This is a genomic window from Agrobacterium deltaense RV3, from assembly GCF_900013505.1.
In the GTDB taxonomy this organism is placed as follows: domain Bacteria; phylum Pseudomonadota; class Alphaproteobacteria; order Rhizobiales; family Rhizobiaceae; genus Agrobacterium; species Agrobacterium leguminum.
Map to the genome: position 1 here is coordinate 451,588 of NZ_LT009745.1, position 171,935 is coordinate 623,522.

Sequence of the window (171,935 nt, forward strand, 5' to 3'; positions counted from 1 at the left end):
GCGATGACGGACATGCCGATACCGCTGCCTGCGGCGAGCAGGAAGTCGCGGGCGCGCCGCAGCTGCGCCGGCAGCTCATCGCTGCTGTCGACCTTCTCGACGCGTTTCGGCAGCCATCTGAGGCCGAGCAGGATGAGAACCGTGGTGACGATTTCCACCAGAAGCTGGGTGATGGCCAGATCCGGCGCGGAAAGCCAGACGAAGGTGAGGCAGGTGACGAGGCCCGAGACGCCGAGCATGACGAGCGCGGCGAGGCGATGATATTTCGCCTGCCAGGCCGCACCCATGGCCGCGATCATGCCGATCAGCCAGAGAATGGCGAAGATCGGATCGAAGGTCGTGACGCGCGGCAGCGACAGGGAAAAGTCCGAAAGGAAGAGAGGCGAGAAACCGGCAAGAAGCGCCACAAGGATAAGAAGCCTCAGCTGCGGCTGCAGACGCCGCGTGCCGAGCGTGCTTTCCAGCCACCGCGCCCATTTCCAGGACACGGTGACGAGAATGCGCTCGAAGATGCGCTGTCCACGCAAATGCCGGAAGACCGGCGGGCCGTCGTCGCAGCGCGAGAAATAACCGCCGAGCAGGGCATAGATCGTAACCCCGCCGATCAGCGCCGCGATACTCATGATCAGCGGCAGGTTGAAACCGTGCCAGATCGACAGGCTGTAGACCGGCGTTTGCGCACCAAGCACTGAAAGCACGGCCGAGTGCAGGAACGGGCCGATGGAGAGGCTCGGAACGATACCGACGATCAGGCAGGCGAAGACGAGGAATTCGATGGGGAAACGCATCCAGCGCGGTGGCTCGTGCGGATGCGGGTTCGGCAGATCGACGGGCTTGGGGCCGAAGAAGACCGTATGGATGAAGCGCAGCGAATAGGCGACGGCAAATGCGCCCGACAGCGTCGCGACATAGGGCAGGGCCCGGTCCAGCAGCGAGTCGGCATGGGTTTCAACGGCCTCGGCAAAGAACATTTCCTTGGAAAGGAAGCCGTTGAACAACGGCACGCCGGCCATGGCCGCACTTGCCGCCATGGCGAGCGTCGCGGTTGCGGGCATATAGGTATAAAGCCCGCTTAAGCGCCGCATGTCGCGCGTGCCCGTCTCATGGTCGATGATGCCGGCCGCCATGAAGAGCGAGGCCTTGAAGGTGGCGTGGTTGACCATGTGGAAGATGGCCGCCACCGCCGCAAGCGGGCTGCCGAGGCTGAGAAGCGTGGTGATGAGGCCGAGATGGCTGATGGTGGAATAGGCGAGCAGACCCTTGAGGTCCTGCTGGAACATGGCGAAATAGGCGCCGAGCAGCAGGGTTATGATGCCGGCCGCGCCCACGAGCCAAAACCATTCCGGCGTGCCCGCCAGCACGGGCCAGAACCGCGCCAGCAGGAAAACCCCGGCCTTCACCATCGTGGCTGAATGCAGATAGGCGGAAACGGGTGTAGGCGCCGCCATGGCGTTGGGCAGCCAGAAATGGAACGGAAACTGCGCGCTCTTGGTCAGCGCGCCGCCGAGGATGAGGATGAGCGCGGGCACGTAGAGGGAATGGGCGCGGATAGCCGCACCCGCCTCGATGATCTTGTCGAGATCATAGCTTCCCGCCATATGGCCGAGGATCAGCAGGCCCGCCAGCAGGCTGAAGCCGCCGATGCCGGTCACGGTCAGCGCCATGCGTGCGCCGTCGCGCGCACCGGCGTTCTGATGCCAGTAGCCGATCAGCAGGAACGAAAAGATGCTGGTCATTTCCCAGAAGATCGACAGCAGGATGACGTTGCCGGAGAGCACCACGCCAAGCATCGAGCCCATGAAGGCGAGAAGGAAGGCGAAGAAACGGGGAATCGGGTCTTCGGCCGACATATAATAACGCGCGTAGAGCACCACCAGCAGGCCGATGCCGGTAATGAGCATCGTGAAAATCCACGCAAATCCGTCCAGCCGCAGGGTAAAGTTCAGGCCGAGCTGGGGCAGCCATTCCACATCATACTTGAGAACCGCGCCGCCGCTGACGCTCGTATAAAGAAAAATGCTGCTGACAAGGCCGAAAAGGGCGACTGCGCCCGCAACGGAGGCGGGACCGGCGGCCGCACCCTCGCGCGGCATGAAGGCCGTCAGAAGCGCGCCAACGAAGGGCAATGCGACAATGAATGGAAGAATGGTTGCAAGTGTCATATGCGGCGGCGGTTTTCTCTCTGGAATGGGAGCCTACGGCGGGTTTCCGACGACTCCGATCCCTCAAGGTTCGCAATGAACCGAATGATGAGGACCGCCGGAATGACTAATACATAATATGCGGAGGCGCGCGTGGAACCACGCTGGCAAAGTCTCGGAAAGCTTGTGGCACGATGGCAACAGCAACGAGCGAGACGTCGGCATTATCCCTGAGGCTTGGCGTGGGTGAGGCAAACGCGTCCAGGCGAAGGCCTGAACCGGCATCGCCGGTCCTGCAGCCGAAATCATTGCCGCTATCGCAATCCTTTTGGCGAAGAGAAAGGGAACGGCCCGGATCGACGCTCTGCAATCGTTCGAGACGGCTGGTTTTGGAAAGGGGCTTGACGCCGGCCGGCGCCTGAAAGCCGATCATGACCAGCAGGCTCGCGACCACGAGACCGATCAACACTTGCGGATGGCGCCTTGAACTGCGGCTTTTCTCCATCCATGGCAAGTTGGCATCTCCTTGATCGTAAAGGTCTCTTTAAAGCATCACCGTTGAGCGAATATCCTGTTGATTTGTTTTAGGGGAAGCCGGACATGCTTGTCCAGCGCGCATGCGGGAAAAACCGCCCGCACCGTCCGATTCCTTTTCGTTTTTGCCCGTTTGCGGCAAAGTGAGGGCGGCATTGGCTAAAAGCTTTTACAAATTTTACCGTTTGACGCCGACGCCTGTGTTTCTTAACTTTCAAGCAAGGAATTAACCATAAAGATTGATGGTATTTCCACGGCGGAATGGGGTTCTCTCCCCTTCCAGGCATGACGCCGCACTGCCGTACCGGTGCCGATCCGGTATTTTCGTTTCTTGGTTCAAGAAGGTCTGGCAAGCGTCGATGCCGCATCGTCCGCGATGGGTATGTTCGTTCAAAAATCCCCTTAGGGTGCTGGCGTTCTGAACCTTGGCCAATTTGGCCGGGTTTTACCGGCCGTCATGTTGTTGGGGACGTCGGTTGGGGCAGGATTTGCCATCAGATCAAGCGCGCAGATCGGCAGGCGGAAGCCTGGCGGGACGGTTGCGTTTTGCCGGCCTCGACGAAACGCAATCCGATTTCCTGCGCAGCTATCGCAGCATGCTGGAGCCTTACGTCAAGGCCGGCCTGCGGGACGTGATGACCCGTTTCCAGTCTATGCCGGACTGTTCTCCGTCTTTCGAAAGCGAAAACCAGCTCGACCGGCTGCACGATCTGCAATCCTCGCATTGGAGCGTTCTGACCGATGCGCGTTTCGACGCGCTCTATGCCGAGCGGGTGAAGGTTCTTTCCGACAATGCCAGCCGCATGGGGCTCGATCCGCGCTGGCAGATCGCCAGCCACGCGGTGGTTCTGGAACATCTCGTCGGCGGGCTGGTGGCCGAACACGCGCCGCGCTCCATCCTGCCCGGCAACCGCAAGAAAACCCGTGAACTGGCGGAAGCCGTCAAGAATGTCGTCCGTCTGGTGATGGTCGATACCGAAATCGCTGTCTCGTTGCGCTTCAACGAATTGCGCGTGCGCCATGGCCGCGAACTGGCGGAACAGCGCGACAATGACCGCTCGGAAGCGGCGAAGTTGCTGGGCACAGCGCTGACGGCCTTTGCCGCAGGCGATTTGCAGGCCCGCATCGGCGGCGAAGTGCCGGAAGCCTATCGCGATGTTGCAGCGTCCTTCAATACGGCCCTGGAAACGATTGGCGCATCGCTGATCGCGGCGCAAAACAGCATCGGCGAGGCCGAGGCGCTCGGCGCGCGCTTTGCCGATATGGGCCGCTCCATGGCCGAGCGCTCCCGCCAGCAGGCCGAAGCCCTTGCCGAAACCTCACGCGCCATCCAGACGATGATCGGGAACGTTGCTGAAAACGGCGCGCGCATATCGGCTACGGAAACGGCTGTTTCCCGCGCCCGCGAGGCGGCGGTCGAAAGCGGCAAGGCTATCGGCGAGGCGATTGACGCCATGTCGGATATCGAACAATCCGCCGAACAGATCGGCAGGATCATCGGCACGATTGACGAGATCGCTTTTCAGACCAACCTTCTCGCTCTCAATGCCGGCATCGAGGCGGCGCGCGCGGGTGAAAGCGGACGTGGTTTCGCTGTCGTCGCGCAGGAAGTGCGGGCGCTCGCCCAGCGTTCCGCCGATGCTGCAAGGGAAATCAAGAGCCTTGTCGGCACCACCAAGACGCAGGTCGAGGGCGGCGTGCGTATGGTCAACCGCACGCAGGATGCAATCGGCGGTGTCGTCCGGCAGGTCTCTGGCATCAACGACATGATCGCGGAAGTCTCCCGGCATACGGCCGAGCAGGCCGGCGAACTGCAATCGGTTGCCGCCGATATGGGTGAGCAGCAAAGGCAGGCCGACCGGAACACCGTCGATATCAGCGCGAGCGCCTCCGAGGCGGACGCGCTTCAAACCGTCATCCTCGAACTCGGCCGCACCATCCGCGAATTCCGCATTGCCCGTCAGGGGCAGGCGAGAGCGGCCTCCGGTGCGGACCGGCAGGACACTTCATTTATGGCCCGTGGGGATAATCGCACGGATTACGGCCAGGATTACCAACAATTCAGACGTCAGGGAGTCATGTAATGGCAGCCAGAAAAGCAGCTGAGGCGACGCTGAAACTGTCACCGGTGCTGGATCTCAACGAAGCATCGGCCCTGCACGGCAAGCTGATGACGTTGAGGGGAGCACCTTTGTCGGTAGATGCGTCCGAGGTGGAGCGTATCGGTGCGCTTTGCGCCCAGGTCCTTATGGCCGGCGCGAAATCCTGGGAAGAGGATGGCAAGCCCTTCGGTTTTGCCAGGGTGTCCGATGCATTCGACAAGACGATGAAACTGATAGGCGTCGATATTGACCATTTGCTCCCCAAGGAGATGCAAAAGTGAAGAAAAAAGTTCTTACCGTGGATGATTCCCGGACGATCAGGAACATGCTCCTGGTCACGCTCAACAATGCCGGTTTCGAAACCATTCAGGCTGAAGACGGCATCGAGGGCCTCGAAGTGCTCGAGCAGAGCAACCCGGATGTCATCGTGACGGACATCAACATGCCCCGTCTCGATGGTTTCGGCTTCATCGAGGGTGTACGGCGCAACGAAAAGTATCGTGCGATCCCGATCCTCGTCCTGACGACCGAAAGCGACGCAGAGAAGAAGAACCGCGCCCGTCAGGCCGGTGCGACGGGCTGGATCGTCAAACCGTTCGACCCTGCGAAACTCATCGATGCCATTGAACGCGTAACCGCCTGATACGGGACATTTCACGATGGATATGAACGAAATCAAGGAAATCTTTTTCCAGGAGTGCGAAGAGCAGCTCGCGGAACTGGAATCGGGGCTTCTTAAATTGAATGACGGCGACCGCGATCCGGAAACCGTCAACGCCGTTTTCCGTGCCGTTCATTCCATCAAGGGCGGGGCGGGTGCCTTCGGTCTCGATGATCTCGTGGCCTTCGCCCACGTTTTTGAAACGACCCTCGACTGCGTCCGCTCCAACAAGCTGGAGCCGACACAGGATGTTCTGAAAGTCATGCTGCGCTCCGCCGACGTGCTGGCGGACCTGACCAATGCGGCAAGAGACGGCGGCAGCGTCGATGAAAGCCGCACCCGCGGCCTCGTCAAGGAACTGGAAGCGCTGGCAAACGGCGAAACCGTGCAGGTCTCCGCGCCTGTGGCAGCGCCGGCCGCAGTCAAGGCGCCGCAACCCGTCGCACCCAAGCCGACGGATGAGAGCGGCTTCGAGCCGATCCCGTTCTCCTTCACGGACTTTGCCGACGAAACCACGCCGCTGATGGAAGCGCCGTCCTTCCAGATCACCTTCAAGCCGCATGCGTCGCTTTATTCGAAGGGCAACGAGGCGGCACTTCTCCTGCGCGATCTTTCGCGCATCGGCGAAATGAGCATCAATTGCGACATGTCGGAGCTGCCTTCGCTCGACAAGCTCGATCCTGAAGCATCCTATCTCTCCTGGACGGTTTCGATTGCGACCGACAAGGGCGAAGAGGGCATCCGCAGTGTCTTCGAATTCGCCGAATGGGATTGCGATCTGGAAATCGTGCCGGTTGTTTCGGATGCCGCAGACGACGCGGAAGAGCTTCCGATGATCCCGGTGCCGTTCGATCTTTCGGCCCTCGATAGCGGACCGGAAGAGCAGCCCGCTGTTGAAACCGCCACGGCTGAAGCGTCCTACGTTGCCGCAGCCGTCGAAACGGCAGTTGCGACGACGCAGATCGCCCAGAGCGTCAATGCGGCAATCGAAAAGCGTGAAGCTGCGGCAGCGCCTGCCGCAGCCCAGGCGAACGCCAACGCTGCCGCCAATGCCAGCGCCGGCCAGACCATCCGCGTCGACCTCGACCGTGTCGACCGCCTGATCAACCTCGTCGGCGAACTCGTCATCAATCAGGCGATGCTCTCGCAGAGCGTCATCGAAAACGATGCGAGCGGCACCTCCGCCGTCAATATGGGCCTCGACGAGCTGCAGCAGCTGACGCGCGAAATCCAGGATAGCGTCATGGCCATCCGCGCGCAGCCGGTGAAGCCGGTGTTCCAGCGCATGTCCCGTATCGTCCGCGAAGTCGCCGACATGATCGGCAAGCAAATCCGCCTCGTCACCGAAGGTGAGAACACGGAAGTCGACAAGACGGTCATCGACAAGCTGGCCGAACCCCTGACGCATATGATCCGCAACGCCGTCGACCACGGCATCGAAACGCCGGAAAAACGCGAATCGGCGGGCAAGAACCCGGAAGGCACCATCAAGCTTTCGGCCAAGCACCGTTCGGGCCGTATCCTGATCGAGCTTCAGGACGATGGCGCGGGCATCAACCGCGAGCGCGTTCGCCAGAAGGCAATCGACAACGACCTCATCGCCGCTGATGCGAACCTGACGGATGAAGAGATCGACAATCTGATCTTCGCGCCGGGCTTCTCCACCGCCGACAAGATTTCCGACATTTCCGGCCGCGGCGTTGGCATGGATGTGGTCAAACGCTCCATTCAGGCGCTTGGCGGCCGTATCAGCATCTCCTCGCGCCCCGGCCATGGCTCGACCTTCACCATGAGCCTGCCACTGACGCTCGCCGTTCTTGACGGCATGGTGGTGACCGTTGCCGGCCAGACGCTGGTGGTGCCGCTGACGGCAATCGTCGAAACCCTGCAGCCGGAAGCGAAGAACATTCATTCCTTCGGCGCGAACCAGCGGCTGATCTCCATCCGCAACTCCTTCTGCCCGCTGGTCGACGTCGGCCGCGTGCTGAACTTCCGCCCGACCCAGGCCGATCCGGTCGAAGGTGTCGCCCTTCTGGTGGAATCGGAAGGCGGCGGCCAGCGCGCCCTGATGGTCGACGCGATCCAGGGCCAGCGCCAGGTTGTCATCAAGTCGTTGGAAGCCAACTATACCCATGTTCCGGGCATTGCCGCCGCCACCATCCTCGGTGACGGCCGCGTTGCGCTCATCCTGGATGTCGATGCCATCGTCAGCGCCTCGCGCGGACAGCCCCTGAAGCAGGAAATGTCGCTTGCGGCGACGGGTTGAAAGCGGATCATCCATGGCAGCACTTAATTTCAGCGATCAGCGCCAGTCTCCCGACGAGGTTCTTGCCAGCGGCGAATACCCGCTGACGAGACGCGACCTGTCGGAAATCGCGGCGATGATCTATGCCGATGCGGGCATCTATCTCAACGACACCAAGGCGTCGCTGGTCTATTCCCGCCTGTCCAAGCATATCCGCAATCTCGGCCTGTCGGGTTTTCGCGAATATTGCGCATTGGTGTCCTCGCCGGATGGCGCGCAGGCGCGGCGCGAAATGCTGTCGCACCTGACGACGAATTTCACCCGCTTCTTCCGCGAGAACCACCATTTCGAACATCTGCGTGACGAGGTCCTGCCGGGCCTCATCGCCCGGGCGAAGAGCGGCGGGCGTGTCCGCATCTGGTCGGCCGCCTGCTCGGACGGGCAGGAGCCCTATTCCATCGCGCTTACCGTGCTTGCCATGTTCCCGAATGCGGCGGATTACGATTTCAAAATCCTGGCGACGGATATCGACCCCAAGATTTTGGCGCAGGCCCGGGCAGGGGTCTATGATGACAATGCGCTCGAAACCGTGTCTCCCGCCATGCGCAAGCAATGGTTCACGGAAGTCGATGCCGGCGGTCGCCGCAAGTTCCGCATCGATGACAAGGTCAAGCGCCTCATCACCTTCAACGAGCTGAACCTGATGACGCAATGGCCCTTCAAGGGCAATTTCGACATCATCTTCTGCCGCAACGTCGTCATCTATTTCGACGAGCCGACGCAGATGCGCATCTGGTCGCGTTTCGCAGGGTTGCTGCCGGAAGGCGGCCACCTTTATATCGGCCATTCCGAAAGAGTGTCCGGCGACGCCAAGAACCAGTTCGACAATACCGGCATCACCACTTACCGCTTCATCGGTCACGCATCCGGGAGGAAGGCATGAGCGCACTCGCACGGGTACTCGTCGTCGATGATAGCCCCACCATGCGCGGCCTGATTTCGGCCGTCCTCAAGGCCGATCCGGAGGTCGAGGTGGTCGGGCAGGCCGGCAACGCCATGGAAGCGCGTGCCGCCATCAAGCAGCTCAACCCCGATGTCGTGACGCTCGACATCGAGATGCCGGAGATGAACGGCCTCGAATTTCTCGAAAAGATCATGCGCCTGCGGCCGATGCCGGTCATCATGGTCTCATCGCTCACCCATCGCGGTGCGGATGCCTCGCTCGCCGCGCTTGAAATCGGCGCTTTCGACTGTGTCGGCAAACCGGCGCCGGGTGATGCGCGCCCCTTCGGCGATCTTGCCGACAAGGTGAAGGCCGCCGCCCGCTCGCAGCATGCCGCTTACCGCGCGGCGCGCCCGGAAGCTGCCGCCGCGCCGCAGCCGACCCCAGTCAGCGAATATCGGGCCGGCCGCAAGGTCGTCGCCATCGGTTCCTCCACCGGCGGTGTCGAAGCGCTGATCGCCGTGCTGCAAAAATTCCCGGCCAACTGCCCGCCGACCGTCATCACCCAGCACATGCCGCCGACCTTCACCAAGAGTTTTGCCGAACGGCTGAACCGCATCTGCGCCCCCGTGGTGGAAGAGGCGACAGACGGTGCACGTCTGCAAACCGGCAAGATCTATCTTGCGCCGGGCGGCGAGCGCCATTTGCAGATCGCCAACCGGTCCGCACCCTGCTGCCGGCTTGTCGAGCGTGATCCCGTCAACGGCCATCGCCCCTCCGTCGATGTGCTGTTCGATTCGGTGGCCGAGCTTGCCGGCCGTAACGCCGTCGGCGTCATTTTGACCGGCATGGGCCGCGATGGCGCAGCCGGGCTGTTGAAGATGCGTCATGCCGGCGCGCGCACCGTCGGCCAGAACGAAAAAACATGTGTCGTCTACGGCATGCCCCGCGTGGCCTATGAACTTGGCGCCGTGGAACAGCAACTCCCGCTGGCCTCCATCGGCGAAGAAATCCTGAAACTAACCACTGCCCGTAAAGAAGGTGCTGACTAATGTCTCTCGCAGAAAAGATCAAAGTTCTGATCGTCGACGATCAGGTGACCAGCCGGCTGCTCCTCAGCGATGCGCTGACACAGCTCGGCTTCAAGCAGATCACCGCCGCCGGTGACGGCGAGCAGGGAATGAAGATCATGGAGCAGCAGCCCCATCATCTCGTCATTTCCGATTTCAACATGCCGAAGATGGACGGTCTCGGTTTCCTGCACGCCGTCAGGGCCAACCCGACGACCAAGAAGGCCGCCTTCATCATCCTCACCGCGCAGGGCGACCGCGCGCTGGTGCAGAAGGCAGCCCAGCTCGGCGCCAACAACGTGCTGGCCAAGCCCTTCACGATCGACAAAATGCGCGCTGCCATCGAGGCGGTTTTCGGATCGCTGAAATGATTGAAGCTGCGGCCAAGCGCGTACATATCATTCAGGGCGAGTATAAGGTCGTCAGCGATCCCGATGTGGTGCTGACGACGATACTCGGTTCGTGCGTGGCCGCCTGTCTGAGAGATCCCGTTGCCGGCCTGGGAGGCATGAACCACTTCCTGCTGCCGGGAACGGGAAATGTGACCGGCGGAGATGCGACGCGTTACGGCGTGCATCTCATGGAGCTCCTGATCAACGGCCTCCTGAAGCAGGGGGCACGGCGCGACCGGCTGGAAGCCAAGGTTTTCGGCGGCGCGAAGACGATTGCCAGCTTCTCCAATGTCGGTGAGCAGAATGCCATCTTCGCCATGCAGTTTCTGAAGGATGAAGGTATTCCGGTCTTGAGCTCCTCCACGGGCGGGGACCACGGACGAAAGATCGAATTCTGGCCGGTCTCCGGGCGCGCGCGTCAGCATCCGCTCAGCGGCGCGGAAACCCAAAAGACGGTTGCCATGGAAACGCGTCCGGTGCCGGCCCCCAAGCCAGTCGCCAACGACATCGAATTTTTCTAGTCACGGAGTTTCCAATGCAGCTTGCAGAGCACACCGCCGCCACTCCGTTCGAAGAAGCCCTGCCGGACGTTCTGATGCGCGTGGTATCGGAACTGCACGACGTCGCCTATCTCATCGAGCGCATCGAGCCGCAATTGCTTGAAGTGACCAGCGGTCAATTGTCCAGTGAAGGCGTCAAGCTGCTGCAGGGCATCGACCTTGCCGTCCAGAAAACCCGCGGCCTTGCGGAATTCATCGATACCATCACCGGTTCCATCCCCGGAGACTGGATCGTGGATGTTTCCACCGCCCTAAGCCTCGTCAAGCTGGCCGAAATGCAGAAGGCGCTCGGCGCGGCCTTCCGCCATGGCCATTCCCAGCCGCTCGACAAGGCATCGGGCGACTTCGACCTCTTCTAGAACTATTTCGGCCAGCGTTGCCGTCCTTCGCGGAATGCGGAGAAAGGCAACGCTCGCGCAAGCTTCGCACCCTATTGTCACGACGGGGCCAAAAGGTCTCGGACTCTATGAATGACGGTGCGGAACAGAATGAATCTGTTAAATCAAATCCCTCAGGTCTTAAAGAATGTCGCGGCGCTGGGGCAGACACGGCTGCTGATGCTGGGCGGCGTGGGCGTTGTGTCCATGGCCATCATCCTTGCCGCAGCTCTTTACGTGAACCGTCCCGCTTACGAGACCCTCTATGTGGGGCTTGAAAAAAGCGACCTTAACAAGATCAGCATTGCGCTTGCCGAATCGGGTCTGGACTTTCAGGTGGGGACCGATGGTTCCAGCCTTCAGGTTCCCGTCGGCCTCACTAGCAAGGCAAGATTGCTTCTGGCTGAGCGCGGCCTGCCCGACAGCGCCAATGCCGGTTATGAGCTTTTCGACAATGTCGGCTCTCTCGGCCTGACCTCCTTCATGCAGGAAGTGACGCGCGTTCGCGCCCTTGAGGGCGAGATCGGCCGCTCCATCCAGCAGATCGACGGCATTGCGGCCGCACGCGTCCATATCGTCATGCCTGACGTCGGCAATTTCCGCCGTGGCGAACAGAAGCCCACCGCATCGGTCATGATTCGCGCCAGTGCTTCGGCCGGCCGCAAGGCGTCCGCCTCCATCCGTCACCTCGTCGCCTCGGCCGTTCCCGGCCTTGAAGTCGACGATGTGACCCTGCTTGATTCGACCGGCCAGCTTCTCGCTTCCGGCGACGATGTCACCAATGCCGCCATGAACCGCTCGCTGACGCTGGCGCAGAATGTGCAGCAGGAAATCGAAACCAATATCGACAAGGCGCTGGCGCCTTTCCTCGGCATGGACAATTTCCGCTCCAGCGTCACGGCGCAGCTGAATACCGACAGCCGTCAGATTCAGGAAACCGTCTACGATCCGGAATCGCGCGTCGAGCGCTCTGTGCGCACGGTAAAGGAAGACCAGAAGTCCCAGGAAACGCAGCCGGATACGGCCGCGACCGTGGAACAGAACGTACCGCAGGCAGCACCCCAGGGCGGCGGCGGCGGTCCGCAGTCCTCCGACCAGTCGGCCAAGAAGGAAGAGCAGACCAATTACGAGATCAATTCCAAGACGGTAGCCACGGTCAAGAACGGCTACACGGTCGAGAAGATTTCGGTCGCGGTCGTCGTCAACAAGGGCCGGATCGCCAAGATGGTCGGCGAGCCCGCCGATCAGGCGAAGATCGACGCCTATCTTGCCGAAATGCAGAAGATCGTCACTTCGGCGGCAGGCATTTCCTCCGACCGTGGCGACATCGTCTCCCTGACGGCGATGGACTTCCTCGAAACGCAATTGCTGGATGAGGCCGCAACCGGCCCGGGCATCATGGAAGTGCTGAGCCGCAATTCCGCCGGCATCATCAACTCGCTCGCCTTTGTCGCGGTTGCCTTCCTTGTCGTCTGGCTCGGCGTACGCCCTCTGGTCCGCACGGTGAGCGGTAACGGTGCCGCCGCAGGTCAGCTCAGCCAGGAGGCCGCCGGTCTCGAACTGCCGGATTTCTCTCCCGGCATGGATGCGGGCGCAGGCGGTCTCATGGAAGGTTTCGGGGCGGATTTCGGCTTCGACAGCACCGACGACCTTCTGGCGGGCGGCGATGGCGAGGGCACATTCAACCGCCGGGTTCGCGAAGGACCGGAACGCAGGCTCTCCCGCATGGTGGAAATCAGCGAGGAAAGGGCCGCCAAGATCCTGCGCAAATGGGCGGTGGAAAAAGCAGCATAATATCGAAAAGGCCGGTTTTACCCGGCCTTTTTTCCGTTTTTGGGCTTTTCACTATGCTTGGCGGGCGAGCCGTGGCAATCTCGTTTCAGGACAGTGTTTACAAAAAATTCAGCAACGATACAGTTTGCTGGGAATTGGCTGAGAATGCCGTTTATGGATTGAACAGCTTTTCAGTATGTTTTTTTAGTAATAGACGAGCAGGGAAATACGTGGAAAGGCTGGTGTCAGGTAATGGCAAATCCCAGTCCGTTCCATAAAATGAAGTGATTCGGTCTCCGGGGGCTTGCCGTCCCATTTTGGTAAGCTTCTCGAATGGAATGATTCCATCCCGAGGTATAATCTCCCACTGGGAGCAAGAGGGCGTAGGCGATTGAAAGTCGATGTTGATATCCGCAGGCTATCTGCCAAGCCTATGGAGGGCATGGGTAAACCCTTGCCGCGCGATCAGCTTGCTAAAAACGTCGCAGCCACGGCTGCTGCCGGTAACGTTGCAGGCGCACTGGATCTGCTCGTAACCTACGCTGGCGCCTCGCATTATCTGCTGGCGCGGGATGATCTTCTCGAAGAAACCGGACTGAAATTCATCGTCACCTCCGACTGGCCTTTTGATCTGGTCCGCAGGCTTGGTGTCGAACTGGCCAACAGCCAGAACAGATCGAGCGAAATGGAGAAATGCCTTTCGCTTCTGCAGCCGCGGCTGCTCTTCCTTCCCGACGATGTTTCGGTTCCCTACGGCATAGACCGGCAATATTCGGCGCTGTCTTTCTGCGTGGGGCGCATCCGGCTTTCGCTGCTGCTGCTGTTTCCCGAAGAAGCGGTGCCTTCGCCGGAAAGGCTGCGCGAAATCGCCCTGCTGACGGGCTATTGCGTCAGCTTCGGCATTGCCAGCGAAGCAAAAACCGTGCGCGATATCGATCTCACGGAGCGCGAGCTCGAATGCCTGTTCTGGATCGCGGAAGGCAAGACGAGCGATGAAATTGCGATGATCCTTGGCATTTCGCGCAATACGATCAATAATTACATTACAAGCGTGATGCGTAAAACCGCGACGAAAACCCGCTCGGAGGCAATTGCCTACGCCGTGCGCAACAACCTCGTATAATGGTCGGACGGATGGTACAGACGAAAGACAATGAGGGTTCAGGTCAGACGGGCATGTTTTACCGCAGCCCTGTCGTGACGAGCCGGTCGGATCTTTTTCCGAAGCTCGTCGCCATGCAGAAGCTGGTCGGCGCGCGCAATTTCGTGGTGACGAAGGCTGCGGCTTCCGGTTTCCCGAACAAGAAGAAGCTGACCTGCGAGCTGGAAAACTGGGGCATGAATGCCGCAGAGCAGAGCGCGCAGTTCATCCGCGCCGTGGGCGACATTCTTCTCGATCATATCGAGACATCGCTCCTGCCGGTCATCTGGCGCAACAAGAATGCCGGCGGCTTTGCCGATCTTCCCGATGTGCCCGCACTTCTGCGCCGCATCGAAAATGACACATTGCCCTATGCGGGGCTGGCGCTCCCGGTGCGGCTCGGCACCATCGGCAATGGTTACATCGTCTTCTGCGGCACCAACCTCGTTCTCGACAATGAGGTCGTGATCGAACAGCACATCAAATGCTGCGAGATCATGGTGGACATGCTGGCGCTGGACGAGCGCAAGGCGGCGCCTTCCGAGGCGCTGAGCGAGAGGGAAATCGCCTGCCTGCAACTGGCGGGGGACGGCCGTATCAGCGAAGAAATCGCGGTCAAGCTCGGGCTTTCCGTGCACACCGTCAACGCCTATCTCGGTTCGGCGACGATCAAGCTCGATTCCGTCAACCGTATCCAGGCGATCGCCAAGGCCATCCGGCTCGGTTATATCCACTGATGGCGGACGGGTTTTCCCGTCCCTCACAAGCCGGCAGGCGCCGGCCCGGCTTGTGCCCCCCTAAAAGGCGCTATCGACACTTCGCGTTTTTTTAACAGTTGCCTACTAGAACTTTTATAAGTTTGGCTTTGGGGAACTGTTTCATGCACAACCGGCTCTTTAAGTCCGTTGCCGGCAAGGTCGTCGCATTGACGATCGGCCTGATCACGCTCAGCGTGGCGGCAGTTGGTTTTTCGACCTACATTCGCTTGAAGGACAACATCATCACCACCGCGCTGCGTGATACGCACAGCGCAATGCGCGGCATGGCCATCCTCTATGAGATGAAGGTCGGCGGCGTTGCCCTCGAAATGGTGGATGGCGAGTTGAAGAGCGTCGGTCGCGCCAGCATCGGAACGATGCGTGACAATGATCTCGTCGATCGCACGGCAGCCGGCAACGGCGGTATCTCTACTGTTTTTGAAGCCAAGGCCGGCGAGTTCATTCGTCTGACCACCAATCTGAAGAACGAAAAGGGTGAGAGAGCAGCAGGCACCAAGCTTGCTACCGATCATCCCGCTTTCCCGAAAGTTTCCAAGGGAGAGGCCTATTTTGGCACCGCCACGCTGTTCGGCACCAGCTACATGACCGGATATATGCCGGTTACGAACAAGACCGGCGCAACCGTCGGCATCCTGTTCGTGGGCGTTCCCATGGATGTCTACGATGCGCAGATATATAGCCTGCGCGACATGATGCTGATCTGCGGCGCGCTCGCCATGCTCGGCGTCGGATTGCTCGCCTATTTCGTCATCAAGCGCACGCTTCAGCCGCTTGGCAAGCTGACCGATGCGGTGAAGTCCCTTTCGGACGGCAATCTCGACACGCCGATCCCCTATGCCACCAACACCAATGAATTCGGCAACATCGCCCGTGCGCTGGTGATTTTCCGCGAGAATGCGATCGAGAAACTGGCGATTGAAGGCAAAAGCGCCGAGGAACGCTTCGCAGCCGAGTCCGAACGTCACCGCAACGACGCCGAGAAACAGGAACTCGACGGGCAGATCGAGTTTGCGGTCAGTGAGATTGCTTCAGGTCTCGGCAGGCTCTCGCGTGGCGATCTGAGCCGCACGATCGAGACGCCTTTCGCTGGTCGTCTTGATCGTCTGCGCACGGATTTCAACGAATCTCTTCTCAACCTGCGCGATGCGCTGGGGCAGATCCGCGAGCGCACGCTCATCATCCAGCATAGTGGTTTTGAAATCGAGCAGTCGTCGGTCGATCTGTCGAAGCGCACAGAAAATCAGGCGGCCTCGCTGGAAGAAACCGCCGCCGCCGTGGACGAAATCACGGTTACAGTCAGATCGTCGGCCGAGCGGGCGCGGGAGGCCAATGAGGCCGTGCGCATCACCAAACAGAGCGCCGACAGTTCCGGTTCGGTCGTCAGCAACGCCGTCGACGCCATGGGACGCATCGAAGACGCCTCGCGCAAGATCGAGCAGATCATCGAGGTCATCGACGATATTGCCTTCCAGACCAACCTTCTTGCGCTCAATGCCGGCATCGAGGCGGCGCGTGCAGGCGAGGCGGGTAAGGGTTTTGCCGTGGTGGCGCAGGAAGTGCGCGAGCTCGCCCAGCGCTCCGCCGACGCGGCCCGCGAGATCAAGCAGCTCATCAACCAGTCGACGCATGAGGTCAGCTCCGGCTCGAAGCTGGTACAGGAGGCGGGCACGGTTCTTTCCGCCATCAGCCAGCAGATCGTTACCGTCAGCCAGCATGTCGAAACCATCGCGACGGCAACGCAGGACCAGTCCTCCGCGCTTCATAACGTCAACAGCTCCGTCAACCAGATGGACCAGATGACGCAGCAGAATGCGGCGCTTGCCGAACAATCGAGCGCGGCCAGCCGGGTATTGTCAGGAGAGGTGGAAGCACTGCTCGATCTGGTGCAGCGGTTCCAGATGGAACAGGGTTCGGCGACCGGCAGGGATCGCTACAATCAGGCGGCCTGATACGTCTGTTTTTTGAAGGTCAAAACCGCTCCCGGATCGCAAGGTCCGGGAGTTTTTATTCGGCCGCTGCCCGCACCGTACTGGATATCTGGTTGATATAGGCCCGCAGCGCTGCCGGTTTGACCGGTTTGTGCTGAACCGAAATCCCGTATTTTTCGGCATCGCTGCGCACTTCCGGGCTGCGATCCGCCGTCACCAGCAGGGCCGGGATCGTCTTGCCGTAAAATGTCCTGATGAGGCGGATGGCGCTGATGCCGTCGCCATCGTCCAGATGGTAATCGGCGACGATGACGTCGGGGGCTGCGGCCAAAGTGAGGAAGGGCTCCTCCAGCGTCGCCACGGAACCTGCGGGTAAAACCTCACAACCCCATCCCGTCAAGAGCAGCGTCATACCCTCGAGGATTTTCGGCTCGTTGTCGATGCAGAGCACCCGGACGCCCTGAAGGCGGTCGCTGGCTGCCGGACTGGTTAACCCACTATCGGCTTTAGCCGGTACGAGGCGATCCGCCTCGCGCGGCAGGTGGATGCGGAAGGTCGTGCCTTTTCCCGGGGTGGAAATCAGCTGTACCGGATGGTGCAGCATGCGCGACAGCCGGTCGACGATGGAAAGACCGAGCCCGAGGCCGGATGCTGTTCTTGCGCCCTCGTCCAATCGGGCGAATTCCTTGAAGACAGTGCGAAACTTGGAAGAGGGAATGCCGATACCGGAATCCGTCACCTGAATGACCACTTCGCCGCCCCGGCGGCGCGCACCGACGACCACCTTGCCCTTCAACGTGTATTTGATGGCGTTGGAAACGAGATTCTGTATCAGACGCCGCAGGAGATTGGGGTCGGAGCGGACCGTGAGCGAGGTTGGCATGACCACAAGGTCGAGGTTCTTTTCCTGCGCCATCGGCGCGAAATCGGTTTCGATGCGTTTCAGCAGCTCATTCAGCGGCACGGATGTCATGCGCGCCTTCATCGAGCCGGTGTCGAGACGGGAAATATCGAGAACCGCGCCGAGAATGGTTTCGACCGATTCCAGCGCCGAATCGATATTGTGGACGAGATCGCTTTCTCCCGATGCGCCAAGCCGTTCGACCAGCGAGGAGGAATAGAGGCGGGCGGCATTCAGCGGCTGGAGAATATCGTGGCCGGCGGCGGCGAAAAACCGTGTCTTGCCGATATTAGCCTCGTCGGCGGATGCTCGCGCTTCTGCCAGTTCCCGGTTGACGCGGGTAAGCTCCACGGTTCGCTCCGCCACGCGCTGCTCCAGCGTCTCGTTTGCCTGTTTCAGCGCCTGATCGCTCGCCACACGCTGGGTGATATCGGTGAAGGTGGCGACGATGCCCTTGTCCGGCATGGTGTTGGAGCGCACTTCGATGATGCGCTCGCCGCCCGCCAGCACCAGCGGGAAGGGCAGGTCCATGGTCAGGAAGCTGGTAATCAGCTCATTCGTGTCGCCATCAGGCATATCGCCCCGTTCCTGCAGCATCGAAACGATATCCGTCAGCGGTACGCCGACCTGCCCGAATTGCTCGGGCAAATCCAGCAGCGTGCGGAAGCGCCGGTTCCAGATGGTCAGCTGCTGCGAACTGTCGAAAACCGCAATGCCCTGATCCATCTGGGCGAGCGCCGTTTGCAGCATGTCCTGATTATATTGCAGGGCCTCGCTTGCCTGATCGAGCAGCCATGCCGTGTCCGCACTGGTATCTTCCGCCTTCTGAAGAATGATCGAAAGGACCAGGCGGGCTGAGGAGGAGCCGATGGCGCTGCCCAGCAACTGTTCGGAGAAATGGATCAGCGCCATGTCCGCCGGCTGATCGTCATTGAGCTTCCTGCCCGCCGTCTTTTCATAGGTCGCGAGTGACCGCAGCATGCGCTCTTCGCCAAGATAGCGCGCCACCGCGCTTTTGAGGTCGCCGACGCTGACACGGGTTTTCCAGCCGCGTGTCGCAAATTGCGATTTCGAGTGGCGCTTGACGAAGATGCCGGACTGGATGCGCTCCACCGGCCTCGGATTGCGCGAAAGCGAGCCGAGCACGAAGGCAAGGCTGTTGACGAGCAGGCTGAGAATGACCGCATTCACGAACGGGTCGGCTTCAGGCCCATTGAACACCGTGCTGCCGGAAAACAGGAAGCCGAGAATATTCGCCGCGACCTCGGAATTATCCGGCCCGCCGAAGCTTGGCAGGAACAGCAGATAGGCCCAGACGAAAAAGCCGGAACTTAAGCCGGCGATTGCGCCGCGCGCATTGGCGCGCCGCCAGAACAGCCCGCCGAACAAGGCAGGGGCCATCTGCGCAATGGCGGCGAATGCGAGAAGGCCGATGGAGGCGAGGCCCGTGGCGCTGTCGGCGGCGCGATAATAGCCATAGCCCAGAAGCAGCACCGCAAAGATTGCCGTCCTGCGGATGTTGAGCAGCGTCTTGGCGAAGTCGTCCCGGTGCGGAGAACGGTTCAGCAGCTTCTGCCGCAGGAAGATCGGCATGACGATATCATTGGAAATCATGATCGATAGCGCCACCGAAGCGACGATCACCATCGCGGTCGCCGCCGAAAATCCACCGATGAAGGTGATCAGCGACACGACCGGCATTTGGTGATTGAGCGGCAATTGCAGCACGTAGAGATCGGCATCGCCATTGGCGCCGAGCGTCAGAATGCCGGCCAGCGCTATCGGCAGCACGAAGATGTTGATCGCGATGAGATAAAGCGGCAGCAGGAACCCAGCCATGCGCAGCTCCTGCGGCGTGCGGTTTTCAACCACGGTAACGTGGAACTGGCGCGGCAGCAGGATGATGGCGAAGCCGGAAAGCAGGGTCATAACGATCCAGCGGCTGACGGGCGTGTGATAGGATATGGCCCGCATGGCCTGTTCGTTATCGGAGGCGAGCTGCCACAGATGCACGGGACCGTCGAAGAGCACGAAGAGCACATAAAAGCCGACGGTGCACATGGCGACGAGCTTGACCAGCGATTCCATCGAGATCGCCAGAATGAGCCCGTCCTGATGTTCGGTGGCATCGGTGTGGCGGGTGCCGAACATGACGGCAAACCCCGCCATGACGATGGTGACGACCAGCGGCAGATCGAGGAAATAAAGATTGCCGCTGCCAATGCCGTAATCGCCGGGATCGACCATCGTCGCCACCGAGCTGGAAACGGCTTTCAGTTGCAGCGCGATATAGGGAATGGCGCCGACGAGAGCGATGATGGCGACGATCATCGCCACTGTGGAGTTCTTGCCGTAACGGGCGGCGATGAAATCCGCAACGGATGTCAGCTTTTCCGTTTTCGCCAGTTCGACGATGCGGCGGATGATCGGCATGCCGATGGTGAAGGCAAGGATCGGGCCGGTATAGATGCCGAGAAATTCCAGCCCCCTGTCTGCCGCAAGCCCCACACCGCCGAAATAGGTCCAGGAGGTGCAATAAATCGCCAGGCTGAGCGCATAGACGAACGGACGCCCCTTGTTCGGAGCGTTTCTTTTGCGGCTCTTCCTGTCCCCATAGCTTGCAACCGCAAACAGCAGCAGGACATAAGCGAAGGCCGAACCGAATATGATCCACCCAGGAAGCACGCATCCTCCCCATGCAAGAATTCCCTGATATCAAGCATAGGCGAATTCCGCGCCGTTGAGAATGAGCGCGGTCTGAGCATAAAGTTCAAGGTGAGCGTGCAAAAAAGCTAATAAATGCAATCCCGCGGATTCCAAATGAAGCCCGTACCCTATATGGTTTGACCCGTAGGGACAGTCACATAGCTTCAGCTCGCGAAGCAGGAGAGAGGGACAATCTGAATGCTTAACGAATTTAAAACCTTCATTGCCCGCGGCAATGTCATGGATCTGGCCGTGGGTGTTATTATCGGTGCGGCTTTCAGCAAGATCGTCGACTCCGTCGTCAACGATCTCATCATGCCGATTGTCGGCGCGATCTTCGGCGGGTTCGATTTTTCGAACTACTTCCTGCCGCTGAGCTCCAGCGTCAACGCCACGTCGCTTGCCGCCGCCCGCGATCAGGGCGCCGTCTTCGCCTACGGCAACTTTCTGACGGTTCTCATCAACTTCCTTATCCTGGCCTGGATCATTTTCCTGATGGTCAAGGGCGTCAACAAGCTTCGTGAGTCCGTTGAGCGCAAGAAGGTCGAGGAAAAGCCGGAAGCAGCACCGCCGCCGGAAGACGTCAAGCTCCTCACCGAAATCCGCGATCTGCTGAAGACGCGTTGATTGTCGCCATCGTCCCCGGCCTGATGTGTCGGCCCATGCGGCCGGCGATCTCCTGCCGGGGATGACCCATAAAGAAAATCCATGATCGCCTCACGGAATATCATGCACATGGCTGGTTCGATGCGATAAGAAGGCACCAAACGGAGTGTCTTTAATGTCCATTTTGAACAGTCTGAGTGCGCGCTCTCTGGCGGCTCCCGAGAGCGGCATTGTTGAAGTCGTGAATTATGCCCGGGGGCGGGACAATCTCCTGCCGCTGTGGGTCGGCGAAGGCGATCTGCCGAGCCCGGACTTCATCAATCAGGCTGCCATCGACGGGCTGAACAACGGCGAAACCTTCTATACCTGGCAGCGCGGCATTCCAGAATTGCGCCAGGCGCTGAGCCGTTATTATCAACGTCATTTCGCAGCATCGCTGCCGCCGGAACATTTTTACGCGACCGGTTCCGGCATGCAGGCCATCGTGCTTGCCGTGCAGGCGTTGACCTCGCCGGGCGACGAAATGGTCTATCTGTCTCCGACATGGCCGAATATCGTGGCTGCCATCGGCGTGGCGGGTGCGAAGGCGGTTCCGGTCGGTATCGATTTCCGCGACGGCCGCTGGGATCTCGATATCAACAGGCTGGAAAGCGCGATCACGGATAAGACGAAGGCACTTTTCATCAATACGCCCTCCAACCCGACCGGCTGGACAGCGACGCTCGACAATCTCCGCGACGTTCTGGCTCTCGCCCGCAAACACGATCTGTGGATCGTCGCCGACGAGATTTATGCGCTCTATCATTATTCCGGCAGCCGTGCGCCGTCCTTCCTCGACGTCATGGAGCCGGACGACAAGATCGTCTTCGCCAATTCCTTCTCGAAGAACTGGTCCATGACCGGCTGGCGCGTCGGGTGGCTTGTCGCCCCGCCTGCCATCGGTCAGGTCATCGAGAATCTCATTCAATATTCCACCTCAGGCGTGGCGCAATTCATGCAGCGCGGCGCGGTCGCCGCCCTCGATCACGGCGATGGTTTTGTCCGTGAGAATTACGAACGCGCTCTGACATCCCGCGACATTCTCTGCGATGCGCTCATCGCGACGAACCGTGTGGAAACCCTGAAGCCGGACGGCGCCCTTTACGCCTTTCTCAAGATTGACGGCGTAACCGACAGCCGGGCGACGGCGCTCGATATCGTCGACAAGACCGGGGTTGGTCTTGCGCCCGGCACGGCCTTCGGTCCGGGAGGGGAACTGTTTCTCCGGGCCTGCTTCCTGCGCAACCCCAGGCAGATAGAAGACGCGGCTGGCCGGCTGGCATCCTATATCCTCGGCAGGTAAGCGTCGGCTTTCCATGCAATGGTTTCTCCTGCCGCGCCGGGATCGCGCTGCGGTAGGGAAATCGACAACAAAATCACAGCGAAGACCTAAAACTGCAACCCCACGGCGCAACCATCGACGTGGGGGATTTTCTGTGATATGCGCTCCTTGTTCCATTTATGAGAACATTTTCACTAATCGATAAAAAGCACTTCATTGCGCTAACCAATCGTAAGCCACCTTTTAAATGGGGCGGGGGATTGGTCGCGTATTCGCTGTGCAAGTAATCAATGATGAAGAATTATTGGCTTTGATGAGCTCGAGAAAAGCAAACAGGGAAGTAGTGTCATGGCTGTTCTGGTCACGGGTGGGGCCGGTTATATAGGAAGCCACATGGTGTGGGCTTTGCTCGATGCCGGGGAAGAGGTCGTTGTTGTCGACCGGCTTTCGACGGGGTCGCGTTGGGCTGTTGCGCCGGCGGCGCGTTTTTATCTGGGCGATGCGGCGGACCGCGCCCTGCTCGACCAGATTTTCGAAGAAAACCAGATCGAGACCATTTTCCACTTCGCAGGCTCTGTCAGCGTTCCTGAATCGATCAGCCAGCCGCTCGAATATTACGAAAACAATACGGGCACGACCCGCGCCCTCGTCGCTGCGGCGGTCGCCCATGGCATCCGCAATTTCATCTTCTCCTCGACAGCCGCCGTCTATGGAAACCAGCCCTTTGATGGCCCGGTTCCTGAAACCGCGATCCTCAGCCCGGAAAACCCCTACGGCCTGTCGAAACTCGCCTCTGAAATCATGCTGCGCGATGTCGTGCAGGCGCATGACTTCAACTATGTGGCGCTGCGTTATTTCAACGTCGCCGGAGCCGACCCGCAGGGCCGCGCCGGGCCTTCGCCCACGGGCGTGGCCAACCTCATCAAAGTCGCCTGTGAAGCCGCAACCGGTCGCCGCGACCGGGTGGAAGTTTACGGAACGGATTACCCGACCGCCGATGGCACCGGTGTCCGCGACTATATTCACGTCAGCGACCTGATCGACGCCCATATGCTGGCCATGGCGCATCTGCGCGCCGGTGGCGGCACCCGCACGCTTAATTGCGGTTATGGCGTCGGTTATTCGGTTCTGGATGTCCTGCAGGCGGTGCAGCGGGAATCGGAACGCGATTTTCCGATCATCCATTGTCCGCGTCGCCCGGGCGATATTGCGACCATGGTGGCGGATTCGTCGCGTATCCAGTCGGAACTGGGCTGGCGTCCCCGCTTCAACGATCTGGCGACAATTGTTCGCACAGCACTTCAGTGGGAGGCCAAACGTCAGGCCCAGCAAAGCGACAGGATTCCGCCGGTGCGGCGCAAGCTGGCTGCAATAGGCTGAGCGGCCTTCGCCTCACCGGACACGGTCTTTTTTGACGGAGGGATAGAGCGCCGGCCGATCCTGTGGAGCGGCTGGGCTAAGCCAGCGATCCCTGTCGAAGAAGCTGCGTGTCAGCTTCAATCCCGGCGATTGTTCGCTTGCGAGCAAAATCACGTTCAGGCGATGCGGCGCCGTCGGTTCCGGTTTCATGGAAACCGAAATACCGAAATGTTGTGCCTGATAGGGCTGCATCCGGCGTGCAGGCTCAAGCATGTCCGCCAGATCGGCCCAGCGTGTCTGTCCGATAATCATGGCGAGCGTATCATCGAGCTTCGTCAGAACGGCCGCCCCGTCCGGTGTCTTGGGCGCAACGGCCTTTATCCGGATGGAGCGAATTTCTCCCGAGGCTTCCCCCCTGATTTCAAGAAAGAGCGATGCCCGCTCGGCCGGGTCCGATGCGTTTCCTGCCGCAAAATCGGCCATGCATTCGAAACTGCGGATGTTGACCGGGCTCGCGTGCCAGCCACGCGGGTTGGAGAAGCCAGAGGCGGTAAAGCGGTCGCAAAGCTCCTTGCCGGAAACAACGAAATCGCGGGCGAAAGATGCTCTGTCGCCCACTTGCTCGAACTTCAGCAGATGTGGCGGCAAAGAGACTTTTTGGGTGGCGAGTTTCTGCCGTTTGACGGGCTTCATCTTCGGTGGCGTGGCGGACTGTATGGCCGGCGCCAGATTGAGATAGGCCAGCAGGCTTTTGAGGTGCTTCTTGTCATTGGCCAGCAGCACCGTCGCGCCTATGGCAAGGCAAACGGCCAGCACCGCAAACAGCAGCGCGCCATGGCTCACTCTCTTCTGCAAGCCTGCGTCCATCGCAAGACCTTAAGGGGCTGGCGGAAAAAGGCGCCAGCCGGTTCTGATATGGTTTTTCGGGCTGTCTGCAACCCGGTGAATATGTGGTGCGAGCGGTGGCTCTGAAAATCTTATGCAATTCACCGCCGAAGTTTTCGGCGGTGCAGGTTCTCATTCGGCGTTATTCTTGCCGCCGTCCTGTCCGCCGGCGCTGCTTTCATCGTCCGCAACCGGAATGGCGTAGGAGCCGTTCAGCCAGCGGGCGAGATCGAGCGAGCGGCAGCGATCCGAGCAGAAAGGATAGTCTTCGCGCGTCGAGGGCCGCCCGCATTCAGGGCATGGCTGGGATTTGCGAAGCGGGGTGACGTTTCCAGCGCCTTCGGTGGGGGACTTTGCCATGGCCTATCCTTCGAGCCAGCCCGAAGTCACCTCAAATCCTTCTCCGGAAAGAAGCGACATGGTTTCATAAAGCGGCAGGCCGACGACATTGGTATAGGAGCCGGTCAGTTTCTGCACGAAGGCGCCGGCAATGCCCTGGATGCCATAGGCTCCCGCTTTGCCGCGCCACTGGCCCGACGCGATGTAAGCCTCGATCTCCCGCGTGGAGAGGCGCTTGAAGCGCACCTTGGTCTCCGCCACCTTCTGCCGGATCTTGCCGCCGGGGGTCACAAGGCAGATGCCGGTATAGACCCAATGGCTGCGTCCCGAAAGAAGATGCAGCGCCGCCGAGGCCTCTTCCGTATATTCGGCCTTGCCGACGATGCGGCGACCAACGGCGACCACCGTATCGGATCCCAGAACATAGGCGTCTTTCCACGCCTGTTCGTTCTTCAGCGCGGCCTGCGCGGCTTCCGCCTTCTGTAATGACAGACGGCGGCAGAGCGTGCGCGGATGCTCGAGCTTGGCCGGCGTCTCGTCGATATCCATCGGCATCAGACGTGCCGGTTCGATACCGATCTGATGCAGCAGCTCCAGACGCCGCGGCGAGCCGGATGCCAGAACGAGCTTTTGTTTTGAATTGGTCATTGCGCTGCCCGGGCGTCCGATGCGGAACGTGGATTACTTGAAGCGATAGGTGATGCGGCCCTTGGTGAGGTCGTAAGGCGTCATTTCGACCAGCACCTTGTCGCCTGCCAGAACGCGGATACGGTTCTTGCGCATGCGGCCCGCCGTGTGGGCGATGATTTCGTGGTCGTTCTCAAGCTTCACGCGGAATGTTGCGTTCGGCAGCAATTCGGTTACGATGCCCGGGAATTCAAGGACTTCTTCTTTTGTCATGTAAGGGTTTTCTTCCTGTTGATAGTGCCGGACATATCGAGTCCGGGAAAATTGCGCGGAAACTACACAATCCCGGCACATTTGTGAACCTCTAAAGCATCGGCTTGAAAATCGCGATTGATTTTAACAGGCCGAGGCAGTTTTCAGTCTTTTGAAAGCGTATCCGCCACCGGCTGCTGCCGCCTCGGCAGTCGTTCCGAGATCAGCTTTGCCAGATGGTCCCGCACCTCGCGATAGGCGTCGAGAATCTGCTCGCGCGTGCCTGTGATCACCGTTGGGTCCATGGTCGGCCAATAGACCACGTCCAGCGAATTCGAGCGCGTCAGTTCCAGTGCGGCGTGATGGGCTTCTGGCGTCAATGTAATGATCAGATCGAAAAAATCATCCTCGATCTCGTCCAGAGTGCGCGGTTTGTGTTTGCCCAGCGAAAAACCCTGTTCTTCCAGCACCGCATCCACGAATGGATCGCGCTCGCCGGCCCGCACCCCGGCGGACTGGATGTAGATGCCGGGCGCCACCAGCCGTTTGGCGATGACCTCCGCCATGGGAGAACGGATGGAGTTCATGCCGCACATGAAGAGGACCGATTTGGGCGCTCGTCCCTCGTTTGGCGCTGCGGCAGGATCGATCATCTCTAACCCCGCCAATAAAGCACGCAGACAAGGGTGAAGAGGCGGCGCGCCGTGTCGAAATCGATCCTGATCTTGCCCGAAAGCCGGTCCATCAGCGTCTGCGAGCCATCATTGTGAATGCCGCGCCGGCCCATGTCGATCGCCTCGATCTGGCTCGGCGTAGAGGAGCGGATCGCTTCGTAATAGCTTTCGCAGATCAGGAAATAATCCTTGATGATGCGGCGGAACGGCGTCAGCGACAGAATGTGGGTCGCGACATCCTTCTCGTCTTCGGTGCGGATTGAAAAAACCAGCTTGGCGTCGACCAGCGATATATGCAGCCGATAGGGGCCGCCATCATGGCCGAAGGGTTCGAAGCTGTTTTCTTCGATCAGGTCGAAAATGGCGACGGCGCGTTCATGCTCCACGTCGGGCGTGGACCGGCCGATGCTGTCGTCCAGTACCACGTCGCAAAGCCGGAAATCGCCTGAAGCCATCGCTTAACTTTCCGGATTGAGGCGAATGGAGACGGAACGCGCATGCGCGTCCAGTCCCTCGGACCGGGCAAGGGTGATGGCCGCGGGCGCGAGCTGTCGCAGCTGCTCCGGTCCAAGCCGCAGGATCGAGGTGCGCTTGACGAAATCCAGCACCGAAAGCCCGGAGGAGAAGCGCGCCGACCGCGCCGTCGGAAGCACGTGGTTGGAGCCGCCGACATAATCGCCGATCACTTCCGGCGTATGGCGTCCGACGAAGATCGCGCCCGCATTGCGGATATGCGCCATCAGGGCATCCGGGTCATCGACGGCGAGTTCCAGATGCTCGGCAGCGATGCGGTTGGCGAGCGGAATGGCGTCGGTGAGCTTTTCGACCAGAATGACCGCGCCGAAATCGGCCCAGCTTGCCGCCGCCGTCTCGGAGCGCGACAGGCGCTTCAGCTGCCGCTCGACAGCGGCTTCAACAGCCTTGCCGAGTTCGGCATTGTCGGTGATGAGGATGGATTGCGCGCCGCGATCATGCTCCGCCTGCGCCAGAAGATCGGCGGCAAGCCAGTCGGGATCATTGTCCCTGTCGGCAATAACCAGCACTTCGGAGGGACCGGCGATCATGTCGATGCCGACGGTACCGAAGACCTGGCGTTTTGCGGCCGCGACATAGGCATTGCCGGGGCCGACGATCTTGGCGACCGGCGCGATGGTTTCCGTGCCATAGGCAAGGGCTGCGACGGCCTGCGCGCCGCCGATGCGATAGATTTCCTCGACACCCGCAATACGCGCCGCAGCCAGCACCGCCGGATTGACCGCGCCGCCATTGGCCGGCACGACCATGACGATGCGCTCCACACCGGCAACTCTGGCGGGCACGGCGTTCATCAGCACCGAGCTTGGATAGCTGGCCGTGCCGCCGGGCACATAAAGGCCCACGGCTTCGATGGCGGTCCAGCGCGAGCCGAGACCCACGCCGATATCGTCCTCGTAAATATCATCCTTCGGCATCTGCCGTGCATGGTGTTTTTCGATACGCCGGGCGGCGAGTTCAAGCGACTCGATGACGCTCTTGTCGACGGCGGCGAAGGCCGCATCGATCTCGTCCGCCGTGACACGCATCGAGACCTTGGTGAAATCGATGCCGTCGAATTTCTGGGAATAATGGGCAAGGGCCGCATCGCCGCGATGGCGGACATCGTTGATGATGTCGCGAACGGTTGCGTTGACGTCTTCGGAAACTTCTCTCTTGGTTGTCAGGAAGGCCGCGAATTTCTGTTCGAAATCCGCCGACGCCTGCTCCAGCCAGATTGCCACGCCATTACCCTTTCATTGTCCCCGCGGGCGATCCCGCGAGGTGCACGAACTTACCGCAGAAAAATTGCGGCTCTGGTATGTGGCATAAATCGAAACGGTGACGAAAGGCAACCGTTGCAATGGTGCGGTGTGCTTATTCGCTGTCTGGATGATGCGGTTTGGCAGCCGTTTCCCAGGCGCCGCTCACATCGGTCAATTGCGCCTCGATGCATTCGACATCGAGCGCGATGGCGCCGCCGCCCGAAAGCGTCAATTCCACGGCTCCATCAGGTCCTTCGCCGTTCTGCACGAAGCGGATGGCAAGAAGCGACAGCACCTGTTCCCTGTCGGCGCGGTTGATGCCGTGCGAGCGGACGGCGGAGACACGTTTCAGGAAAACGACGCTGCGGCAGCGTTCCGGCGGCAGGTTCTTTTTGTCAGTGCTTTCCCAGACGAAACGGTTGGCGGAAAGCGTGAACTGGCCGTGCTTCGGCTCGAAGGCAACATCCTTCAGCTTGAAGACACTGTCCTGCATATGCGTCGAGATGACGGAGAGATCTTCAGTATCCAGCGCGAGCAATTTCAGGCCGCTCATCTTTTTCTTCCTTCTTTTGCGGTGCGGACCGCTATTTCCATGACTTACATTGGAAATAGGCAGTCCGGGCCCACTCTGCAACGGGTAGAAAACGGATGAGCGGCGAAGACAGGATCAATCGCTGACGCGTTCGACCAGCGCACCGCAGCGGGTGAGCTTTTCCTCAAGGCGTTCGAAGCCGCGATCGAGGTGGTAGACGCGCGAAACCATGGTTTCGCCTTCCGCCACGAGGCCGGCAATGACCAGCGATACGGAAGCGCGCAGATCGGTCGCCATGACAGGCGCGCCCTTCAGGCGGGAGACACCCTCGATGCGGGCCATCTGGCCGGAAAGCGAAATCTTCGCACCGAGACGGGCGAGTTCCTGCACATGCATGAAGCGGTTTTCAAAGATGGTTTCGGTGATATGCGAAACACCCTGCGAACGGGTCATCAGCGCCATGAACTGTGCCTGCAGATCGGTGGGGAAGCCGGGGAAGGGCTCGGTGACGATATCGACCGGCTGGATGCCGTTGCCGTTGCGCACGACGCGAAGGCCTGTCTCCGTCTCGCTGATCGTGGCGCCTGCGAGCCTGAGCGTGTCGAGCGCGTTGTCGAGCAGCGCTGCGCGCGTGCCTTCCAGCACCACATCACCGCCGGTCATTGCCACTGCCATGGCATAGGTGCCGGTCTCGATACGATCCGGCAGAACGCGGTGGCGCGCGCCGGAGAGAGAGGTCACGCCTTCGATGGTGATGGTGGAGGTGCCGGCGCCTTCGATCTTCGCGCCCATGGCGATCAGGCATTGCGCCAGATCGACCACTTCCGGCTCGCGGGCTGCGTTGTGGATGACGGTGGTGCCACGGGCAAGGCTTGCGGCCATCAGCATCACATGTGTCGCGCCGACGGAAACCTTCGGGAAGGTGTAAACCGCACCGATCAGGCCGCCCTTGGGCGCCGTGGCGTTGATGTAGCCGCCATCGATCTCCATCGTTGCGCCGAGCGCTTCGAGGCCCTCGATGAACAGATCGACCGGGCGCGTGCCGATGGCGCAGCCGCCGGGCAGGGAAACGCGGGCGCGGCCCTCACGCGCCAGAAGCGGGCCGATGACCCAGAAGCTCGCGCGCATCTTGGACACCAGCTCGTAAGGTGCGGTGGTATCGACAATGGTGCGGCAGGTGAAGTGCACGGTGCGGGAATAGGCCTCGCCCTGGCTTTCGCGGCGGCCATTGACGGAAATATCGACGCCGTGATTGCCGAGAATGCGGATGAGCTGCTCCACGTCCGCCAGATGCGGCACGTTTTCGAGCGTCAGCGTGTCGCTGGTCAGAAGCGATGCGATCATCAACGGCAAGGCGGCGTTTTTGGCGCCGGAGATGGGAATGACGCCGTTTAGCTTGTTGCCACCCGTAATTCTGATGCGATCCATGCGTCCCTACGGGCCTGTGCCCGCCTTTCTTTATCGTGCCTTGCGGAAAGGCGCGTCCTTAGACGAATTTCCGCGGCGTTTCAATTTATGCTTGGTGAATTCTCTATGAGGATGATTCGTCCGTTTTTGCGGCAGGCAGGCCAATCGTCTCGTCCTCTTCGCCAGCACGGCGCGCGCGAACCTGCTGTTTGCGCTTCAAAAGATTTTCACGAAGCTTCTTGGCCGCCCGCGCCTTGCGTTCCGCCTCGCGCTGTCGCGCCTTTTCGCCAGGCCCCGCCTGCGGCTTGCCATCGGCCACCGGGGCGGATGCTTGCGCGGAAGAGCCGGCGGAAACCGCTGCCTTTGCCTGTTTGTCATGATGTTTGTTCATAGATTCAGCAATATCTGAAAAATGTATTTTTCAACAGGGGGCACGCTTTTTTGCCCCGCTTGATGAAGAATATCGTTTTGCGACTTGCGCTCGTCAAAAACCTATGGCAATAGGCCGCCACGCTTGATGCTGAAGCAAACGCTTCGGCACCGGATGCTGCTATAGCTCAGGGGTAGAGCACTCCCTTGGTAAGGGAGAGGCCGAGAGTTCAAATCTCTCTAGCAGCACCATTTCTCTCCAAAGTTTCAAATGTTTACGCGGTTGTTCAACCGGTCGCCTGCAGCGGTTGATGCATGCGCGCGCCACGCATTTCGCGGCAAATGGAAAACCGCGCCCCTTGCGAAGCGCGGTTTCCATATCCGAATATTCTGTTGCTGCCAGAGCGGGACGAAACCGCCCGTAGCCATCGGGCGCCGCTTACTGACGGAATAGCGACAGGATATTTTCGGAACTGGTATTGGCGATGGAAAGCGACTGGATGCCCAGCTGCTGCTGTGTCTGCAATGCCTTGAGGCGGGTTGATTCTTCGTTCATGTCCGCATCCACCAGGCGGCCGATGCCGCTGTCGATGGAGTCGGTAAGCTTGGAAATGAAATCTTCCTGCAGCCCGATGCGCATCTTGATGGAGCCGAGGGCGGAAGATGCGCTGCTGAGCGACTGAAACGCGGTTTCGACATCGGTGAGAAGATTGCCGATGGTGTAGGTCGGCGGCGTTGCGCTATCGAAAAGCTTGAGATCGATGTCCCATACGGAAATGCCCGAGGCTACGCCGGCCTCTCCGATGATGCCTTTTGTGGTATCGAGCGTTGCGGGCGTGCCGGTCAGGCCAAAAATCACATTGGGTGTTTCCGTCGCGGTCGTCGTGTCAACAAGGGTATAATCGGTTTTCGTAACGTTGACGGAACCGCTGCCGTCACGGACAAAGCCGGAAACGACGGTCTTTGCGCCGGTGCCCAGCAACCAGTTTTCGCCGCTGAAAGATGCGCCCTGCGCAATCGATTCCAGCTGCTTTTTCAGCTGGTCGATTTCTTCCTGGATCTTCGTCTTGTCGACGCCCTCTTCAGTTGCCGCGACGATTTTCGATTTGATTTCTTTCACGACTTCGACGGCGCTTTCCATTGCGGAATAAGCGACATCGATCTTCGCAGCACCCAGTCCCAGTGCATCCTGAACCGCGGAAAGGGCCATGTTGTCCGAACGCATGGTGGTCGCGATCGACCAGTAAGCGGCGTTGTCGGAAGCCGTTTTAACGCGCAGCCCGGAAGAAACTCTGGATTGTGTCTCTTCGAGCTGGCCGCTGATCGCACGCAGTGTCTGAAGCGCCGACATGGCGGCGGTGTTTGTCAGAATACTTGTCATAATTGCCCCTCTGAGCTGGCTAAATGGGAAGGGACATTCCGGGATCGCCGGAAACGACAACGCGGCGTGATGCCTGTTAACCTCTTTTTCGTCTTGGTTAACGAGTCGTTTCGATGGCCTGATTTAGCGGTGATTTGGTTAATGAAGTCTTAATCAAGAAATTTCTAAATTTTGCAGTCAATTGCACAAACAAAAACCGCGCCTTTCGGCGCGGTTGATTTTTTCGCTTTCGGTCTTCGATTAACGGAAGAGCGACAGGATGCTTTCGGAGTTGCTGTTGGCGATCGAGAGAGCCTGAACGCCGAGCTGCTGCTGGGTCTGCAGGGCCTTGAGGCGGGTGGACTCTTCGTTCATGTCAGCGTCCACGAGGCGGCCGATGCCCTTGTCGATGGAGTCGGACAGCTTGGAAGCGAAGTCTTCCTGCAGGCCGATACGCATGGAGAGCGAGCCGAGCTTGGCTGCGGCGCTCGTCATTGCCTTCAGGGAGTTTTCAACCAGCGTCAGTGCTTCGGCCATGTTGGTGGCGCGGTCTGCGGCTGCATACTGGGTGATGTCCAGCGTGTAGACGGACTGGGCGGCGACGGTCGTGAACGTTCCGGTCGTGCCGAGAATGCCGGTCGTATCGGGAACGCCTGCGGAGTCAACCGAACCGAAAAGAGTGTTGCCGGTAGCGGTGCTGTCGAGGGCGTATTTCGTGGTCGTGACGTTAACGGCACCGCCGGTGGAGCGAACGAAGCCAGCAACGACCGACTTGTCCGGGTCCGTGCCGGGCGTGGTAGCGCCGAGGGTCGACGCGCCTACGAGCCAGTTTTCGCCGTAGAAGGATGCGCCCTGTGCGATCGATACGAGCTGGTTCTGCAGCTGATCGATTTCTTCCTGAACCTTGGTGCGGTCGACGCCTTCTTCAGTTGCCGTGACCAGCTTTGCCTTGATTTCCTTAACGACTTCGATTGCCGATTCCATGCCGGCAGAAGCGGTGTCTACCTTGGCAGCGCCGAGGCCGAGAGCGTCGGAAACCGAGGAAAGCGCCATGTTGTCGGAGCGCATGGTGGTCGCGATCGACCAGTAGGCAGCATTGTCAGCAGCTTCGCCAACGCGGAGGCCGGAGGAAACGCGTGCCTGGGTGGATTCCATGTTCTGGCCGATGGTGCGCAGAGTCTGGAGCGCAGACATTGCTGCGACATTGGTAATAATGCTCGTCATAGTAGTGTGCCCCTTGAATGGCTGATTAAAGAAGGGACATTCCGGTTTCACCGGGAACGGCGCACAGCATCATGCCTGCTAACTGGCTGATTTTTAACGTTAGCTCGCCGTTTCGATGAGCTTAGGTAACGCCAGTTTGGTTAATGAATTGATAAGCGGGAAAAGAAAATCAGCATTATGAAAATTCAAAATTACAACTCTCGCGCGTGCGCGCGCGTATCCCGAAATATTTAAAAAAAAGATAAGGCCGCATCCTTATTCGGGATGCGGCCTGTCTGGTGCATTCGGTTCGATTCAGCCTATCGAACCTTTATGCTTTCTGCCCGGATATGCATTTGGTCAGCCCCCGAATGCATGTGGGAAGAAAATGGGTCCCCCAGCCCCGAAGGGCTATGAGAAGCTCAGCTCTTAGCGGAAGAGCGACAGGATGTTCTGCGAGTCGCTGTTGGCGATCGACAGAGCCTGAATTGCCAGCTGCTGCTGCGTCTGCAGAGCCTTCAGCTTGGTGGACTCTTCGTTCATGTCGGCGTCGACGAGGCGGCCAACACCCTTTTCGATGGTGTCGGACAGCTTGTCGGCGAAGTCGGTCTGCAGGTCGATACGTGCAGACAGCGAACCGAGCTTGGCGCCGGCGCTGGTCATCTTCGTCAGAGCGGTTTCAACGGAGTAGAGGGCGTTGTCGAGATCGTCGGTGGTGACGTTCATGTCGAGAACGGAGATCTGGGTGTAGGTCTTGGCGCCGACAGTCGTCGTCGCACCGGTGGCGTTCAGGATGCCGGAGTTGGCGTCGATCGTGCCGGGCGTAGCTTCCGTGTAAAGCATGGAGTTGGCGTCGAGAGCGTAGTCCGTCGTCTTGACACTGACGTTGCCGCTGGCGTCACGAACGAAGCCGGAAACAACCGTCTTGGTGGCGTTGGCGCTGGAAACGAGCCAGTTTTCACCGTTGAAAGACGCGCTCGTGCCGATCGACTTCAGCTGGTCGAGCAGCTGCGTGACTTCTTCCTGAACCTTGGCCTTGTCAACGCCCTGTTCCTTGGCGGCAACGACCTTTGCCTTGATGTCGGTGACAACCTTGATGGCGGCGTCCATACCGGCAGATGCGGTGTCAACCTTGGCAGCGCCCATGCCCAGTGCGTCAGATACTGCACCGAGAGCCTTGTTGTCGGAGCGCATGGTGGTCGCGATCGACCAGTAAGCAGCGTTGTCCGAAGCCGAACCAACCTTCAGGCCGGAAGAAATGCGGTCCTGCGTGGTCGACAGGTCGGAAGCAATGGAACGCAGGGTCGAGAGAGCGGCCATTGCGTTGGTGTTGGTGAGAATGCTTGCCATAATAAATGTGTCCCTTGTTTTTACGAGATACTGGAGTGGGGACATACCGGGTTTGGTATTACCGGTCGCAACGTTTCGGCTTCATGCCACTCGGTTCGGAAATGCTTAGTTTCAGAAACCAAACCTGCTGCGTGTAGAAAGAAACTCGCAGCGAAAAATTGCCCAATTATTAATTTGAGCGCCAAGAAATATTGGAAAATACTTATAGTTACTTTTTGATTTAGTTAAATGGTAATTTTTTTATTGAAAAATATAGTTACCAAGTCGCCATAAAAACTGGTAACCAAAACGTAAAAACGCGCAAAACCCGCGTAGCTGGGCACGCGGGGTTAAAAAACAGGGTTAACGGGTGTCAATCAGGCACAGAGGCCGTCAGTTGAACGATCTGACGAGACTGCCGACCAGCAGGTTCCAGCCGTCGATCAGCACGAAGAACAGGATCTTGAACGGCAGCGAAATCGAGGTCGGCGGTAGCATCATCATGCCCATCGCCATGGTGATGGTTGCGACGATCAGATCGATGACCAGAAACGGCAGGATGATGAGAAAACCGATCTCGAAACCGCGCCGGATTTCCGACAGCATGAAGGCGGGAACCAGCACACGGTAATCGACGACATTGTCGGTCATCACTTCCTGGCCGCGCTCGCGGGCGATGTCGACGAAAAGCTTCAGATCCTTGTCACGCGTATTGGCGTTCATGAAGGTGCGGAAGGGCTCGGCGATGCGCTGCACGGCTTGCTGTTCGTTGATCTGGTTCTGCAGAAGCGGCTGCACGCCGTCGGTCCAGGCTTTGTCGAAGGTGGGCGACATGACGTAGAAGGTCATGAACATCGCCATCGACAGCAGGATCATGTTGGACGGGGTCGAAGCCAGTCCCATGCCGGATCTGAGGATCGAAAAGGCGATCACGAAGCGCGGAAAGCTCGTGACCATGATCAGGATGCCCGGCGCGACCGAGAGAACCGTCAGCAGGCCGAAGGTGCGGATGATCCATGCCGCAACGGAGCCGTCTATCTGCGTGTTAAACAGATCGGACGGAAATTGCTGGGCACTGGCAAGACCCGGCAAGGCAAGGAGGACGGCGATGGTTACAAGAAATCGAATCATTCGATGACAAAGGTCCGGAACATGACCTTGGATACGCGCCCTTGAGAGCGCAGGTCAACTCGTTCCTGAATGTCATCCTTAAGATATTGAAAGCCGCGCGGCCCTTCCAGCTGCTGAAGGGAAACGGTACGGACATAGGCCATGATGTCCTGGTGTATTTCTTCCGCGAGACCCACCTCGACCGGCCCCTTGAACATCAGCGCCACTTCCAGCCGCACCCAGTTCGTCGAGGGATAGGCGAGGTTGGTGGTAATGGGATCGAGCTGGACGATGCCGTTGGCCTCGGCCGAGATTTTCTCGATGCCCTCTTCCTTTTTCTCGCCGTGTCCGCCGGCGGCAGCCGGGGCATGCGCCTCCGCGCCGGCGATCTTCGGCGCGATTATGCCGCCCACCAGCCAGCCGCCGCCCGCGCCGAGCAGGGTGAGGATCGCAACGCCTGCGATGGTCATGACCAGAGGGGAGGATTTTTTCTTGCCCTCAGCCTGTTCGTTTTCCATGGGTCAGTCCCGTTCCCGTGTGCCGAGGTCAGAGCGGCGAGAACAGGTCGACGACCTGTTGCCCGACCGGGGGCTGCTGCACTTCCGTCAGACGTCCGCGACCGCCATAGGAGATGCGCGCTTCGGCGATGCGCTCGTAGGAGATCATGTTCTGCGCATCCACATCCTGCGGCCTGACGATACCGCCGACATTGAGGATGCGGATTTCGTGGTTCACGCGCACTTCCTGCGAACCGCTGATGATGAGGTTGCCGTTTTCCAGAATGCCGGTCACCACGGCGGCCACCAGCAGCGTCAGCTTTTCAGAACGCTTGGTCTTGCCCTTTGCCTGGGTGTCGGTGTCGGAACCGTAATTGATGCTGGAATCCGCATCCGGCGTCCATCCCAGAATCTGAGCTTTGGCCTTCCAGTTCAGCCCACTGGAATTGGTGCGGTTGCGCTCGGTCTCGTTGTCGAAGTCGGCCTTGTCGTTGATCTGGATGTTGACGGTCAGGATGTCGCCGATGTTGAGCGCGCGCAGATCCTTGAACAGGGCGCCCTGGCTGTCGCTCCACAGCGAATAGCCGCTCGCCATGTGCTTCGGCTGCTTTGGATACATGCCCATTTGCGGCGTCTGGCTGAATTGCAGGCCGCTGCCGATCGGGCTCATCGCGGGTGCGTTGCCGATTTCCTTCAGGGTCTGGTTGTTCTGGCAGCCGGCAAGCAAGGCGAGCGGCAGGAGGAGGGCCGGAAGACGACGCGTGCTCATGAAGGATCCTTCGAAGTGTTTTTATCGGTTGCCTGCGACATGATGCCGGCGACGACGGCGGCCTTCTGCGCATCCATCTCGCTGAGGATGAGGCCCGACTGGCGCGGGGGCAGCTGCATGATGATGGCGGCCGCTATTTCCACATGCATCTTTTCGAGCTGCGGCGCGGCGGCATCGGCCTTCATCGTCTTGTAGATATCGACGAGATTGCTTTTCGCCTGATTGAGGAAATGTTCGCGGCGGGCCAGCCAGTCCTCATATTCCGCCTTGCGGTCTTCCAGCACGGCAATGCGCTCATTGACGTCGGACTGCAGCTTTTCCAACTCCTGCTTTTGCAGCAGATAGCGCTGGTCGCGGGCCGCATCGGCGATGTTGGTGCAGAATTTCTGGATTTCATCCTGCGTGCTGAGTTCCGAAACCACGTTCTGCTGGCTTTCCGCGCCAGCAGCGGGAAGCAGGAAAAGCAGCGAGGCGACGGCCGCGAAGCGGACAAGGCCATTCGGGAAAGAGTTGTTCTTCCGAGTTTCCATCATTGCAGCACAAGCTCCGCCTGAAGGGCGCCGGCGGATTTGATGCCTTGCAGAATGGCGATGATACCGTCCGCCTTGAGCCCGATGCTGTTGAGACCGGCAACCAGCGTGCGAAGGTCAGGCCCTTCGACGATGGCAACCTTGCTGCCTTCCTGCAATGCCATGATATCCGTCTGCGGCTGAACGGCCGTCTGGCCGCGTGAGAAGGGCGCCGGCTGGATGACCTGCGGCGTTTCCGCTACCTGCACGGTCAGCGTTCCGTAGCTGACGGCGACGCGGGAGATGCGCACATCCGCGCCGATGACGATCGTGCCGGTGCGCTCGTTGATGACGACCTTGGCCGGCGTATCCGTTTCTACGGTCAGGTTTTCGATTTCCGCCATCAGCCGGGTCAGATCCGCGACACGGGGCTTCTGCACCGCGATTTCCTGCGAATCGCGCGGCTCGGCGATGGGATCGCCATAACGGGCGCGCGCAAACGCGTTGACGACATCCGCGACGCGCACCGCTGTCGAAAAATCGGGATTGCGCAATTGAAGGACCAGATTGACCGAATCCTTGAATTTGGACGGCAGTTCCCGCTCGATGATCGCGCCGTTTGGCACGCGGGCGGAGGTGGTGACGCCCTGCGTCAGCGTCGCGGCATCCCCCTGTGCCGAAAAGCCGTTGACGATCAGCGCACCCTGGGCGACCGCGTAAATCTGGCCGTCCGCGCCGGAAAGGGAGGTCATGATGAGCGTGCCGCCGCGCAGCGACGAGGCGTCGCCCAGCGAGCTGACCGTCACGTCGACACGGCTGCCGGGGCTGGCGAAGGGTGGCAGATTGGTCGTCACCATCACGGCGGCGATGTTCTTGGCGTTCGACTGGCCGCCCTGCGTGGTGATGCCGAGATTCTGCAGCATCGCGCGCATGGATTGCTCGGTAAACGGCGAGGAGCGCAGGCTGTCGCCCGTGCCCTGCAGGCCGACCACGAGACCGTAACCGATCAGCTGGTTGTCACGCCCCGCCTGCAGCGATGCGATATCCTTGATGCGGGATGTATCCGCGTGGGCTGCCGGAACGGAAAGGAAGGGCTGGGCCGAAAACAGAATGGCCGCGGCCAGAATACGAAGCACTCTCATTTCGCCATCACCTGAATGGTTCCGTCCTTCATGACCGTGCCGTTTACGATGACGCCGGAATCGATGTTGCGCACCCGCACGATTTCGCCGAGCGAGCCGTCGGTCATCGGCGTTCCCGAAGCCATCAGCGTCATATTGCCGATGGTGAAGACGAGTTTGACGCTGGTGCCGCGCACCACCAGCGAGGGTTCGCGCAGGGCGGCAACGGGGATCGTGCGTCCGGGAAGCAGGGTCTGCTTGGAGATCATGCCTTCCACTTCGCTGATATCGCTCGCATAACCCGAGGAAATATTGGGATTGGTCACTTCCACCGGCTTTACCTGTTCGGGCGTGATCGTCTCGCCCGGATAGATCGTGCGGGTGGGAACCAGCGCCATCGGCGCCTGGGCAAGAGCGGGCGTCAGGGCGCCCAGTGAAAAGGCAGACGCAAGGCATATACGGACGAGCGCCGTTCTGCTGCTGCTATGTTTCCGGCCAAACCTCATGTTCGCCTGCCTTTCCGTTCTTACTTCAGGTTCTTGCTGACAATCGAAGCCATTTCGTCAGCGGTGGTGATGACCTTGGAATTCATCTCGTAGGCGCGCTGCGCCGTGATGAGGTCGGTGATTTCCTTGACGGCGTCGACGTTCGAGCCTTCGAGATAGGACTGCTTGATGTAGCCGTAGCTCGGATCGTCAGGCACGCCGATCACCGCGTCGCCGGAGGCCGGCGTCTGGGCGAAGAGGTTGTCGCCGAGCGGCTTCAGGCCGGCTTCGTTGGCAAAGTTGGCGATGGTGAGCTGGCCGAGTTCGGTGAATTCCGTGGCATTGCCGATACGGGCGGTCACCTGGCCCGTGCGGGTAACGGTGATGTCCTGCGCATCGGTCGGGATATTGATGTTCGGAATGACGTTATAGCCATCGATCGTCACGAGATTGCCGTCGGCATTCTTGTTGAAGGCGCCGGCGCGGCTGTAGAGCGTCGAACCGTCAGCCGCCTCGATCTGGAACCAGCCCTGGCCGATGATCGCCACGTCCAGCTTGTTGCCGGTCTCGATCAGGTTGCCTTGGGTGTGGATGTTGCGCACGGCGGAGGTCTGCACGCCGAGGCCGATATTGGCGCCTTCCGGCACGATCGCCTGGTTGGCCCGGTTCGGCACGCCCTGCATGCGCTCGGTCTGGTAAAGAAGGTCGGTGAACTCCGCCCGCGCGCGCTTGTAACCGGTGGTGTTGATATTGGCGATGTTGTTGGCGATGACTTCCAGATTGGTCTGCTGGGCGTCCATACCGGTGGCAGCGATGGCAAGAGCTCTCATGTCAATATTCCTGCTGGGCTAGATCTGCATCTTGGTAATGTCGAGATAGGCCGACACGATCTTGTCTCGGAGCGCGATGGCGGTTTGCAGCGACTGTTCGGCCGAAAGCATGGCATCGACCACTTCACGCGTATTCGCCTTGCCCTGAATGCCTTCGAAGGAAGCGACTTCCGCCTTCTTCAGATTGTTCATCGCATCCACCGAGATATTGCCGAGAACGCTGGCGAAGCTTGCGCCCGTCTGCTGGGCGGGCGTCGTCTGCTCGCTGCCGAAAACGCTTTCCGTCAGCGAGGAAATGCCGCTTGCGCCGCGGGTGAGCGAAAGGGAACTGACTTGTTTGATACCGTCGATCATTGCGATGCCTTCAGAAGGTCGATTGTGGAGGCGACGAGGTCGCGTGTCTGGCGGATGACCTGAAGATTGGCGTCGTAGCTGCGGTTTGCTTCGCGCATGTCCGCCATTTCGATCAGGATGTTGACGTTCGGCATCTTCACCATGCCGTTGCTGTCGGCGGCCGGGTTGCCGGGATCGTACTCGTTGACGAAATCGCCACGGTCGACGCCGAGCTTTTTCACCGTCACGCGTTCCACGCCGCTGACGCGGTCCAGCTCTGAACCGAAAGTGATGGTCTTGCGGCGATAGGGGTCGGCGCCGGGGGTGTCGCCGGTCGATCGGGCGTTGGCGATGTTTTCGGAGACGATGCGCAGTCGTGTGGACTGCACTTCCAGGCCGCTGCCGGCAATCTTGCTCGCCGCACTCAAGGGATCCATGGCTTACCTCTTAACCGTCATCAGCATCATGCGATGGAAGGATTTGACGAGATTGGCGTTCAGCTCGTACTGCCGCTTGATCTCGCCGGTCTTGGTCATTTCTTCCGCAAGCGCGACCGAATTGCCCGATTCCTGCATGCCGATCTCGTTATTGACCGGGTTGTCGCGCACCGCGATATTGTCGCTGAGTGTGCTCTCGCCGAAGTGGGCAGGGTTGGTCCTCGCCATGCCGACCTGCTGGCTGGTGGCCTGCATGACCGCTTCGAAAGGGCTGACATCCTTGGCGCGGAACTTGGGTGTGTTGGCGTTGGCGATGTTGGTCGCCACGACTTCCTGCCGCACGCTCAGCCATTCCGCTTGGCGGGATGCCAGATCGAACAGTTGAATCGGTTGCATAGACTTCTCCATCTCGTATGGCCCGAACCTACGGGGCTAATCTTGCGTCAGACTTGCGGAGAGGGGAGAAGGCGTGGAACGGCGCAAGACGCCGATATGGATGCGGCCTGCCAAAAACAAAAAAGGCGCGCCGGCAGATGCGGCGCGCCTTTTGAACCAGAGAAAAATCTTTTATTTTTCAGGACGATAGGTCTTGCCGGAAGACGTCTCTATCAGCCATTCGCCGTTGCGCTGTTCGATCTTCGTCAGCAACGCATTGTCCGGCAGGGTCGAACCGACCCTCACCATATACATGCCCGAACCGTCCTCGATCAGGGCGCGCCCGTTGGAAACATGCAGCAGACGGAAGGAGGTCTGGCCGGGGAACGGTTGGTCCTCGATTCCGGCTGCCAGATTGTTCTGCTTTTCCTTGCCGCCTGCGTTCACGGTCGCCGTCGTCAGCATGTCGGGCAACTCCGCCGGCGGCGGGGTGTCTTCCTTGTTGCGATTGGTCATGGCCATCGGCGAAACGCTGAAGACTTCCCGCGGGCCGGTATGGGGCAGATCGCGGGTGCGGTCGCCGCCCGCCACTTTCATGCCGAACTTTTCTTCGTTGAAGAAAACGTACCAGGGAAAGAAGGCTGCGGCGGCAGCAAGCGTAATGCCTGTCCATGCGAGAATACGGTCGGGCGTGAAGAAAGCGGGCTTGGGCAGCACGTCTTCATCATGGCTATCGTTGGTCCGTTTTTTCTTCACGGGTCAGCCTCTCGCTCTGGGAGTTACCTGCGGCTGACCGTTCTGCGCGCCGCTTCGCAAGGCGGTCGCCAGATCAGCATAGGCATCCTGCGCCGCCGGTTCGTTCGGCAGCTGCTTCAACGTTTCGTAGATGATCGGAACCTGCTTCACCGCCATGTCGAGATCAGGATCGGTGCCGGGCCGATAACCGCCGATGAGGCGAAGATCGCGCGTTTCCTCGAAGCGATGCACCAGCGCCTTGAGGCGCGATACCAGCTTCTCCTGATCCGGTGTCCAGGCCTTCTTGGCAAGACGCGAGATAGAGGCGAGCGGATTGATTGGCGGGTAACGGCCTTCTTCTGCAAGGCTGCGGTCAAGCACGATATGGCCATCGAGAATACCGCGCGTCGAATCGGCAATCGGGTCGTTGTGATTGTCGCCATCCACCAGAATGGAGACGATGGCGGTGATGGTGCCGGTGCCTTCCGCGCCCGGTCCTGCCCGCTCCAGAAGGCGCGGCAATTCGGTGAAGACCGAGGCCGGATAGCCGCGCGCCACCGGCGGCTCGCCCGAAGCGACCGCCACTTCGCGGATGGCATGGGCAAAGCGCGTCACGCTGTCGATGATGAGAAGAACATTGTCGCCCTGATCGCGAAAATGTTCGGCGATGGTGACGGCGGAAAGCGGCGCCATCTTGCGCAGCATCGGGCTTTCATCGCTTGTCGCAACGACGGCGATGGACTTGCTCATATTTTCGCCCATCGTGTCTTCGATAAATTCGCGCACTTCACGGCCGCGTTCGCCGACAAGAGCAATCACCACCTTGTCGAAGGCGTCTGCCTTGGCGAGCATCGACAGCAGCGTGGATTTGCCCACACCCGAACCGGCGAAAATGCCGAGGCGCTGGCCGAGGCAAAGCGGCGAGAAGATATCGATTGCCCGCACACCGGTCTTGAAAGGCGTTTCCACCCTTTTGCGCGTCATCGAGGGCGGCGCATTGTTGGAAATCGAACGGCGCTCGATGCCGGAGGCCAGCGGCCCCTGGCCGTCGATGGGTTCGCCGAGCGCATTGATGGTGCGTCCGCACCAGCTATCATCGGGCGAGACGCGGAAGGCGCCCTTGCGGATGACGGTGTCGTGAATGCCGATCGGCTCGCCGGGCTCGATGGGGCAGACATAGCAGATGTCCGGTTCCACGCGCACCACTTCGCCGAGATGAATGCCGGTCGCGCTGCGATGGGCGACGAATTCTCCGAGCCGCACATGCCGTGACAGGCCGGAAACCGTATAGTGCCCGGCGGCGATGGTGCGGACATGCCCGCCATGCGCCACCGAGAACTCCGGATCGGCATAATGCCCGGCCAAGCTGGCGAGCTGTGCAAGCTTCGGTGAAATGGCGTCAGCCGAGAGCATGGATTCCGGCATTGTCATTACTCAGTTCCTCAACGCGCGCCGCCAAGCGTCTTGATGCCTTCGCCGAAGGTCGATTCGGTATCGCGCATCAGCGAGGAGATGCTTTCAAAGGCGCGGTTGACCTGAATGAGCTGGGTCATCTGGGAAATGCCGTTGACGTTCGACTGTTCGAGATAACCCTGAACGACGCCGACTTCATGATTGTTGACCACCGGAACCGGCTGGGCCACCGGCTTCACGCCACTATTGGGATGACGCAGGAACCCTTGCGAGAAATCCGCCTGGAAGATGCCGAGGGTGGCGACGATGTTTTCGTTCTGCCGGATGGCGCCATCGAGACCGACGGTGATCGGGCCGCCATTCGGATTGAGCTGTATCGGACCGCCGCCGGCATCGAGAACGGGATAACCGTTCGAGGAGATGAGCGCGCCGTCCGGACGCATGGTGAAGCGGCCGTCGCGGGTCAGAATCTGGCCATCGGGCGTATCCAGCGAAAACCAGGCGTCGCCCTTGATGGCGAAATCGAAGGAGTTGCCGGTCTGTTCGAAAGCACCCTGGCGGGTGGAGAGATAGTCGTTGCCCTGCGAAACGAAAGCCACCCTGGCATTCATGTCATTGTGGTTCTTGGCGACCATTTCGTCGAATTTCACTTCGGAGCCGCGGAAGCCGACCGTGTTCACATTCGCCATATTGTCGGAAATGGTGGTGAGACGGCGCTCAAGCGCGATCTGCGAGGACAGGGCGACGTATAGTCCGGATTGCATATCATTTGCCTCCGAGTTTCAGGGAGTTGATGGAGATCAGCAGGTCCGGGGAAATGCCGTAGCCGCTGGAGGAGCCGAAAACGGCAAGAGGATCATAGGTCGTCGAGGGGTTTTGCATTTCCCACATGATGGTGAAACGCTCGAGCAGCTTGCCGACCTTTTCGGGATCCTGCAGATCCTTGATATCGATGGTTTTTTCGATGAGCGCCGCCTGTTTGTCGACATCGGCGGCGGCAAACTCGTCGGGAAGGTTGTAGGCCGTGCGAAACACCTGGGCGAGCGCATCGTCCGCCAGAAAGTCGAGGCCGGATGTGATGGTTGACGCCTTGCGTTCGAAATAAAGAGCAAGCCGGACGCCGTTATTGTCGTCGCCCGCTTCCTGTTCCAGCGTCTGGCGGGTGTATTTGCCGATGACGCCCGATTTGGCGGCCTCGGTGGAGGTCGCCGCAGCCCCCAGGCCGGCAAAATCCAGCGACTTCGCAAAATCCGCATAACGGCTGTCGGAGAGCTTGTTGGCGAAGGCGTCCTTGTCCGAGGTGCCTTCCGTCAGCACCTTGCGGATGAAGGCCTTCGCATAGGCCATATCCTCAAGCCCGTGGGCCTTCAGCGCGTAATTGTAAAGGCGCGTATCGGCCATGAAGTCGTCGATGGATTTCACATCGCCGATCTTCGCGCGGTAATATTCGGTCTCGCGCGCCACGTCGGGCTGCGCCGACACCCGCTCAAGCGATTTGCCGATATCCTGACTGATCAGTCTGTAGCTGGTGTAGGTGGAAGTCACTGAACCGCCGCTCTCGTTTGATCCCGATCTCAAGGCGCACGTCCGCCTTTGCCGGCATAGTGCCGTGGCTTGCTTGTGCGAAACTGGCTGGAGGCGGCAGCGCGGGAGAGGCTTTGCGGACAGGTTCACGCAAGCCACATTTTTTAGACATGGGGGCATGGAACACTGTTCGGGCGTGGTCGATCAATGAATATTGTAATTGGACTTATAATCACCTTCGGCTGCATCATCGGCGGCTATATGGCGATGGGCGGTCATCTGGACGTGCTTGTTCAGCCGTTCGAATTGATGATCATTGGCGGCGCCGGTCTCGGCGGCTTCATTATGGCGAACCCCATGAAGGTCGTGAAGGACTCGGGCAAGGCGCTCGGCGAGGCCTTCAAGCATTCGGTCCCGAAGGAGCGAAACTATCTCGACGTGCTCGGCGTGCTTTATTCGCTGATGCGCGATCTGCGCACGAAATCGCGCAACGAGATCGAGGCCCATATCGACAATCCGGAAGAATCCTCGATCTTCCAGAGCGCGCCCTCGGTTCTGAAAAACAAGGAACTGACCTCGTTCATCTGTGACTATGTCCGCCTCATCATCATCGGCAACGCCCGCAGCCACGAAATCGAGGCGCTGATGGATGAGGAAATCGAGACCATCCTGAACGACAAGCTGAAACCCTATCACGCGATCACCACCATGGGCGATTCTTTCCCCGCCATCGGTATCGTCGCGGCGGTTCTCGGCGTCATCAAGGCCATGGGCAAGATCAACGAATCGCCGGAAGTGCTCGGCGGCCTGATCGGCGCCGCACTCGTCGGCACCATGCTCGGCATCATCCTGTCCTATTCGATCTGCAACCCGCTGGCGTCCCAGGTCAAGATCGTCCGCACCAAGCAGCACCGCCTCTATATCATCGTCAAGCAGACGCTGATCGCCTACATGAACGGCTCGGTGCCGCAGGTCGCGCTCGAATACGGCCGCAAGACCATCTCCAACTACGAGCGGCCGTCGATTGACGCCGTCGAACAGGAGATGATGAACCCCGGCGGCGAAAACAAGGCGGCATGACGATGGCAAAAGCTGCAGCGCAACAAGCACCCGCCATCGACACCGCCCTTCTCGCAAAATTGACGGGTGGGTTGTCGGACCGCAAGACGATTGCCAAGATCGGCTCCGATATCGGCCATCTCTACAGCGAATTCCTGCCTGATATCTTCCACAGCGAGACCGGCATCGCCATCGACGTCGAATATGTCGGCTCCGAATCGGGACTGATGACCGACCTGATCGCCAATGTCGGGCGCAACGTCGCGGTTGCCGACTGTTCCCTGCGCAACTGGTGCCCCAATTTCATGATGACGGTCGGCAACGGCTTCGTCATCGCGCTCATGGAGCGCATGCTGGGCGCGTCGCCGGACATGATCGGCGAACCGGACGAGCGCAGCCTGTCCCATATCGAGCTCGACCTCGCGGCCATGGTTCTTGGCCGCATCGCAGGCGTCCTGCGCTCCGGCGTCAACGCGCCGGGCGGTTTTGAAGCGACCATTGAGCCGCCCTTCAATTCCAACGGAAAGAGCGCCTTCGACGAGATGATCGCCGGCCTTTACGGCGTGACCATCCGCATGAAGATCGTTATCGGCAAGGTATCCTCGGAGTTTTCTCTCATCGTGCCGCAGCGGCCGCTGCTCAAGACCTCAATCGTCGCCCCCAAGGCTTCAGCCCAGGCGCTGAAGAAGCAGGAAGAGTGGATGGAGATGATCTCGGAGCAGGTGAAGCGGTCGCAGGTCACGCTCGAGGCGCGCATCAAGCTTGAAACACTGACGCTCAGGACGATTTCCAAGCTGGTGGCCGGTGATGTCATCCCGTTCCAGGCTCTGAAGCAGGACGATATCGGCGTCGAGGTCAGCGCCAACGGTTCCAAGCTCTACAATTGCGAATTCGGCAAGTCCGGCGACCGCTACATGGTTCGGGTGAAGAACAATGTCAGCACGGACGACGAGATCTTACGACATTTGATGGGTTAAATCCTGCCTGGCCTTTTCGGGTTCTGGGCAGGCTGACGCAAGTTTCAAAGGGAATAATCAGCGCATGGCTACGAAGAAAACACCTGTGACCGATGATGCGGCGTTGCCGTCGTTTGAAGACGGCGGCGACCTCGACCAGGCTATCGGCGATCTGCGTGGCGTCCTCAAGACGGATGCGGAAGGTTCGCTCTCCGATTTCGGCGACTTCGGCGATTTCGGCAGCACGGACGAGGTCTCGACGGATACCGACCTTTCCGCTTTCGGTGGCGGAACGGCCGATTTTGGGATGGATGATTTTGCCGCCGCCCCGCAGGTTGCGGGCGTTAAGGCCCCGCTTGGCAGCGGATTGTCCGAAAACATGGAAATGATCATGGACATCCCGATCGATGTCCAGATCGTGCTTGGCACCAGCAGAATGCTCGTTTCGGGGCTGATGAGCCTTGAAGAGGGCGCAACGATCGCGCTTGATCGCAAGATCGGCGAGCCGGTCGAGATCATGGTGAATGGCCGCCGTATTGCGCGCGGTGAAATAACGGTTCTGGAAGACGACGATACGCGCTTCGGCGTAAAATTGATTGAAGTACTGAGTACGAAGAAAGCCTGATCCCTGTGGGGACGGAGAGGAAAGACCATGATGGACTTCGAGGATTTCGGTAACCCCCTGGCAGGGAAACCGTTGTCTCAGGCCGACAAGGCGGCCGCGGTGCTTCTTGCCATGGGCAAGGGCGTCGCCGGCAAGCTGCTGAAATTTTTCACGCAGCACGAATTGCAGATGATCATTTCCTCGGCCCAGACCCTGCGCGTCATTCCTCCCGATGAACTTGCCCAGATAGTCGCCGAGTTCGAGGACCTGTTCACCGAAGGAACGGGTCTGATGGACAATGCCAAGGCAATCGAAAGCATTCTCGAAGAAGGCCTCACCCCTGAAGAGGTGGACAGCCTTCTTGGCCGTCGCGCGGCCTTCCAGGCCTATGAAGCGTCGATCTGGGACCGCCTGCAGGAAGCCGAGCCGGAATTCGTCGGCAAGTTCCTGCTGCGCGAACATCCGCAAACCATCGCCTATATCCTCTCCATGCTGCCTTCTTCCTTCGGCGCTAAGGTTCTCCTGACCATTCCGGAAGAGCAGCGCGCCGATATCATGAACCGTACCGTCAATATGAAGGAAGTCAGCCCGACGGCTGCCCAGATCATCGAGAAGCGTGTGGTCAACCTCATCAACGAAATCGAGGCCGAGCGTAATGCCGGCGGTTCCACGAAGGTTGCCGATCTGATGAACGAACTGGACAAGCCGCAGGTCGATACCTTGCTCAGCTCGCTCGAGACGCTCAGCAAGGAAGCCGCAAACAAGGTCAAGCCAAAGATCTTCCTCTTCGACGACCTCATGTTCATGCCGCAGCGCAGCCGTGTCCTGCTGCTCAACGATGTCTCGGCCGATGTTCTGACGATGGCGCTGCGCGGCGCCACGATGGAAATCAAGGAATGCGTGCTCTCCAGCATCAGCCCGCGCCAGCGCCGCATGATCGAATCGGACCTTGCGGTGCCGCAGGCCTCGATCAACACCCGCGAAGTGGCAATCGCACGCCGCGCCGTCGCGCAGGAAGCGATCCGGCTGGCCAATTCCGGCCAGATCCAGCTGAAGGAAGCTTCCGCGGAGGAACAACCGGCCGCCGCTTGAGCGGAAGCCGGTTGATAACCCGCCCTTACGGCGGAAGCGGCCATTGCGATGGCCGGTCACGGGCGCTAGTTTCGGGAATGACGGCCTGCCGGGATCGGCGGGCCTTTTTTTGATCCCGGGGACGTGCCTTGGCAGACGATCAGGACAAGGACAGTAAAACAGAAGCCCCGACGGAGAAAAAACTCCGCGATGCGGCGGAAAAGGGCAATCTTCCCTTTTCCCGCGAAGTGCCGATCTTTGCCTCGTCGCTTGCCTTTTATTGTTACCTGGTCTTCTTCCTGCCCGATGGCGCCGGTCGTCTTGGCGTCACATTGAAGGACCTGTTCGGCCAGCCCGAACAGTGGGACCTCAGCACCCGGCCGGATGCCCTGTCGCTATTATATTTTCTCGGCACCTCGATGGCCTATCTGCTCATGCCGGCGATGATTATGTTCATCGTCTTCGGGCTTGCCTCGTCATTTTTCCAGAACCTGCCGTCGCCGGTGCTTGAGCGGGTGCGTCCGCAATGGTCGCGCGTCTCGCCGGCGAAGGGCTTCACGCGCATCTATAGTAAGCAGGGCTTCGTTGAATTCGGCAAATCCGTATTCAAGATCATGATCGTCTCGGTCATCATGTTCCTTGCCCTGCGTGGCGATTTTTACAGCCTCATCGATCTGATGTTCTCCGATCCGCAGGTGATTTTCGTCCGCGTCGTCGAGATCGTCAAAAAGATGATGGTCGTTATTCTGCTTTCGACCGCGCTGCTTGCCGCCGTCGACGTTTTGTGGACGCGCCACCACTGGTTCAGCCAGCTGAAGATGACGAAGCATGAGGTGAAGGAAGAATACAAGCAGTCGCAGGGCGACCCCGTGGTCAAATCCCGCCAGCGCTCCATCGCCCGCGACCGTGCCCGCCGCCGCATGATCAACAATGTGCCGCGCGCCACACTCGTCATCGCCAACCCGACACACTTTGCGGTGGCGCTGCGTTATGTTCGCGAAGAAGGCGATGCACCTGTCGTCGTCGCCAAGGGTCAGGACCTTATCGCATTGAAAATCCGCGAGATTGCGGAAGAAAACAATATCCCCGTTTTTGAAGACCCGCCGCTTGCACGCTCCATGTTTGCGCAAGTCTCGGTAGATAGTGTGATTCCACCAGTCTTTTACAAGGCTGTGGCTGAGCTCGTTCACCGGGTTTACGCCATGAAGTCATCGAAAATACGGGTTCAATAAAACCAATGAAAAAATCCGCCTATTCCGAACAGCGGGAAATGATCGTCGCAGAGGCGATCAACCCGATTGCCACCGAACTTCGATTGTTAGACCCGGCCGACCTGATTTCGCTGCTTCGATTCGAGTGCTACGGCAGTATCGCCGACCTCGTTTCATCGGCTGCGGAGCTTTATTATCATCCCGGTACGATCAATTTCGGCGCCGGCGGCGAATATAAGCTCGAATGGGAAGGCGCGCCGGAGATCGTCCTCGATCTCGAACTGAAGCCGAAGGGCGCCACGGTCTATGCGCGATTGACGCTCGCCAATGAACATGCGGCGATTGAGATCAATCACGTCTCGTTTCAGAATCCTTCCGAAAATCCGGACGAGAACACCGAGTTTCTTCGTCAAAGCCTGACGGCTGCCCGATTCGTGCCCACCCGTCAGGGCGAAGCGGCTTAACCGGCTCACCCGCTCCCTATTTCCGTCATCTCCGTTGCGCGCGCCGAAATCGCGGGCGCAACAGCCCCGTTCCGGTGCGTTTTAATCCGAGCTTGCCTGAAGCCTGCCGGTTTATGCGAAACCCGGCTGCGAAAGCGAGGAACGCCTTGCAAATCAGTCTCGTTGTTTGTTACCTATCGTATTAACGATTTGTTAACGAACGGCAGGTCGCGGTGGTCGGTTTAGACCATTGCCGATGCGCATGATGCCCCTGCTCGTTGTCGGCACAGCGCCGGATTTTTTCTTAAATTTTGAGTTGGGTGGACCCCATGACCAGCATTTTGACCAATGCGGCGGCAATGGCCGCGCTGCAAACCCTGCGGATGATCGACAAGAATCTGGAAACGACGCAGGCGCGCGTGTCCTCCGGCTATCGTGTCGAGACTGCGGCGGACAACGCGGCCTACTGGTCCATTGCAACGACAATGCGCTCCGACAATAATGCGCTTTCGGCCGTGCAGGATGCTTTGGGTCTGGGCGCCGCCAAGGTCGATACCGCCTATGACGCGCTTGAAAGCACGATCGAGGTCGTCAAGCAGATCAAGGCCAAGCTCGTCGCCGCCTATGGCGTGGGTGCCGACCGCAGCAAGATTCAGGATGAAATCAAGCAGCTTCAGGAACAGCTGAAGAGCATCTCCGAATCGGCCTCCTTCTCGGGTGAAAACTGGCTGCAGGCCAGTATCAGCAACGGTGGCACGCCTCCGGTTGAAGAATCGATCACCAAAAAGGTCGTTGCATCCTTCACCCGCACTGGCTCGGGCAATGTCGGGGTCACCACCGTTGACTACACGCTCGACAGCAGCACCGTACTTTTCGACCTCAGTGGCGGAAAGCTCGGTATTCTCGACAAAAACGCCGTTTTCGTCAGCAAGACGGAATATGAAGTCACCCAGACCTCGACGACCGCCGGCACGGCGACGCAGGCGGGTTTTGTCGTACCGAAGCTCACCGACGCAGAAATCGGCGCGCTGAATGCCGCAACGACGGATACGAATACGGATCCGAATGTTTATAGCGACGGCACCGCCAATTATCTCCGCCTTGCCGAAAATGTATGGGTCAAGGTGACGGGGACGGATCCGTCGAGCGGCGGCACCACCGTTTCTCCTGCCTATCGCGACACCAGCAGCAACGACTGGTTTTACGATACCAGCAGCGGAGCAGCTTCGGCCGCTCGTTCCCTCGGCTTTTCCGTTTCCACCCTCGATCTCGGCAATCTCGATATCGTTGCCGCGGCCATGGGCGGTTTTGCCGGCGGCGGCACGACCTATACCGACGCAGACGCCATCGACATGATGATGTCCTTCGTCGACGGGCAGCTTGAGGCGATGACCAGCACGGCTTCCAGCCTGGGTTCGCTGCAGAGCCGCATCAGCATGCAGGACAACTTCGTTTCCAGCCTGATGGATGTGATCGACAAGGGCATCGGCCGTCTCGTCGATGCCGACATGAACGAGGAATCGACCAGGCTGAAGGCGCTGCAGACGCAGCAGCAGCTCGGCATCCAGGCGCTCTCCATCGCCAACGCCAATGCGGAAAATATCCTCCAGCTCTTCAAGTAACGGCTCTGGCCGGCGTGGGCGCGCGGGGATGAATTGGCGCAGGGTTCCTGATCGAGCCCGCCTTCATCCTCGCACAAGTTTGAACACCTAACGTCGGGTCAATATGGGGCGGATCGCATGGCGTGATCCGGCCGGGAAACATGGAAGAGACGGGCAGGGTAGCAAGGATGACGGTGGTGCCGCCAAACGGCTTAGAGCATTTCCAGGAAAAGTGGACCCCGGTTTTCCGTCCGGAAATGCGGCGAGGCTTTTGCGATTCGCGCGGGCAACGAAACATGTCTGGCCCCTTTCTCCTGTCTTGCCGGGGGCAGGCATGAGCGCGTCCATCGCACGGTTTCTTAAGGACTTCGGTGAAGCGCAACCGCAACCGGCGGCGCAGGCCTTCGTCGACCCGTTGGCCGATACGGATTTCCTGTCCGGTTTTGCCGATGGCGCTTCAGGTTTCGACGAATTTGCTCCCGTCGATGTGGAGAGCGAGAAACAGGCGGCCTATGACCGCGGCCGCGAAGATGCTACCCGCGAGATCACCGAGAAGATGCAGGCGGAGCGGGAAGAGCTGATCGCTGCCCATGCGGCCGAGCTGGAGGCCCTGCGTTCTGGGCACCTCGAAGAAATCGCGTCATCCCTGTCGCGTGGTCTGCGCGAGGGTATCGACGCGATTGCGGCCAATCTCAGCGAACAGACCGCCAATATCCTTGCTCCGGTCCTGACGGAAAAGCTGTCGCTCAAGGCGGTCTCGGCACTGGCGGATGTGGTGCGTAGCGCCATGCCGGATGGCGAAGGGGTCACGCTTGTCGTGAAAGGCCCGAAAGATTTGTTCGAGCGGCTGAAGACGCAGCCGGGCTTTGAAGAAGAAACGATGAAATTTACCGAGACCACCGATATCGATCTTTCCGTCGAGTTGGGTGAAAGCGTGTTCGTGACGCGCATGTCCGCTTGGGCGTCCAGTCTTCGCAAGGTGATGAAATGAGTGAAGGCGAAAATCACCACCACGGTAAAAACGAGATCATCATCGTCAAGCGCCACAAGGGCGGTCATGACGGCGCCCATGGCGGTGCGTGGAAAATCGCCTATGCCGACTTCATGACGGCGATGATGGCGTTCTTCCTCGTCATGTGGCTGGTCAATGCCGCCAATGAGGAAACCAAGGCCTCGGTCGCCAGCTACTTCAACCCGATCAAGCTGTCCGATGAGAAACCCTCGTCCAAGGGGCTGGAAAAGCCGGTGGACAAGGAAGAGGGCGTCCAGAAGAAGGACCAGTCCAACATCCAGGCGGAAAAGGTCACCAAAGGCTCGGCCGCGGCGACGGGCGAAGACCTGACCTCGCAAACCGGTGAGCAGTCGAACTTCTCCGAAGCCGACTTTTTCGAAAATCCCTATTCCGTGCTGGCGGAAATCGCCCAGCAGGTGGGCCAGCAGGCCAATGTCAGCGCCAAGGGCGAGGGCGGCGCCGCCGATTCCGGCCCGGCGACCGGCGCAAGCGGCGGTGAAGCCTATCGCGATCCCTTCGATCCCGATTTCTGGACCCAGCAGGTGAAAATCACCCGCGCCGATCAGCCGCAGAAACCGGTTGAACAGCAGCAAGCCGCCGAGAACAAGCAGGAGGATGCGGCCGAAAACGCTCAGGCGGTCGCGCTCAAGGCGTCCGGGACACCGGCCGACAAGGCGGAAGACGGCAAACCGATGGAAGTCGCCGCCGTTGTGCCGCAGCAGCGCCCGGATGCCGCCGAGCAGGCAGCGCTCGCGCAGCCAAAGCCGGACGAGCCGCGCCAGGCGAGCGATGCAGAGCAAAAGGCCAGCGACGCCGACTGGGAAAAGGCCGACACGCTGCGCGAAGAGATCGAGAAGCAGATATCGGGCATTACCGGCAAGCTTTCCGAAGGTCTGGTGGTGACGCCGGCCGAAGGCGGATTGCTGCTCACCATTTCCGACCAGACGGAAACGCCGATGTTCAATATCGGATCGGCCGTTCCCAGACGTGAAATGGTTCTGGCCATGGAAAAAATCGGCAAACTGCTTCAGGAGCGCGGTGGCAGCGTGGTGATACGCGGCCATACCGACGGACGGCAGTTCAAGGGCGAGGCCAATGACAACTGGCGGCTTTCCATGGATCGCGCTCACAGCGCCTATTACATGCTGGTGCGCGGCGGCCTGTCGGAAGAGCGGGTAAAGCAGGTCTCGGGTTTTGCGGATCGCAGATTGCAGGTGCCGGCGGACCCTCTGGCGGACGCCAACCGCCGCATCGAAATTCTGCTTGAGGCTGATCGGGGGTGAGTGTGACGAAAACCTCGAAACGCTGGCTTCTTCTTGCGGCGACGCTTTGCGGTCTCGGCTCCGAGCCGGGCAGGGCGTTTTCGCAGTCGCAAGACAATCTCATGCCCTATGCAATGCTGCGCTCCCTGCAATTCGTGCAGGATTCCGTCGCCATGGGCGATCATTCCGCTTCGGAAATGCAGCGATTTCTGCTCCAGACCATCGACGAGCGGCTGAAGAGCGCGCCTTCGGCGATCTTCAAGGATCCGCGCAATGTCGATGCGGCGCTTATCTATGCGATGAGCGGCGGCAATCCGGCCACGCTGGAATTGCTGGTCGCGCGCGATGTGGATGGCAATTTCGACAGCCGCGTTGCCGATATCCTGCGCAAATACCTCTCCGGCAAGGGAACGCTCGTCGCGCAGAGCATTGCGGCCATGGTGCCGGAATATCGCGGCAAGCGGATTGGCGCCTACCTTGCGCTGATCGGCGGCAATGTGACGATCCCGCGCGATCCGCTGGCAGCGCTTGGTTTTTACGATATCGCCCGGCTCGAAGCGCCGGGCACCATCGTCGAGGAGGCGGCATTGCGCCGTTCGCTCGCCATCGCGGTCGAGGACGGCGATGCGGCACGCGGCGTCGAATATGCGCAGCGTTATGCGCGGCGGTTCCTGCATTCGCCCTATGCCAGCCAGTTTGCGGACCTTCTGGTCTCGCTGGTGGTCAAGCGCGCCGATTCCATCGGGAAGGAGGCGATACAGGAAACCTTCGCCATGATGGATACAGAGAGGCAGAAGGAAGCCTATCTACGGCTTTCCCGCCTCGCGGCGATCAGCGGCAAGGATTCGCTGGCGCGCATGGCGGCTTTGAAGGCAAAGGCGCTGTCTCCTGCGCTGCCGGGTGAGCCGGAAGTACAGGCAAATCTCTATGAAAGCCTTTCCAACATCGGCACGCCCGATGTGGTGAGCGCAATCGAGACAATAGGGCAGATTCCCGAAGCGCAGCTTTCGGATCGGGACAGGGCCTTGCGGGAGGCGGCAAGAGCGATTGCCGAGCAGGTGGTTCGTCCTCCTTCTCCGCAGTCCGGCGTCGAGGCCGACACTGCGGCCACGAAGGACACCGGGCGGAATGCGCCCGAAAACGAAGCGAACGCTGCCGATGCAAGAAGCATATGGCGGGTCGAAACCCAGAAGGCTGACGATGAGGGCGACAACGTGCGGCAACTCGTGACGAGCGGTCGCAGCAAGCTCGATGAAATCGACAGCCTGTTGAAGAAAGGCGAGGGGGCACCATGATCGACGCAGCCATCAATGCGATAATGAATGCGCCGCCATCCGATCCGCGCGCCGGCAGCGCCAGCGTCCGGGACGACGCCAAGGGCGGCAGTTTCGGCGATGCCCTTTCCACGGTTCGGGACGAGCGCCCGCCGCAGGCGCTGCATTCGCGGCATCAGCAGGACGAGAACCCGGCTGAAGAGCAGCAGGCGCGGCCCGATGGCGAGGCGGAAAAGATGGATGTCCCGGTCAAGCGGCCCGCAACATTTCTCAATGTGATCGTTAACGAGCATGCCGGCGAAGGCCGTGCCCAGGAGACTGTGGCCGAGTTTCAAAACGCCGTGAAAACGGCCCGCACGACGCCGGAAAACGGCAAGACCGGCAAGAAGCTCAAGGACGACGCCGACAAGGACGCCGAGGTGACGGACGATACGATCGATCCGAAGCTGGCGGAACTGCAGCTGGTGAGCGCCAATGCCGCCGATATGGCGACGGCCAAGACACCGCTTGAGGAAATTGCACAGGCGATTGCCGGCAAGGCCGACGCGGTGAAATCAGACCGCGCTGAACCTGTCCGGGGCAAGGTCGAGCATTCGGTCAAGGACATGCCGACAGGGATCGCACCAGCCGGTAATGAGGCGGGTTCTGCTTCGGAAAACGAGGGGGATGCCTCGGCATTCCGTTTTTCGTCTCCGCGATCAGGCGCGGCGCGGGCTCTGGATATGAGCACCGTTCAGCGTGAAGGCCGTGTCGAGTTCGATGCACGCGAAAGCACCGGCAAGGCGGCCGACACCATAACGGTTCTTGATTCGCGGCGGTTCATCGGCCTGGCGCCCTCGACCAACGCGTCGGCCCTGACCGGCCTGATCGTCAACGATCCGGAATGGGTGAGCGCCATGCAGCCCGGTTCGTCGCTGTCCAATGCGGCGGCTCAGAGCAGCACCGGCAAGGTCGTCCATACGCTGAAGCTGCACATGACGCCGATCGAGCTTGGATCGGTGACAATGTCGCTGCGGCTTGCCGGTGACGAGCTTGCCGTTCACATGACGGTGGAGAGTGTTGCGGCCTATAAAAAGCTCCAGGAAGACAGCAAGAGCATCCTCGATGGTCTCAAGGCGCAGGGTCTGACGGTCGATAACATCACCATCAGCATCGCTTCTTCCGACAAGAGTGACCAAACGGGCACACAAGGCAACAATCAGCAAAATCAGCAGGCGCAGCAGCAGGGTCAGCAGGCCGCCGCCGGGCGCAACCGTGACGAGTCCGGAGCACGGGGCGAGCGGCAAGGCAATGGCGATAATTTGGGGGTGCATAATGAAGGCATGGATGGCGTTTCTGGCTCTGCCCGCTCTTCTGCTGACAATGGCGTCTACCTCTGAGAACGCGTCCGCTTCGGCAACGTCAGGTGTCTGTGAAAGAGAGATCCAGTCGGCGGCACGCAAATATGGCGTGCCGGAGGGAATTCTCTATTCGGTGGGGCTGACCGAAACGGGCCGCAAGGGGCGTCTCGACCCCAACGCCATGAATATCGAGGGAAAACCGGTATTTGCCTCCTCCACCGAGGAGGCTTTGACCACTTTTGAAGCGGCGAAGCGCAACGGCGCCAAGCTGATCGACCTCGGATGCATGCAGATAAATCATTATTTCCATGGCGAAAACTTCGCATCCGCACGGGAAATGTTCGATCCTCGCCGCAATGTGGAATATGCCGCCATGTTTCTGCGCAACCTCCACAACAGGCATGAAACCTGGACCATGGCGGTCGCCCGTTATCATGCCGGCCCCAACAATGACCCGGCGCAGAAGAAATATGTCTGCCGTGTCATCGCCAATCTGGTGGCGACGGGCTACGGAAAATGGACCGCCAACGCGAAAAATTTCTGCGACGGTTAACAACCTGAAATTGCTTTCAGGCGCCGCAGGACTCGTATTTTGAAATGTGGCGATAGATTGATCGAAAAAAGGCATTTCAAGCGGTTTTTTCGGAATTTTGAAATTTCTACACAAAAATTTTGTGCCATATATGGTTAATACCCACTATATATAGATCAAATCGGCACAAAATGGTTAATCAATTATTAATATCTATCGATGATTTCCTACAGTTGTCCCTGAATCGTCCGATTCGTACCAATGCCTCATTGGAAAACACCACACTGATTCGGAGGCGGACGAATGATCGTAGTGGTTGATGAGCGCGAGCTCGTTAAAGACGGCTATACATCTCTATTTGGGCGTGAGGGCATTCCCTCGACCGGGTTCGATCCGGTCGAATTCGGGGAGTGGGTCTCGACGGCGGCGGAAAGCGATCTTGCGGCTGTGGAAGCCTTCCTGATCGGCCAGGGCGACCGGAGCTTTTCTTTGCCGAAGGCGATCAGGGATCGCACGACGGCCCCGGTGATCGCGGTCAGCGACCAGCCCTCGCTGGAATCGACGCTGGCGCTTTTCGACAGCGGCGTCGACGACGTCGTGCGCAAGCCGGTACACCCCCGTGAAATCCTTGCACGTGCGGCGGCGATCCGTCGCCGATTGCAGGTTATCTCGAACTTCACCGATGCTGGTCCGATCCGGGTTTTCTCCGACGGCCGTGACCCGGAAGTGGGTGGTGAAGTGTTCCCCTTGCCGCGCCGTGAGCGCCGCATCCTCGAATATTTGATCGCCAATCGCGGACGCCGCGTTTCCAAGGCGCAGATTTTCAATGCCATCTACGGCATCTTTGATGACGACGTCGAAGAAAACGTCGTCGAAAGCCACATCAGCAAGCTGCGCAAGAAGTTGCGCAAGAAGCTTGGCTACGATCCGGTCGATTCCAAACGTTTCCTCGGCTACAGCATTGATTGGCAATGATTTTCATTGACCCGCGTGGTCTTTTTCAAACGCGGTATTTCCGACAGCTTCACGCAAGCCAAACGCTTTACCTTCTCCCTGAAAGATGACCACGAGGGTTTTTGAATGAGTATTTTCGGCACTATGCGAACCGGTGTGTCCGGCATGAATGCGCAGGCGAACAAGCTGGGGACCGTGGGCGACAACATCGCCAATGCAAGCACCACCGGCTACAAGCGCGCATCGACGTCGTTCTCCTCGCTCGTTCTGCCCTCCTCGTCGGGCAGCTATGCGTCCGGCGGCGTGCAGTCCAACGTTCGCTACAGCATTTCGGAGCAGGGCAACCTCTCCTACACCACCTCCAGCACCGACCTTGCCGTTCAGGGCAACGGTTTCTTCGTGGTTCAGGATGGTGCAGGCACGCCTTACCTCACACGGGCGGGGTCCTTCCAGAAGAATTCGGAAGGCTATCTGGAGAATGCGGCAGGCTTCATGCTGATGGGTTACCCTTACGGCGCCAACCCGCCGGCTGCGGTCGTCAACGGCTTCACCGGCCTTGAGGCCATCAATATCAATGACTTCGGTCTGACGGCGTCTCCCTCCACACAGGGCAGCTTCCCGGCCAACCTTAATCGTGATGAGGCAATCGTTGCTGCGGGATCGCGCCCAAGTGCCAACGTCGCAACGTCGACGGTTGGCAGCAAGACGTCGCTCACGGCGTTCGACAGCGGCGGAGCCAAGGTTCTTTACGACTTCTATTACACGCGCATTGACAACGACGCGTCCGGCAATCCGCAGTGGGAAGTGTCCGTTTATCGTCAGGATCAGTCGACGGATGGCGGCTTCCCCTATACGGCAACCGCCCCGGCTACGCTCGTCAAGGAAACGGTCACCCTGACCTTCGATCCCGCCACCAACAAGCTCACCACCGGATCGGATAGCTCGATCACGATTAATGACAACAACAGCGGCGTGGCGCAGGCGATCGAGATCGACCTGTCGCAGATGACGCAGTTCTCCTCGAAGTTCACGCCTGGCACCGCTGTTCTGAACGGTAACGGCCCGAGCCAGATCAAGGACGTCGAAATCGGCAAGGATGGCCTGGTGACGGCGGTCTATCAGGATGGTGGTCGCCGCAATATCTACCAGCTGGCGCTAGCCACGGTGCCGAGCGTCGACAATCTCAGCCCGCAGAACGGTAACGTCTATCTGCCTAGCAACGAGTCGGGTGTCGTCACCATCGGCTTCGCGCAGACCGGCAGCTTCGGTTACATCCAGAAGGGCGCGCTGGAAGGCTCGAACGTCGATATCGCCAGCGAACTCACCGACATGATTGAATCCCAGCGTATCTACACAGCGAATTCGAAAGTCTTCCAGACTGGATCGGATTTGATGGACGTCCTGATCAATCTGAAGAGATAATACTTCTCACGAGGACAGATGAATGTCGCTCACGTCAGCAATGAATACTGCGCAGTCGATTTTCAATAATACAGGTAAGCAGACGGACGTTACCTCCAAGAACATTGCCAATGTCGGCAATGCTAACTACGTCAAGCGAACCGCCATTCTCGGCACGACCATGGCTGGAGCGAGTATCGTCTCCAACGGCCGTGCCCAGAATGAAAGTCTTCTCAGGCAGACGATTTCCAGCTCTTCTCTCGCTTCCGGCCAGAGCACGGTTCTGACCGGCCTTGAGGAAATGAAGAGCATTTTCGGCGGCAACGATTATGAGAGTTCGCCGGCCACCTATATGAAGGAACTGCTGAAGAGCCTGGACGCTTACGCCGCCAAGCCGAGCGATGCCGCTCTGGCCGCAACGGCCGTCACCTCGGCCACCGATGTTGCCAGTTCCCTGAACAAGGCCTCGAACGAATTGCAGGCGATGCGTCTGCGCGCCGACAAGGAAATCGCCCTTCAGGTCGACAAGCTGAACGGGCTGCTTGCGAAGTTCGAGGAAGCCAATAACGAGGTCAAGGCGCAGACGGCGATAGGCGGCGATCCAAGCGACGCTCTCGATCAGCGCGAGACGCTTCTGAAGGATATTTCCTCCATCATCGGCATCAATGTCGTCAATCGTCCCAACAACGATGTGGCGCTTTATACGACGGATGGCGCGACGCTGTTCGAAATCGTGCCGCGCAGCGTCACCTTCAAGACGCAGCCGGGCTATGATGCGACGACCACGGGCAACGCAATCTATGTCGATGGCGTAGCGCTGAAGGCAGGAAGCGGCAGTAACACGACGTCTGAGGGCTCGCTTCAGGGCCTGATGCAGGTTCGTGACGACCTGGCGCCGACGATGCAGAGCCAGCTCGACGAAATCGCCCGCGGCCTCATCACCATGTTTGCGGAAAAGCCGGCCGACGCGACCAGCGGCCTGCCGGATATGCCGGGTCTCTTCACCTACGGCTCGCCGGCGGCGACGACCATTCCGGCCGACGGGATTGTCTCTCCCGGGCTCGCAGCCAGCATTACCGTCAACCCGGCGTTAATTATTTCCAAAGGTGGCAATCCGGAATTGTTGCGCGATGGCGGTATCAACGGTACCGATTACGTGATCAATACCGCAGCGTCGGGGGGAACCGGTTTCTCCGAGCTGATCCGCAGCTATGTTACTGCTTTCGACGCGCCCATGAATTTTGCCGCGTCGACACGTATCGATACGAATACCAGCATCCTGAAATACGGCACCAACTCGATGGGGTGGCTCGAACAGGAACGTTCCGGCGCGACTTCTGCGAACGAAGCGAAAAGCGCGCTTTATGAGCGCTCCGCCACGTCCTATTCGAACAATACGGCGGTCAGTCTGGACGAGGAACTGTCGCTGCTCATGGATATCGAGCAATCCTACAAGGCCGCGACCAAACTGGTGACGACCGTTGACGAAATGCTCAAGTCCCTGATGGACATGGTGAGGTAAACGATGAAAACGTCATTCATTTCATCGCTGGCGATGCAGAACAGCATGCGCAGCACCATCCTCAAGGCTCAGCTCGAGATGACCAATCTCAATACCGAGCTGACGACGGGCAAGCATGCCGATCTCGGCGTGACGCTGGGCGCCAACACCGCCCGCAGCCTCGATCTCAATCGCGATATCGACCGCATCTCTTCGCTGGTGAGCGTCAATTCGATTGCAACGCAACGCCTCAAATCCTCGCAGACGGCGCTGGACGGCATGGCGCAGGCCGCACAGGAAATTCAGAAGGTTCTCGTCCCCAACACCAGCAGCGAAGCGCCGACGCTGACGACGGTTGCCAAAACCATCTCGAATGCCTTCAACAATTTCACCAGCTTCGCCAATACGGCGGTCAATGGCGAGTTTCTGTTCTCCGGCATCAATACGGATGTGAAGCCCGTCGATGACTATTTCGCTGAAGGGTCTACCCTGAAGGAAGCCTATGAGACCGAGCTGAACGCATTCATGGCGGCGCAGACGCCGGCGGTTGGCGACATCACCGGCCTCTCCAAGACCCAGGCCGAAGCCTTCATGACCCATATCGAAGGTGTGTTCAACGGCACCACGACGGTAACGAACCCGCCCCATAGCAGCCTGACGGCCGGCCAGAACTACGATTTCTGGACGACCTTCGGCTCCAAGGCGAGCGACACCAACATGACGAGCCGCATCAGCCAGAACGAGGTCGTGGAAACCTCCAGCAACAGCAATTCGCAGGGCATGCGTTATTTTGCACTGACGGCGATGACGGCGATGACCTTCCTCGACGAAAAGGTGGATAGCGGCGTTCGCGAAATGGTGGCGACCAAGTCGGTGACCAATATCGGCACCGCCATCAGTGGCCTGAACCAGCAGCAAAGCCAGCTCGGCCTTTCCGAAAGCCGCGTTTCGAAGGCCAATGATTCGCTGGCAGCCCAGAAGAAGATCATCGAAACGCATCTGCTGGATATTGAGGGGATCGATACCTACGAGGCGAAGACCCGCCTCGATCTGCTGCAGCAGCAGATTGAAATCGCATACAGCCTCACGTCGCGTCTGCAAAAAATGAGTCTGGTGAACTACCTCTGATGAACAGGGGTGGCGGCAGATAAAGGATACATGAATGTACCAGTTTTCCTACGCCGAAATCATGGAGGATGGTGTCGCCAACGCGAAGGATCGCGAGCGGCAGGCGTTGACAAAATCGATCGACCTTCTGGTGGAGGCAAGGGATTCCTCTTCGCAGCGCCACACGATCGAAGCGCTTTTTTACACTCGACGGGTCTGGATCCGCTTCATTGAGGATCTCAAGCAACCCGACAACCAGCTTGCCATGGAGCTCAGGGCCAATCTGATTTCCATCGCGATCTGGATATTGAAAGAGTGCGAACTGATCCGGAAACGTCAGTCGACGAATTTCCAGGGCATAATTGACGTGACAACCATCATCAGGGATGGACTTAAATGAAAAGTACACTTCGGATTTCGCTGAAATCGGGCGAAAAGATTTTTATCAACGGCGCGGTTCTGCGTGTGGATCGCAAGGTGGCGCTCGAATTCCTGAACGATGTCACGTTTCTGCTTGAAAACCACGTCCTGCAGCCCGATCAGGCGACGACGCCGCTGAGGCAGCTTTATTTCATCGCGCAGATGATCCTCATCAACCCGGAAGGGCGCGACCAGTCCACCAACATGTTCCGCAAGTCGGTCAGCATGCTGTTGAACTGCTTCCAGCATGACGAGGTTCTGGCGGAACTCAAGCGGATCGACGGACTGGTTGCCTCGGGCAAGGCTTTCGAAGCGCTGAAGGCCATTCGCGGTCTCTACCCGATCGAGGAAAAAATCCTCAACAATCAGGAAATGACCCCCGCAACGATCGAGCAGATTCGCAAGGAGATAGCACCATGGCGGTAGATGCAGTCACTTCGGCAGCGTCAAATCCCTGGGCCAATGCCGGGGCGAGCAGCTCCGACGGCAGCGCGGCGTCGCTGAACTACGACAGCTTCCTGAAGCTCCTCATCGCCCAGATGAAGAACCAGGATCCGACCAGCCCGATGGATGCGGGCGAGCAGATGTCGCAGCTCGCAAGCTTCTCGCAGGTCGAGCAGACCATCAAGACCAACACCCATCTCAAAAGCATGCTGCAGGCGGAAGCCCTGACGCGCGCCTCCGATCTGGTCGGCAAGACGGTCAAGAGCGCCGACGACACCGTCACCGGCGTGGTGAAGGAAGTCGAGGTCTATTCGGACGGCGTTGTCGCCATCACCGAAGCTGGTGACAAGGTGCTGCTGCAGGCCGGCGTGACCTTCTCCAACGGCCCGATTACGAGTACATCTGATAGCGGAACCGATTCGGATAGCGCGACCGGTTCCTGACATTGAAGAGGCGGCATGACGCCGCCTTTCCGGATTAAGGATGCGACGATGAACGAGGCCGATGCGCTTGACATCATGCAGGCGGCTGTCTGGACGGTTCTCGTTGCGGCCGGTCCCGCGGTTCTAGCCGCCATGATCGTCGGTGTCGTCATCGCCTTCATTCAGGCCCTGACCCAGGTTCAGGAAATGACGCTGACCTTCGTTCCCAAGATCGTCACGATCATGCTCGTCCTCGGCGTCGCCGCCCCCTTCGTGGGCGCGCAGATATCGCTCTTTTCCAATCTCGTCTTTTCCCGCATCCAGTCCGGCTTCTGACGCCGTCCGCTGCGGATGCCACCTTCGCGCAAGCTTCAGCCGCTAGTGATAGGCGCAAAGCATCGGGCCGAATTGCGTGCGCTTTTCGAAAACCGGTGCCGTGGAACCGTGCGGCGGCTTTTCCGTCGCCCTTCTCATGAAGAGACAGGACGAATTTATGGCGCAACCACCAGTCATCTCCCTGCCCAAGGTCAGTCCGAGCACGCGTGACATCGGTTTCGCACTGGGCATCGTGGCGATCCTCTGCGTTCTCTTCCTGCCCATTCCGGTCATGCTGGTGGATATCGGTCTGGCCTTTTCGATTGCGCTTTCGGTCCTCATCCTCATGGTGGCGCTCTGGATTCAGCGGCCGCTGGATTTCTCGTCCTTCCCGACCGTGCTGCTGATCGCGACGATGATCCGCCTGTCGCTGAACATCGCGACGACGCGCGTTATCCTCTCCCACGGCAATGAAGGGCCGACGGCGGCGGGCGGCGTGATTGCGGGCTTCTCCAGCCTCGTCATGTCCGGCGATTTCGTGATCGGTCTGATCGTCTTCCTGATCCTGATCACCGTCAACTTCATCGTCATCACCAAGGGTGCGACGCGTATCGCCGAAGTCGGCGCACGTTTCACCCTGGACGCCATTCCCGGCAAGCAGATGTCGATCGATGCGGATTTGTCCGCCGGCATCATCGATGAAAAGGAAGCGCAGCGCCGCCGCCGCGAGCTGGAAGAGGAAAGCTCCTTCTTCGGTTCGATGGACGGCGCCTCGAAATTCGTGCGTGGCGACGCCATTGCCGGCCTCATCATCACCGCGATCAATATTTTCGGCGGCATCATCATCGGTTATTTCCGCCACGGCATGCCCATTGGCGAAGCGGCCGACGTTTTCGTCAAGCTTTCGGTCGGTGACGGTATCGTCTCGCAGATCCCGGCCCTGATCGTATCGCTGGCAGCCGGCCTTCTGGTCTCGCGCGGCGGCACCGCCGGCTCGACGGACCAGGCGGTCGTCAACCAGCTGAGCGGTTATCCGCGCGCGCTGATGGTCTCGGCCATGCTGATGGGACTGCTCGCCATCATTCCGGGCCTTCCCTTCCTGCCCTTCATCTTCCTCGGCGGCATCATGGCCTTCGGCAGCTGGTATATTCCGCGCCAGGCGGAGGCCGAAAGCGCGCTGCGGCGTCAGGAAGAGGAGAACAAGGTTCTCCAGACCACCGAGGCGGAAAAGGATTCGGTAAAGCAGGTGCTGAAGACGGCCGAGATCGAACTGGCGCTCGGCAAGCAGGTTTCCACCCGCCTTCTCGGGGCGCATCAGGAACTGGCCTTCCGTGTCGGCAAGATGCGCAAGAAATTCGCGACCCAATACGGTTTCGTCGTGCCGGAGATCAAGGTTTCCGACGACATCATGATCCCGGAAAAGGCCTATCAGATCCGCGTTCACGGCACGACCATCGCGTCCAGCAACCTGCGCGTCGGCGACGTTCTTGTCGTGACCGGGGCAGGGCGCAAGCCGAGCATTCCCGGTGACGAAATCCGCGAACCGGCTTTCGGCATGCCCGCCGTCTCGATTCTCGAAACCTTCACCGAGGATCTGAAACGCGAAGGCTTCCATCCGATCGACAACGTCTCCGTGGTGCTGACGCATCTCAGCGAAGTCATCCGAAACAACCTGCCGCAGCTCCTGTCCTACAAGGATGTCAAAATCCTCATCGATAGGCTCGATCCGGAATACAAGAAGCTGGCCGACGAGATTTGCTCGTCGCACATGTCCTATTCCGGCCTGCAGGCGGTGCTGAAACTGCTGCTCGCCGAGCGCGTCTCAATCCGCAACCTGCATCTCATTCTCGAAGCGGTCGCCGAACTTGCGCCGCATGTGCGCAAGACGGAACAGATCGTCGAACATGTGCGGGTGCGCATGTCGCAGCAGCTCTGCGGCGATCTTGCCGACAATGGCGTGTTGCGCGTCCTGCGCCTCGGCAACAAATGGGACATGGTCTTCCATCAGGCGCTGAAGCGCGACCAGAAGGGCGAAATCGTCGAATTCGACATCGATCCCCGCCATCTTGAGGAGTTTTCCGAGCAGGCATCCAAAGTTATCCGTGAATTCATGGATCGCGGCCTGCCCTTTGTCCTTGTAACCTCGCCGGAAACGCGGTCCTATGTGCGCATGATTATCGAGCGACTCTTTGCGACCCTGCCGGTTCTTTCGCATGTGGAACTGGCCAAGGGTCTCGAGATCAAGATTCTGGGCGCCATTTCATGATAACCGACCCGCAGGGGACAATCATTGCATTGTTCCTTGCCATCTGCCGTATCGGCGCATGCTTCATGACCATGCCGGGCTTTTCAAGCTCGCGCATTTCGCCGCAGATTCGCATGCTTCTGTGCGTCGCGGTGTCCATGGCGCTTCTGCCCGTGCTGTGGGACACGATCTATCCGAAAGTTTCCGGCGCAAGCCAGGGCACGGTCGTCGGCCTCATCTTCACAGAGGTCGTCATCGGTTCGATGTATGGCCTGATCGCGCGGTTCTACACCCTCGGTTTCCAGTTCACCGGTGCGCTCATCGGCGCTTCCATCGGTCTCAGTGCGCCGGGCGGGGCCGATGTGATCGAAGACGTGCAGGAAAACCAGATATCCAACTTCATCACCTTCGGCGGCCTGCTGGTGCTGTTCATATTCGATTTCCACCACATCGTCCTCAAAGCGCTGGTGGATTCCTACACCGCCACGCCGGTCGGCGCACTGATCAGCGGCCAGAAGATGCTGATTACGCTGACCGACACGCTCAGGGCGTCTTTTTCGATCATGCTTCGGCTTGCCAGCCCCTTCGTGATTTATGGCTTGATGTTCAACGTCGCGGTCGGCCTCATCAACAAGCTCGCGCCGCAGATTCCGGTCTTCTTTATCTCGACGCCCTTCGTTCTCGCGGGTGGTCTTTTCATGCTCTATTTGTCGATTGCGGCCCTCATCCGCCAATTCGTGGATGGTTTCGGCCCGGTCTTCATCGGTTTTTGATCGGGAGAAATACGATGGCTTCGGACAAGCGCTCGGCCAAACTCAAGCGTCTGGTAACTGTCCAGCGGCACATGGAAAAAATGGCCGAGGTGGAACTGGCCGATACCACCCGCACACGGGCGGAAGTTGCGCAATCCATGGAGAACGTGCTGGAGGCCATGAGTTCCATGGAACCGGTGCATCAGACATTTTCCCGGCACTATTCGGACCGGTACGGCCGTCTCGTCGTCCAGGACCGCCAGCTTGAAGGCGTTCAGCAATTTCAGGAAAACAAGGTCCTGAAGGAAAAGACCAAGGCTGACCGGCTCGAGGACAGGATGCACCTTGCGCGCGATCTTGAGGACCGCGAGGCCGACGATAATGCAATCTATGATTTGTTAGAAATTACGAATGTTTCCCACACACCAGCCTCCAGCAAGGTTGGCGATCCATAGTCTGTCCCATTGTTGCATCGCGGGCGTTTTTGACGACGTCTCCGGCGATGTTTCTTGATTGAGCGGATGCGCCGGCTTTCTGTGCCGCCCATTCGTCAGCTCGGGAGATCTGGACGTGGCGATATCGGTGATAAGTGATCTGGTGATGGATGTGGTTCGCGCTGCGGACCCCCAGGAAGTTCAGGTCGCCCAGGAAAAACTCAAGGCGAACAAGGCGGCTTTTGCCGCAACCAGCCTTGCCGATGCTGGCAAGGGTTTTGGCGCTGCGGTCGACATGCTGGATGGCGCCTCCTCGAAGGCCGGTCTCGGCGACACCAATATTCGCGCGGCCCGCACCGAAATCCCGGAAACATACCGTAAATATGAAGCCTCGGTGCTCCAGACCTTCGTGGCCAACATGCTGCCGAAAGACAGCGAGGAAGTTTACGGCAAGGGCAATGCCGGCGAGATCTGGAAGAGCATGATGGCCGAACAGTTTGCCGACACGATTTCCAGAAATGGCGGCGTCGGCATCGCGGAACAGGCTTACAAGGATGCGCTTCGGAAGGCTGAAAGCAAAGGCATTACCGACGTATCGATGAATGAAAAAGACAATAATGCTGCAATTCGGATGGTGGCGGAGTTCGAGCGGCAGGTCCTCGGCGTTTCCAATGAGAAAACGGACGAGGCTTGAGAATGAAAAACCTTAACGAGGAGACAAGCATGGACCTTATGTCGAACGACCACCGTATCCAATCCGTTCTCGGCCGCCTTGAGATGATCATCGACAACGAGAACGACAATATCGGTAAGGACCCCCAGTTCGATTTCAAGGTCTCCAACGCCCACAAGAGCCGTTGCCTCTATGAGCTGACGATGCTGTTCCGTGATACCCCGCGCGAGGAAATCGCCGCCGGTTACATGGAGCAGGTCAAGGGCATCAAGTCCAAGCTCGCCACCAATGCCAGCCGCGTCGAGGCGCATCTGAATGCGGTTCGCGCGGTTGCGGACCTCTTGAAGAACGCCATTCAGGAAGCCGATACGGACGGCACCTATTCGCAGGAACAGTTCATGTACGGCGCAGCCTCCTGATGTTGAAGCTTCTTCTCACTGGCGTCTGGGTTTGCGCCGTCACGCTCGGCGCGGTGTATTTCTCCGTCCAGTTGGCGACGGCGCCCGCGCCGGATGAGGCGGGGGCGAAAAAGGCCAATCTGCAACTGGTCAAGGGCGAAAGCATCACGATCCCCGTCATCAATGATGGCGGGGTAAACGGCTATTTCCTCAGCCGTATTTCGCTGCGCGTCGACAAGACCAAGATGGCGAAGATCGAGCTGCCGGCAACGCAGTTGATGACCGATGAACTGTTCACGCTGCTTGCGGGTTCTTCCATGGTCAATATCGCCAATATTTCCACCTTCGATCCAGAAGCCTTCAAGCAGCGCATCCGCGAGGGGCTGAACAAAAGGCTCGATGACGAGGTGGTCGAGGACGTGCTGATTGAACAGCTCGATTATCTGTCGAAAGCCGACATCCGCGAGCAGAACGGCAATGGCACGCCCCGTTCGGTCAAGCTCGTCGAGGGCGAGAAGGCCGAAGCCGGCAAAGAAGCGGCGCCAAGCCACTGACGACCGGCAGGCGAGGGGCGTCGGCCGGATAAGGGATGCGGAGCATCCTTCTGGTTAATTGTCTCTTGCCGCATCCCCAGGCATTCTAGAGATTGCTTTCAAGCTAAATTCAACCTGCACCTGTATAACGAACCCATGAACCACCATCCCGCAGACCATGCATTGGATCGGTGGCGATGGGTTTGGCATTTGGGGGTTGGCAATGAGTTTTGCGTCAGGTTTCGCGCGGCCGGAATCGCAACGGAATATCCACGGACTGCGCGTCTGTGATCTCGACTGGAATGGGGCGCTGGAATTGGTCAGCGGCAGGGCGTCTGCCTGTGAAGGACACACGATGCTGTCCTTTCTCACCATCGAAAAGGCGAAGCTTTCGCTCAGGGACAACGCCTACCGGCAGATTCTGGAAAGCTGCCTGCTTCTGCCGCAGGGCAAGGCAATGAGGGTCGCCGCGCGCAACGAGAATGGTGAGCCTTTGCCTGCGCCCATCGACGGCGTCGCCTTTGTGATGGCGCTTCTGACCTATATGGCCGTGCCGAAGCGTATCGGTGTGGCGGGAGATGATGCGGCGCAGATCGGCGAAGTTCTCGCCAGGTTGCGGGCGCACGCGCCCTGGCACGATTTCGTCATGCTGAACCGCGATGCATCGGGCGTTAAGGTGGATGTTCTGCTGGCGGGAATGTCGAAGGAAAACCAGGAGACATGGCTGCACCGCACCGTCAGCCGTGAGAATGCACGGGTCACCATCGCGGTTGGCCCGCTGTTCAAGGTCCTGTCTTCGGAAGTGGCCGGCATGCCGGAAATTTTCCGCAAGCTTCACATGAGCTGGCTCTACAGCCTCTGCGCCGAACCCTGGCACATCGCGCTCGGCAAGAGCTGATGCCGTTCTCGCAGGCGTTGCGTTAACCATTTGTTTGCCACGATCCTTTAACCTCTCGTAAGGTTTTGACAGTCGCCCGTTACGGGCGGCACCGAGGGCGGCAGACGGCTTCAGATGGTTGATGACAATCCGGACATGATGGCGATCCGCCCTGACGAGAATGATGTCGCTGTGCCCGTATCGCAATGGCGCAGACATTGTCGGCGGCTCCTGACGTCCGGCTGCATCGCCGCTGCCACCGTTGCCGGGGCTGCCCTTCCGCTTCTGCTGGTCGATTCGGGCTTTCGCGGTTATGTTTCGCAGGCCCGGATCGAGGTCTCACAGACCGCTTACGATGCCCCCGATGCTGCCCGCTTTCTGGCGATGGCGCGTCGTACCCTGCTTTCACCCTCCGGGCTCGACCGTATAACCGCCGATCTCAAGCTGAAGTCCGCCGATATGGTCGGCGTTCGCAATCAGGGCGAGCTTGGCCTGCTTTTCGACCTTCTGACCGGCGCGGATGCGCGTCCGCTATCCGAGCGTGAGGCGGTGAACGGTGCGGTGGGCGAAGCGATCCGGCTGGAACTCACTCCGGATGAAAATACGCTCATCGTGACCGGCAAGGCCGCAACGCCGGAAACCGCCATGCGGCTGACCGATTACCTCTCGATGCGTGTGATCGCCGATGGCAAGGCCGGCACCATGACGCCCGCCATGCGCGAGACGGAGAGGGCGCGGACAAGGCTCGATGAGGCGGAAGCGGCGCTAAACGGTTTCCAGATGCGCCACGGTGACGCCGTGATGGCCGAGGCGCAGCAACTCGAACAGCAGCTGCGCGACGTAAACGACAGTCTGGCGCGAACCACCCGGCAGCAATTGGCCATTCAGGCCGATCTGACGGCGGCTTCGGCGCTGAAGCCGAATGATGTCTTTGCGAAGCCTCTGCCGGCCGGCGTGGGTTTTTCAGCGCTTGAGGATATCAGGCAGAAACACTCGACCGCCAGCATGGCGCTTGCTGCGGTTTCGGTCGATTACGGCCCGAAACACCCCCGCCGCATCGCCGCCCAGAATGCGGTGGATGCCGCACAGGCGCTTGCCGCCCCCGCATTGCGGCAATTGCTGGAAGGCCTGCGGGCGGATGAAAAGCGCATCTCTCAGGAGATCGCGACCGCCAATGGCGAGCAAAAGAAATACCTCGACCGCCTGAACGAACTCGGTGTCGCCCCCGGCGAGTTCTCCAGATTGCAGGGCGAACTGGAAACGGCGCGAAATGTCTATCTCGAGGCAAGCGAACGCCGCGACCTCTCCGCCTCCGCCACGCCCGCGGTCGAGACCCGTTTGGTGAAAAAGGCCGCCCCCGGCGAGTTGACCCGCGATCTGACGCAAGCTGCCATGCTGGCGGGCGGCGGTGCATTGATCGGCCTGATGGGCAGTCTTTATCTCCTGAGCTACCGTCGCCATGACGAGGAAGAGGAGGGTGCATTGCTCATCGAAGAGGGCGCGCAACTTCCATCCTCCGTCGAGCCGTCGTTCGAGTCTCTGCAGATTTCCGAATTCGAACCGATCGAGCCGGCTGTGTTCGACGATTTGCAGGATCTTGCCGCAGAGGACAATATCGAGCCGGAAGAAGACGGCTTTGCCGATTATTACGGCGAGGCCGTCAATGACGACGACGACATGCCGCTGGACGAGCGCGTGCGGCAGGTCCTGATGGGCAACCGCACGGTCAGGAGTGCTGATCCGGCCTCTTCCGGCCTTCCACCGCTTCTGGCCGAAGCCCTTGTCGGAGACTTCGACCATGCCCAGGCCCAAGCCGAGGAACTGATGGAATTGCGACGCGAACTGGCGTTCCTGAGAGAGCGTCTTGCCGATTACGCCGATCGCCGCGAAGACTACCGCAAAACAGCCTGAAAACGCCGCATTTTCGCTTGCATTCCTGCGAAGGGGGCACCATACGGAGCCTACGTAACCCAGCAGGAGCAGGACGCATGGCAGTTGTGATTGACGGGAAGGCGAAGGCGGCTTCGGTAACGGAGGCGGTCCGCAAATCGGCAGAAGCGCTTGAGGCGGAAAAGGGCGTAAAGCCCGGTCTCGCGGTTGTCATCGTCGGAAACGATCCGGCCAGCCATGCTTACGTGAACTCCAAGAGCAAGATGGCCAAGCAATGCGGTTTCAACTCCATCCAGCACACGCTGCCGGAGGAAACCACGCAGGCCGCACTCCTCAAGCTGGTCGGCGAACTGAACGCCGACGCTTCCATTCACGGCATTCTCGTGCAGCTGCCGCTGCCGAAGCACTTCAATTCCGATGAGATCATCCAGTCGATCCTGCCCGAAAAGGATGTGGATGGCTTGAGCGTGCTGAATGCCGGCAAGCTCGCGACCGGCGATCTCGCCACCGGTCTCATTTCCTGCACGCCCGCCGGCGCCATGCTTCTGGTACGCGGCATTCACGGCGAAGACCTTTCCGGCCTCAACGCCGTGGTCATCGGCCGCTCCAACCTGTTCGGCAAGCCGATGGGCCAACTTCTGCTGAATGCCAATGCCACGGTGACCATGGCGCATTCACGCACCAAGGATCTGGCCGGCATTTGCAAGACGGCGGATATTCTGGTCGCGGCGGTCGGCCGCGCGGCGATGGTGAAGGGCGATTGGGTGAAACCCGGCGCGACGGTCATCGATGTCGGCATCAACCGCATTCCGGCGCCGGAAAAAGGCGAAGACAAGTCGAAGCTGGTGGGCGATGTCGCCTTTGACGAGGCGAGCGCCGTTGCCGCCGCCATCACGCCCGTTCCGGGCGGCGTCGGCCCGATGACGATCGCCATGCTGATGGCCAACACCGTCATCGCCGCCCATCGCGCGCTGGGTCTGACCGCACCGAAGTTCTAAGCGGCTGGAAACGGCCGGCTACGCTTTCGGAGCCGGCCCCGTCGAGGCGCGCACCACAAGTTCCGCCTTCCAGAGTTCCTGATGCGGTTCTGTCTGGTTGAGCTTGATCCGGTTGATCAGGCGCTGGCCCACGCGTACCCCCGCCGCCCGGAGTGATGAGCGGGTGGTGGTCAGCGGCACGGAGAAATTATCCGGCTTCAAAAGTGGCAGCACGTCGTCATGGGCGATCAGCGAAATATCCTTGCCGGGTTTCAAGCCCCGCTGGTTGAGCGAACGGATCGCGCCGAGCGCAAGCGCGGTACTGGCGCACAGAATAGCGGTCGGTTTTTCCGGGCGTGACAGTAAGGCCTCCATGCCGAGATAACCTTCCTCGTCGGTCATGCTGCTGTGTCTCTTGTTGTTCGCATGCAATGTCAGGCCATTTGCCGAAAGCGCCTTTTCCACCCCGAGACAGCGCCGGTAGGTGAAATCATAACCCTCCGGGCCGTTCAGAAGCCCGATCCGCGTATGGCCAAGCTGGAGGAGAAGCTGGGTCGCATCGCGGAAGGCACCCTCATTGTCCACGTCGAGATAGGGATAATCCTCCTCCACGCCAACGGAGCGGCCATGCACGAGGAAGGGCAGGGAGAGCGATTGCATCATGGCGATGCGCGGGTCGTTCTTCTTCATATAGGCGAGATAGATGCCATCGACGCTGCCGCTTGCGGCGAGCCCCCGCAGGGCTTCGCGCTCTTTTTCCGGCTCGGTCGGCATGATCACGAGATGAAAGCCGCTGCGTGATGCCTCCTCACCGAGACCGCTCAGGAATTCGCCGAAATGCACGTCGGAACGGTGATGCTCGCCAATCGGCATGACAAGCCCGATGGAGCCGACCTTACCTGTCGCCAGCCGTTGCGCGGCCGCATTCGGGCGATAGCCTGTCTTTTCGGCAGCCTCCATGACGCGGCGGCGCGTCTCGGCGCTGACCTCGGGATAGCCGTTGAGCGCCCTGCTGATGGTCGTCTGCGAAATGCCCAGCAGTTGCGACAGCTGTTTCAGGTTCATGTCTGTCATTCCTCCATGCGCGCGCCCCGGGAATACGGCAAAGCCTCTCCTCAATTCCCAAAGCGCTTTAGATTTTTACCAGTCTCCACCGCATTTCTCAATCGAAAAGGATAGCCGCCTTCCGAATTAAATATGACTATTCATAGGGCGTTGCAACGTTTCCGCAGAAAGAGCCTCTTGACTCCGTCTTAATGACAATGAGATGAATAGGCAGCCAAAGCGCTTTGATTGGAGAGGACGCTTTGAGCCTTTTATGTGATGGGAGGTAAATCACATGCAGAAGACTCTTTTGGCGACGGCCGCCGTCATGGCTTTGCTGTCCGGTGCGGCCTTTGCCGCCGACCTGAAGTTTGCACCCGGCGGCGACGCCAAGTTCAACTGGAAAAGCTACGAGGACTTCAAGGCGGCCCATGCCGACCTGAAAGGCCAGACGCTGACGATTTTCGGCCCGTGGCGCGGTGAAGACGAGGCCCTGTTCCAGTCGGTGCTTGCCTATTTCGCTGATGCGACCGGCGTGAACGTCCGTTATTCCTCGTCGGAAAATTACGAGCAGCAGATCGTCATCGATACGCAGGCGGGCTCGCCGCCCAATATCGCCATCCTGCCGCAGCCCGGCCTTCTGGCCGATCTTGCCGCCAAGGGCTTCCTCGTGCCGCTCGGCGACAAGACCGCCGACTGGGTCAAGGAAAATTACGGCGCGGGCCAGTCCTGGGTCGATCTCGGCAGCTACAAGGGCAAGGACGGCAATAAGGCCTATTTCGCCTTTCCCTTCAAGGCGGACGTGAAGTCGCTCGTCTGGTACGTGCCTGAGAACTTCGAGGAAGCGGGCTATAAGGTGCCCGAGAGCATGGAAGACCTGTTCAAGCTGACGGACCAGATCGTTGCCGATGGCGGCACGCCCTGGTGCATCGGTCTCGGTTCCGGCGGGGCAACCGGCTGGCCGGCAACGGACTGGGTGGAAGACCTGATGCTGCGCACCCAGCCGCTCGACGTCTATCAGAAATGGACGACCAACGAGGTCAAGTTCACCGATCCGGCCGTGGTCGAAGCGATCAACGAATTCGGCAAATTCGCCAAGAACGAAAAATATGTCAGCGGCGGCGTCGCGGCCGTGGCCTCCACCGATTTCCGCGACAGCCCCAAGGGCCTCTTCGACATTCCGCCGAAGTGCTACCTGCACCATCAGGCGTCGTTCATTCCGTCCTTCTTCCCGGAAGGCACCAAAGTGGGGACGGATGCGGATTTCTTCTACATGCCGACTTACGCGTCAAAGCCTGACCTCGGCAAGCCGGTTCTCGGCGCTGGCACGCTGGTCACCATCACCAAGGAAGCGCCTGCCGCGAAGGCTTTCGTCGAATTCCTGCAGACCCCGATCGCCCATGAGGTCTGGATGGCGCAGTCCAGCTTCCTCACGCCCTATAAGGGTGTGAATGTCGATGCCTATGCCAATGAGCAGATGAAGCGACAGGGTGAAATCCTGACGACCGCGACAAGCTTCGGCTTCGACGGTTCCGACCTCATGCCCGGCAAGATCGGTGCCGGCGCATTCTGGACCGGCATGATCGATTTCGTCGGCGGCAAGTCCGCGGATCAGGTCGCGAGCGATATCCAGAAGGCCTGGGACGGCCTGAAGTAAAGATATCGGATCGGGCCCGGCGGTTTACTGCCGGGCCCTTACCAACAGCGCTGCCCCGACGACCGCATAAATCAGCGCGGCGCGGAGAGGATCAAGGGAGGGAACATGGCTCAACAACTCGTTTCGGCCATCGGCGTGATGGTGGCGGGGGTCTTTGCCTGCGCTGCCTATTACTGGCTATCCGATAAGGTGCTTCAGGCGATCTTTCCGGTCCGCGCGGGAGACGTGCTGCAGGCATCCCGCAACCTCAATCGCCGCGCGGCGGTCCGGCCCTGGCTGTTCATCGGTCCGGCTTTGATCCTCCTGCTGGTCTATCTGGTCTACCCCGTCATCGCCACGCTGATCCTGTCCTTTTATGACCGGACCGGCAGCGAATTCGTCGGTCTTGCCAATTATCGCTGGGCGTTTTTCGATGCCGGTTTCCGCCAGTCGATCTTCAACAATATCCTTTGGCTCGCCGTCGTGCCGGCCGCCTGCACCTTCTTCGGCCTCGTTATCGCGGTCATGACCGACCGCATCTGGTGGGGCAATATCGCCAAATCCATCGTCTTCATGCCGATGGCGATTTCCTTCGTTGGCGCATCGGTCATCTGGAAGTTCATCTATGAGTATCGCGCCGAAGGTCAGGTACAGATCGGCCTCTTGAACGCCGTCGTCGAGTTTTTCGGCGGTAATCCGCAGGTCTGGATTTCCATGCCCTTCTGGAACAATTTCTTCCTGATGATCATCCTCATCTGGATTCAGACCGGTTTTGCCATGGTCATCCTGTCGGCGGCGCTGCGCGGTATTCCGGAAGAAACCGTCGAGGCGGCCGTCATCGACGGGGCCAATGGCTGGCAGATCTTCTGGAAGATCATGGTGCCGCAAATCTGGGGCACCATCGCCGTCGTCTGGACGACGATCACCATTCTCGTGCTCAAGGTCTTCGATATCGTACTGACCATGACCAACGGGCAATGGAACACCATGGTTCTCGCCAATCTCATGTTCGACTGGATGTTCCGCGGCGGTGGCGACAGCGGCCGAAGTGCGGTCATCGCGCTCATCATCATGGCGGCCGTCACCCCGATCATGGTCTGGAATATCCGCCAGGCAAACCGCGAGATGGAGGGCCGCTGAGATGAATATTTTCAAACGCCTTCGCCGCGTCGGCCTGCCGCGCCTCATCGTCCATGCCAGTGTTCTCGTCGTCGTGCTGCTCTGGCTGCTGCCAACGCTCGGCATTCTCGTCAGCTCGCTGCGCGACAAGGACCAGATCACCGTGTCGGGCTGGTGGACGGCCTTCTCCAGTTCCGAACAGACCTCGGCAGTGCGCCTCGCCGATGCTTCCGTGCAGAAGCAGGACGGCAGCCGCTATGTCATATCAGGCAATGTTTTCGAAAACGGACAGGGCGGCAAGGTTGCGGCCTTCGGCGTTCGCGTACAGGAACCCACGGCGTTCAAAGCCGGCGAGGCGGCCGATATCGGTGACGGCGAAACATTACTCGTTAATACGGACGGTAGCTACGAATACAGCAAGGCCGCGAGCTTCGAAGGCTCTCGCGGCAAGCGCGTCTATATTTCCGTCGCGACGCCGCCCGTCTTCACGCTCGACAACTATCGCACGGTCCTGACCTCGGAAGGCATCGGCCAGTCCTTCGTCAACTCGCTGACTGTCGCCGTGCCGGCAACCGTCATCCCGATCCTGATTGCCGCCTTCGCCGCCTATGCGCTGTCATGGATGAGCTTTTCCGGCCGCAATCTGCTGATTGCCATGGTAGTGGGCCTGATCGTCGTGCCGCTGCAGATGTCGCTGATCCCGCTTCTCAGACTCTATAATGAAATCGGCACCATCTTCGGCGTGCCGTCCAAGACCTATGCCGGCATCTGGCTGGCGCATACCGCCTTCGGCCTGCCGCTCGCCATCTATCTGCTGCGCAACTATATTTCCGGCCTGCCGAAAGAGATCATCGAAAGCGCCCGTGTCGATGGCGCGAGCGATTTTGAAATATTCGTCAAGATCATCCTGCCGCTCTCCTTTCCGGCGCTCGCCTCCTTCGCCATCTTCCAGTTCCTGTGGACCTGGAACGACCTGCTCGTGGCCATGGTCTTCCTCGGCACGCAGAAGGACGAGCTGGTGCTGACCGGCGCGCTCAATGCGCTGCTCGGCTCGCGCGGCGGCAACTGGGAAATCCTCACCGCCTCGGCCTTCGTCACCATCGTTGTGCCGCTCTGCGTTTTCTTCGCCCTTCAACGTTATCTCGTGCGTGGCCTGCTCGCAGGCTCCGTCAAGGGAGGCTGATTATTCCATGAACGCCCATACCAGACAGGACACTTCCATGACCGCTTCGGTGACTTCCGCTTTGACGCCCAACAAGGACTGGTGGCGCGGCGCTGTTATCTATCAGATCTACCCGCGCTCCTATCAGGACTCCAATGGCGACGGCATCGGCGACCTCAAGGGCATCACCGACCGTCTGGCGCATATCGCCAATCTGGGTGCCGACGCGATCTGGATTTCGCCCTTCTTCACCTCGCCGATGAAGGATTTCGGTTACGACGTCTCGAATTATGTCGATGTCGATCCGATGTTCGGCACGCTTGCCGATTTCGACGGGCTGATCGCCGAGGCCCATCGCCTCGGTATCCGCGTCATGATCGACCTCGTCATGTCGCATACCTCGGACCAGCACCCGTGGTTCGTGGAAAGCCGCGCCAGCCGCAGCAATCCGAAATCGAACTGGTATGTCTGGTCGGACAGCAAGCCGGACGGCACGCCGCCCAATAACTGGCTGTCGATCTTTGGCGGTTCCGCCTGGCAGTGGGATCCGACCCGCATGCAATATTACATGCACAACTTCCTGACCTCGCAGCCTGACCTCAACCTGCATAATCCGGAAGTGCAGGAAGAGCTGCTGAACATCACCCGTTTCTGGCTGAAGCGCGGCGTCGACGGTTTCCGCCTCGACACCATCAATTTCTATTTCCACGACCTCGAGCTGCGCGACAACCCGGCGCTCGCGCCGGAGCGCCGCAACGCCTCCACGGCTCCGGCGGTCAATCCCTATAACTTCCAGGAGCATCTCTACGACAAGAACCGCCCGGAAAACATCGCCTTCCTGAAGCGCTTCCGCGCGGTGCTGGACGAGTTCCCTGACATCGCCGCCGTCGGCGAAGTCGGTGACAGCCAGCGCGGCCTCGAAATCGTCGGCGAATATACATCCGGCGATGACAAGATGCAGATGTGCTACGCCTTCGAATTCCTCGCCCCCGATGCGCTCACTCCGCAGCGCGTCGCCGATGTGCAGGCGGATTTTGCGAAAGCCGCACCGGAAGGCTGGGCCTGCTGGGCTTTCTCCAACCACGATGTCGTGCGCCATGTCAGCCGCTGGGGCGAGCATGTCGAGGACAAGGATGCCTTCGCCAAGGTGCTTTCGGCACTCTTGATGACGCAGCGCGGTTCCGTCTGCATCTATGAGGGCGAGGAGCTCGGCCTCACCGAAGCGGACATCGCTTTTGAAGATTTGCAGGATCCCTACGGCATCCAGTTCTGGCCGGAATTCAAGGGCCGCGACGGTTGCCGCACGCCGATGGTGTGGGATGCCGGTCATGCCCAGGCGGGCTTCTCGACGTCGGAAAAGACGTGGCTGCCCATTCCGGCCGAGCACAAGCAGCGCGCCGTCAGCGCCCAGCAGGGCAACGAGGCCTCGGTGCTGGAACATTATCGCCGCTTCCTGAGCTTCCGCAAAAAGCATCCCGCTTTTGCCAAGGGCGGCATCGAATTCCAGCCGGTTGAGGGCGAAGTGCTAAGCTACACCCGCACACTCGGCAATGAAACCGTGCTTTGCCTCTTCAATCTGTCCGCAACGCCGGCAAAGGCGACGCTGCCGGAAGGGAACTGGGAGGTTCTCGAAGGCCACGGCTTTGCAGGCGGTCTTGAAGGCAGAAGCGTAGAACTTCCGGCATGGGGCGCATTCTTCGCCCGTTACGCCTGACAGATGAGGGAGGAACACCCATGACAAGTCTCGTTCTCAAGGATATCCGCAAATCATACGGGCAGGTGAAGGTCCTGCACGGCATCGATCTTCAGATCGAACAGGGCGAATTCATCGTTTTCGTCGGTCCCTCGGGCTGCGGAAAATCGACGCTGCTGCGCATGATCGCCGGTCTGGAGGAAATCACCGGCGGCGAGATGTATATTGACGGCCAGCTCGTCAATGAAATCCCGCCCTCGCGGCGGGGTATTGCCATGGTGTTCCAGTCCTATGCGCTTTATCCGCATATGACCGTCTATGACAACATGGCCTTCGGCATGAAGATCGCGAAAGAGAACAAGCAGGAAATCGACCGCCGCGTCCGTGCCGCCGCCGAAATCCTGCAACTGACGCAATATCTGGAACGTTTGCCCAAGGCTCTGTCAGGCGGCCAGCGACAGCGTGTTGCGATTGGCCGCGCCATCTGCCGCAATCCCAAGGTCTTCCTGTTCGATGAGCCGCTTTCGAACCTCGATGCGGCGCTGCGTGTCGCCACCCGCATCGAGATCGCCAAGCTCAACGAGCAGATGGCCGATACGACGATGATCTACGTCACCCACGACCAGGTGGAGGCGATGACGCTGGCGGACCGTATCGTCGTTTTGAATGCCGGTCGTGTGGAACAGGTGGGTGCGCCGCTCGAACTTTACGAGAGACCGGCCAATCTTTTCGTGGCGCGTTTCATCGGCTCGCCCGCCATGAACATCATCGCTGCAAAGATCACCGAAACCGGTGAGAGGACCTCCATCGAACTTGCCGGCGGCAAGACGCTCGCCGTTTATGTTCCGACGCCCGCAACCGAAAAGGGCAAGGCGGCAAGCTTCGGTGTGCGGCCGGAAGATCTGAGCATCGTCACCGGGGACGATTATCTTTTCGAGGGAAAAGTCGCGATCGTCGAAGCGCTCGGTGAAGTGACGCTGCTTTATCTCGAAGCGCCCAAGGGGCAGGAACCGATCATCGTCAAGGTGCCGGGCATCGTTTCCGTCGGCAAGGGCGAAACCCTGCGTTTTGCCGCACCGCAGGACAAGCTGCATCTCTTCGACGCCGAGGGCAAGACCTATCGCAGCTAATTGCCGTCGATACCGAAACCGTGCCCCGGAACCTCCTCGTTCCGGGGTTTTTCCTGACCTTTTTGCCGCTGTGGAAAAATGTCGGAAATGTCCCGCTTCCGGTCTGTTTAAGCCTGCGCTGATATGAATTGTTAAAGACTATGACCTAGTCTCAATCCATTGATCGAGCATGGGAGTCTGGGCGTGCAGAGCGGTACGGGTGTCATCAGGAACCATTACCTGAGCAAGGAAGAATCCTTCATGTATGACCGCGAAAGCCGGTTTCGCATGGAAGATACCATGAACGCCGCACGCATCGAATATACCGAAAAGGCCGTGATGCACATGGCGGCGCGCCGCTGCGATGTCATCCGCATCTCCCAGACCGAAGCGGTGCTGGCGCTGCTGACGAAATATAACCTGCCGAACCAGTTCTATCTCGATATTCCCGACGCCCGCATCACCAAGATCGGCTGCGTGATGTTGCGCGTCAACGCCAACAACACCATCCACGTCCGCTTCCTGCGCATGCTGACGCAGAAGGAACTGGACCGCATTTTCGTGTTCAGCACGCATCCGGCGCATAGAGACCGGAAGCTCGATATCCGGTCGTTCTGAAGGCAATGTGATGAAGTGGGCTTAAGAGAGCCCACCCAGAACCGTCTGCTTCAACTTCAACTCTGGCACTTCCGTGAAGGCAAGATCGCTGCGGCCGAAATATTTTTGCTGATTGATGGCGGACCAGTCGTTGCAGACGAGTTTGTAGCGCTGTTTCGTTTCGGGCTTTTCCGGCATGGCGTAAAGATAATCGCCGGTGCGCGCGGCGAGCGGAATGTCGCCGTGCTGGTTGCAGCGCTTGAGGATTTGGGCAAGCGCCGCGCCATCCACTTCCGTCACCATCAGCGTGCCGTCGAAACGCACCGAGGCATTAAAATCATAGCGGCGAATATCGCCATCAGGCAGGCCCGCGCCCAGCGAGGTATGGGCAATGAAGCCGACATCCGCGCCGGTTTTTGCGGCGATGAGCTGCGCCACATGGCGGCCCGCCTCATCGACGTTCATCGCCTTCGCGCTTTTACCGACGATGGCCCGCTCTTCCGCCGTCAGGTGCTTTTCGAGCGTCTGCTCGATCAGCGTTTTGAGAGCCGGGGAGGCAGGCGCATTGAGGTCGATCGCGACCGTTTCCATGGCAGCCGCCTTGCCGGGTGTCGCAATGGTCGCAATCGTCATGGAGGTGCACCAGGAGCCGGTGTGAATATATCGGGTCGCGCCCTGTTCATGCACGAAGTTCAGGTGGTCATGGCCGCCGATCATCAACGTGCCGTCCGGCAGCAGGGGCAGGATATCGCGGTCGGCAACGACACCGGCATGGCTGAGAACGATGTTGATAGTATCCGGTTTGACGATCCCAGGCAGATTGGCCTTCGCCCATTCGACCGGCTGCGGAATGTCCAGCATCTCGCGTGTGGCCTTCGGATAGGTGTTGATCGCATTGGTGGCGAGACCCGCCACAACGACCTTCCGCCCGCCGACGCTTACTTCGGCGCTGGCCGCCGCATAGGGTTTGCTGTTGCGCTTGTCGACGATGTTGGACAGCACGGTGATGCCGAGCGCCTGGGCGCGGCTTACGAAATTGGCGAGATCGTTGTCGATATCGGGCTCATGATTGCCGATATTGACGACGGTGGGGGCGAGCTTTGCGAGCGCCGCCAGGAACGTCCATTCGATTTCCCCGGCAGACCGTGTGGCCACCGCATTGCCGATTTCGAAAAGGTCGCCGTTCAGCAAGACGATATGGGGCGCCTTGTCGGCGGCGATGCGCGTTTCGATGGCTGCGAGAAGCTGGCCGATACGCTCATAGGCCGAATGCAGGTCGGAGATGACGATTGCACGCAGCGCCACGTCCTGCGCTAGCGCTGGCTTTGCCGCCGCCATCAGCGGCAACAGGGCGGTGCCCGCCATAAGCTTCAGCACATCGCGGCGTTTGCTCGAGAAAATCGTCATGTCAGGCCCCATCATCCGAAACTGCACCGCCGTCCCGCGGCCGGTTAAGAAGGCCCTAAAGGGCGATCATCACAGCCGCATGACAAGTCTGACGTTTAAGACAGGGGAAATAAAGCGGTTTCTGCGCCAGCTCTCGGTGATGAGAGGTGCATTCAGGCGATACCGCAAAGTGAGATTGAAAGGCGAAAGCCGCACCGGCCTTCGCCCATCAAAAATCAATGGAACAGAACGCTGGCGCCCTGATCGGCCGGACCGGCATTGCGGCGAAAGGGGGCGAACAACTCGCGGCCCATGCCCCAATCATTGCCGGAAAGATCGGCCCGCGCGGGTTCGCGTTTCGCCAGTTCGGCGGCGGAAACGAGCACTTCCAGCGTTCCCGAAATGGCGTCGAGACGGATGATGTCGCCATCGCGGATAAGCGAGATCGGGCCGCAATCGGAGGCTTCCGGCGTGACATGAATGGCGGCCGGCACCTTGCCGGAAGCGCCGGACATGCGCCCGTCGGTCACCAGCGCCACCTTGAAGCCGCGATCCTGCAGCACACCGAGCGGTGGTGTCAGGCGGTGCAGCTCAGGCATGCCATTGGCCTTCGGCCCCTGGAAACGGACGACGGCGACGAAATCGCGGTTGAGCTTGCCGTCCTTGAACGCGTCCTGAAGCTCCTGCTGGTCGTGGAACACGATAGCCGGCGCTTCGATGATGTGACGTTCCGGCTTGACGGCGGAAATCTTGATAACCGATTTGCCGAGATTGCCGGTCAGCATCTTCAGGCCGCCGGTTGGCTGGAACGGGGTCTCGATGCTGGAAAGCACCTTCGGGTCGTGGCTCTGCTCGGGGGAGGGCTGGCGGACAACCGCGCCCTTCTCGTCAAGCATGGCATCCACGGTATAAGCCTCGAGGCCCTGTCCGAAGACGGTGCGCACATCGTCATGCACGAAGCCCTGTTTCAAAAGCTGCTTGATGAGGAAGCCCATGCCGCCGGCGGCGTGGAAATGGTTCACATCGGCAAGACCGTTCGGGTAAACGCGGGCGAGCAGCGGCACGATGTCGGAGAGATCGGAAATATCCTGCCAGGTGAGGATGATGCCGGCGGCGCGCGCCATGGCGATCAGATGCATGGTGTGGTTGGTGGAACCGCCCGTCGCATGCAGGCCGACGACGCCGTTGACGACGGACCTTTCATCGATCATCTCGCCTGCCGGGGTGAACTCGTTGCCCTGCGCGGTAATCGCCAGCGCACGCTTGGCAGCTTCACGCGTCAGCGCATCGCGCAGCGGCGTGCCGGGATTGATGAAGGAGGAGCCGGGCATGTGGAAACCCATGATCTCCATCAGCATCTGGTTGGAATTGGCGGTGCCGTAGAAGGTGCAGGTGCCGGGACCATGATAGGATTTCGATTCCGCTTCCAGAAGCTCGGCGCGGCCGACCTTGCCTTCGGCATAAAGCTGGCGCACGCGCGACTTCTCGTCGTTCGGCAGGCCGGATGTCATCGGGCCGGCGGGAACGAAGACGGCGGGCAGATGGCCGAAGGCGAGGGCTGCGATGACGAGGCCGGGCACGATCTTGTCGCAGACGCCGAGATAGACGGCGGCGTCGAACATGTTGTGCGACAGGCCGATGCCGGCCGCCATGGCGATGGCGTCGCGGGAAAACAGCGAAAGCTCCATGCCCGGCTGCCCCTGGGTCACGCCGTCGCACATGGCGGGAACCGCGCCTGCCACCTGCGCTATGCCGCCAGCTTCCTTGGCTGCATCGCGGATGATCGCCGGAAAGGTCTCATAGGGCTGGTGCGCCGAGAGCATGTCGTTATAGGCGGTGATGATGCCGAGGTTTGGAACCCGGTCGCCGGCAAGGATGTCCTTGTCGGCGGGGGAACAGACGGCAAATCCATGCGCAAGATTGCCGCAGGAAAGCACGGAACGGTGAACGCCCTTCGAGACCTGCAGCCGCAGCCGCTCGAGATAGGTCTCGCGGTAGGGCTTGGAACGTTCGATGATGCGGGCGGTGATGGCCTGAATGCGGGAATCGGCGGACATGGGCGTTCATCCTGTTCGTTGGTCGGCAACCGGCGTTCCGGGAGGTGAACGGCCGGTTGTCGTGTTTCAGTCTTCATGTCTTCGGGGCGCTTTGTCGCCGGGCCGCAATCGCGGCGGTGGCGTTCGGCTTATGGCGCCCAGTATATATCCACGGGCGTTTCTGCCCGGTTCAGCACGGCGCGGATCGGCATTTCATCCTCATCCTCGCCCGACTGTGCCTTCTCCAGCGTCGCCTTCTTGGCAGCGCCTTCGATATGCAGCACCAGAAACCCGGCATCGTGCAGGCTGGAGAAGTTGAAGGTCAACCGTTCTTCTCCGGCATTTTCCGCTGCCATGGTCAGAACGCCGCGCGGCTCATCGAGGTCCAGCGCTTCGTAGAGATTGTCTCCACCGGGGAAGAACGATGCCGTATGGCCATCCGTTCCCATGCCGAGAATGACAACATCGAACGGGTCGCAGATCGCCTCGGTCTTGACGGTCGCAAGCGTCGCGGCATCCTCCGGCGAGGCCGCCGGCTGGAACAACGGCACGAAATAAGCCGACTTCGCCTTGTCCTGCAAAAGGTTCTCGGCAACGAGGCGGTGGTTCGAACGGTCGCTTTCCGGCGGCACGAAACGTTCGTCCACCAGCGTCACGCTGATATTGGGCCAGTCGAGATCGTGTTTGGAAAGCGCCTGAAAGAACAGCTTGGGCGTCGAACCGCCGGAGACGGCAATGCTTGCCGCACCGCGATCCTTCGTTGCCGCATCAAGGCGTTTGGCAACCTCTGCCGAAAGAGCGGTTGCCAGTTCGGCGGCGGTGTCGAAGACGTGTATCGTTTCGCTCATCGCCGGGCCCTCAATCGGCATCGTGCCAGGTGCGGCCGTCGCGCTCGATCAGCGCGATGGAACCGCTCGGCCCCCAGGTGCCGGCGGTATAACCCTGCACGCCCTGTCCCAGATCTTCCCAGCTCTTGAGAATGGGATCGACCCAATCCCACGCCGCTTCCACTTCGTCGCGGCGCATGAACAGCGTCTGGTTGGAGCGGATCGTATCCATCAACAGACGCTCATAGGCATCGGGGCTGCGCACGTTGAAGGCTTCGGCAAAGCTCATGTCCAGCGAGACCTGACGCAGGCGCATGCCGCCCGGGCCGGGGTCCTTGATGAGCAGAGACTGCTTGACGCCTTCGTCCGGCTGCAGGCGAATGACCAGCTTGTTGGCCTCGATCTTGCCGGCCGCATCGTCGAAGATCGAATGCGGGATCTGCTTGAAGGTGACGACGATTTCCGAAACGCGGGTCGCAAGGCGTTTGCCCGTGCGGATGTAGAAGGGAACGCCGGCCCAGCGCCAGTTGGCGATTTCAGCCTTGATGGCGACGAAGGTTTCGGTGTTGGAAACGCCGCCTTCCAGCTCTTCCAGATAGCCCTTGACCGGGCCACCGGCGGAAGCGCCGGCACGGTACTGGCCGCGAACCGTCTGCTTTTCGACGTTGCTGGTGTCGATTGGCTTCAGCGAGCGCAGAACCTTGAGCTTTTCGTCACGCACGGCTTCGGCATTCATCGATGCCGGCGGTTCCATGGCGACAAGGCAAAGCAGCTGCAGGATATGGTTCTGCACCATGTCGCGCAGCGCACCGGCCTTGTCATAATAACCCGCGCGGCCTTCAAGGCCGACCGCTTCGGCAACGGTGATCTGCACATGGTCGATATGGGCGGAATTCCACAGCGGCTCATAAAGCGCATTGGCGAAACGCAGCGCCATCAGGTTCTGCACCGTCTCCTTGCCGAGATAGTGGTCGATACGGAAGATCTGCTCTTCCTTGAAGACGTGGCCGATGGTGTCGTTCAGTTCCTGTGCGGAAGCCAGATCGCGGCCGATAGGCTTTTCAACGACGATGCGGGTCGAGCGGGTGATGAGCTTGTGCTCGCGGATCTTGTCGGCAATATCGCCGAAAATGCCGGGCGCGACGGCCAGATAGAAGGCGCGCACGCGCTCCTTGCCCTCGTCCAGCAGCTTCTTCAGCACGTCCCAGCCATTATTTCCCTTGGCATCGACTGGCACGTAGAAAAGCCTGTTCAGGAAGATGGCGACCTGCGCGTCGTCATATTCGCCGGCCTTCAGGTGCTCCTTCAGCGCGTCCTGCGCGAATTTGCGATATTCCTCGTGGGTCATGACCGAACGCGACGCGCCGATGATGCGGGTCGGCTCCGTGAACTGGCCTTCGACCTGCCGGTGATAAAGGGCCGGCAGAAGCTTGCGCTCGGCAAGATCGCCCGTGCCGCCGAAAACGACACAATCAAAAGGTTCAACAGGAATGATCTGACTGCTCATATCGATTCTCTCGATCTTCAAAGGTTGGGGCATCAATAATCTAATCGATTTAAAAATGCCAGACTCAGTTATGTGAAATTATGAATTTTGCTTCCGCCAACTCGTCCGCCGCCGGCAACAGTCTGTAAACATTGGCCTAAAACCTGTCTCGCAACGCGTACCACGAGAGCGCGAGGAAAAGCAGCGGCGCACGCAGCGACGCCCCGCCGGGGAAAGAGGGCACCTTCAGCTGCGCGAAGGGTGCCAGCATGTCCTTTTTGCCGAGAACGAGATCGGCATAGAGCTTGCCGCAATAATTCGACAGCATCACCCCATGGCCGGAATAACCGCCGATGGACGTGACGCCGGGCATGACGTCGCGCACGAAGACTTTGCGCGGCAGGGTAATGCCGACGGAGCCGCCCCAGGAATGGGTAATCTCTATATCTTTCAGCGCAGGATAGATTTCCGCGATCTGCCGGCGGATGTGGCTGGAAATATCGCGCGGCGCATCGGCCGTATAGGCTTCCCGCCCGCCGAACAGCAGCCGATTATCGGCCGTCTTGCGGAAATAGCGCACCACGAACCGCGAATCCGCCACGGCCTCCCGGTCGGGAATGATGTCGGGAAACGCATCCAGCGGCACGGTGGCGCCGATGAAGGAGCGGATCGGCATGATATGGGCGGCCGTCACCGGTTCCAGATTGCCGATATAGGCATTGGTGGCGATCAGCACCCGCGGCGCGGTGATCGTACCGAAAGGCGTGTCGATGATGGTCTTGCCGCCCGCCTGGCGGATGGATTTCGCCGGCGTCATTTCATAAATGCCGGCGCCCGCCGCTTTCGCCGCCTTCGCCAGCCCGACCAGCAGCTTCAACGGGTGGATATGGCCGGTGCCGGTATCGCGCGTGCCGCCGAAATAATGGGTGGAGCCGACGCGTTTGCGTGCTTCTGCGCGTTCCATATAGGAAATATGCGGATAGCCATAACGGTTGTTCATCGCATCGACACTTCGGCGATAATCGTCCTCGTAGGCGGCCTTGTGCGCCACATAGAGCTGCCCGGGAAGATATTCCATGTCGATGCCGCGGCTGACGGCGAAGCCGCGCAGGTAGTTTTTGGCGTCCTCGGCGATGTCGAACAGCAGCTTGGATTGCTCGAAGCCGATCTCGCCTTCCATCTCGTCGGGGAAGGAACGCTGGCCGGTGCCGAATTGCCCGCCATTGCGGCCGGAAGCGCCATCGCCGAAGCGATGCGCCTCGATGAGGGCGACCGAGACGCCATTTTCGGCGAGATTACACGCGGCCTGAAGGCCGGTATAACCACCGCCGATGATCGCGACATCAACCTGCTTCGACCCGTCGAGAGCCGGATAGTCCGGCCGCTCTCCGACGGTTGCCTGATACCAGGATAGTCCCGGCGCAATCGGGCTCTGCCATGTCATGCTTTAAGAACCCCTCACACGTTGAGAAGCAGGAATTCCCGCTCCCAGGGGCTGATGACCTGCATGAAGGTCTCGAATTCCCCGCGTTTTAAACCGGCATAAAGGCCCACGAATTCATGGCCGAATACCCGGTCGAACTGCTCTTCGCCTTCCAGCAGCGCCACGGCCTCCAGGAGACCACGCGGCAGTTCGATGGAGCCTTCATTGGCCGTATCGGCGGTGGGTTCGGTCGGCTCGATATTGTTGACGATGCCAAGCCAGCCGCAGCCGAGCGAGGCGGCAAGCGCGAGATAGGGGTTGGCGTCCGAACTCGGCAGGCGGTTTTCGACACGCCGCGCCTGCGGACCGGAAATCGGCACGCGGAAGGCGGTCGTGCGGTTGTCGTAACCCCAGGCATTGTTGACCGGGCAGGCCATGTCGGGCGTCAGGCGGCGATAGGAATTCACATAGGGTGCCAGCATGACGAGAGCGTTCGGAACATAACGCTGCATGCCGCCCACGAAGGAGAAGAATTCTTTCGAAGGGCTGCCATCGGCATTGGAGAAGATATTGCGGCCGCTGTCGATTTCCACCACCGACTGGTGGATATGCATGGCCGAACCCGGCTGGCCCTGCATGGGCTTGGCCATGAAGGTGGCGTAGATGCCGTGCTTCAGCGCCGCCTCACGGATGGTGCGCTTGAACAGGAACACCTGGTCGGCAAGCTCAATCGGGTCGCCATGGCGCAGGTTGATTTCCAGCTGCGCCGGGCCTTCCTCGTGGATCAGCGTATCGATCTCGAGGCCCTGTTTTTCGGAGAAATGGTAGATGTCGTCGATCAACTCGTCGAATTCGTTGATGCCGGCGATGGAATAGCTCTGCCCGCCGACGATGGAGCGGCCGGACCGGCCCTTCGGCGGATGCAGCGGATAGTCAGGGTCGTCATTCATGGCGACGAGGTAAAATTCGATCTCCGGCGCCACGACCGGCTTCCAGCCCTTTTCGGAATAGAGCGAAAGCACATTCTTCAGCACATTGCGCGGCGTGTAGGGCACGAAATTGCCCTCGGCATCCACCACGTCGCAGATCACCTGCGCGGTCGGGTCCGTTTCCCACGGCACGACGGAAAGGGTGGAAAGATCGGGCACCAGCTTCAGGTCGCTGTCGCGCGGCTCGTAACGGAAATTCGCGGTCTCATCGGGATATTCGCCGGAGATCGTATGGCGGTAGAGCGCGGAGGGCAGGGCAAGCGAGGTATCGCCCGTGAATTTCGCCGTCGGCATCATCTTGCCGCGCGGAACGCCGGCAAGGTCGGGCGTGATGCATTCTATGTCTTCGATCCCGCGCGCCCGCAGCCATTGTGCGGCTTCGCGCCAGGAGGAAACGCCACGGGGGGAGGAAAGGTCGAGGGGAGGTGTCTTTGCCATGGTTGCCTGTTTCTTCGGGCGGAGCATGGTTTTCTTGGCGGGCATGTATCACCGGGTCTGTGTTTCGACTGGCGCCATCATAACCGTAGTTTGGCAATTGGCGAGGGGGAAAGCGCCATTGACAAGCGGCGGCACTTCGAAAAGAGGAAAGGAAACGGATCGGATGGAATGATGACAGAGAAATGTGACGTGCTGATTTTGGGGGCGGGCGCCGCCGGCATGATGTGCGCCATCCGCGCCGGCCAGCGCGGCCGCTCCGTCGTCATTCTCGACCATGCGAAGGCGCCGGGCGAAAAGATCCGCATCTCTGGCGGCGGCCGCTGCAACTTCACCAATATCCATGCCGGGCCGAAGAATTATCTCTCCGCCAACCCGCATTTCGCCAAATCCGCGCTCGCCCGTTACACACCGCGCGATTTCATTGCCCTTGTCGAAAAACACCGCATCGCCTGGCATGAAAAAACGCTCGGCCAGCTCTTTTGCGATAACAGCGCCAAGGACATTATCCGTATGCTGCTCGGCGAAATGCAGGCGGTGAATGCAAAGCTGCGGCTCGAAACTGCCGTCTCGGCCGTCACCCATGATGGCGGGCGTTTTCGCGTCACGACATCCGCCGGCGTCATCGAAGCGGAAAGCCTCATTGTGGCGACGGGCGGCAAGTCGATCCCGAAAATGGGCGCGACCGGTTTTGCCTATCAGATCGCCGAACAATTCGGCCTCAAGCTCATCGAGACCCGTCCGGGCCTGGTGCCGCTGACGCTCGATCCCGCAGCGCTTGAAAGGCTGAGCCCGCTTGCCGGTGTCGCGGTCCCGGCAGAAGTTTTCCACGGCAAGACCTCGTTTGAGGAAGCGCTGCTCTTCACCCATCGCGGTTTGAGCGGACCCTCGATCCTGCAAATCTCCTCCTACTGGCGTGAAGGCGATACGATCTGCCTCAAGCTGGAACCGGCGCGCGATATAGTCGCCTTGCTAAAGGAAGCGAAGCAGAAGAACGGCCGACAGTCGGCCCAAACGGCTCTTGCGGAAATCCTGCCGAAACGGCTGGCCCAACATGTGGTCGAAAAATCAGGCCTCACCGGCAATCTTGCCGATATGTCCGACAAGGCTCTGACGACGTTAGCGAATGAGGTGCAGGACTGGCAGATCAAGCCCGCCGGCTCCGAAGGCTATCGCACGGCGGAGGTCACGCTTGGCGGTGTTGATACGACGGGCCTCGATTCTCGCAGCATGGCGGCGAAATCCCTGGCCAACCTCTATTTCATCGGCGAATGCGTGGATGTGACCGGCTGGCTGGGCGGCTATAATTTCCAGTGGGCCTGGGCGTCTGGGCAGGCGGCAGGCGAATTCGCGTGACTGTCTCTGGCCATGGAGTAAGTTCGCAACTTTCTCCTCCGTCATACCGGCCTTGAGCCGGTATCCAGTCAGCCCAAGTCTTTGGGCTGAAAAGACTACTCTCGCCGCACAGACGTGCGTCGGCTGGACCCCGGATCTAGTCCGGGGTGACGGAGTATGATGAGCCTGCTCGCCAAACTTGCTGGCTGAGTTTATTGTCCCTCTTCGCCCTTTTTAACAACCTGTTAATGGGCGTGGAGTCATCCTGACCAAATGCCAGCAAAGCCGGATCGCATTGCGCTCCCGCTGCACATGATGTCATGCTGGAGGCCTTAACAGGGCATGGGTCGATTGAGTTTTTCGTCAGGAACCCGCGCATGAACAGATCTGCACATCGCCGCCCTCGCGCCATTGCCATCGCCCGCACTGACAACGAGAGCCGTCAGCTGGCCTTTCGCCTGAGCCTCATCGCCGCCGGTGCTCTGGCAGCCCTGGTCGCTCTCTTTCACTGATCCGCGGCTCTTCGCCTTCATCCGGCTTATAAGCGCGCTGAAAAGCCGCCACGGCCGAGATGCCTGCGCCATATCGGCATAAAATTTCTCTTCCTGCAAAATGGCTTCGCGCCGTGTGCGCGGCTGCTGGTTTTCGATGATGGCCCGTGCTGCAAAAATCGCGTGCATGTCGCTCTCCTTCTAATGCGGAGGGCCATGATGCACGCCGTTTTTTGATTTATCTGCGCAAGAAAATGCGCTACGTTTTTCACCCATGAAAAACGTCACCTGGGATTCCTATCAGCTTTTCCTCGATGTGTCACGCAGCGGGGGCCTGACGGGTGCTGCGGCGGTGACGGGCTTGAGCCCCGCGACGGTGGGACGACGCATGGTAGAGCTGGAGGGGCGTATCGGCAAGGCGCTGTTCCAGCGCAGCCAGACGGGATACGCCCTGACGGCAGACGGCCGCACGCTGTTCGACCGGCTTCAGGCGATGGAGAATGCGGCGAGGGACATCGAGGGATGGCAGAAGGCGTCGTCGGCCTCGTCCGTCGTGCGCATTGCCGTCGGCACCTGGAACGCCTGGCTGCTGACCGGGAATTTTTCCGCCATCTGCACCGACCGCGACGATTTCCGCATCGACCTTTTCATTGCCGAACAGAGGGCGTCTCTGGCCCATCGCGAAAACGATATCGGCATTCGCGCTTTCGAACCGCAGGAAAAGAACCTTGCCGCCATCCGGACGGGGGAGGTGGCCTATGCGCCCTACAGGCTGCGCAACGCAGCCGTTTCCGTCGCCGACCGCTGGCTGGCGGTGGCGGAGGAAAACGCCATTTCAACCTATCTGCGCTGGCCCCATGAAAATCGTAACAACGGGATCGTGGTAACGGTGAACCGTCCGACGGCGCTTCTCGATCTGGTGCTGGCCGGGGCGGGGGTCGCGGTGCTTCCCTGTTTCGTGGGCGATGCCGATGCGCGGCTCGCTCGGGAAGGCGAAGAGCTGGAGAGCCTTCGCCACAATCAATGGATCGTGATGAACAATGACGATCGCCACCGCCGCGATATCAGGACGGTGGCGGATCGGATGACCCGTCTGATCAAGAGCCATTCCGATCTCTATGCCGGGCGCAAGAGCCGCCCGGCATAGAAAGAAGGCCGTTTCAGGCGGCGGCACTTCCCTGTGCGACGATGACGGGGATAAGCAGATCGCCCCAGTTGCCGCCGCCGCCATGGTGGCGGGCCGAGCGGACCAGCTCGACGGAAACGCCGGCCTCGACGGCTTTCATGACGGCCTGGTTGAGGCGGTGCAGATCATTGGCCAGCATGCGGATGGCGGCCTGCTGATCCTGCGTCATGGCGGAGGACTGCTCCTCGGCGCGTTCCTTGACGTGGGTCTTGATGGGGTTATGGGCATTCATGCATTTCTCCTCTCATTATTGGTTGGGGTTCTTGATCCGGTTTGCAAGCCCTTCCCGTCACCGGGAAGGGCAGTTTCTCGATTTTATTCGGCCGCCGGGCGGAACTGGTCGTGCTCGGTGGATTCCTTCATGGCTGTCGTGGACGACGTGCCGCCAGAGATCGCCAGAGACACGGCGTCGAAATAGCCGGTGCCGACTTCGCGCTGGTGCTTGGTGGCGGTGTAACCATTGGCCTCGGCTGCGAATTCCGCTTCCTGAAGCTCGGAATAGGCCGCCATCTGCCGATCCTTGTAGCCGCGTGCCAGTTCGAACATGCCGAAATTCAGCTGGTGGAAACCGGCAAGCGTGATGAACTGGAACTTGTAGCCCATCGCGCCCAGCTCGCGCTGGAACTTGGCAATCGTCGCGTCGTCGAGGTTCTTTTTCCAGTTGAACGACGGCGAGCAATTGTAGGCGAGCTTCTTGCCCGGATGCACCTTGTGCACGCCTTCCGCAAACCTGCGCGCCTGTTCTAGATCCGGCTTGGAGGTTTCGCACCAGATCAGGTCGCAATAGGGCGCATAGGCAACGGCGCGGGCAATGCAGGGCTCAAGACCGTTCTTGACCTGATAGAAGCCCTCGACGGTGCGGCCGGCATCGTAATCCACGAAGGGACGGTCGCGCTCATCGATATCGGAGGTCAGGAGCTTGGCGGCCTCCGCATCCGTGCGGGCGATAACCAGAGTCGGCACACCCATGACATCGGCCGCAAGCCGCGCCGCCGTCAGGTTGCGGATATGCGCCGCCGTCGGGATCAGAACCTTGCCGCCGAGATGGCCGCATTTCTTTTCCGATGCCAGTTGGTCTTCATAGTGAACACCCGCAGCACCTGCTTCGATAAAGGCCTTCATGATTTCGAAGGCATTGAGCGGCCCGCCGAAACCGGCCTCCGCATCGGCAACGATCGGTGCGAACCAGGTGTCGACCGACAAGCCCTTGCCTTCCGCCGTCTCGATCTGGTCGGCGCGCTGCAGGGTGCGGTTGATACGCTTTGCAAGCTCCGGTGCGGCATTGGCAGGGTAAAGCGACTGGTCCGGATACATGGCCGACGCCGTATTGGCATCCGCAGCAACCTGCCAGCCCGAGAGATAGATCGCCTTCAGCCCGGCGCGAACCATCTGCATGGCCTGGTTGCCGGAAAGCGCGCCAAGCGCATTGACGAAATTCTCCTCGTTGATCAACTTCCATAGCCGGTTCGCGCCCATCTCGGCCAGCGAATGGCGGATGTCGACGGAGCCGCGCAGCCGCTCCACGTCGGCGGCAGTGTAGGTGCGCTCGATGCCGTCGAAACGTCCCTGCGGTGCGCCCGGAACAAGCTTGTAAAAATCCGTCATACTTCTCTCTCCCATGATAAATGCGGTTTCCGTAACGGGCCGTCTTCAACATCATATGGCGCCGTTTGATGTGACTACATTTACATTTTTCGAGATTTGAGCGCCAGAACAAACATAAAAACAGTGACTTGAAAGAGGTTATGCTGTAGTGTGCGTGACAGGCGATGACTGTAAAATTGTAAGTTTTGTAAAAGGCTTTGGCCCGCAGAGTTTGTAACAGGTTTGTATGAGTTCGCAGGGACGGGGAGGTGAGGCGGTGTCGGAAAACAAGATTTTTGCAGGCCCGCGCGTGCGTCGCATTCGCAATGGTCTGGCGCTGACGCAGACGGCCATGGCCGAGGCGCTGGCGATTTCGCCGTCCTATCTCAATCTCATCGAGCGCAACCAGCGGCCGCTGACGGTGCAGCTGCTTTTGAAGCTGGCCTCCGTCTACAAGGTCGATCTGGATGACCTGCAGGGTGAAAGCGCCGGTTCCGCCGGGCAGCTGCGTGAGGTCTTCGCCGATCCATTGCTGGCCGGTGAAGTGCCGTCGCCGCAGGAACTGATCGAGGTTGCCGATGCCGCGCCCAATGCGGCAAGCGGTGTCCTAAAGCTTTACCGGGCCTATAGGGAGCAGGCGCAGCGCCTTTCCGACCTCTCCGATCTTCTGGCGCGGGAAGGGCATGAGACGGCGCTCTCCTCCACCCGTCTGCCGATTGACGAGGTGCGCCACGTCTTTGAAAACCGGCCGGCCTATTTCCATGCCATCGATGTGGCGGCGGAAGAACTTCACAAACACCTGTCGGCGGGCGACGATCTGGCCTCCGGCCTTCGTGCATGGCTTCAGAAAAACCACGGCATCGTGGTCCGCACCCTGCCGGTTCATGCCATGCCGAACCTCAGGCGGCGTTACGACCGGCATTCCATGCGGCTGTTTTTATCCGAACGCCTGTCGCAACCGGACCAGCTGAGGGAAATGGCGATGGAGACCTGTCTTCTGGCGCTTCGCGAAGAAATCGGCGTGGAGCTCGATGGGCTCGGCCTGAAAGGGGAGGAGGCAAGGCGCATCGCCCGCTTCGAACTGGCGCGTTACGCCGCCCATGCGTTGATGATGCCCTATGGCGCATTCCTCAGCGCCGCCCAGCGGGCGAAATACGATCTCGAGGTTTTGCGGTCGCGCTTCAACGTTTCTTTCGAACAGGCAGCCAACCGTCTTGTCAGCCTGCAACGGCCGTCAGCCGCGGCGATCCCGTTTTTCCTGATGGAGATCGACAATGCCGGCAACCGTTTCCGCCTTGCAGGGGCCGGCGGTTTTCCAAGGGCGCGTTTTGGCGGCCTCTGTCCGCGTCTCAACATCCATGCCGCTTTCGCCCAGCCGGGACAGGTGCTGGTGGAGGCGGTGGAGATGCCGGATGGCGACGCGTTCCTCACGGTGTCGCGTACGCTGGAAGGTCCGCAGGCGGGTTTCGGCGAAAGGGTGCGGCGAACGGCCGTGCTTCTCGGCTGCGATCTCGCCCAGGCCGGAGAGACCGTCTATGGCCCCGCCGCTTCGGGTGCTGCGCCCGTCGCCGTCGGCCCTTCGTGCCGGCTATGCGAAAGGCAGGGCTGTCTGTCGCGGGCGGAAGCGCCGCTGACGCGGCCGCTCGGGCTCGATGAAATGGTTACCGGTCTCAGTGTTTTCGACTTCCAGTAGGTGTTTCCATTCGCTTTTTTGTGGCCGGAACACATTTGGTTGAAAATGCTGTGCTGCACATTTCCCGCTTGCTCCCTTTTGTTTTCCTTTCTAGTCTCTCCCAAAAAAGGGGATCACGCTCCCATCGTGAGGATGCGTTAACAGGAGACATCATGAAAAACCGTTCTCTCCGCCTGACCTTGGCTCTCACCACCGCGCTCGTTGCAGCAGGCTCGGCAATGGCCCAGGAGAAGGTCGTCCACGTCTATAACTGGTCGGATTATATCGACGAATCGATCCTTGCCGATTTCACCAAGGAAACCGGCATCAAGGTCGTCTATGACGTTTTCGACAGCAACGAGCTTGTGGAAACCAAGCTTCTGGCCGGCAGCTCCGGTTATGATGTCGTGGTGCCGACCGGGCCCTTCCTCGCCCGCCAGATCAATGCCGGCGTGTTCCAGAAACTCGACAAGTCCAAGTTGCCGAATCTGAAGAACATGTGGCCCGAGGTTTCCGAGCGTCTGGCCAAATACGATCCCGGCAACGAATATGCCGTGAACTACATGTGGGGCACCACCGGCATCGGCTATAATGTCGCCAAGGTGAAGGCGGCGCTTGGCGATGTTCCGGTCGATAGCTGGGATATTCTCTTCAAGCCGGAAAATGCCGAAAAGCTGAAATCCTGCGGCATCAATATTCTCGATGCGTCGGACGAGACCTTCGCCATCGCCATGAACTATCTCGGCAAGAATCCGGATAGCAAGGAAACCGCCGACCTCGAGGCGGGCGGCGACGTCTATATGAAGATCCGCCCCTATGTGAAGACCTTCAACTCCTCCGCCTACATCGATGAGCTGGCGAACGGGGACAGCTGCATCACCATCGGCTGGTCCGGCGATATCCTGCAGGCGAAAAGCCGCGCCGAGGAAGCCAAGAACGGCGTCGAGGTGAACTACGTCATTCCGAAGGAAGGCACCTATATGTGGTTCGACAACCTTGCCATCCCGGCGGATGCCAAGAATGTCGAGGAAGCCCACGCCTTCATCAACTATCTGATGCGGCCGGAAGTCATCGCCAAGGCCTCCAACTATGTTCAGTATGCCAATGGCAACCTCGCCTCGCAGGCGCTGATGGATGAGTCCGTCGCCAAGAACCCGGCGGTTTATCCCGATGCCGAGACGCTGAAGAAGCTCTTCACCATCTCGCCCTACGGGCCGAAGGAACAGCGCGTCCTGAACCGCGTCTGGACGCAGATAAAGACCGGCAGCTGACACTTCCGCCCGCTGGTTGAGGAACGGCCGGCGGGCCTGTTTCTCTGATCCTTTGCCGGCAGGTTCCGTTACCTGCCGGCGCTGCCCGCCTCAAAGCATCGGACCGAAAGTCGGAAAATCCGATGCTCAAATCTACACGACCAACGGGATTTGAGGGTAGGGTGAATGGCGAAAACTCTGGGGCCGGTCAAACGCAAATTTAGCCCTTGGGACAATCCCGATGCGGTGCCCTTCATCCGCTTTGAAAACGTCACCAAACGTTTTGGCGATTTCGTCGCCGTCAACAATCTGACGCTCGATATCTATGAACGCGAATTCTTCTCGCTGCTCGGTCCCTCCGGCTGCGGCAAGACCACGCTGATGCGCATGCTGGCCGGTTTCGAGGAACCGACCGAAGGCCGCATCCTGCTGCAGGGCAAGGATATTTCCGGCGTGCCGCCCTATAAGCGGCCCACCAACATGATGTTCCAGTCCTACGCGCTTTTCCCGCATATGTCGGTGGAAAAGAACATCGCCTTCGGTCTCGAACAGGACGGCCTGCCAAAAGCGGAAATCGCCTCGCGCGTCGAGGAAATGCTGCGGCTGGTCAAACTCAGTGAGTTCGCCAAACGCAAGCCCAGCCAGCTTTCCGGCGGCCAGCGGCAGCGCGTGGCGCTCGCCCGGTCGCTTGCCAAGCGGCCGAAGGTGCTTCTTCTCGATGAGCCGCTCGGCGCGCTCGACAAGAAGCTGCGTGAGGAAACGCAATTCGAACTGATGGACATCCAGACCAATCTCGGTCTCACCTTCCTCATCGTCACCCACGATCAGGAAGAGGCGATGACGGTGTCGGACCGGATTGCGGTGATGGACAAGGGCAATGTCGTGCAGGTGGCGACGCCGGCCGAGATTTACGAAGCGCCGAACAGCCGCTACGTGGCGGATTTCATCGGGGATATCAATATTTTCGACGCCAATGTCGTCGCCAATGCTTCCGATATCGGCAAACCGGGTCTGGTGACGCTGGATTGCGAAGGGCTAAGGGTGGCGGTGGAGCAGGAATGCGCCGCTGCAACCGGCAGCCAGGTGGCTTTCGCAATCCGCCCGGAAAAGGTCCGCATCTCGCTCGATCAGCCCGCCGATAGCAGCATCAATTCCGCCTATGGCGAGGTCTGGGATATCGGCTATCTCGGCGACTTCTCCGTCTTCATCGTCAAGCTTGCCGATGGCCGCGTCATTCGCGCCGCGCAGGCGAATGTCTCGCGTCTCGTCGACCGCCCGATCACCTTCGGCGATATGGTGTGGCTGAACTGGAAACCGGATTCAGGTCTTGTCCTGACACGCTGAGGGAGGCTTTCATGGCGATCACCACTCCCGAAAACCGGCAAAGCCCCTGGCGCTGGCTGGTCGTCGCGGTTCCCTATTTCTGGCTGCTGCTATTCTTCGCAGCACCGTTTTTCATCATCTTCAAAATCTCGCTGTCGGATACGGCGATCTCCATGCCGCCCTATACGCCGGTCTTCGAAGGGTTTTCGAAACTCGGCGCCTTCTTCTCCGAACTGGATTTTGAAAACTACCTCTTCCTGACGGAAGACCCGCTTTACATCGACGCCTATCTATCATCGCTGCGCATCGCCTTCATCTCCACCTTTCTGCTTTTGCTGATCGGTTATCCCATGGCGCTCGCCATGGCGCGCGCGCCCTCTTCCATTCGCCCGACACTGGTGATGCTGGTGATCCTGCCGTTCTGGACTTCGTTCCTGATCCGCGTTTACGCCTGGATCGGTATTCTCAAGCCGGAAGGCCTGCTGACGGTGCTGTTCCAGTGGCTCGGATTGCTCGGGCCGGACCAGCAGGTCAATATCTTCCGCACCGAGACGGCAATCTTCATCGGCATCGTTTATTCCTATCTGCCCTTCATGGTGCTGCCGCTTTATTCGGCGCTGGAAAAGCTCGACAATACGCTGCTGGAAGCGGCGGCCGATCTCGGTTGCCCGCCATGGAAAGCCTTCTGGAAGATCACCTTCCCGCTGTCGCTGCCGGGCGTCGTGGCCGGCTCGATGATCTGCTTCATTCCGATAACAGGGGAATTCGTCATCCCCGATCTCTTGGGCGGCGCCCAGACGCTGATGATCGGCAAGACGCTGTGGACGGAATTCTTCGGCAACCGCGACTGGCCCCTGGCATCCGCCGTCGCCGTGTTGCTGCTGCTGTTGCTGGTGGTACCCATCGCCATCTTCCAGAACCAGCAGAAGAAGGTGGGGTGAGACGATGAAGCGCGGAAAATTCGACATCACCGTCCTCACCCTCGGTTTTGCCTTTCTTTATATCCCGATCATCATCCTGATCGTTTATTCCTTCAACGCCTCGAAGCTCGTCACCGTCTGGGGCGGTTTCTCGCTGCAATGGTACCGCTCCATGTGGTCGAACGAAGGGCTGATGGATGCGGCCTGGGTAACGTTGCGTGTCGGTATCCTCAGCGCCACCATCGGCACCATCCTCGGAACGCTGGCGGCGCTGTCGCTGACGCGGTTCGCGCGGTTTCCGGGCCGGGTGCTGTTTTCCGGCATGATCTATGCGCCGCTCGTCATGCCGGAAGTGATTACCGGCCTGTCGCTGCTGCTGCTCTTCGTGGCCGTCGGGGTAGATCGCGGTTTCTGGACGGTGGTCATCGCCCATACGACTTTCACCATGTGTTACGTGGCGATCGTCGTGCAGTCGCGGCTCCTGACCTTCGATCGCAGTCTCGAGGAAGCCGCGCTCGATCTCGGCTGCCCGCCGGTCAAAACCTTCTTTCGCATCACCCTGCCGCTCATCTTCCCCGCGGTCATTGCCGGCTGGATGCTGGCCTTCACCCTTTCGCTGGACGATCTGGTGATCGCCAGCTTCGCCACCGGCCCCGGTGCAACCACGCTGCCGATCAAGATCTATTCGCAGGTTCGCCTTGGTGTGACGCCGGAAATCAACGCCATCTGCACGATCCTGATCGGGCTTGTCACCATCGGCGTGATCGTCGCCTCCATCGCTTCCAAACGCACCGAATTGCAGCGGATGCGGGACGAACATGCGGCGGCACGGAACTGATCGAATATCCCGCGTTGATTTTTACGCGTTACTGTTGAAATCGCGAGAAAAGTAGAAACTGTTAATTTAGTTTCGGCGCTTTACGGTCTCAGAATAGGAATTTTCGTCGGTAATTGATCGATTTTGGTTTTAACCGCTTGTTAATAGGAGTTGGCGGAAAGTAAACCCAACGCAGGGCCGTCAAATTTTTGATAGCCGGGACTGATAATTTCCATCTGGCGAGATTGTCCCCCTTTCTCTCGTTGAAAAGCACAACTTATCCAGGCGGCCGTAAGGCCGCCTTTCTTTTTGCCGCAAAGGCCCGTGCCACTCAGCGGTTTTCTGGATGATCCATCGATTTCGAGACGAGCAGCACGGGAATAAGCCCGGCAATGATGATGATGATCGCCGGCACGGCCGCATCCTGCACCCTTGAGCGCGATGCATCCTCATAAACCAGCGTGGCCAGCGTGTTGAAACCGAAAGGCCGAAGCAGGATGGTGGCCGGCAATTCCTTCATGGATTCGATCAGGACGAGAAGAAAAGCCGTCAGCGCCGCGGGCCGCATGTTCGGCAACAGCACCTTGAACAGCGTCTGCGCCCGGTTGCGCCCAAGCGTCCGCGAGGCCATGTCGATATGCGGCGAAAGCTTCTGGAAACCAGCATCGAGCGTGCCTTCCGCCATGGTCATGAAGCGCACGGCATGGGCGTAAATGATGGCGAAGGCGGTGCCGGAGAGCAGCAGCCCGGTGGAAAAGCCGAAATGTGCGCGGATGAAGCCATCGACGCCATTGTCGAGACTGGCCAGCGGAATGAGCACCCCGATGGCGAGCACGGTTCCCGGCACGCCATATCCCATGGAGCCGAAGCGGGCGGCCACCTTCGAGGTGCGCGAGCGCTCGGTGCGGATGGCATAGGAAAACACGAAAGCGGCAATCAGCGTCACGAAGGCGGCGGAAAGCGAGACTTCGAGACTGTGTCCGAGTGCTTTCAGAAGCTTCGGCGCAAACAGCGCATCGAGCCTCCTCGCGGCGTAACCGCCCAGCACGATGACGGGAATGAAAAAGCCGCTCGCCACGGGAACGAAACAGAAAAGGCTTGCACCCCACCGCCGCCAGCCGGTGAGCGCCTTCAGCCGGTGACGCTGCGCCATGCTTGTCGCTTTCGGCGCGCCGAAGCGCTGTTTTTCACGGGCATTGCGTTCGATGACGATCAGCGCACCGACGATGACGAGGATGACGGCGGCGATCTGCGTCGCATTGGCGAGATTGCCGCGATTGAGCCAGGTTTCGTAGATGGTGAAGGTCAGCGTCTGGACGCCGAGATATTCAACCGCGCCGATATCGTTCAGCGTTTCCATCAGGACCAGAGAAAGCCCGATGGCGATGGCCGGCCGGGCCATCGGCAATTGCACGGAGAAAAACACGTTCAGCGGTTTTGCGCCGAGCGTGCGGGCCGCTTCGGCCGCAAACCGTCCCTGCATGGAAAAGGCGGCGCGGGCCGAGAGATAAACGTAAGGATAGAGGACCGAACTGAGAACGATCACCGCACCGCCGAGCGAGCGTATGTCTGGAAACCAGTAATCGCGGATGCTGTGATAACCGAAAGCGGCGCGCAACGCGCTTTGCACCGGGCCGGTAAAGTCGAGAAACTCGCCGAACGCATAGGCGGCGAGATAGGAGGGGATGGCGAGCGGCAGCACGAGCGTCGCGGACAATAACCGCCTCAGCGGAAATTCGAATGTGGTGACAAGCCAGGCGCAGACGATGCCGAAGAAAGCCGTCGTCGCGGCCGTCATCCCCAGGAGCAGGAAGGTGCGAAACCCGGCGCGCGGCAGGACATTGGCGAGAAGATGCTGCCATCCTTCCGTGCTGCCGGTCAGCGCCAGCCAGAAAATTGCCAGAATGGGCATGGCGGCAATGGCCGCGACGATGACCGCCGTGATGGGCAACACCGAGAAGCGTCTTGTTGCCGGAAGGGAAACCGTCATGGACATGCCAGTCTACTGTCGTGCAAAGGCCTCAACCGGCGACCATCGTGCCGGCGGCCTCCGCATTGCTACGCCCGCATGGCCTCAGTTGGCAAGAACCCGCTGCGAGGGAAAGGTGATTTCCACCAGCGTGCCTTCATTCGGCGTGGAGGTGATGGAGAAATTCGCCCGGTTGGCATCTACCATCGCCTTGGTCAGCGGCAGGCCGAGCCCGGTGCCGTCGCCGCGCACGCGCTTGCCGGAGGAGGCCACCTGCCGGAACGGCTTCATGGCCTGTTCCAGTTCCGCCCGTGTCATGCCGATGCCGGTGTCGCGAATGCGCAGCGACACGCTGCCATTGGCCTCATAGGCGGTGGATACCACGATCTGGCCGCCGGACGGCGTGAAGCGGATCGCGTTCGACAGGATGTTCAGCACGATCTGCTTGATCGAGCGCAGGTCCGCGACGATCTGCGGCACGGATTGCGCAAGTGCGGTGCGGATGATGACGCGCTGGTTGTTGGCCTGCGGCTGCACCAGCGAGACCGCCTCGGCGACCGTTTCGTTGAGCGGCACGGCGACGAAATCCACATCCATCTGCCCGGCCTCGATCTTGGAAATATCGAGCAGATCATTGACGATGTCGAGCACATGCCGGCCGGAACGGCCGATATCATTGGCATATTCCACATAACGCGGATGGCCGATCGGCCCGAAACGTTCGGTCGCCATCATGTCGGCAAAGCCGATGATGGCATTGAGCGGCGTGCGGATTTCATGGCTGACGCGCGCCAGGAAGTCGGTCTTGTGGGCATTGGCGGTTTCCGCCGCCCGCTTGGCGTTGCGCAGTTCTTCTTCGGTGCGCTTCCACTGGGTGATGTCGCGGATAACCGCGCAATAGCCATGCGAAGATTTCAGCCGGCCGATGGTCATGAACAGCGGCAGGAAGCCGCCGGATGCTTCGCGGCCGATCACTTCGCGGCCGTCATTCAGCACGCTGGCGACACCGTTATTGGCGAGACCGGAGAGATAATCCAGCACGGCGCGCTGGCTCTCATGGGCAAAGAGGGTGACGAAAGGTTTGCCGGCGATTTCACCATTGTCATAGTTGAACAGTGCGCTGGCGGAACGGTTGAGCGAGCGGATTTCGCCTTCGTCTCCCAGAAGCACCACGCCGTCGGTGGCCGTTTCCAGAATGGAATGCAGTTCCTCCACTTCGCCCTGCAACAGGGAGAGGCTGCCTGCTTCCGCATTTTCGGCATCGCCGGCAGCAATATTTTCGTTGGCGGCCGCAACCGGCGCCTGCTTTTCCTCAAGCGGCACCAGCGACAGCATCAGCGCCTTGGTTTCTTCCCAGCGAATGGACTGCAACCGCGCCTTGACGGGAATGATGTCGTTGTCAGAGCTGACGACCACCATGCCGCCTTCGTTGTCCGGCATCTCCTCCAGCTCCTGCCGCTGCAGCAGCGCTTCCAGACCGCCCACCTCTTCGAGCTCGGCGAGAGAGCCATAGCCCGTCAAGCGCAGGAAATCCGGGTTGGCGTGGATCAGCCTGTCGCCGGCATGCACCAGAAGCGCCACGGGCATCTGGTCCAGCGTCTCGGCCGTCAAGGCATTTGCGGGGCGAACGGACGGGCTGACCATGGCGGCGGCAATATCGGCAGCCGGCCGCTCGTCAGCCGCAGGCTCTTCCTTTTCGTCGGAACCGCTTTCATCCGCCGGTGCGCGAATGGCCGCAGGCTGCTCGCCACGAACGTAATCGGCGAAAAGATCGTCTTCTTCCGCCGGTTCGGTTTCCCTGTCGTCATTTTCCGTTTCGGAGGCCGCGCTTTCCGAAGCATCCGCATCGATATCCCGCTGGATATCCTGCATGGTCGGCTCAGCGGAAATGGCTTCCGCATCCGTTTCCCGGTCTTCTTCGGAAGCAGCATCCGCCGACGCAAGCGCCCGGCCGATTTCGCGGAAGGCGGCCTGCTCGCCTGCGGTCAGCCCCTCGCGGGAGCGCGAGCGGCGCTCCTCCAGATGGACGACCTTGTCGGAATAGTCCGGCTCCAGCGCGGGTGCTGCAAGCGGCGCTTCGAATTCCGGCGGGGTATAATCATGGTGCTGTTCTTCGGCCGAAACCACGTCCGATGCATCATCCGCCGCATCCGCCGCATCGGCCTCGGTTACCCGGATCGCATCCTCAGCGATGGAATCGGAATCTTCACCTGCCTCGTCATCCTCATCGATAAAGGCCAGCAATTCGTGGCTTTCATCCTCAATAGCGGGCTGCGGCAGTGCTTCCGCATCGGCCTCTTCGCCGTTGAGGAAGGTGAGGCCGGTGGCATGCGGGTCTTCGGCGGCATCGGCAAGCCGCACGATGCCGAAACCGCGGAAACCGTCGAATTCGCGTGAGCGCGTATAGGTGGGCAGGGCGGCGAGATCGATCGGCACCATTAGCGATGTGCCTTCCACCGGCCAGTAGATCGTCTTGCCCGACCATGTGTCGCGACGGCCGAGAAGCTCGCGGATCTTGCCGTCGGGATCGAGATTGAACAGGGCCGCGACATCGGCAAAGCCCATGCCTTCCACGGCAGCCGCCTTGGCGCCCACAGCCTCCGCAAATTCATGCGAGATCGAACTGAAGCGTCCTTCCGCATCGATTTTCCAGACGAAACGGGAAGCGCGCGCACCGGCATTGAAAACAAAAGGCTGTGCTTCTGCACCAGCGCCGATGTCCGTCTCCTCGGTCTCCGCCTCCGCCGTTATCTCCCCATCCGCGGCAGGAGCAGCGTCTGACGGCACTGTTTCGACGATTTCATCGTCCGCGACTGCGTTTTCTTCGACCCGGGTCTCTTCGGCAGGGGCATCGGCGATTGCCCGCTCGGTTAAGGGAGCTTCTGCTTCATCCTCATCGAGTTCGAAAAGATCGGCGATGTCGTCGGTCATCGCCACATGTGCCGCGGCGTCGGCGTCCTGCGCGGAAATCGCCGCCGGGGCCACCGCTCCGTTTTCCGGCAATGACGAAAGGCTGTTCTCATCCTGCTGCGCTGCCTCTTCCTCTTCGGGATCGGCCGGCAGTTCCTGAACCTCTTCCACATCCTCGATGCCAGCGACGGCATCGAGCACGGAATCGAAGGAGGTTGCAGCGGCAACAGGCGCGACCTCCGCAACCGGCAGGGCGGGCTCGGCGGCGGCTGGCGTTTCCTGCGGCCTGTCTTCTGCGAAACCATTGACGGGATCGAGTGTGCCCAGCGCGGTTTCGACCACGAACATCAGGTTCAGTTCGGGCGATGCCGCAATCTGGCCGGTGGCGGCGGGCAGATAGCCCTTGCCGGTCGGCACCGGCCGCTTGACGAGATGGCCGGACTGTCCGGCTGCCATTTTCACCAGTGTCCGCGCCGTGTGCGGCGTGATGCCCAGCGACGAAAAGCCGGGCGAGGCGGCGACAATCTCGTTCTCGCCGTTCAGAACCGCCATATGGATATCGGGGTCGTCGAAACCTTCGATCATGCGTCTGGCGCATTCCGCCGTGTCGGGTGCGACTTGGTCGGTGAGGGCGGAAAACAGGATGGCGGGCTGGCCGGGTTCGGCCTCGATGATTTCCGCGCGCGCCGTAACGGCAAGGCTGCGGAAACCCGACGTAATGCGAATGGTAAACGGCAGGCTGTCGCCTGCTTTGGAAAGCCGCGCCGCCGTGGCTGCCAGTTGCCGGAAGGTCACGTCCTGCGGTTTCGGGCCCTGTTCCAGAAAATCATAAACCATCGGCGTGCCGAACAGCGCCGCACCCCGGCCATTGGCCCAAAGGGCGTTTTTAAGGTCGAGCGAGAACAACGCCATGGCCTCGCCACGCCCGAAACCTTCACGCACCCGTTCATGCACTGCGATATCGATAAAGGGATACTGGACGGCGGGCATGTCGAAACCTATTCTGGCACTACCGGACCTTGCGGGCTTTTCGGCTTCCTCATGAAGCTCTAAACGTAAACCCGCCGAGGCATCACGTTAACAGAATTTTAAATAACTTCACAGCGCGGTCTGGTCCACCATCCGCCGGATGAATCGCCAAATAGAGTTAACATCAACAGGCCGCTGCGGCCTCTTTATGTCAGCCCGGCCCCTTGAAAAGCACTTGCCTTTCTCAGCCTTTTTTCGCAAAATTCGAAGAGGCACTTGCAAATGGGGAAAACACCTTTTATGTCACCCCCCGTGACGCCGCTTCGGCGTTTCATGTGCGGTTGTAGCTCAGTTGGTTAGAGCGCAGGTTTGTGGCACCTGAGGTCGGTGGTTCGACCCCACTCAACCGTACCATTCCCCTCTCCCAGTAAGTTATGCGTCACAAGGACTTTCCGGGAGAGGGGAATACTTTACCAGCCCGATCCGCGCAGGTCCCTCCCGATTTCCGAAAATCCGCAAAATTATTGCCATGTCCGTGGTGGTTCCCACGCAACCTTGGTGACGTGTGAGCCTTTGCCACACGCCGCCCGGCAAAAACCATTTGGCTAAAATCGCTTGCGCTGGTATTGTCCGCCCAACGAAACCTTATGAAAGCCAGCAGCATAGCGTCTACGCTTGTGCGCGGCGAAATGGACAAGACAGTGATCGACCCCGGAAACGGCCCAAAGCCGTCGGAACAAGGGGCGTCGGTGGCGAACAAAGGGAAAGCGAAGCGATCCCGTCGTGGCAAGAAACACAAGCGTGACGGTCAGCCCCGTGACGCTGCTGTGCTGTCGCATGATGTTGCCGCGGATGTTCCGGCCGGTTCCTCCTATGCATCGGCTCTTGAGCCGGATGCCGAGCCGCGCAAGAGAAAGCGCCGCAGGCGCTCTCGCGGCAAGGGTGCTTCTCAGCAGGCTGCCTCAGCTTCCACCGTGCCGGCGCAGGCTCCAGCCGCAACAGATGCTGCCAATCCATCCGCCGTGCCGCCAGGCGCAGGGCGAAAGTCGCGCCACCGCAAGCGTGGTCACCGCGATCCGCGCAGCCGCGATCCACAGGGCCGTCCGCTGGTTCCCACCCATGCGCCGAAACACGTCGGCAAGCAGAATGGTCGCGCCAATGGGGCCGGGCAGGAACCGCACCGGCAATCCGAAATATCCGCTCGCCACGCAGGCCGCCAGCATGAACATGGCCAGGAGCCGCCGGCGGATATGTATGCCGCGCTCGATCTCGGCACCAATAATTGCCGGCTTCTGATCGCGCAGCCGACGCGGCCCGGTCAGTTTCGGGTCGTCGATGCCTTTTCGCGCATCGTCCGGCTGGGCGAGGGGCTGGTGTCGAGCGGCCGGCTGTCCGACGACGCCATGGATCGAGCTGTCGAGGCTCTGAAAGTCTGCTCCGCGAAACTCTCCGGTCGCCCGATCAGGCGCATGCGGCTCATCGCCACCGAGGCCTGCCGCGCTGCGTCGAATGGCGAGGAATTTCTGGCGCGTGTCACGCGGGAAACGGGCCTGAAGCTCGAAATCATCAGCCGCGAGACGGAAGCCCGCCTTGCGGTGTCTGGCTGCGCCTCTCTCGTTGGGCGCGAGGCGCGTTCGGTCGTGCTGTTCGATATCGGTGGCGGATCGTCGGAAATCGCCGTCATCAAGGTCGGGGAAAATCGCTCGAACCGGCTCGCCAATCACATCACCCACTGGACCTCGTTGCCGGTCGGTGTCGTCACGCTCTCGGAACGCCATGGCGGGCGCGATGTGACGCCGGACGTCTTCGCCGCGATGGTGCGGGAAGTCGAAGGGTTGCTCGATGCCTTCCATTGCCCGCCTCTCGCGCCGCAAACCCATCACGAGGATTTTCATCTTATCGGAACTTCGGGCACGGTCACGACGCTTGCCGGCGTCCATCTCGATCTGCCACGATACGATCGCCGCAAGGTGGATGGCCTCTGGCTTTCCGATGCCGAGGTTACGGCGATGCAGGACAAGTTGCTGGCATGGGATTTCGCCGGCCGCGCCGCCAATGCCTGCATCGGGCCTGACAGGGCCGATCTGGTTCTGGCCGGCTGCGCCATTCTCGAGGCCATTCGCCGCCGCTGGCCGGCACGCCGTATGCGCGTGGCGGATCGCGGCCTGCGCGAAGGCCTTTTGACGGATATGATGGCGGATGACGGCGCATGGCGGCGCAACCGCATTAGGCGCATGCAGATGACACGGCAGGACAGGACGGAAGGTTTGACATGAGCAAGGCGCCGACAAGCAACAACCGCACCGGCCGCAAGATCGGCCAGAAGGTCAAGAAGACCAAGCTCAAGGCCTCGTCGCGCCGCTGGCTGGAACGTCATATCAACGACCCCTATGTGCAGCGCGCCAGGCTCGAAGGCTATCGCGCCCGGGCGGCCTTCAAGCTCCTGGAAATCAACGACAAGCACCAGATCCTCAAAGGCGCGCGCCGCATCATCGACCTTGGGGCGGCACCTGGAAGCTGGTCGCAGATCGCTTCGAAGGTGACGGATTCCACCGAGGACGATATTCGCGTCGCGGCCATCGATTTTCTCGAAATCGATCCCATTCCCGGTGTGAAAATCCTCCAGCTCGACTTCCTCGATCCGAGCGCGCCGGAAAAGCTGATGGAGGCCGTTGGCGGCACGCCCGATCTGGTGCTGTCGGACATGGCCGCGCCCACCACCGGTCACCAGAAGACCGACCATATCCGCACCATGCATCTGTGCGAAGTCGCGGCCGATTTCGCCGTTCAGGTGCTGGCGGAAGGCGGTCACTTCCTTGCCAAGACCTTTCAGGGCGGCACGGAAAAGGCATTGCTGGATATGCTAAAGAAGAACTTCAAGCAGGTTCTGCACATCAAGCCGGCGTCCTCACGCTCGGAATCTGTGGAAATGTTCCTGCTTGCCAAGCACTTCAAGGGCCGCAAGGGCGAGCCGACCGACGCATCCGAAGCCGAAGAGGCTTCCGAAGACTGATCACTCCGCCGGTTGTGAGACCTTGCCCCGGTGGCCGGAGACGGCCGCCCCGGCATTGCCGTCCATGCGGATGATCGGCACGATGGCGAACAGCGATACCAGCGCCACGATGGTGAAGGCGATGTGGAAATCGGCGAGCTGCAGGTGCGTGCCGGACATCATGCTGCTGACTTCCAGAATGGAGGCGGCGAAAGCCACACCCAGCGCCAGGCTGATCTGCTGCAGCACCGACGCCATCTAAGTCGCCTGGCTGGCCTGACTGTCCTCGATGTCGGAATAGCTGAGCGCATTCGATCCGGTGAAGAAGAAGGACCGGGCAAATCCCGCTGTCACAAGGAAGATCATGATCAGCGGATAAGGCGTTTCCGGGGTGAAGAAGCTGTTGGCGAGCGTGGTGCAGGCGCCGACGATGCCGGCCCCGATCAGTGTCGAGCGGAATCCGGTTGCCGCAAACACCCGCTTGGCCATGAATTTCGTGGTGATCGCGCCGATTGCGCCGGCAAAGGTGATCATGCCCGACTGGAACGGATTAAGCCCGAAACCGATCTGCAGCATCAGCGGCATCAGAAAGGGTATGGCGCCCGTGGAAATGCGGAAAACGGTGCCGCCGACGGACGCCGCCCGGAAGGTCGCGTTCTGGAAAATGCGGAAATCCAGAATGGGGGCGGGGTGGCGCGCGGCGTGGCGCAGATAAAGAAAACCGCAGATGAAACCGATGATCGTCGAGGCGATGCCGATGGCCGGCGGCAGCGCCGGCAGGCTGACGACGGAGAGGCCGAACACCACACCGGAGGCGGCGATGCCTGACAGCACGAAGCCTTTGCCATCCATCGGCGGCGGGTTGGTGGTTTCGATTTCCGGCAGGAAGATCGTCGAGAGCCAAATGCCGATGACGCCGATCGGCACATTGATCAGAAAAATCCAGTGCCATGAAAAATAGGTGGTGATGAAGCCGCCGATGGGTGGGCCGGTAAGCGGTCCCACCAGCCCCGGAATTGTCAGCAGCGCCATGGCGGAGACGAGTTCGCTGCGCTTGGTCGTGCGCAAAAGCACGAGGCGGCCAACGGGTGTCATCATCGCCCCGCCCATGCCCTGCAAGAAGCGCGAGAGCACGAATTCGAACACCGAGGACGACACCGCGCAGCAGATCGACCCCACCACGAAGACGCCGATGGCGAAACGAAAGATTTTCTTCGCGCCGTATTTGTCGGCCATCCAGCCGCTGATGGGAATGAAGATCGCCAGCGCCACCATATAGGCCGTCAATGCGAGCTTGAGCGTGATCGGGCCGACATGAAGGTCGGCGGCAATTGCCGGCAGCGAGGTGGCGATGACGGTGGAGTCCATCTGCTCCATGAAGAGAGCGACTGCCAGGATGAGGGGAATGATGCGGTTCATGAGGCTGCCTGCGGCTTTCCGCTGCGACAAAGGATATCGCCGTTCCTCCTACGCCTGATAAGCGGGCTTGCCAACACGTTAATTATCAATTTCTCAAGTTCCGATCAAACCTGCGTGAGGCCGGTTTTCTTGCAACTTTATCGCTCTATTGTCCGTTGGCATGGTTCAGTTGGCGATCACGGCCAGTTGGCGATATCGGGAGAAAAATGATGACCCAATCCTTGAGCATGAGCAGACGCGGCCTCATCGGCGCGGCGGGCGCAAGCGTTCTCGGTGCGCCGCTGTTGATGGCGCGCACGGCAACGGCCCAGACCAGCCAGCCGCAAACCTCCATGGAGATAGAACACGCGATGCCGCCTGAAACCAACCGCTTCAAGCTCGGCAATTTCGAAGTGCTGGTGGTGAAGGATGGCGCACGCGCGGCTCCCAATCCCGGCGAGACCTTCGGGACCGATCAGTCGGCGGAGACGGTCGGAAAATTGCTGGAAGACAATTTTCTGCCGAAGGAGCAATTCGTCAATTCCTTCTCGCCGGTCCTCGTCAATACCGGCACGGATCTCGTGCTGTTCGATACCGGTTTCGGTGAAGCCGGGCGCGGTGCGGGCAATGGCCGGTTGATCGAGGGCATGGCGGCGGCCGGTTATACGCCGGAAGATGTGACCGTCGTGGTGCTGACCCACATGCATGGCGATCATATCGGTGGGCTGATGGAAAAGGGTGCTCCGGCTTTTTCCAAGGCGCGCTACGTGTTCGGTCAGGCGGAATATGATTTCTGGACGGATGAGAAACGTGTCGGCACGCCTGCGGAAGGCGGTCACAAGGGCGTTCTCACGAACGTCAAGCCGCTGGCGGAAAAGGCGACCTTCATTGGCGACGGCGCCAGTGTCGTATCCGGGATTACCGGTGTGGCGGCCTTCGGTCATTCGCCGGGCCATATGATCTTCCGTGTCGAATCGGAAGGCAAACAACTCATCCTGACGGCGGATACGGCCAACCATTTCGTCCTTTCCCTGCAGAAGCCAGACTGGGAGGTGAAGTTCGACATGGACAAGGCGGCAGCCGCCGCGACCCGCAAGAAGGTCTATGACATGATCGCCACCGACCGTTTGCCTTTCCTTGGGTATCACATGCCTTTCCCGGCGGTCGGTTACGCGGAAAAGCTGGATACCGGCTATCGTTTCGTGCCGAAATCCTACCAGTTCGACATCTAAATGCATCTCGCGCAAAAGTGTTCAGCGGTTTTGCGATAACGACATGCATAAAAACAAGCAGTTATAGCGCGTCATGTGGGGCAAGGACCCACACGACGCGTTATAACGTCTGCTGCAATGCAGCAACAAAGAAAGCCCGGAAGGCAATTCCGGGTTTTTTCTATTCCCTTCCTGTCATGAACGTGTTACCAGCCCTCGCCAACTTCCAAGCAATCCTTGCAGGGCGCCGGGGTGAACTTTTCGTTCCGGAACGGCCACGCATTTTCAGTATGAAGGAATTTGGTCATGGCACGCATCATTCAAACACCCACTGGTTTGGACGCTCTCACATTTGACGATGTGTTGCTGCAACCCGGACATTCCGAAGTCATGCCGGGACAGACGAATATCGCCACGCGCATTGCCCGCGATATCGATCTCAACCTGCCGATCCTCTCTTCCGCCATGGATACGGTTACCGAAGGCCGCCTCGCCATCGCCATGGCCCAGGCCGGCGGCATCGGTGTCATCCACCGCAACCTGACCCCCATCGAACAGGCCGAAGAAGTACGGCAGGTGAAGAAGTTCGAAAGCGGCATGGTCGTCAACCCGGTCACCATCGGCCCGGATGCGACGCTTGCTGAAGCACAGGCGCTGATGAAGGCGCATGGCATTTCCGGCATTCCGGTCGTTGAAAACGGCGGTTCCGGCGGCCACAAGAACGGCCGTCTGGTCGGCATTCTGACCAACCGCGACGTGCGCTTCGCCTCCGATCCGCAGCAGAAGATTTACGAACTGATGACCCGCGAAAACCTGGTCACGGTCAAGGAAAGCAGCGTCGATCAACAGGAAGCCCGCCGCCTGCTGCACAAGCACCGCATCGAAAAGCTGCTGGTTGTGGATGCCAAGGGCAACTGCGTCGGCCTCATCACCGTCAAGGATATCGAGAAGTCGCAGCTCAATCCCAACGCCACCAAGGATGCGCAGGGTCGCCTTCGCGCCGCTGCCGCCATCAGCGTCGGTGCTGACGCCATCGAGCGCGCCGAGCGCCTCATCGATGCCGGCGTCGACCTTCTGGTCGTCGATACCGCGCATGGCCATTCGCAGCGCGTGCTGGATGCCGTCTCGCAGGTCAAGAAGATGTCGAACTCGGTTCGCATCATCGCCGGCAATGTCGCCACCGCTGACGGCACCAAGGCGTTGATCGATGCCGGCGCCGATGGCGTCAAGGTCGGTATCGGCCCCGGCTCCATCTGCACCACCCGCATCGTCGCCGGCGTCGGCGTTCCGCAGCTCGCTGCCATCATGTCGTCGGTTGAAGTCGCCAATGCGGCTGATATCCCCGTCATCGCCGATGGCGGCATCAAGTTCTCGGGCGATCTGGCCAAGGCAATCGCCGCCGGCGCTTCCGCCGTCATGATCGGCTCGCTGCTGGCCGGCACGGATGAAAGCCCGGGCGAAGTGTTCCTCTACCAGGGCCGTTCCTTCAAGGCCTATCGCGGCATGGGCTCCGTAGGCGCCATGGCGCGCGGCTCGGCAGACCGTTATTTCCAGGCGGAAGTACGCGACACGCTGAAGCTCGTTCCGGAAGGCATCGAAGGTCAGGTTCCCTATAAGGGCCCGGTTTCCGGCGTCCTGCACCAGCTGGCAGGTGGCCTGAAAGCCGCCATGGGTTATGTCGGCGGCAGCAACATCAAGGAATTCCAGGAGCGCGCCACCTTCGTTCGCATCTCCAGCGCGGGCCTGCGCGAAAGCCACGCCCATGACGTGACGATCACCCGCGAAAGCCCGAACTACCCCGGCGCGGTTTGATCTTTCGAGGCGAATCCGTAAAAGGATACTGAGTATTTGGCGCTCCCCGATTCATGCCGGATCGGGGAGCGTTTTCATGATTGGAGAAGAAAGCATGTCACCCACGACCGCAATGTTCTGGCCGATGATCGCCCATGTCTTTCTGGTCTTTTGCCTTTATGCGCTCCTGATCATCCGGCGTAACAAATACACCTTCAAGGATCGCGAATCGGCGATCAAGCTGCGCGACCAGGGCGAAGAGGCGCGTGAAAGCCATCTGGTGAACCGCAACATCGCCAATCAGTTCGAACTGCCGGTGCTGTTCCACATCGCCTGCCTGCTGCTCTACATCACGGATGCGGACAATATCGTCACCGTCGTTCTGGCATGGCTGTTCGTGCTCTCGCGTTATGCCCATTCCTATGTCCACGTCACCAGCAACCGCCTGCGTCAGCGTGGCGCATTGTTCGGCATCGGCTTTGCGCTGGTCGTCTGCCTGTGGGCGTGGCTCGCCATATGGTTGGCGCTGGAGTAAATCAGCACCGTGGGGTTGCCTCATAAGTGAGACAATCCCGCCTTGCAAAATGCTCCGATTTGCGATGGGTCAATTCCATGACGCCCCATCCCCGTTAATCTCTGCCTGCCGTCGAGGATTCCAGGCGAGCAGAGATTAGGGAGTATGTCATGGCTAAGACAATGAAGGCAGCCGTCGTCCGCGCGTTTGGAAAACCGCTGACCATCGAGGAAGTGGCGATACCGGATCCCGGCCCGGGTGAAATTCTCATCAACTACAAGGCGACAGGCATTTGCCACACCGACCTGCACGCCGCAACGGGCGACTGGCCGGTCAAGCCCAATCCGCCCTTCATCCCCGGCCACGAAGGTGTGGGTTACGTCGCCAAGATCGGCGCTGGCGTCACCGGCATCAAGGAAGGCGACCGCGCCGGCACGCCCTGGCTCTACACCGCCTGCGGCTGCTGCATTCCGTGCCGCACGGGCTGGGAAACGCTGTGCCCGAGCCAGAAGAATTCCGGCTATTCCGTCAATGGCAGCTTTGCCGAATACGGCCTTGCCGATCCGAAATTCGTCGGCCGCCTGCCGGATAATCTCGATTTCGGCCCGGCCGCACCGGTGCTCTGCGCCGGCGTCACCGTCTATAAGGGGCTGAAGGAAACCGAGGTCAGGCCCGGTGAGTGGGTGGTCATTTCAGGCATTGGCGGGCTTGGCCACATGGCCGTGCAATATGCCAAGGCCATGGGCATGCATGTCGTTGCCGCCGATATTTTCGACGACAAGCTGGCGCTTGCGAAAAAACTCGGAGCCGATGTCACCGTCAATGGCCGCGCGCCAGATGCGGTGGAGCAGGTTCAGAAGGCGACCGGCGGCGTCCACGGCGCGCTGGTGACGGCGGTGTCGCCCAAGGCCATGGAGCAGGCTTACGGCTTCCTGCGCTCCAAGGGCACCATGGCGCTTGTCGGCCTGCCGCCGGGCTTCATCTCCATTCCGGTGTTCGACACGGTGCTGAAGCGCATCACGGTGCGCGGCTCCATCGTCGGCACGCGGCAGGATCTGGAGGAAGCGCTGACCTTTGCCGGCGAAGGCAAGGTGGCGGCCCACTTCTCCTGGGATAAGCTCGAAAACATCAACGATATCTTCCACCGCATGGAAGAGGGCAAGATCGACGGCCGTATCGTCGTGGACCTCGCTGCCTGATGTGAAAACTGGCTGGCGGCGCTCACGTAAATGTGTGGCGTCGCTTGCCCCCGCCTCGTTCCCCACGGGGCGATCTGCGCTATCCTCCCGCATCCGTGCGTTCAAGGAGGATAGAGCGATGGACAAGCCCAAGATCACGCAGGCCATGATCGACGCTTACGATGAATATACCCATCTCAGCCTCGATCGCCGCAAATTCATGGAAAAGCTCACCGTACTGGCCGGGTCTGGTGCAGCGGCGGCGGCCATCGCCCCGCTTCTTTCGGCCAACAGCGCCCGTGCGGCTGTCATCGCGGCCGATGACGACAGGATCGTCGCCGAGGAGGTGACCTATCCCGCCGCCGGCGGCGAGATGAAGGGTTACCTCGTTACACCGAAATCCGTTTCCGGCCCCATCGGCTCCGTCATCGTCATCCACGAGAACCGTGGTCTGAACGACCATATTCGTGACGTGGCAAGGCGGGTGGCGCTCGCCGGTTTTCGGGCGCTTGCTGTCGATTTCCTCTCACCGCAGGGCGGCACGCCCGCCGATGAGGAGAAGGCGCGGCAGATGTTCAGCGGTCTCGACATGGACGCGACCGTCGCCAATGCCGAAGCGGGCCGGGTATGGCTCGCGGCCCGGCAGGGGGCGAATGGCAAAGTGGGCGCGGTCGGTTTCTGCTGGGGCGGCGGGCTGGTCAATCGTTTCGCTACCAAATCGGCAGCTTTGAATGCCGGTGTCGCCTATTACGGCCAGCAGGCTCCGGCGGCCGATGTACCGGCCATCAAAGCGCCGCTGCTTTTGCACTATGCGGGTCTCGATGAGCGCATCAATGCCGGCATCGACGCCTATAAAAAGGCGCTGGAGGAAAACGACAAGACCTTTGAAATCTTCGTCTATGACGGCGTCAACCACGCCTTCAACAATGACACGTCCTCGGCGCGCTACGATAAGACGGCTGCCGATCTCGCCTGGGGCCGGACGACGGAGTTCTTCAAGAAATATCTGGCGTGATGGGGGTTTTGGGCGGGCGTCTGTTCTGTTCCTTGGCAAGGGAAGGTGGAGAAGCTCTGGATATTGTCAATTGATAGCGGACCGAAGGCGTGTGGAGCTTCACCCCCCTCTGCCCTGCCGGGCATCTCCCCCTCAAGGGGGGAGATCGGCAAGAGGCCCTCTTGTCGCTTCATTTTCAAGCTTCAAGATGGATGAGACATCGCCGCAGATCGATCTCCCCCCTTGAGGGGGAGATGCCCGGCAGGGCAGAGGGGGGTAAGCCCCACGCACCTCTGGTCCGCTGATCTAAACGCCCCCAGCCCCACGCTTCAAATGCTCGTCGAGCCTCGGCATAATCTCCACGAAATTGCAGGGCAGGTGGCGATAATCGAGCTGGGCTTTCAGAATGCCGTCCCACGCATCCTTGCACGCACCCGGCGAGCCGGGCAGCACGAAGATGAAGGTCGCGTTCGCCACGCCGCCGGTCGCGCGTGACTGGATGGTGGCGGTGCCGATCTTGTCATAGGAGATGCGGTGGAAGAGGGCGGAAAACCCATCCATGCGCTTTTCGAACAGCGGCTCCAGCGCTTCGGGCGTCACATCGCGGCCGGTGAAGCCCGTGCCGCCTGTCGTGATGACCACATCCACGCCGTCAGACAGCGTCCATTCGCGCACCGTGTCTGCGATCGCCGCCTTGTCGTCCGGGACGATGGCGCGGGCAGCGAGCCGGTGGCCCGCGTCCTCCAGTCTTGCGACGAGTGTGTCTCCAGACTTGTCGTTCTCCAGCGTGCGGCTGTCCGAAACGGTCAGAACCGCAATGCCAAGGGGAATGAAGGGTCTATCGCCTGCCATGGCCTTATCCTCGAAATATCCGGTCCTCAAATGGTCCGCGTCGCCTGAAAATACCAGCCGGGGCGTTTCCTCCGAAGCGATGTTTCCGCTTTCCTGGCCGCTTCAAGGGAATGAAAAATCCCGAAACAGGTTGCCCCCGAGCCAGACATGCGCACAAGCGCAGCACCTTCCTGCGACAGTAACCCAATGATTTCCCCGATCTCCGGCAGAAGCGCCTGAGCTGGCGGTTGCAGATCGTTACGGCTTTGCGCGAGAAAATCCATCCAGCCGATTGTCGCAGAGGCGGGCAGGGGCGCATTGGTCTTGGTCTGCAATCGCCGGAAAATCTCCGGCGTCGAGACCGCCTTCAGCGGATTGGCGAGAACCATCACCAGTTCCGGCAGATCGGTGAGCGGTTCGATGTCCTCGCCGATGCCGCGCGCGATCAGGGATCGGCTCTCAAGGCACATCGGCACATCCGCCCCGAGCGTGAGCGCCATGGATGCAAGCGCATCCGGTGCGATCCCGGCACGCCAGTGTCGCAAAAGCCCCCGCAGTGTCGCTGCCGCATCCGCCGAGCCGCCGCCGATACCGGAAGCCACCGGCAGGTTCTTTTCAAGATGAATGGCGACCGGGGGTGCAGGTTGCCCTGTCGATGCAAGCGCATCGCGCAACAGGTCCCTGGCGCGGGTGACGAGGTTATCGCCGCCATCGCCCGCGCGCAAAAGATCGCCGAAGGGGCCTGAGATGGAGAAACTGTCGGCATCGGCGTCGCGAATACGGATCGTGTCGCCGGCTTCGGTAAAGGTCACCAGCGTTTCGAGCAGGTGATACCCATCCGCTCGCTGGCCGGTCACATGCAGCGCCAGATTGATTTTGGCCGGGGCCGCCTCGATGGTCTCGGTGGCCCCGGATACGTCATGCCCGCGCATGCGGCGTCAGGATTTCTTGTCCGGAGTGGCAGCCGGTGCCGGCGCCGGAGGAGCCGGCGGCACCGGCGCGACTTCCTTTTTGGCGGTATTTTCGGCATCTTTTTCCACCGGCGGCAGGCCGTTGGCGATCTTTTCCTTCACCTTGGCCTTGTCCACGTCGTCGCTGTCGCCGATCAATGCGCGGTTCCACTGATAGACCGCCTCGATCTTGCGGCCGACCCGCCAGTAGGCGTCGCCCAGATGGTCGTTGATGGTCGGATCGCCGGCTTTCAGTTCGATCGCCCGCTCCAGCTCGGTCACGGCTTCATCGAAAGCGCCGAGGCGATAATGCGCCCAGCCGAGCGAATCGACGATGTAGCCGTCATTCGGCCGAAGCTCGACGGCGCGGCTGATCATCTTCATGCCTTCATCGAGATTGATGCCCTTGTCCACCCAGGAATAACCCAGATAGTTCAGAACCTGCGGCTGTTCCGGGTTCAGCTCCAGCGCCCGCTTGAAATTCGGTTCGGCCTTGTCCCATTCCTTCAGCCGCTCATAGGCGATGCCGCGCTGGAAGAAAACGGACCAGTCGGATTTCTGCGGCACGGAGCCGATGACCTCGATGGCCTTGTCGTAGTTCCCGGCCATCGCCTTGTAGTCCTTGGCGTCCGAAAGCACGCTGCCATAGGCGAGATAGGAACGAATGTCCTTCGGATCGGATTCGAGCAGGGATTTAAGGTGCTTGCGCGCCTCATCCACCTTGCCGGTCTGCGCAAGCGTCAGTCCGAGCTGCAGCTCGGAGATGCGATACATCGGCGAATCCTTCGGCACTTCGCGATAGAAGGCAATGGCGCGGTCAGGCTGTTTCAGCGCTTCGGAAAGGCCGCCGAGAAGAATGAGCGTATCCGGGCTCTTCGGATCGAGCGCGCGCGACGTCTGCAGATAAAGCGTCACGATCTCTTCGGCGCCTTCGCGGTTTAGCGCGCCGGCGATGGAGAACATGACGCTGGCGGCACCTTCAACCGCATTGGTGATCTGCTGTTCCGGCTTTTCACCATTTTCGATGGACTGGCGAAGCGCTTTCAGCGGCGCGTAATTCGGTGCGAAAGTGTCTCCGACTGCAATCGCATCCAGCGCCTTCTGCTTGTTGCCGGCGGAAGCCTCCAGCCGGGCAAGCGCCATCACCGCGCGCATATAGGTATCGGAGGCGGTTGCCCCGCCTTCGCGGTCCGTCACCGCTTCGTTCAGGCTCTTGCGGGCGGCTTCATTGTTGCCGGAAACAAGGGCGATGGCCGCCGCATTGTATTTCTGGAAGATCGAAATCCAGCCCGGGCCCTTCATATTGTTGACCAGCGCCAGCGCTTCTTTCGGCTTGCCGGAACCGGCACGCGCCCACGCGGTCAAAAGCGTGTTGACCATGCGGTCGAGATCGTTCGGACCGGTATATTTCAGAATCTTCTCGGCCTTGGCGAATTCTTTATCCTTGATGGCGTCGAGACCGCGCACGATGGTCGTCACGCGCTCCACCGAGGTATCGTCCTTCATCGAATCGGCGATCTTGGCGCCGGCCTCGAAATTGCCGCTCAGAAGTTCGGCGATCATCAGCCGCTGGCGGATTTCCGTATTGGCCGGATCGAATTCCAGCGCCTTTTTGTAAAGCGAAATCGCGGTGGGATAATCCTGATCGACATCGGCATTGCGCCCGGCGAGGAAGGCGCCGGAGAAGGTGTTCACCTTGCCGGGATCGAACGTGACGGCCTTGTCTTCCGGTGTCGCCTTCGTCTCCGCAAAGCCGGGGCTTGCACCCGCGCCGATTGCGAGAGCAGCGGCAAGAGCCGCGCTGCAGAGAAGACGGAGTGCTGGTTTACGCCGCATGAGGGAACCTTTGCCTTTGTGCAGAAGCACGGAAAAATCAGTTTCCATTGTTGGTCACGATAGAATGGCTTTTTTGAAGCAGCCCCGCAAGAAATTATGGCCCCGGCCACAATCACGCCTTGCGGAGAAGCTGGCCCGGAACATTGGGCGGATGGTCTTTTCCATCCGCCTTTCGCCCGGCCTCTAGCGTCAGTTCAGACGCTCGATGCAGAAGTCGATCACTTCCAGAAGCGCATCTTTCCAGGGGCTCTGCGGCAGCGGTGCGAGCGCATCGCGGGCGATGGTGCCGTAGTGCGTGGCGCGGCCGATCGTATCGCCAAGACCGTTGTATTTGGTGATCAGGCCCAGCGCCTTTTCAAGGTTCTCGTCGCTGCTTTCACCCTTCTCGATGGCCTTGCGCCAGAAGGCGCGCTCATCCTGCGTGCCGCGACGATAGGAGAGGATGACCGGCAGGGTGATCTTGCCTTCGCGGAAATCGTCGCCGGTATTCTTGCCGAGATCGGCGGATTTTCCACCGTAGTCCAGCACGTCGTCAACGAGCTGGAAGGCGAGGCCGAGATTCATGCCGTAGGATTTCAGCGCGCTGCGGGTCGCCTTGTCGGTCTTGGCGACGATGGGGCCGACTTCCGCCGCCGCCGCGAAAAGGGCGGCCGTCTTGGCGCGAATCACCTGCAGATAATCGTCTTCCGTCGTTTCCATGTTCTTGGCGACAGAAAGCTGCAGCACCTCGCCCTCGGCGATCACTGAGGCGGCGGTGGACAGCACGTCGAGCGCATCGAGCGAGCCGACATCCACCATCATGCGGAACGCCTGGCCGAGCAGGAAGTCGCCGACGAGAACGCTCGCCTGGTTGCCCCAGATGGTGCGGGCGGTGGATTTGCCGCGGCGCAGATCGCTCTCATCCACCACGTCGTCATGCAGAAGCGTCGCCGTATGCATGAATTCGACGCTGGTGGCGAGCTTGATGTGGTTGTCGCCCTCGTAACCGAACATCGAGGCCGAGGCGAGCGTCAGCATCGGCCGCAGGCGCTTGCCGCCGGAAGAGATGAGGTGGTTGGCCACCTCGGGTATCATCTGGACATCGGAACCGGCCTTGGAAAGGATAAGCTGGTTCACCCGTTCCATATCGGGGCGGGTCAGGTCGACAAGCGGCTTGACGGATGCGAGTTTGTTTTTGCTTTCTTCAAGCGGTATGACGACGCCCAAGGGACAGGACTCCAGTTCGAACTTGAATTCGACAATAAAAACTGACGCCTTGCGCGGCAAGGGGCGAATTGCCGCTAGCCATTCAAAAAGATGGGAATTTAAGGTCTATCCATGCGTGAACTGATCCGTACCAACGATGCCGTGCTGCTCTCCTTCGCCGAAAGCCTGATGAAGGATGCCGGCATCCATTGCCTCATCGCCGATCAGGCGATGAGCATTCTGGAAGGATCGCTCGGTCTTTTGCCGCGTAGGTTTCTGGTGGAGGAAGATCGGGCCGATCAGGCCCGCCGCATTCTCATCGATGCCGGGCTCGGCGACGAGTTGCGCAACGAAGAGGCTTGAACGGCGGTGGGCGACGGCATTTCCGAAACGATCGACGCCTTTCACCGGGGCCGGTTTCACGTCATCCAGCCGAAGGGCAGGGGACACCGGGCCGGCATGGACGCCATGCTTCTGGCGTCATTGGTGGCGGATGAGCGTGCCTGCCGGATAGCCGATCTCGGCGCGGGCGCAGGTGCCGCCGGCATGGCGGTTGCGACGCGGCTCGAAAAGGCCGAGGTGACGCTGTACGAACGCTCGCCGGAAATGGCGCAATTTGCCCGACGCAGCCTCGAACTGCCTGAGAATGCTGCCTTTTCTGCGCGCGTCAGCGTGCGCGAAGCCGATGTGACGCTGCGGGCGAAAGCACGCGCCGAAGCGGGGTTGCCCGACGAGCATTTCCATCACGTCATCATGAACCCGCCCTATAACGATGCGGGCGACCGCCGCACGCCGGATGCCCTGAAGGCCGAAGCGCATGCCATGACCGATGGCCTGTTCGAAGACTGGATCAGGACCGCAGGCGCGATCATGGTGCCGGGTGGTCAGCTTTCCCTGATTTCAAGGCCGCAATCGGTGGCGGAGATCATCGCCGCCTGCGGCAGCCGTTTCGGCGGCCTCGAAATCACCCTCATTCATCCGCGCCCTGGCGAGGATGCGGTGCGCATGCTCGTCACCGCCATCAAAGGTTCACGGGCGCGGCTGTCCTTCCGTGCGCCGCTCATCATGCATGAGACCGGCAGCCATGCCTTCACCCCATTCGTCGATGACCTGAACAATGGCCGCGCCGCCTATTCGCGTAATGTAAGGGCAATCCGGCCGGCGTCATAAATATCGCCGTTCCGCCGGCCGCAAACCATTGTGTTTTCCGGGGCGATACATACATCCCTGACGAACGGATAAATGCTGCGAGGATTGAGTAGTGGGTTTTCTGAAGTATCTGGTGCCGAAACGCTTTCGTAAAAAAGAGCTCGTCATCCCGGTGGTGCGCATGCACGGTGCGATCATGGCCGGCGGCAACCAGTTCCGCCCCGCCCTCAATCTCGCCTCCTATGCGCCGCTTCTGGAAAAGGCCTTCGCCGTCAAGGATGCCCCGGCCGTCGCCATTTCGCTCAACTCGCCCGGCGGTTCGCCGGTGCAGGCGCGGATGATCTATAACCGCATCCGCCAGCTCGCCGAGGAAAAGGAAAAGAAGGTCCTGATCTTCGTGGAGGACGTTGCAGCCTCCGGCGGATACATGATCGCGCTTGCCGGCGACGAGATCATCGCCGATCCCACCTCCATCGTCGGTTCGATCGGCGTCGTTTCCGGCGGTTTCGGTTTCCCGGAAATGCTGAAGAAGATCGGCGTGGAGCGCCGTGTCTATACGGCCGGCGAGAACAAGGTCATCCTCGATCCCTTCCAGCCGGAAAAGGAAGGCGATATCGATTACCTGAAGTCGCTTCAGGTCGAAATCCACAATGTTTTCATTGATATGGTCAAGATGCGTCGCGGCTCGAAACTGAAGGGCGACGAGGCGATCTTCTCGGGCCTGTTCTGGACCGGCATGCGCGGCCTCGACCTCGGCCTGATCGACGGGCTGGGCGACATGCGTGAGGTTCTTCGCCGCCGTTACGGCACCAAGGTCAAGCTGCAGCTCGTCAGTGGCGGTCGCACTCTGTTAGGCAAAAAGGTGCCGGGCGTCAATGCTGCTCTGGACGTGAATGCCGAAAGGCTGGCCGCCGGTGCGGTATCAGGGCTTGCGGAGGTTGCCGAAGAAAAGGCATTGTGGTCGCGTTTCGGTCTATGATGTCTCAGGAATAAAGCCTTATGGCGCAGCTCATTACAATTATTCTTCTGGTGGTGGGATCCGTCATCCTTTACCGCCGCTTCGTCCGCGATGCGGAAAAGCTCTCGGCAAAATCGAAACAGCGCGAGAAGGAACGCGAGACCGGCGCCATCGGCACGCTGATCAAGGACCCGGAAACCGGCGGATACCGCGTGAAGCGCGAGGATGAGGCGTAAGGCGGCGTCTCCACGCATAAAACCTTGACCCTCACGCCATGCCGTGGCACCAGTCCGCATCCGAAGTAAGTCAATGCTTACTTATCCTCCTAACGCCGCGATGACTGCAATGACCGATGTTCCCGACCATATGAACCCGAAGCGTTCCTTTCAGGCGCTGATCCTGACGCTGCATAATTACTGGGCCGACAAGGGCTGCGCGGTGCTGCAACCCTACGATATGGAAGTGGGTGCGGGTACGTTCCATCCGGCGACGACGCTGCGTGCGCTTGGACCGAAGCCGTGGAAGGCCGCTTACGTGCAGCCTTCGCGCCGCCCGTCCGATGGCCGTTACGGCGAGAACCCCAATCGTCTGCAGCACTATTACCAGTATCAGGTGATCCTGAAACCAAACCCCTCGAACCTGCAGGAACTCTATCTGGGTTCGCTGAAGGCCATCGGCCTCGACCCTCTGCTGCACGATGTGCGCTTCGTCGAAGACGACTGGGAAAGCCCGACGCTCGGCGCCTGGGGCCTTGGCTGGGAATGCTGGTGCGACGGCATGGAAGTCTCGCAGTTCACCTACTTCCAGCAGGTCTGCGGCATCGAATGCTCGCCGGTCGCTGGCGAGTTGACCTATGGTCTGGAGCGTCTCGCCATGTATGTTCAGGGCGTTGACAATGTCTATGACCTGAACTTCAACGGCCGCGAGGGCGAAGAGAAGATTTCCTATGGTGACGTGTTTTTGCAGGCCGAGCAGGAATATTCCCGCCACAACTTCGAGTTCGCCGATACAGCCATGCTGCATCGTCATTTCATCGACGCTGAAAAGGAATGCCAGGCGCTTCTCGCCGCTGGCGCGCCCGGTGACAACGACAACCAGCGCCTGCACAAATGCGTTTTCCCGGCCTATGACCAATGCATCAAGGCCAGCCACGTCTTCAACCTTCTGGATGCACGCGGCGTAATCTCGGTCACGGAACGCCAGAGCTATATCCTGCGCGTGCGCACGCTGGCGAAAGCCTGCGGCGAAGCCTTCCTGCTGACGGATGCGGGCGGGCTGAACTGGAACAGGGCCGCCTGAACGTTTATGTAAGGCGGGGCAACAGTCTAACGTGCGGACGCCGTTCTGGTGTCCGCACCTCTTGAGGAGGGGTAGGGAATGTTCATCACGCTGGCAATCATCGCGGCAATCGCGCTTTATGTCGTCTTCATTTATAACGGGCTGGTCAAGGCGCGGCAGATGAAGGAAGAGGCGTGGTCGGGCATCGACGTGCAGCTGAAGCGCCGCGCTGATCTTATTCCCAATCTCATCGAGACAGTGAAGGGTTACGCGGCGCATGAAAAGAGCACCTTCGAGGAGGTGATTGCCATGCGCAACCGGGCGCAGGCCGTGCCGGCGGGCGATGTCGAGGGTCGTGCGCAGGCGGAAGGGCTGCTGTCGCAGGCGCTCGGCAAGCTCTTTGCGCTTGCCGAAGCCTATCCCGATCTCAAGGCCAATACGAATTTTCTGGAATTGCAGCGTTCGCTGGAAACCATCGAAAGCGAAATCCAGATGTCGCGCCGTTATTACAATGGCGCCGCCCGCGACCTCAACGTCAAGGTGGAGAGCTTCCCCTCCAATCTGGTCGCAGGCCAGTTCGGTTTTGCCAAGGCGCCGTATTTCGAGATCGACAACCCGGCCGACCGCGCCGTGCCGACTGTGAAATTCTAAGCGCACTGTTCCCTCGGCGGCTTGAGACCTCCCGTTCAAATTCCGATAATCCGGCTCTTCGCTGCATTCTTTGACAAGACGACAATCATGATCGAACTGACCATCACCCCGCCCGACCACCCGCTTTCCGGCAAGGTCGAGCCGCCCGGCTCCAAGTCCATCACCAACCGTGCGCTTCTCCTGGCTGGTCTTGCCAAGGGCAAAAGCCGGTTGACCGGCGCACTGAAAAGCGACGACACGCTTTATATGGCCGAAGCCCTGCGCGAGATGGGCGTCAAGGTAACCGAACCAGACGCCACCACCTTTGTGGTGGAAGGCACGGGTGTACTTCAGCAGCCGGAAAAGCCGCTTTTCCTCGGCAATGCCGGCACCGCGACACGGTTCCTCACTGCAGCTGCCGCACTTGTGGATGGCGCCGTCATCATCGATGGAGACGAGCATATGCGCAAACGCCCGATCATGCCGCTGGTGGAGGCCCTGCGCTCCCTCGGTGTCGAGGCGGAAGCGCCGACCGGCTGCCCGCCCGTCACCGTCTGCGGCAAGGGCACGGGTTTCCCGAAGGGCAGCGTCACCATCGACGCCAACCTCTCCAGCCAATACGTGTCGGCGCTTCTGATGGCGGCCGCCTGCGGCGACAAGCCCGTCGATATCATCCTCAAGGGCGAGGAAATTGGCGCCAAGGGTTATATCGACCTCACCACCTCGGCCATGGAAGCTTTCGGTGCGAAGATTGAGCGCGTCAGCAACGCCATCTGGCGCGTGCATCCGACGGGTTACACGGCGACCGATTTCCACATCGAGCCGGATGCCTCCGCCGCCACCTATCTCTGGGGCGCGGAGCTTCTGACCGGCGGCGCGATCGATATCGGCACGCCGGCCGATAAGTTCACCCAGCCGGACGCCAAGGCCTATGATGTCATGGCCAAGTTTCCGCACCTGCCCGCCGAAATCGACGGCTCGCAGATGCAGGACGCCATTCCGACCATCGCGGTTCTGGCCGCCTTCAACGAGACGCCGGTGCGTTTCGTCGGCATCGCCAATCTGCGCGTCAAGGAATGCGACCGTATCCGCGCCGTCTCGCTCGGCCTCAACGAAATACGTAACGGTCTGGCACATGAAGAGGGCGACGACCTGATCGTGCATGCCGATCCGGCCCTTGCAGGCCAGACGGTCAAGGCCTCCATCGATACTTTTGCCGACCACCGCATCGCCATGAGCTTTGCGCTGGCGGCGCTGAAAGTCGGCGGCATTGCCATCCAGAATCCGGCCTGCGTCGGCAAGACCTATCCCGGTTACTGGAAGGCGCTTGCTTCGCTCGGCGTCGACTACACCGAAAAGGAAAGCGCTGCCGAGCCGCAGCACTGAGCCATTGAGGAGGGACCGCCCGTGAAGACCATCGCCGCAAGACTTCTCGCGCTGTTCGTCTTCCTGGGCGCGGCCTTCCCGGCCTTCGCGGATGAATTCATCCGCTCCTACCATTCCGTCATCGAGCTGGCGGCGGATGGCAAGCTGACGGTGACGGAAACCATCACCGCCCGCGCGGAAGGCCGGAATATCAAACGCGGCATCTTCCGCGATTTCCCGCTTTATGCGCTGGATGCGAATAACCGCCGCACCAAGGTGGATTTCAACGTCGTTTCGGTGGAGCGCGATGGCGCGCCGGAAAACTGGCGCACCGAGAATATCGAGGGCGGCATCCGCATCTATACCGGCAGCGCCGAGCGTTTTCTGCCGACCGGCGAGCACATCTTCCAGATCACTTACACCACCGCCCGGCAGATTCGTTATTTCAGCGATTATGACGAGCTGACCTGGAATGTCACCGGCAATGGCTGGCAATTCCCCATGGGCGAGATTTCCGCGACCATCACTCTGCCGGAGGGCGTGAAGGCAACGGATACCGACGTCTTCACCGGGCCGCGGGGTGCGAAGGGCAAGGATGCGCGCATCTTGAGCGAAGGTAACGAGGTATTCTTCGCCTCCACCCGCCCGTTTACGGTTGGCGAGGGCATGACGGTCGCCGTCAAGCTCCCCAAGGGCGCGATTGCGGCACCAGACACCTCACAGGAGGCGGGCTGGTGGCTGCGGGATAATCTCGCCATCCTGCTTTCGGGCGGCGGGCTTTTCGCCGTGCTGCTTTATTACCTGCGCGCCTGGTTCGCCGTCGGCCGCGATCCGGCGAAGGGTGTGGTCGTGCCGCGCTGGGATGCGCCGGAGGGGCTTTCGCCGGCTCTGGTCAATTACGTCGATAATCGCGGGTTTTCAGGTGCCGGCTGGACGGCGCTCTCTGCCTCGGCTCTTGATCTGGCGGTGAAGGGTTATGTCGTTCTGGAGGATTTGAAGAACGCCATCGTCATCCGCCGCACGCAAAAGGCGACGGCCGACAACCTGCCGACCGGCCAGAAGACGCTGCTTGCCTCCATCGGCAGTCCGGGCGAGACTTTGACCATCGACAAGGCCCATGGGACGGAAGTTGAAAAGGTCGGAAAACAGTTCCGCGCGGCGATAGAGAAAGAACATCGCGGCAAATATTACCGCAGCAATGCCGGTTACACCGTGTTCGGCATCTTCCTCAGCATCGCCCTCATCGTTGCGACGTTGATCTTCGGCGATCTGGATGAAAGCGCCATTGCCGCCGTGCTGGTCTTCGGCTTTTTCGCCTTCTTCTTCAGCATCCTGTCGATCGGCATCGGCCGCCAGTTTTCGCGCGGCGCACCGCTACGCAAGCGGATAGGCGGCATTGTCATGCTGGCTTTTGCCGGTTTCGTGGCCTTTTCCGCCATTGGCGGCATCGCCACACAAATCCTGCTGGATGTGACGCATGACACCAAGCCGCTGGCACTGGCCGCCATCGGCGGCATCGTGCTCACCAACGCGCTGTTCCTGTTCCTGATGGGCGCGCCGACGCCGCTCGGCCGCAAGCTGATGGATGGCATTGAGGGCCTCCGAACCTATCTGACGCTGGCGGAAAAAGACCGGATGAACATGGCCGGCGCGCCCGCCATGTCGCCGCAGCATTTCGAGACGTTGCTGCCCTATGCCGTGGCGCTCGGCGTTGAAAAACCGTGGAGCCGCACCTTCGAGGCATGGCTTGCAACGGCCGCTGCCGGTGCCGCTGCTGCAAGTTATGCGCCCGGCTGGTATGCGGGCAGCAATTACGGAACCTTTGGCGACAGGATCGGCGGCTTTTCCACCTCCATGGCCAATACCATCGCCTCCACCATTCCCCAGCCTGTCAGCTCGTCCGGCTCCAGCTTTTCGGGCGGTGGCGGCGGCGGTTTTTCCGGCTCCGGCGGCGGTGGTGGTGGTGGCGGCGGCTGGTAACGCCCGCCGGCGGTAATTTAACCGATAGCTGGTGACTTTTGCCGCTGGTCTTGCTAAGTCCGCGACACTCTTTTGCAACAGATTAAAGTCCTTATCCCATGCCCGATCTTCTGCTTGAACTTCGCTCCGAGGAAATCCCTGCCCGCATGCAGCGCAAGGCGGCGGGCGATCTGAAGAAACTCGTCACCGATGCCTTGGTGGAGAGAGGGCTGACCTATGAAGGTGCGCGCGAATATTGGACGCCGCGTCGCCTGACACTGGATATTCGCGGCCTTAATGCCCGCTCCGCCGATGTGCGTGAGGAAAAGAAGGGTCCGCGCACCGACGCCAATGAAAAGGCCATCGAGGGCTTTCTGCGCGGCGCCGGCCTCAACGACATTTCGGAAGCGCAGGTCGTTTCCGATCCGAAGAAGGGCGATTTCTACATCGCCATCATCAACAAGCCCGGCCGCCCGGCGGAAGAGATCATCGCCGAGGTGATGCCTGGCATCATCCGCTCCTTCCCCTGGCCGAAATCCATGCGCTCCGGCCCCGCCTCCATGCCGAAGGGTTCGAGCTATGCCGGTATCGAAGGCAAGGGTTCGGAAAGCCTGCGCTGGGTGCGCCCGCTGCAATCCATCGTCTGCCTGTTCGGCCCCGAACATGACGAAACGCAGGTCATTCCTTTCGCCATCGACGGCATCGTCGCCGGAAACGTCACCTATGGCCATCGTTTCCATGCACCCGGCCCGATCACCGTGCGCCGTTTCGAGGATTATGTCTCGAGCCTCGAAAAGGCGAAGGTCGTTCTCGATGCCGAACGCCGCAAGGATATCATCCTGCACGACGCCAAGGATCTCGCTTTCGCCAACGGTCTTGAACTGGTGGAAGATGAAGGCCTGCTGGAAGAAGTCTCTGGCCTCGTCGAATGGCCGCAGGTTCTGATGGGCACCTTCGAGGAAGATTACCTGCAGATCCCGGCGGAAATCATTCGCCTCACCATCAAGACCAACCAGAAGTGTTTCGTCACCCGCAATCAGGGTGCGGAAGAGGGTCTTTCCAACCGCTTCATCCTGATCTCGAACATCGAGGCAAGCGATGGCGGCAAGGAAATCATCCATGGCAACGGCAAGGTCGTGCGCGCCCGCCTGTCGGATGCCCGCCACTTCTGGAACCGCGACCAGGGCGATCTGCCCGATCTGGAAACGCTGAACGATTCGGCTGCGAAATTCGGCCTCGATCTCAAGAAGCCGCTCGACCAGCGCATGGCCAAGCTCGATGCGCTTGATGTCACCTTCCACGCCAAGCTCGGCACGCAGGGTGAGCGCGTGGCCCGTATTCGCGAACTGGCGAAGGCTCTGGCCCCCGTCGTCGGCGCCGATGCCGCTCTGGTGGACCGCGCCGTGGTGCTGGCGAAAGCCGACCTGCGCACCGAAGCCGTCGGCGAATTCCCCGAGCTTCAGGGCCTGATGGGCCGCAAATATGCGGCGCTGCAGGGCGAAAACGAAAGCGTCGCGGCGGCCATCGAAGATCACTACAAGCCGCAGGGCCCGTCAGATCGCCTGCCTGCCGACAAGGTGGCCATCACGGTTGCTTTGGCCGATAAGCTCGACACGCTCGTGGGCTTCTGGGCCATCGATGAAAAACCGACCGGCTCGAAGGACCCCTTCGCGCTGCGCCGTGCGGCGTTGGGCGTGGTGCGGATTTTGCTCGAGAAGAATGTGCGGTTGCCGCTGCTGAGCGTCGCAAAAGATCCGGATCTCCTTTCCTTCTTCCACGACCGCCTGAAAGTCTATCTCCGCGACCTCGGCGCGCGTTACGATCTGATCGACGCAGTCCTGACGCCGGAATCCGACGATCTGCTGATGATCGCTTGCCGTGTCGAGGCGCTCACCGCCTTCATCACCGGTGAGGATGGCCGCAACCTTCTGGCAGGCGCCAAGCGCGCCACCCAGCTTCTGGCCGCCGAGGAGAAGAAGGGCACCGTGGTGGCGGACAGCGTTTCGGAAGAGTTGCTGAAGCTCGATGCCGAAAAGGCGCTTTATGCGGCGATCAGGACGGCTTCTGCCGATGCTGCGAAGGCTGTTGCGGGCGAGGATTTCCGCTCCGCCATGCAGGCGCTCTCCACACTTCGCGCGCCCGTCGATAAATTCTTTGAGGATGTGCTCGTTAATGACGAGGATGCGGCCATCCGTGCCAACCGTCTGGCGTTGCTGAAGGCTATTCGCGAAGCGACCGGAACGGTTGCGGATTTCTCGAAGATAACGGGGTGATGGGGTTTTGGGGTAGCCGTACATGTCAGTGTGCGCGGTTCACCCCCCTCTGTCCTGCCGGACATCTCCCCCTCAAGGGGGGAGATCGACCCGTGGCAACCTCTCAGCCACATTGAACGTCTAGGGAAGAGCGGTGAGCATGCCCCTTGCCGATCTCCCCCCTTGAGGGGGAGATGCCCGGCAGGGCAGAGGGGGGTAAGCTGCGCCCGCGACCTTGCAGGATGACCCCATTGACCCACACCCCCAAAATCCTCATCAGCGCCTGCCTCCTCGGCCAACCGGTCCGCTATGACGGCAGAGGCAAACCCTTCGCCCACCCGGCGATAGACCGCTGGCGAAGCGAGGGCAGGCTGGTCACGATTTGTCCGGAGATGGCGGGCGGCATGCCTGTGCCGCGCCCGCCGGCGGAAATCGAAAATGGTGCCTCCGGTGTCGATGTGCTGGAGGGCCGCGCCCGTGTGCTGGAGGTCAGCGGTGGCGATGTCACGGCGCAATTTATCGCAGGTGCTGAAAGGGCGCTGGCCTTCGCCAGGGCCAATGGCTGCACATATGCGCTTCTGATCGATGGCAGCCCGTCCTGTGGGTCCGTAGCAATCTATGACGGTTCGTTTTCCGGCGTCAAACATGCGGGCAATGGGGTTACGGCGGCGCTGCTCGAAAAAGCCGGTATTGCCGTATTTTCACCTGCCGATATCGACCGGCTGGATGCGCTGACCCGTTAGAGTGTTTTGGAGCATTTCCGGACGCAAAACCGGGTTCAACTTTTCCTGGAATGCTTGAAAAGAAAACGCCGGAGTTTCCCCCGGCGCCGTTGTTCATCGATGGTCCTGGGGCATATCACCCTGCCATGCGCATCTGCTCTGCCATGCCATGAAGCTGGTGGCCGGAGGAGACGCGGAAGCCGCGGATGAGGTTCAGCAGTTCCTCGGTGTCCACGGCCAGCGCCTCCGCCGAAGCCGTGGTTTCTTCCGCCATCGCCGCATTGTGCTGGGTGGCGACATCCAGCTGGTTGAGCGACGAGGAGATCGAGCGCAGCGTCGTATCCTGTTCGGCGGCCGAATGGGCGATCTTGCTGACGATCTCGTTTGCGGATTTGATCTGATCCGAGATGCGTTTCAGCGCATCGCCGGCCTCACCGACAAGGCGTACGCCGTTTTCCACCTGGGCGGAAGAACGGGCGATCTGGTCCTTGATCTCCTTGGCGGCGGCGGCGGATTTCTGCGCCAGTTCGCGCACTTCCTGCGCCACCACGGCAAAGCCCTTGCCGGCCTCACCGGCACGTGCCGCTTCCACGCCGGCATTCAGTGCCAGAAGGTTGGTCTGGAAGGCGATGTCGTCGATTACGCCGATGATGTTGGAAATCTGGTCGGAAGACTGTTCGATACCGCTCATCGCGGTGATCGCTTCTTCCACCACCCGGTCGCTGCGCATGGCTTCGGAGCTGACGGTGGTGACGCGCTTGGCGGCGTCGGCGGCCCCTTCCGCCGTCTGGCGCACCGCAACCGTCAGTTCGTCGAGCGCTGCGGAGGTCTCTTCCAGATTGGCAGCCTGCCGTTCGGTGCGCTGCGAAAGCTCATTGGAGGCCTTGCGGATTTCTTCCTTGGAGCCGCCGATGTCGATGCTCTTGGAATTCACCTTGGCCATGGCGGCGTCGAGATGGATCAGGGCCTCGTTGAAATTGTCGCGCAGCGCCGCGTAGCGGTTGCCGAGATCGCCGCAACGTACGGTCAGATCGCCGCCCGCCAGCTTTTCCAGCGCCTCGCCGATGGTGGTGACGACACGCGCCTGCAATTCCGCCTCGTCACGCTGCATGTCGAGATTGTTCTGGCGCTCCGCATTGAGCTGCCGCTGCTGTTCTTCCTCACGGCGCTGCATGGCATGGCGCTCGCGCACCTTGTCCTGAAGCGAGGCGGTGGCCTTCGCCATCATGCCCACCTCGTTGGTCAGGCCGGTATGGGGAATGGCGAGCGAGACGTTTTCATTGGCCACTTCACCGAGCGCACGGTGGATGTCGCCGAGCGGCTTTGAAATGCCACGGATGACGTAGAAGGCTGCGGCAAGCGCCAGCACGAAGATCAGCGCGCCGATCGACAGCGCCTTCATCACATCGCCGCGAACCTGCGCGTTCAGATCATCGATGTAAACGCCCGTCACGACCACCACCTGCCAGGGCTCAAAGGCAAGGGCATAGGAGCTCTTGGCGTAGTCATTGCCTTCCATGCCGGGCTTCGGACCGTAAAAATCCGTCTGGCCGCCGCCATTGCGGCCAAGCCGCACCAGCTCGTCACGATAGGCGAAACCCTTGCTGTCCGGCTTGCCCTTGAAGCTTTCGCCGACGCGCTTGGCATCGGGATGGAACTTCATCGTCACGTCGTAATCGTAACCAAACAGATAGCCGTCCGGCGTGAAGCGCATGGCGCTGACGGTGGCGTAAGCCTGTTTCATGGCCTCGTCGCGCGAAAGCGTTCCGGCCTTTTCCTTGTCGTGGAAGGATTGCAGGATAGAGATTGCCGATTGCACCTGCGTCCGCAGCATGCCGTAGCGTTCCTCATAGATCGCATCGGTGGCGGATTTCAGCTGGTAAAACGTCGCCACGGCGAAGGCGGCCATCAGGGCCACCACGAGAACGATCAACTGACGGGAAATGGAAAGGTTCTTCATGGGCGCTCACAAGCGTTTGGGATCGCGCGCCTGAAAACGCCGCGCGGTACCGATGTTTCGGAGAAGGGAGAGGCGCATGATGCGCGATAAAAGGGCCCAAAAGCGCGTGTCCGCGCCGCGGCCTCATCCTGTGCTGCATCGCACTATAGACGCACTTAGCGGCTAAAAATTTGAATAAATATTTAATTAGCGAAAGCTTTATCAGGCCCGACAGGCACAATAAGCGGGAGAAAAAGCAATATTCCCCGCATGGTTGCGGCGCCATTTCCGGAATGCAGCGATGACGCGATTATTTGACCTTCGTCATGAAAGACGTCATCGGCCGGTCAATTGCCGCGCAATTGGAAATCCGGGAACTGGGGGGCGGCGATCACCGAGGCGCTGGCCGGTTCGGCTGCGTTTTCGGTGGAAATTTCCTTGACGGCTGCCGTGGTCGTCGTCACGTCGATACCGGCCGATGTCGAAACCGTCTCAGCGGGATGTGCCACGGGTTCTGCGTCGTCATAGGTCGCGATGGCCGTGCTCGGGGTTTCCGCCATCCATGCCGGATTGGTGCTGACGAAGGTAACGGGCGCGCCGCCAAGCCAGGCTTCGGTGCGCAGCAGGGTGCGCTTGCCGTCGACTTCGCGCATTTCCGTGTGCTGCGTGCCCGGCTCAATGGAGGGAACGGCGTAACCCTGCGCCACGGCTTTGCCCTTCATGGGCTTGCAGCCCGCGCAATCGCGACGAATGAAGCTGCCGTTGGCCACATGCACGCCGTTTATATATTCGATGGAAGACGCCATCGCCGACCCGCCGGTCAGCGCGACAATCGCTGTCAGAAAAAGACGACGCATCGAAAAACCCCCGAAATGACGGCGCGGCCTCGTGATCGAGACGCAATGCGCCCTTCAATGTTCCGGCGAGTATTACCGATGTTTCGTTTCCATCGGGTCAGCAAACTTGGTAAAAATTGAACGAAATATTCGCGCCCAATCCCGTTGCCTTAAGGATCAGGCCTTTTCGCGGGCGACGGCCTGCCAGCCGATATCGCGGCGGCAGAAGCCGTTTTCCCACTCCACCTTGTCGGCCAGCGCATAGGCGCGGGACTGCGCTTCCGTGACGGTCTTTCCAAGGGCGGTAACGTTCAGCACGCGTCCGCCCGTCGCCACCAGCCCGCCGTCCTTCAGCGCGGTTCCGGCATGGAACACCTTCGCCTCTTCGCTGGCCTCGGGAATATGGGCGATCGGCGTGTTCTTGTTGTAAGCGCCGGGATAACCCTTCGAAGCGAGAACGACGGTCAGCGCCGCATCGTCGCGCCATTCCGCCTCAACCTTGTCCAGCGTGCCGGTGGCGGTGGCGTAGAGGATCGGCAGCAGATCGCTTTTCAGGCGCATCATCAGCACCTGGCATTCGGGATCGCCGAAACGCACATTGTATTCGATAAGTTCCGGGCCCTTGGCGGTAATCATCAACCCGGCGAAGAACACGCCGGAGAAGGGGTTGCCATCCTTGGCCATGCCCGAGATCGTCGGCTCGATGATCTCCTTCATGGTGCGCTCCACCATGGCCGGTGTCATCACAGGAGCGGGGGAATAGGCACCCATGCCGCCGGTATTCGGGCCGGTATCGCCATCGCCGACGCGCTTGTGATCCTGCGCGGTGGCGAGCGCCAGCGCGGTCTTGCCGTCGGAAAGGCAGAAGAAGCTTGCTTCCTCGCCATCGAGAAAGGCCTCCACCACCACTTCGGCGCCGGCCGCGCCGAAAGCGCCGTCGAAACAGTCGTCAATCGCGGCAAGCGCTTCCGCTTCCGTCATGGCCACGGTCACGCCCTTGCCGGCGGCAAGCCCGTCCGCCTTGATGACGATGGGAGCGCCCTGTGCCCGAACATAATCCTTGGCCGGCTCTGCGGATTTGAAACGCTGGTAGGCGCCGGTCGGAATATCGTAGCGCGCGCAGAGATCCTTGGTGAAACCCTTGGAGCCCTCAAGCTGGGCGGCGGCTTTCGAGGGGCCGAAGGTGGCGATGCCGGCGGCACGCAGGTCATCCGCAAGACCCGCAACCAGCGGCGCTTCCGGGCCGACCACAACGAAGTCGATTGCCTTTTCCTTGGCAAAGGCGATGACGGCCGCATGGTCTTCCACGTTCAGCGCCACCAGCGTCGCATGGTCGGCAATGCCGGGATTGCCGGGAGCGGCATAAAGCTCATCGAGCAGGGGAGACTGGGCGATTTTCCACGCCAGCGCATGTTCGCGTCCGCCGGAACCGATCAACAGAACTTTCATGGTCAATATCCCTGCAAATTCGCCAGTAACCTTGTGTCAGGGGCGTTAAGGGCAGGGGGGCGAAAGGTCAAGGAGAAAGCGCCGCAAATGCCCGTCTTTCCCTTGAAGGCCGCCTTTCCTGTGGAATCGTTGCCGCCTCTTGTTGTCACGCCACAATCAGACATTATGTTCGCCGCTCCAGACGTGAAAGCAGAGAACCCCCAAGAGTCCCCTATGACCGCAGACAATGCCCGCCTCGCCTCGCTCATCGCCACCGAAATCAACGCCCGCCCCGATCAGGTCAAGGCGGCGGTGGCGCTGCTGGACGAGGGTGCGACCGTTCCCTTTATCGCCCGTTACCGCAAGGAAGTGACGGGAGGGCTGGACGACACCCAGCTTCGCACGCTTTCGGAACGTCTCGTCTATCTGCGCGAACTTAATGCGCGCCGCGCCTCCATCGTCGATTCCATCACCGGTCAGGGCAAGATGACCGATGAACTGATGGTCAAGATCATGCAGGCAGGCACCAAGGCGGAGCTGGAAGACCTCTATCTGCCCTATAAGCCGAAGCGCCGCACCCGTGCCGAAATCGCCCGCGAACGCGGTCTTGGCCCGCTCGCAGAAGCCATCTGGGATAACCGCGCCGCCGATCCGGCGAAACTGGCGGAAGCATATGTTCGGGGTGAGGTGGCCGATGTGAAGGCGGCACTGGAGGGCGCGCGCGACATCGTGGCGGAAACCATGACGGAAAATGCCGATCTGCTCGGCCGCCTGCGCGATTACATGCGCCAGAACGCCACCTTCCGCGCCAAAGTCGTGGATGGCAAGCAGGCGGCGGGTGAGAAATTCTCCGACTATTTCGATCATTTCGAGCGCTGGGCGACGGTGCCGGGCCACCGGGCGCTGGCCATGCTGCGCGGCTGGAACGAGGAAGTGCTGACGCTGACAATCGATGTCGATGCGGACGATCCCTCACCGGTCAAACCCGCACAGCGTACCATCGCCGCCGCCTTCGATATCCGCAATGCCGGCCCCGCCGATCAATGGCTGATGGAAGTGGCTGGCTGGACCTGGCGGGTGAAGCTTTCCATGTCGCTCTCGCTCGATCTGATGCGCGAATTGCGCGAGCGCGCGGAAGAAGAGGCGATCCATGTTTTCGCCCGCAATCTCAAGGATCTGCTGCTGGCAGCCCCCGCCGGCTCCCGCGCCACCATGGGGCTCGATCCGGGCATCCGCACCGGCGTCAAGGTGGCAGTGGTGGATGGCACCGGCAAGCTTCTGGACACCACGACGGTTTATCCCTTCCCGCCGAAGAACGACGTGCGCGGCACGCAGGCGGAACTTGCTGTCCTCATCCGCAAGCACAATGTCGAACTGATCGCCATCGGCAATGGTACCGGCAGCCGCGAGACGGAAAAGCTGGTCGCCGATCTTCTGGCGCAGATGCCCGCTTCGGGCGCGAAGCCCACCAAGGTCATCGTCTCGGAGGCGGGCGCTTCGGTCTATTCCGCTTCGGAACGGGCGGCGGCCGAATTTCCCAATCTCGATGTTTCGCTGCGCGGCGCCGTCTCCATCGCCCGCCGACTTCAGGATCCGCTGGCGGAACTGGTGAAGATCGAGCCGAAATCCATCGGGGTCGGCCAGTACCAGCACGATGTCGATCAGGGCCGCCTCAGCCGCTCGCTCGATGCTGTCGTGGAAGACGCCGTGAATGCCGTTGGTGTTGATCTCAACACGGCCTCGTCGCCGCTTCTGGCGCGGGTGTCTGGTCTTGGCAGCTCGATTGCCGATGCCATCGTCGCCCATCGGGACCAGACCGGCCCCTTCGCCAGCCGTAAGGAACTGCTGAAGGTGCCGCGTCTCGGCCAGCGCACCTTCGAGCAATGCGCCGGCTTCCTGCGCATCCCGAACGGCAAGGAGCCGCTGGATGCTTCCTCTGTTCACCCGGAAGCCTATGGCGTGGCGAAAAAGATCGTCGCCGCCTGCGGCCGCGATCTGCGCTCGCTGATGGGCGACAGCGCCGCGTTGAAGGCGCTCGATCCGAAGAAGTTCATCGACGAGCAATTCGGCCTGCCGACGGTAAAAGACATCATCGCCGAACTGGAAAAGCCCGGCCGCGACCCGCGCCCGAGCTTCAAGACCGCGACCTTCGCCGAGGGTGTGGACGAGATCACCGATCTGAAACCGGGCATGCTTCTGGAAGGCACCGTCACCAATGTCGCCGCCTTCGGCGCTTTCGTGGATATCGGCGTGCATCAGGACGGGCTGGTACATGTCTCGCAGCTGGCCGACCGTTTCGTGAAGGACCCGCATGAGGTCGTCAAGGCGGGCGATGTGGTCAAGGTGCGAGTCGTGGAAGTGGATGTGAAGCGCAAGCGCATCGGTCTCACCATGCGCAAGGATGGCGGCGAGGCAGCGCCGCAGCCGATGCGCGAGAAGGGCAATGCCAGCGCCATGCGGCACGCGACATCCAAGCCGAAAGAGCGCAACGAGGGGTCGCAAACCGGTGGTGCGCTTGCCGCCGCCCTGGCTGAAGCCATGAAGCGACGCTGACCTGCGGTTGAAATGATTTTTTACCAAAAAGCCTCGCCGCACACCCCGGCGGGGCTTTTTGCTTGATGAAATCGTTCAATTTTTTTGAAATAAGACTATCTTGAAACTTGTGCCGAAAGGAATACGGTCAGCGAAATTGATAAGTGAGACTTAGCAATTGGGGGTGCCATGGCGTCGTCTCTACATGTTCTTCTCGAAAAGATAATCAAGACCGGTGATCTCACCGTCAACAGCCCGGGCGGCAGCCGCACATTCGGCAACGGCGCGGGAAAAAAGGTGGTTCTGAACTTCACCGACGAAGCCGCCATGCAGGAGATCGCCGCCGATCCGGCGCTGAAGCTCGCTGAAATGTACATGGAAGGTCGGGCGAAGGTCGCGGAAGGCGACATCTACGATTTCCTTGCACTGGTGAAGGGCAATACGCTGAGTGAGGCGCTGTCCTTCGGCATGATCTGGCGCGGCATGGCGCGCATCATCGCCGCCCGCATCAAGATGCATCTGCCGGTCAACCACAACAAGAGCAACGTCGCCCATCATTACGATCTGAGCGCCAAGCTGTTCGATCTCTTCCTCGATGAGGACTGGCAATATTCCTGCGCCTATTTCAATCCGCCCGGCATCAGTCTCTATGAAGCGCAGGTCGCGAAAAAACGGCACATAGCCGCCAAGCTGATGACCGAGCCGGGCCAGAGCGTGTTGGAAATCGGCTCCGGCTGGGGCGGCATGGCGATGTATATTGCCGAAAGCGCCGGTGCGGATGTGACCGGCATTACGCTCAGCGAAGAACAGCTGCGCGTTTCCCGCGACCGCGCCGCCAAACGGGGCCTTGCGGCAAATGTCCGTTTCGAATTGCAGGACTATCGCTACCTGCCGGCTTCGAAAAAATACGATCGCATCGTCTCCGTCGGCATGTTCGAACATGTCGGGCCGACCCATTATCGCGATTATTTCGACAAGGTGGCGGAGGTGCTGGACGATAAGGGCGTGATGGTGCTGCATTCCATCGGCCAGCCCTATCCGGCGCTGGCGACCAACCCCTTCATCGAAAAATATATTTTCCCCGGCGGGTATATTCCCTCGCTTGCCGAGGTGCTGCCGGCCATCGAAAAATCGCGGCTGCTGGTGAAGGATATCGAAATCCTGCCCATGCATTACGCCCATACGCTTCGCCACTGGCGGGAGCGTTTCGTGGCGCGCAGGGCAGAAGCGGTAGCGCTTTATGACGAACGCTTCTTCCGCATGTGGGAATTTTATCTGGCGGGGTCGGAAATGGCCTTTACCCACGAAAACTTCCACATTTTCCAGATCCAGATCGCCAAGGATCGCGATGCCGTGCCGCATAGTCGCGACTACATTGCGCAGAACGAAGCGAAGCTGCTGGAATTCGAGAAGACGCGCACGCCGCTGGAGAAGGTGACGTTCTGACGAGGGCCCAGTGACGGTTAATGGAATGGAAAGACAATCCCTCTAATTCTACGGACACCTGTCTGTATTGCGTTTCTGGGGTTCTTTCATGTTCAAGCCATCAGCGGCAGCCGCCGCCTGTGTCCTGTCGCTTTTTGCCGTGGGCAATGCCCATGCGGAAGGCTGGTTTTCCGGCGACTGGTATCTGAAGCTCGGCGGCGCGGGTTTTACCGCACCGAAATATCAGGGCGACAACAAGAATGAATTCGGCTTTTCGCCCATCATTTCGCTCGGCCGCCAGGGCCAGGGCGCGCGTTTCACCTCGCGTAACGACAGCGCCTCGATTTCGCTTCTGGACAATGGCCCGATCAGCATGGGTCTTGCCGGAAAGCTGGTATCCCCGCGTGACGAGGGCGACTCGTCCGATCTGAAGGGCATGACCCGCATCAAGCGCGGCGGCGAGCTTGGCGGTTTCGCTGAGGCCTATCCGACCGACTGGCTGCGCGTTCGCGGCGAAGTCCGTCAGGGCATTCGCAGCCATAGCGGCGTGGTCGGAGATGTTGCCGTCGATGCCTTCACCGATATCGCCCCCGGCATCCAGATTTCTGCCGGTCCGCGCGCGACATGGGTGAGCAGCAAATACAATGAGCGTTATTACGGCGTAAGCGCCGCGCAGACGGCTGCCGGCGCGCCATCGCCCTATAGCCCGGGCGGCGGCCTGCATTCCGCCGGCATCGGCGCTGCCATCACCTGGAAAGTCACCGAAAACGCCGAAGTCGGCTCGTTTGCGGAATATCGCCGCCTGACCGGTGACGCCGCCGACAGTTCGCTAGTGCGCGAGCGCGGCTCGAAGAACCAGTTCATCATCGGCGTTCAGGCGAGCTACAAGTTCAATTTCTCGCTGCCCTGATAAATAGCCGAGATATCGTCCTGCAAAGCCCCGTGGCGAAACCGCTGCGGGGCTTTTCCGCGTGTGCGGCCGGGTGCTGAAATCCATTCCGATTTTCCTGCCGATGCTGTAGAACCATCCCATGGTTCACCACAGCGATTTGTCAGATCGCGTCTCCGACGCGCCATCCAATAATTGGGTCTATCGGATTTTGCCGAGGCCCCTCTGGCCCTATGCGCAACTGGCCCGGTGGGATCGCCCCATCGGCTGGCAATTGCTGATGTGGCCATGTTTCTGGTCCGCAGCCCTTGCGGCAAATGTCGCGATGGCGAGCGGCGGCTTTTCCTGGGCGACGCTGATCTGGCATCTGGTGCTGTTCTTCATCGGATCGGTGGCGATGCGCGGCGCGGGCTGCACCTATAATGATCTGGCCGACCACAAGATCGACATGGCCGTGGCGCGCACCCGTTCGCGGCCGCTGCCTTCCGGCCGCGTGAGCCGGTCGCAGGCCAAGCTCTTCATCGTCCTGCAGGCGCTTGCGGGGCTTGTCGTGCTCCTGCAGTTCAACAGTTTCGCAATCGCCACCGGCATATTCTCGCTGATCTTCGTGGCGATCTATCCCTTCGCCAAGCGCTTCACCAACTGGCCGCAATTTTTCCTCGGCCTTGCCTTTTCCTGGGGTGCGCCGATGGGCTGGGCGGGACAGTTCGGATCGATCGCCTGGCCGGCTGTCCTGCTTTATGTCGGCTCCATCGCCTGGACGATCGGTTATGATACAATCTACGCCCATCAGGACAAGGAAGACGACACCGCCGTGGGCATCGGTTCAACCGCCCTGCTGTTTGGCGAGAATACACATCGCTGGCTGGTTTTCCTTTATGGCACAGCCCTTGTCATGATGTTCCTGTCGTTCTGGATCGCGGGGGTTAACGTCATTGCCTATAGCGGCCTTGCCGCTGCGGCCATCATGCTGTTCCGGCAGGTCTGGGTGCTTAATATCGACGACGTCGATCAGTGCCTCGTGCTGTTCAAATCCAACAACCGCGTCGGCGTGCTGATTTTCGCAGGCCTCATCCTGCCGCTCCTGCTGGCGTAAGCCTGTGAAAACACGAAATGAAAAAGCCCGGCCGCGTCATCCGCGCCGGGCTTTTTGATTTGTCTGGCTGAAGATTATCAGCTGCGGGCGATGATTTCCTTGCCCTCGATCTTCATGCTCATGCCCAGCGAACCGGTGGAGCGGCGAACGAGGAAGCGGGGACGGCGGTCCGCGAAATAGGAATGGCGGCGGCGCGGGCGGGTATTCTGGGTGCGCACCTTGCCGAGATGTTCTTCCAGCGGACGGGCGACGCCATCGGCTTCCACCATCAGCATGGGAATACGGTAGGCCTCGGACCAGCTGCGCCAGTCGGCGGCGATATCGCAGAGATCGTGGGCGACGAGAAGCGGAACGCAGAGATCCGGATCGTCATGGTGCAGCTCCAGCGTCACCGTTACCTGTCCGTCGCCATGGTCGATGGCGCGGGCGGCAACGCCCTTGAAGGCGCGGGCTGGCAAAGCGAAGGACAGAGGCAGGCCGGAAGAGGAAAGAACCTTTCTCAGAACGGCGCCCCGTTCATCGAGGGTGACGGCGACATCGCTCGCGCCGTTGCCTTTTCCATAAGTGACCTGTTGCGGAAAACGTGCCGGGTCGAGTCTGAGAGTGGCGACGGCCCAGTCGGGCTTCAGAACGGTCTTGGTCATGTTTATTCTACCCTTGTTTTACCTGAGAGCCGGTTTCCGGTCTTCTCATCGGGACTTTTCGTCCTCTGATGTCGGGAGAATATCCGCCGCCTGTTCGAGACTGCTTAAAAATCGCGGTTAAGAAAACTTTGCATTCCCAAATGGTTAGCAAAACACACTGTGGCATGGTTTCGCTTAGGTAAAAGAGATCGGGACAATGCGGTTTTTATCCCGGCCGAAATTGTGCTCTTTCAAGCTCCGGGCAAGGCGTCTCCCGCATAGTCAGGCAAAGGCTTGCCGTGCGTCCCGATGGAGGCGCGATGGGTGGATTGAAAACCGGAGCATTCGGCGTCTGAAGCGACGCGCGGGTCTCCAAGGGGCATTCGGATGGTATCGACTTATCTCAGCTACGACCTGATCAACCGCGATATGAAGGCAAGCCTGTCGCGCGTGTCGCAGCAGGGGCTCATCGAGCGGCAGACGACATATTACAAGGAAAACATCGGCAATGTGAAAAGCGTCGATGAGTTCCTCGACAATTACCAGCTCTATTCCTATGCCATGGATGCCTTTGGTCTCGGCGAGATGACCTATGCCAAGGCCTTCATGAAAAAGGTGCTGGAAAGCGATCTGAACGACCAGAACAGCTTCGCCAACAAGCTCACCGATGAGCGGTATCGGGAATTTGCCGCAGCCTTCAACTTCACCACATCGACGAAGACCGTTCAGACGGAAGCGCAGCTCGACAAGATGATCGGGCTTTACGATACGTCGATAACCGATCTCGATGACAGCCTTGCGGAAGAGACCCGTTATTACAAGGCGATCGTCGGCACGGTGACCAATGTCGACCAGCTGCTGCGCAACGACCGCACCCGCGCCTATATCTTTCAGGTCTTCGGCATCGATGAGAAGACCTATTCCTATGCCCATATCAAGGGATTGATGACGAGCGACATCAACGATCCCGACAGCTACATCAACCAGAAATACGGCGCGGCCTATAATGACGCGGTCGAAAAACTGACGATGAAGGGCAATATCGAACTGCACGCGCAGGTCACCGCCCGGATTACCGCAATCGACACCGAACTCGCCGGCACCGGTTTGACGGCCGAGGAGCGCACGGCGCTGGAGGCGGAAAAGGTGACGCGCCAGGACCAGCTGACCCAGCTCGAGGCGGTGTTGCCGCCGCAGGATGAGTGGGAAGCGAAGCTCGCCGCCATCAAGGCCGAGCAGACGACGCTCACCAGCACCGTGACGCAATATAACAAGATGGCGCAGCTCGCCACCGCCTTCGAGTTCAAGAACGACGGCACGGTGACCGCCGGTCAAGCGCAGACGGCGGATAATCTCAAGGCCCTGACGGATGCCTATATCGGCAGCGCCCCGCGCGTGACGCCGACCGTCGCCACGCTGAACCGCGATTATTTCGAATCGAAGATCGGTTCGATCAAGACGGTAACCGAACTGACGTCGGATACCCGGCTTCTCAACTATATCAGGACGGCCTTCGACCTGAACGACCTCACAGTCGTCACGGCAACGATCCAGAATATCCTGACCAGCGATCTGAGCGATCCGAGCAACTACATCGCGACCGTTGGCAAGAATGACAAGCGTTATATTGCCTTGAGAAATGCCTTCAATTTCCAGACCGACGGAACGCTGGCAGCCGGCACGACACCACAGACGACGGCACAGACCGCGACCACCACCAGCGGTTATATGACCTATTATAACGACAAGGATGATGCCGCCGACGAGAAGGCGCTGAAGCTGTTCAAGAGCGATATAGCCAGCGTCACATCCGTCAAGGATTTCATCGACAGCAGCGCGGTCTATACCTATGCGCTGAAAGCCGTCGGCCTCGATCCGGCCAAGGTGAATTCTGCCGATATTCGCAAGGTGCTCACCAGCGATCTGCAGGATAAAAAGAGCTTCGTCTACACGCTGAAAGACGAGCGTTATGTCAAGCTGGCGGAGCTGTTCAATTTCGCCTCCGATGGCAGCGTCGGAACACCGGTTCTGGCGCAGTCGGAAATCGAGATGCAGACCATGTCGGCCGACTACATCAAGAAAAAATCGGCTTTCGGCACGGAAAAGGACAAGGAAACGGCGAAGAAGGAATCGGAATATTTCACGGCCGAGATGCAGAAGATCAAGACGCTCAAGGAATTCCTGAGCGATGATCGCCTGACGAAATTCGCGATGGAATCGCTCGGCATCGATCCCGAAAGCGTGACGAAGGAACAGCTCGAAAAGGCCTTCACCTCGAAGCTCGATGACAAGGACAGTTACGTCAACAAGGAGATGGATCCGGTCTTCCGCCGCCTCGTCACCGCCTTCAACTTCAATACCGACGGTACGCTTCTTCACGAGGATCGCAGCCTGATCCAGACGCGGCGCGGCCTTTACGAGACGCTGGACAATTATCTCACCCAGACGCTGGAAACGCAGGCGGGCGAAGAAAATGCCGGCGTGCGCCTGGCGCTCTATTTCCAGCGCATGGCGGCCGGAACGACGTCCTATTACTCGATCCTCGCCGACACGGCGCTCCAGAGCTTCATCAACACCACTTTCGGGATTCCGGACGAACTCGCCAATGCCGAGGTCGATACGCAGGTGACGATGATGAAGAAATATTTCGACATCGAGGATTTTCAGGATCCGGAAAAGGTCAAGAAGCTGGTCGCCCGTTTCACCATCATGTACGACAATCAGCAGAACACCACCGATCCGATCATGACGCTCTTCAACGGCAGCGGTTCGGTGGGCATCAGCGCCGATACGCTGCTGGCGGTTGCCACGCTGCGGGCGCGGTAACAGAGAAAGCGCGGGCGAGCGACGGGAGGATCGGCTTTAGCCGGCTTGCGGCTGATGACAAAGCCTCCCGCATACGCGACGTCATCCCCGGGATTTGTGCTATCCTCTTACCACCCCGGCAGCATGTGCCCGGCGCGCAGGCGCGGCATCTTGGGGTAGGTCTTCACATCGCTGTCCATTTCGTCGGCAACGCTCATCGGCGAAATATTGTCGAGGCAGGCGGTGATGTGGTCGGTGATGGCGTTCACCAGCGAGGGGGAGAGGCCCGGCCGTTTCATCAGGCCGATCTGCACTGGCGGCAGGGGCGGGAAGCCGTCCGCGGCGGTCAGAACCTTCATGCCGGTGCGCAGCGCCGATTCCGGCAGCACCGAGACGGCCATGCCCGCCAGTACGGCGGCGGCGACCACGGTGGAAGACCAGCTCGTGAACAGGACCTGATAGTCCCGCCCATCGGCATCGAGTGCCGAACAGGCAAGCTGGCGCCAGTGGCAATCGCGCCGCCCGACGGCGAGCGGCACGGGTGCATCGTCCTTCAGCGGATGGTTGGCGGAAGCGACCCAGCAGAGCGGTTCGGTGCGCACCACATCCGAGGAGCGCGCGCGCGGATTATGGGTGACGAGCGCGATATCCAGCTCGCCGCGCGCCATTTTTTCGGCAAGGCTGACCGAAGGTTCGCAGACGATATAAAGCTCGACATTGGGATGGGTCTTGGCGAAGCGCCCGATAATCTCCGGCATGTAGCGGTCGGCATAGTCATCGGGCGTGCCGATGCGCAGCATGCCTTCCAGCCGGTTGTCGTCGAAGGCGGCGATTGCCTCGTTATTGAGGCGGATGATGCGGCGGGCGTAATTCATCAGCTTCTCGCCCTCCGCCGTCAGGCGGTTGCCACGCCCGTCCTTGGCGAAAAGCTGCTTGCCGATCCGTTCTTCCAGCCGTCGCATCTGCATGGAAACGGCGGATTGCGTCTTGAAAACGCGGTCTGCGGCCTTGGTGAAGCTGCCCGTATCGACGATGGCGATGAAGGTATGCAGCTGATCTATGTCGAGAGGTGCGGACATGGATGGTCATCCATCAGAATGATTGATGCCTCACATTAGAAACATTCGTTGGACTGATCAATAGTCTTGCGACATTTTGACACCCAGCAAATCAATATCAACCCCGGGCCGGCGAAACGTCAGGCCCCCAACCCGAGGCAGCTTCTCGCGCGTGGTGCGCCGGGGGCGGTGCCGCATCGTGCCGTTACGAAAGGATAAGTGTCATGCGCACGGCAGAACGGAGAATGGAACTGGAACTCGCAACCTCCAGGCAGAACGATACGCTTCGTCGTGTCGCCGGCCTCTTTGCTTTCCGCGTTAAAACGTTCTTGCAGCGCATCTACAATCGTATCGTGGCCAATGGTCTCACGGAACTCGATGACCGCCTTCTGGCCGATATCGGTCTGGCGCGCTCGGATGTGAGGGATGCGCTCAATACCGGCCTGCTCGAGGATCCGACCGCCCATCTGACCCGCGCCGCACGCAACCGCGCGGTGACCCGGTTCAAGACCGTTTAAAGCATTTCCAGGAAAGGCGGGCCCCGGTTTTCCGTCCGGAAATGCGCCAAAACGTTCCAGAATGTTCGGGCAATTCCGGCAGACCTCCAGCCGCCGGAATTGCTTTCGAACGGAAAAGTTTTCCCCGCAGGGTGATTTGCCAATAGCCCTGCCTTTGCCCGGTGTCAGGCCCCTCGGCCGCGCCGGGCTTTTTTAATGGCGTCGCAATTTTAGCGGCACTGCCTCAATACTGATATTCTTCGAACACCGGCAGCACGGAGCCGCCCCAGCGACCGTTGTAAAGCGCAAGCAGGTCTTCGGCGAGCGTGGTCTTCTTGGCAAGAACTTCATCCAGCGACGACAGGAACACGGTTTCGTCCTGGCCTTCGCCGTTCAGGCGCTTGCGGTTTTTAAGGCCGGTGCGGGAAATATCCAGCACCTCGCGGGCGAGACCGAGAAGCGGCTTGCCGGCGATCTCGGCGGAAAGACCCTTGGCCGGAACGGCATCGCGAAGGGCGATGACCTCGTCGAAGCTCCAGCCGGCGGTCAGCGCATCGGCAGCTGTCAGCGCCTCGTCATCGTAAAGAAGGCCGACCCAGAAAGCGGGAAGGGCGCAGATGCGTCTCCACGGGCCGCCATCCGCACCGCGCATTTCCAGAAAGCGCTTCAGGCGCACATCCGGGAACAGGGTGGAAAGATGGTTCGTCCAGTCGCCCATAGTCGGCTGCCAGTCGGCGATTTCACCCTTCAGCGCACCGTTCATGAACTGGCGGAAAGTGACATGGGTGCAATCATGATATTTGCCGTCGCGCACGATGAAATACATCGGCACGTCGAGCGCCCATTCCACATAGTCCTTGAAGCCGAAGTCATCGCTGAAGGTGAAGGGCAGCACGCCCGAGCGGCGGTTGTCGGTGTCGCGCCAGATATCGCCGCGCCAGGAAAGAAGACCGTTCGGCTTGCCTTCGGTGAAGGGCGAGGAGGCGAAGAGCGCTGTTGCCAGCGATTGCAGCTTCATGGAAACGCGCATCTTCCGGCGCATGTCCGCTTCGGAGGAGAAATCGAGGTTAACCTGAATGGTGCAGGTGCGGTACATCATGTCGAGACCCTTGGTCCCGACCTTCGGCATATAGCGCGTCATGATCGCATAACGCGATTTCGGCATGCGCGGCGTTTCGTCATAGCTCCACAGCGGGCTGCCGCCAATGCCGAGGAAACGGATGCCCATCGGCTCGGCCACTTCGCGCAGCGTCGCCAGATGCTGGTTGGATTCCTTGCAGGTCTGGTGCAGGTTTTCGAGCGGCGCGCCCGACAGCTCGAACTGGCCGCCCGGCTCGATGGAAATGGCGCCCATGCCGTGCTGCTCGCCAAGGCCGATGATGTTTCCGCCGTCCATGATCGGCTCCCAGCCAAGCTTTTCCTGCATGCCCTTCAAAAGTGCTGAAATGCTGGCTTCGCCGAAATAGGGAACGGGACTGTTATCCTCGCGGAAAAACGCGAATTTTTCATGTTCGGTGCCGATGCGGAAATCGGCTTCAGCTTTGCAACCGCCCGCCAGATAATCTGTAAGCTCCGTGACGGAGGAGAGGGGGGTCTGGTCGGTCGTGTCGCGTGCCATGGCTTACCTTGTTATGACGTCTCTGTTGCGGCGAGGCATATGATTGGCAGATAGGGCCGGATCGTATCCGGAGGCAAATGAATTTCTTTTAAAGATGCATGAAGCGCAATGGGGCCATTCAATTCCAGTCGCCGATCGCCGCCTGAATGACCGCGAGCGCAGCGACGGCGGCCGTATCGGCCCTCAGGATACGCGGCCCCAGCGGAATGGGGGTAACAAAGGAAAGGCTGCGCAGAAGCTCCCTTTCTTCCTCGGAAAATCCGCCTTCCGGGCCGACCAGCAGGGCAAGTTTGCGCTCCGTGACGGCTTGCAGGATCGGCAGCGGATTTTGCCCCGCATCGCCTTCGTCGCAATAGATGATGCGCCGGTCGCGGGGCCAGGTCTCGAGTATATCCCTCAGTTTCACCGGCTCGGCCACCTCGGGCAGGGACAGTATGCCGCACTGCTCGGCGGCTTCGATGGCGTTGGCGCGCAGTTTTTCGGTATTGTGGATCTTGCCCTGAACATGCTGCGTCATCACCGGCTGCAACAGGCCGGCGCCCATCTCCACTGCCTTCTGCACCAGATAATCCATGCGCCCGACTTTCAGCGGCGCGAAAAGATAATGCAGGTCCGGGGCGTTCGGCTGGGGCCGTGTCTGCTCGATTGGGACGAGCACGATCTTTTTGCGGCTCGGAAAGGCAAGTTTCGCTTTCCATTCGCCATCGCGACCGTTGAACAGCAGGACTTCCGCACCGTCGGTCATGCGCAGCACATTGGCGAGATAATTGAACTGTTCGCCCGTCGCCTCCTGCGCGACGCCTTCGGCAAGGCTGGCTTCGATATACAGGCGTTGCATCCGGAAATTGGCGCGCATGGGATTCTGTTTCAGGTTCAGAGAAAGAGGGACGACATGAGCCAGTAGAGCAGCGCCGCAAGCGCTGCACTGGAAGGAACGGTGACCAGCCAGGCGGCGATGATCGTCATGAAGTGGGAGCGGCGGACGAGATAACGGCGGCGTATCTCGGAAGGATTGTCGGCATATCTTTCGGACCGGCGGGGCTTGCCGTCACCAGCCTGAACAAGCTCCTGCCGCCGCCGCGACGATTGCGTGTACCATTCGCGGAAGAAACCGACGCCGAACACCGCGCCGATTGCCGTGTGGGTGGTGCTGACCGGCAGGCCGAAGCGTGAGGCAACGAGCACGGTGAGCGCCGTGGCCACGGAAACGCAGAAGGCGCGCATCGGATTGAGCTTGGTGATCTGCTCGCCGACGAGACGGATGAGGCGCGGGCCATAAAGAAGAATACCGCAGGAAAGCCCGAAGGCGCCGACCAGCATCACCCACATCGGTGCGCGGGCGGATGTGCTCACCGCCTCGTCATGCAGGGCCCGCACGATGGCAACAACGGGCCCGATGGCATTCGAAACGTCGTTCGCCCCATGGGCGAAAGACATAAGGCCGGCGGCGAGAACCAGCGGCCACTGGAACAGGATTCGAAGCGACTGGTTGCGGTTTTCCAATCCTTCCGATTGTTTGCGGATGATCGGCACGCAGAGCCGCCAGACCACGAACCCGGTCACCAGCCCTGTGAAGCTGGCATGGCCAAGCGACACATGCATGAGCTGCCGCAATCCGACCCAGATGAGATAGGCCATAAAGACGCCCGCCATCAAACCGATGAGAACCGGAACCCACAGTCGGGCGGAGGTGAGCTTGTCCTCGCGGTAAATGATGAATTCCTTGATGAAAGCAAGGATGGCGACGGCGATGATGGCGCTGATAAAGGGTGCCAGAACCCATGCGAAGGCAATGCTGCCGAGCGAAATCCAGTCGACCGCCTTCGCCCCATAGGCGGCCATTCCCGCGCCCGCAACCCCGCCCACCACCGTATGGGTGGTGGAAATCGGCGCCTTGGTCCATGTCGAGATATTGACGAGAAGGCCGGCGGCGAGAAGCGCCGACAGCATTGCCCATGAAAAGGCGGTCCTGTCGGGAATTGTCTCGATATTGATGATGCCGCTGGAGATGGTCTCGACCACATTGCCGCCGGTGATCAGCGCGCCGGCAATCTCGCAGATGGCGGCGATGATGAGGGCGGCGGCAAGCGGCATGGCTTTGGCCCCAACCGCCGGGCCGACATTGTTCGTGACGTCATTCGCGCCGATATTGATAGCCATATAGGCGCCGATGGCGACGGCGGCGATGATGATGACCGAACCCGCGGTGCCGGTGACGAAGACGCCGGCGAAGATGGCCGCCAGGACAACGAACATGAACCCCGCGCCAAGGCCGGCAAGCTGCTGCGTGACATGCAGCGTCGCCTCTTCGACACGGGTAATCTTGTCGAGATCCTTGTCGAGCGTCGGTTTCATATTCGATGGCGGCTTGATTGCCATTCAGACCTCGTTTGCCAGCATTCCCTTTCGTCCGGCAGTGTCGCAGGTTGAAGGCAATTTTACAGAAAGACTGTTACATCTCGCACATCTTTCCAAAAGGAAAGACGATAAAAGCCATGTTGGAAAAACAAACTGCACATTGCCACGTTCGGGGCGGGCGCGCTATTTCGAATGCGTCATCCGCTTGTCGAAAGCGAGCATCAGCGCTTTCAATTCCGGCTCGTTGACGCGTTTTCCCGCTTCCTGGGGACTGACCCATTCCAGACGTCTGGATTGCTTTTCGGGAAAGCTTTCCTGCATCTCCGAAACTTCGAGCAGATGCACCTGAACCCTGCATGGTACGTTGACGCCGCTGTTCAGCTTTTTCTCATATTCGTAATAACCGAAGGGCGCCTTTTCCACCGTGCCTTTGACACCGGCTTCCTCATAAGCTTCCTGCTCGGCCACCGCATGGGCCTTCTTGTTGGCCATGGGCCAGCCCTTGGGAATGACCTAGCGCCCCGTATCCCGGCTGGTCAGCAGCAACACTTCCGGCTCCGGATGCTTCTTGGACAATCGATAGCACAGCGCTGCATATTGCTGTCGCGGCGGTCTGCGCAACATCAAGCCAACATCTGTCGCCAATCGATTCAAAATCTTCAATCCGGATTGATCCTTTTTTGCTGGGTAGTGGTAATTGCTAATATAGATGTGCCGTAAGTTCCGCCAATCCCCTTTCGCCCATAACCCACTACTGTCTTCACGCTGATGAAGCCTGCGGGCAAAGGTGGGCATGGTAGATATGCGAACAAAGCTGCGACCGGGTGGTTCCCCGGCCGGACAGCCGATGCGGTAATACCCTCTCCGCCCGCCTTCAAGCATACGGATTGCAAAGCCGCTATGAATTGTAGCCGGGGCTGTTTTTAGTCCGGGGTTAATCCCCAGTGCCGGAGGCCTTCGACCACACCGTCAGCCTCCTTCGCAGCCGAGTGAAAGAAGCGCGTATCATGAGATGTCAGCGAGACGAGCTCCGGCAGGGCATTGCCCACGATCACGCCGCGAATATTCTTTAGCTCAAACATCGCCCTATCATTGCCAGTATCGCCTGCAACCACTGATTCGTCGAGGCCGATCTGTAGTTGTCCACATAGCCATGTCAGCGCGGCACCCTTATCGGCGGCTTTCGGCAAGACGTCGAGGTCGCGGTCGCTGGAATAGACGATACGGGCATCGATATCGGCCGCCACAAGCGCGGCCTCAATCTCTTCGAGCGCGGCGTCATCGGCGTCATGCAGGAACCAGCTCGATTTCAGGCCGTGCTGGTAACGCTCTTCCTGCATCGTCACACCGGGAATTCCGGCCATGACCTCGGCAATCTTCTGGGGGTCGAAACCGGTGCCGAGGGACTGTGTATAGGCGTTTGCCAACTCGCCTCGCTCTTTCGCGTGCAGCATGGTGCCGACCCCGCCGATGATGTAGTCGGGCTGCGGCAGCGGCACCTCTTCGATGAGCGCAATCTGGTCGTCGATCAGTCTGCCGCTGTTGAAAACCAGAAGAGGACGTTGACCCTCCGGCAACGAATGCCAGAAATCGCGGAACCGGCGCGTGGCGTTGTTATCGCCGACGACGGTTCCGTCGAGATCGGTGGAAAAAAGGCGAAGCGGTTTCAATCGCCGTCGTTCCATGGTTCGGCCCAATCGGCTTCTTCCAGAACCGGCATCATGGTCCTGCCTTCCACAAGGGCGAGAAGCTGCTGGGCAATGCCGGTCCATGTGAACAGGCTGCGCGCCTTGTGCGCCCCCATGCGGGAAAGCCGCCCGTAAAGCCGCTCATGCTTGAATGGCTTCATCATGGTGATGCCGAGGTCTTCCTTGTCGAAAGGATCGGCAAACAGCGCATGGCGGCCATAACTGACTGCCCGGAACAACCCGCCATGAATGGTAACGACGGTTGGTGTGCCGCTCGCCATCGCTTCGATCGCGGTCATGCCGAAAGGTTCGTAACGGCTGGAAAGCACGAAGAGATCGGCCGCGCGATAGATGTCCGGCAGGTCTTCATCCGCGACATAACCGGAAAAAGCCACCTTATCCTCTAGGCCGAGCGCTTTCACCCGCTCCTTCAACTGGTTGAGGATCGTGGTTTCCTGCTCGTCCATATTCTCGCCGCCGACCGCCAGATGCAGCCGGGCTTCCGGTTCGCGCTCGGCAAGCACGGAAAAACCGTCGATCAGCAGGTCATAACCCTTGTTGGTCGCAAGGCGTCCAAGCGCCAGCACCGTCTTGCCCTCGAAACCGAAACGCTGCCGGATCATCTGCCGCGTCGCATCGGAAACAGGGAAGAAACGGTTGTCGTCATAACCTGGCGGGATCATGTGGATGTGCTTGCGCTTCAGACCGTAATCCTCGATCAGCACGTCGAGCTGCACCGGCGTCGTGGCGATCACCATATCGCAGCTGCGATAGATGATCAGCTCGTGCTGGATACGTTCCCTGAAGTTGAATTCCAGTTCGAACGTATCGGCCTTTTCCGGATAGTCGGTTTCCATCTGGCGCTTTTTCCAGATGCCGAGCGAATGCGGCGTGTGCAAATGTGGGATTTTCAGCGCTTCGGAAAGCCGCTGGCCGGCGACGCCCGCATCCCAATAATGGCTGTTGATGAACGAATAATTCAGGTCGTTTTTCTTGATGAAGCGCAGTGCATTTTCGCACCACTCCATCAGGTGACGGTGCAGATATTCCTTGGGAATGAAATCGCGCCCGCCGCAGGGAATGCGCACCACGCGGACGCGCTCATCGACCTCATCGAATTCCGGCTGGTCTTCGAAGCGGCGGGTGTAAAGATCGACAGTATAACCGAGCTGGCCGAGTTTGCGTGCAAGCTCAAGCACATAAACCACCTGTCCACCGGTGTCCGCAGCGCCCAGCGGCGGGTGCGCGGCGACATAGCCATGCGTCGATATGAGAGCTATCCGCGGATAGCGTTCAGTTTCGCTCGTGGTCGTCATGGGTCCCATCTTGGTAAATTTTTCCAATTAACCCGATAAAAAGACCAAAGCGCACAAAAGGTTCCATCAAAATCTGAAAAAACCGGGTGCCGCATTTCGCCGGATGGCGTTTTCAGGGGCTTCGCTGCTGCTGCCTCAGGCGCGAAATCCGGTCCCATTCCCGCGCCTGATGCGCCTTGGATGTCGTCTCCACGATGAAGTCGATATGGGCCTCCGCCGCCGCCCTTGCCGCAGCCACATCGCCGGCGGCAATCGCATCGTGGATGGCGATATGTTGCCTCAGCACCTCGTCATGGGCGCCCGCGACAGTGAAGATGAGATGGCGATTGTAGAAGATGTCGTCGCTTAGAAGCCGGTAGCAGGAGCGCAACGTGTGCATCAGCACGATATTATGCGCCGCCTCGCCGATGGCGTTGTGAAATTCCACATCGCCCGCAAGCTCTTCTTCGAAACGGCCCGCCTCATGCGCTTCCCGCATTCTGTCCACGATGGCGGCGAGGTTGCGCCTGTCCGGCTCGGTCGCGCGCTGTGCGGCAAGTTCGGCGGTCATGCCTTCGATATAGCGGCGATATTCGAGGAAATCGCGCGTCGCCCGGCTGTGGCGGGTAATCAGCGCGCTCAAGGGGTCTGAAAAGACCGGGCCGACAATATCGGCAACATAGGTGCCGCCGCCATGCCGGCTGGTAAGGAGGCCACGGGTCTCAAGCTCCTTCAGCGCTTCCCGCAGGATCGGCCGCGAGACATCGAGGCGTTGCGCCAGTTCGCGCTCGCCGGGCAGCCTGTCGCCATCGCGCAATATGCCGTCGAGGATCAGTTCCTCGAAACGTAGGATCACCTCCTGCGATGTGCGGCTGTGCTCGATGCGCGCAAAAAGCGTTTCGTCCATCGCAGAAGTCTCCGGCGAAATCCCGCCCCGTATTTCGATGGCGGGCAAATTATCAGCGAAGCATCGCACTGGTCAAATATTCTATCCAGTTCTACGCCTCGTCCGTGCCATGCCTGCGGCAACACGGCATCTGCCTTTTCGAATTGGCTTTTGTTAAAGCAGCGGCAGGGCAAGGATGACGATAGCGGATTTTTCCCCCAGGTGGATCAAAACAATGACAGCGGCTTCGATTGCGATGTTTTCATCGCGATCAATGTTTTAATAAAACCGGCGCAACAGGCGGGGACGATATCGCAATGGCCAAGGGTAGATTTGCTTTCGCAAGCGCGCCGGAAAGATCGCTGGCGCTCGGGGAGGTTCATGCGCGACCGACGGTGCTTCTCGCACCCTCGCGCATCATCGTCCAGCTTGCCTTCATGATGGATGGTGGTTCGGCCGTGCATCACTCGGTCATCGCGGAAATGTCGCGCAGCCGCGGTGTTGCGCCACCGGAGCGCGATGCCCGCCACCATGCCATGCCCTGGGGGCAGGGGACCTTGCGCTGGGAGCGGCATACCGAATTTTCGACCTGGTTCTGGGATGGCCCCGCGCCGGAAAAATTCGGCGGCGAGATTGCCGGCGATCCCTTCGGCGACGGCTTTTCGCCGCCCGGCTCGCTGATCTCGGGCGTGCGGCTGGAAATCCGCCCGGAAAATGGCGTGGCGTCTCAGGCGGAGACGATCTTCGAGCCGACCAGCCTCTGTCACAGCGACGTGCGCGACGGTCAGGCGGCGATCCTCACCGATTTCCGGCAGGATCGCGACGGGCTGACACAGATATTGGTGATCGACCGGGGCTTGAGCGATTACAGCCGCGGCGCGCTGGTGCAGCGGCTTCTCGATATCGAGACCTATCGCACCCTTGCCATGCTGGGCCTGCCGATGGCGCAGACGCTCTCGCCGGAAATCCGCCGTATCGAAGATGGCCTGACGGGTATCACCCAGCGCATGAAAAACGGCGCGCGCGACGAGGCCGATGCGCTGCTGGCGGAAATGACCCGGCTTGCGGCCGAACTGGAAGCCAATGCCGCGCTCAGCCTCTATCGTTTCGGCGCCAGCCGCGCCTATGACGGCATCGTGCGCGAACGTATCCGGGCGCTTGCGGAAACCCCGGTGCGGGGCCATGAGACCATGGGCAGCTTTCTGGAACGGCGCATGGCGCCCGCCATGCGCACCTGCCAGTCGGTGGAGGAGCGGCAGGCCAACCTGTCGCGCAAGCTCTATCGCGCCACGGCGCTCGTCCGAAGCTGGATCGATGTGGAACTGGAGCGGCAGAATACGGTGTTGCTCAACACCATGAACAAGCGCGCCGCCATGCAGCTTCGCCTGCAGCAGACGGTCGAAGGCCTCTCGGTCGCCGCCATCTCCTATTATGTCGTCGGTCTGATCGGTTATCTCACCAAGGCGATCAGCCACGATGTGCTGCCGCTCGACCCCGCCGTCGTCACCGGCATCTCCGTTCCCTTCGCGGTTCTCGGCGTCTGGTGGGTGGTGCGCCGCATCCGCCGCTCCCATGCCGAGGGCGGGCACTGAGGGGTAATGTCCCTCAACCCTGCTCCCAATAGGGTGAAGGCCCATAAAGCCCGGCGAGATAATCGATGAACAGCCGAACCTTCGCAGGCAGGAACTGCCGGCTCGGATAAACCGCCGAGAGCGTGACGTTTCGCGATCCCTCATAACCCGGCAGAACCTGCACCAGCTTGCCGCTGCGCAATTCATGGCCGATATCCCAGGTGGAGCGCAGCGCAATGCCGAGCCCTGATATCACCGCCTCGCGGATCACCTCGCTGGAATTGGTGATGAGCATCCCCTCCGGGCGAATGCTCATCGCGCCGCCCGGTCCCTCCAGCCGCCAGACATCGTTATTATGAGCCGGCAGGCAGCGGTGCTTTTTCAGATCCTCGATTGTCGCCGGCATACCATGGGCAGCAACGTATTCCGCCGAAGCGCAAAGTACGCGGCGCACTGGCGCCAGCCTGCGGGCCACGAGGCTGGAGGAATTCAGATCGGCGATACGGATGGCCAGATCGTAACCACCCTCGATGATGTCGATGAATTCGTCGCTCAGCACCAGATTGACCGAAAGATCAGGATGCCGCTCCATGAAACCCTTCAGATGCGGCGCGATATGCATGCGCCCGAAGGAGGTCGGCGCGGAAACCTTCAGCGTGCCGTTGACCGTATTGGCGCGGCCGGAGACGAAATCCTCGGCCTCCTCCAGCCCTTCCAGCACGGCAAGCACCCGCTCGTAAAAGCCCTGTCCCGCTTCGGTCAGCGAGATTTGCCGTGTGGTGCGCTGGAAAAGTCGCGCGCCGAGCTTTTCTTCCAGCCGCTTGATGCGCTTGGAAATGACGGCGGGCGAATAACCAAGCTCCCTTGCGGCCAGCGACATGCTGCCGGAAGCGGCAACGCTTGCGAAGACTTCCAGATCGCCCAGATTCGTCATAGTTGCCCTCGATTGTTTCCAGAATGGAAAAAATCCATAACATTTGATTGCGCCGTTTCAAAGTGGTAAAGAAAGAATACCAGTTGGGAAAATGGCAGGGAGGAGGCGCGGTGACGCAGCCGATCAAGTTTCTGGAGCCGCGCGCGAAAGTCGTCGCCGGCCGCGACCGCATCATAGCGGACCTCAAGGATATTCTGCCGGCGGACTGTATTGTGCACGAACCGCGCGAACTCGTGCCTTTCGAAACCGACGCCTTCGTTTCCTATCGCCGCCTGCCGCTGGCCGTGGCGTTGCCGAAAACGACGGAAGAGGTGGCGGCGGTAATGAAATATTGTCACCGCTACGGCATTCCGGTCGTTCCGCGTGGGGCCGGCACCTCGCTCTCCGGCGGCGCGATCCCGCAGGAAGATGCGGTGGTGATCGGCCTCTCCAAGATGGCCTCGATCCTCGAACTGGATTTTTATAACCGTACGGCGCGGGTGCAGGCGGGCGTCACCAATCTTTCCATTTCCGATGCGGCCGGCGCGGAAGGTTTCTTTTACGCACCGGACCCCAGCTCGCAGCTTGCCTGCACCATCGGCGGCAATATCGGCATGAATTCCGGCGGCGCGCATTGCCTGAAATACGGCGTCACCACCAATAATCTGCTCGGCGTGAAAATGGTGCTCTCGGATGGAACGGTGCTGGAACTGGGTGGTAAGCACCTCGATGCTGCCGGCTACGATCTGCTCGCCCTCGTCTGCGGTTCGGAAGGCCAGCTCGGTATCGTGACAGAAGCGACGGTGCGGTTGATCGCCAAGCCGGAAGGCGCGCGACCGGTGCTGTTCGGCTTCGAGACGTCGGAGGAAGCCGGCTCCTGCGTTGCCGATATTATCGGCGCGGGCATCATCCCGGTCGCCATCGAATTCATGGACAAGCCGGCCATCGAAATTTGCGAGGCCTTCGCCAAAGCGGGCTATCCGCTGGATGTCGGCGCGCTGCTGATCGTCGAGGTCGAAGGCTCCGAGGCGGAAATGGACGCCATGCTGGCCGACATCGTGGCGATTGCCCGAAAACATGGCGTGAAGACGGTGAAGGAATGCCAGTCGGCCATGGAGGCGGCGGCGATCTGGAAAGGCCGCAAATCCGCCTTCGGCGCAACCGGCCGCATCGCGGATTACATCTGCATGGATGGCACCGTGCCGCTCTCCCAGCTTTCCTACGTGCTGAAAAAGACCAGCGAAATCACCGACCGCCTCGGCCTGCGCGTCGCCAATGTCTTCCATGCCGGCGATGGCAACATGCACCCGCTTATCCTGTTCAACGCCAACGATCCGGAGGATGCGGCCCGCGCGGAAGAGGCAGGCAATGAAATATTGAAGCTCTGCGTCGATGCCGGCGGCTGTCTGACCGGCGAACATGGTGTGGGCATCGAAAAACGCGATCTGATGCGCCACCAGTATGGCGAGGCCGATCTTGCCCAGCAGATGGCGGTGCGTGCGGCTTTCGACGAGGACTGGCTGATGAACCCTTCCAAGGTGTTTCCGCTGGAGGGGAGGGGATGATGGGTGTGAGTTTTGTGACGATGGTGGGTGTGGCTTACCCCCCTCTGCCCTGCCGGGCATCTCCCCCTCAAGGGGGGAGATCGATATGCCGCCCTCGCTCGTTTCATTGGCAGGGTGCCATCCGCTTGTCGATCTCCCCCCTTGAGGGGGAGATGCCCGGCAGGGCAGAGGGGGGTGTCCCTCGCGCAAACGTCGCTGTCCGATGCCCGGAGCCCACCACCCCATGCTGACCCCCTACGCAGAAACCCAGGTCGCCGACATCATCCGCGACCACGCAACCCGAAAAGCCGCGCTGAAAATCCTTGGCGGCAACACCCGCTCCGGTTTCGGCAATGCTGTCGTAGCAGATGAAGCACTCTCTTCCCGCGCGATGAACGGCATCGTCTCCTACCTGCCCGCCGAAATGGTCATGACCGTCAAGGCCGGAACCCCGCTCGCAACCGTCAAAGCCGCCCTTGCAGAAAACCGCCAGATGATGGCCTTCGAGCCGATGGATCACCGCCCGATCATGGGCACCGAAGGTGAACCGACCATCGGCGGCGTCTTCGCCGCCAATGTTTCCGGCCCCCGCCGTTATGTGGCCGGTGCGGCCCGCGACAGCCTGCTCGGCATCCGTTTCGTCAACGGCAGCGGTGAGGTCATCAAGGCCGGGGGCCGGGTGATGAAGAATGTCACCGGGCTCGATCTGTCGAAGTTCCTGGCCGGATCGTTCGGTACACTCGGTTTCCTCACCGAAGTCACCTTCCGCGTGCTGCCGAAACCGCCTGCGGAAAAAACCGTGGTCGTTTCCGGTCTCGACGATGAAGCGGCGACGCGCATCATGGCGGCGGCGATGGCGATGAGTGTCGAGGTTTCGGGCGCGGCGCATCTGCCGGAAAGCGTTCGTTCCCGTTTCATCGATGGCGGATTACCGGACGGCCCGGCGACTATCCTGCGGCTGGAAGGGCTCTCCGCCTCGGTGGAGGCGCGCACGGCCAAACTCCTTTCCGTCATGGACCGGGTCGGGCCGTGGGCGCTGCTGGAGGGCGAGGAGAGCAGGCTTTTGTGGCGTCAGGTGCGCGATGTCGCGCCCTATGTCGGACAGGCGGCAAAGCCCTTGTGGAAAGTATCGGTCGCGCCTTCGGTTGGTCATCAGCTTGTCGCGGCGCTGCGCATGGAAGCGGGCATCGACGCCTTTTACGACTGGCAGGGCGGCCTTGTCTGGATGCAGATGGAGGCGGACCCCGAGGCGGATTTGCTGCGCGGCGCGATCCGGGCGCTCGGCGGCGGCCACGCGACGTTGGTGAGGGCGAGCGATGCGGTGCGCGCCACGGTCGCTGCCTTCGAACCGCGACCGGCGGCGGAAGCGCTGCTTTCTGCGCGTATCAGGGAGAAGCTCGATCCGGCGGGCATCTTCAATCCCGGCAAGATGGCCGTAACGATGGAAAGGGCCGTCTGAACCATGCAAACATCCTTCACGCCCGAACAACTGGCCGATCCGCATGTGGCGGAATCCGAAAAAATCCTGCGCAAATGTGTGCATTGCGGCTTCTGCACCGCCACCTGTCCCACCTATGTCACGCTCGGCAACGAGCTGGACAGCCCGCGGGGCCGCATCTACCTCATCAAGGACATGCTGGAAAACAGCCGCCCGGCAGACCGCGAGGTCGTCACCCATATCGACCGCTGCCTCTCCTGCCTTGCCTGCACCACCACCTGTCCTTCCGGCGTGGATTACATGCATCTGGTCGATCATGCCCGCGCCCATATCGAACAGACATACAAGCGGCCCTTTATGGATCGGCTGATCCGCAATCTTCTGGTTGCCGTCCTGCCCCATCCCGCCCGTTTCCGGCTGGCCCTGCATCTGGCCCGGCTGGCGCGGCCTTTCTCCGGTCTGCTTGCCAAAGTTCCGGCGCTGAAGCCGCTGCAATCCATGCTCGCTCTCGCCCCCGCCGCCGTGCCTGCGGCCTCCGCGTCAACCCGTCCGGGAGAGCGGCCGGCCGAAGGCGAGAAGCGTGGACGCGTTGCGATCCTCACCGGCTGCGCCCAGCCGGTGCTCGATCCCGGCATCAACGAGGCGACGTTGCGCCTGCTGGCGCGGCTCGGCATTGAGGTCGTGGTGCCGAAGGGGGAGGGCTGCTGCGGTTCGCTGGTGCATCATATGGGGCGCGAGGAAGAGGCGCTCGCCTCGGCAAGGCGCAATGTCGATGTCTGGACGCGCGAGATGGAGAGTGGCGGTCTCGATGCCATCATCATCACCGCTTCCGGCTGCGGCACCACCATCAAGGATTACGGCCATATGCTGCGGCTCGATCCGGCTTACGCCGAAAAAGCCGCGCGGGTCTCGGCTTTGGCGAAGGACATCACCGAGTATCTCGCCACCCTCGATCTGCCGCAAGGGCAAAGCCAGGGTCTGACGGTCGCCTATCATTCCGCTTGCTCCATGCAGCATGGCCAGAAGATCACGCTTGCGCCGAAACAACTCCTGAAGGCGGCGGGTTTTACCGTGCGCGATCCGGCGGAAGGGCATCTCTGCTGCGGCTCGGCGGGAACCTACAACATCCTGCAGCCGGAGATTTCCGCCAGGCTCAAGGCGCGCAAGGTGAAGAATATCGAGGCCACCCGGGCGGATGTCATCGCCACCGGCAATATCGGCTGCATCACCCAGATCGGAACCGGCACGGATATGCCTATCCTGCACACGGTGGAGCTGCTGGACTGGGCCTATGGCGGGCCGAAACCGGCGAGGCTTTTGGTTTAGAAACGTCCCGTGGTACTTTCGACTGCGCAGTACCCGAGGCAGCTTTCGCGCACGCACTTTCGGCATCCGTCATGCCGGGCTTGACCCGGCATCCAGCCGGCGCGCGTCGGCGCGACGAGAAGAGAAGAGTCTTTCCAGCCCAATGACTTGGGCTGACTGGATTCCGGCTCATGGCCGGAATGACGAAGGAAGAGAGCGTCGTCCACGCGGCACGCTCTCGGCCATATCTTTTAGAACTTATACGCCACGCCGAAATTCACCGCATTGGTGATGATATCGGTCTTCAACGAGCCGCCATTGTCGATATCGACGTCGACGAAGGAATAGGTGCCCTTATATTCCACGAAGGTCGACCAGTTGTCGGTGATGCGGTAGCTGAGGCCGGCCTGCGCCTGCAGGGTTGCGCCGCCGAACTGGTATTCGAAGGTCTTGCCTGACGGGCGATATACTTCCACATGCGGTACGTTGATGCCGACGCCGGCGCCAACGTAAGGGGTGATGGGCAGGGATTCCAGCGGAAAGCGGTAGAGAGCGTTGAGCGTCAGTAGGTTCAGGCCATCGGTGAATTCGAAATGCGACCAGCCGGAACGGGCAAGCGTCTGGTCGTCGGCATAGACCTTGTCATGGGTGAAATCGAGCGAGATGCCGAAATTCCGCAGCTGGCCCTCATCGAACCAGTAGGTGCCGCGCACGCCCCAATAGGGCGGATTGGAAAACGACTTGCCTTCCCATCCGGCCCGGAAATCCGGCCCGTCGGAGACCTTCACATCGCTGTGCGGCGCGCTTTGCCAGCCGCCATAACCGGAAATTTCAAATTCGCCCGCGATTGCGGCAGAGAAGGAAGCGCCGCTGAACAGCAGGGCGCAAACAAATAAACAATGGCGCGGCATGGAGTGAATCCAGATTGATATCAGTAATTCACCAAACCGTTTTTTGATAACATTTGAATGACAGAAACGAAAAACGGGCGGCCGATTGACCACCCGTTTTAAGGCCGTTCCATCATCCCCTGAGAGAGGTCCGGCTCCTGGCGTCCCCCGCCAAGTTTCATTCCAATGAAGTGAGCCGGATTGTACCGCCGCAAGGCGGCAATTCAAGCGGATACGCCGCCACACCGGCTCTGAAGCGGCCGGAAAGGCTGAACCGTTGCCGTCATATCACAATGACCTTGGTTCCGACGTTGACGCGCTCGTAAAGATCGGTGACATCCTCGTTGCGCATGCGGATGCAGCCGGAGGAATTGTTGCTGCCGATCGTCCACGGCTGGTTGGTGCCGTGGATGCGATAAAGCGTCGAGCCGAGATACATCGCGCGCGCGCCCATCGGGTTCGCCGGGCCGCCTTCCATGAAGGCCGGCAGATAGTGTCCCTTCCTCGCCTCGCGGCTGATCATTTCCTTCGGCGGGGTCCAGCTCGGCCATTCCGCCTTGCGGGTTACCTTGTGGGTGCCGGCCCATTCGAAACCGGGCTTGCCGACGCCGACGCCGTACCGCCGGGCCTTGCCGTCCACGAGAACGAGATAAAGGAAACGGTTCGGCGTATCGATGACGATGGTGCCGGGTTTTTCAGTGGTCGGATAGGTGACGATCTGCGGCAGGAATTGCGGCGCGATCTGGGTGCGCACCGGCGCGTTGGGGCGGACGGCGGCATTCTGCACCCGTGCCGGGCGCTGCGATGTGACGCCGGAGCTGGGGCGCTGCGGCATGGCGGCCTGGCGCTGCTGAAAGAACGGCTGGCGTGCGGCAGGCGCGCGCGGATAAACCACGGGGCGGACATTGCCGCGACCGCCGAGCTGGGTGACCCAGGGGGCCGAAAGATCCGGGCTGACGACGACGGGCGGGCGCTCGCGATAACGCTCATTGGCCATGGCGGCCGGGGCGGCAAAGGTGGAAACGAGGCTCAGCGCCAGAAAAACGGACTTCATCGTCATCGGGTGGACTCTCTCTGCGGGATGTCGCAACTATGGATTTGCGGGACTGTTCGCCCGCTTTGCCGGACACGTTCGCACCTCGACGCCAGCGAATCGTAAATGGCTGTTCATTAAAAAGCGCTTGATTAGGGAAAGCTGGATTTAAGGTTAGCACCCGGTTTTGAAACGTGGTGAATGAGTGGTAAGTGCGCGGTCTGAACCGGTCACGGGCGGGAGCGGAAAAGGGTGGTTGCGAAATGAATGAAGCGGGACTTGAAACGGGCGCGGATGGCCTTGTGCGGTGTTTCTGGCAGCAGGGGCTTGCGGATTACAGCCGTTATCACGACGAGGAATGGGGTTATCCCGTCACCGACGATCGCCGCCTTTTCGAGAAGATCTGTCTGGAAGGTTTCCAGTCCGGCCTTTCCTGGCTGACGGTTCTGCGCAAGCGCGAGGCGTTCCGTCTCGCCTTCGCCAACTTCGAATTCGAAAAAGTGGCGGAATTCGGTGAGGCCGATATCGAGCGATGCCTTGCCGACAAGGGCATCATCCGCCATCGCGGCAAGATCGTGTCGACCATCAACAATGCCCGCCGCGCCATGGAGTTGCGCGATGAATTCGGTTCGCTCGCCCGTTATTTCTGGGGTTTCGAACCGGCCGCCGCAGAAAGGCCGCAAAGGCTGGACTATGCGACGTTAAGGGCCAACCCCACCAGCGACGCCTCCATTCGCCTTTCGAAGGACCTGAAGAAGCGGGGCTGGAGTTTCGTCGGCCCGACGACCGTCCATGCATTCATGCAGGCCATGGGTATGGTCAACGACCATATCGAAGGCTGTCATTGCCGCCAGCCGATAGAGGCCATGCGGCGGGAGTTTGTACGTCCATGAAGGTAACCTCCCTTTTTCTGGCTCTCACCATGGCCGTGGCCGCCGTGCCGCATGCTTCCTTCGCGGAAGGCCGCAATGTCGACGGTATCTGGCTCGATGACGGCGAAAGGCTGAAGCAGGTGGCGCTGCCGCCGGCCGGGCCGCTGAAGCTTGACGGCTGGACGCGGCGCGGGCGCGGCGATGTCTATCGCCTGAAGGTGAAGGCCGGGCAGACGGTGAAGATCGAGCTTGCCGCTTCCAGCGAATTCGTGCTGATGGCGGTCTTCGATTTTTCGACGCCGGATGAGGACGCGATCTTCTTCAGCGATTCCGAAGGCAAGGTCGCAACCCTGACGCCGAAGGCGGATACGGAGTGGCTGATCCGCCCGACGCTCATCCTGGGATCGCCACGCCGCGGTCTCGGCGCGCACTACACGCTGACGGTCAGCACCGGGAAATAACAGCGCGCCTTTTGCCTAGGCCGCCTGGGTCAGCACGATCAGGCCGAAACTCAAGACACCAAGCAGCACGAGCGAAAGGCTGGCGGCGATGATAACCTTGCCGCCTGCATGGCGAAGGCTGCGAATATCGACCGAAAGGCCCAGTGCCGCCATCGACATGATGGTGAGAATGTTGGAAAGCGAGGCGACAGGGCCGATCAGAGCCTCGGGAATGATGCCGAAGGACCGGGCCATGATCATCAGCACGAAGGCGATGATGAACCACGGAACCATCTGCTGCAATCTCAGGCGTTCCGTGCCGGACTGGCCATGGATGACGGAGAGGGCGGCGATCACAGGCCCCAGCATCAGCACGCGGATGAGCTTGACGATGGTGCCGGTCTGCACGGCGATTGCGCCGAGCGGGGCTGTAGCGGCCAGAACCTGCGGCACGGCATAGACCGTCAGGCCGGCAAAGATGCCATATTGGGTGGCGTCGAGACCCAGAAGCTGCGGCAGGAACGGCATCAGCAGCACGGCGGCGACGCCGAGAACGGCCGTGAAGGCAATCGAGGCGGCGACATCTTCCGGCTTGGCGCCGATGGCGGGTGCGGCGGCGGCAATCGCGGAATTGCCGCAGATGGAGTTGCCGCAGGCGATCAGCGTCGCAAGCTTGGGCGGCAGACCGAGCATCCGCCCGGCGGCATAGCTGACGATCAGCGACAGCGCCACGATCAGCGCAATGCCGCCGATCAGCAAACCGCCGGCACCTTTGAGGATGGAGAGGCTCAAGGATGCGCCGAGAAGCGCCACCGCGATTTCAAGCAGCGTCTTGGCGCTGAATTTGATGCCGGCCGAGGCAACCGCGGGCAGAGACACCAGCGAACGCAGCAGCGTGCCGATCAGAATGGCGAGCACCAGATCGCCGAGCCATGCATGGCCTGCAAGCCGCACCTGAAAGCGCTCCGCCAGAATGGCGGCGCAGCTGACCGCCGCGCAGATGAGAATGCCCGGCAGAAGCGGGGTGAGCCAGCGAAGCGAAAACTGAAAGGGATGAGCGAGGGTGCGATGTTGTGCCATGGCCAGACAATGCCGTAGCGACCTGTTTTATTCTATCAAATAATATGGCATATATTATTCGATAAAATCGAATGAAAAGCCATGACCTTCGAACAACTCCGCATCTTCATCGCCGTTGCCGAACGCGAGCACCTTACAAGGGCCGCCGAAGCCATCGGTTTGACCGCCTCCGCCGTCAGCTCCGCCATCAAGAATCTCGAAGCCTTTTATAATGTCGAGCTGTTCCATCGCGTCGGCCGCAACATCGAACTGACCGAAAGCGGCCGGGCGTTTCTGGGCGAAGCGAAGGCGACGCTGGCGCGTGTGCGCAATGCGGAATTGATTCTCTCCGAAATGGGCGGGCTGACGCGCGGCGAAATCACCGTCTGCGCCAGCCAGACCATTGCAAGCTACTGGCTGCCGCCGATCCTGATGCAGTTCAAGAAGCTTTATCCGGGCGTGACCGTGCGGCTCGATATCGGCAATACCAAGACGGTTACACAGGCCGTGCTGGACGGTCTGGCAGAGGTCGGTTTCATCGAAGGCAGGATCGATGAGCCGGCTTTGATGGTGCAGCCGGTGGTCTCCGACAAGCTTCTGGTGGTCACCGGTTCGGCCCATCCCTTCGCGGATGGCCGTTATCTCACCGCGCTCGATATGCTCTACGGCACCTCATGGGTTCTGCGCGAGCAGGGCTCCGGTACCCGCTCCGCCTTCGAGGCGGCGGTGCGGCAGATGGGGGTGGACCCCGCTGAACTGTCCGTCATGCTGGAACTGCCGTCCAATGAGGCGGTGGTAATGGCGGCACGCTCCGGCGGCGCGGCCACGGCAGTTTCTGCCTCCGTCGCCTCGCTATTTCTGCGGCAGGGGCTGCTGGTCCGAGCCGGCATCGATTTGCCTGCCCGCAACTTTGCTTTGCTGCGCCACAAGGAACGCCATACCAGCCGGGCGGCCATGGAGCTGGAGCGCCTCAGCCGTGCGGCCTCGGAGGACTACAAGGCCGGTCTTGCGGGGTTGTAACCTTGGGGGGAGGGAGCGCCAGCCGGCGCTCCCCGTTTGACACTAGCGGTCGTCACTTGCCCTTGGACTTCAGCCAGGCCTTCATCATGGCGATCTCGCCTTCCTGCGCCTTGATGACCTCTTCGGCCAGCTTGCGGATTTCCGGGTCCTTGCCGTATTCGAGCTGGACCTTGGCCATGTCGATTGCGCCCTGATGGTGCGGGATCATGCCGCGCACGAAATCGACATCGGAATCGCCGCTATAATCGATGGCCATATCGCCATGCATCTTCTTGCTGGCTTCCATGAAGGCCTTGGTGGAAGCGCTGTCGCTCATACTGCCTTTTGACATGTCATGTCCGGCATGTCCGCCCGCTTCCTGTGCGAGAACGGGCATGGCGAGAGAGGCCGCAAAAGCGGCGGCGAGCGTAATGGTCTTGATAGACATGGATTATCCTTCCTGTGTCTGACGGATTTTTCGAAGACGGGTCTGAAAAAATCTGGGGTCAGGCGCGGGGAGGCGGTAGCGGCGGCGCGGAAGCCTTGCCGTCAAAGACGATGCCGCGCTGCGGCTTGGGATAGTCAAAGGTCACCCGGCCACTATCGGCGAAGATAGTTCGCGGAACCACGATCAGGCAGGCGGCGCAGGAACCGGGATGTGCGGCATCTTCACCATGCGGGCAGCAACCGCCCGTGACCCCTCCGTGAGCCCCATTCTCCGCATGCGCCCGAGACACTTGGTCCCGATCCGGGGCTCGATGCGAATGGGCACCGTCATGTTTCATTGGCGACTGCGAGGATGCTGCCATGCCCGAGGCCATCGGCATGCTCATCGCCATCTGCGCCGGCATTGCGCCGTATAGCAGGAAGGCAAGGAACATCAATGTGCGGACCACCTGGGACATGGCGTGAATTTACTGCTGGAATTATGGAATAAGCATGACGATCAGGTCAGTTCACGCGCGATGACGTGATGCACGATGCGATAATCCCTGCTTTCCTCGCCAAACGGGGCAAGCGGCCATTCCCATGCGGCGGCGGGGGCGGGAAGCTCGATGCCATGCAGCAGGTCTTCATGCTGGTGCAGGTTGCCGTCTTTGCCGATCACGTCGAAGGAGGTGTCCGTTATCAGGCAGGCCTTGCAGGGCAGGCCAGCCAGCGCTTCTAGATGGGTGTGAATGAGCTTCGGCAGAAGATCGTCCGGGGCATCTGCGATCTTTTCCCGCTCCAGCCGGTGGCGTGCGCCGGTGCCGATCTGTGACAGGAGATTGGCCGATACCACGAGATCGAGATAGGGCACCCGCCGCAGGAAATCGAGCGGTTCCGCCGGCCGACCGGCGAGAACATCGTCAAAGCCGGAAAGATCGCGGTTGGCGATGCGGACATTCTTTTTGGCATTGAGGCGCAGCTTCGCCTGCACGCTGGCGAGATGCACCAGATCGACCAGCACGACCGTATCGAACATCGCCACCAGCGCATCATAGGGCACATCGCGTAACAGGCCAGACCCCAGCACGACGGCCGTTCGCCGCTGCTTCAGCTTTCTGGCCGATTGCAGCACGAATTGCCGGCTGTTGTTTTCATGCTCCGCCCAGGCTTTGGCGCAGCGGTTGGCGCGCGCCCAGAGGTTGACGGAATAGCGGATATGCGGCCGGAATTCTTTCGGCGTGACCGCGCGCGTGGCGGCATATTGCAGGGCTTCGAGGATCATGAATGCCTAACGGTAGATTTCACGGCGATGGCCGATTTCGACCACCAGCACGACGAGCTTGTGATCCTGTATATCGCAGATGATGCGGTAATCGCCCACCCGGTAGCGCCAGAAATTTCCGAGTTCGGAGCCTTGCAGGGCGGCGCCGGTCTGGCGTGGATCATCCAGTGCCGCCAATCGTTCATGCAGAAAACTCCGGAGTCGCTGGCGCATTTCCGGATTTATCTTGCGCATCTCTTTCTGGACAAGCGTGTGATATTCAATTGTCCAGATCACGCCAGAACTCCTCGGCGCTTACAACCTTCGATTCTCCACGCTGAATGCGCTGCGTCGCCTCCTCCGCAAGATAGAGATCCTCCATATCTTCGATATGTTTCTCGATTGCCTCGCGGATGTAATAGGCGGATGTGCGGCCGGTGCGCTCGGACAGCGCTTTCAGCCGCTCATAGGTCTCGTCCGGCAGGCGTATGGCCGTCTGTTTGCTCATGGGTCGCGTCCTTCCCGATCCGAATTGGGATACATGTATCCCATATAGCACCGCTTGGCCGCAGCGGCCAGTAAAACCGGAGCCTTTGCGGCTTGCCGCACCGGGCTTCATCCTCTAATACACCGGCATAATTTCAGGAAAATATCGGATCGGCATCATGAGCGAAAAAGCAAAAAAGCCTCAGAAACTGAAAGCCCGCCTGCCGCGCGGCTTCGTGGATCGCTCGGTTGCCGATATTCATGCCACCAATGAGATGATCGAGAAGATCCGCAGGGTCTATGAGCTTTACGGCTTCGATCCGGTGGAAACACCGCTGTTCGAATATACCGATGCGCTCGGAAAGTTCCTGCCCGATAGCGACCGCCCGAACGAAGGTGTGTTTTCGCTGCAGGACGATGACGACCAGTGGATGAGCCTGCGCTACGATCTCACTGCGCCGCTCGCCCGTCATGTTGCGGAAAATTTCAACGAAATCCAGCTGCCATACCGCACCTATCGCGCCGGTTATGTCTTCCGCAATGAAAAGCCCGGCCCCGGCCGCTTCCGGCAGTTCATGCAGTTCGATGCCGATACGGTGGGCGCTGCCGGAGTGCAGGCCGATGCCGAAATGTGCATGATGATGGCCGATACGCTGGAAGCGCTCGGAATTCAGCGCGGCGACTATGTCATTCGCGTCAACAACCGCAAGGTGCTGGACGGCGTCATGGAAGCCATCGGTCTCGGCGGTGAGGACAATGCCGGTCGTCGGCTGAACGTGCTGCGCGCCATCGACAAGCTCGACAAGTTCGGTCCTGAAGGCGTGAAGCTGCTGCTCGGCCCCGGCCGCAAGGATGAATCTGGTGATTTCACCAAGGGCGCTGGTCTTGGCGAGGAACAGATCGAAAAGGTGCTGTTTTTCGTCGGCATCAAGGATTATGCGGCAAGCGCCGATGATCTGGCCAAACTGGTTGCGGGCACCTCGAAAGGCGAGGAAGGCGTTGAGGAGCTGAACATCATCGGCGCTCTGGTCACCAGTGCCGGTTACGATGCGACGCGCATCAAGATCGACCCCTCGGTCGTTCGCGGCCTCGAATATTACACGGGCCCCGTCTATGAGGCCGAACTGACATTCGACGTCACCAATGAAAAGGGTGAAAAGGTCGTGTTCGGCTCCGTCGGCGGCGGCGGCCGTTATGACGGCCTCGTTTCGCGCTTCATGGGCCAGCCGGTTCCGGCCACGGGTTTCTCCATCGGCGTTTCGCGCCTGATGACGGCGCTGAAGAACCTCGGCAAGCTTGGTCAGGTCAAGCCGCTCGCACCGGTTCTCATCACCGTCATGGATGGCGATGTGGAAAGCATGGGCCGTTATCAACGCTTCACGCAGGCGCTGCGCGCCGAGGGCATCCGCGCCGAAATGTATCAGGGCAACTGGAAGAAATTCGGCAACCAGCTGAAATATGCCGACCGTCTCGGCTCGCCCATCGCCATCATCCAGGGCGGTGACGAGCGCGCCGAAGGTGTGGTGCAGATCAAGGATTTGATCGAAGGCAAGCGCCTGTCCGGCGAGATCGAGGACAATGCCAGCTGGCGCGAGGCGCGTGTGGCTCAGGTCAGCGTGCCGGAAGCCGAGCTGGTGGCGAAGGTCCGCGAGATTCTGGAGCATCAGGCAGAGGACGTTCGCCGCGCTGCCGAAGGGCGTTAAGGCCATGGCGATCCTCGCGCTCGACCATGTTCAACTGGCGATGCCGGCGGGCCGTGAGGATGAGGCGCGCGCTTTTTATGGCGGCCTGCTCGGCTTTGCGGAGCAGGCAAAGCCTGCCAATCTGGCCGCACGCGGCGGATGCTGGTTCAGCCGGGGTTCGATAAAACTGCATCTCGGCGTCGAGCAGGATTTCCGCCCGGCGAAGAAAGCCCATCCGGCCTTTCTGGTCGATGATATGGCAACCTTGCGAAAAACACTTGAAACAGCAGGCTGCCATGTGGTTGAGGATGAGCCGCTTGAAGGGTATCACCGCTTTTATGTCCATGATCCCTTCGGAAACCGCATCGAAATGATGCAGCCGCTCGAACCGTGACGAAAAGTACCGTTCCATGCCCCTGATCGACATGCCGGAATTTTCCGGAGAGCTACTGGAAGAATTCGCCACGCGCCGCACGAGCCGTGTGAACACGCCCGTCATCCAGCCCGCCGAACCGTTTCTGGATATGGCCGGCGAGGATTTGCGCCGCCGTATCTTCATGACGGAGAGCGAAACGGGTGAGAGCCTGTGCCTGCGCCCGGAATTCACCATCCCGGTCTGCCTGCGCCATATCGAAACGGCGACCGGCACGCCGAAGCGTTATTCCTATCTCGGCGAAGTCTTCCGCCAGCGCCGGGAAGGTGCCAACGAGTTTTATCAGGCGGGCATCGAGGATCTCGGCGATACCGATATCGCCGCCGCCGATGCCCGCGCTGTGATTGACGCCATCGGCATTCTGCAGCGCCTGCTGCCAGGCCGGGCGCTTGCCGTCACGCTGGGCGACCAGCAGGTGTTCGAAGCGGTGGTTGCCGCCCTTGGCCTGCCGCTCGGCTGGCAGAAGCGGCTGGTGCAGGCATTCGGCGACATGGCGCAGCTGGAAGCGCTGCTGGAAAGCCTTGTGCATCCCAAGCCGATGACCGGCCTCGATGCCCGGGTCGCCGGCCTTCTGGCAACGGGCGACGAGACGGTGCTGGTCGATTATCTCGATACGGTGATGCAGGAAACCGGCTATTCCACCAATGCCAGCCGAGCGCCGCAGGAAATCGCCCGCCGCCTGCGGGAAAAACTGGCGCTTGCCGCCACGCGCCTGCCGGATGAAAGTTTCGCGCTGCTCAAACAGTTCCTGGCCCTGAAAGCGCCTCTGCCGCAGGCCTCGCAGGTTCTGGCGGATTTTGCCGCAAAGGCGAAGCTGAAACTGGATGGCGCGCTGTCCGCTTTCGATAAACGCGTCGCAGCGCTTGCCAATGCCGGTGTCGATCTCGAAACCGTCACCTATGGCGCGGCCTTCGGTCGCCCGCTCGATTATTATACAGGCCTCGTATTCGAGGTGGTGGAAGCTGGCGGAGACAGCGTTCTGGCCGGCGGCGGCCGTTTCGACCGGCTGCTGACCCTGCTCGGCGCACAGGAAAAAATCCCGGCCGTGGGCTTCTCGCTCTGGCTGGATCGCATCGAAGCGGTGCGCGGGAGCGACAAGCCATGATCACCATCGCATTGCCCTCCAAGGGCCGGATGAAGGAAGACGCCTCCGCCGTTCTGGAACGCGCCGGGCTGAAAGTCGCGGCTGTCGGCAATGACCGCTCCTATCGCGGCCGCATCGAAGGACGTGACGATATCGAGATCGCTTATCTCTCGGCCTCCGAGATCGCCCGCGAAATCGGCGCCGGTACGGTGGATTTCGGCGTGACGGGAGAGGACCTCGTACGCGAGGGGCTGACCAATGCCGATGCGCAGGTGGAATTCTGCGCCCGCCTCGGTTTCGGCCACGCGGATGTCGTTGTCGCCGTGCCGGAAATCTGGCTGGATGTGGACAGCATGGCCGATCTCGGCGATGTCGCTTCGGAATTCCGCGCCCGTCATGGCCGCAGGCTTGCCATCGCCACCAAATATTGGCGGCTGACGCAGCAGTTCTTTTCGCGCCAGCACGGCATTCAGCTTTATCGCATCGTTGAAAGCCTTGGCGCGACCGAAGGTGCACCGGCCGCAGGGCAGGCGGATATCATCGTCGATATCACCTCGACCGGCTCGACGCTGAAGGCCAACCACCTGAAAATTCTCTCCGACGGCATCATCGTCCGTTCGGAAGCCTGCTTCGTGCGCGCCCGCAAGCCGGAACATGACGGCGATGCCGCGGTTCAGGAGATCGCCTCGCGCATCAGGGCTGCGGTCTGACGACGTAAAAAAAGCCGCACGCGAGCGCGGCGTTTACGTTTGTTCGGTACGTACCGTACGTTACGGTTCGTTTACGTTAGTCGGTTCGGGTACCGACCGACGACCGCCGACC

Annotated in this window: 157 protein-coding genes, 2 tRNA genes and 2 pseudogenes (1 of these 161 running past the window's edge); 94 read left to right on the top strand and 67 right to left on the bottom strand. The window is 60.2% G+C overall.

Annotated features, from left to right (window positions below):
• Both AGR7B_RS02300 and AGR7B_RS02305 read right to left on the bottom strand, forming a co-directional pair.
• Nucleotides 1–2,162, bottom strand: partial view of a monovalent cation/H+ antiporter subunit A gene (locus tag AGR7B_RS02300; RefSeq protein ID WP_080855940.1) — the 5' portion only. 757 nt of this gene lie to the left of the window's left edge; only the first 2,162 of its 2,919 coding nucleotides appear in the window; it begins with the start codon at nt 2,160–2,162; the stop codon falls past the left edge of the window.
• Between the two features lie 106 nt (nt 2,163–2,268).
• Nucleotides 2,269–2,646, bottom strand: coding sequence for a hypothetical protein (locus AGR7B_RS02305; RefSeq protein ID WP_078051275.1), 378 nt, complete (start codon nt 2,644–2,646; stop codon nt 2,269–2,271).
• A 505-nt stretch (nt 2,647–3,151) separates the two neighbouring features.
• Between AGR7B_RS02305 and AGR7B_RS02310 the strand changes: the two genes are divergently transcribed.
• The 13 genes from AGR7B_RS02310 (at nt 3,152) to AGR7B_RS02370 (ending at nt 16,667) form a co-directional block, all read left to right on the top strand.
• Nucleotides 3,152–4,759 carry a globin-coupled sensor protein gene (locus AGR7B_RS02310; protein ID WP_425352578.1) on the top strand — a complete coding sequence of 536 codons (1,608 nt, stop codon included), beginning with the start codon at nt 3,152–3,154 and terminating at the stop codon, nt 4,757–4,759.
• Nucleotides 4,759–5,058 carry an STAS domain-containing protein gene (locus tag AGR7B_RS02315; RefSeq protein WP_003503483.1) on the top strand — a complete coding sequence of 100 codons (300 nt, stop codon included), beginning with the start codon at nt 4,759–4,761 and terminating at the stop codon, nt 5,056–5,058. Before AGR7B_RS02310 ends, AGR7B_RS02315 begins: the two co-directional genes overlap by 1 nt.
• Complete coding sequence (cheY1, locus tag AGR7B_RS02320) at nt 5,055–5,420, top strand: chemotaxis response regulator CheY1 (RefSeq protein WP_003493773.1); 366 nt, start codon at nt 5,055–5,057, stop codon at nt 5,418–5,420. Before AGR7B_RS02315 ends, cheY1 begins: the two co-directional genes overlap by 4 nt.
• 16 nt (nt 5,421–5,436) lie before the next feature.
• Nucleotides 5,437–7,704 carry a chemotaxis protein CheA gene (locus AGR7B_RS02325; protein ID WP_080855942.1) on the top strand — a complete coding sequence of 756 codons (2,268 nt, stop codon included), beginning with the start codon at nt 5,437–5,439 and terminating at the stop codon, nt 7,702–7,704.
• 13 nt (nt 7,705–7,717) lie between these two features.
• The gene (gene cheR, locus AGR7B_RS02330) at nt 7,718–8,626 is read left to right on the top strand and encodes a protein-glutamate O-methyltransferase CheR (RefSeq protein ID WP_080855943.1); all 909 of its coding nucleotides are present in this window, start codon (nt 7,718–7,720) and stop codon (nt 8,624–8,626) included.
• Nucleotides 8,623–9,678 carry a protein-glutamate O-methylesterase CheB gene (gene cheB / locus AGR7B_RS02335; protein ID WP_080855944.1) on the top strand — a complete coding sequence of 352 codons (1,056 nt, stop codon included), beginning with the start codon at nt 8,623–8,625 and terminating at the stop codon, nt 9,676–9,678. The genes cheR and cheB overlap by 4 nt, the downstream gene beginning before the upstream one ends.
• Entirely contained in the window at nt 9,678–10,067 is a 390-nt protein-coding gene (cheY2, locus tag AGR7B_RS02340) for a chemotaxis response regulator CheY2 (protein ID WP_003503467.1), read from the top strand. Before cheB ends, cheY2 begins: the two co-directional genes overlap by 1 nt.
• The gene (gene cheD, locus AGR7B_RS02345) at nt 10,064–10,609 is read left to right on the top strand and encodes a chemoreceptor glutamine deamidase CheD (protein ID WP_003522762.1); all 546 of its coding nucleotides are present in this window, start codon (nt 10,064–10,066) and stop codon (nt 10,607–10,609) included. Before cheY2 ends, cheD begins: the two co-directional genes overlap by 4 nt.
• A gap of 14 nt (nt 10,610–10,623) precedes the next feature.
• On the top strand, nt 10,624–11,007 hold the full coding sequence (cheT, locus tag AGR7B_RS02350) for a chemotaxis protein CheT (RefSeq protein ID WP_035262798.1): 384 nt from the start codon (nt 10,624–10,626) through the stop codon (nt 11,005–11,007).
• 129 nt (nt 11,008–11,136) lie between these two features.
• The gene (fliF, locus tag AGR7B_RS02355) at nt 11,137–12,819 is read left to right on the top strand and encodes a flagellar basal-body MS-ring/collar protein FliF (RefSeq protein ID WP_065654476.1); all 1,683 of its coding nucleotides are present in this window, start codon (nt 11,137–11,139) and stop codon (nt 12,817–12,819) included.
• Between the two features lie 370 nt (nt 12,820–13,189).
• The gene (visN, locus tag AGR7B_RS02360) at nt 13,190–13,921 is read left to right on the top strand and encodes a transcriptional regulator VisN (RefSeq protein WP_065654475.1); all 732 of its coding nucleotides are present in this window, start codon (nt 13,190–13,192) and stop codon (nt 13,919–13,921) included.
• 53 nt (nt 13,922–13,974) lie between these two features.
• Complete coding sequence (gene visR / locus AGR7B_RS02365) at nt 13,975–14,676, top strand: transcriptional regulator VisR (protein ID WP_003522758.1); 702 nt, start codon at nt 13,975–13,977, stop codon at nt 14,674–14,676.
• A 143-nt stretch (nt 14,677–14,819) separates the two neighbouring features.
• Nucleotides 14,820–16,667 carry a methyl-accepting chemotaxis protein gene (locus tag AGR7B_RS02370; protein WP_080855946.1) on the top strand — a complete coding sequence of 616 codons (1,848 nt, stop codon included), beginning with the start codon at nt 14,820–14,822 and terminating at the stop codon, nt 16,665–16,667.
• A 55-nt stretch (nt 16,668–16,722) separates the two neighbouring features.
• Here the strand turns inward: AGR7B_RS02370 and AGR7B_RS02375 are convergent, their stop codons facing one another.
• On the bottom strand, nt 16,723–20,232 hold the full coding sequence (locus AGR7B_RS02375; protein WP_080855947.1) for a PAS domain-containing hybrid sensor histidine kinase/response regulator: 3,510 nt from the start codon (nt 20,230–20,232) through the stop codon (nt 16,723–16,725).
• A gap of 219 nt (nt 20,233–20,451) precedes the next feature.
• Here AGR7B_RS02375 and mscL point away from each other — a divergent pair, with 219 nt between their 5' ends.
• The 3 genes from mscL to galE all read left to right on the top strand — a co-directional run bounded on the left by mscL (nt 20,452) and on the right by galE (nt 23,560).
• On the top strand, nt 20,452–20,880 hold the full coding sequence (gene mscL / locus AGR7B_RS02380; RefSeq protein ID WP_080855948.1) for a large conductance mechanosensitive channel protein MscL: 429 nt from the start codon (nt 20,452–20,454) through the stop codon (nt 20,878–20,880).
• Nucleotides 20,881–21,034: 154 nt separating this feature from the next.
• The gene (locus AGR7B_RS02385) at nt 21,035–22,201 is read left to right on the top strand and encodes a pyridoxal phosphate-dependent aminotransferase (protein ID WP_080855949.1); all 1,167 of its coding nucleotides are present in this window, start codon (nt 21,035–21,037) and stop codon (nt 22,199–22,201) included.
• A 327-nt stretch (nt 22,202–22,528) separates the two neighbouring features.
• Nucleotides 22,529–23,560: a UDP-glucose 4-epimerase GalE gene (gene galE / locus AGR7B_RS02390; protein ID WP_035262779.1), complete on the top strand. Its 1,032-nt coding sequence runs from the start codon at nt 22,529–22,531 to the stop codon at nt 23,558–23,560.
• 12 nt (nt 23,561–23,572) lie between these two features.
• On the opposite strand, the gene AGR7B_RS02395 is transcribed toward galE, so the two are convergent.
• The 10 genes from AGR7B_RS02395 to AGR7B_RS02440 form a co-directional block, all read right to left on the bottom strand.
• The gene (locus tag AGR7B_RS02395) at nt 23,573–24,406 is read right to left on the bottom strand and encodes a DUF6030 family protein (RefSeq protein ID WP_162934023.1); all 834 of its coding nucleotides are present in this window, start codon (nt 24,404–24,406) and stop codon (nt 23,573–23,575) included.
• Nucleotides 24,407–24,556: 150 nt separating this feature from the next.
• Nucleotides 24,557–24,784: a DNA gyrase inhibitor YacG gene (gene yacG / locus AGR7B_RS02400; RefSeq protein ID WP_065654468.1), complete on the bottom strand. Its 228-nt coding sequence runs from the start codon at nt 24,782–24,784 to the stop codon at nt 24,557–24,559.
• 3 nt (nt 24,785–24,787) lie between these two features.
• Nucleotides 24,788–25,411 (bottom strand): Maf-like protein, encoded by a 624-nt coding sequence (locus AGR7B_RS02405; protein WP_020010410.1) that lies wholly within the window; start codon nt 25,409–25,411, stop codon nt 24,788–24,790.
• A gap of 33 nt (nt 25,412–25,444) precedes the next feature.
• Nucleotides 25,445–25,663, bottom strand: coding sequence for a translation initiation factor IF-1 (gene infA / locus AGR7B_RS02410; protein WP_003503453.1), 219 nt, complete (start codon nt 25,661–25,663; stop codon nt 25,445–25,447).
• 143 nt (nt 25,664–25,806) lie between these two features.
• On the bottom strand, nt 25,807–26,295 hold the full coding sequence (locus AGR7B_RS02415) for an arsenate-mycothiol transferase ArsC (RefSeq protein ID WP_004432476.1): 489 nt from the start codon (nt 26,293–26,295) through the stop codon (nt 25,807–25,809).
• Nucleotides 26,296–26,297: 2 nt separating this feature from the next.
• The gene (locus tag AGR7B_RS02420) at nt 26,298–26,771 is read right to left on the bottom strand and encodes a UPF0262 family protein (protein ID WP_004432477.1); all 474 of its coding nucleotides are present in this window, start codon (nt 26,769–26,771) and stop codon (nt 26,298–26,300) included.
• 3 nt (nt 26,772–26,774) lie between these two features.
• Nucleotides 26,775–28,073, bottom strand: a complete 1,299-nt coding sequence (gene hisD / locus AGR7B_RS02425; RefSeq protein ID WP_080855950.1) for a histidinol dehydrogenase — start codon at nt 28,071–28,073, stop codon at nt 26,775–26,777.
• Between the two features lie 133 nt (nt 28,074–28,206).
• Nucleotides 28,207–28,647: a DUF2948 family protein gene (locus AGR7B_RS02430; RefSeq protein ID WP_004432481.1), complete on the bottom strand. Its 441-nt coding sequence runs from the start codon at nt 28,645–28,647 to the stop codon at nt 28,207–28,209.
• A 114-nt stretch (nt 28,648–28,761) separates the two neighbouring features.
• Nucleotides 28,762–30,054: a UDP-N-acetylglucosamine 1-carboxyvinyltransferase gene (gene murA, locus AGR7B_RS02435; RefSeq protein WP_080855951.1), complete on the bottom strand. Its 1,293-nt coding sequence runs from the start codon at nt 30,052–30,054 to the stop codon at nt 28,762–28,764.
• Between the two features lie 103 nt (nt 30,055–30,157).
• On the bottom strand, nt 30,158–30,424 hold the full coding sequence (locus AGR7B_RS02440) for a hypothetical protein (protein ID WP_080855952.1): 267 nt from the start codon (nt 30,422–30,424) through the stop codon (nt 30,158–30,160).
• Between the two features lie 155 nt (nt 30,425–30,579).
• Here AGR7B_RS02440 and AGR7B_RS02445 point away from each other — a divergent pair.
• Nucleotides 30,580–30,654: transfer RNA gene (locus AGR7B_RS02445), tRNA-Thr, on the top strand.
• Nucleotides 30,655–30,841: 187 nt separating this feature from the next.
• Here the strand turns inward: AGR7B_RS02445 and AGR7B_RS02450 are convergent.
• From AGR7B_RS02450 to AGR7B_RS02530, 17 genes are all read right to left on the bottom strand, one after another.
• On the bottom strand, nt 30,842–31,783 hold the full coding sequence (locus tag AGR7B_RS02450) for a flagellin N-terminal helical domain-containing protein (protein ID WP_065654466.1): 942 nt from the start codon (nt 31,781–31,783) through the stop codon (nt 30,842–30,844).
• Between the two features lie 240 nt (nt 31,784–32,023).
• Complete coding sequence (locus AGR7B_RS02455; RefSeq protein ID WP_020810650.1) at nt 32,024–32,986, bottom strand: flagellin N-terminal helical domain-containing protein; 963 nt, start codon at nt 32,984–32,986, stop codon at nt 32,024–32,026.
• Between the two features lie 408 nt (nt 32,987–33,394).
• A complete protein-coding gene (locus AGR7B_RS02460) occupies nt 33,395–34,315 on the bottom strand; it encodes a flagellin N-terminal helical domain-containing protein (protein WP_065654464.1) in 921 nt (306 codons plus the stop codon).
• 372 nt (nt 34,316–34,687) lie between these two features.
• Nucleotides 34,688–35,425 (bottom strand): flagellar type III secretion system pore protein FliP, encoded by a 738-nt coding sequence (gene fliP, locus AGR7B_RS02465; protein WP_059760555.1) that lies wholly within the window; start codon nt 35,423–35,425, stop codon nt 34,688–34,690.
• Nucleotides 35,422–35,922 carry a flagellar basal body-associated FliL family protein gene (locus AGR7B_RS02470; RefSeq protein ID WP_080855953.1) on the bottom strand — a complete coding sequence of 167 codons (501 nt, stop codon included), beginning with the start codon at nt 35,920–35,922 and terminating at the stop codon, nt 35,422–35,424. Before AGR7B_RS02470 ends, fliP begins: the two co-directional genes overlap by 4 nt.
• A 28-nt stretch (nt 35,923–35,950) precedes the next feature.
• Entirely contained in the window at nt 35,951–36,670 is a 720-nt protein-coding gene (gene flgH, locus AGR7B_RS02475; protein WP_078051262.1) for a flagellar basal body L-ring protein FlgH, read from the bottom strand.
• Nucleotides 36,667–37,203 (bottom strand): MotE family protein, encoded by a 537-nt coding sequence (locus tag AGR7B_RS02480; RefSeq protein WP_078051261.1) that lies wholly within the window; start codon nt 37,201–37,203, stop codon nt 36,667–36,669. The genes flgH and AGR7B_RS02480 overlap by 4 nt, the downstream gene beginning before the upstream one ends.
• Nucleotides 37,200–38,321 carry a flagellar basal body P-ring protein FlgI gene (locus AGR7B_RS02485; RefSeq protein ID WP_080855954.1) on the bottom strand — a complete coding sequence of 374 codons (1,122 nt, stop codon included), beginning with the start codon at nt 38,319–38,321 and terminating at the stop codon, nt 37,200–37,202. The genes AGR7B_RS02480 and AGR7B_RS02485 overlap by 4 nt, the downstream gene beginning before the upstream one ends.
• Nucleotides 38,318–38,806, bottom strand: a complete 489-nt coding sequence (gene flgA, locus AGR7B_RS02490) for a flagellar basal body P-ring formation chaperone FlgA (RefSeq protein ID WP_059760559.1) — start codon at nt 38,804–38,806, stop codon at nt 38,318–38,320. The genes AGR7B_RS02485 and flgA overlap by 4 nt, the downstream gene beginning before the upstream one ends.
• A 20-nt stretch (nt 38,807–38,826) precedes the next feature.
• The gene (gene flgG / locus AGR7B_RS02495; protein ID WP_004432499.1) at nt 38,827–39,615 is read right to left on the bottom strand and encodes a flagellar basal-body rod protein FlgG; all 789 of its coding nucleotides are present in this window, start codon (nt 39,613–39,615) and stop codon (nt 38,827–38,829) included.
• Between the two features lie 18 nt (nt 39,616–39,633).
• Nucleotides 39,634–39,969 (bottom strand): flagellar hook-basal body complex protein FliE, encoded by a 336-nt coding sequence (fliE, locus tag AGR7B_RS02500; RefSeq protein WP_020811276.1) that lies wholly within the window; start codon nt 39,967–39,969, stop codon nt 39,634–39,636.
• Entirely contained in the window at nt 39,966–40,385 is a 420-nt protein-coding gene (gene flgC / locus AGR7B_RS02505) for a flagellar basal body rod protein FlgC (RefSeq protein ID WP_004432501.1), read from the bottom strand. Before flgC ends, fliE begins: the two co-directional genes overlap by 4 nt.
• 3 nt (nt 40,386–40,388) lie before the next feature.
• Nucleotides 40,389–40,781: a flagellar basal body rod protein FlgB gene (gene flgB / locus AGR7B_RS02510; protein WP_004432502.1), complete on the bottom strand. Its 393-nt coding sequence runs from the start codon at nt 40,779–40,781 to the stop codon at nt 40,389–40,391.
• A 171-nt stretch (nt 40,782–40,952) separates the two neighbouring features.
• Nucleotides 40,953–41,477: a hypothetical protein gene (locus AGR7B_RS02515; RefSeq protein ID WP_374996852.1), complete on the bottom strand. Its 525-nt coding sequence runs from the start codon at nt 41,475–41,477 to the stop codon at nt 40,953–40,955.
• Between the two features lie 42 nt (nt 41,478–41,519).
• Nucleotides 41,520–42,926: a flagellar protein export ATPase FliI gene (gene fliI / locus AGR7B_RS02520; protein ID WP_078051257.1), complete on the bottom strand. Its 1,407-nt coding sequence runs from the start codon at nt 42,924–42,926 to the stop codon at nt 41,520–41,522.
• A gap of 11 nt (nt 42,927–42,937) precedes the next feature.
• Nucleotides 42,938–43,672: a flagellar basal-body rod protein FlgF gene (flgF, locus tag AGR7B_RS02525; RefSeq protein WP_004432506.1), complete on the bottom strand. Its 735-nt coding sequence runs from the start codon at nt 43,670–43,672 to the stop codon at nt 42,938–42,940.
• A 1-nt stretch (nt 43,673) separates the two neighbouring features.
• Complete coding sequence (locus tag AGR7B_RS02530) at nt 43,674–44,453, bottom strand: DUF1217 domain-containing protein (protein ID WP_121490398.1); 780 nt, start codon at nt 44,451–44,453, stop codon at nt 43,674–43,676.
• A 186-nt stretch (nt 44,454–44,639) separates the two neighbouring features.
• Between AGR7B_RS02530 and motA the strand changes: the two genes are divergently transcribed.
• From motA to folD, 29 genes are all read left to right on the top strand, one after another.
• On the top strand, nt 44,640–45,512 hold the full coding sequence (motA, locus tag AGR7B_RS02535; protein ID WP_020010426.1) for a flagellar motor stator protein MotA: 873 nt from the start codon (nt 44,640–44,642) through the stop codon (nt 45,510–45,512).
• The gene (locus tag AGR7B_RS02540) at nt 45,509–46,468 is read left to right on the top strand and encodes a FliM/FliN family flagellar motor switch protein (RefSeq protein ID WP_065654455.1); all 960 of its coding nucleotides are present in this window, start codon (nt 45,509–45,511) and stop codon (nt 46,466–46,468) included. Before motA ends, AGR7B_RS02540 begins: the two co-directional genes overlap by 4 nt.
• Nucleotides 46,469–46,532: 64 nt before the next feature.
• Complete coding sequence (fliN, locus tag AGR7B_RS02545) at nt 46,533–47,072, top strand: flagellar motor switch protein FliN (RefSeq protein WP_065654454.1); 540 nt, start codon at nt 46,533–46,535, stop codon at nt 47,070–47,072.
• A gap of 27 nt (nt 47,073–47,099) precedes the next feature.
• Entirely contained in the window at nt 47,100–48,143 is a 1,044-nt protein-coding gene (gene fliG, locus AGR7B_RS02550) for a flagellar motor switch protein FliG (RefSeq protein ID WP_020811423.1), read from the top strand.
• 128 nt (nt 48,144–48,271) lie between these two features.
• A complete protein-coding gene (gene flhB, locus AGR7B_RS02555; protein WP_004432517.1) occupies nt 48,272–49,354 on the top strand; it encodes a flagellar biosynthesis protein FlhB in 1,083 nt (360 codons plus the stop codon).
• Between the two features lie 5 nt (nt 49,355–49,359).
• Nucleotides 49,360–49,797: a BspJ family T4SS effector nucleomodulin gene (locus tag AGR7B_RS02560; protein WP_004432518.1), complete on the top strand. Its 438-nt coding sequence runs from the start codon at nt 49,360–49,362 to the stop codon at nt 49,795–49,797.
• Between the two features lie 308 nt (nt 49,798–50,105).
• Nucleotides 50,106–51,398 (top strand): flagellin N-terminal helical domain-containing protein, encoded by a 1,293-nt coding sequence (locus tag AGR7B_RS02570; RefSeq protein WP_065654453.1) that lies wholly within the window; start codon nt 50,106–50,108, stop codon nt 51,396–51,398.
• A 313-nt stretch (nt 51,399–51,711) separates the two neighbouring features.
• Nucleotides 51,712–52,368 (top strand): hypothetical protein, encoded by a 657-nt coding sequence (locus AGR7B_RS02575; protein ID WP_080855955.1) that lies wholly within the window; start codon nt 51,712–51,714, stop codon nt 52,366–52,368.
• Nucleotides 52,365–53,672 (top strand): MotB family protein, encoded by a 1,308-nt coding sequence (locus AGR7B_RS02580; protein WP_080855956.1) that lies wholly within the window; start codon nt 52,365–52,367, stop codon nt 53,670–53,672. Before AGR7B_RS02575 ends, AGR7B_RS02580 begins: the two co-directional genes overlap by 4 nt.
• Nucleotides 53,669–54,946 carry a chemotaxis protein MotC gene (gene motC / locus AGR7B_RS02585; protein WP_080855957.1) on the top strand — a complete coding sequence of 426 codons (1,278 nt, stop codon included), beginning with the start codon at nt 53,669–53,671 and terminating at the stop codon, nt 54,944–54,946. The genes AGR7B_RS02580 and motC overlap by 4 nt, the downstream gene beginning before the upstream one ends.
• On the top strand, nt 54,943–56,304 hold the full coding sequence (gene fliK / locus AGR7B_RS02590) for a flagellar hook-length control protein FliK (RefSeq protein WP_080855958.1): 1,362 nt from the start codon (nt 54,943–54,945) through the stop codon (nt 56,302–56,304). The genes motC and fliK overlap by 4 nt, the downstream gene beginning before the upstream one ends.
• Nucleotides 56,252–56,818, top strand: a complete 567-nt coding sequence (locus tag AGR7B_RS02595) for a lytic transglycosylase domain-containing protein (RefSeq protein ID WP_059760571.1) — start codon at nt 56,252–56,254, stop codon at nt 56,816–56,818. The genes fliK and AGR7B_RS02595 overlap by 53 nt, the downstream gene beginning before the upstream one ends.
• Before the next feature lie 282 nt (nt 56,819–57,100).
• Nucleotides 57,101–57,772 (top strand): response regulator transcription factor, encoded by a 672-nt coding sequence (locus AGR7B_RS02600; protein WP_004432529.1) that lies wholly within the window; start codon nt 57,101–57,103, stop codon nt 57,770–57,772.
• A gap of 105 nt (nt 57,773–57,877) precedes the next feature.
• Nucleotides 57,878–59,173 (top strand): flagellar hook protein FlgE, encoded by a 1,296-nt coding sequence (locus AGR7B_RS02605; protein ID WP_065654448.1) that lies wholly within the window; start codon nt 57,878–57,880, stop codon nt 59,171–59,173.
• Between the two features lie 22 nt (nt 59,174–59,195).
• Nucleotides 59,196–60,674: a flagellar hook-associated protein FlgK gene (gene flgK / locus AGR7B_RS02610; RefSeq protein WP_065654447.1), complete on the top strand. Its 1,479-nt coding sequence runs from the start codon at nt 59,196–59,198 to the stop codon at nt 60,672–60,674.
• A gap of 3 nt (nt 60,675–60,677) precedes the next feature.
• On the top strand, nt 60,678–61,781 hold the full coding sequence (locus tag AGR7B_RS02615; RefSeq protein WP_065654446.1) for a flagellar hook-associated family protein: 1,104 nt from the start codon (nt 60,678–60,680) through the stop codon (nt 61,779–61,781).
• A 34-nt stretch (nt 61,782–61,815) separates the two neighbouring features.
• Nucleotides 61,816–62,160: a flagellar biosynthesis regulator FlaF gene (flaF, locus tag AGR7B_RS02620; RefSeq protein WP_004432537.1), complete on the top strand. Its 345-nt coding sequence runs from the start codon at nt 61,816–61,818 to the stop codon at nt 62,158–62,160.
• Entirely contained in the window at nt 62,157–62,606 is a 450-nt protein-coding gene (flbT, locus tag AGR7B_RS02625) for a flagellar biosynthesis repressor FlbT (RefSeq protein WP_003503362.1), read from the top strand. The genes flaF and flbT overlap by 4 nt, the downstream gene beginning before the upstream one ends.
• Nucleotides 62,597–63,067 (top strand): flagellar hook assembly protein FlgD, encoded by a 471-nt coding sequence (gene flgD, locus AGR7B_RS02630; RefSeq protein WP_065654445.1) that lies wholly within the window; start codon nt 62,597–62,599, stop codon nt 63,065–63,067. Before flbT ends, flgD begins: the two co-directional genes overlap by 10 nt.
• 48 nt (nt 63,068–63,115) lie before the next feature.
• Nucleotides 63,116–63,382: a flagellar biosynthesis protein FliQ gene (fliQ, locus tag AGR7B_RS02635; RefSeq protein WP_003503352.1), complete on the top strand. Its 267-nt coding sequence runs from the start codon at nt 63,116–63,118 to the stop codon at nt 63,380–63,382.
• A 157-nt stretch (nt 63,383–63,539) separates the two neighbouring features.
• On the top strand, nt 63,540–65,627 hold the full coding sequence (gene flhA, locus AGR7B_RS02640) for a flagellar biosynthesis protein FlhA (protein WP_004432552.1): 2,088 nt from the start codon (nt 63,540–63,542) through the stop codon (nt 65,625–65,627).
• A complete protein-coding gene (gene fliR / locus AGR7B_RS02645; protein ID WP_004432553.1) occupies nt 65,624–66,379 on the top strand; it encodes a flagellar biosynthetic protein FliR in 756 nt (251 codons plus the stop codon). Before flhA ends, fliR begins: the two co-directional genes overlap by 4 nt.
• Nucleotides 66,380–66,393: 14 nt before the next feature.
• Nucleotides 66,394–66,813, top strand: coding sequence for a hypothetical protein (locus AGR7B_RS02650; protein WP_004432556.1), 420 nt, complete (start codon nt 66,394–66,396; stop codon nt 66,811–66,813).
• Nucleotides 66,814–66,928: 115 nt separating this feature from the next.
• On the top strand, nt 66,929–67,486 hold the full coding sequence (locus AGR7B_RS02655) for a rod-binding protein (protein WP_065654443.1): 558 nt from the start codon (nt 66,929–66,931) through the stop codon (nt 67,484–67,486).
• A gap of 29 nt (nt 67,487–67,515) precedes the next feature.
• On the top strand, nt 67,516–67,884 hold the full coding sequence (locus AGR7B_RS02660; RefSeq protein WP_026363659.1) for a hypothetical protein: 369 nt from the start codon (nt 67,516–67,518) through the stop codon (nt 67,882–67,884).
• Nucleotides 67,884–68,417, top strand: a complete 534-nt coding sequence (locus AGR7B_RS02665; RefSeq protein ID WP_004432561.1) for a flagellar basal body-associated FliL family protein — start codon at nt 67,884–67,886, stop codon at nt 68,415–68,417. The genes AGR7B_RS02660 and AGR7B_RS02665 overlap by 1 nt, the downstream gene beginning before the upstream one ends.
• Before the next feature lie 202 nt (nt 68,418–68,619).
• Complete coding sequence (locus AGR7B_RS02670; RefSeq protein ID WP_078051252.1) at nt 68,620–69,294, top strand: WecB/TagA/CpsF family glycosyltransferase; 675 nt, start codon at nt 68,620–68,622, stop codon at nt 69,292–69,294.
• Between the two features lie 114 nt (nt 69,295–69,408).
• Nucleotides 69,409–71,184: a GumC domain-containing protein gene (locus AGR7B_RS02675; RefSeq protein ID WP_080855959.1), complete on the top strand. Its 1,776-nt coding sequence runs from the start codon at nt 69,409–69,411 to the stop codon at nt 71,182–71,184.
• Between the two features lie 77 nt (nt 71,185–71,261).
• Complete coding sequence (gene folD / locus AGR7B_RS02680) at nt 71,262–72,161, top strand: bifunctional methylenetetrahydrofolate dehydrogenase/methenyltetrahydrofolate cyclohydrolase FolD (RefSeq protein WP_080855960.1); 900 nt, start codon at nt 71,262–71,264, stop codon at nt 72,159–72,161.
• Between the two features lie 18 nt (nt 72,162–72,179).
• On the opposite strand, the gene AGR7B_RS02685 is transcribed toward folD, so the two are convergent.
• Nucleotides 72,180–73,205 (bottom strand): LacI family DNA-binding transcriptional regulator, encoded by a 1,026-nt coding sequence (locus AGR7B_RS02685; RefSeq protein ID WP_065654439.1) that lies wholly within the window; start codon nt 73,203–73,205, stop codon nt 72,180–72,182.
• Between the two features lie 274 nt (nt 73,206–73,479).
• Here AGR7B_RS02685 and AGR7B_RS02690 point away from each other — a divergent pair, with 274 nt between their 5' ends.
• From AGR7B_RS02690 to AGR7B_RS02715, 6 genes are all read left to right on the top strand, one after another.
• Nucleotides 73,480–74,841, top strand: coding sequence for an ABC transporter substrate-binding protein (locus AGR7B_RS02690; protein WP_020812904.1), 1,362 nt, complete (start codon nt 73,480–73,482; stop codon nt 74,839–74,841).
• Nucleotides 74,842–74,946: 105 nt separating this feature from the next.
• Nucleotides 74,947–75,960 carry a carbohydrate ABC transporter permease gene (locus tag AGR7B_RS02695; RefSeq protein WP_080855961.1) on the top strand — a complete coding sequence of 338 codons (1,014 nt, stop codon included), beginning with the start codon at nt 74,947–74,949 and terminating at the stop codon, nt 75,958–75,960.
• A gap of 1 nt (nt 75,961) precedes the next feature.
• The gene (locus tag AGR7B_RS02700; RefSeq protein WP_080855962.1) at nt 75,962–77,122 is read left to right on the top strand and encodes a carbohydrate ABC transporter permease; all 1,161 of its coding nucleotides are present in this window, start codon (nt 75,962–75,964) and stop codon (nt 77,120–77,122) included.
• Nucleotides 77,123–77,159: 37 nt separating this feature from the next.
• Nucleotides 77,160–78,815 carry a beta-galactosidase BglA gene (gene bglA / locus AGR7B_RS02705; RefSeq protein WP_059760843.1) on the top strand — a complete coding sequence of 552 codons (1,656 nt, stop codon included), beginning with the start codon at nt 77,160–77,162 and terminating at the stop codon, nt 78,813–78,815.
• Nucleotides 78,816–78,835: 20 nt separating this feature from the next.
• Complete coding sequence (locus AGR7B_RS02710; RefSeq protein WP_080855963.1) at nt 78,836–79,924, top strand: ABC transporter ATP-binding protein; 1,089 nt, start codon at nt 78,836–78,838, stop codon at nt 79,922–79,924.
• A gap of 240 nt (nt 79,925–80,164) precedes the next feature.
• Nucleotides 80,165–80,521, top strand: a complete 357-nt coding sequence (locus tag AGR7B_RS02715; RefSeq protein ID WP_035236048.1) for a hypothetical protein — start codon at nt 80,165–80,167, stop codon at nt 80,519–80,521.
• A 21-nt stretch (nt 80,522–80,542) separates the two neighbouring features.
• On the opposite strand, the gene AGR7B_RS02720 is transcribed toward AGR7B_RS02715, so the two are convergent.
• The 6 genes from AGR7B_RS02720 to AGR7B_RS02745 form a co-directional block, all read right to left on the bottom strand.
• Nucleotides 80,543–81,907 (bottom strand): metallophosphoesterase, encoded by a 1,365-nt coding sequence (locus AGR7B_RS02720; protein WP_078051503.1) that lies wholly within the window; start codon nt 81,905–81,907, stop codon nt 80,543–80,545.
• 215 nt (nt 81,908–82,122) lie between these two features.
• Entirely contained in the window at nt 82,123–83,943 is a 1,821-nt protein-coding gene (gene edd, locus AGR7B_RS02725) for a phosphogluconate dehydratase (RefSeq protein WP_080855964.1), read from the bottom strand.
• A 128-nt stretch (nt 83,944–84,071) separates the two neighbouring features.
• A complete protein-coding gene (gene pgl, locus AGR7B_RS02730; protein ID WP_078051243.1) occupies nt 84,072–84,770 on the bottom strand; it encodes a 6-phosphogluconolactonase in 699 nt (232 codons plus the stop codon).
• A 10-nt stretch (nt 84,771–84,780) separates the two neighbouring features.
• Nucleotides 84,781–86,256: a glucose-6-phosphate dehydrogenase gene (gene zwf, locus AGR7B_RS02735; RefSeq protein WP_004432590.1), complete on the bottom strand. Its 1,476-nt coding sequence runs from the start codon at nt 86,254–86,256 to the stop codon at nt 84,781–84,783.
• A gap of 136 nt (nt 86,257–86,392) precedes the next feature.
• Entirely contained in the window at nt 86,393–87,679 is a 1,287-nt protein-coding gene (locus tag AGR7B_RS02740) for an NAD(P)/FAD-dependent oxidoreductase (RefSeq protein ID WP_080855965.1), read from the bottom strand.
• Between the two features lie 14 nt (nt 87,680–87,693).
• Nucleotides 87,694–89,130 (bottom strand): glutamine synthetase family protein, encoded by a 1,437-nt coding sequence (locus tag AGR7B_RS02745; protein ID WP_080855966.1) that lies wholly within the window; start codon nt 89,128–89,130, stop codon nt 87,694–87,696.
• A gap of 123 nt (nt 89,131–89,253) precedes the next feature.
• Between AGR7B_RS02745 and AGR7B_RS02750 the strand changes: the two genes are divergently transcribed.
• Nucleotides 89,254–90,438: a BaiN/RdsA family NAD(P)/FAD-dependent oxidoreductase gene (locus tag AGR7B_RS02750; protein WP_080855967.1), complete on the top strand. Its 1,185-nt coding sequence runs from the start codon at nt 89,254–89,256 to the stop codon at nt 90,436–90,438.
• 311 nt (nt 90,439–90,749) lie between these two features.
• On the opposite strand, the gene AGR7B_RS02755 is transcribed toward AGR7B_RS02750, so the two are convergent.
• The gene (locus tag AGR7B_RS02755; RefSeq protein WP_080855968.1) at nt 90,750–91,097 is read right to left on the bottom strand and encodes a hypothetical protein; all 348 of its coding nucleotides are present in this window, start codon (nt 91,095–91,097) and stop codon (nt 90,750–90,752) included.
• Between the two features lie 85 nt (nt 91,098–91,182).
• Between AGR7B_RS02755 and AGR7B_RS02760 the strand changes: the two genes are divergently transcribed.
• Nucleotides 91,183–92,055, top strand: a complete 873-nt coding sequence (locus AGR7B_RS02760) for a LysR family transcriptional regulator (RefSeq protein ID WP_080855969.1) — start codon at nt 91,183–91,185, stop codon at nt 92,053–92,055.
• A gap of 13 nt (nt 92,056–92,068) precedes the next feature.
• On the opposite strand, the gene AGR7B_RS02765 is transcribed toward AGR7B_RS02760, so the two are convergent.
• Both AGR7B_RS02765 and aceA read right to left on the bottom strand, forming a co-directional pair.
• The gene (locus AGR7B_RS02765; protein WP_003493954.1) at nt 92,069–92,326 is read right to left on the bottom strand and encodes an SMc00767 family acetate metabolism repressor; all 258 of its coding nucleotides are present in this window, start codon (nt 92,324–92,326) and stop codon (nt 92,069–92,071) included.
• Between the two features lie 83 nt (nt 92,327–92,409).
• Nucleotides 92,410–93,699, bottom strand: a complete 1,290-nt coding sequence (gene aceA / locus AGR7B_RS02770; protein WP_004432607.1) for an isocitrate lyase — start codon at nt 93,697–93,699, stop codon at nt 92,410–92,412.
• Between the two features lie 256 nt (nt 93,700–93,955).
• Between aceA and AGR7B_RS02775 the strand changes: the two genes are divergently transcribed.
• The 5 genes from AGR7B_RS02775 to AGR7B_RS02795 all read left to right on the top strand — a co-directional run bounded on the left by AGR7B_RS02775 (nt 93,956) and on the right by AGR7B_RS02795 (nt 99,681).
• Nucleotides 93,956–95,371 carry a helix-turn-helix domain-containing protein gene (locus tag AGR7B_RS02775; protein ID WP_080855970.1) on the top strand — a complete coding sequence of 472 codons (1,416 nt, stop codon included), beginning with the start codon at nt 93,956–93,958 and terminating at the stop codon, nt 95,369–95,371.
• A gap of 152 nt (nt 95,372–95,523) precedes the next feature.
• Complete coding sequence (locus tag AGR7B_RS02780) at nt 95,524–96,621, top strand: polyamine ABC transporter substrate-binding protein (protein ID WP_004432613.1); 1,098 nt, start codon at nt 95,524–95,526, stop codon at nt 96,619–96,621.
• A gap of 165 nt (nt 96,622–96,786) precedes the next feature.
• Complete coding sequence (locus AGR7B_RS02785; protein WP_080855971.1) at nt 96,787–97,944, top strand: ABC transporter ATP-binding protein; 1,158 nt, start codon at nt 96,787–96,789, stop codon at nt 97,942–97,944.
• A gap of 11 nt (nt 97,945–97,955) precedes the next feature.
• The gene (locus AGR7B_RS02790; RefSeq protein WP_080817796.1) at nt 97,956–98,864 is read left to right on the top strand and encodes an ABC transporter permease subunit; all 909 of its coding nucleotides are present in this window, start codon (nt 97,956–97,958) and stop codon (nt 98,862–98,864) included.
• A 4-nt stretch (nt 98,865–98,868) separates the two neighbouring features.
• Complete coding sequence (locus AGR7B_RS02795; RefSeq protein ID WP_065654420.1) at nt 98,869–99,681, top strand: ABC transporter permease; 813 nt, start codon at nt 98,869–98,871, stop codon at nt 99,679–99,681.
• A gap of 310 nt (nt 99,682–99,991) precedes the next feature.
• Here AGR7B_RS02795 and AGR7B_RS02800 read toward each other — a convergent pair whose 3' ends face one another.
• Together AGR7B_RS02800 and AGR7B_RS02805 are read right to left on the bottom strand one after the other, a co-directional pair.
• Nucleotides 99,992–101,656, bottom strand: a complete 1,665-nt coding sequence (locus AGR7B_RS02800; protein ID WP_162934024.1) for an ABC transporter permease — start codon at nt 101,654–101,656, stop codon at nt 99,992–99,994.
• A 78-nt stretch (nt 101,657–101,734) separates the two neighbouring features.
• Nucleotides 101,735–105,529, bottom strand: coding sequence for an ATP-binding protein (locus AGR7B_RS02805; protein WP_078051235.1), 3,795 nt, complete (start codon nt 105,527–105,529; stop codon nt 101,735–101,737).
• A 316-nt stretch (nt 105,530–105,845) separates the two neighbouring features.
• Here AGR7B_RS02805 and AGR7B_RS02810 point away from each other — a divergent pair.
• The 3 genes from AGR7B_RS02810 (at nt 105,846) to AGR7B_RS02820 (ending at nt 108,521) form a co-directional block, all read left to right on the top strand.
• Nucleotides 105,846–105,922 (top strand) — tRNA-His (locus tag AGR7B_RS02810).
• A gap of 233 nt (nt 105,923–106,155) precedes the next feature.
• The gene (locus AGR7B_RS02815; RefSeq protein ID WP_162934025.1) at nt 106,156–107,784 is read left to right on the top strand and encodes a Ppx/GppA phosphatase family protein; all 1,629 of its coding nucleotides are present in this window, start codon (nt 106,156–106,158) and stop codon (nt 107,782–107,784) included.
• Entirely contained in the window at nt 107,781–108,521 is a 741-nt protein-coding gene (locus AGR7B_RS02820; protein ID WP_078051233.1) for an RlmE family RNA methyltransferase, read from the top strand. The genes AGR7B_RS02815 and AGR7B_RS02820 overlap by 4 nt, the downstream gene beginning before the upstream one ends.
• Here AGR7B_RS02820 and AGR7B_RS02825 read toward each other — a convergent pair.
• Nucleotides 108,522–109,919: pseudogene (locus AGR7B_RS02825) on the bottom strand (MDR family MFS transporter).
• Nucleotides 109,920–110,128: 209 nt separating this feature from the next.
• Here AGR7B_RS02825 and AGR7B_RS02830 point away from each other — a divergent pair.
• The 5 genes from AGR7B_RS02830 to AGR7B_RS02855 all read left to right on the top strand — a co-directional run bounded on the left by AGR7B_RS02830 (nt 110,129) and on the right by AGR7B_RS02855 (nt 115,607).
• On the top strand, nt 110,129–111,130 hold the full coding sequence (locus AGR7B_RS02830; protein ID WP_162934026.1) for an MBL fold metallo-hydrolase: 1,002 nt from the start codon (nt 110,129–110,131) through the stop codon (nt 111,128–111,130).
• 285 nt (nt 111,131–111,415) lie between these two features.
• Complete coding sequence (gene guaB / locus AGR7B_RS02840) at nt 111,416–112,921, top strand: IMP dehydrogenase (RefSeq protein ID WP_065654415.1); 1,506 nt, start codon at nt 111,416–111,418, stop codon at nt 112,919–112,921.
• Between the two features lie 112 nt (nt 112,922–113,033).
• Nucleotides 113,034–113,435 carry an MAPEG family protein gene (locus tag AGR7B_RS02845; RefSeq protein WP_065654414.1) on the top strand — a complete coding sequence of 134 codons (402 nt, stop codon included), beginning with the start codon at nt 113,034–113,036 and terminating at the stop codon, nt 113,433–113,435.
• A 149-nt stretch (nt 113,436–113,584) separates the two neighbouring features.
• A complete protein-coding gene (gene adhP / locus AGR7B_RS02850) occupies nt 113,585–114,613 on the top strand; it encodes an alcohol dehydrogenase AdhP (RefSeq protein WP_004432721.1) in 1,029 nt (342 codons plus the stop codon).
• A 118-nt stretch (nt 114,614–114,731) separates the two neighbouring features.
• A complete protein-coding gene (locus AGR7B_RS02855; RefSeq protein WP_080855973.1) occupies nt 114,732–115,607 on the top strand; it encodes a dienelactone hydrolase family protein in 876 nt (291 codons plus the stop codon).
• Nucleotides 115,608–115,892: 285 nt separating this feature from the next.
• Here the strand turns inward: AGR7B_RS02855 and moaB are convergent, their stop codons facing one another.
• The 4 genes from moaB to AGR7B_RS02875 all read right to left on the bottom strand — a co-directional run bounded on the left by moaB (nt 115,893) and on the right by AGR7B_RS02875 (nt 120,409).
• Nucleotides 115,893–116,438, bottom strand: coding sequence for a molybdenum cofactor biosynthesis protein B (gene moaB, locus AGR7B_RS02860; RefSeq protein ID WP_162934027.1), 546 nt, complete (start codon nt 116,436–116,438; stop codon nt 115,893–115,895).
• Between the two features lie 26 nt (nt 116,439–116,464).
• Nucleotides 116,465–117,349, bottom strand: a complete 885-nt coding sequence (locus AGR7B_RS02865) for a 4-(cytidine 5'-diphospho)-2-C-methyl-D-erythritol kinase (RefSeq protein ID WP_080855975.1) — start codon at nt 117,347–117,349, stop codon at nt 116,465–116,467.
• A gap of 6 nt (nt 117,350–117,355) precedes the next feature.
• The gene (locus AGR7B_RS02870) at nt 117,356–119,203 is read right to left on the bottom strand and encodes a tetratricopeptide repeat protein (RefSeq protein WP_080856959.1); all 1,848 of its coding nucleotides are present in this window, start codon (nt 119,201–119,203) and stop codon (nt 117,356–117,358) included.
• 189 nt (nt 119,204–119,392) lie between these two features.
• Complete coding sequence (locus tag AGR7B_RS02875) at nt 119,393–120,409, bottom strand: polyprenyl synthetase family protein (RefSeq protein WP_080856960.1); 1,017 nt, start codon at nt 120,407–120,409, stop codon at nt 119,393–119,395.
• Nucleotides 120,410–120,520: 111 nt separating this feature from the next.
• Here AGR7B_RS02875 and AGR7B_RS02880 point away from each other — a divergent pair, with 111 nt between their 5' ends.
• The 10 genes from AGR7B_RS02880 to AGR7B_RS02925 all read left to right on the top strand — a co-directional run bounded on the left by AGR7B_RS02880 (nt 120,521) and on the right by AGR7B_RS02925 (nt 130,722).
• Entirely contained in the window at nt 120,521–120,751 is a 231-nt protein-coding gene (locus tag AGR7B_RS02880; RefSeq protein WP_003503261.1) for a putative signal transducing protein, read from the top strand.
• 6 nt (nt 120,752–120,757) lie between these two features.
• Complete coding sequence (locus AGR7B_RS02885; protein WP_065654410.1) at nt 120,758–121,558, top strand: tRNA1(Val) (adenine(37)-N6)-methyltransferase; 801 nt, start codon at nt 120,758–120,760, stop codon at nt 121,556–121,558.
• A gap of 91 nt (nt 121,559–121,649) precedes the next feature.
• On the top strand, nt 121,650–122,516 hold the full coding sequence (locus AGR7B_RS02890) for a S49 family peptidase (protein ID WP_162934029.1): 867 nt from the start codon (nt 121,650–121,652) through the stop codon (nt 122,514–122,516).
• Between the two features lie 20 nt (nt 122,517–122,536).
• Nucleotides 122,537–122,731: an NfeD family protein gene (locus tag AGR7B_RS02895; protein ID WP_080855976.1), complete on the top strand. Its 195-nt coding sequence runs from the start codon at nt 122,537–122,539 to the stop codon at nt 122,729–122,731.
• 100 nt (nt 122,732–122,831) lie between these two features.
• A complete protein-coding gene (locus tag AGR7B_RS02900) occupies nt 122,832–123,794 on the top strand; it encodes a glycine--tRNA ligase subunit alpha (protein ID WP_020813609.1) in 963 nt (320 codons plus the stop codon).
• A gap of 78 nt (nt 123,795–123,872) precedes the next feature.
• Nucleotides 123,873–124,424, top strand: coding sequence for a LemA family protein (locus AGR7B_RS02905; RefSeq protein ID WP_078051226.1), 552 nt, complete (start codon nt 123,873–123,875; stop codon nt 124,422–124,424).
• An 87-nt stretch (nt 124,425–124,511) separates the two neighbouring features.
• Entirely contained in the window at nt 124,512–125,789 is a 1,278-nt protein-coding gene (aroA, locus tag AGR7B_RS02910) for a 3-phosphoshikimate 1-carboxyvinyltransferase (RefSeq protein WP_078051497.1), read from the top strand.
• Nucleotides 125,790–125,810: 21 nt separating this feature from the next.
• Nucleotides 125,811–127,748, top strand: a complete 1,938-nt coding sequence (locus tag AGR7B_RS02915) for a DUF2207 domain-containing protein (protein WP_080855977.1) — start codon at nt 125,811–125,813, stop codon at nt 127,746–127,748.
• Between the two features lie 98 nt (nt 127,749–127,846).
• Complete coding sequence (glyS, locus tag AGR7B_RS02920; protein ID WP_080855978.1) at nt 127,847–130,000, top strand: glycine--tRNA ligase subunit beta; 2,154 nt, start codon at nt 127,847–127,849, stop codon at nt 129,998–130,000.
• 230 nt (nt 130,001–130,230) lie between these two features.
• The gene (locus AGR7B_RS02925) at nt 130,231–130,722 is read left to right on the top strand and encodes a 2-thiouracil desulfurase family protein (RefSeq protein WP_080855979.1); all 492 of its coding nucleotides are present in this window, start codon (nt 130,231–130,233) and stop codon (nt 130,720–130,722) included.
• A 115-nt stretch (nt 130,723–130,837) separates the two neighbouring features.
• Here the strand turns inward: AGR7B_RS02925 and AGR7B_RS02930 are convergent, their stop codons facing one another.
• The 3 genes from AGR7B_RS02930 to purD all read right to left on the bottom strand — a co-directional run bounded on the left by AGR7B_RS02930 (nt 130,838) and on the right by purD (nt 134,925).
• On the bottom strand, nt 130,838–132,661 hold the full coding sequence (locus AGR7B_RS02930) for a methyl-accepting chemotaxis protein (protein WP_080855980.1): 1,824 nt from the start codon (nt 132,659–132,661) through the stop codon (nt 130,838–130,840).
• A 326-nt stretch (nt 132,662–132,987) separates the two neighbouring features.
• Entirely contained in the window at nt 132,988–133,497 is a 510-nt protein-coding gene (locus AGR7B_RS02935; RefSeq protein WP_065654400.1) for a plant virulence effector HPE1-like domain-containing protein, read from the bottom strand.
• 156 nt (nt 133,498–133,653) lie between these two features.
• Nucleotides 133,654–134,925, bottom strand: a complete 1,272-nt coding sequence (gene purD, locus AGR7B_RS02940; protein WP_080855981.1) for a phosphoribosylamine--glycine ligase — start codon at nt 134,923–134,925, stop codon at nt 133,654–133,656.
• A gap of 213 nt (nt 134,926–135,138) precedes the next feature.
• On the opposite strand from purD, the gene AGR7B_RS02945 reads away from it, so the two are divergent.
• The 4 genes from AGR7B_RS02945 to ubiA all read left to right on the top strand — a co-directional run bounded on the left by AGR7B_RS02945 (nt 135,139) and on the right by ubiA (nt 140,846).
• Nucleotides 135,139–137,457, top strand: coding sequence for a Tex family protein (locus AGR7B_RS02945; RefSeq protein WP_080855982.1), 2,319 nt, complete (start codon nt 135,139–135,141; stop codon nt 137,455–137,457).
• 168 nt (nt 137,458–137,625) lie between these two features.
• On the top strand, nt 137,626–138,882 hold the full coding sequence (locus AGR7B_RS02950; RefSeq protein WP_065654397.1) for a cyclopropane fatty acid synthase: 1,257 nt from the start codon (nt 137,626–137,628) through the stop codon (nt 138,880–138,882).
• An 88-nt stretch (nt 138,883–138,970) separates the two neighbouring features.
• A complete protein-coding gene (locus AGR7B_RS02955) occupies nt 138,971–139,771 on the top strand; it encodes a MipA/OmpV family protein (RefSeq protein WP_031234593.1) in 801 nt (266 codons plus the stop codon).
• Between the two features lie 121 nt (nt 139,772–139,892).
• Entirely contained in the window at nt 139,893–140,846 is a 954-nt protein-coding gene (gene ubiA, locus AGR7B_RS02960) for a 4-hydroxybenzoate octaprenyltransferase (RefSeq protein ID WP_059760697.1), read from the top strand.
• A 77-nt stretch (nt 140,847–140,923) separates the two neighbouring features.
• Here ubiA and AGR7B_RS02965 read toward each other — a convergent pair whose 3' ends face one another.
• Nucleotides 140,924–141,490, bottom strand: a complete 567-nt coding sequence (locus AGR7B_RS02965; protein ID WP_080855983.1) for a DUF6101 family protein — start codon at nt 141,488–141,490, stop codon at nt 140,924–140,926.
• Between the two features lie 366 nt (nt 141,491–141,856).
• On the opposite strand from AGR7B_RS02965, the gene AGR7B_RS02970 reads away from it, so the two are divergent.
• The gene (locus AGR7B_RS02970; RefSeq protein WP_065654395.1) at nt 141,857–144,295 is read left to right on the top strand and encodes a DUF1217 domain-containing protein; all 2,439 of its coding nucleotides are present in this window, start codon (nt 141,857–141,859) and stop codon (nt 144,293–144,295) included.
• A 107-nt stretch (nt 144,296–144,402) separates the two neighbouring features.
• Here the strand turns inward: AGR7B_RS02970 and AGR7B_RS02975 are convergent, their stop codons facing one another.
• Entirely contained in the window at nt 144,403–145,353 is a 951-nt protein-coding gene (locus tag AGR7B_RS02975) for a LysR substrate-binding domain-containing protein (protein ID WP_004432791.1), read from the bottom strand.
• 203 nt (nt 145,354–145,556) lie between these two features.
• On the opposite strand from AGR7B_RS02975, the gene AGR7B_RS02980 reads away from it, so the two are divergent.
• Entirely contained in the window at nt 145,557–145,850 is a 294-nt protein-coding gene (locus tag AGR7B_RS02980) for a YjiS-like domain-containing protein (protein ID WP_004432794.1), read from the top strand.
• Between the two features lie 223 nt (nt 145,851–146,073).
• Here the strand turns inward: AGR7B_RS02980 and AGR7B_RS02985 are convergent, their stop codons facing one another.
• The 7 genes and pseudogenes from AGR7B_RS02985 to AGR7B_RS03015 all read right to left on the bottom strand — a co-directional run bounded on the left by AGR7B_RS02985 (nt 146,074) and on the right by AGR7B_RS03015 (nt 153,695).
• On the bottom strand, nt 146,074–147,447 hold the full coding sequence (locus tag AGR7B_RS02985; protein WP_004432797.1) for a glutamate--cysteine ligase: 1,374 nt from the start codon (nt 147,445–147,447) through the stop codon (nt 146,074–146,076).
• 118 nt (nt 147,448–147,565) lie between these two features.
• The gene (locus AGR7B_RS02990; RefSeq protein ID WP_162934030.1) at nt 147,566–148,303 is read right to left on the bottom strand and encodes a 16S rRNA (uracil(1498)-N(3))-methyltransferase; all 738 of its coding nucleotides are present in this window, start codon (nt 148,301–148,303) and stop codon (nt 147,566–147,568) included.
• A gap of 17 nt (nt 148,304–148,320) precedes the next feature.
• The gene (locus tag AGR7B_RS02995) at nt 148,321–149,826 is read right to left on the bottom strand and encodes an inorganic phosphate transporter (protein WP_080855984.1); all 1,506 of its coding nucleotides are present in this window, start codon (nt 149,824–149,826) and stop codon (nt 148,321–148,323) included.
• Nucleotides 149,827–149,988: 162 nt separating this feature from the next.
• Nucleotides 149,989–150,429: pseudogene (locus tag AGR7B_RS03000) on the bottom strand (NUDIX hydrolase).
• Between the two features lie 299 nt (nt 150,430–150,728).
• Complete coding sequence (locus AGR7B_RS03005; RefSeq protein WP_080855985.1) at nt 150,729–151,475, bottom strand: HAD family hydrolase; 747 nt, start codon at nt 151,473–151,475, stop codon at nt 150,729–150,731.
• Complete coding sequence (locus AGR7B_RS03010; RefSeq protein ID WP_161987672.1) at nt 151,472–152,818, bottom strand: glycosyltransferase family 4 protein; 1,347 nt, start codon at nt 152,816–152,818, stop codon at nt 151,472–151,474. The genes AGR7B_RS03005 and AGR7B_RS03010 overlap by 4 nt, the downstream gene beginning before the upstream one ends.
• A gap of 103 nt (nt 152,819–152,921) precedes the next feature.
• On the bottom strand, nt 152,922–153,695 hold the full coding sequence (locus AGR7B_RS03015) for a FadR/GntR family transcriptional regulator (protein WP_080855986.1): 774 nt from the start codon (nt 153,693–153,695) through the stop codon (nt 152,922–152,924).
• 296 nt (nt 153,696–153,991) lie between these two features.
• On the opposite strand from AGR7B_RS03015, the gene AGR7B_RS03020 reads away from it, so the two are divergent.
• On the top strand, nt 153,992–155,266 hold the full coding sequence (locus tag AGR7B_RS03020; protein WP_080855987.1) for a DUF3422 family protein: 1,275 nt from the start codon (nt 153,992–153,994) through the stop codon (nt 155,264–155,266).
• 13 nt (nt 155,267–155,279) lie between these two features.
• On the opposite strand, the gene AGR7B_RS03025 is transcribed toward AGR7B_RS03020, so the two are convergent.
• A complete protein-coding gene (locus AGR7B_RS03025) occupies nt 155,280–156,179 on the bottom strand; it encodes a LysR family transcriptional regulator (protein ID WP_020812657.1) in 900 nt (299 codons plus the stop codon).
• A 110-nt stretch (nt 156,180–156,289) separates the two neighbouring features.
• Here AGR7B_RS03025 and AGR7B_RS03030 point away from each other — a divergent pair, with 110 nt between their 5' ends.
• The 3 genes from AGR7B_RS03030 (at nt 156,290) to glcF (ending at nt 160,466) form a co-directional block, all read left to right on the top strand.
• Nucleotides 156,290–157,723 (top strand): FAD-binding oxidoreductase, encoded by a 1,434-nt coding sequence (locus tag AGR7B_RS03030; protein ID WP_080856963.1) that lies wholly within the window; start codon nt 156,290–156,292, stop codon nt 157,721–157,723.
• Nucleotides 157,724–157,946: 223 nt separating this feature from the next.
• Nucleotides 157,947–159,161 (top strand): FAD-binding protein, encoded by a 1,215-nt coding sequence (locus AGR7B_RS03035; protein ID WP_080855988.1) that lies wholly within the window; start codon nt 157,947–157,949, stop codon nt 159,159–159,161.
• A gap of 3 nt (nt 159,162–159,164) precedes the next feature.
• Nucleotides 159,165–160,466 (top strand): glycolate oxidase subunit GlcF, encoded by a 1,302-nt coding sequence (gene glcF, locus AGR7B_RS03040; protein WP_080855989.1) that lies wholly within the window; start codon nt 159,165–159,167, stop codon nt 160,464–160,466.
• Between the two features lie 230 nt (nt 160,467–160,696).
• Here the strand turns inward: glcF and AGR7B_RS03045 are convergent, their stop codons facing one another.
• Complete coding sequence (locus AGR7B_RS03045) at nt 160,697–161,356, bottom strand: outer membrane beta-barrel protein (RefSeq protein WP_065654383.1); 660 nt, start codon at nt 161,354–161,356, stop codon at nt 160,697–160,699.
• A gap of 262 nt (nt 161,357–161,618) precedes the next feature.
• Nucleotides 161,619–162,395, bottom strand: a complete 777-nt coding sequence (locus tag AGR7B_RS03050) for a L,D-transpeptidase (protein WP_080855990.1) — start codon at nt 162,393–162,395, stop codon at nt 161,619–161,621.
• A 236-nt stretch (nt 162,396–162,631) separates the two neighbouring features.
• Between AGR7B_RS03050 and AGR7B_RS03055 the strand changes: the two genes are divergently transcribed.
• Together AGR7B_RS03055 and AGR7B_RS03060 are read left to right on the top strand one after the other, a co-directional pair.
• Nucleotides 162,632–163,261 carry a DNA-3-methyladenine glycosylase I gene (locus AGR7B_RS03055; protein WP_080855991.1) on the top strand — a complete coding sequence of 210 codons (630 nt, stop codon included), beginning with the start codon at nt 162,632–162,634 and terminating at the stop codon, nt 163,259–163,261.
• Complete coding sequence (locus tag AGR7B_RS03060; RefSeq protein ID WP_080855992.1) at nt 163,258–163,701, top strand: hypothetical protein; 444 nt, start codon at nt 163,258–163,260, stop codon at nt 163,699–163,701. The genes AGR7B_RS03055 and AGR7B_RS03060 overlap by 4 nt, the downstream gene beginning before the upstream one ends.
• 15 nt (nt 163,702–163,716) lie before the next feature.
• Here the strand turns inward: AGR7B_RS03060 and AGR7B_RS03065 are convergent, their stop codons facing one another.
• Entirely contained in the window at nt 163,717–164,760 is a 1,044-nt protein-coding gene (locus AGR7B_RS03065; RefSeq protein WP_121490399.1) for a YeiH family protein, read from the bottom strand.
• A gap of 81 nt (nt 164,761–164,841) precedes the next feature.
• Here AGR7B_RS03065 and AGR7B_RS03070 point away from each other — a divergent pair, with 81 nt between their 5' ends.
• The gene (locus AGR7B_RS03070; RefSeq protein ID WP_080855993.1) at nt 164,842–165,759 is read left to right on the top strand and encodes a LysR substrate-binding domain-containing protein; all 918 of its coding nucleotides are present in this window, start codon (nt 164,842–164,844) and stop codon (nt 165,757–165,759) included.
• 52 nt (nt 165,760–165,811) lie between these two features.
• Here AGR7B_RS03070 and copM read toward each other — a convergent pair whose 3' ends face one another.
• From copM to relB, 4 genes are all read right to left on the bottom strand, one after another.
• Complete coding sequence (gene copM, locus AGR7B_RS03075; protein ID WP_065654377.1) at nt 165,812–166,186, bottom strand: CopM family metallochaperone; 375 nt, start codon at nt 166,184–166,186, stop codon at nt 165,812–165,814.
• 498 nt (nt 166,187–166,684) lie between these two features.
• Nucleotides 166,685–167,449, bottom strand: coding sequence for a hypothetical protein (locus AGR7B_RS03085; RefSeq protein ID WP_080855994.1), 765 nt, complete (start codon nt 167,447–167,449; stop codon nt 166,685–166,687).
• Nucleotides 167,450–167,455: 6 nt separating this feature from the next.
• Nucleotides 167,456–167,725: a type II toxin-antitoxin system RelE family toxin gene (locus tag AGR7B_RS03090; RefSeq protein WP_080855995.1), complete on the bottom strand. Its 270-nt coding sequence runs from the start codon at nt 167,723–167,725 to the stop codon at nt 167,456–167,458.
• Nucleotides 167,709–167,936 carry a type II toxin-antitoxin system RelB family antitoxin gene (gene relB / locus AGR7B_RS03095; RefSeq protein ID WP_080855996.1) on the bottom strand — a complete coding sequence of 76 codons (228 nt, stop codon included), beginning with the start codon at nt 167,934–167,936 and terminating at the stop codon, nt 167,709–167,711. The genes AGR7B_RS03090 and relB overlap by 17 nt, the downstream gene beginning before the upstream one ends.
• A gap of 157 nt (nt 167,937–168,093) precedes the next feature.
• Between relB and hisS the strand changes: the two genes are divergently transcribed.
• From hisS to hisG, 4 genes are read left to right on the top strand one after another with little or no spacing between them, the layout of a single operon-like run.
• Complete coding sequence (hisS, locus tag AGR7B_RS03100; RefSeq protein WP_080855997.1) at nt 168,094–169,617, top strand: histidine--tRNA ligase; 1,524 nt, start codon at nt 168,094–168,096, stop codon at nt 169,615–169,617.
• 4 nt (nt 169,618–169,621) lie between these two features.
• Nucleotides 169,622–169,990 carry a VOC family protein gene (locus AGR7B_RS03105; protein WP_035218711.1) on the top strand — a complete coding sequence of 123 codons (369 nt, stop codon included), beginning with the start codon at nt 169,622–169,624 and terminating at the stop codon, nt 169,988–169,990.
• A gap of 16 nt (nt 169,991–170,006) precedes the next feature.
• A complete protein-coding gene (locus tag AGR7B_RS03110) occupies nt 170,007–171,134 on the top strand; it encodes an ATP phosphoribosyltransferase regulatory subunit (protein WP_080855998.1) in 1,128 nt (375 codons plus the stop codon).
• Nucleotides 171,131–171,823: an ATP phosphoribosyltransferase gene (gene hisG, locus AGR7B_RS03115; protein WP_065654370.1), complete on the top strand. Its 693-nt coding sequence runs from the start codon at nt 171,131–171,133 to the stop codon at nt 171,821–171,823. Before AGR7B_RS03110 ends, hisG begins: the two co-directional genes overlap by 4 nt.
• The last annotated feature ends 112 nt before the right edge of the window (nt 171,824–171,935 follow it).

Coding starts and splice junctions, on each gene's coding strand:
- AGR7B_RS02305 (WP_078051275.1), bottom strand. CDS start 2,646: ATGGAGAAAAGCCGCAGTTCAAGGCGCCATCCGCAAGTGTTGATCGGT.
- AGR7B_RS02315 (WP_003503483.1), top strand. CDS start 4,759: ATGGCAGCCAGAAAAGCAGCTGAGGCGACGCTGAAACTGTCACCGGTG.
- AGR7B_RS02325 (WP_080855942.1), top strand. CDS start 5,437: ATGGATATGAACGAAATCAAGGAAATCTTTTTCCAGGAGTGCGAAGAG.
- cheR (WP_080855943.1), top strand. CDS start 7,718: ATGGCAGCACTTAATTTCAGCGATCAGCGCCAGTCTCCCGACGAGGTT.
- cheB (WP_080855944.1), top strand. CDS start 8,623: ATGAGCGCACTCGCACGGGTACTCGTCGTCGATGATAGCCCCACCATG.
- cheY2 (WP_003503467.1), top strand. CDS start 9,678: ATGTCTCTCGCAGAAAAGATCAAAGTTCTGATCGTCGACGATCAGGTG.
- cheD (WP_003522762.1), top strand. CDS start 10,064: ATGATTGAAGCTGCGGCCAAGCGCGTACATATCATTCAGGGCGAGTAT.
- cheT (WP_035262798.1), top strand. CDS start 10,624: ATGCAGCTTGCAGAGCACACCGCCGCCACTCCGTTCGAAGAAGCCCTG.
- fliF (WP_065654476.1), top strand. CDS start 11,137: ATGAATCTGTTAAATCAAATCCCTCAGGTCTTAAAGAATGTCGCGGCG.
- visR (WP_003522758.1), top strand. CDS start 13,975: ATGTTTTACCGCAGCCCTGTCGTGACGAGCCGGTCGGATCTTTTTCCG.
- AGR7B_RS02370 (WP_080855946.1), top strand. CDS start 14,820: ATGCACAACCGGCTCTTTAAGTCCGTTGCCGGCAAGGTCGTCGCATTG.
- mscL (WP_080855948.1), top strand. CDS start 20,452: ATGCTTAACGAATTTAAAACCTTCATTGCCCGCGGCAATGTCATGGAT.
- AGR7B_RS02385 (WP_080855949.1), top strand. CDS start 21,035: ATGTCCATTTTGAACAGTCTGAGTGCGCGCTCTCTGGCGGCTCCCGAG.
- galE (WP_035262779.1), top strand. CDS start 22,529: ATGGCTGTTCTGGTCACGGGTGGGGCCGGTTATATAGGAAGCCACATG.
- AGR7B_RS02395 (WP_162934023.1), bottom strand. CDS start 24,406: ATGGACGCAGGCTTGCAGAAGAGAGTGAGCCATGGCGCGCTGCTGTTT.
- yacG (WP_065654468.1), bottom strand. CDS start 24,784: ATGGCAAAGTCCCCCACCGAAGGCGCTGGAAACGTCACCCCGCTTCGC.
- AGR7B_RS02405 (WP_020010410.1), bottom strand. CDS start 25,411: ATGACCAATTCAAAACAAAAGCTCGTTCTGGCATCCGGCTCGCCGCGG.
- infA (WP_003503453.1), bottom strand. CDS start 25,663: ATGACAAAAGAAGAAGTCCTTGAATTCCCGGGCATCGTAACCGAATTG.
- AGR7B_RS02415 (WP_004432476.1), bottom strand. CDS start 26,295: ATGATCGATCCTGCCGCAGCGCCAAACGAGGGACGAGCGCCCAAATCG.
- AGR7B_RS02420 (WP_004432477.1), bottom strand. CDS start 26,771: ATGGCTTCAGGCGATTTCCGGCTTTGCGACGTGGTACTGGACGACAGC.
- AGR7B_RS02430 (WP_004432481.1), bottom strand. CDS start 28,647: ATGAGCGGCCTGAAATTGCTCGCGCTGGATACTGAAGATCTCTCCGTC.
- murA (WP_080855951.1), bottom strand. CDS start 30,054: ATGGATCGCATCAGAATTACGGGTGGCAACAAGCTAAACGGCGTCATT.
- AGR7B_RS02440 (WP_080855952.1), bottom strand. CDS start 30,424: ATGAACAAACATCATGACAAACAGGCAAAGGCAGCGGTTTCCGCCGGC.
- AGR7B_RS02450 (WP_065654466.1), bottom strand. CDS start 31,783: ATGACAAGTATTCTGACAAACACCGCCGCCATGTCGGCGCTTCAGACA.
- AGR7B_RS02455 (WP_020810650.1), bottom strand. CDS start 32,986: ATGACGAGCATTATTACCAATGTCGCAGCAATGTCTGCGCTCCAGACT.
- AGR7B_RS02460 (WP_065654464.1), bottom strand. CDS start 34,315: ATGGCAAGCATTCTCACCAACACCAACGCAATGGCCGCTCTCTCGACC.
- fliP (WP_059760555.1), bottom strand. CDS start 35,425: ATGATTCGATTTCTTGTAACCATCGCCGTCCTCCTTGCCTTGCCGGGT.
- AGR7B_RS02470 (WP_080855953.1), bottom strand. CDS start 35,922: ATGGAAAACGAACAGGCTGAGGGCAAGAAAAAATCCTCCCCTCTGGTC.
- flgH (WP_078051262.1), bottom strand. CDS start 36,670: ATGAGCACGCGTCGTCTTCCGGCCCTCCTCCTGCCGCTCGCCTTGCTT.
- AGR7B_RS02480 (WP_078051261.1), bottom strand. CDS start 37,203: ATGATGGAAACTCGGAAGAACAACTCTTTCCCGAATGGCCTTGTCCGC.
- AGR7B_RS02485 (WP_080855954.1), bottom strand. CDS start 38,321: ATGAGAGTGCTTCGTATTCTGGCCGCGGCCATTCTGTTTTCGGCCCAG.
- flgA (WP_059760559.1), bottom strand. CDS start 38,806: ATGAGGTTTGGCCGGAAACATAGCAGCAGCAGAACGGCGCTCGTCCGT.
- flgG (WP_004432499.1), bottom strand. CDS start 39,615: ATGAGAGCTCTTGCCATCGCTGCCACCGGTATGGACGCCCAGCAGACC.
- fliE (WP_020811276.1), bottom strand. CDS start 39,969: ATGATCGACGGTATCAAACAAGTCAGTTCCCTTTCGCTCACCCGCGGC.
- flgC (WP_004432501.1), bottom strand. CDS start 40,385: ATGGATCCCTTGAGTGCGGCGAGCAAGATTGCCGGCAGCGGCCTGGAA.
- flgB (WP_004432502.1), bottom strand. CDS start 40,781: ATGCAACCGATTCAACTGTTCGATCTGGCATCCCGCCAAGCGGAATGG.
- fliI (WP_078051257.1), bottom strand. CDS start 42,926: ATGACAATGCCGGAATCCATGCTCTCGGCTGACGCCATTTCACCGAAG.
- flgF (WP_004432506.1), bottom strand. CDS start 43,672: ATGCAATCCGGACTATACGTCGCCCTGTCCTCGCAGATCGCGCTTGAG.
- motA (WP_020010426.1), top strand. CDS start 44,640: ATGAATATTGTAATTGGACTTATAATCACCTTCGGCTGCATCATCGGC.
- AGR7B_RS02540 (WP_065654455.1), top strand. CDS start 45,509: ATGACGATGGCAAAAGCTGCAGCGCAACAAGCACCCGCCATCGACACC.
- fliN (WP_065654454.1), top strand. CDS start 46,533: ATGGCTACGAAGAAAACACCTGTGACCGATGATGCGGCGTTGCCGTCG.
- fliG (WP_020811423.1), top strand. CDS start 47,100: ATGATGGACTTCGAGGATTTCGGTAACCCCCTGGCAGGGAAACCGTTG.
- AGR7B_RS02560 (WP_004432518.1), top strand. CDS start 49,360: ATGAAAAAATCCGCCTATTCCGAACAGCGGGAAATGATCGTCGCAGAG.
- AGR7B_RS02570 (WP_065654453.1), top strand. CDS start 50,106: ATGACCAGCATTTTGACCAATGCGGCGGCAATGGCCGCGCTGCAAACC.
- AGR7B_RS02575 (WP_080855955.1), top strand. CDS start 51,712: ATGAGCGCGTCCATCGCACGGTTTCTTAAGGACTTCGGTGAAGCGCAA.
- AGR7B_RS02580 (WP_080855956.1), top strand. CDS start 52,365: ATGAGTGAAGGCGAAAATCACCACCACGGTAAAAACGAGATCATCATC.
- fliK (WP_080855958.1), top strand. CDS start 54,943: ATGATCGACGCAGCCATCAATGCGATAATGAATGCGCCGCCATCCGAT.
- AGR7B_RS02595 (WP_059760571.1), top strand. CDS start 56,252: ATGGCGTTTCTGGCTCTGCCCGCTCTTCTGCTGACAATGGCGTCTACC.
- AGR7B_RS02600 (WP_004432529.1), top strand. CDS start 57,101: ATGATCGTAGTGGTTGATGAGCGCGAGCTCGTTAAAGACGGCTATACA.
- AGR7B_RS02605 (WP_065654448.1), top strand. CDS start 57,878: ATGAGTATTTTCGGCACTATGCGAACCGGTGTGTCCGGCATGAATGCG.
- flgK (WP_065654447.1), top strand. CDS start 59,196: ATGTCGCTCACGTCAGCAATGAATACTGCGCAGTCGATTTTCAATAAT.
- AGR7B_RS02615 (WP_065654446.1), top strand. CDS start 60,678: ATGAAAACGTCATTCATTTCATCGCTGGCGATGCAGAACAGCATGCGC.
- flaF (WP_004432537.1), top strand. CDS start 61,816: ATGTACCAGTTTTCCTACGCCGAAATCATGGAGGATGGTGTCGCCAAC.
- flbT (WP_003503362.1), top strand. CDS start 62,157: ATGAAAAGTACACTTCGGATTTCGCTGAAATCGGGCGAAAAGATTTTT.
- flgD (WP_065654445.1), top strand. CDS start 62,597: ATGGCGGTAGATGCAGTCACTTCGGCAGCGTCAAATCCCTGGGCCAAT.
- fliQ (WP_003503352.1), top strand. CDS start 63,116: ATGAACGAGGCCGATGCGCTTGACATCATGCAGGCGGCTGTCTGGACG.
- flhA (WP_004432552.1), top strand. CDS start 63,540: ATGGCGCAACCACCAGTCATCTCCCTGCCCAAGGTCAGTCCGAGCACG.
- fliR (WP_004432553.1), top strand. CDS start 65,624: ATGATAACCGACCCGCAGGGGACAATCATTGCATTGTTCCTTGCCATC.
- AGR7B_RS02650 (WP_004432556.1), top strand. CDS start 66,394: ATGGCTTCGGACAAGCGCTCGGCCAAACTCAAGCGTCTGGTAACTGTC.
- AGR7B_RS02660 (WP_026363659.1), top strand. CDS start 67,516: ATGGACCTTATGTCGAACGACCACCGTATCCAATCCGTTCTCGGCCGC.
- AGR7B_RS02665 (WP_004432561.1), top strand. CDS start 67,884: ATGTTGAAGCTTCTTCTCACTGGCGTCTGGGTTTGCGCCGTCACGCTC.
- AGR7B_RS02670 (WP_078051252.1), top strand. CDS start 68,620: ATGAGTTTTGCGTCAGGTTTCGCGCGGCCGGAATCGCAACGGAATATC.
- AGR7B_RS02675 (WP_080855959.1), top strand. CDS start 69,409: ATGGTTGATGACAATCCGGACATGATGGCGATCCGCCCTGACGAGAAT.
- folD (WP_080855960.1), top strand. CDS start 71,262: ATGGCAGTTGTGATTGACGGGAAGGCGAAGGCGGCTTCGGTAACGGAG.
- AGR7B_RS02685 (WP_065654439.1), bottom strand. CDS start 73,205: ATGAACCTGAAACAGCTGTCGCAACTGCTGGGCATTTCGCAGACGACC.
- AGR7B_RS02690 (WP_020812904.1), top strand. CDS start 73,480: ATGCAGAAGACTCTTTTGGCGACGGCCGCCGTCATGGCTTTGCTGTCC.
- AGR7B_RS02695 (WP_080855961.1), top strand. CDS start 74,947: ATGGCTCAACAACTCGTTTCGGCCATCGGCGTGATGGTGGCGGGGGTC.
- AGR7B_RS02700 (WP_080855962.1), top strand. CDS start 75,962: ATGAATATTTTCAAACGCCTTCGCCGCGTCGGCCTGCCGCGCCTCATC.
- bglA (WP_059760843.1), top strand. CDS start 77,160: ATGACCGCTTCGGTGACTTCCGCTTTGACGCCCAACAAGGACTGGTGG.
- AGR7B_RS02710 (WP_080855963.1), top strand. CDS start 78,836: ATGACAAGTCTCGTTCTCAAGGATATCCGCAAATCATACGGGCAGGTG.
- AGR7B_RS02715 (WP_035236048.1), top strand. CDS start 80,165: ATGTATGACCGCGAAAGCCGGTTTCGCATGGAAGATACCATGAACGCC.
- AGR7B_RS02720 (WP_078051503.1), bottom strand. CDS start 81,907: ATGACGATTTTCTCGAGCAAACGCCGCGATGTGCTGAAGCTTATGGCG.
- edd (WP_080855964.1), bottom strand. CDS start 83,943: ATGTCCGCCGATTCCCGCATTCAGGCCATCACCGCCCGCATCATCGAA.
- pgl (WP_078051243.1), bottom strand. CDS start 84,770: ATGAGCGAAACGATACACGTCTTCGACACCGCCGCCGAACTGGCAACC.
- zwf (WP_004432590.1), bottom strand. CDS start 86,256: ATGAGCAGTCAGATCATTCCTGTTGAACCTTTTGATTGTGTCGTTTTC.
- AGR7B_RS02740 (WP_080855965.1), bottom strand. CDS start 87,679: ATGACATGGCAGAGCCCGATTGCGCCGGGACTATCCTGGTATCAGGCA.
- AGR7B_RS02745 (WP_080855966.1), bottom strand. CDS start 89,130: ATGCCCGCCAAGAAAACCATGCTCCGCCCGAAGAAACAGGCAACCATG.
- AGR7B_RS02750 (WP_080855967.1), top strand. CDS start 89,254: ATGATGACAGAGAAATGTGACGTGCTGATTTTGGGGGCGGGCGCCGCC.
- AGR7B_RS02755 (WP_080855968.1), bottom strand. CDS start 91,097: ATGCACGCGATTTTTGCAGCACGGGCCATCATCGAAAACCAGCAGCCG.
- AGR7B_RS02760 (WP_080855969.1), top strand. CDS start 91,183: ATGAAAAACGTCACCTGGGATTCCTATCAGCTTTTCCTCGATGTGTCA.
- AGR7B_RS02765 (WP_003493954.1), bottom strand. CDS start 92,326: ATGAATGCCCATAACCCCATCAAGACCCACGTCAAGGAACGCGCCGAG.
- aceA (WP_004432607.1), bottom strand. CDS start 93,699: ATGACGGATTTTTACAAGCTTGTTCCGGGCGCACCGCAGGGACGTTTC.
- AGR7B_RS02780 (WP_004432613.1), top strand. CDS start 95,524: ATGAAAAACCGTTCTCTCCGCCTGACCTTGGCTCTCACCACCGCGCTC.
- AGR7B_RS02785 (WP_080855971.1), top strand. CDS start 96,787: ATGGCGAAAACTCTGGGGCCGGTCAAACGCAAATTTAGCCCTTGGGAC.
- AGR7B_RS02790 (WP_080817796.1), top strand. CDS start 97,956: ATGGCGATCACCACTCCCGAAAACCGGCAAAGCCCCTGGCGCTGGCTG.
- AGR7B_RS02795 (WP_065654420.1), top strand. CDS start 98,869: ATGAAGCGCGGAAAATTCGACATCACCGTCCTCACCCTCGGTTTTGCC.
- AGR7B_RS02800 (WP_162934024.1), bottom strand. CDS start 101,656: ATGTCCATGACGGTTTCCCTTCCGGCAACAAGACGCTTCTCGGTGTTG.
- AGR7B_RS02805 (WP_078051235.1), bottom strand. CDS start 105,529: ATGCCCGCCGTCCAGTATCCCTTTATCGATATCGCAGTGCATGAACGG.
- AGR7B_RS02815 (WP_162934025.1), top strand. CDS start 106,156: ATGAAAGCCAGCAGCATAGCGTCTACGCTTGTGCGCGGCGAAATGGAC.
- AGR7B_RS02820 (WP_078051233.1), top strand. CDS start 107,781: ATGAGCAAGGCGCCGACAAGCAACAACCGCACCGGCCGCAAGATCGGC.
- AGR7B_RS02830 (WP_162934026.1), top strand. CDS start 110,129: ATGACCCAATCCTTGAGCATGAGCAGACGCGGCCTCATCGGCGCGGCG.
- guaB (WP_065654415.1), top strand. CDS start 111,416: ATGGCACGCATCATTCAAACACCCACTGGTTTGGACGCTCTCACATTT.
- AGR7B_RS02845 (WP_065654414.1), top strand. CDS start 113,034: ATGTTCTGGCCGATGATCGCCCATGTCTTTCTGGTCTTTTGCCTTTAT.
- adhP (WP_004432721.1), top strand. CDS start 113,585: ATGGCTAAGACAATGAAGGCAGCCGTCGTCCGCGCGTTTGGAAAACCG.
- AGR7B_RS02855 (WP_080855973.1), top strand. CDS start 114,732: ATGGACAAGCCCAAGATCACGCAGGCCATGATCGACGCTTACGATGAA.
- moaB (WP_162934027.1), bottom strand. CDS start 116,438: ATGGCAGGCGATAGACCCTTCATTCCCCTTGGCATTGCGGTTCTGACC.
- AGR7B_RS02865 (WP_080855975.1), bottom strand. CDS start 117,349: ATGCGCGGGCATGACGTATCCGGGGCCACCGAGACCATCGAGGCGGCC.
- AGR7B_RS02870 (WP_080856959.1), bottom strand. CDS start 119,203: ATGCGGCGTAAACCAGCACTCCGTCTTCTCTGCAGCGCGGCTCTTGCC.
- AGR7B_RS02880 (WP_003503261.1), top strand. CDS start 120,521: ATGCGTGAACTGATCCGTACCAACGATGCCGTGCTGCTCTCCTTCGCC.
- AGR7B_RS02895 (WP_080855976.1), top strand. CDS start 122,537: ATGGCGCAGCTCATTACAATTATTCTTCTGGTGGTGGGATCCGTCATC.
- AGR7B_RS02900 (WP_020813609.1), top strand. CDS start 122,832: ATGACTGCAATGACCGATGTTCCCGACCATATGAACCCGAAGCGTTCC.
- AGR7B_RS02905 (WP_078051226.1), top strand. CDS start 123,873: ATGTTCATCACGCTGGCAATCATCGCGGCAATCGCGCTTTATGTCGTC.
- aroA (WP_078051497.1), top strand. CDS start 124,512: ATGATCGAACTGACCATCACCCCGCCCGACCACCCGCTTTCCGGCAAG.
- glyS (WP_080855978.1), top strand. CDS start 127,847: ATGCCCGATCTTCTGCTTGAACTTCGCTCCGAGGAAATCCCTGCCCGC.
- AGR7B_RS02930 (WP_080855980.1), bottom strand. CDS start 132,661: ATGAAGAACCTTTCCATTTCCCGTCAGTTGATCGTTCTCGTGGTGGCC.
- AGR7B_RS02935 (WP_065654400.1), bottom strand. CDS start 133,497: ATGCGTCGTCTTTTTCTGACAGCGATTGTCGCGCTGACCGGCGGGTCG.
- purD (WP_080855981.1), bottom strand. CDS start 134,925: ATGAAAGTTCTGTTGATCGGTTCCGGCGGACGCGAACATGCGCTGGCG.
- AGR7B_RS02945 (WP_080855982.1), top strand. CDS start 135,139: ATGACCGCAGACAATGCCCGCCTCGCCTCGCTCATCGCCACCGAAATC.
- AGR7B_RS02950 (WP_065654397.1), top strand. CDS start 137,626: ATGGCGTCGTCTCTACATGTTCTTCTCGAAAAGATAATCAAGACCGGT.
- AGR7B_RS02955 (WP_031234593.1), top strand. CDS start 138,971: ATGTTCAAGCCATCAGCGGCAGCCGCCGCCTGTGTCCTGTCGCTTTTT.
- ubiA (WP_059760697.1), top strand. CDS start 139,893: ATGGTTCACCACAGCGATTTGTCAGATCGCGTCTCCGACGCGCCATCC.
- AGR7B_RS02965 (WP_080855983.1), bottom strand. CDS start 141,490: ATGACCAAGACCGTTCTGAAGCCCGACTGGGCCGTCGCCACTCTCAGA.
- AGR7B_RS02970 (WP_065654395.1), top strand. CDS start 141,857: ATGGTATCGACTTATCTCAGCTACGACCTGATCAACCGCGATATGAAG.
- AGR7B_RS02975 (WP_004432791.1), bottom strand. CDS start 145,353: ATGTCCGCACCTCTCGACATAGATCAGCTGCATACCTTCATCGCCATC.
- AGR7B_RS02980 (WP_004432794.1), top strand. CDS start 145,557: ATGCGCACGGCAGAACGGAGAATGGAACTGGAACTCGCAACCTCCAGG.
- AGR7B_RS02985 (WP_004432797.1), bottom strand. CDS start 147,447: ATGGCACGCGACACGACCGACCAGACCCCCCTCTCCTCCGTCACGGAG.
- AGR7B_RS02990 (WP_162934030.1), bottom strand. CDS start 148,303: ATGCGCGCCAATTTCCGGATGCAACGCCTGTATATCGAAGCCAGCCTT.
- AGR7B_RS02995 (WP_080855984.1), bottom strand. CDS start 149,826: ATGGCAATCAAGCCGCCATCGAATATGAAACCGACGCTCGACAAGGAT.
- AGR7B_RS03010 (WP_161987672.1), bottom strand. CDS start 152,818: ATGGGACCCATGACGACCACGAGCGAAACTGAACGCTATCCGCGGATA.
- AGR7B_RS03015 (WP_080855986.1), bottom strand. CDS start 153,695: ATGGACGAAACGCTTTTTGCGCGCATCGAGCACAGCCGCACATCGCAG.
- AGR7B_RS03020 (WP_080855987.1), top strand. CDS start 153,992: ATGGCCAAGGGTAGATTTGCTTTCGCAAGCGCGCCGGAAAGATCGCTG.
- AGR7B_RS03025 (WP_020812657.1), bottom strand. CDS start 156,179: ATGACGAATCTGGGCGATCTGGAAGTCTTCGCAAGCGTTGCCGCTTCC.
- AGR7B_RS03035 (WP_080855988.1), top strand. CDS start 157,947: ATGCTGACCCCCTACGCAGAAACCCAGGTCGCCGACATCATCCGCGAC.
- glcF (WP_080855989.1), top strand. CDS start 159,165: ATGCAAACATCCTTCACGCCCGAACAACTGGCCGATCCGCATGTGGCG.
- AGR7B_RS03045 (WP_065654383.1), bottom strand. CDS start 161,356: ATGCCGCGCCATTGTTTATTTGTTTGCGCCCTGCTGTTCAGCGGCGCT.
- AGR7B_RS03050 (WP_080855990.1), bottom strand. CDS start 162,395: ATGACGATGAAGTCCGTTTTTCTGGCGCTGAGCCTCGTTTCCACCTTT.
- AGR7B_RS03055 (WP_080855991.1), top strand. CDS start 162,632: ATGAATGAAGCGGGACTTGAAACGGGCGCGGATGGCCTTGTGCGGTGT.
- AGR7B_RS03060 (WP_080855992.1), top strand. CDS start 163,258: ATGAAGGTAACCTCCCTTTTTCTGGCTCTCACCATGGCCGTGGCCGCC.
- AGR7B_RS03065 (WP_121490399.1), bottom strand. CDS start 164,760: ATGGCACAACATCGCACCCTCGCTCATCCCTTTCAGTTTTCGCTTCGC.
- AGR7B_RS03070 (WP_080855993.1), top strand. CDS start 164,842: ATGACCTTCGAACAACTCCGCATCTTCATCGCCGTTGCCGAACGCGAG.
- copM (WP_065654377.1), bottom strand. CDS start 166,186: ATGTCTATCAAGACCATTACGCTCGCCGCCGCTTTTGCGGCCTCTCTC.
- AGR7B_RS03085 (WP_080855994.1), bottom strand. CDS start 167,449: ATGATCCTCGAAGCCCTGCAATATGCCGCCACGCGCGCGGTCACGCCG.
- relB (WP_080855996.1), bottom strand. CDS start 167,936: ATGAGCAAACAGACGGCCATACGCCTGCCGGACGAGACCTATGAGCGG.
- hisS (WP_080855997.1), top strand. CDS start 168,094: ATGAGCGAAAAAGCAAAAAAGCCTCAGAAACTGAAAGCCCGCCTGCCG.
- AGR7B_RS03105 (WP_035218711.1), top strand. CDS start 169,622: ATGGCGATCCTCGCGCTCGACCATGTTCAACTGGCGATGCCGGCGGGC.
- AGR7B_RS03110 (WP_080855998.1), top strand. CDS start 170,007: ATGCCCCTGATCGACATGCCGGAATTTTCCGGAGAGCTACTGGAAGAA.
- hisG (WP_065654370.1), top strand. CDS start 171,131: ATGATCACCATCGCATTGCCCTCCAAGGGCCGGATGAAGGAAGACGCC.